This window comes from Curtobacterium sp. L3-7, assembly GCF_048756585.1.
In the GTDB taxonomy this organism is placed as follows: Bacteria; Actinomycetota; Actinomycetes; order Actinomycetales; family Microbacteriaceae; genus Curtobacterium.
Genome location: NZ_CP151474.1, coordinates 1,691,045 through 1,917,430, shown reverse-complemented (window position 1 = coordinate 1,917,430; position 226,386 = coordinate 1,691,045). Strand labels below are relative to the sequence as shown.

At 70.8% G+C, this 226,386-nt stretch carries 207 protein-coding genes, 6 tRNA genes, 2 pseudogenes and 1 riboswitch (2 of these 216 only partly in view); of the genes and pseudogenes, 86 read left to right on the top strand and 129 right to left on the bottom strand.

The genetic code is table 11. From position 1 onward, the window contains the following. Together AAEP80_RS09315 and AAEP80_RS09310 are read right to left on the bottom strand one after the other, a co-directional pair. Positions 1 to 319, bottom strand: the 5' portion of a protein-coding gene (locus AAEP80_RS09315) for a histidine phosphatase family protein (protein WP_413603035.1). Its footprint begins 284 nt before the window's first position; the window shows 319 of its 603 coding nt (coding positions 1-319); it begins with the start codon at positions 317 to 319; its stop codon lies off the left edge, out of view. 5 nt (positions 320 to 324) lie between these two features. Beyond that, a complete protein-coding gene (locus AAEP80_RS09310) occupies positions 325 to 1,662 on the bottom strand; it encodes a M16 family metallopeptidase (protein ID WP_281267436.1) in 1,338 nt (445 codons plus the stop codon). A 237-nt stretch (positions 1,663 to 1,899) separates the two neighbouring features. On the opposite strand from AAEP80_RS09310, the gene AAEP80_RS09305 reads away from it, so the two are divergent. The 3 genes from AAEP80_RS09305 to AAEP80_RS09295 all read left to right on the top strand — a co-directional run bounded on the left by AAEP80_RS09305 (position 1,900) and on the right by AAEP80_RS09295 (position 4,316). Further along, on the top strand, positions 1,900 to 2,550 hold the full coding sequence (locus tag AAEP80_RS09305) for a TetR/AcrR family transcriptional regulator (RefSeq protein WP_420366808.1): 651 nt from the start codon (positions 1,900 to 1,902) through the stop codon (positions 2,548 to 2,550). 156 nt (positions 2,551 to 2,706) lie between these two features. Beyond that, the gene (locus AAEP80_RS09300) at positions 2,707 to 3,672 is read left to right on the top strand and encodes a ferritin-like domain-containing protein (protein ID WP_420366807.1); all 966 of its coding nucleotides are present in this window, start codon (positions 2,707 to 2,709) and stop codon (positions 3,670 to 3,672) included. A 116-nt stretch (positions 3,673 to 3,788) separates the two neighbouring features. Further along, a complete protein-coding gene (locus AAEP80_RS09295; RefSeq protein WP_420366806.1) occupies positions 3,789 to 4,316 on the top strand; it encodes a YbhB/YbcL family Raf kinase inhibitor-like protein in 528 nt (175 codons plus the stop codon). Between the two features lie 282 nt (positions 4,317 to 4,598). Here AAEP80_RS09295 and AAEP80_RS09290 read toward each other — a convergent pair whose 3' ends face one another. After that, positions 4,599 to 6,866 (bottom strand): polyribonucleotide nucleotidyltransferase, encoded by a 2,268-nt coding sequence (locus tag AAEP80_RS09290; RefSeq protein WP_420366805.1) that lies wholly within the window; start codon positions 6,864 to 6,866, stop codon positions 4,599 to 4,601. Positions 6,867 to 7,144: 278 nt separating this feature from the next. Here AAEP80_RS09290 and AAEP80_RS09285 point away from each other — a divergent pair, with 278 nt between their 5' ends. Next, the gene (locus AAEP80_RS09285; protein ID WP_420366804.1) at positions 7,145 to 8,308 is read left to right on the top strand and encodes a coiled-coil domain-containing protein; all 1,164 of its coding nucleotides are present in this window, start codon (positions 7,145 to 7,147) and stop codon (positions 8,306 to 8,308) included. Here AAEP80_RS09285 and AAEP80_RS09280 read toward each other — a convergent pair. Genes AAEP80_RS09280 through AAEP80_RS09260 form a run of 5 tightly spaced genes read right to left on the bottom strand, consistent with a single transcriptional unit; the run spans position 8,289 to position 11,599 of the window. Then, positions 8,289 to 8,549 carry a ferredoxin gene (locus AAEP80_RS09280; RefSeq protein WP_420366803.1) on the bottom strand — a complete coding sequence of 87 codons (261 nt, stop codon included), beginning with the start codon at positions 8,547 to 8,549 and terminating at the stop codon, positions 8,289 to 8,291. The genes AAEP80_RS09285 and AAEP80_RS09280 overlap by 20 nt on opposite strands. Further along, positions 8,546 to 9,799 carry an NADH-ubiquinone oxidoreductase-F iron-sulfur binding region domain-containing protein gene (locus tag AAEP80_RS09275; protein ID WP_420366802.1) on the bottom strand — a complete coding sequence of 418 codons (1,254 nt, stop codon included), beginning with the start codon at positions 9,797 to 9,799 and terminating at the stop codon, positions 8,546 to 8,548. The genes AAEP80_RS09280 and AAEP80_RS09275 overlap by 4 nt, the downstream gene beginning before the upstream one ends. Then, positions 9,796 to 10,359 carry a ferric reductase-like transmembrane domain-containing protein gene (locus tag AAEP80_RS09270; protein WP_420366801.1) on the bottom strand — a complete coding sequence of 188 codons (564 nt, stop codon included), beginning with the start codon at positions 10,357 to 10,359 and terminating at the stop codon, positions 9,796 to 9,798. Before AAEP80_RS09270 ends, AAEP80_RS09275 begins: the two co-directional genes overlap by 4 nt. Then, entirely contained in the window at positions 10,359 to 11,285 is a 927-nt protein-coding gene (locus AAEP80_RS09265) for an FAD:protein FMN transferase (RefSeq protein WP_420366800.1), read from the bottom strand. Before AAEP80_RS09265 ends, AAEP80_RS09270 begins: the two co-directional genes overlap by 1 nt. After that, entirely contained in the window at positions 11,282 to 11,599 is a 318-nt protein-coding gene (locus AAEP80_RS09260; protein ID WP_420366799.1) for a hypothetical protein, read from the bottom strand. Before AAEP80_RS09260 ends, AAEP80_RS09265 begins: the two co-directional genes overlap by 4 nt. A 118-nt stretch (positions 11,600 to 11,717) precedes the next feature. Between AAEP80_RS09260 and AAEP80_RS09255 the strand changes: the two genes are divergently transcribed. Continuing rightward, positions 11,718 to 12,227, top strand: coding sequence for a GNAT family N-acetyltransferase (locus AAEP80_RS09255; RefSeq protein WP_420366798.1), 510 nt, complete (start codon positions 11,718 to 11,720; stop codon positions 12,225 to 12,227). Here AAEP80_RS09255 and AAEP80_RS09250 read toward each other — a convergent pair. The 3 genes from AAEP80_RS09250 to AAEP80_RS09240 all read right to left on the bottom strand — a co-directional run bounded on the left by AAEP80_RS09250 (position 12,224) and on the right by AAEP80_RS09240 (position 13,996). Beyond that, positions 12,224 to 12,847, bottom strand: a complete 624-nt coding sequence (locus AAEP80_RS09250) for a CE1759 family FMN reductase (RefSeq protein WP_420366797.1) — start codon at positions 12,845 to 12,847, stop codon at positions 12,224 to 12,226. The genes AAEP80_RS09255 and AAEP80_RS09250 overlap by 4 nt on opposite strands. A gap of 332 nt (positions 12,848 to 13,179) precedes the next feature. After that, positions 13,180 to 13,449 carry a 30S ribosomal protein S15 gene (gene rpsO / locus AAEP80_RS09245; RefSeq protein WP_070416523.1) on the bottom strand — a complete coding sequence of 90 codons (270 nt, stop codon included), beginning with the start codon at positions 13,447 to 13,449 and terminating at the stop codon, positions 13,180 to 13,182. 100 nt (positions 13,450 to 13,549) lie between these two features. Beyond that, complete coding sequence (locus tag AAEP80_RS09240; RefSeq protein ID WP_281267423.1) at positions 13,550 to 13,996, bottom strand: VanZ family protein; 447 nt, start codon at positions 13,994 to 13,996, stop codon at positions 13,550 to 13,552. A 201-nt stretch (positions 13,997 to 14,197) separates the two neighbouring features. On the opposite strand from AAEP80_RS09240, the gene AAEP80_RS09235 reads away from it, so the two are divergent. Genes AAEP80_RS09235 through AAEP80_RS09225 form a run of 3 tightly spaced genes read left to right on the top strand, consistent with a single transcriptional unit; the run spans position 14,198 to position 16,691 of the window. Beyond that, positions 14,198 to 15,256, top strand: a complete 1,059-nt coding sequence (locus tag AAEP80_RS09235) for a glycoside hydrolase family 6 protein (RefSeq protein WP_420366796.1) — start codon at positions 14,198 to 14,200, stop codon at positions 15,254 to 15,256. 53 nt (positions 15,257 to 15,309) lie between these two features. Further along, positions 15,310 to 16,377 carry a M4 family metallopeptidase gene (locus tag AAEP80_RS09230; protein WP_420366795.1) on the top strand — a complete coding sequence of 356 codons (1,068 nt, stop codon included), beginning with the start codon at positions 15,310 to 15,312 and terminating at the stop codon, positions 16,375 to 16,377. A gap of 41 nt (positions 16,378 to 16,418) precedes the next feature. Next, entirely contained in the window at positions 16,419 to 16,691 is a 273-nt protein-coding gene (locus tag AAEP80_RS09225; protein WP_281267420.1) for a protealysin inhibitor emfourin, read from the top strand. 20 nt (positions 16,692 to 16,711) lie between these two features. Here AAEP80_RS09225 and AAEP80_RS09220 read toward each other — a convergent pair whose 3' ends face one another. From AAEP80_RS09220 to AAEP80_RS09210, 3 genes are all read right to left on the bottom strand, one after another. Further along, positions 16,712 to 18,955: a HelD family protein gene (locus AAEP80_RS09220; protein ID WP_420366794.1), complete on the bottom strand. Its 2,244-nt coding sequence runs from the start codon at positions 18,953 to 18,955 to the stop codon at positions 16,712 to 16,714. A gap of 102 nt (positions 18,956 to 19,057) precedes the next feature. After that, positions 19,058 to 19,903 (bottom strand): aldo/keto reductase, encoded by an 846-nt coding sequence (locus AAEP80_RS09215; protein WP_281267418.1) that lies wholly within the window; start codon positions 19,901 to 19,903, stop codon positions 19,058 to 19,060. Beyond that, entirely contained in the window at positions 19,903 to 20,274 is a 372-nt protein-coding gene (locus AAEP80_RS09210; RefSeq protein ID WP_420366793.1) for an FKBP-type peptidyl-prolyl cis-trans isomerase, read from the bottom strand. Before AAEP80_RS09210 ends, AAEP80_RS09215 begins: the two co-directional genes overlap by 1 nt. 48 nt (positions 20,275 to 20,322) lie before the next feature. Here AAEP80_RS09210 and AAEP80_RS09205 point away from each other — a divergent pair, with 48 nt between their 5' ends. Together AAEP80_RS09205 and AAEP80_RS09200 are read left to right on the top strand one after the other, a co-directional pair. Further along, positions 20,323 to 21,642 (top strand): MFS transporter, encoded by a 1,320-nt coding sequence (locus AAEP80_RS09205; RefSeq protein ID WP_420366792.1) that lies wholly within the window; start codon positions 20,323 to 20,325, stop codon positions 21,640 to 21,642. A gap of 157 nt (positions 21,643 to 21,799) precedes the next feature. Beyond that, positions 21,800 to 22,885 (top strand): YihY/virulence factor BrkB family protein, encoded by a 1,086-nt coding sequence (locus AAEP80_RS09200; RefSeq protein WP_420366791.1) that lies wholly within the window; start codon positions 21,800 to 21,802, stop codon positions 22,883 to 22,885. Positions 22,886 to 22,888: 3 nt separating this feature from the next. Here AAEP80_RS09200 and AAEP80_RS09195 read toward each other — a convergent pair whose 3' ends face one another. The 3 genes from AAEP80_RS09195 to AAEP80_RS09185 all read right to left on the bottom strand — a co-directional run bounded on the left by AAEP80_RS09195 (position 22,889) and on the right by AAEP80_RS09185 (position 26,087). Further along, on the bottom strand, positions 22,889 to 24,376 hold the full coding sequence (locus AAEP80_RS09195; RefSeq protein WP_281267414.1) for an aspartate ammonia-lyase: 1,488 nt from the start codon (positions 24,374 to 24,376) through the stop codon (positions 22,889 to 22,891). Between the two features lie 102 nt (positions 24,377 to 24,478). Next, on the bottom strand, positions 24,479 to 24,775 hold the full coding sequence (locus tag AAEP80_RS09190) for a hypothetical protein (protein WP_413602376.1): 297 nt from the start codon (positions 24,773 to 24,775) through the stop codon (positions 24,479 to 24,481). 55 nt (positions 24,776 to 24,830) lie between these two features. Next, complete coding sequence (locus AAEP80_RS09185) at positions 24,831 to 26,087, bottom strand: inorganic phosphate transporter (protein ID WP_413602377.1); 1,257 nt, start codon at positions 26,085 to 26,087, stop codon at positions 24,831 to 24,833. A gap of 116 nt (positions 26,088 to 26,203) precedes the next feature. On the opposite strand from AAEP80_RS09185, the gene AAEP80_RS09180 reads away from it, so the two are divergent. The 3 genes from AAEP80_RS09180 (at position 26,204) to AAEP80_RS09170 (ending at position 29,771) form a co-directional block, all read left to right on the top strand. After that, on the top strand, positions 26,204 to 27,892 hold the full coding sequence (locus AAEP80_RS09180; protein WP_413602378.1) for a cation:proton antiporter: 1,689 nt from the start codon (positions 26,204 to 26,206) through the stop codon (positions 27,890 to 27,892). 91 nt (positions 27,893 to 27,983) lie between these two features. Further along, complete coding sequence (locus tag AAEP80_RS09175) at positions 27,984 to 29,474, top strand: ABC transporter permease (protein WP_420366790.1); 1,491 nt, start codon at positions 27,984 to 27,986, stop codon at positions 29,472 to 29,474. 18 nt (positions 29,475 to 29,492) lie between these two features. Beyond that, complete coding sequence (locus AAEP80_RS09170; protein WP_402729261.1) at positions 29,493 to 29,771, top strand: hypothetical protein; 279 nt, start codon at positions 29,493 to 29,495, stop codon at positions 29,769 to 29,771. Here the strand turns inward: AAEP80_RS09170 and AAEP80_RS09165 are convergent. Then, positions 29,768 to 30,289, bottom strand: coding sequence for an 8-oxo-dGTP diphosphatase (locus AAEP80_RS09165; protein ID WP_281267408.1), 522 nt, complete (start codon positions 30,287 to 30,289; stop codon positions 29,768 to 29,770). The two genes, AAEP80_RS09170 and AAEP80_RS09165, sit on opposite strands and share 4 nt — an antisense overlap. A 64-nt stretch (positions 30,290 to 30,353) precedes the next feature. Between AAEP80_RS09165 and AAEP80_RS09160 the strand changes: the two genes are divergently transcribed. Further along, positions 30,354 to 30,704, top strand: coding sequence for a tryptophan synthase subunit alpha (locus AAEP80_RS09160; protein ID WP_420366789.1), 351 nt, complete (start codon positions 30,354 to 30,356; stop codon positions 30,702 to 30,704). Between the two features lie 19 nt (positions 30,705 to 30,723). Continuing rightward, positions 30,724 to 31,614: an aminodeoxychorismate lyase gene (locus AAEP80_RS09155; RefSeq protein WP_413602381.1), complete on the top strand. Its 891-nt coding sequence runs from the start codon at positions 30,724 to 30,726 to the stop codon at positions 31,612 to 31,614. Between the two features lie 85 nt (positions 31,615 to 31,699). Here AAEP80_RS09155 and AAEP80_RS09150 read toward each other — a convergent pair whose 3' ends face one another. Then, positions 31,700 to 32,899 carry an amidohydrolase gene (locus AAEP80_RS09150; RefSeq protein WP_413602382.1) on the bottom strand — a complete coding sequence of 400 codons (1,200 nt, stop codon included), beginning with the start codon at positions 32,897 to 32,899 and terminating at the stop codon, positions 31,700 to 31,702. Positions 32,900 to 33,010: 111 nt separating this feature from the next. Here AAEP80_RS09150 and AAEP80_RS09145 point away from each other — a divergent pair, with 111 nt between their 5' ends. Further along, entirely contained in the window at positions 33,011 to 34,225 is a 1,215-nt protein-coding gene (locus AAEP80_RS09145; protein ID WP_420366788.1) for a Fic family protein, read from the top strand. Between the two features lie 9 nt (positions 34,226 to 34,234). Continuing rightward, the gene (locus tag AAEP80_RS09140; protein ID WP_420366787.1) at positions 34,235 to 36,406 is read left to right on the top strand and encodes a S9 family peptidase; all 2,172 of its coding nucleotides are present in this window, start codon (positions 34,235 to 34,237) and stop codon (positions 36,404 to 36,406) included. Between the two features lie 330 nt (positions 36,407 to 36,736). Here AAEP80_RS09140 and AAEP80_RS09135 read toward each other — a convergent pair whose 3' ends face one another. Then, positions 36,737 to 38,266 carry a CYTH domain-containing protein gene (locus AAEP80_RS09135; protein ID WP_420366786.1) on the bottom strand — a complete coding sequence of 510 codons (1,530 nt, stop codon included), beginning with the start codon at positions 38,264 to 38,266 and terminating at the stop codon, positions 36,737 to 36,739. A gap of 59 nt (positions 38,267 to 38,325) precedes the next feature. On the opposite strand from AAEP80_RS09135, the gene AAEP80_RS09130 reads away from it, so the two are divergent. After that, positions 38,326 to 38,598: a mycoredoxin gene (locus AAEP80_RS09130; protein ID WP_123653932.1), complete on the top strand. Its 273-nt coding sequence runs from the start codon at positions 38,326 to 38,328 to the stop codon at positions 38,596 to 38,598. Positions 38,599 to 38,612: 14 nt separating this feature from the next. Here AAEP80_RS09130 and AAEP80_RS09125 read toward each other — a convergent pair whose 3' ends face one another. After that, a complete protein-coding gene (locus AAEP80_RS09125; RefSeq protein WP_420366785.1) occupies positions 38,613 to 40,739 on the bottom strand; it encodes a DEAD/DEAH box helicase in 2,127 nt (708 codons plus the stop codon). Positions 40,740 to 41,189: 450 nt separating this feature from the next. Then, positions 41,190 to 42,434: an aminoglycoside phosphotransferase family protein gene (locus AAEP80_RS09120; protein WP_281267400.1), complete on the bottom strand. Its 1,245-nt coding sequence runs from the start codon at positions 42,432 to 42,434 to the stop codon at positions 41,190 to 41,192. A gap of 80 nt (positions 42,435 to 42,514) precedes the next feature. On the opposite strand from AAEP80_RS09120, the gene AAEP80_RS09115 reads away from it, so the two are divergent. Beyond that, on the top strand, positions 42,515 to 43,594 hold the full coding sequence (locus AAEP80_RS09115) for an FUSC family protein (protein WP_420366784.1): 1,080 nt from the start codon (positions 42,515 to 42,517) through the stop codon (positions 43,592 to 43,594). 131 nt (positions 43,595 to 43,725) lie between these two features. Here the strand turns inward: AAEP80_RS09115 and AAEP80_RS09110 are convergent, their stop codons facing one another. After that, positions 43,726 to 44,034, bottom strand: a complete 309-nt coding sequence (locus tag AAEP80_RS09110) for a hypothetical protein (protein ID WP_281267398.1) — start codon at positions 44,032 to 44,034, stop codon at positions 43,726 to 43,728. Between the two features lie 194 nt (positions 44,035 to 44,228). On the opposite strand from AAEP80_RS09110, the gene AAEP80_RS09105 reads away from it, so the two are divergent. Both AAEP80_RS09105 and AAEP80_RS09100 read left to right on the top strand, forming a co-directional pair. Beyond that, positions 44,229 to 44,906 carry a response regulator transcription factor gene (locus AAEP80_RS09105; RefSeq protein WP_402729252.1) on the top strand — a complete coding sequence of 226 codons (678 nt, stop codon included), beginning with the start codon at positions 44,229 to 44,231 and terminating at the stop codon, positions 44,904 to 44,906. Between the two features lie 20 nt (positions 44,907 to 44,926). After that, positions 44,927 to 46,396, top strand: a complete 1,470-nt coding sequence (locus tag AAEP80_RS09100; protein ID WP_402729251.1) for a sensor histidine kinase — start codon at positions 44,927 to 44,929, stop codon at positions 46,394 to 46,396. Between the two features lie 50 nt (positions 46,397 to 46,446). Here AAEP80_RS09100 and AAEP80_RS09095 read toward each other — a convergent pair whose 3' ends face one another. From AAEP80_RS09095 to rplU, 15 genes are all read right to left on the bottom strand, one after another. Then, a complete protein-coding gene (locus tag AAEP80_RS09095) occupies positions 46,447 to 49,857 on the bottom strand; it encodes an error-prone DNA polymerase (protein ID WP_420366783.1) in 3,411 nt (1,136 codons plus the stop codon). A gap of 13 nt (positions 49,858 to 49,870) precedes the next feature. Beyond that, the gene (locus AAEP80_RS09090) at positions 49,871 to 51,490 is read right to left on the bottom strand and encodes a DNA polymerase Y family protein (RefSeq protein WP_420366782.1); all 1,620 of its coding nucleotides are present in this window, start codon (positions 51,488 to 51,490) and stop codon (positions 49,871 to 49,873) included. Next, positions 51,487 to 52,134 carry a hypothetical protein gene (locus AAEP80_RS09085; protein WP_420366781.1) on the bottom strand — a complete coding sequence of 216 codons (648 nt, stop codon included), beginning with the start codon at positions 52,132 to 52,134 and terminating at the stop codon, positions 51,487 to 51,489. Before AAEP80_RS09085 ends, AAEP80_RS09090 begins: the two co-directional genes overlap by 4 nt. 283 nt (positions 52,135 to 52,417) lie before the next feature. Further along, positions 52,418 to 53,965, bottom strand: coding sequence for an anthranilate synthase component I family protein (locus AAEP80_RS09080; RefSeq protein ID WP_420366780.1), 1,548 nt, complete (start codon positions 53,963 to 53,965; stop codon positions 52,418 to 52,420). Continuing rightward, positions 53,944 to 54,867, bottom strand: coding sequence for an aldose 1-epimerase family protein (locus tag AAEP80_RS09075; protein WP_420366779.1), 924 nt, complete (start codon positions 54,865 to 54,867; stop codon positions 53,944 to 53,946). Before AAEP80_RS09075 ends, AAEP80_RS09080 begins: the two co-directional genes overlap by 22 nt. Before the next feature lie 70 nt (positions 54,868 to 54,937). Then, positions 54,938 to 55,013, bottom strand: a tRNA-Ala gene (locus AAEP80_RS09070). A 100-nt stretch (positions 55,014 to 55,113) separates the two neighbouring features. Next, positions 55,114 to 55,488, bottom strand: coding sequence for a ribosome silencing factor (gene rsfS, locus AAEP80_RS09065; RefSeq protein ID WP_281267390.1), 375 nt, complete (start codon positions 55,486 to 55,488; stop codon positions 55,114 to 55,116). Between the two features lie 98 nt (positions 55,489 to 55,586). Then, positions 55,587 to 57,014 carry a hypothetical protein gene (locus AAEP80_RS09060; RefSeq protein WP_420366778.1) on the bottom strand — a complete coding sequence of 476 codons (1,428 nt, stop codon included), beginning with the start codon at positions 57,012 to 57,014 and terminating at the stop codon, positions 55,587 to 55,589. Next, positions 57,011 to 57,610, bottom strand: coding sequence for a nicotinate-nucleotide adenylyltransferase (gene nadD, locus AAEP80_RS09055; RefSeq protein WP_281267388.1), 600 nt, complete (start codon positions 57,608 to 57,610; stop codon positions 57,011 to 57,013). The genes AAEP80_RS09060 and nadD overlap by 4 nt, the downstream gene beginning before the upstream one ends. Positions 57,611 to 57,621: 11 nt before the next feature. Beyond that, positions 57,622 to 57,822 (bottom strand): hypothetical protein, encoded by a 201-nt coding sequence (locus AAEP80_RS09050; RefSeq protein WP_281267387.1) that lies wholly within the window; start codon positions 57,820 to 57,822, stop codon positions 57,622 to 57,624. Positions 57,823 to 57,863: 41 nt separating this feature from the next. Beyond that, positions 57,864 to 59,129, bottom strand: coding sequence for a glutamate-5-semialdehyde dehydrogenase (locus AAEP80_RS09045; protein ID WP_420366777.1), 1,266 nt, complete (start codon positions 59,127 to 59,129; stop codon positions 57,864 to 57,866). A gap of 95 nt (positions 59,130 to 59,224) precedes the next feature. After that, positions 59,225 to 60,043, bottom strand: a complete 819-nt coding sequence (proB, locus tag AAEP80_RS09040; protein WP_420366776.1) for a glutamate 5-kinase — start codon at positions 60,041 to 60,043, stop codon at positions 59,225 to 59,227. A gap of 7 nt (positions 60,044 to 60,050) precedes the next feature. Then, positions 60,051 to 61,571 (bottom strand): GTPase ObgE, encoded by a 1,521-nt coding sequence (gene obgE / locus AAEP80_RS09035; protein ID WP_281267384.1) that lies wholly within the window; start codon positions 61,569 to 61,571, stop codon positions 60,051 to 60,053. 125 nt (positions 61,572 to 61,696) lie between these two features. Then, on the bottom strand, positions 61,697 to 61,948 hold the full coding sequence (gene rpmA / locus AAEP80_RS09030) for a 50S ribosomal protein L27 (RefSeq protein WP_071298800.1): 252 nt from the start codon (positions 61,946 to 61,948) through the stop codon (positions 61,697 to 61,699). A gap of 12 nt (positions 61,949 to 61,960) precedes the next feature. Further along, the gene (gene rplU, locus AAEP80_RS09025) at positions 61,961 to 62,269 is read right to left on the bottom strand and encodes a 50S ribosomal protein L21 (RefSeq protein WP_281267383.1); all 309 of its coding nucleotides are present in this window, start codon (positions 62,267 to 62,269) and stop codon (positions 61,961 to 61,963) included. 171 nt (positions 62,270 to 62,440) lie between these two features. Here rplU and AAEP80_RS09020 point away from each other — a divergent pair, with 171 nt between their 5' ends. Continuing rightward, positions 62,441 to 62,713, top strand: coding sequence for a DUF4031 domain-containing protein (locus AAEP80_RS09020; protein WP_281267382.1), 273 nt, complete (start codon positions 62,441 to 62,443; stop codon positions 62,711 to 62,713). Between the two features lie 82 nt (positions 62,714 to 62,795). On the opposite strand, the gene AAEP80_RS09015 is transcribed toward AAEP80_RS09020, so the two are convergent. Both AAEP80_RS09015 and AAEP80_RS09010 read right to left on the bottom strand, forming a co-directional pair. Beyond that, a complete protein-coding gene (locus tag AAEP80_RS09015) occupies positions 62,796 to 63,665 on the bottom strand; it encodes a hypothetical protein (protein WP_420366775.1) in 870 nt (289 codons plus the stop codon). A gap of 2 nt (positions 63,666 to 63,667) precedes the next feature. After that, positions 63,668 to 66,562 (bottom strand): Rne/Rng family ribonuclease, encoded by a 2,895-nt coding sequence (locus AAEP80_RS09010; protein ID WP_420366774.1) that lies wholly within the window; start codon positions 66,560 to 66,562, stop codon positions 63,668 to 63,670. A gap of 338 nt (positions 66,563 to 66,900) precedes the next feature. On the opposite strand from AAEP80_RS09010, the gene AAEP80_RS09005 reads away from it, so the two are divergent. Continuing rightward, positions 66,901 to 67,500 (top strand): vitamin K epoxide reductase family protein, encoded by a 600-nt coding sequence (locus AAEP80_RS09005; RefSeq protein WP_413602399.1) that lies wholly within the window; start codon positions 66,901 to 66,903, stop codon positions 67,498 to 67,500. Positions 67,501 to 67,594: 94 nt separating this feature from the next. Next, on the top strand, positions 67,595 to 68,464 hold the full coding sequence (locus AAEP80_RS09000; RefSeq protein WP_420366773.1) for a DsbA family protein: 870 nt from the start codon (positions 67,595 to 67,597) through the stop codon (positions 68,462 to 68,464). Between the two features lie 128 nt (positions 68,465 to 68,592). Here AAEP80_RS09000 and ndk read toward each other — a convergent pair whose 3' ends face one another. Genes ndk through ileS form a run of 4 tightly spaced genes read right to left on the bottom strand, consistent with a single transcriptional unit; the run spans position 68,593 to position 74,161 of the window. Next, positions 68,593 to 69,012 carry a nucleoside-diphosphate kinase gene (gene ndk / locus AAEP80_RS08995; RefSeq protein WP_281267377.1) on the bottom strand — a complete coding sequence of 140 codons (420 nt, stop codon included), beginning with the start codon at positions 69,010 to 69,012 and terminating at the stop codon, positions 68,593 to 68,595. A gap of 33 nt (positions 69,013 to 69,045) precedes the next feature. After that, a complete protein-coding gene (locus AAEP80_RS08990; protein ID WP_420366772.1) occupies positions 69,046 to 69,444 on the bottom strand; it encodes a DUF4233 domain-containing protein in 399 nt (132 codons plus the stop codon). Beyond that, positions 69,441 to 70,898 (bottom strand): bifunctional folylpolyglutamate synthase/dihydrofolate synthase, encoded by a 1,458-nt coding sequence (locus AAEP80_RS08985; protein WP_420366771.1) that lies wholly within the window; start codon positions 70,896 to 70,898, stop codon positions 69,441 to 69,443. The genes AAEP80_RS08990 and AAEP80_RS08985 overlap by 4 nt, the downstream gene beginning before the upstream one ends. Then, positions 70,895 to 74,161 (bottom strand): isoleucine--tRNA ligase, encoded by a 3,267-nt coding sequence (gene ileS / locus AAEP80_RS08980; RefSeq protein WP_420366770.1) that lies wholly within the window; start codon positions 74,159 to 74,161, stop codon positions 70,895 to 70,897. Before ileS ends, AAEP80_RS08985 begins: the two co-directional genes overlap by 4 nt. Before the next feature lie 245 nt (positions 74,162 to 74,406). Between ileS and AAEP80_RS08975 the strand changes: the two genes are divergently transcribed. Further along, on the top strand, positions 74,407 to 75,441 hold the full coding sequence (locus tag AAEP80_RS08975; RefSeq protein ID WP_420366769.1) for a cation diffusion facilitator family transporter: 1,035 nt from the start codon (positions 74,407 to 74,409) through the stop codon (positions 75,439 to 75,441). A gap of 63 nt (positions 75,442 to 75,504) precedes the next feature. On the opposite strand, the gene AAEP80_RS08970 is transcribed toward AAEP80_RS08975, so the two are convergent. Continuing rightward, positions 75,505 to 76,104, bottom strand: coding sequence for a TetR family transcriptional regulator (locus tag AAEP80_RS08970; protein ID WP_420366768.1), 600 nt, complete (start codon positions 76,102 to 76,104; stop codon positions 75,505 to 75,507). 32 nt (positions 76,105 to 76,136) lie between these two features. Here AAEP80_RS08970 and AAEP80_RS08965 point away from each other — a divergent pair, with 32 nt between their 5' ends. From AAEP80_RS08965 to AAEP80_RS08950, 4 genes are read left to right on the top strand one after another with little or no spacing between them, the layout of a single operon-like run. After that, complete coding sequence (locus tag AAEP80_RS08965; RefSeq protein ID WP_420366767.1) at positions 76,137 to 77,762, top strand: ABC transporter substrate-binding protein; 1,626 nt, start codon at positions 76,137 to 76,139, stop codon at positions 77,760 to 77,762. Positions 77,763 to 77,781: 19 nt separating this feature from the next. After that, a complete protein-coding gene (locus tag AAEP80_RS08960) occupies positions 77,782 to 78,801 on the top strand; it encodes an ABC transporter permease (protein ID WP_420366766.1) in 1,020 nt (339 codons plus the stop codon). Then, on the top strand, positions 78,798 to 79,679 hold the full coding sequence (locus AAEP80_RS08955) for an ABC transporter permease (RefSeq protein ID WP_420366765.1): 882 nt from the start codon (positions 78,798 to 78,800) through the stop codon (positions 79,677 to 79,679). Before AAEP80_RS08960 ends, AAEP80_RS08955 begins: the two co-directional genes overlap by 4 nt. Then, a complete protein-coding gene (locus AAEP80_RS08950) occupies positions 79,676 to 81,256 on the top strand; it encodes an ATP-binding cassette domain-containing protein (RefSeq protein WP_420366764.1) in 1,581 nt (526 codons plus the stop codon). The genes AAEP80_RS08955 and AAEP80_RS08950 overlap by 4 nt, the downstream gene beginning before the upstream one ends. A gap of 112 nt (positions 81,257 to 81,368) precedes the next feature. Here the strand turns inward: AAEP80_RS08950 and proP are convergent, their stop codons facing one another. After that, the gene (proP, locus tag AAEP80_RS08945) at positions 81,369 to 82,931 is read right to left on the bottom strand and encodes a glycine betaine/L-proline transporter ProP (RefSeq protein WP_413602409.1); all 1,563 of its coding nucleotides are present in this window, start codon (positions 82,929 to 82,931) and stop codon (positions 81,369 to 81,371) included. Positions 82,932 to 83,187: 256 nt separating this feature from the next. Here proP and valS point away from each other — a divergent pair, with 256 nt between their 5' ends. Both valS and AAEP80_RS08935 read left to right on the top strand, forming a co-directional pair. Continuing rightward, positions 83,188 to 85,782 (top strand): valine--tRNA ligase, encoded by a 2,595-nt coding sequence (valS, locus tag AAEP80_RS08940; protein ID WP_420366763.1) that lies wholly within the window; start codon positions 83,188 to 83,190, stop codon positions 85,780 to 85,782. A 30-nt stretch (positions 85,783 to 85,812) separates the two neighbouring features. Beyond that, positions 85,813 to 86,064, top strand: a complete 252-nt coding sequence (locus tag AAEP80_RS08935) for a hypothetical protein (RefSeq protein WP_413602411.1) — start codon at positions 85,813 to 85,815, stop codon at positions 86,062 to 86,064. A gap of 114 nt (positions 86,065 to 86,178) precedes the next feature. Here AAEP80_RS08935 and AAEP80_RS08930 read toward each other — a convergent pair whose 3' ends face one another. Beyond that, entirely contained in the window at positions 86,179 to 87,018 is an 840-nt protein-coding gene (locus tag AAEP80_RS08930) for an alpha/beta fold hydrolase (RefSeq protein ID WP_420366762.1), read from the bottom strand. 131 nt (positions 87,019 to 87,149) lie between these two features. Here AAEP80_RS08930 and AAEP80_RS08925 point away from each other — a divergent pair, with 131 nt between their 5' ends. Together AAEP80_RS08925 and AAEP80_RS08920 are read left to right on the top strand one after the other, a co-directional pair. Then, entirely contained in the window at positions 87,150 to 87,734 is a 585-nt protein-coding gene (locus tag AAEP80_RS08925) for a TetR/AcrR family transcriptional regulator (protein ID WP_420366761.1), read from the top strand. A 9-nt stretch (positions 87,735 to 87,743) separates the two neighbouring features. Next, on the top strand, positions 87,744 to 89,768 hold the full coding sequence (locus tag AAEP80_RS08920) for a M3 family metallopeptidase (RefSeq protein ID WP_420366760.1): 2,025 nt from the start codon (positions 87,744 to 87,746) through the stop codon (positions 89,766 to 89,768). Positions 89,769 to 90,010: 242 nt separating this feature from the next. Here the strand turns inward: AAEP80_RS08920 and clpX are convergent, their stop codons facing one another. Next, complete coding sequence (gene clpX, locus AAEP80_RS08915; protein ID WP_281267361.1) at positions 90,011 to 91,291, bottom strand: ATP-dependent Clp protease ATP-binding subunit ClpX; 1,281 nt, start codon at positions 91,289 to 91,291, stop codon at positions 90,011 to 90,013. 229 nt (positions 91,292 to 91,520) lie between these two features. Here clpX and AAEP80_RS08910 point away from each other — a divergent pair, with 229 nt between their 5' ends. Further along, positions 91,521 to 92,243 (top strand): YcnI family protein, encoded by a 723-nt coding sequence (locus AAEP80_RS08910; RefSeq protein ID WP_420366759.1) that lies wholly within the window; start codon positions 91,521 to 91,523, stop codon positions 92,241 to 92,243. Beyond that, on the top strand, positions 92,240 to 92,884 hold the full coding sequence (locus tag AAEP80_RS08905; RefSeq protein ID WP_420366758.1) for a copper resistance CopC family protein: 645 nt from the start codon (positions 92,240 to 92,242) through the stop codon (positions 92,882 to 92,884). Before AAEP80_RS08910 ends, AAEP80_RS08905 begins: the two co-directional genes overlap by 4 nt. A gap of 354 nt (positions 92,885 to 93,238) precedes the next feature. Here AAEP80_RS08905 and AAEP80_RS08900 read toward each other — a convergent pair whose 3' ends face one another. The 5 genes from AAEP80_RS08900 to AAEP80_RS08880 form a co-directional block, all read right to left on the bottom strand. After that, entirely contained in the window at positions 93,239 to 93,898 is a 660-nt protein-coding gene (locus AAEP80_RS08900) for an ATP-dependent Clp protease proteolytic subunit (RefSeq protein ID WP_281267358.1), read from the bottom strand. Positions 93,899 to 93,924: 26 nt separating this feature from the next. Beyond that, positions 93,925 to 94,554, bottom strand: coding sequence for an ATP-dependent Clp protease proteolytic subunit (locus AAEP80_RS08895; protein WP_281267357.1), 630 nt, complete (start codon positions 94,552 to 94,554; stop codon positions 93,925 to 93,927). 166 nt (positions 94,555 to 94,720) lie between these two features. Then, positions 94,721 to 96,031, bottom strand: coding sequence for a trigger factor (gene tig / locus AAEP80_RS08890; RefSeq protein ID WP_402729224.1), 1,311 nt, complete (start codon positions 96,029 to 96,031; stop codon positions 94,721 to 94,723). 35 nt (positions 96,032 to 96,066) lie between these two features. After that, positions 96,067 to 96,143 (bottom strand) — tRNA-Pro (locus AAEP80_RS08885). Between the two features lie 57 nt (positions 96,144 to 96,200). Beyond that, on the bottom strand, positions 96,201 to 96,491 hold the full coding sequence (locus AAEP80_RS08880; RefSeq protein ID WP_420366757.1) for a hypothetical protein: 291 nt from the start codon (positions 96,489 to 96,491) through the stop codon (positions 96,201 to 96,203). Positions 96,492 to 96,544: 53 nt separating this feature from the next. Here AAEP80_RS08880 and AAEP80_RS08875 point away from each other — a divergent pair. Further along, positions 96,545 to 96,618: transfer RNA gene (locus AAEP80_RS08875), tRNA-Gly, on the top strand. A gap of 95 nt (positions 96,619 to 96,713) precedes the next feature. Here AAEP80_RS08875 and AAEP80_RS08870 read toward each other — a convergent pair. From AAEP80_RS08870 to AAEP80_RS08835, 8 genes are all read right to left on the bottom strand, one after another. Then, on the bottom strand, positions 96,714 to 97,040 hold the full coding sequence (locus AAEP80_RS08870) for a hypothetical protein (protein WP_420366756.1): 327 nt from the start codon (positions 97,038 to 97,040) through the stop codon (positions 96,714 to 96,716). Between the two features lie 302 nt (positions 97,041 to 97,342). Continuing rightward, the gene (locus tag AAEP80_RS08865) at positions 97,343 to 98,212 is read right to left on the bottom strand and encodes an aminoglycoside phosphotransferase family protein (RefSeq protein ID WP_420366755.1); all 870 of its coding nucleotides are present in this window, start codon (positions 98,210 to 98,212) and stop codon (positions 97,343 to 97,345) included. A 67-nt stretch (positions 98,213 to 98,279) separates the two neighbouring features. Next, complete coding sequence (locus AAEP80_RS08860; RefSeq protein ID WP_420366754.1) at positions 98,280 to 99,194, bottom strand: endo-beta-N-acetylglucosaminidase H; 915 nt, start codon at positions 99,192 to 99,194, stop codon at positions 98,280 to 98,282. A gap of 46 nt (positions 99,195 to 99,240) precedes the next feature. Further along, positions 99,241 to 102,258 (bottom strand): alpha-mannosidase, encoded by a 3,018-nt coding sequence (locus AAEP80_RS08855; RefSeq protein ID WP_420366753.1) that lies wholly within the window; start codon positions 102,256 to 102,258, stop codon positions 99,241 to 99,243. 24 nt (positions 102,259 to 102,282) lie between these two features. Further along, a complete protein-coding gene (locus tag AAEP80_RS08850; protein ID WP_420366752.1) occupies positions 102,283 to 103,701 on the bottom strand; it encodes a glycoside hydrolase 5 family protein in 1,419 nt (472 codons plus the stop codon). Continuing rightward, positions 103,701 to 104,663 (bottom strand): carbohydrate ABC transporter permease, encoded by a 963-nt coding sequence (locus tag AAEP80_RS08845; protein WP_420366751.1) that lies wholly within the window; start codon positions 104,661 to 104,663, stop codon positions 103,701 to 103,703. The genes AAEP80_RS08850 and AAEP80_RS08845 overlap by 1 nt, the downstream gene beginning before the upstream one ends. Continuing rightward, complete coding sequence (locus tag AAEP80_RS08840) at positions 104,660 to 105,538, bottom strand: carbohydrate ABC transporter permease (RefSeq protein WP_420366750.1); 879 nt, start codon at positions 105,536 to 105,538, stop codon at positions 104,660 to 104,662. Before AAEP80_RS08840 ends, AAEP80_RS08845 begins: the two co-directional genes overlap by 4 nt. Before the next feature lie 37 nt (positions 105,539 to 105,575). Further along, positions 105,576 to 106,862: an ABC transporter substrate-binding protein gene (locus AAEP80_RS08835; RefSeq protein ID WP_402729215.1), complete on the bottom strand. Its 1,287-nt coding sequence runs from the start codon at positions 106,860 to 106,862 to the stop codon at positions 105,576 to 105,578. 104 nt (positions 106,863 to 106,966) lie between these two features. On the opposite strand from AAEP80_RS08835, the gene AAEP80_RS08830 reads away from it, so the two are divergent. The 3 genes from AAEP80_RS08830 to AAEP80_RS08820 all read left to right on the top strand — a co-directional run bounded on the left by AAEP80_RS08830 (position 106,967) and on the right by AAEP80_RS08820 (position 108,669). Then, positions 106,967 to 107,998 carry a LacI family DNA-binding transcriptional regulator gene (locus AAEP80_RS08830; protein ID WP_413602424.1) on the top strand — a complete coding sequence of 344 codons (1,032 nt, stop codon included), beginning with the start codon at positions 106,967 to 106,969 and terminating at the stop codon, positions 107,996 to 107,998. Positions 107,999 to 108,081: 83 nt separating this feature from the next. Then, positions 108,082 to 108,390, top strand: coding sequence for a hypothetical protein (locus AAEP80_RS08825; protein ID WP_420366749.1), 309 nt, complete (start codon positions 108,082 to 108,084; stop codon positions 108,388 to 108,390). A gap of 126 nt (positions 108,391 to 108,516) precedes the next feature. Further along, complete coding sequence (locus AAEP80_RS08820; protein WP_281267341.1) at positions 108,517 to 108,669, top strand: hypothetical protein; 153 nt, start codon at positions 108,517 to 108,519, stop codon at positions 108,667 to 108,669. Here AAEP80_RS08820 and AAEP80_RS08815 read toward each other — a convergent pair. Genes AAEP80_RS08815 through AAEP80_RS08805 form a run of 3 tightly spaced genes read right to left on the bottom strand, consistent with a single transcriptional unit; the run spans position 108,642 to position 111,635 of the window. Then, positions 108,642 to 109,490 (bottom strand): EamA family transporter, encoded by an 849-nt coding sequence (locus tag AAEP80_RS08815; protein WP_420366748.1) that lies wholly within the window; start codon positions 109,488 to 109,490, stop codon positions 108,642 to 108,644. The two genes, AAEP80_RS08820 and AAEP80_RS08815, sit on opposite strands and share 28 nt — an antisense overlap. A 16-nt stretch (positions 109,491 to 109,506) precedes the next feature. Continuing rightward, positions 109,507 to 110,169 carry a response regulator gene (locus AAEP80_RS08810; RefSeq protein ID WP_420366747.1) on the bottom strand — a complete coding sequence of 221 codons (663 nt, stop codon included), beginning with the start codon at positions 110,167 to 110,169 and terminating at the stop codon, positions 109,507 to 109,509. A 47-nt stretch (positions 110,170 to 110,216) separates the two neighbouring features. Then, positions 110,217 to 111,635: a histidine kinase gene (locus AAEP80_RS08805; RefSeq protein ID WP_420366746.1), complete on the bottom strand. Its 1,419-nt coding sequence runs from the start codon at positions 111,633 to 111,635 to the stop codon at positions 110,217 to 110,219. Between the two features lie 106 nt (positions 111,636 to 111,741). On the opposite strand from AAEP80_RS08805, the gene AAEP80_RS08800 reads away from it, so the two are divergent. Together AAEP80_RS08800 and AAEP80_RS08795 are read left to right on the top strand one after the other, a co-directional pair. Further along, positions 111,742 to 112,335 carry a hypothetical protein gene (locus tag AAEP80_RS08800; protein WP_420366745.1) on the top strand — a complete coding sequence of 198 codons (594 nt, stop codon included), beginning with the start codon at positions 111,742 to 111,744 and terminating at the stop codon, positions 112,333 to 112,335. Positions 112,336 to 112,338: 3 nt separating this feature from the next. Then, positions 112,339 to 113,202, top strand: coding sequence for a helix-turn-helix domain-containing protein (locus tag AAEP80_RS08795; RefSeq protein ID WP_420366744.1), 864 nt, complete (start codon positions 112,339 to 112,341; stop codon positions 113,200 to 113,202). A gap of 105 nt (positions 113,203 to 113,307) precedes the next feature. Here AAEP80_RS08795 and AAEP80_RS08790 read toward each other — a convergent pair whose 3' ends face one another. The 7 genes from AAEP80_RS08790 to AAEP80_RS08760 are packed head-to-tail and all read right to left on the bottom strand — an operon-like array spanning position 113,308 to position 121,815. Continuing rightward, the gene (locus AAEP80_RS08790; protein ID WP_420366743.1) at positions 113,308 to 114,960 is read right to left on the bottom strand and encodes an ABC transporter ATP-binding protein; all 1,653 of its coding nucleotides are present in this window, start codon (positions 114,958 to 114,960) and stop codon (positions 113,308 to 113,310) included. Further along, positions 114,957 to 115,523 (bottom strand): GbsR/MarR family transcriptional regulator, encoded by a 567-nt coding sequence (locus tag AAEP80_RS08785; RefSeq protein WP_413602431.1) that lies wholly within the window; start codon positions 115,521 to 115,523, stop codon positions 114,957 to 114,959. Before AAEP80_RS08785 ends, AAEP80_RS08790 begins: the two co-directional genes overlap by 4 nt. Next, positions 115,520 to 116,938, bottom strand: a complete 1,419-nt coding sequence (locus tag AAEP80_RS08780) for a serine hydrolase (RefSeq protein ID WP_420366742.1) — start codon at positions 116,936 to 116,938, stop codon at positions 115,520 to 115,522. The genes AAEP80_RS08785 and AAEP80_RS08780 overlap by 4 nt, the downstream gene beginning before the upstream one ends. 44 nt (positions 116,939 to 116,982) lie before the next feature. Further along, on the bottom strand, positions 116,983 to 117,873 hold the full coding sequence (locus AAEP80_RS08775) for an ABC transporter permease (RefSeq protein WP_402729204.1): 891 nt from the start codon (positions 117,871 to 117,873) through the stop codon (positions 116,983 to 116,985). Continuing rightward, a complete protein-coding gene (locus AAEP80_RS08770) occupies positions 117,870 to 118,811 on the bottom strand; it encodes an ABC transporter permease (protein WP_420366741.1) in 942 nt (313 codons plus the stop codon). Before AAEP80_RS08770 ends, AAEP80_RS08775 begins: the two co-directional genes overlap by 4 nt. Then, entirely contained in the window at positions 118,811 to 120,214 is a 1,404-nt protein-coding gene (locus AAEP80_RS08765; RefSeq protein ID WP_420366740.1) for a M14 family zinc carboxypeptidase, read from the bottom strand. The genes AAEP80_RS08770 and AAEP80_RS08765 overlap by 1 nt, the downstream gene beginning before the upstream one ends. An 8-nt stretch (positions 120,215 to 120,222) precedes the next feature. Continuing rightward, positions 120,223 to 121,815, bottom strand: a complete 1,593-nt coding sequence (locus AAEP80_RS08760; protein WP_420366739.1) for a peptide ABC transporter substrate-binding protein — start codon at positions 121,813 to 121,815, stop codon at positions 120,223 to 120,225. Positions 121,816 to 121,974: 159 nt separating this feature from the next. On the opposite strand from AAEP80_RS08760, the gene AAEP80_RS08755 reads away from it, so the two are divergent. Together AAEP80_RS08755 and AAEP80_RS08750 are read left to right on the top strand one after the other, a co-directional pair. After that, the gene (locus AAEP80_RS08755) at positions 121,975 to 122,601 is read left to right on the top strand and encodes an FMN-binding negative transcriptional regulator (protein WP_420366738.1); all 627 of its coding nucleotides are present in this window, start codon (positions 121,975 to 121,977) and stop codon (positions 122,599 to 122,601) included. Continuing rightward, entirely contained in the window at positions 122,598 to 124,067 is a 1,470-nt protein-coding gene (locus tag AAEP80_RS08750; protein ID WP_420366737.1) for an amidohydrolase, read from the top strand. The genes AAEP80_RS08755 and AAEP80_RS08750 overlap by 4 nt, the downstream gene beginning before the upstream one ends. A 7-nt stretch (positions 124,068 to 124,074) precedes the next feature. Here the strand turns inward: AAEP80_RS08750 and AAEP80_RS08745 are convergent, their stop codons facing one another. From AAEP80_RS08745 to AAEP80_RS08735, 3 genes are read right to left on the bottom strand one after another with little or no spacing between them, the layout of a single operon-like run. Beyond that, positions 124,075 to 125,004, bottom strand: coding sequence for an Fpg/Nei family DNA glycosylase (locus AAEP80_RS08745; protein ID WP_420366736.1), 930 nt, complete (start codon positions 125,002 to 125,004; stop codon positions 124,075 to 124,077). Between the two features lie 9 nt (positions 125,005 to 125,013). Continuing rightward, positions 125,014 to 125,511 (bottom strand): ribose-5-phosphate isomerase, encoded by a 498-nt coding sequence (locus tag AAEP80_RS08740; protein WP_420366735.1) that lies wholly within the window; start codon positions 125,509 to 125,511, stop codon positions 125,014 to 125,016. A 9-nt stretch (positions 125,512 to 125,520) separates the two neighbouring features. Then, positions 125,521 to 126,141, bottom strand: a complete 621-nt coding sequence (locus AAEP80_RS08735; protein ID WP_420366734.1) for a helix-turn-helix domain-containing protein — start codon at positions 126,139 to 126,141, stop codon at positions 125,521 to 125,523. On the opposite strand from AAEP80_RS08735, the gene AAEP80_RS08730 reads away from it, so the two are divergent. Further along, a complete protein-coding gene (locus AAEP80_RS08730) occupies positions 126,140 to 126,676 on the top strand; it encodes a GNAT family N-acetyltransferase (RefSeq protein ID WP_420366733.1) in 537 nt (178 codons plus the stop codon). The two genes, AAEP80_RS08735 and AAEP80_RS08730, sit on opposite strands and share 2 nt — an antisense overlap. A gap of 11 nt (positions 126,677 to 126,687) precedes the next feature. Here AAEP80_RS08730 and AAEP80_RS08725 read toward each other — a convergent pair whose 3' ends face one another. Further along, the gene (locus AAEP80_RS08725) at positions 126,688 to 127,332 is read right to left on the bottom strand and encodes a DsbA family protein (RefSeq protein WP_420366732.1); all 645 of its coding nucleotides are present in this window, start codon (positions 127,330 to 127,332) and stop codon (positions 126,688 to 126,690) included. Positions 127,333 to 127,454: 122 nt separating this feature from the next. On the opposite strand from AAEP80_RS08725, the gene pepN reads away from it, so the two are divergent. From pepN to AAEP80_RS08705, 4 genes are all read left to right on the top strand, one after another. Further along, positions 127,455 to 130,034, top strand: a complete 2,580-nt coding sequence (gene pepN, locus AAEP80_RS08720; protein ID WP_420366731.1) for an aminopeptidase N — start codon at positions 127,455 to 127,457, stop codon at positions 130,032 to 130,034. A 71-nt stretch (positions 130,035 to 130,105) separates the two neighbouring features. Further along, positions 130,106 to 131,170 carry a mechanosensitive ion channel family protein gene (locus AAEP80_RS08715; RefSeq protein WP_420366730.1) on the top strand — a complete coding sequence of 355 codons (1,065 nt, stop codon included), beginning with the start codon at positions 130,106 to 130,108 and terminating at the stop codon, positions 131,168 to 131,170. Next, on the top strand, positions 131,167 to 131,637 hold the full coding sequence (locus AAEP80_RS08710) for a globin (RefSeq protein ID WP_420366729.1): 471 nt from the start codon (positions 131,167 to 131,169) through the stop codon (positions 131,635 to 131,637). Before AAEP80_RS08715 ends, AAEP80_RS08710 begins: the two co-directional genes overlap by 4 nt. A 124-nt stretch (positions 131,638 to 131,761) precedes the next feature. After that, positions 131,762 to 133,270 carry a chitinase gene (locus AAEP80_RS08705; RefSeq protein ID WP_420366728.1) on the top strand — a complete coding sequence of 503 codons (1,509 nt, stop codon included), beginning with the start codon at positions 131,762 to 131,764 and terminating at the stop codon, positions 133,268 to 133,270. A 64-nt stretch (positions 133,271 to 133,334) separates the two neighbouring features. Here the strand turns inward: AAEP80_RS08705 and AAEP80_RS08700 are convergent, their stop codons facing one another. Further along, positions 133,335 to 134,177, bottom strand: coding sequence for an NAD(P)H-binding protein (locus AAEP80_RS08700; RefSeq protein ID WP_420366727.1), 843 nt, complete (start codon positions 134,175 to 134,177; stop codon positions 133,335 to 133,337). 49 nt (positions 134,178 to 134,226) lie between these two features. Continuing rightward, on the bottom strand, positions 134,227 to 134,928 hold the full coding sequence (locus AAEP80_RS08695; RefSeq protein WP_420366726.1) for a hypothetical protein: 702 nt from the start codon (positions 134,926 to 134,928) through the stop codon (positions 134,227 to 134,229). Positions 134,929 to 134,974: 46 nt separating this feature from the next. On the opposite strand from AAEP80_RS08695, the gene AAEP80_RS08690 reads away from it, so the two are divergent. After that, positions 134,975 to 135,838, top strand: coding sequence for an acyl-CoA thioesterase (locus tag AAEP80_RS08690; RefSeq protein WP_420366725.1), 864 nt, complete (start codon positions 134,975 to 134,977; stop codon positions 135,836 to 135,838). Positions 135,839 to 135,865: 27 nt separating this feature from the next. Here the strand turns inward: AAEP80_RS08690 and AAEP80_RS08685 are convergent, their stop codons facing one another. The 5 genes from AAEP80_RS08685 to msrA all read right to left on the bottom strand — a co-directional run bounded on the left by AAEP80_RS08685 (position 135,866) and on the right by msrA (position 139,558). Then, the gene (locus AAEP80_RS08685) at positions 135,866 to 136,348 is read right to left on the bottom strand and encodes an acyl-CoA thioesterase (RefSeq protein ID WP_413602449.1); all 483 of its coding nucleotides are present in this window, start codon (positions 136,346 to 136,348) and stop codon (positions 135,866 to 135,868) included. A 7-nt stretch (positions 136,349 to 136,355) separates the two neighbouring features. Then, positions 136,356 to 138,041 (bottom strand): energy-dependent translational throttle protein EttA, encoded by a 1,686-nt coding sequence (ettA, locus tag AAEP80_RS08680; RefSeq protein WP_281267320.1) that lies wholly within the window; start codon positions 138,039 to 138,041, stop codon positions 136,356 to 136,358. A gap of 52 nt (positions 138,042 to 138,093) precedes the next feature. After that, positions 138,094 to 138,651, bottom strand: coding sequence for a single-stranded DNA-binding protein (locus tag AAEP80_RS08675; RefSeq protein WP_420366724.1), 558 nt, complete (start codon positions 138,649 to 138,651; stop codon positions 138,094 to 138,096). Positions 138,652 to 138,780: 129 nt separating this feature from the next. After that, positions 138,781 to 138,939 (bottom strand): methyltransferase, encoded by a 159-nt coding sequence (locus AAEP80_RS08670; RefSeq protein ID WP_281267318.1) that lies wholly within the window; start codon positions 138,937 to 138,939, stop codon positions 138,781 to 138,783. Between the two features lie 91 nt (positions 138,940 to 139,030). Next, positions 139,031 to 139,558, bottom strand: coding sequence for a peptide-methionine (S)-S-oxide reductase MsrA (gene msrA, locus AAEP80_RS08665; RefSeq protein ID WP_420366723.1), 528 nt, complete (start codon positions 139,556 to 139,558; stop codon positions 139,031 to 139,033). 166 nt (positions 139,559 to 139,724) lie between these two features. Here msrA and AAEP80_RS08660 point away from each other — a divergent pair, with 166 nt between their 5' ends. Both AAEP80_RS08660 and AAEP80_RS08655 read left to right on the top strand, forming a co-directional pair. Continuing rightward, entirely contained in the window at positions 139,725 to 139,991 is a 267-nt protein-coding gene (locus AAEP80_RS08660; RefSeq protein WP_420366722.1) for a hypothetical protein, read from the top strand. 120 nt (positions 139,992 to 140,111) lie between these two features. After that, positions 140,112 to 141,293: a hypothetical protein gene (locus AAEP80_RS08655; RefSeq protein ID WP_420366721.1), complete on the top strand. Its 1,182-nt coding sequence runs from the start codon at positions 140,112 to 140,114 to the stop codon at positions 141,291 to 141,293. Positions 141,294 to 141,355: 62 nt separating this feature from the next. Here the strand turns inward: AAEP80_RS08655 and AAEP80_RS08650 are convergent. Beyond that, positions 141,356 to 141,428 (bottom strand) — tRNA-Arg (locus tag AAEP80_RS08650). Positions 141,429 to 141,442: 14 nt separating this feature from the next. Then, on the bottom strand, positions 141,443 to 142,003 hold the full coding sequence (locus tag AAEP80_RS08645; protein WP_420366720.1) for an AAA family ATPase: 561 nt from the start codon (positions 142,001 to 142,003) through the stop codon (positions 141,443 to 141,445). An 83-nt stretch (positions 142,004 to 142,086) separates the two neighbouring features. On the opposite strand from AAEP80_RS08645, the gene AAEP80_RS08640 reads away from it, so the two are divergent. From AAEP80_RS08640 to AAEP80_RS08630, 3 genes are read left to right on the top strand one after another with little or no spacing between them, the layout of a single operon-like run. Further along, on the top strand, positions 142,087 to 142,884 hold the full coding sequence (locus AAEP80_RS08640; protein ID WP_420366719.1) for a cytidylyltransferase domain-containing protein: 798 nt from the start codon (positions 142,087 to 142,089) through the stop codon (positions 142,882 to 142,884). Then, complete coding sequence (locus tag AAEP80_RS08635) at positions 142,881 to 143,753, top strand: N-acetylneuraminate synthase family protein (protein WP_281267312.1); 873 nt, start codon at positions 142,881 to 142,883, stop codon at positions 143,751 to 143,753. The genes AAEP80_RS08640 and AAEP80_RS08635 overlap by 4 nt, the downstream gene beginning before the upstream one ends. Before the next feature lie 17 nt (positions 143,754 to 143,770). Continuing rightward, on the top strand, positions 143,771 to 145,234 hold the full coding sequence (locus AAEP80_RS08630; protein ID WP_420366718.1) for a DUF6716 putative glycosyltransferase: 1,464 nt from the start codon (positions 143,771 to 143,773) through the stop codon (positions 145,232 to 145,234). Here the strand turns inward: AAEP80_RS08630 and AAEP80_RS08625 are convergent. Both AAEP80_RS08625 and AAEP80_RS08620 read right to left on the bottom strand, forming a co-directional pair. Then, positions 145,175 to 145,438 (bottom strand): thioredoxin, encoded by a 264-nt coding sequence (locus AAEP80_RS08625; protein ID WP_420366717.1) that lies wholly within the window; start codon positions 145,436 to 145,438, stop codon positions 145,175 to 145,177. The genes AAEP80_RS08630 and AAEP80_RS08625 overlap by 60 nt on opposite strands. 29 nt (positions 145,439 to 145,467) lie before the next feature. Further along, on the bottom strand, positions 145,468 to 145,758 hold the full coding sequence (locus tag AAEP80_RS08620) for a hypothetical protein (RefSeq protein ID WP_281267309.1): 291 nt from the start codon (positions 145,756 to 145,758) through the stop codon (positions 145,468 to 145,470). Between the two features lie 61 nt (positions 145,759 to 145,819). Here AAEP80_RS08620 and AAEP80_RS08615 point away from each other — a divergent pair, with 61 nt between their 5' ends. The 5 genes from AAEP80_RS08615 (at position 145,820) to AAEP80_RS08595 (ending at position 149,097) form a co-directional block, all read left to right on the top strand. After that, entirely contained in the window at positions 145,820 to 146,266 is a 447-nt protein-coding gene (locus AAEP80_RS08615) for a MarR family winged helix-turn-helix transcriptional regulator (protein WP_420366716.1), read from the top strand. Further along, the gene (locus AAEP80_RS08610) at positions 146,263 to 147,501 is read left to right on the top strand and encodes an MFS transporter (protein WP_420366715.1); all 1,239 of its coding nucleotides are present in this window, start codon (positions 146,263 to 146,265) and stop codon (positions 147,499 to 147,501) included. Before AAEP80_RS08615 ends, AAEP80_RS08610 begins: the two co-directional genes overlap by 4 nt. A gap of 390 nt (positions 147,502 to 147,891) precedes the next feature. Next, positions 147,892 to 148,530 (top strand): oligoribonuclease, encoded by a 639-nt coding sequence (gene orn, locus AAEP80_RS08605; RefSeq protein ID WP_420366714.1) that lies wholly within the window; start codon positions 147,892 to 147,894, stop codon positions 148,528 to 148,530. 64 nt (positions 148,531 to 148,594) lie between these two features. Next, positions 148,595 to 148,667 (top strand) — tRNA-His (locus AAEP80_RS08600). An 85-nt stretch (positions 148,668 to 148,752) separates the two neighbouring features. After that, a complete protein-coding gene (locus AAEP80_RS08595) occupies positions 148,753 to 149,097 on the top strand; it encodes a metallopeptidase family protein (protein WP_402729350.1) in 345 nt (114 codons plus the stop codon). 65 nt (positions 149,098 to 149,162) lie between these two features. On the opposite strand, the gene AAEP80_RS08590 is transcribed toward AAEP80_RS08595, so the two are convergent. The 5 genes from AAEP80_RS08590 to AAEP80_RS08570 form a co-directional block, all read right to left on the bottom strand. After that, entirely contained in the window at positions 149,163 to 149,786 is a 624-nt protein-coding gene (locus tag AAEP80_RS08590; protein ID WP_420366713.1) for an ATP-binding protein, read from the bottom strand. Then, positions 149,779 to 150,585 carry an energy-coupling factor transporter transmembrane component T family protein gene (locus AAEP80_RS08585; protein WP_420366712.1) on the bottom strand — a complete coding sequence of 269 codons (807 nt, stop codon included), beginning with the start codon at positions 150,583 to 150,585 and terminating at the stop codon, positions 149,779 to 149,781. The genes AAEP80_RS08590 and AAEP80_RS08585 overlap by 8 nt, the downstream gene beginning before the upstream one ends. Continuing rightward, a complete protein-coding gene (locus AAEP80_RS08580) occupies positions 150,582 to 152,378 on the bottom strand; it encodes an ABC transporter ATP-binding protein (RefSeq protein ID WP_420366711.1) in 1,797 nt (598 codons plus the stop codon). The genes AAEP80_RS08585 and AAEP80_RS08580 overlap by 4 nt, the downstream gene beginning before the upstream one ends. After that, positions 152,375 to 153,049 (bottom strand): ECF transporter S component, encoded by a 675-nt coding sequence (locus AAEP80_RS08575; RefSeq protein WP_420366710.1) that lies wholly within the window; start codon positions 153,047 to 153,049, stop codon positions 152,375 to 152,377. Before AAEP80_RS08575 ends, AAEP80_RS08580 begins: the two co-directional genes overlap by 4 nt. Beyond that, positions 153,045 to 153,156: riboswitch (TPP riboswitch) on the bottom strand. It overlaps the preceding gene by 5 nt. A gap of 25 nt (positions 153,157 to 153,181) precedes the next feature. Then, positions 153,182 to 153,505 (bottom strand): hypothetical protein, encoded by a 324-nt coding sequence (locus AAEP80_RS08570; protein WP_402729172.1) that lies wholly within the window; start codon positions 153,503 to 153,505, stop codon positions 153,182 to 153,184. Between the two features lie 114 nt (positions 153,506 to 153,619). Here AAEP80_RS08570 and glgX point away from each other — a divergent pair, with 114 nt between their 5' ends. From glgX to treZ, 3 genes are read left to right on the top strand one after another with little or no spacing between them, the layout of a single operon-like run. After that, positions 153,620 to 155,854: a glycogen debranching protein GlgX gene (gene glgX, locus AAEP80_RS08565; protein WP_420366709.1), complete on the top strand. Its 2,235-nt coding sequence runs from the start codon at positions 153,620 to 153,622 to the stop codon at positions 155,852 to 155,854. Then, positions 155,851 to 158,343, top strand: coding sequence for a malto-oligosyltrehalose synthase (treY, locus tag AAEP80_RS08560; protein WP_420366708.1), 2,493 nt, complete (start codon positions 155,851 to 155,853; stop codon positions 158,341 to 158,343). The genes glgX and treY overlap by 4 nt, the downstream gene beginning before the upstream one ends. Beyond that, positions 158,340 to 160,094, top strand: a complete 1,755-nt coding sequence (treZ, locus tag AAEP80_RS08555; RefSeq protein ID WP_420366707.1) for a malto-oligosyltrehalose trehalohydrolase — start codon at positions 158,340 to 158,342, stop codon at positions 160,092 to 160,094. Before treY ends, treZ begins: the two co-directional genes overlap by 4 nt. A gap of 132 nt (positions 160,095 to 160,226) precedes the next feature. Here treZ and AAEP80_RS08550 read toward each other — a convergent pair whose 3' ends face one another. The 8 genes from AAEP80_RS08550 to AAEP80_RS08515 all read right to left on the bottom strand — a co-directional run bounded on the left by AAEP80_RS08550 (position 160,227) and on the right by AAEP80_RS08515 (position 169,182). Beyond that, on the bottom strand, positions 160,227 to 161,021 hold the full coding sequence (locus tag AAEP80_RS08550; protein WP_420366706.1) for a polyprenol monophosphomannose synthase: 795 nt from the start codon (positions 161,019 to 161,021) through the stop codon (positions 160,227 to 160,229). Between the two features lie 46 nt (positions 161,022 to 161,067). Then, positions 161,068 to 161,769 carry a class F sortase gene (locus AAEP80_RS08545; protein ID WP_420366705.1) on the bottom strand — a complete coding sequence of 234 codons (702 nt, stop codon included), beginning with the start codon at positions 161,767 to 161,769 and terminating at the stop codon, positions 161,068 to 161,070. Further along, on the bottom strand, positions 161,766 to 162,923 hold the full coding sequence (locus AAEP80_RS08540; RefSeq protein WP_420366704.1) for a glycosyl hydrolase family 8: 1,158 nt from the start codon (positions 162,921 to 162,923) through the stop codon (positions 161,766 to 161,768). Before AAEP80_RS08540 ends, AAEP80_RS08545 begins: the two co-directional genes overlap by 4 nt. Positions 162,924 to 163,017: 94 nt before the next feature. Further along, on the bottom strand, positions 163,018 to 163,842 hold the full coding sequence (locus tag AAEP80_RS08535; protein ID WP_420366703.1) for a DUF4397 domain-containing protein: 825 nt from the start codon (positions 163,840 to 163,842) through the stop codon (positions 163,018 to 163,020). A gap of 179 nt (positions 163,843 to 164,021) precedes the next feature. Further along, positions 164,022 to 165,998: an ArnT family glycosyltransferase gene (locus tag AAEP80_RS08530; RefSeq protein WP_420366702.1), complete on the bottom strand. Its 1,977-nt coding sequence runs from the start codon at positions 165,996 to 165,998 to the stop codon at positions 164,022 to 164,024. A gap of 8 nt (positions 165,999 to 166,006) precedes the next feature. Continuing rightward, a complete protein-coding gene (locus AAEP80_RS08525; protein WP_420366701.1) occupies positions 166,007 to 167,491 on the bottom strand; it encodes a glycosyltransferase in 1,485 nt (494 codons plus the stop codon). Continuing rightward, the gene (locus tag AAEP80_RS08520) at positions 167,488 to 168,000 is read right to left on the bottom strand and encodes a GtrA family protein (RefSeq protein ID WP_402729163.1); all 513 of its coding nucleotides are present in this window, start codon (positions 167,998 to 168,000) and stop codon (positions 167,488 to 167,490) included. Before AAEP80_RS08520 ends, AAEP80_RS08525 begins: the two co-directional genes overlap by 4 nt. Positions 168,001 to 168,177: 177 nt before the next feature. After that, positions 168,178 to 169,182: an aldo/keto reductase family protein gene (locus AAEP80_RS08515; RefSeq protein WP_420366700.1), complete on the bottom strand. Its 1,005-nt coding sequence runs from the start codon at positions 169,180 to 169,182 to the stop codon at positions 168,178 to 168,180. Positions 169,183 to 169,432: 250 nt separating this feature from the next. Between AAEP80_RS08515 and AAEP80_RS08510 the strand changes: the two genes are divergently transcribed. The 4 genes from AAEP80_RS08510 to AAEP80_RS08495 all read left to right on the top strand — a co-directional run bounded on the left by AAEP80_RS08510 (position 169,433) and on the right by AAEP80_RS08495 (position 173,324). Next, a complete protein-coding gene (locus AAEP80_RS08510; RefSeq protein ID WP_420366699.1) occupies positions 169,433 to 170,365 on the top strand; it encodes a hypothetical protein in 933 nt (310 codons plus the stop codon). A 125-nt stretch (positions 170,366 to 170,490) separates the two neighbouring features. Continuing rightward, complete coding sequence (locus AAEP80_RS08505) at positions 170,491 to 171,051, top strand: YceI family protein (RefSeq protein WP_420366698.1); 561 nt, start codon at positions 170,491 to 170,493, stop codon at positions 171,049 to 171,051. Between the two features lie 681 nt (positions 171,052 to 171,732). Then, positions 171,733 to 172,299, top strand: a complete 567-nt coding sequence (locus AAEP80_RS08500) for a TIGR03086 family metal-binding protein (protein ID WP_420366697.1) — start codon at positions 171,733 to 171,735, stop codon at positions 172,297 to 172,299. Further along, positions 172,296 to 173,324: an aldo/keto reductase gene (locus tag AAEP80_RS08495; RefSeq protein ID WP_420366696.1), complete on the top strand. Its 1,029-nt coding sequence runs from the start codon at positions 172,296 to 172,298 to the stop codon at positions 173,322 to 173,324. Before AAEP80_RS08500 ends, AAEP80_RS08495 begins: the two co-directional genes overlap by 4 nt. A 72-nt stretch (positions 173,325 to 173,396) precedes the next feature. Here AAEP80_RS08495 and AAEP80_RS08490 read toward each other — a convergent pair whose 3' ends face one another. Beyond that, entirely contained in the window at positions 173,397 to 174,323 is a 927-nt protein-coding gene (locus AAEP80_RS08490; protein ID WP_420366695.1) for an oxygenase MpaB family protein, read from the bottom strand. A gap of 70 nt (positions 174,324 to 174,393) precedes the next feature. Here AAEP80_RS08490 and AAEP80_RS08485 point away from each other — a divergent pair, with 70 nt between their 5' ends. Further along, positions 174,394 to 176,079 carry a long-chain-fatty-acid--CoA ligase gene (locus AAEP80_RS08485; RefSeq protein ID WP_420366694.1) on the top strand — a complete coding sequence of 562 codons (1,686 nt, stop codon included), beginning with the start codon at positions 174,394 to 174,396 and terminating at the stop codon, positions 176,077 to 176,079. Positions 176,080 to 176,460: 381 nt separating this feature from the next. Here AAEP80_RS08485 and AAEP80_RS08480 read toward each other — a convergent pair. The 5 genes and pseudogenes from AAEP80_RS08480 to AAEP80_RS08460 all read right to left on the bottom strand — a co-directional run. Next, a pseudogene (locus tag AAEP80_RS08480) lies at positions 176,461 to 176,727 on the bottom strand (EamA family transporter); the annotation flags it as partial. Between the two features lie 545 nt (positions 176,728 to 177,272). Continuing rightward, entirely contained in the window at positions 177,273 to 179,270 is a 1,998-nt protein-coding gene (locus AAEP80_RS08475; RefSeq protein WP_420366693.1) for an amino acid transporter, read from the bottom strand. Positions 179,271 to 179,316: 46 nt separating this feature from the next. After that, positions 179,317 to 180,165: an ABC transporter permease gene (locus AAEP80_RS08470; RefSeq protein WP_420366692.1), complete on the bottom strand. Its 849-nt coding sequence runs from the start codon at positions 180,163 to 180,165 to the stop codon at positions 179,317 to 179,319. Next, complete coding sequence (locus AAEP80_RS08465; RefSeq protein ID WP_413602485.1) at positions 180,162 to 181,163, bottom strand: ATP-binding cassette domain-containing protein; 1,002 nt, start codon at positions 181,161 to 181,163, stop codon at positions 180,162 to 180,164. Before AAEP80_RS08465 ends, AAEP80_RS08470 begins: the two co-directional genes overlap by 4 nt. Positions 181,164 to 181,222: 59 nt before the next feature. Further along, positions 181,223 to 181,963, bottom strand: coding sequence for a hypothetical protein (locus AAEP80_RS08460; protein ID WP_420366691.1), 741 nt, complete (start codon positions 181,961 to 181,963; stop codon positions 181,223 to 181,225). 115 nt (positions 181,964 to 182,078) lie between these two features. Here AAEP80_RS08460 and AAEP80_RS08455 point away from each other — a divergent pair. Then, positions 182,079 to 182,288 (top strand): annotated as a pseudogene (locus tag AAEP80_RS08455) (helix-turn-helix domain-containing protein); the annotation flags it as partial. A 214-nt stretch (positions 182,289 to 182,502) separates the two neighbouring features. Here AAEP80_RS08455 and AAEP80_RS08450 read toward each other — a convergent pair. Further along, complete coding sequence (locus AAEP80_RS08450) at positions 182,503 to 184,074, bottom strand: inositol monophosphatase family protein (protein ID WP_420366690.1); 1,572 nt, start codon at positions 184,072 to 184,074, stop codon at positions 182,503 to 182,505. A 142-nt stretch (positions 184,075 to 184,216) separates the two neighbouring features. Here AAEP80_RS08450 and AAEP80_RS08445 point away from each other — a divergent pair, with 142 nt between their 5' ends. The 3 genes from AAEP80_RS08445 to AAEP80_RS08435 all read left to right on the top strand — a co-directional run bounded on the left by AAEP80_RS08445 (position 184,217) and on the right by AAEP80_RS08435 (position 185,266). Next, positions 184,217 to 184,696: a DUF3054 domain-containing protein gene (locus AAEP80_RS08445; protein WP_420366689.1), complete on the top strand. Its 480-nt coding sequence runs from the start codon at positions 184,217 to 184,219 to the stop codon at positions 184,694 to 184,696. Positions 184,697 to 184,710: 14 nt separating this feature from the next. Continuing rightward, the gene (locus tag AAEP80_RS08440) at positions 184,711 to 185,016 is read left to right on the top strand and encodes a hypothetical protein (RefSeq protein ID WP_420366688.1); all 306 of its coding nucleotides are present in this window, start codon (positions 184,711 to 184,713) and stop codon (positions 185,014 to 185,016) included. Positions 185,017 to 185,083: 67 nt separating this feature from the next. Further along, positions 185,084 to 185,266: a hypothetical protein gene (locus tag AAEP80_RS08435; protein WP_420366687.1), complete on the top strand. Its 183-nt coding sequence runs from the start codon at positions 185,084 to 185,086 to the stop codon at positions 185,264 to 185,266. A 19-nt stretch (positions 185,267 to 185,285) separates the two neighbouring features. Here the strand turns inward: AAEP80_RS08435 and AAEP80_RS08430 are convergent, their stop codons facing one another. Together AAEP80_RS08430 and AAEP80_RS08425 are read right to left on the bottom strand one after the other, a co-directional pair. Further along, positions 185,286 to 185,936: a spermidine/putrescine ABC transporter substrate-binding protein gene (locus tag AAEP80_RS08430; protein ID WP_413602492.1), complete on the bottom strand. Its 651-nt coding sequence runs from the start codon at positions 185,934 to 185,936 to the stop codon at positions 185,286 to 185,288. A gap of 35 nt (positions 185,937 to 185,971) precedes the next feature. Next, a complete protein-coding gene (locus AAEP80_RS08425; protein WP_420366686.1) occupies positions 185,972 to 186,901 on the bottom strand; it encodes a DUF3097 domain-containing protein in 930 nt (309 codons plus the stop codon). 79 nt (positions 186,902 to 186,980) lie between these two features. Here AAEP80_RS08425 and AAEP80_RS08420 point away from each other — a divergent pair, with 79 nt between their 5' ends. The 7 genes from AAEP80_RS08420 to AAEP80_RS08390 all read left to right on the top strand — a co-directional run bounded on the left by AAEP80_RS08420 (position 186,981) and on the right by AAEP80_RS08390 (position 195,335). Further along, positions 186,981 to 188,030, top strand: coding sequence for a zinc-binding dehydrogenase (locus AAEP80_RS08420; protein ID WP_420366685.1), 1,050 nt, complete (start codon positions 186,981 to 186,983; stop codon positions 188,028 to 188,030). 213 nt (positions 188,031 to 188,243) lie between these two features. After that, positions 188,244 to 189,485, top strand: a complete 1,242-nt coding sequence (locus tag AAEP80_RS08415; protein WP_420366684.1) for an ROK family protein — start codon at positions 188,244 to 188,246, stop codon at positions 189,483 to 189,485. Positions 189,486 to 189,626: 141 nt separating this feature from the next. Further along, complete coding sequence (locus AAEP80_RS08410) at positions 189,627 to 190,973, top strand: extracellular solute-binding protein (protein ID WP_420366683.1); 1,347 nt, start codon at positions 189,627 to 189,629, stop codon at positions 190,971 to 190,973. 161 nt (positions 190,974 to 191,134) lie between these two features. Then, positions 191,135 to 192,025 carry a carbohydrate ABC transporter permease gene (locus AAEP80_RS08405; protein ID WP_420366682.1) on the top strand — a complete coding sequence of 297 codons (891 nt, stop codon included), beginning with the start codon at positions 191,135 to 191,137 and terminating at the stop codon, positions 192,023 to 192,025. Positions 192,026 to 192,050: 25 nt separating this feature from the next. Next, entirely contained in the window at positions 192,051 to 192,941 is an 891-nt protein-coding gene (locus tag AAEP80_RS08400) for a carbohydrate ABC transporter permease (protein WP_420366681.1), read from the top strand. Between the two features lie 7 nt (positions 192,942 to 192,948). Next, complete coding sequence (locus tag AAEP80_RS08395; protein WP_420366680.1) at positions 192,949 to 194,250, top strand: 6-phospho-beta-glucosidase; 1,302 nt, start codon at positions 192,949 to 192,951, stop codon at positions 194,248 to 194,250. Further along, on the top strand, positions 194,214 to 195,335 hold the full coding sequence (locus AAEP80_RS08390; protein WP_420366679.1) for an N-acetylglucosamine kinase: 1,122 nt from the start codon (positions 194,214 to 194,216) through the stop codon (positions 195,333 to 195,335). The genes AAEP80_RS08395 and AAEP80_RS08390 overlap by 37 nt, the downstream gene beginning before the upstream one ends. 157 nt (positions 195,336 to 195,492) lie before the next feature. Here the strand turns inward: AAEP80_RS08390 and gap are convergent, their stop codons facing one another. From gap to mnmA, 11 genes are all read right to left on the bottom strand, one after another. Continuing rightward, positions 195,493 to 196,497, bottom strand: a complete 1,005-nt coding sequence (gap, locus tag AAEP80_RS08385; protein ID WP_420366678.1) for a type I glyceraldehyde-3-phosphate dehydrogenase — start codon at positions 196,495 to 196,497, stop codon at positions 195,493 to 195,495. A gap of 131 nt (positions 196,498 to 196,628) precedes the next feature. Beyond that, positions 196,629 to 197,579: a GlxA family transcriptional regulator gene (locus AAEP80_RS08380; protein WP_413602504.1), complete on the bottom strand. Its 951-nt coding sequence runs from the start codon at positions 197,577 to 197,579 to the stop codon at positions 196,629 to 196,631. A 20-nt stretch (positions 197,580 to 197,599) separates the two neighbouring features. After that, positions 197,600 to 198,322, bottom strand: coding sequence for a methyltransferase domain-containing protein (locus AAEP80_RS08375; protein WP_420366677.1), 723 nt, complete (start codon positions 198,320 to 198,322; stop codon positions 197,600 to 197,602). Beyond that, the gene (locus AAEP80_RS08370; protein WP_420366676.1) at positions 198,319 to 199,482 is read right to left on the bottom strand and encodes a type III polyketide synthase; all 1,164 of its coding nucleotides are present in this window, start codon (positions 199,480 to 199,482) and stop codon (positions 198,319 to 198,321) included. Before AAEP80_RS08370 ends, AAEP80_RS08375 begins: the two co-directional genes overlap by 4 nt. Positions 199,483 to 199,610: 128 nt before the next feature. Continuing rightward, the gene (gene gatB / locus AAEP80_RS08365) at positions 199,611 to 201,113 is read right to left on the bottom strand and encodes an Asp-tRNA(Asn)/Glu-tRNA(Gln) amidotransferase subunit GatB (protein WP_413602507.1); all 1,503 of its coding nucleotides are present in this window, start codon (positions 201,111 to 201,113) and stop codon (positions 199,611 to 199,613) included. Further along, positions 201,113 to 202,660 (bottom strand): Asp-tRNA(Asn)/Glu-tRNA(Gln) amidotransferase subunit GatA, encoded by a 1,548-nt coding sequence (gatA, locus tag AAEP80_RS08360; RefSeq protein WP_413602508.1) that lies wholly within the window; start codon positions 202,658 to 202,660, stop codon positions 201,113 to 201,115. The genes gatB and gatA overlap by 1 nt, the downstream gene beginning before the upstream one ends. Before the next feature lie 11 nt (positions 202,661 to 202,671). Next, complete coding sequence (gene gatC / locus AAEP80_RS08355) at positions 202,672 to 202,971, bottom strand: Asp-tRNA(Asn)/Glu-tRNA(Gln) amidotransferase subunit GatC (protein WP_281267255.1); 300 nt, start codon at positions 202,969 to 202,971, stop codon at positions 202,672 to 202,674. Between the two features lie 45 nt (positions 202,972 to 203,016). Next, positions 203,017 to 205,281 carry a transglycosylase domain-containing protein gene (locus AAEP80_RS08350; RefSeq protein WP_420366675.1) on the bottom strand — a complete coding sequence of 755 codons (2,265 nt, stop codon included), beginning with the start codon at positions 205,279 to 205,281 and terminating at the stop codon, positions 203,017 to 203,019. A 247-nt stretch (positions 205,282 to 205,528) separates the two neighbouring features. Beyond that, complete coding sequence (locus AAEP80_RS08345; RefSeq protein WP_420366674.1) at positions 205,529 to 206,890, bottom strand: alpha/beta hydrolase; 1,362 nt, start codon at positions 206,888 to 206,890, stop codon at positions 205,529 to 205,531. 185 nt (positions 206,891 to 207,075) lie between these two features. Further along, positions 207,076 to 209,406, bottom strand: coding sequence for an NAD-dependent DNA ligase LigA (gene ligA, locus AAEP80_RS08340; protein ID WP_420366673.1), 2,331 nt, complete (start codon positions 209,404 to 209,406; stop codon positions 207,076 to 207,078). Positions 209,407 to 209,449: 43 nt separating this feature from the next. Continuing rightward, positions 209,450 to 210,556 (bottom strand): tRNA 2-thiouridine(34) synthase MnmA, encoded by a 1,107-nt coding sequence (gene mnmA, locus AAEP80_RS08335; RefSeq protein WP_420366672.1) that lies wholly within the window; start codon positions 210,554 to 210,556, stop codon positions 209,450 to 209,452. A 43-nt stretch (positions 210,557 to 210,599) separates the two neighbouring features. Between mnmA and AAEP80_RS08330 the strand changes: the two genes are divergently transcribed. From AAEP80_RS08330 to AAEP80_RS08320, 3 genes are all read left to right on the top strand, one after another. Further along, on the top strand, positions 210,600 to 211,886 hold the full coding sequence (locus tag AAEP80_RS08330) for an MFS transporter (RefSeq protein ID WP_420366671.1): 1,287 nt from the start codon (positions 210,600 to 210,602) through the stop codon (positions 211,884 to 211,886). A 73-nt stretch (positions 211,887 to 211,959) separates the two neighbouring features. After that, a tRNA-Leu gene (locus AAEP80_RS08325) sits at positions 211,960 to 212,040 on the top strand. 118 nt (positions 212,041 to 212,158) lie between these two features. Then, entirely contained in the window at positions 212,159 to 212,845 is a 687-nt protein-coding gene (locus tag AAEP80_RS08320) for a DedA family protein (RefSeq protein ID WP_281267249.1), read from the top strand. Between the two features lie 126 nt (positions 212,846 to 212,971). On the opposite strand, the gene rdgB is transcribed toward AAEP80_RS08320, so the two are convergent. The 3 genes from rdgB to murI are packed head-to-tail and all read right to left on the bottom strand — an operon-like array spanning position 212,972 to position 215,147. Next, on the bottom strand, positions 212,972 to 213,559 hold the full coding sequence (gene rdgB / locus AAEP80_RS08315; RefSeq protein ID WP_420366670.1) for an RdgB/HAM1 family non-canonical purine NTP pyrophosphatase: 588 nt from the start codon (positions 213,557 to 213,559) through the stop codon (positions 212,972 to 212,974). Further along, entirely contained in the window at positions 213,556 to 214,287 is a 732-nt protein-coding gene (gene rph, locus AAEP80_RS08310; RefSeq protein ID WP_281267247.1) for a ribonuclease PH, read from the bottom strand. The genes rdgB and rph overlap by 4 nt, the downstream gene beginning before the upstream one ends. Next, positions 214,284 to 215,147 carry a glutamate racemase gene (gene murI, locus AAEP80_RS08305; RefSeq protein ID WP_420366669.1) on the bottom strand — a complete coding sequence of 288 codons (864 nt, stop codon included), beginning with the start codon at positions 215,145 to 215,147 and terminating at the stop codon, positions 214,284 to 214,286. Before murI ends, rph begins: the two co-directional genes overlap by 4 nt. A 70-nt stretch (positions 215,148 to 215,217) precedes the next feature. On the opposite strand from murI, the gene AAEP80_RS08300 reads away from it, so the two are divergent. Further along, positions 215,218 to 216,522, top strand: a complete 1,305-nt coding sequence (locus AAEP80_RS08300) for a nicotinate phosphoribosyltransferase (protein ID WP_420366668.1) — start codon at positions 215,218 to 215,220, stop codon at positions 216,520 to 216,522. A 3-nt stretch (positions 216,523 to 216,525) separates the two neighbouring features. Here the strand turns inward: AAEP80_RS08300 and AAEP80_RS08295 are convergent, their stop codons facing one another. The 3 genes from AAEP80_RS08295 to AAEP80_RS08285 form a co-directional block, all read right to left on the bottom strand. Then, positions 216,526 to 216,789 (bottom strand): DUF3039 domain-containing protein, encoded by a 264-nt coding sequence (locus AAEP80_RS08295; RefSeq protein ID WP_281267244.1) that lies wholly within the window; start codon positions 216,787 to 216,789, stop codon positions 216,526 to 216,528. A gap of 152 nt (positions 216,790 to 216,941) precedes the next feature. Then, complete coding sequence (locus tag AAEP80_RS08290; RefSeq protein WP_420366667.1) at positions 216,942 to 218,516, bottom strand: ABC transporter permease; 1,575 nt, start codon at positions 218,514 to 218,516, stop codon at positions 216,942 to 216,944. Continuing rightward, positions 218,492 to 219,817, bottom strand: coding sequence for an ABC transporter ATP-binding protein (locus AAEP80_RS08285; RefSeq protein WP_420366666.1), 1,326 nt, complete (start codon positions 219,815 to 219,817; stop codon positions 218,492 to 218,494). Before AAEP80_RS08285 ends, AAEP80_RS08290 begins: the two co-directional genes overlap by 25 nt. Before the next feature lie 299 nt (positions 219,818 to 220,116). Between AAEP80_RS08285 and AAEP80_RS08280 the strand changes: the two genes are divergently transcribed. The 4 genes from AAEP80_RS08280 (at position 220,117) to AAEP80_RS08265 (ending at position 222,870) form a co-directional block, all read left to right on the top strand. Continuing rightward, on the top strand, positions 220,117 to 220,812 hold the full coding sequence (locus AAEP80_RS08280; protein WP_281267241.1) for a phosphocholine cytidylyltransferase family protein: 696 nt from the start codon (positions 220,117 to 220,119) through the stop codon (positions 220,810 to 220,812). Between the two features lie 40 nt (positions 220,813 to 220,852). Then, a complete protein-coding gene (locus tag AAEP80_RS08275) occupies positions 220,853 to 221,677 on the top strand; it encodes an ABC transporter permease (RefSeq protein WP_420366665.1) in 825 nt (274 codons plus the stop codon). Continuing rightward, complete coding sequence (locus tag AAEP80_RS08270) at positions 221,677 to 222,447, top strand: ABC transporter ATP-binding protein (protein ID WP_413602519.1); 771 nt, start codon at positions 221,677 to 221,679, stop codon at positions 222,445 to 222,447. The genes AAEP80_RS08275 and AAEP80_RS08270 overlap by 1 nt, the downstream gene beginning before the upstream one ends. A gap of 120 nt (positions 222,448 to 222,567) precedes the next feature. Further along, entirely contained in the window at positions 222,568 to 222,870 is a 303-nt protein-coding gene (locus AAEP80_RS08265; RefSeq protein ID WP_413602520.1) for a hypothetical protein, read from the top strand. Positions 222,871 to 222,881: 11 nt separating this feature from the next. Here the strand turns inward: AAEP80_RS08265 and AAEP80_RS08260 are convergent, their stop codons facing one another. The 4 genes from AAEP80_RS08260 to AAEP80_RS08245 all read right to left on the bottom strand — a co-directional run. Then, a complete protein-coding gene (locus tag AAEP80_RS08260) occupies positions 222,882 to 224,114 on the bottom strand; it encodes a CDP-glycerol glycerophosphotransferase family protein (RefSeq protein ID WP_420366664.1) in 1,233 nt (410 codons plus the stop codon). Positions 224,115 to 224,182: 68 nt separating this feature from the next. Beyond that, entirely contained in the window at positions 224,183 to 225,091 is a 909-nt protein-coding gene (locus tag AAEP80_RS08255) for a glycosyltransferase family 2 protein (RefSeq protein ID WP_420366663.1), read from the bottom strand. Then, entirely contained in the window at positions 225,088 to 225,909 is an 822-nt protein-coding gene (locus AAEP80_RS08250; protein WP_413602523.1) for a CDP-alcohol phosphatidyltransferase family protein, read from the bottom strand. Before AAEP80_RS08250 ends, AAEP80_RS08255 begins: the two co-directional genes overlap by 4 nt. A 4-nt stretch (positions 225,910 to 225,913) precedes the next feature. Then, positions 225,914 to 226,386, bottom strand: the 3' end of a protein-coding gene (locus tag AAEP80_RS08245; RefSeq protein WP_402729118.1) for a glycosyltransferase family 2 protein. Its footprint extends 571 nt past the window's final position; only the last 473 of its 1,044 coding nucleotides appear in the window; its start codon lies beyond the right edge, outside the window — the gene reads right to left on this strand; the stop codon is at positions 225,914 to 225,916.

The following is a 226,386-nucleotide window of genomic DNA, read 5'->3' as shown; positions in this document are numbered from 1 at the left end:
TGATCTCCTCCTCGGTGATGCCGCCGTAGAACTTCTTGTACGCAGCGGGCATGTCCGGCGTCGGTCCGGAGGGGATGCAGTCGAACAGCAGCGTCGACGGTTCCGGCTGGATCGCTGGCAACCGCTGCGCGAGGAACGACGCGGTCTCGCTCGGCGCTTCGAGCGGCGAGTGCCAGACGCCGTCGAACGGCACGCCGCCGAGCCGGTCGGCGACGAGCATCGACTGGCGCTTGCCGCGCTCGGAGAGCTTGCCGTCGCGGAGTCCGTGCTCGGCGTCCTGGTGCTCGCCGTGCCGGACGAGGTAGAGGTAGTGCGACATCTCCGTCATCGACCGCCGATGCCGATCGCGGACTCGAGTGCCGAGCGCTCGACGTCGCCGACCACCGACGTGATCTTCGGGCGGGTCAGCAGGTCTCTGGCGAGTTCGAGCACGTCGTCCGTCGTCACCCGGTCGACCCGTTCGAGTGCGGTGTCGAGGTCGGTGAACTCGCCGGTGCCGAGTTCGGCACGGCCGAGACGGGTCATCCGCGCGTCGGAGTCCTCGAGGGAGAGCGTCACCGCTCCCTCGATCTGCCCCTTCGCGCGACGGAGTTCGTCGTCGGTGATGCCGTCGTCGGCCATCCGGGCGAACTCGGCGTCGACGATCTCGATCACGCCGCCGACCTTGTCGGGAGCGCAGCCCGCGTACACACCGAACGCACCGTTGTCGAGGTAGGCGGGCGCGAAGGAGGACACCGCGTAGGCGAGCCCTCGGCGTTCACGGACCTCCTGGAAGAGCCGGGAGCTCATGCCACCACCGAGGACGGCGTTCAGCACGCTCAGCACCGGACGGCGGTCGTCACGGAGGTCCAGGCCCTGCGAGCCGCGGAGCATGCTGACCTGCTCGGTGGGACGGTGCACCACCGTGAGCTTCTCGACGGCGGGGTCCGCCACGGGCTGCGCCGTGCGCCTGGCGACCGGACGGGCGCGACCGGCGCTCTGGAAGACCTCTTCGACGAGGGCGCAGAAGCGGTCGTGGTCGACGGCTCCGGCCGCGGTGATGACGAGCCCGTTCGGCGCGTAGTGCTCCGCGTAGTGGGACAGGACCTCGTCGCGCTGCACCGCGCGGATGCTCTCCGGCGTCCCGCCGATCGGACGGCCGAGCGCGTGCCCCTCGAAGGCCGCGGCGAAGAACGCCTCGCCGGCGACGTCGGCCGGGTCGTCGGCGGCCATCGCGAGCTCTTCGAGGATGACGCCGCGCTCGACGTCGAACGCATCCGCTTCGAGCACCGAGTTCGTGACCATGTCACCGATCACCCGGACGGCCATCGGCACATCGGCGTCACGGACACGGGCGTAGTAGCACGTGTACTCCTTGGCGGTCGCGGCGTTGTGCTCGCCACCGACGGAGTCGAACGCCACGGCGATGTCGAGCGCGCTGCGGGTCGTGGTGCCCTTGAACAGCAGGTGTTCGAGGAAGTGCGTGGAGCCGTACTGGCCGGCTCGTTCGTCTCGGGACCCGACTCCGACCCAGTACCCGATGCTCGTCGAGTGGGACGCCGGAACGGCCTCGGTCAGCACGCGCACGCCCGAGGGGAGGACGGTGCGGCGGACGAAGGATCCCCCGGACGTCAGGAACGACGTGTCCGGGGCCTCGAGGGGCAACGGCACTGGGTGGTTCATCGCGGTCGAGCCTACTGACGTTCCCCGGGTGCCGGGCCGAAGTCCGCGTGTGCCTCGAAATGGGGTACACAAAGTGAGGACAGACCGACACGTCTGTCTGTCCTCCATGTGCTACAGTTGCGTACGCCGGATCGGTAGCCCCCCTAGATTCCGATCCGGTGGCTCGGGACATCAGTCCTCGGCGGCACGAGTCCCCCCACTCAGCCGCGGAGCCGATGAGTCCCAAGGAGCCACGCTGTGACGGTCGATTCCCCCCAACCGGCCGTCCAGCGTCTCCTTGGGCCGAGCAATCCGAACCTCGCGTCGTCGGACGGGTCGAGCGTCCCCCCGGCTCCCCGCTCCGGCGGCGCGAAGGTCCGCATCCTCGAGACCGCGACGCGACTCTTCTACGAAGAGGGGATCCACAGCGTCGGCGTCGACCGCCTCATCTCCGAGGCGAGCGTCACGAAGGCGACGTTCTACAAGCACTACGGGTCCAAGGACAACCTGATCCTGGCCTACATCCGAACGCAGCACGAGCGCGTGCAAGACCGGTTCGAGCGCCTCGTCACCGACGCCGCCGAAGCGCCCCGGGCAGTCCGCGCCTGGGTCGACGCCGTCTCGGACGAGGTGAACGAGGCCGAGTTCCGCGGCTGCGCGTTCCTCAACGCCGCCGCCGAGTACCACGACCCGCGCGACCCCGTCCGCCAGGTGGTCGCGAGTCACCGCGACTGGTACACGGAACGTCTCGCGGAACTCCTGCAGGCCGCCGGCCACCCGCTCCCGGGCGACGGCGCCGACGAGCTCATGCTCGCGCGGGACGGCGCCATGTCGGGTGCCTACGCCGGCGACGCCATCGCGGCGACAGCGGCACTCCGTCGCGTCGCCGAACGCGTCCTCGCCGGCTGACGGCGTCCGCCGGTTTCCGCGCACCCCTGGTGACGGCCCCTGTTCGGGGGTACCGTGACCGCACGGTCGACCAACCCGCCGATCGTGCCCCGGCCGACCCGTTTCCCTGCAGCGTCGGCCAGGGCCCCGTGCTGCCCGCACGTCTCGAGGACAACGATGTTCGACAACCGTTTCATCCGTCACGCCATCGACCGCAGCGCCGAGAACGCGCTCGACCGACGACGCTTCTTCGCAGCCGCCGGTGTCGCCGGCGCCTCAGCCGGCATCGCCGCGCTCGGCTCGTCGGTGCTCACCGCCGCCCCCGCCTCCGCCACCCCCGAGGAGGACGCCGCCGTCTCCGACGCCGCGATCCTCAACTTCGCGCTCAACCTCGAGTACCTCGAGGCCGAGTTCTACCTCCGCGCCGTGTTCGGCACGGGCCTGACCGACAGCATGATCACCGGCATCGACCCCCAGGGGCCGGTCATCGGTGGCAAGAAGGTGCCGTTCAAGACCGCAGCCATCCGCGGGATCGCCACCGAGATCGCGAACGACGAACGCGCACACGTCGCGTTCCTCCGGAGCGCGCTCGGGGACGCGAAGGTGTCCCGTCCCAAGATCGACCTGGTGAGCAGCTTCACGGTCGCCGCCCGAGCCGCCGGGGTCGTCGGGCCCACCGGCACGTTCGACCCGTTCGCGAGCGAGGAGAACTTCCTGCTCGGGGCGTACGTCTTCGAGGACGTGGGGGTCACCGCCTACAAGGGCGCTGCTCCCCTGATCTCCAGCAAGACGTACCTCAGCGCCGCTGCCGGGATCCTCGCCGTCGAGGCCTACCACGCCGGCATCATCCGGTCGAAGCTCTCCGACAAGGGCCTGCAGGTGCCGGCGAACAAGATCTCGGACGCCCGGGACTCGCTCGACGGCCCCACGGACGACGACCAGGGCATCACGACGTCGAGCGGCGCGGTGAACCTCGTGCCGACCGACGCGAACTCCCTCGCCTACGGTCGCACCGCCGAACGGGTGCTCAACGTGGTGTTCCTGACGCCGAACCAGATCGACAAGGGCGGCTTCTTCCCCGAGGGCGTCAACGGAGCGATCGTCGCCAGCGGCAACCCGGGGAGCGCGACCGGCCCGGCCTGATCCGTCTGGCCGCCGTGGTCGCGACCACGACCCGGACGGGAGGCACGGTGCCCGCTCGCACCGTGCCTTCCGTCCGTCTCCGGTCGGCTCCATGGCACGGGTGGTTGCCTGGGTGCATGGCAAACGACCCGCTCTGGCGCCTCCCCGAGGTGCCCACCTTCACCCTCACCAGCCCCGACTTCACCGACGGTGACGAGCTGCCGACGTCCGCGCGCGGCGGCGACGTCGGTGGCGAGGACCGCTCCCCCGCCCTCGAGTGGTCTGGAGCCCCCGAGGACACGCAGAGCTACGTGCTCACCGTGTACGACCCCGATGCGCCGACGGGCTCGGGCTTCTGGCACTGGTGCGTGTCGGACATCCCGGCCGATGTCACGTCGCTCCCCTCCGGTGCCGGCACGGACGACGCGCTCCTGCCCGCTGCGGCGCTCCGTCGGCACAACGAGTTCGGGTCGGACACGTTCCTCGGTGCCGCGCCTCCCGCCGGGCACGGGTCCCACCGGTACTTCTTCACGCTGAGTGCGCTCGACGTCCCGCTGCTCGAGGTCCCCGTCGATGCGACCCCCGCTGTCGTCGGGTTCATGTTGCGGGAGCACCTCCTCGCGCGTGCCGTGCTGATGGGCACGCAGGAGACCCCCGCGGAGTAGCGCGCCCGTCCCGACTCGAAACGACAGCGCCGCTGTCGTACGACAACGACGCTGTCGTTCGTTGCGGCAGCGGACTGTTGCGGACGCGCGGCAGCGACAAGGTCGCTGTCGTACGACAGCGAGTTCGTCGTCCCGAGTCGGCAGCCGGAACCCCGCCCGGTGCCCCGCCCGCACCCCGCACCCGCCAGCGCACCCCGCACCCCGCACCCCGCCAGCGCACCCCGCACACGCGGAACGGCCGCCGTCCCGGAGGACGACGGCCGTTCTGCGTGCAGGGGTGGATCAGACGGTGGCGTCCGAGGACTCCTCGCGTGCACCGCTGCTGTCGGTGTCCGACTCCTCGGCCACGACCGGCGCGAGCGAGAGCTTGCCGCGGTCGTCGACCTTGGTGACCTCGACCAGGATCTTCTGGCCGACGCCGAGGACGTCCTCGACGTTCTCGACACGCTTGCCACCGGCGAGCTTGCGCACCTCGGAGACGTGGAGCAGACCGTCGCGGCCCGGGAGCAGCGACACGAAGGCGCCGAACGTGGCGATCTTCACGACGGTGCCGAGGAACTGGTCCCCGATCTCCGGGTTGGTCGGGTTCGCGATCGCGTTGACCTGGGCGCGAGCGGCCTCGGCCGACGGACCGTCGACGGCGCCGATGTACACGGTGCCGTCGTCCTCGATCGAGATGTCGGCGCCGGTCTCGTCCTGGATCCCGTTGATCGTCTTGCCCTTCGGGCCGATCAGCTCGCCGATCTTGTCGACGGGGATCTGCACGGAGATGACACGCGGCGCGGTGTCCGCCATCTCGTCGGGTGCGTCGATCGCCTCGGTGAGGACACCGAGGATGGCCGAGCGGGCCTCCTTGGCCTGCTTCAGCGCGGCGTCGAGCACCGACGACGGGATGCCGTCGAGCTTGGTGTCGAGCTGGATCGCGGTGACGAACTCCGAGGTACCGGCGACCTTGAAGTCCATGTCGCCGAGGGCGTCCTCGGCACCGAGGATGTCGGTCAGCGCCGCGTAGCGGGTCTGGCCGTCGACGGTGTCGGAGACGAGGCCCATCGCGATGCCCGCGACCGGGGCCTTGAGCGGCACACCGGCGTTGAGGAGCGACAGGGTCGAGGCACAGACGGAACCCATCGACGTCGAGCCGTTGGAGCCGAGCGCCTCGGACACCTGACGGATCGCGTAGGGGAACTCCTCGCGCGACGGCAGCACCGGCACGAGGGCGCGCTCGGCGAGGAAGCCGTGCCCGATCTCGCGACGCTTCGGCGAACCCACGCGGCCGGTCTCACCGGTCGAGTAGGGCGGGAAGTTGTAGTGGTGCAGGTAGCGCTTCTTCGTGACGGGCGACAGCGAGTCGATCTGCTGCTCCATCTTGAGCATGTTCAGCGTGGTGACGCCGAGGATCTGCGTCTCGCCGCGCTGGAAGATCGCCGAACCGTGGACGCGCGGGATCACGGCGACCTCGGCGTCGAGCGGACGGATGTCGGCGAGGCCGCGACCGTCCATGCGGACCTGCTCGGTCAGGATGCGGCCGCGGACGACCTTCTTCGTGACCGACTTGTAGGCGCCGCTGACCTGGCCGTTGGCCGACTCCGGGAGCTCGCCGGCCGTCACCTTGGCGGCGATGGCCTCCTTGACGCGCGCCTTGAGGGCGTCGTCCGCGTCCTGGCGCTCGAGCTTGCCGGCGATCTTGTAGACGTCGCCGAGCTCGGACAGGGCGATGGCCTCGACCGCGTCGTAGACCTCGGGGGCGTACGGCGGGAAGACCGGGTAGTCCTGGATCTCCTTGGCCGACTGCGCGGCCATCTTCGCCTGCGCCTCGACGAGGACCTTGAGGAACGGCTTCGCCGCCTCGAGACCCTGCGCGACGACGGCCTCGTCGGGCTTGGTGGCGCCGCCCTGGATGAGGTCCCAGCTGTGCTCGGTGGCCTCGGCCTCGACCATCATGATCGCGACGTCCTCGTTGCCCGCCTCGTCCGTGACGACACGGCCGGCGACGGTGAGGTCGAAGACGGCCTCGGCGAGCTGCGACGCCTTCGGGAACGCGACCCACTGGTCGCCGATGAGCGCCAGGCGCACACCCGCGATGGGGCCGGAGAACGGCAGACCGGAGATCTGCGTCGACGCCGATGCCGCGTTGATCGCGAGCGCGTCGTAGAACTCGTCAGGAGCGATGCTCAGGACGGTGATGACGATCTGGACCTCGTTGCGGAGGCCGTCGACGAACGACGGACGCAGCGGCCGGTCGATGAGCCGGCAGACCAGGATCGCCTCGGTCGAGGGGCGGCCCTCGCGGCGGAAGAACGAGCCGGGGATCTTGCCGGCGGCGTACGAGCGCTCTTCGACGTCGACCGTCAGCGGGAAGAAGTCGAAGCCCTCGCGCGGGTGCTTGCCGGCGCTGGTGGCCGACAGCAGCATGGTCTCTTCGTCCAGGTACGCGGCGACGGCACCCTGTGCCTGCTGCGCGAGACGGCCGGTCTCGAACCGGACCGTCCTGGTGCCGAAGCGACCGTTGTCGATGATCGCTTCAGCGAACTTGATCTCGGGACCCTCCAAGAGGATGCCTCCTTGCGTCTGTGATGCAGCAGACCCGGCCTCGGGCACACGCGTGCACGTGCGCTCCACGACGCGGAACGCATGCCTGGCCAGCAGTAGAAGCAGTCGGGACGGAGTCGGCCCGCATGCCACCACCGATGACCAGCTTCGTGCCGGTCTGCGTGCGATGTTGTGTGTCGTCACGGGAAACGGTCCCCGGACGCCTCGACTTTAGCAGTCGGCGGTGAATCGACGGCGAGGCTCGTGGCGAACGGGCGTGTCCCCGATAGCCTGCGTCCATGCGTCGATCCCCTGCCAGACGCGTACTCGTCGCGGCCGCCGTGGTCGTCGGTGCGCTCGTCGCCCCCGTCGTGACCGCTGCTCCCGCGAGCGCGACGGACTACCCGACCTGGCAGGACGTGCAGAAGGCGAAGGGGAACGCGGACGCCAAGGCGGCCGAGGTGAAGAAGGTCCAGGCAGCGCTGCAGTCCGCGCAGGCGGACGCCGCTGCCAAGTCGCAGACCGCGCTCGACGCGTCTGCGAAGGCGACGAAGGCCGAGGCGGACCTGAGCGAGGCCACCCAGACCGCCACGAGCCTCCAGTCCCAGGCCGACGAAGCGTCGGCGACCGCGACGCGCGCGCAGACGCGGGCCGGCCAGCTCGCCGCGAACCTGTACCGCGACGGGTCCACGAACCAGATGACCACGCGCATCGCGACCGCGAAGAACCCGGACCAGCTGCTCTACCAGCTCGGCGCGATGGACCAGCTGTCGAGCACGTGGGCCGGTGTGATGGACGAGGCATCGGTGGCGGCGAAGACCGCGTCGTCCCTGCACGACCAGGCGAAGCGGGCCGAGGACGAGCGTGCGTCGCTCGCACAGGCGGCCGAGGAACGCTCCGCCGCGGCGAAGACCGCCGAGCAGAAGGCGGACGCCGCCGTCGCCTCCACGAAGGACCACAGCAACGAGCTCTACGCGCAGCTCGCGTCGCTGAACGACACGACCGCCGCCACCGAGCAGCAGTACGAGGTCGGCCAGGCCGTCGCGGCGCAGGCAGCGGCGCAGGCAGCAGCAGCGCAGGCCGCCGCCGAGGCCGCGGTCACCACGCCGTCGACCGGCACCTCGTACCCGAGCACCTCCGGCGTCACGGTCGACCCGGCGGCCGCGAAGGCCTACGCCAGGAGCGTCCTCGGCAACTACGGCTGGGGCGACGACCAGTACGGCTGCCTCGTCTCCCTGTGGACCCAGGAGTCCGGGTGGCGCGCGAACGCCCTGAACTCCTCGAGCGGTGCGTACGGCATCCCCCAGGCACTCCCCGCATCGAAGCTCGGTGCGGCGGGTGCCGACTGGCGGACCAACGCGAACACGCAGATCAACTGGGGTCTCGCGTACATCAAGTCGAGCTACGGCACCCCGTGCGGCGCGTGGAACCACGAGATGAGCGTCAACCCGCACTGGTACTGACGAGTCGGAGCGCCTGCACCGGGCACATCGCGACGGCGTCCTGTGCCGCAGCGACGTCCGACGGGGCGAGCGGCACGTCGCGGGTCCGACCCCCGTCACGGGCGATCGGGAAGCCCCACTCGTCGCGGTCCAACCGCTCGGCGAGGAGCTCCGTGCAGAGCCCGCGCCCACGGCACCGCGTCCAGTCCACGTGCAGCGCCGTCGCCCCGGCGCGGGGGCTCGCCCCGGCGCGGCCGTTCATCGCCGCACCGCGCAGGTGCCGCCGAGGTGTGCCTGCACGTCCTCGTGGAACACGCTGAGCGCACTCCGCACCATCCGTGCGACACCGTCCGGGTGGTGACACGCACCCCGCCCGTCGACGAGCCTGGTCAGGCGACGCACCTCCCCCGCCAGGTCAGCGCCACGCGCACCGGCGGCCAGCGCCCCGAGCACGTCGGCCAGACGCGGCAGCCCGTTCACGCACGGCCCGCACCGTCCCGCAGACGCCCAGGCGAGCGCCGCCGCGATGCGGGCCGTGACCGAGACCGGGCATGTCTCGTCGTCGAGCACCGCCACCACGCCGGCACCCGGCGAGGCACCCCACGGCCCCAGTCCGTCCGCATCGAGCGTCGCGTCGAGCGCGGCCGCCGGCACCCACGTCCCGCCCCATCCGCCGACCAGCACGGCTCGCGTCCGTGCGGGGTCGGGGACCGCCCTGGAGGCCCGGATCACCTCCCCGAGCACCGTCCCGCCCGCCACCTCGAGCACCACCGCCGTGGCCGGGTCACGGACGTCGCTGACGGTCACGAGACGGGTCCCGGGTGCCGACGCGGTCCCGATCGAGCGGTTCCACGCCGCGCCCCAGCGTGCGACGAGTGCGGCCTGCGCGAGGGTCTCGACGTTCGAGACGATCGTCGGGCGTCCGCTCGGGCCGCGTTCGGCGAGCCGGACGACCCGGTCGGTCGGCTTCCCCGGACCGCCGGCCACGGCGGACGCGAGCGCTGCGGCCTCGCCCGACACGAACGACGTGTGCGGGAGCACCCGGAGTGTGATCGCGACTGCGTCGTGCCGCTCGGCGAGTGCTCGCTGCACGACGTCGGCGTTCGCCGCGCCGGTCGCCAGGACCGCGTCGGTCGCCCCCACGGCGAGCGCCGCGATGACGAGTCCGTCCAGCACGAGGTGCGGGCTCGTCGCGAGCAGGACGGCGTCCTTCCGGCTCGCGGGCTCACCCTCGGCGGCGTTCCCGATCACCAGGGGTGTGCGCCTGCGCGAGTGGACCGAGGCCGCCGTCGCGGTGCGTGCAGCGGCGACGCTCGCAGCGAGTTTGCGCGCGAGCGGGAACCCGGCTCCGCCCCGGCCGTCGATGCCGGCGAGTCCGAGCTCGTCGATGATCCCCGGTCGGACGGACGGCATCGGGCCGTGCGTCCGCACGTGGTCGGCGAGTGCGGGGCCCGGCGCTGCGAGGAGTCTCCGGACGCCGAGTGGTGGAGCGATCGCGGTGGTGGTCGTCATGGTCGGGCCGTCCTCTCGAGGTGGAACGTGCGGTGTTCGGTGACCCGGTCGGAGCAGCGCCACACGACGGCACCGGTGACCGCTGCCGCACAGACCCCGGCGACGACCAGGAACCACGCCGAGGTCCCGTCGGTCCCGGTGCCGATCGCGTGTGCCATCGCGACCGGCCACATCGCGTACGCCGTCCAGTGCACGACGCGGAACACCCGCGGGCCGATCACCCGCCGGAGCAACGCGGTGACGACGAGGACGACGAGCAGGTCCACCGCGAGCGTGCCGAGCCCGAGCCAGAACCAGCGGTAGGCGCCGACGAAGGGCACGACCGTGTCGACCAGCCGCAGTTCGGCCTCGGTGTCGAGGAGCAGCGTCACCACGTGCACGACGACGAAGAGCGTCGCGGCGAGGGCGACGTCCCGGTGCACGAGCTGGACGGCGAAGCGCGGGAGGCCCCGGAGCGGACGGCCGCCACGCGTGACGATGCCGAGCACGACCGTCAGGGAGAGCAGCACGACGGCCGCCACGCCCATGCCCCGCCCGAGGACCCACAGCGCGGTGTCCATCAGGCGACCTGCCGTTCGTCCGGCCATCCCCCGAGGCGCACGACGTCTCCGTTCGCCCCCACCAGTCTCGCTGCGACGCCGTGCGCCCGGAGCATCGCGGGAGCACGGTGACCGCGGACGACCGCTGCGGTGGTGAACGTGTTCGCGAGGACGCACGACGGTGCGACGACCGTCACGCTCCGCCAGACCGGGTCAGCCGGCAGCCCCCACCGCGGGTCCAGGATGTGGTGCCGTACGTCCCCGTCCTGCTCCCATCGGCGCTTCTGGGTGCTCGACGTCGCGATCGACCACCCGGGCGACAGGGTGACCCGTTCGGTCGGGTCGTCGTCGAGGTCCTGCACCAGCACCTGCCATCCGCCGTGCGGTTCCGGACCCGCGGTGGCGACGTCCCCGCCGAGGGAGACGAGCACGCCGATGCCGAACCGGGCGGTGACGCTCGCGGCGGCCATGTCGGCAGCAGCGGCCTTCGCGGTGGCGCCGAGGTCGAGGACCACCCCGTGCGGGACCCGGAGGAAGGTGCCGGAGAGCAGGACGCGCTTCCAGGCCGGCCGCCCGTCGAGCGCCGCGGCGAGCTCCGTCGGGGTGTCGGTCGGCGGGGCGTCGGCGAAGGCTGCGTCGTACCCGAGTGCGACCATGCGCGCCCCGAGCGTCGGGTCGACGTCGCCGCCCGTGGTCTCGGCGGCGTCGAGTGCCTGGTGGACGAGACTCGCGAGCAGGGGTGAGACGACGGCGCCGCGTTCGAGTGCGGCGGCACGGGAGCGCAGCTCGGAGTCGGGGCGGAAGCGGCTGCACGCGGCGTCGACGGCGGCGAGGACCTCGCGCACGCACGACTCCGCCGCGGCGAGGTGACGGCGGTCGCGGTGGTCGAGCACGACCCGGGCGGTCGTGGTCCAGACGTCCCACGAGGTGGCGGCGCGCACGGTCACGATCCCGTCGTCGTCGCGTCGGTGCTGCCGGTGGTGCCCTGGCTGACGCCCGTGTCGGACGACGTCCCGGTGCCGGCGGACGTCCCGGTGCCGGCGGACGTCCCGGTGCCGGCGGACGTCCCGGTGTCCGTGGACGTCCCGGCGTCCGTTTCCGTGGAGGTCGACGTCGACGTGCTCGTGTCACCGGTCGTCGCGGCCTCGGTGTGCCCGAGCCACAGCCCGCCGCCGGTGACCAGCGCCACCACGAGCCCGCCCGCACCGACCAGCGCGCTCGTGATCCGTGCGGACCGCTTCCCACTGCCCCTGGTGTCCATCGTTCCTCCTCGCCGTCACCACGAGGCTCGCGGCCGTGACGATGAGGACACCGGGCGTCAGCTGCGCCGCTCCCCGAGGAACCCTGTGGTCCGCCTAAGAGCCCGGTACGGTGGACGCGTGGACGTCACCGTCGAGCCGCTGCGGCACGAGCACGCCGCGGCGATCGTCGCGGCGGAGGACGACGAGACGATCCGCTGGCTGAGCGGCGGCCGCAGCACGGTCGTCGGCACCGAGGCCTACGTGGACCGACTCGCCCGCGAGGCAGCGGCCGGCGCGGGCAAACGCGCGTTCGCGGTCCTCGTCGACGGTGACTGCGTCGGCACCATCGACTACGACCCCGAGGTCCACGACGGCCTCGATCCGGGCGACGTCAACATCGCCTACGGCATCGCCCCGTGGATGCGCGGCCGCGGCGTGACGGCGATCGCCGTCGCGCAGATCTGCGACAGCATCCGCTCCGGAGGTGTCGGCACCCGAGCCGCGATCCGCGCCGACGTCCGCAACACCGCCTCCGCGAAGGTCGCCGAGCGCGCCGGCTTCACGTTCGTGCGCGAGTTCGCGAGCACGACCGACACCGACGCGGACGGACGTCCGGTCCGGTTCCGGCTGTTCGTCCGCCCGCTCTAGTGACCGAGCCCGCCGAGCAGGCTCGCGAAGTCCTGCACCTCCGGCAGGGCGTCCGCCTCCTGCGGTGACCGACGGGAGGCTCCGATCGCCCAGGCGAGGTCGGTCCCGGCCCGGCGGATGCGACCGTCCAGGGCCACCTGGTCACCCTGGGTACCCCAGTCGTCGGTCGCGGCGAACACGCCGGTCGGCACGACGGCCGCGCGGAGGTACGCGAACACCGGGCGCATCGCGTGCTCCAGTGCCAGGGAGTGCCGCGCCGTGCCGCCGGTCGCGCCCAGCAGGACGGGCATGTCGGCGAGGGCGTCCTTGTCCATCACGTCGAGGAAGGACTTCGCCAGGCCGCTCATGCCTGCGGTGAAGATCGGCGAGACGAAGACGAGCGCGTCGGCCTCGACGACCGCAGCGGTCGCCGCTGCCAGGGCGGGGGCCTGGAAGCCGGTGAGCATCGCGTCGGTGATCTCGTGGGCCAGCGGACGCAGGTCGACGTGCACGACGCGGGGCGAGCCTCCCCTCCGGTCCTGCTCGATGGCGGCGACGGCGGAGGCCGCCAGGCGGTCGGCGAGCAGGCGGGTCGACGAGGGCTCGGAGAGCCCGGCGGAGACGACGGCGATGGTGGTCATGGTGACTCCCGATCTTCAATGCGTTTGCATGAACATCGTACCCAACCGGGCTCCCCTCGCAACCATTCCCCTCCGCGTGCGTCCCCGTCACGTCCCCAAAGCGACACTTCCCCGCACCCCCACACCGTCAACAGCGCAAAGGCGACAGATTGCTGCCGACAGTGCGCGGCGCACTGTCGCTTTGGCGGGTTCGGGACGACGCACCCGACGCATCCGACGCACCGGTGCGCCGGTGCGCCGACGCCGCCGGGCACACGGAGAACGCCCCGGGCCTCACGAGGAGGACCGGGGCGTTCGGTCAAGCGTGTGTCGGTCGACGAGCGACGCTGACCTTATCGGCGCAGGCCGAGGCGCTCGATGAGCGCGCGGTAGCGGGCGATGTCGACGTCGGAGAGGTAACCGAGGAGACGGCGACGCTGACCGACCATGAGCAGCAGACCACGCCGCGAGTGGTGGTCGTGCTTGTGCTCCTTGAGGTGCTCGTTCAGGTCGTTGATACGACGCGTCAGAACGGCGACCTGGACCTCGGGGGATCCGGTGTCGCCCGGGTGGGTCGCGTACTCTTCGATGATCTCCTGCTTGACCTTCGCGTCAAGTGCCATGGTGATCCCCTTCTGTCCGTTGCGCGGTGCCCACACCGGATGCGTGAGCGCTCTTTGTCCGCGGCCGTTCGACGGCAACCGCACAAGACTACCAGACGGGCTACGCGGTCCTGGCCCGGAGTCGACGACGACGCGGGGCCGGCATCAGACTGCGCGCGAGCCCGACGAGCGTCGCTCCGAGCAGCCCGCCCATGCCGTTCGACAGCACGTCGTGCGGGTCGGCCACGCGGTACGGCAGCAGTGCGCCCTGTGCGATCTCGATCCCGGCGGAGAGGCCGACCGCCAGCACGGCGGCGACGAACCACCAGCGGCGCGGCAACCACATCGCGGCGATCATCCCGACGGGCACGAACATGGCGATGTTCGCGAGGAACTCCGTCCGGTCGTAGGTGAGCCAGGCGCCACCCGGGAGCTGCTGCGCCCAGACGATCGCGTGCGAGACGAAGGACTGCTGCGCGTCGGAGAAGACGTGCGGGGTCAACGTCATCCGCCAGATCACCCAGGCGTAGGCCGCCGTGAGGGCGAGCAGGAGGAGTTTCCGGAGCATCCGGACAGTGTGGGTCACCGGCCTGCGCGACACCTGGAGCGCTCCTGGGCAGGAGCACCGCCGATGCTGAGGGAACGCCTGCCCGTGGTGGCCAGGCGGGTCCTCGGGGTGGAAGCATGGGGCCACGGGTGGAACAGGGCCGCCCGGAACCGCACGAACGCAGCGCCCGACGGACAACGGTCAGACCAAGGAGGACCGCCGATGCCGGACCACGAGACGAATCGCCAGCACCGGACCCGCGTGCCGAGTGCTGCCCGCCAGTGGCTGTGGATCGGCGGTGCCGCCGTCGTGGTGATCGCCGTCGTCGCGGCCGTCGCGCTCTGGCTGCCGAACCGACCGAACGGCCCGGACGGCCGGCACATCGTCGAGCGGAAGAGCGCCGCACAGGCGTTCCCCGGCGGTCTCGCACGACAGCCCGCGAACGAGAACCAGCCCGGCATGCGGGAGTCAGCCGCCCGGCAGGACGGCGAGCAGGACACCGCCGACCGCATCGCCGTCATCGCGGACCAGCCGATCGCCACGTGGTTGACGAACCCCTCGATCGCCCGGACCCGGGAGACCGTCCGCGACGTCGTCTCGAACGCGAGGAAGCAGGACAGGACGCCGGTGTTCGTCCTCTACAACGTGCCCGACCGGGACTGCGGTCACTACTCCAAGGGCGGCACGACCGCGTCCGAGTACGTCCCGTGGGTGCGCTCGGCGGTGCGGGCGATGGCCGGGTCGAAGGCCGTCGTGCTGGTCGAACCCGACGCCATCGCGCAGATCCAGGTGTGCAAGCGGCTCCAGGACTCCCGGCTGCCCCTGCTCAGGAAGGCGGTGGACGAACTCACCGGCCACGGGCTGACGGTCTACCTCGACGGCGGCAACGAGAACCGCGTGCCGACGGCGTCGATGGCGAAGTGGCTCCGCGAGGCCGGGATCGACGAGACGCAGGGATTCTTCACGAACGTGTCGAACTTCTACCGCGTCGACCAGGAGCGCGCGTACGCCGACCGACTGGCGGATGCCGTCGGTGGCGATCCGCACTTCGTCATCGACGTGTCCAGGAACGGTCAGGGCTGGCGTGGCGACTGGTGCAACCCGAAGGGCGCCGGACTCGGGCAGGACCCGCACGTGACCGCAGGGTCGAGCCGGCTGGACGCGCTGCTCTGGGTGAAGACGCCGGGGCTCAGCGACGGCACCTGCAACGGCGGCCCGGCCGCCGGCCAGTGGTGGGAGTCGTACGCGCTCGCCCTGGTCGAGAACCGCAAGGGCGACTGACGGGAGGCCCGGCTCGGCCCCGATTGTCGGCTGTCGGGGGTTCCATGGTCACCATGACCTCCGCCCAGCCCCGATCCGTCGGCCGCCGATCCGTCGTCCCGCCCTACCTGCTGCGCGCCATCGCGGACGCACCGTCGGACGCCTTCCCCCGCGCGACTCCCGCCGCACGCACGGCGTTGGCCTCGCTCGCCGTCGTCGAGGCACCCAAGCGCGAAGCACGGCTCGGCGTCAGGCACGCCGCCGCTGCCCCCGACCGGTCGCCGCAGCGGAGCATCTTCGACGCGCACGGGTCGACCTCGCTCCCCGGCACCCTCGTCCGCAGCGAAGGAGCCCCGGACACCGGAGACGCGGCCGTGGACGAGGCGTACGCGGGCCTCGGTGCGACCCACGCGTTCTGGCTCGACGTGTTCGGGCGGGTGTCGATCGACGGCGCCGGGCTCCCCCTCGACGCGAGCGTGCACTACGGGAACGACTACGACAACGCCTACTGGGACGGTAAGCAGATGGTGTTCGGCGACGGGGACGGCGAGGTCTTCGAGCGCTTCACGATCGCCCTCGACGTCATCGGGCACGAGCTCGCACACGGGGTGACCCAGTACACGGCCGACCTGACCTACCAGGGGCAGTCCGGGGCGCTCAACGAGTCGGTGAGCGACGTGTTCGGCTCCCTCGTCGCGCAGTACGCCGCAGGTCAGACCGCCGATCAGGCGAGCTGGCTCATCGGCGAGGGGCTCTTCACGCCGGCCGTGCACGGGGTGGCGCTCCGGTCCATGAAGGCACCGGGTACCGCGTACGACGACCCGGTGCTCGGCAAGGACCCGCAGCCGGCGACCATGGCCGGGTACGTCGACACCGAGGACGACTCGGGCGGCGTCCACACGAACTCCGGCATCCCGAACCACGCGTTCTTCCTCGCGGCGACGGCGATCGGCGGTCGCGCGTGGGACGGCGCCGGCGCGGTGTGGTGGGACGCGCTCACCTCGGCGGAGGTGACGGCCTCGATCGACTTCGCCGGCTTCGCCCGCGTCACGGTGTCGGCTGCCGACGCCCGGTTCGGGGCAGGCTCCCGCGAGTCGTCCGCCGTCACCGATGCGTGGCGCACGGTCGACGTGCTCCCCTGATCTCCCGGCCGGACCGCGCCGCGCGGGGGTATTTTCGGGGCATGCACATCGTCGTCCGCCGAAGTGGTGGGGTCGCCGGCCTCACGCGTGGGTGGCGCGTGGACACGGAGTCCTGCGACGACCCGGACGGCTGGTACGACCTCGTCGACGCCCTCCCCCGCGAGCCGCCGGTCCGACGCCGGGGACGGGTACCGGACGACTTCGAGTGGACGATCACCGTCGCCAGGACCACCGTGCGGATGCCGGGCAGCCAGCTCGACGGCCAGTGGGCCGCGCTCGTGGACCGGGTGCGCGCCGAGGGCGACCCGACCTGACGGACCCGACCGTGAACCGGTCAGGCGACGTCGATGACCGTCAGGCGACGCGTCGGACGCGTCATCGCGACGTAGACCGCGGCCGCCGCGCGGGCCGCGTCGTCGCCGACACCGTCCGGGTCCACGAGCAGCACGCCGTCGAACTCCAACCCCTTGGCGTCGGCACCGGTGAGCACCGTGACCGACCCGGGACGCGGTGACCCGAGGCTCCGGACGTCGAGGTCGCCCTGCGCCAGACGCTGTCGCACGACGTCGACCTGGGCGTCCGGCACGATCACGCCCATCGTCCCCGAGCCGATGTGCTCGCGCTCGGACGCCACCGTCGCGGCGATGGTGTCGAGGACCTCGGCGCGGGACGCTCGGAGCCGCACGACGGGGTCGCCGTCCCGGACCGCCTGGTTCGCGGTGACCGTGAGCCCGGCGGACGCGGCGAACGCACCCGCTGCCTCGACGATGGACCGCGGCGTGCGGTAGTTGACGGTGAGTTCCTCGACACGGTGGTCGAGGGGCACCTGCGGGGCACGGCCCCGACGGCGTCGGGCGAGCGCGCCGATCACGTCGTCCCATGTCCGGGCGGCTCCCGGCGAGGACCCCTGCGCCATGTCGCCGACGATCGTGAACGATCGGAGCGGGTTGCGGCGGGCCAGCACGCGCCACTGCATCGGGGAGAGCTCCTGCGCCTCGTCGACGACGATGTGGCCGTACGTCCACTCGCGGTCCTCGGCGGCGCGCTCCGCGGTGCTCCGGGGGTCGCCGCCCTCGGCGAAGGCGCCGGCGACCTGCTCGGCGGTGACGATGCCCTCGACGCCCATGTTCTCGATGGCCTGCCTGGCGTTCTCGATGTCCCGGTTGCGACTCGCCTTCGCCTGGCGCTTCGCGGCACCGCCCGTCGGGTCGAACGTGCCGAGGAGCTCGGCGGCCTCGTCGAGGAGCGGGACGTCCTCGACCGTGAACGTCGCCCCACGCTCGCGCGCCAGTAGGGCACGGCGCTCGGGAGTCCAGTTCGGGGTGAGCGACGCGAGCCAGTTCGGCCGGGCGTACAGGTCCTCGAGCAGCTTCTCCGCCGGCAGCGGCAGCCACGCGGTGTTGAGCAGCACGCGGGCGTCGTAGGACGAGCGGATGTCCTCGCGCAGGACCTTGATGTCCGCGTCGTCGACGGTGGTGCCGCGCTCGCGGAGCTGATCGGCCAGGAGCTTCGTCATGGCGTCGAGCGCGATCTTGTTGAAGGTGACCCTGGCGACGTTGTGGGGCTTCCCGCGGTCCTGGGCACGGCGCATCGCGTCCGCGACGAGCTGCGGCGGGACGACGAGCCGTTCACCCTCGACGTCGAGGGTCACCGATTCCGTGGGGACGACCTGCCGCGAGCGGACCGCGCGACGGAGCAGGTCGGCGATCTCCGCCGAGCCCTTCACCGCGGCGGTGTCCCGGCGGTCGTGCGTCGTCGCGTGCACACCGGGGTAGAGCGACCCGAGCGAGGCCATCACGACGCCGGTCTCCCCCAGGGACGGCAGCACCTGCTCGATGTAGGTCAGGAACGCCGGGGACGGCCCGACGACGAGCACGCCAGAGCCCCGGAGCCGCTCGCGGTAGGAGTACAGCAGGTACGCGGCGCGGTGCAGCGCGACGGCGGTCTTGCCCGTGCCGGGTCCGCCCTGCACGATGAGGACGCCCTCGAGCGGTGATCGGATGATGCGGTCCTGCTCGCCCTGGATGGTCGCGACGATGTCGGTCATCCGGCCGGTGCGCTCGGCGGTGACCGCGGCGAGCAGTGCACCCTCGCCCTGCAGGTGCGTGCGCTCGTCGTCGTAGAGCGTGGCGTCGAAGACCTCGTCCTCGACGCCGACGACCGATCGGCCCTCGAGCGAGAGGTGCCGACGGGCACGCATGCCCATCGGGTGCGCGGCAGTGGCCTGGTAGAAGGCGCTGGCACCGGGGACGCGCCAGTCGAGCAGGAGCGGGCGGTGGTCCCGGTCGCGGAGCCCCACGCGGCCGATGTACCGGAAGGCGTCCTCGCCAGCGGGGGGATCGGCGACCTCGAGCCGACCGAAGACGAGCCGGTCCCCGACGCGTTCGAGCGTCTGGATGGTGTCTTCGTAGAGCTTGGCGAACGCGTCACGCTCGCTGCGGCTCTGGTGGTTCCCACCGACCGCCTGACGACGGGTCTCGGTGAGGCGTTGTCCGGCCTCGGCGGTCAGTTCGTCGAGTCGGGCGAAGAGCCCGTCGACGTACGTACGCTCACGGTCGATCTCGGTCGGTTCGGACACACGCCACCCTTCGGGACAGGGGTATCCAGTGTAGTCCCACGGGACGCACGGGAGGCGCGGTGCCAGCTGGCACCGCGCCTCCCGTCCATCAGCGCGTCAGCGCTACATCTCTTCGTGGGTGTCCGGGTCGCCGTCCCAGAGCCGGCCACGCTCGAGACCGGAGATCGCCGAGACCTCGTCGTCGGAGAGCGTGAACCCGAACACGTCGAGGTTCTCGCGCTGCCGGTCGGCGTCGCCGGACTTCGGCACCGGGATCGCGCCGAGCTGGGTGTGCCAGCGCAGCACGACCTGACCAGGAGTCACCCCGTGTGCGGCAGCCGCAGCGGTGATCGGTTCCTCGGTGAGGAGCTCGGACCGCTTGGCGAGCGGGCTCCAGCTCTCGGTGACGATCCCGAGGTCGGCGTGCACCGCTCGCAGGTCCGCCTGGGGGAAGTACGGGTGCAGCTCGACCTGGTTCACCGCGGGGGCGACCCCGGTCGCGTCGATGATGCGTGCGAGGTGCGCGGGCGTGAAGTTCGAGACGCCGATCGAGCGGACCTTGCCGCTGTCGCGGAGGTCGACGAACGCCTTCCACGTGTCCACGAACTTGTCCACGGACGGATTTGGCCAGTGGATCAGGTAGAGGTCGACGTACTCGAGGCCGAGGTTCCCCAGGGTCTCGTCGATCGACTTGTGTGCTTCGTCCCAGCCGTGGTGGCGACCGGGGAGCTTCGACGTGACGAAGAGCTCGTCGCGCGGGACGTCCGACTCGCGCACCGCACGACCGACGGCGTCTTCGTTGCCGTAGTTCAGCGCGGTGTCGAGCAGGCGGTACCCGCTCGCGATGCCGGTGCCGATCGCGGCAGCACCCTCGTCGCCGTCGAGCGAGTACGTGCCGAGGCCCAGCACGGGCATCTGGTGCCCGTCGTTGAGCTCGACCGTCGGAGCGAGCGGGACGGCCGCCGCCATCAGCGCACCCCGAGCAGGTCGATCACGAAGATCAGGGTCTTGCCGGACAGGAAGTGTCCGCCGCCGGCCGGCCCGTAGGCGAGCTCCGGCGGGACGACGAGCTTGCGACGCCCGCCGACCTTCATGCCGGGGATGCCCTCCTGCCAGCCGCGGACGAGCGCCGCGAGCGGGAAGTCGATCGGTTCGCCGCGGTTCCACGAGCTGTCGAACTCCTCGCCGGACTCGTACTCGACGCCGGCGTAGTGCACCTTCACGGTCGAGCCGGCGGACGCTTCGTCCCCGGTGCCCTCGACGATGTCGGTGATGACGAGGCCGGTGGGGGCCGGGCCCTCGGGGGCGTCGAACTCGGGCTTGCTGTTCAGGTCAGTCATGCCGCAAGTCAACCAGAGACGGCGGACAGCCCCCAGAATGGTTCCACCGTGACACAACCCACCCCAGCACCGCCGCGCCGCCGCGTCTTCGCCGACCTCACCCCGCTCCGCCGGTCCCCCGCGTTCGCCCGACTCTGGGCGGGCACCGCGATCGCCGGCATCGGGACACAGATGACGACCGTCGCCGTCGGCCTCGAGGTGTACGACATCACGCACTCGACCTTCGCCGTCGCACTCGTCGGCGTGATCGCGCTCCTGCCGATGATCGTCGCGGGCCTGTACGGCGGGATGCTCGCCGACGCGTTCGACCGGCGCACCGTTGCACTGGTGTCGAGCATCGTGGCCTGGGCCGCTGTCGCCCTCATCGCGACGCACTCGTGGCTCGGTCTGCACAGCGTCGCGCTGCTCTACGTCCTCGCGACCGTGAATGCCGTCGCGGCGACCGTGAGCAACGCCTCCCGCTCCGCGATCGTGCCGAGGCTCGTCGGCACCGACCTGCTCCCGGCGGCGAGCGCCCTCGGCGGCATCGCCTCGGGCTTCCAGGTCACGGTGGGCCCCGCGATCGCCGGTGTCCTCATCGCGTCGGTCGGCTTCGCGCCGACCTACACCATCGACGTCGTGCTGTTCACGTTCGCGTTCGCCGGGGTGTTCACCCTGCCGAGGATGGCCGCAGACCACGGTGCCCTGAAGCCCGGGCTCGGATCCCTCGTCGAGGGCGCCAGGTTCCTCCGGAAGTCCCGCAACATCACGATGACGTTCGTCCTCGACATCGTCGCGATGACCTTCGGGCAGCCCCGCGTGCTCTTCCCCGCGATCGGCGCCCTGGTGATCGGTGGCGGCGCCGTCACGGTCGGGACGCTCACCGCCGCCTACGCCGTCGGTGCGCTGCTCTCGAGCGTGTTCTCCGGCCCGCTCGGCCACGTCCGCCGTCAGGGCGAGGCCGTCGGGTGGGCGATCACGGCCTACGGCGCCGCGATCGCCGCGTTCGGCGTGGTCGTCGCCCTCGCGCACGTGCTCGGAGGTCGTGCCGGCGATTCGTTCAGCACCGGGATCCTGCCGGCGCTCGGGTTCGCCGCGCTCTTCCTCGCCCTCGCCGGCGGCGCGGACAACGTCAGCTCGGTGTTCCGGAACACGATCCTGCAGTCCGCGTCGCCCGACGGGATGCGCGGACGGCTGCAGGGCATCTTCATCGTCGTCGTCACCGGCGGCCCTCGGCTCGGCGACCTGTACGCCGGACTGGTCGTCGCCGCGGGCATCGCCGTCCCGCCGATCCTCGGCGGCGTCGCGATCATCGGTCTCGTCGCGCTGCTCCTGCGCCTCGTCCCGTCGTTCCGCCGCTACGACGCCCTGCACCCCCACGCCAACTGACCCGCGAGTCTCGCCCGGCCTCCGCCCCGAGTCTCGGCCTTGGCGACAGTTCTCGCGCCGACGAGCGCGAGAACTGTCGCTCACCCCGAGACTCGGGGCCCGGACCGGAAGCGACCGAGCACCGGACCAGGGCGCGTGGACGGGTAGATTCGTCCACATGCCGGACCCGACTGCGCGCGAGCTCCAGCGGACCGGGGTCCGCGCCGTCGTACGCCGCACCTACCACTCGGTGATCCGGCACCGTGTCGTCGACGCAGCAGCCTCCCTGACGTTCTTCGCCCTGCTGACCGTGTTCCCGACGACGCTCACCGTGGTGTCGGCGCTCGCGATCGTGGACCGGGCCGGGGACAGCCTGGCCGACATCATCGAGATCATCGGCTTCATCGTGCGGCCGGAGACCGCCGAGCACCTCGAACAGCCACTGCGCCAACTCCTGACCCTCGACAACCCGTGGCTGGGGTTCTCGACCGGCGTCGTGCTGACGCTGTGGTCGCTGTCCGGGTACGCGACCGCCTTCGGCCGCGCCATGAACACCGCGTACGAGGTCGAGGAGGGCCGCCGGATCTGGAAGTTCCGCAGCATGATGCTCCTCGTCACGCTGCTCGTCATGGTCGGCGGCGCGATCGCCATCGTCATCCTGCTCGGGACCCCGACCATCTCGGCCGCGATCGTCCACCAGCTGGGCTGGGCGACGTGGATCGACGACCTCTGGAACGTCGTGAAGTGGCCGATCCTGGCGGTGGACCTCGTCGTGATGGTCGCCGTGCTCTACTACGCGACGCCGAACGTGAAGACGCCGCAGCTGCGGTGGGTGTCCGCCGGTGCCGCCTTCGCCATCGTGGCATGGGCGATCGCCACGTTCGGGTTCGCCCTCTACGTCGAGACCGTCGGCGGCGGCAACCGGGCGTACGGCTGGCTCGGCGGCGCGATCCTGCTGCTCGTCTACCTGTACCTCTCGAACTTCGTGCTCGTCGTCGGCGGCGAGCTCGATTCCGAGGTGATCCGGATGCGGCAGCTCCTCGCCGGGATCGAGGCCGACGAGGCCATCCGGCTCCCGCTCCGCGACGTCACGCGCAACTTCACACTCGCTCGCTGGCGTGACGCCGACGTCGCAGCGGCGCACGAGGTCAGGACCGCGGCGGCACGCCTCCCCCAGGCCGAACCCCACGACCAGGAGCAGGAGCGCCTCCGCACGGTCTCCGACCAGGTCAGGGTCGGCGAGCCGCCGCTCCCCCTGTCGTAGCCACTACTGCTTCCGGGCCGCCTCCGCGTCGAGCATGGCCTCCGTGATGACCGGGATCGCGCCGGTTGCGAGTTCGATGCCCGACAGCCGCGCCGGGCTGAGGACACGCTGCACCTGGTCCGGCTCCATGAGCCCTGCCGCGACGACGAGGGTGGAGATCGGCGTCGAGGTGGTCAGTGCGGTGTGCGCGATCGACGCCGCCGCCGCGTAGCCGATGTACGGCGTCAGGGCCGTGACGACGCCGACGTTCGTGTCCACCTGAGCCGCGAGCTTCGCCTCGTTCGCCTCGATGCCCGTGACGCAGTGCTCGCGGAGCGTGGCGCACCCGCGGGTCATCCACTGCAGCGACTGCATGATCGAGTGCGCGATGATCGGCTCGAAGGCGTTGAGCTGCAGCTGCCCGCCCTCCGCCGCCATCGTCACCGTGGCGTCCGCACCGGCGACCGCGAACGCGATCTGGTTGACGACCTCGGGGATCACGGGGTTCACCTTGCCGGGCATGATCGACGAACCGGCCTGTCGAGCCGGCAGCGTGATCTCCCCGAACCCGGCCTGCGGTCCCGACGCCAGCAGCCGCAGGTCGTTGCAGATCTTCGAGAGCTTGATCGCGCTCCGCTTGACCGTGCCGGAGAGCGTCATGAACGCGCCGGCGTCGCTCGTCGCCTCGATGAGGTCCGGTGCGGTCACCACGTCGATGCCGCTCGCCTCCTGCAGCTGACGGCGCACCTCGTCGCGGTACAGCGGGTCGGCGGTGATCCCGGTGCCGATCGCGGTCGCGCCGAGGTTCATCTCCGCGAGCAACGGCGTGACCCGGCGGAGCAGGAGCACGTCCTCCTGGATGGTGTGCGAGAAGCCGGTGAACTCCTGGCCGAGGGTCATCGGCACCGCGTCCTGCAGCTGGGTCCGTCCGACCTTGAGCACGTCCGCGAACGCCGCTCCGCGTTCGGCGAAGGCTTCGGAGAGCTGCTCGAGCTGCTCGACGAGCCGTCGCACGCCGAAGATCATCGCGATCTTCACGCTCGTCGGGTACGTGTCGTTCGTCGACTGGCTGCGGTTCACGTGGTCGATCGGGTGCAGGTAGGCGTAGTCGCCCTTCTCGCGCCCCAGGAGTTCGAGCGCCCGGTTCGCGAGCACCTCGTTCGTGTTCATGTTCGTCGACGTGCCGGCGCCGCCCTGCACGACGTCGACGACGAACTGGTCGCGGAGGGCTCCGTCGCGGACCTCCTGCGCGGCACGGTCGATCGCGTCGGCACGCTCGTCGTCGAGCACGCCGATCGCTTTGTTCGCACGGGCCGCGGCCTGCTTCACCGTCGCGAGCGCCTCGATGAGGTCCGGGTACACCGCGATGGGCACGCTCGTGATCGGGAAGTTCTCCAGCGCCCGCAGCGTGTTGACACCCCAGTACGCATCGGCCGGCACCTCCCTCGACCCCAGGGAATCGGTCTCGGTGCGGGTACCAACGCTCACGTGCGCCTCCTCGTCGTGGATCACGTCACGAGGGTAGTCCGTCCCGTCCAGCCGGTCCGGTGGGCGCGCGGCGACCAGACGGCGGACGGGAGGCTCGTGGCGGCCCCGCCACGAGCCTCCCGTCCGTCAGTGGAACTGCGGGACGATCAGGTAGATGCCGTAGAGCACCACGGCGCCGCAGACGACGAAGCAGGCGATGGCCGCTGCGCGCAACCCGCGCACGGCGGTGGTGGCGCCTTGCGGGTTCGGGAACCCTGCGGTCGCCGGGCCGATCGTCCCGTCGTCCTTCACGGTGAACTTGCCCTCGCGGGTGTCGGCGGCGCTCCAGAAGCGGAGGCCGACCGAGTACACGGCGACGACGAAGCAGGAGGACACGACGGCGACGAGCGCCACCGTCAAGAATGCGAACCAGTCGATGCCCATCAGCGATCTCCCACGGCCAGGAATGCGAAACCGCGTCCGTCAATGGCGATGCCCATCAGCGACGCCCTCCCTTGCGTGCGGCCATGCGGCGGAGCGTGCGCTCGCGGCTCAGCTCCTCGCGGCGGGCGGCCACGTTCTCCGCGCGCTTCTTGCGCTGCAGGTCGCGGAGCTCCTTGCGGGTGAAGACCGCGTTGGCGGCGACGTCGACCTCGATCGCGGAGGCGGAGCCGTGCGGCTTCCGGAGCGACCACAGGTACAGGCCGAGGATGACCGCGGCACCGACCAGCGCGTCGATCACGAGCCCGACGACACCGAGCCGGGCGATCCCGGACGCGACCGCGCCGACAGCTGCCGACGCGGGCAGCGTGATGAACCAGGCGATCACGATCTTGCCGGCCGTGGACCACTGGATCTTCGAGCCGCGGCGACCGAGCCCGGCACCGATGATCGAGCCGGAGGACACCTGCGTCGTCGACAGCGCGAAGCCGAGGTGGCTGGAGGCGAGGATCGTGGCAGCGGTCGAGGCCTCTGCTGCGAAGCCCTGCGTCGCGCGGATCTCCGTGATGCCGGAGCCGAGCGTGCGGATGATCCGCCAGCCGCCGGTGTAGGTCCCGAGGGCGATCGCGAGGGCGCAGGCGACGACGACCCAGAGCTGCACGCCGCTGTTCGACGACTGCGCGCCGGACGCGATGAGGGTGAGCGTGATGACGCCCATGGTCTTCTGCGCGTCGTTCGTCCCGTGTGCGAGCGACACCATCGACGAGGTGAAGATCTGCCCGATCCGGAAGCCGCCGCGCTCGTTCGGGAAGACCGGGCGCCGGGTGATCCGGTAGGCGATGCGGGTCGACAGGTACGAGACCAGCGCAGCGATCACCGGTGACAGGAACGCGGGGATGATGACGACGGTCATCAGCGCGAGGTAGTTGACGGACTGGAACCCGGCACCGACGATCGCGGCGCCGATGAGCCCGCCGAACAGCGCGTGCGAGGACGAGGACGGCAGGCCGCGCAGCCACGTGATCATGTTCCAGACCACCGCGCCGATGAGCCCGGCGAAGATCATCTCCGGCGAGATCGCGACGCCGCCGGGACCCTCGTTGATGAGGCCGTGCGAGATCGACGTGGCGACGGCGGTGCTCAGGAACGCACCGACGAGGTTGAGCACCGCTGCGACCGTGACCGCCACCTTGGGCTTCATGGCCCCGGTGGCGATCGGTGTCGCCATCGCGTTGGCGGTGTCGTGAAAACCGTTTGTGAAGTCGAAGAAGAGGGCCAACGCGATGACCAGGACGACTATGAGTGTGATGTCCACCGCGGGCAAGTGTCCCAGTCCGGGGCGTTCGGAGCAAACCCCGATCGGTCACCAGCCGTTCATGTCGACTGCAGACTCGTTCAGGTTCGGAAGCATTCCGATGGGAGAATGGGTCCATGGACACCGTGGAGCTCCTCATCCTGCTGGTCGGATCGCTCGCGGTGACCGGCTTCGCTCGGGCGAAGGGGCTCCCCGCTCCGCTCCTCGTCACAGCGGTGGCGCTCGCGGCGTCGTTCCTGCCGGGGCTGCCCCCGATCGAGATCGACTCCGAGGTCATCCTCACGCTGATCCTGCCGCCGCTGCTCTACTCGGCGGCGCTCGACGTCTCGTGGCAGAGCTTCCGGACGTCGATCAAGCAGATCCGTCGTCTCGGCATCTTCCTGGTCATCGTCACCGCCCTGGCCGTCGGCCTGGCCGCGTACATCGTCATCCCGGACATGGACTGGCCGGCGGCGATACTGCTCGGGGCGATCGTGGCGCCCCCGGACGCGGTGTCCGCAGCGGCGATCGGCCGGAAGCTCGGACTCCCCCGTCGCGTGATGACGGTGCTGTCCGGCGAGAGCCTCATCAACGACGCGGCGTCGCTGACCCTGGTGCGGGTGTTCACCCTCATCGCCGCGGGGACGTCGCTCACCATCTGGCAGGACCTCGGCATCTTCGGGCTCGCCATCGGCGTGGGGCTCGCCGTCGGTGGGGTCCTCGGCGTGCTCGTGCACTGGATCCGGCAGCGCATCAACGACCCGGTGGTCGAGACGATCATGAGTATCCTGCTGCCGTTCGTCGCGTACATCCTGGCCGAGGACCTCTCCGGGTCCGGCGTCATCGCGGTCGTCACCGCCGGCCTGTACATCGGGTACAACTCGCCGAAGGAGGGGTACGCCACCCGGCTGCAGGAGCGTCCGCTGTGGACGAGCATCGACGTCATCCTCGAGGGCTTCGTGTTCGCGCTCATCGGGCTGCAGCTCAACACGGTCGTGCAGGACCTCATCAAGAGCGAGCGGAGTCTCGGGCAGACGATCACCGCGGCCGCCGTGGTCCTCGCCGTCGTGATCGTCGTCAGGCCCCTCTTCGTCTTCGAATCCTACGTCCGCAACCGCTTCAACGGCCGGTGGCTGCGACCGCTGCGGATCCGGCTGTCCCGCGGCCATCCCTCGTTGCGGTGGTTGCGCGGTTCCGCCGAGCCGAAGCTGAACTGGCGTGAGCTCACCGTCATCTCGTGGACCGGCATGCGCGGCGTGGTCACGCTCGCCGCCGCGGTCTCCGTCGTCGCGAACCCGGTCGACATCAAGGCACAGGACACCATCTTCGTGATCGCGTTCTTCGTGACGGTCGGCACGCTCCTGTTGCAGGGGCTGTCGCTGCCGTTCGTGATCCGACGGCTCAAGGTGCAGGACCCTGCGGAGGGCGAGGAGGACATCCGCAGCGAGATGCGGCTCAACCAGCGCACGACCGAGGCGGCGATCCAGCTCCTGGACGACCGGAAGCCCGAGTGGTCCGCGCAGTTCGGCACCGACGCGGTGGAGGCCGTCGTCTCCCGGCTCAAGGCCCGTCTCGAGCGTCAGGCGGAGACCTTCCGACGCGACGCCGAGGAAGAGGAGTCCGAGGAACGGAACGCACCGGTCCGGCTCAGCGGCGCGCAGATCCAGGACATCCGCCGCGAGCTGCTCGACCGGCGTCGCGAGATCGTGCTCGAGGAACGCGAGCGCGGCAACCTCGACGAAGAGGTGATGCGCCGGGTGCTCGTGACGCTCGACGCGGAGGAGCTCGCGATGGACTCGGCCCAGGCGTCCCGCAGCCGCTCGTAGGCGGCCTGGCGGGTAGGTCTGCCCGGGACGCGGTCAGCCGTGCGGCGTATCCTGGCCCGACCCGACACGAGAACCAGGAGCACAGCGCCGAGTGAGCACGCCGCGGAACGACGTCCCGAAGAACACCGACACCCCGGACCGTTCCGGTGGGGCGCAGCAGAAGTCCGTTCCGAAGCAGCGGACCACCCGCCCCTCCGCCCGAGGCACCAAGCCGCGTCGGGGTTCGAAGGTCGCCGGGTCCTCGCGTCCGAAGCAGCGTCGTCAGGCGCCCGTCCCGGCACCGCAGAAGATCAGCGCGTACCGCCGCTGGTACGGCACGCTGCACCCGTCGCTCCAGCTCATCGGCCTGCAGCTCTGGATGCCGCTGTTCTTCATCGTCGGCTTCTGCCTCTGCTACGTCTTCGCGTTCCACGCGCCGCACCCGCACGACGTGCCGATCGCCCTCGTCGGCAGCGACCCCGGCTTCGTCGCCGCGGTGCAGAAGGCGCTGCCGGGCGAGTACGTCTTCCACACGTACGACTCCCTCGTCGCCGCCAAGCGGGACGTGATCGCCGGATCGATGGCCGTGGCGTACGACCCAGCGACGAACGAGTTCTTCAAGGCGAGCGCGCACCAGTTCCAGGTCGCGAGCCTCGTCCCCGCGACGTTGTCGGCCGTGCTGACGGCGACCGGGGTGGCGACACCGAAGGTCACCGAGCTCGCCGCGCTCCCCGCGTACGACGAGTACGGCACCGTCGCGATGTACGTCATGCTCGCGTGGTGCATCGGCGGCTACATGGTGTCGATGTTCATCGGCATCATGGGCGGCCCGCTGCGCCACCGCACCAGGATGGCCGTCATCGTCATCGGCGGGCTCGTCATCTCGCTCATCACGAACACGCTCGCCGGGCCCGTCGTCGGCGCCATCCACGGCCACTGGATCGAGCTCGTGCTCATCGCGTGGGGCTGGATCGTGGCGATCGGCCTCGCGGTGAACGGCCTGAGCTACTTCGTCGGCCGGTTCATCGCCGCCCCCGCGATGATCTGCTTCGTCTTCCTGTCGATGCCGTCATCCGGTGGCGCCTACCCGAAGTGGTTCATGCCGGAGCCCTTCGCCTGGCTCAACCACGTGGTGGTCGGCTCCAGCATGGTCGACATGATCAAGCACCAGATCTACGGCGTCGGCCCGGGTCCGGCGCGTGGGCTCATCACGATGGGCTGCTACGCAGCGGCCGGCCTCGTGCTCATGTACTTCGGCAAGAAGTGGTGGGAGCACCGCCGCATCCGCGCGATCGTCACCGGGCGCACGACGATGTTCATGGACGCCCAGACCGCCAACCGCGAGTTCCTCGGCAAGCAGCGCGACGTGGAGCTCGAGCGCCACGGGCTGACCTCGACCGAGACGGGGACCCTCAAGATCCTCCGCGACGACGAGTTCTGGGAGGACGAACGCGCTACAGGGGACGTCTTCACGGGTGGCCGCGACGGTCTCGAGAACGAGCCACTGACGACGAGGAGCATCCCCGTCGTCCGGCCGACCGCCGATGCCGCGCAGCACGAGCGGTCCGGGGAGAAGCAGCACAGCCGGCACGCCGCGCGCTGAGCGGTATCCTGAGGCATCATGACCCGTAGCGCCTGGCACCGTCTCCTCATCACGCTCGTCATCGTCTTCCTGGCGCTGACCGTGGTGTTCTACGCAGCGAGCGTCATCCTCGCGCCAGCGGACGGCCGGAACACCGCAGGGCTCTTCGTCGGCTGGGCGATGTTCTCGATGGTCGGCGCGATCGTGTTCGGGATCATCGACTTCTTCGTCCGTCCGCTCGGCGGCCGCAGCGGTGACGCCGACGTGATGGCCGCGGCCGAGGAAGCCAGGACCGGCAGCACCCGCACGCAGCGCTAGGCGTTCGGCGCGTCGACGCCGACCCCGGTGAACCCGGCGACAGTGGCGTTGTCCTCGGCGAACGTGAACCGCGCCGCGACGGTGCCACCACGCAGCACCTCGGGGAGCCAGTACTTCGCGTCGTCCCACATCGCGTCGTAGGGAACGTCGTCGAGCGGGATCCACCGCGGTTCGAGCTCGTCGCTCGCGACCGGCGTGCCGGACCAGACCCGACAGACGAACACGTCGGAGACCTGGGACCAGGACGGCCGGAACGGGAACCGGTAGTCCAACGTGCCACGAGCCTCCAGGTCGGCCGGGTCGAGCCGCAGGCCGACCTCCTCGGCGACCTCGCGGACGGCGGTCTCGACCGCCGTCTCCCCGGGCTCGCGCTTGCCACCAGGGCCGACCACGCGGCCGCTCCCGAGCCCGCGGCGCTTCTCGCCGAGCAGCACCGACGGCCCGGGACCGTCGTCCCGGAGCAGGTACACGACGACGACGCGGGGGTGCTGGTTCTTCGTCTCGTCGCGCTCGGTCACGTGTCCAGTGTGGCCGATGATCTGGCGTACGCTCGTTCCATGGCAGGTGTGCTGCGGGGGCACCATGGCTGAGCACCGGAGATTCGGGCGCAGCCTCGAAGTGCTGCGTGCCGAGGCGGCGGAAGAGATCTCGATGATCGTCGAGCACCGCTCGCGGCAGGGCGACGACCCGTGGGAGTTCATGCCGATGCTCCCCACCGTCGACGAGCAGGTCGTGCTCATCCTCCGCGAAGAGTCCCTCGAACTCGACGCCGCGATCGGGCAGCGGAGTGCACAGTGGTCGATGCACCCGGCCTCCGGCCACGGCACCCAGCTCGGTGAGGAGTACCACCGCCTGCGTCGCATCGCGCTGCAGCACCCCGAACTGACCGAGGCGGTCTGGAAGCTGATGGGCGCCCTACCGGAGCAGCGCTGACGTGGGGTTGGATGGCTGCATGACCGACACCGTGCTCGCCGTCCTCAACCAGCCCTCCCGCGACGCCGCGCCGCACGATCCGTCCGCCGACGCCTTCACGTTCGCGGCCCCGCTCGAGGAGCACGTCCAGGTGCAGGACCTCGGCATCATCCGGGGCGACGGCGTCTTCGAGACGATCACCGTCGTGGACGGTCGCCCGCAGGCCCTCGAGCCGCACCTCGCCCGCTTCGAGCGGTCCGCCCGCATGCTCGACCTGCCGCTTCCGGACCTCGACGCGTGGCGCCGCGCGATCGAGGCCGTGTGCGCGGAGCTCGACCCCGTGCACGAGGCGTTCGCGAAGACCGTCCTCACCCGCGGCGTCGAGGGGTCAGGGCGTCCGACCGGGTGGGTGTACGCCGCGGCGTCGCCGGACTCGACCGCCGACCGGACCGAGGGCATCGCGGTCGTCACGCTCGACCGCGGGTACCGCCACGACGTGGAGCGCACGTCGCCGTGGCTGCTGCAGGGCGCGAAGACGCTGTCCTACGCGGTGAACATGGCCGCGCTCCGCGAGGCCGCGCGCCGCGGGGCCGACGACGCGCTGTTCGTGTCGACGGACGGCTACGTGCTCGAGGGCACGCGCGCGAACCTGATCATGTCCGTGGGTGGTCGGCTCGTCACACCGCGCACGGACATCGGGATCCTCGCCGGCACGACGCAGGCGGACGTGTTCCGCTTCGCCGACGAGGCCGGGATCGAGACCGCCTACGAGCTGGTCACCATGGACGACCTGCGCGCGGCCGATGCGCTCTGGCTCGTGTCGAGCGTCCGGCAGGCGGCGCCGATCCGGCTGGTGAACGGCGACGAGGTCCCCGTGGACGCCGAGCTCACGACCCGCATCAACGACTTCCTGCTGTCGCGCGAGTCCTGACGCCGCACCGCCGGCGGTCGGACGGGAGGCTCGGATCGCGACGTGCGCGCACGTCGCGATCCGGGCCTCCCGTCCGTCCAGAGCGCTACCAGCGTGGCGAGGTGACGCCGACGCCGTCCGCCCACTCGAAGACCTGGCGGCCCTCGATCCAGACGCGCGTCGCGCGGCTCGTCGCGTCGAGCGGGTCGCCTGACCAGAGCACGAGGTCGGCGTCGTAGCCGGGCTCGATCCGCCCGACGCGGTCGCCGAAACCGAGGAACGTCGCCGGGTTCGTGGTGAGCGCTTCGAGTGCCGTCTGGCGTGGGAGACCGTCCCGGACGGCCATCGTCGCCTGCGTGACGAGCATGGCGATCGGCACGACGGGGGCGTCGGTCGTGATCGCGACCCGGACGCCCGCCGCGGCGAGCGCGGCCAGGTGCGGGATGCCGCGGTCGCGGAGCTCGACCTTGGACCGGCTCGTGAAGAGCGGTCCGTAGATGACCGGGATGTCCTTCTCGGCGAGGACGTCGGCGATCTTGTGCGCCTCGGTGCCGTGGTTCACGACGAGCCGGTACCCGAACTCCTCGGCGAGTCGGACGGCGGTCGCGATGTCGTCGTGGCGGTGGGTGTGCTGGTCCCAGGCGAGCTCGCCGTCGAGCACGCGGACGAGGGTCTCCTTGGTGAGGTCGCGCGTGAAGGGCTCGTCCTTCGCAGCGGCGGCGTCACGGGCGGCGCGGTAGTCCTGGGCCGCGACGAACGCCTCCCTGATCACCTTGGCGACCCCGAGTCGGGTGGACGGGGTCTGGCCCTTGTCGCCGTACACGCGCTTCGGGTTCTCGCCGAGGGCGCTCTTCACGCTCACGGCGTCGGAGATGAGCTGTTCGTCGATGGTCCGGCCGCCCCAGGTCTTGATCGCGACGGACTGACCACCGATCGGGTTGCCGGAGCCGGGCTTGACGACGATCGAGGTGATGCCGCCGGACAGGGCGTCGCGGAAGCCCTCGTCGTCGATGTCGACGGCGTCGATCGCGCGGACCGCTGCCATGTTCGGCCCGGTCAGCTCGTTCGTGTCGTTGCCGGCCGGGCCGTTCGCCTCTTCGTGGATGCCGACGTGGCCGTGCGCCTCGACGAACCCCGGGACGAGCCATGCACCAGCAGCATCGACGACGGGCATCCCCGGTGGGGGTGTGACGTCGGGTCCGAGTGCCGTGATGCGCCCGTCCTCGACGACGACCGCTCCCCCGTCGAACTCGTCCGCCGTGACGGGGACGACGTGGGCACCGGTGATGGCGAAGGAGTTGGTCATGCGGTCCACGGTAGCCGTCGCCGCCGACACGACCGGCGAAGTACGACATACCGGTTCCTGGCGCTCGCTGGCCGACCGTGTCTACCGTCGTCGGGACGGACGGAGGCCGCTGTGCACCAGGACACGACGACACGGATCACCGACTGGCCGCGCCACGAGCGAGCCGAGCGGCCGTGGCGGAGCGGGGTGCGTGGACCGCGCGCCGACCGGCTCTGCACCGCGGTGACCACGTGGATCCCACCACGCATCGCGACCGCCCGGTACCGTGCGGCACCCGGCGACGACGCGCTGCTGGACGGGGCGGTCGCCGCGCTCCGACGGCTCGATCGCGAGCACGGGACGCGGATCGGCGCACTCGGCGGTGTCCTCGCCCGGACCGAGGCAGTGGCGTCCTCCCGCATCGAGGACGAGCACGCCGGCCTCGACGACTACGCCCGCGCCGTCGTCGGTGTCCGTGCGAACGACAGCGCGACGGTGATGGTGGCCGCGACCAGGGCGCTGGACCGCCTCGTCACGGACGCGGCGTCCGGCACGATCACGGCGGACGCCGTCCGTGCCGCGCACCTCGACCTGATGCGGGACGACCCCCTGGACGGACGCGACGCCGGTCGGTACCGGACCGTCCAGAACTGGATCGGCGGTGGCAGCAGCCCGCGGCTCGCGACGTACGTCCCGCCACCACCGGACCTGGTCCAGGAGGCGATGGCGGACCTCCTGGTGTTCCTCGCCCGCGACGACCTGCACCCCGTCGCCCAGGCCGCGATCGCCCACGCCCAGTTCGAGTCGATCCACCCGTTCACCGACGGCAACGGGCGCATCGGGCGGGCGTTGATCGGCGCGGTCCTGCGACGCCGTGGTGTCAGCAGGACGACCGTGCCGATCGCGACCGCGCTCGTCGCCGACCGTTCCCGGTACTTCGACCACCTGGTGCGCTACCGGTTCGGGTCCGTCCACGACTTCGTCGCCGACCTGGCGATCGCGATCGGGACCGCCTGCGACGAAGCGGCACTCACGGCGCTGGTGCTCGACGAGCACGCTGCGGATGCGGCACGGCGTCTGCCGTGGGACGTCGGCGCGCTGTTCCACGACCCCGTCATGACCGAGGACGACCTGACCGCCCTCGCAGCGGAGTCGGGCAGGTCGCCGGACGACCTGGCGGTCGCTCTCGACCGCGCCGGCATCATCCGGTCCGTGACGTCCCGCCGCCGCCGACGGGCCTGGCTCGTGACGGACGTCGCGACCGAGGTCGACGCGTTCGCCGAGCGCGTTCGATCCACCGTCGACATGGACCGCCTGCGCAGGCGTCTCGACGTCGCTGCGGCCTAGGCTGGTGCGGTGAGCAGCGAGCACGGAGCGACCACCCCGCCCACCGCCGACAAGCGCCCGGTCACCCGGTCGCACCACGGCATCGACTTCGTCGACGACTACGAGTGGCTGCGTGACAAGGAGTCCCCGGACACCGTCGCGTACCTCGAAGCCGAGAACGCCTACACCGCGGCCGCGACGGACCACCTGGCCCCGCTGCGCGACCGGATCTTCGGTGAGGTCAAGGGCCGTGTGCAGGAGACCGACCTCTCGGTGCCGGTGCGCATGGGCGGGTGGTGGTACTTCACCCGCACCAGCGAGGGCAGCCAGTACGGCGTGCAGTGCCGGGCGCCGATCAGCGATCCGGACGACTGGACGCCGCCGTCACTCGACGGTGGCGCCGATGCCCTCCCCGGGGAAGAGGTCGTCCTCGACGGCAACGTCCTCGCCGACGGCCACGACTTCTTCTCGCTCGGCTCGTACGACATCTCCGACGACGGCACCCGGCTGGTGTACGGCGTCGACGTCGAGGGCGACGAGCGCTACACCCTGCACGTGCGGGACCTGACGACCGGGCAGGACCTCGACGACGTCGTCGAGAACACCGGGTCCGGTGCGACGTTCGACCCGTCCGGCCGCTACGTCTTCTACCCCACGGTGGACGATTCCTGGCGTCCCGACCGGATCTGGCGCCACACTGTCGGCACCGCCGCGACGGACGACGTCGTCGTCTTCGAAGAGCCGGACGACCGGTACTGGGTGGGCGTCGGGGTCACCCGGTCCTCGCAGTACATCGTCATCGAGCTCGGGTCGAAGATCACCTCGGAAGCCTGGATCCTCGACGCTGCCGACCCGACTGGCGACTTCCACGTGGTGTGGCCGCGTCGGGACGGCGTGGAGTACGAGATCGAGCACGCCATCGTCGGCGGCAGCGACCGGCTCCTCGTCCTGCACAACGACGGCGCCGAGAACTTCGAGCTCGTGGACGTCCCCGCCGACGACCCCACCTCCGAGACCGACCGCCGTGTCGTCGTGGCGCACCATGCTGAACGCCGCATCGAGTCCGTCGACGCCTTCGCCGGGCACCTCGCGCTCGAGTACCGTGCCGAAGCGCTGCCCCGTGTCGCGATCATCCCGATCGAGGGCGACGGGTTCGGCGATGCGCACGAGGTCCCCTTCGACGAGGCGCTCTTCTCCGCCGGCCTCGGCGGCAACCCGGAATGGGACCAGCCGAGGCTCCGCATCGGGTTCACGTCGTTCGTCACCCCGTCAGAGGTGAGCGACCTCGACCTCGCGACCGGGCAGGTGACGGTGCTGAAGCGCCAGCCGGTCCTCGGCGGCTACGACCCCGCCGACTACGTGCAGGAGCGCGACTGGGCAACGGCTGCCGACGGCACACGGGTGCCGATCTCCCTCGTGTGGCGTCGTGACGCCGTCGACACGGGCACGCCGAGCCCGCTGCACCTCTACGGGTACGGCTCGTACGAGCACTCCATCGACCCCGGGTTCAGCGTGATGCGACTGTCGATGCTCGACCGGGGCGTCGTGTTCGCGGTGGCGCACGTGCGCGGTGGTGGCGAGATGGGACGTCACTGGTACGAGAACGGCAAGACCCTCACGAAGAAGAACACCTTCACGGACTTCGTCGCGGTCGCCGACCACCTCATCGAGACCGGTCGCACCACGGCGGGACAGCTCGTCGCCGAGGGCGGCAGCGCGGGCGGGCTCCTGATGGGCGCCGTCGCGAACATCGCCCCCGATCGCTTCGCCGGCATCCTCGCCGCGGTGCCGTTCGTCGACGCCCTGACGAGCATCCTCGACCCCGACCTGCCGCTCACCGTCATCGAGTGGGACGAGTGGGGCGACCCGTTGCACGATGCCGAGGTCTACCGGTACATGAGCGAGTACACCCCGTACGAGAACGTCCGCGACGACGTGCAGTACCCGGCGATCCTCGCGGTGACGTCGATCAACGACACCCGGGTGCTCTACGTCGAGCCGGCGAAGTGGACGGCCAAGCTGCGGGAGGTCGGTGCTCCGGTGCTCCTCAAGACCGAGATGGCGGCGGGCCACGGCGGGGTGAGCGGGCGGTACGCGTCGTGGAAGGAGCGCGCGTTCGAGCTCGCGTGGCTCCTCGACACGCTCGGTCTCGCCGAGGTCTCGCCCGCGGCGGCGACCGCAGCACCGATCGCGTCGGCCTGACGTCCGGTCGACCGGCCTGCCGCCGGTCGTTCGCCGGTCGGTCGACCTGCCGCCGATCGGTCGTAGCACCGCCAGCGAACGAGTGCGCAGAAGCGGCGACGCGCAGGCGCCCCAGGTCGGCATTGCTGCGCACTCGGTCGCGCAGGGGGCCCGTCCGCCGGTCGGTCGGTCACAGCACGGCGAGCCAACGAGTGCGCAGAAACGGGGACGCCGCGGCACCCCAAGACGGCATTGCTGCGCACTCGATCCCGCAGAGCGCGCGTCAGCCGACCGCACCGCACCGCACCGCACCGACCCGTCGGCGAGCGACACCCGCGGCGGCGCACGCGCTCACACGCGGTTGAGCGCGTGCACCGCCTCGTCGTAGGACTCCTCGGCCAGGCGGACACGGTCCCCCGCGAGCACGCCGTACCCGAACGTCCCCTCGCCACCGCGCTCGGCGATGCCGGCGTTCGTGCGCAGCGCGTCCAGGGCGTGCAGTGACCGCACGCGCTCGGTGAGGACGTCCGCCGCGGTGCCGATGCGCTTCCAGAGTGCGTGCGGGAACGCGTCGTCCCCGAGCACGTCCATCGCCATCCGGGCGCGCATCGTGCCCTGCCACGCCCGCTCGGTCGTCGCACGGTCGGCTGCTTCACGCTCGGCGGCGGTCTCGGACTCGTCGTCGGCGACCGCCGCACGCACGAGCTCTCGGACCTCGGGCTTCACGACGGCGGTGACGTCCTGCGCGACGTGCTTCGGGGAGCGGAGCGCCCACGGCGTCGGTGCCGGACGCTCCACGGCGTCGTCGAGGGCGTCGAGCAGCTCGAGGAACGGTTCATCGTGCAGGAACGTCACGACGTCGCGCACCGCGTGGTCGCGCCGCTCCCGCGTCGACGCGAGGATCCGCTCGCGCGTCATCGCGTCGACGAGGTCGTCCTGCGCCGGCGTCGACGCCCTGGGCAGCCGGTCGATGAGGTACTCCGCGAGCGCCGCACGCGCCGTGACGTTCGCCAGACCGTCTGCTGCCGAGGCGGCGCGGTCGCCCGCGTCGCCCGGCGCGAACGCCGACCGGTACGTCTCCAGGATCGCGGCGATCTCGAGTGCCGTCCCGGCGGCGTGGCGGAGGTCGGCCGTGTCGCCGGAGCGGAGCCGGGCCTCCTGGCTGAGCAGTGCGGAACGCAGCTTGCGGAGTCGCTTGGTGAGGATCCGTGCGGTCGTGCCCTTCTCGGGCTTGTCCGCGGACTGGAGGCGCGGTGCCGGTGCACCTGCCAGCCCACGTGCCAACTTGGACGCGACGGCGGCGGGGCCGGCTCCGACGGCGGCGAAGCGGCCGTCGAGCGACCCGAGGAACTCGTGGGCGATCTGCGGGTCGACGCCCTCGACGGTCTCCACCTCGACCTCGCGCCAGGTACGCGGGTCCGCGGGGGCGTCCGCGTCGAGGCGCTGGGCGCTGACGCGGTCGTCAGCGAGTTCGGCGACCTGGTCACCGTCCTCGTCGAGGAGGCGGGTGACGGTCCGGGTGGTGGTGATGCGCACGACCGGGTGCAGTCCGCGGCCCCGGCGCTCGGTGAAGAGCGCGGCGAGGACGGCTTCGGGAACGGTGTCGGCGTCGTCGGTGAGGGGGAAGTGCTGCTCGTGTCGGACGGTGTCGGACTCGGCGCGCTTGATGTGCCAGCCGGCATCGGGTCCCCCGGTGCGACGGCGGACCGTCACGCGGGAGGCGACGAGGTCGTAGCGCTCGGTGTCCCAGTACGTGGCGTCGAGTTCGAACGGGTCCTGGTGGTCGACCTGCAGGATCCCTCCTGCCCCGATGAGGTCGGGGAGCTCGGCTCCGTCTGGAAGGTCGTACGTGCGCTCGATCTCGAGGTGCGTGTCCGTCACACGCTCTTGTCTACCAGCCCGTCCAGGGTGCGGAGGACCACGCGGGTTAGCCTGTGGACATGAGCGAGACGATCACCCGCGACGCGTTCGTGCCCGAAGCCGGCGCGGTCACCATGTTCACCACGACCTGGTGCGGTTACTGCGCACGGCTGAAGAACCAGATGTCCAAGGCCGGTGTGCCGTTCCGGGAGGTCGACATCGAGGCCACCCCTGGCACCGCCGAGCTCGTCGCCGAGGTGAACGGCGGCAACCAGACCGTGCCGACGCTGGTGTTCCCCGACGGCAGCACCGCGACGAACCCCTCCCTGGCCGAGGTGCAGTCCCGCATCTGAGCGGGAGCCGCACCCTAGCCGCCGAGCGCCTCGGTCAGCAGCGCCGCCATCGCGTCGAGCTGGATGTCGCCGGAGTCGACGACCTCTTCGTCGGAGCCGTCGAGCGCGCGCGCTGCCAGCCCCGCCTTGCTGTCGATGAGGTCAGCGATCTTGGTGTCGATCGTCTGCGCCGCGATGATGCGCCACGCGGTGACCGGTTCCTCTTGCCCGATGCGGTGCACGCGGTCGATCGCCTGGGTCTGTTCGGCAGAGGTCCACGAGAGCTCGGCGAGGACGACGTTCGACGCGACCTGCAGGTTGAGCCCCACGCCCGCCGCGGTGAGCGAGCAGACGATGACGGCGACGTCGGGGTCGTTCACGAAGGAGTCGATCTCCGCCGTGCGCTGGGCCGGCGTCTGGTCGCCGCGGACGGTGGCGGTACGCAGGCCCCGGCGTGCGAAGACCTCTTCGGCCTGGTCCATCACGTCGAGGTGCTTCGCGAAGAACACGACCTTGCCGACGTTCGACGCCAGCTGCGCCGCGTAGTCCGCCGCCAGCTGCGCCTTCGCGCGGCCGATCCGCCGGACCATCGAGAACACGTTCTCGCCGGTCGACGAGGCGTCCTGGTCCTCGAGCTCCCAGCGGGCGACCTGCCGCACGAGCTTGTGGTCGATGCCGACGACCGGGTCCTGACCGGTGCGGGCGTCGAGCGCCTGGTGGTACCGGCGGACGAGCTTCGCGGTGAGCTCGCGCTCGGCGTCGCGGATCGACCGACCCTCTTCGCCGTCGAGCTCGACCGGGATGTCCGCGATGCGCCGGGCGGGGATGTCCGCCGCCACGTCGACCTTGCGGCGTCGGACGATGCCCATGTCGATCACGGCGCGACGGGCCTCGCTGAAGAAGCCGGGGTCGGCCGGGGTGAGCCCGATCTCCTCGAGCTCGTTCATGAGCTTCGCGCGGGGCTTCTTGTCGTCGATCCAGCCGAGGTACTCCCAGATGGTGCGGAAGTCCTCGACGGAGTTGATGAGCGGTGTCCCCGTCAGGGCCATGAGCAGCGGCGACGAGGTCCTGGAGCGGATCTTCTCGGCGAGCTGCAGCACGAACTTCGACCGCTGCGAGTCCTTGTTCTTGATGAAGTGCGCCTCGTCGACGACCATGCCCTTGAACCCGAAGGCGCCGAGCCAGCCGACGTGCCGGTCGAGGATCTCGTAGTTCACGATGACGATGTCCGCGAACCCGTCGAGGTCGTCGCCGTCACCGTGGATCACCGTGGCGCGGCGGTTCGGCACCCAGCGTTCGGCTTCGCGTGCCCAGTTGGTCTTGACGACGTTCGGCACCACGACGAGCAGCGGGAACGCGTTCGCGGCGTCGGCTGCGAGGAGCGACTGCGCCGTCTTGCCGAGACCCGGCTCGTCGGCGAGCAGGAACGTGCGGTGCCCGTCGGCGGCCGCGGCGATGAGCTCGGCCTGGTGCTTCATGAGCGTGGTGCCCGACGCGGAGTGCTGCGTCGGCGGCTCTGGGAGCGGCATCGTCGCCGCTCCCCCGCCGGCGCCGTACTCGAACGACTTGAACAGCGGGCCGAACAGCTCCCAGTTCGCCAGACGACGCGGGTGCGCGACGGGCTGGTCGGCGAGGGCGAAGTCCGGCGGCAGGAACGGGTTCGCGAGCTGGCGCTGCACGACCGCCTGCGGGACGACGGCGCGTTCCTGCGCGACCGCGACGGGGGCGGGCTCCGCCGCGATGACGAGGTCCTCCGGCTGCATCTCGACGCCACCGGCGATCATCATGTCCCGCTTCACGGTGCGCGTCGCTTCCGACACCGATGCCTCTTCGGCGAGCAGCTGGATCACACTGGTGTCCCGTGCTGCGGTCTTCGCGAGGATCTGCGCGACACCGTCGAGCCGCTTCATCTGCTCGGCGCGCTGCGCGTCGGTGAGGGTCGTGTCCGCCTTCACCCGGGCGCGTTCCTCACGCATGAGCAGCGCGACCGCCTGGAACTTCGTGCGGTTCGACGCCTTCAACGGTCCGCGCTGCGCGGCCGCCTCGACCTCGCGCACGGCGCGGGCGAGCACCGGGATGACACCATCGTTGTCGAGCGGCCGGGTCCGGCGCGACGCGGTCCGCGTCCCACCGGCTGCACGCCGCGTGCCTGATCGAGCCAAGGCTCCTCCTGTTCCACCCCGAGACCGGGGCGAGCCGCCCGTGCGGGCGGAAGTCTCCTCGGTGCGTCCGTCGCACCGATGCCGGCAACGGGCCACCGTGGCCCGCCGATCCCCGCGACGTGTGTGCGACCGTTCCCGTCGAGGACACCCGGGTGGGAGTCCTCGTCGATGGGACGGTCTGCGCGGAGATCCGGCGCCGTCGCACGCACGCGACGCTGCAGGACTGGGTCGTCCCAGGGCGGTCGCGGATCCGGTGCCCACGTCGGTCAAGTGACCGACTCGTCGTGTCCGGAATCGACCCGACGCGCGGGCACGCGGTGCGTGCGCGCTCAGTTTACTCCCGGACCACCGACGGAGGCGAGTCGGCGCACCCCGCGCGCGTCGTGCCTCCCGTCCGCCCCGCCCAGCCCACCGCGAACGGAACGCGCGTCGGTGGCCGAAACGCGCGTCTCAGACGCGCGGTGCGGACCGCGGGCGGGCCGTGGGCTCGGCCGGGAGGACCGGGGCCGGTTCCGCGAGCGCGGCACGTGTCGCCGCCAGCAGCTGTTCCGCGGTGGCGATGCCGTTCGCGGAGCCCGTGGTCGCCTGCCCTCCGGCGTGTGCCAGCAGCTGGGCGCCGATGGCCGGTCCCAGCCGCTCGGCCCCGGCGGGGTTGCGGGTCGCCCAGTCGCGTGCGATCGCGTCGGCGAGCCGTTCGGCGGCGGCACCGCGGTCGGCGTCGCCGCGGGAGCGGTGCCAGAGCCCGGTGACGACGAGGTGCGCCACCACGGCGCCGATGTCGCGGACGGGGTAGCCCCATCCCGCCGTGTCGATGTCGAGCAGTCCGGAGATCCGCCACGGTTCGGCGTCGTCCACGAACACCTGCTCGAGGTGCAGGTCGCCGTGCACGACCTGCTTGTCGGAGTTGTTCCACCCGATCGACCGGCGGCCGATCGCGTCGTAGAGCTCGTCGATCTGCAGCGCGTCCTGCGGCAGCGCCGAGACCAGGGTCCTCCGGTGCCAGTCCGCGTGGTCCATGGCGTCGGCGCGTGCCTGCTGGGTCATCGGCACCGTCGCGATGCGTCCGGTGAGCGCGGCGAGCGACGCGACGAAGCGCGGGTCGTCGGCGATGTCGAGGATCCTGCTGCCAGCCGGCACGCCGCGGATCCGCTCGAGCACGAGCAGACCGTCACCGCGACTCGAGAGCACGCGGGGCACCGGGAGCCCCGCAGCCACGAACTGCTCGTGGGTCTTCACGATCGGCGCGACGCGGTGCGGCCGGACGACCTTGAGGAAGAGCGTGCCCTCCGGCGCGTCGACCCGGACCACGGCGCGCTTGCCAGGACGGTAGGCCGCCACCGTCAGGGTCGGGTTGGTCACCGGCATCCCGAGCGTGGTCAGGAGCTCGGCGACGGCGTCGCGGTAGGTCACCTGCGGCAGGACGGGGAGACCGGGGTCGTTCGGGTACGCCCACACCGAGACCGGTTCACCCGTCGACGGATCCGTGACGAGCGCGCTGTTCTGGTCGTGCGTCCCACCGGTGTCCACGTACGTCAGGACGGTCCCGCGCTGGCCGTTCCGGTCGACCGTGTCGACCTCGTAGCCGTACAGGTACCCGTTGCCGGATGGCTCCACCGAGTGGGCGCGTGCGGCCACGACGGTGGTCCCGGAGCCGACGAATGCCTCCGGGATGACTCGCTCGTGATTGGGCCACACGACATCAGTCAACAGGGTCCACGCGGATTCGTCGCGTTCGTGCACGGCTCGGCGTCGTGCGCGTGGCTACCGTGGTCGTCGTGAACCCCGTCGCGCGCCTCCGCAGCTCGAGTCGCACGCCGTTCCTGCAGGTCGTCAAGACGGCGGTCGCGGTCGTCGCGGCGGTGTTGCTGTGCCAGGTCGTCATCAACGGCCCGTTCCCGACCTTCGCGGCGATCGCGGCGCTCCTCGTCGTGCAGCCGAGCATCAACCAGTCCTTCGTGAAGGGCCTCGAGCGGAGCGCCGGTGTCGTGCTCGGGGTGCTGCTCGCCACGGGGCTGCACTTCGCGCTCGGTGACTCCGTGTGGGTCGTGCTGCTCGTCATCGTGGTCGCGATCCTCATCGCGTGGGCCCTGCGCCTGACCCCGACGTCGGCAACGCAGGTCGCGATCAGCGGCATGCTCGTGCTCACCGCGGGGATCGTCACGCCGAACTACTCCGCCGACCGGATCCTCGAGACGGTGCTCGGCGCCGCCGTCGCGCTCGTCGTGAACGCCGTCATCGTGCCGCCGGTCCTGCTCGGCCCCGCACACCTGGCCGTCGCCCGGCTCGCCCGCGACACCGCGGTGGCGTTCGAGCGGGTGGCGATCGGACTCACCGAGGGCTGGGACCGCGACCGTTGGCACGACGCCCTCCTCCGTGCACGGTCCCTGCGACAGCAGCACGCCAAGGCCGAGGCGGCCCTGACCTCCGCGCAGGAGTCCCTCACGATGAACCCCCGCGGTGGGCGGCACCGCACCATCCTCGAGCGCGACGTCGTCGTCGCCGAGCACCTGCGCGTGCTCGTCACCCGCGTGACCGGGATGACCCGCGCGATCCAGGACAACACCGCGCCGGACCTCCGTGCCGACCCGATGGTCGGGCGGATCGCCACCGAGGTCGCCAGGATCGGTGCCGACGTCCGGGCGCTCGGGGCCCAGGTCGAGTCGGCCGTCGTGGCGTCGGCGACCTCGTCGTCGGTCTCCGCGTCCGCCGCTGACGGGTTCGACGACCCCGCGGAGCCCGCGCTGACGGCGCCGCTCGAGGTCGTGCGCCCGAACTCCCGGCACTGGATCCTCATCGGGGCGTTGCTCGAGGACATCCGCCGCGTCCGCGAGGAGCTCCTCGGCGAGGACGACTGACCGGTCGGGGGCGCGGGGGCGTTTCGGGGGGCGGGCGTCTTCGCGCGTCGGAGGTCGTTTCGCGCGTAGGAGGTCGGAAATTCCGGCATCCTACGCGCGATTCAGCTTCCGACGCGCGGAACGCCCCACCGTCAGCGAGCCGCGATCGCCGCCTCGGCCGCGGTGTGCACGATCTGTCCCCAGATCGTCCGCGTCGGGACCGAGGGATCGGACACCACCACCTCGGCGTCCGCGAACCGACGGATCTCGGCGAACACCGCCTCCTGACCGGCCTCGCGCGCCGCGCGACTGGCGACGTCGGGCACGGAGGCGCGCAGCTCGGCGACGATGCGCTCACGACGACCGTCGTCCATCTGCCCCAGCGCCCCGACCCCCTTCCACGCGGCATCGAGCTCGGTGCGCAGGCGGATGATGGCCGGGTGGTCCGGCTCGTCGTTCATGGCTCCCCCAGAGACAGGACGTTCTGTCGGGTACAGGCGTCCGGTCGGGGAGCCTAGCAAGGACGCAAGCAGTCCTCACGTCCCTCGATCGTGGGCCACGCCCCGTGTTCACTGTGACGAGATTCAGTCGGGATGCACGTCGGTCCGCCCGTGAACGCCGGTTCGATGCCACGATGGGTCCCAGGAGGTCCACTATGCGGTTGTTGGTGGTCGAGGACGACGACGAGATGCGCGCCCTCATGGAACGCGGGCTCGCTGCCGAGGGGTACCGCGTCACCGCGGTCGAGAACGGTGTCGAGGCGCTCATCGCGCTCGGTGAACAGGCATTCGAGCTCGCGGTCGTCGACGTGATGATGCCAGGCATGTCCGGGTTCGAGCTCGCTCGGCGGATCCGGGAACGCGAGGACCCCGTCCGCATCCTGCTCGTCACCGCCCGCGACGCCGTCGACGACCGGGTGTTCGGTCTCGACGCCGGTGCCGACGACTACCTCACGAAGCCGTTCGCCTTCGCCGAGCTCACTGCCCGACTGCGAGCACTCGGCCGGCGCGAGGCCACAGGAGCACCGCGGACGATCGAGGTCGGCGACGTCTCGATCGACTCCGAGGCCCGTCGCGTCTCCATCCAGGGCCAGCGCGTCGCCGTCAGCCCGACCGAGTTCGCGCTCCTGCGTCTGCTCGCCCGTTCCGTCGGCACCGTGGTCGACCGTCCGAAGATCCTCGAAGAGGTCTGGGACGGGTCGCAGCACGTCGACCCGAACGTCGTCGAGCAGTACATCTCGTACCTCAGGAAGAAGCTCACGTCGCACGAGGCGACGGTCGCGATCTCCACCGTGCGTGGCCGCGGCTACCGGCTCGACCTGCTCGGTTCCTGACGGGCAGGCCCGTCGCACCGATGCGCTTCGTCAGGCCGCTCCGGCTGCTCTCGCTCCGGTCGCGGATCACGATCGGCTCGACGGCGATCGCCGCGGTCGTCATCGTGTTGCTCGTCCTGGTCATGCGCTTCCAGGTCGTCAGCGTGGTCGCCTCCGCGACCAGGACGCTGCTCGACGCCGACGCCGACCCGTACGTGGCGACGCTCGAGGTCGACAGCGACCCTGATCTCTCCCCGCCAGGGAACGCCCAGCTGGTCGCCGTCGTCTCCCCTTCCGGCGACATCGTGCTCTCCACGATGCCGACGCGGGTCGAGCGCGCCCTCGGCAGCCTGACGTCGACCGAGGCGGGCACGAGCGTCATCGACGTCTCGGGGTCCCAGTACCGCGTCGTCGTCGAGCACCCGGTGAACCAGGCCGGACGCTGGACCGTCGTCGCAGCGCGGAACTCGCAGGCCGAGGCGATCGTCGTCGACGACCTCACCACCACGCTGTCGATCACCGGCCTGGCGATCCTCGTCGCGTTCGGAGTCGCGTCGTGGGCGCTCGCCACGGCGGCCCTCCGCCCGGTGAACCGGATGCGCCGCGAGGCCGAGCGCCTCTCCGTCGCCCCGGAGCGCGCGGAGCTGCCGGTCGGCCCGGCGCAGGACGAACTGGCGTCGCTCGCGACGACCCTGAACGCGTTCCTCGCGCGGACCAGGCAGGCGACCGAGCGCGAGCGCCAGATGGTCTCCGACGCCAGCCACGAACTCCGGACACCGCTCGCGATCCTCACCACCCAGCTCGACCTCGCCTCGCTCGACGCCGACGACGCCCGGGCGCTCGCCGAGCACATCGAGCGGGCGAAGAACAACGTCGCACGGCTGTCCCGACTGGCGAACGACCTCTTGACGCTGTCGCGCATCGAGGAGTCCGAGCGTCGTTCCGAGGACGGGGACCGCCAGACGCTGACCGCGTGGTCTGACCTCGGCGACGAGGTGATGGCCGCCGTCGACCGCGTCCGGCTGATCGCTGGCACCAAGGACATCACCGTCGACTTCGACCTCGAGGCCCCGGTCTCGGTCGGCGGCTCCGGCCCCGGTATCGGCGGCGGCACGGTGGAGCCCCGGTACCGGCTCGACACCGGCGCGATGGCGCAGCTCGTGACGAACATCGCCGGCAACGCGGTCGCGGCGCTGCCCCGCGGCGGCGGCATCCTGGTGACGTGGCGGAGCACGCCCGGCTTCGGCGAACTCCAGGTCACCGACGACGGGCCAGGGGTCCCCGAGTCGTTCGTCGCCGTCGCCTTCGACCGCTTCACCCGGCCGGACGAGGCCAGGAAGTCCCGCCCGAACCCGGACCCGGCGACCGGCGGCATCCCGCTGCCCGGAGGCTCCGGTCTCGGGCTCGCGATCGTGCGCGCGATCGCGGAACAGGCGGGAGGCACTGCGTCCCTCCGCAACGTCCGTTCCGGTGGTCTCGAGGTCACCATCCGCGTCCCCGAGGTGCGCTGACCAGTCGGGCGCGCACCCGCGGCAGCGCTGCGCCCGCGGCAGCGCTGCGCTCACTGGAAGTCCCGCGAGCGGGTGCGCACCGCGAGCGGCAGGTGCTCGATGCGGTCCGCGACCACGTTGACCACGCCGTCCTGGGACCGCTCGAGGATGCCCCGCACGATCACCGCCGGCGACTCACGGGCGACTCGTCGGTAGCGTCCCCACACCCCGACGCTGCAGATCACGTTCACCAGCCCGGTCTCGTCCTCGACGTTCATGAACGTGATGCCGGATGCGGTCGCCGGTCGCTGCCGGTGCGTGACGATCCCGCCCACCTCGATCCGCCGTCCGGTCTCCGCAGCGGCGAGGTCCCCGACACTGAGCACCCGTTTCGCACGCAGCCGGTCGCGGACGTGCCGGACCGGGTGGTCGTCCGTCGTCATGCCCGTGGACCACATGTCCGCGATGAGGACGTCCCCGCTGGTCATCTGCCCGAACAGCGGCGGCTGCACGACGACCTGCGTGTCCGGCAGCTGGTCGGCACGCTCGGCGGCGGCCTGCGCCGCCGACCACATCCCACCCCGGCGGTCGACTCCGAACGGTGCGAACGCGTCGGCGGCGGCGAGCGCCTCGAGCTGTGCGGTGGTCAGCCCGACCCGGCGGGCGAGGTCGGACATGTCGGCGAACGGTCCGTGTGCATCGCGCTCGGCGACGATCCGCTCGGCGCTCTTCCGTCCGAGCGACGCGACCTCGGCGAGTCCGAGGCGCACGGCGAACGCACCGTCGCGGCGGTGTCTCGCCGTGTCGTCGGGAAGCGCGTTGTCGAACGGCAGCACGGGGGCCTGCTCCGGGTCGAGGCACGCGTCGTCGGTCGCCGGCGCCGGCTCCCCCGTCGGCTCGAGCGTCGCGTCGACACCCGAACGCAGGATGTCCGGCCGGAGCACCGTCACCCCGTGCCGCCTGGCGTCGGCGACGAGGGTCTGCGGCGAGTAGAACCCCATCGGCTGCGCCCGGAGGAGTGCCGCCAGGAACGCCCCGGGGTAGTGCAGCCGCATCCACGCACTGGCGTAGACGATGAGCGCGAAGCTGATCGAGTGGCTCTCCGCGAACCCGAAGTTCGCGAACGCCTGGATCTTCGCGTAGATCGCATCGGCGTCGGCGCCGTGGATGCCGTTGTCGGCCATCCCTGCGTAGAGCTTGTCGCGGAGCCGGTCGATCTTCTCGTGCCCGCGCTTGGACCCCATCGCCCGGCGCAGCAGGTCGGCGTCGTCGCCGGAGCAGTTGCCGACCGCGATCGCCATCTGCATGAGCTGCTCCTGGAACAGCGGTACGCCGAGGGTGCGTTCGAGCACGGGTTCGAGTGCCGGGTGCAGGTAGGTGATGGGTTCCTCGCCGGTGCGCCGACGGATGTAGGGGTGCACCGCACCGCCCTGGATCGGCCCGGGTCGGACCAGCGCGACCTCGATCACGAGGTCGTAGAAGCGTCTCGGGAGCAGCCGGGGCAGCGTGCCCATCTGCGCACGTGACTCCACCTGGAACACCCCGATCGTGTCCGCACGGCAGAGCTGGTCGTAGACGCCCTGCTCCTCTTTCGGGATGGAGTGCATCTCCCAGCGTTCCCCGCAGTGCTCGGCAGCCAGGTCGAACGAGTACTGCAGCGCCGCGAGCATGCCGAGCCCGAGCATGTCGAACTTCACGAGGCCCATGTACGCGCAGTCGTCCTTGTCCCACTGCAGGACCGTGCGGCCGTCCATCCTGGCGTGCTCGATCGGTACCACCTCGCCCACGGGACGGTCGGTGAGCACCATCCCGCCCGAGTGGATGCCGAGGTGCCGCGGGAACCCCAGGACCTCGCTCGCCAGCCCGACGACCGCCTGGGGGATGTCGTGGTCCTCGCTCTCGGTGACCGAGCCCCACCGCTCGACCTGCTTCGACCAGGCATCCTGCTGGCCGGGGCTGTGCCCGAGCGCCTTCGCCATGTCCCGCACGGCGCCCTTCGGCCGGTAGGTGATCACGTTCGCCACCTGTGCGGCGTTGTACCTGCCGTACTTCTCGTAGACGTACTGGATCACCTCTTCGCGGCGGTCCGAGTCGAAGTCGACGTCGATGTCGGGTTCCTCGTCGCGCATCGCCGAGAGGAACCGCTCGAACGGCAGTCCGTACCGGATGGAGTCGACCGCGGTGATCTCGAGCAGGTAGCACACCGCCGAGTTCGCCGCCGACCCGCGTCCCTGGCAGAGGATCCCTCGTCCGCGGGCGTACTGCACCATGTCGCGGACGATGAGGAAGTACCCGGGGAAGTTCTTGTCCTCGATCACGGACAGCTCGCGTTCGATGCGCTGCCGCTTGTGCGGGTCGACCCCGTCCGCACTGCCCGGGTACAGCCGTCGTGCCCCGGCCCAGGTGAGTTCCCGAAGCCACGACATCGCCGTGTGGCCGTCCGGCACGTCGAGGTCGGGCAGCCCCGGTTTGACGGTCTTCAGCCGGAACCCGAGCTCGTCGGCGAGCGTCACGCTGTACTCGACGGCGCCGGGGTAGCGGGCGAACCGCCTGGCCATCTCGGCACCGGATCGCAGGTGTGCCGAGTCGGCTGCCGGCAGCCAGCCGTCGATCTCGTCGAGACTGCGCCGGGCCCGGACCGCGGCGAGGGCGGTGGCCACCGGGAAGCGGTCGGGGGTGGCGTAGTGCACGTTGCCGGTGGCCACGACCGGCAGCGCGTGCCGGGCGGCGAGGGCGGCGAGGACGTCGTTGCGGGCGCTGTCGAGCGGGTCGCCGTGGTCGAGCAGCTCCACCACGACGTTGCCGGTCCCGAAGCGGTCGAGGAGCACGCGGAGCGCCGTCTCCGCCGACGACTCCCCGCCCTGCTCGAGCGCCTGGCGCACGGTGCCCTTCCGGCAGCCGGTGAGCACCCGCCAGTGTCCGTCCGCGCGGGACGCGAGGTCGTCGAGGTCGTACCGCGGGCGCCCCTTCTCGGAGCCGGCCGCGAGGTGCGCGCTCGTCACGGCGCCGGCGAGCCGGTGGTAGCCGTCCTGGCCGTCGGCGAGCAGCAGCAGGTGCGAGCCCTCGGGGTCGGGGACGCCGTTCTGCGGTTCGGTGAGCCCGAGGGACAGCTCGGTGCCGTACACGGTGCCGACGGCCGGGTAGGCCTCTGCCACCTCTGCCATCCGGGCGGCGCCGTAGAAGCCGTCGTGGTCGGTGAGCGCGAGGGCGTGCAGGCGCAGCCGGGCGGCCTCTTCGAAGAGGTGCTCCGGCTGGCTCGCGCCGTCGAGGAAGCTGAAGGTCGAGTGCGCGTGCAGTTCGGCGTAGGGAACGGCGGGCGGCCCGTCGGACTGCGTCGGCTCCGCGGGGACGTACGGCGCCCGTTTCCTGGACCACGCCGGGCTGTCCCCGCCGTCGCCGGCGTTCGTGGACCCGGGGCTCCGCTTGTCGGACAGGGCGCGCTCGAACTCCGACCACGGGATGGGTGGGTTGCTGTAGCCCATCAGGCGCCCCCGCTCACGTCGCCACCGCTTCCGCCCACCACCGGTGGTCCGCCAGCACGAGGTACCAGGCGCGTCCCTCGGCGTCGACGAGCTGCAGCCGGTGCAGTCGTCGTCCGCCGGCGTCCCACCAGCGCACGACGAGCGGCCACGGCCCCGCCCACGCCGTGACCGGGGCGAACCGGCCACCGCGGTCCGCCTCGGCGCGGAACCGCTCCGGCGCTCCGGAGAGCACCCCGCGGTCGTCGACGTCGACGCTGCCGCCGTCCGACGCCACCACGTCCACCGGACGCGGCCGTTCGAGCACCGTCGCCGGCGGTGGCCCCGGCAGCTTGCCCGGCCAGGGACGGTCGGCGACGGACGCGAGGTCGGCGGCGGGAGCATCGCCCCACGGCACGAGCACGACCCGCTCGGACAGGGTGCGGCCACCACCGACGCGCGGCGTCACCACCCCGTCGTGACCGACCATGCCCTGCACGCGGGCGAGGCCGTGGTGCACACGTTCGTCCGGCCCGGACCCCCACAGCCCGCGCTCGTGGTTCGCCATGTCGTCGACCGCGACCGGTTCGAGCACGACCGAGGTCACGGGGGCTTCGAGCCCGGTCGGGTCGACACCGCCGGCGAGCTGCCAGCGCACCCGGTCGACCACGTCGGCGGCGTCGAACCAGCGCGGGTGCGCCCACGTGCGTTCGAGCAGGATGTCCCGCTCGTCGACGATGCCGACGCGGATGGTCGTCGCGACGAGCCCCGCGGCACGGAGCCGGGCGGCGAAGTCGTCTGCCGTCCGCCGGAACGCGAACGCGATCTGGTCGGCACGGTCGAGCGGCGGCTCGAACGCGGCTTCCACCCGGAGTTCGGGCGGGACCGGCCGCGACGAGACCTCCCGCGGGTCGCGTCCGCCCGCGAGCCGGTGCAGGAACGCGCCGGCGACCCCGAAGCGGTCGCGGACCTGCTCGTCGGTGAACGCGGCGAACTCCCCGAGGGTGGCGATGCCGAGCCGCCCGAGCACCATCGCGAGGTCGGCGTCGCCGAGGACACCGAGCGGCAGGTCGGCGAGGAACTCCGCCGAGCCGTCGACGGGCACGATCCGGACGCGCTCCCCCGGGCGGACCGGCCGGGCACGTGCCGCCTGGTCCGCCGCGAACGGTGTGTCCGCCACCCCGGCACGCACCGCGGGGGCACCGTGGTCCGCCGCGATGCCCGCGAGGGTCGCCGCCGCTGCCCGCTCGCCGCCGTAGTAGCGCGCCGGGCCACGAGAGCGCAGCGCGACGGTGCCGGGTCGCAGGACCTCGACCCCGGGGACCGCCGCTTCGACCGCGCGGATGACCGGTTCGAACGCACGGTGGTCGAGGCCCTCGTCGTAGGGCTGCACGACGAGCTCCGGGCAGCGCGCCTGAGCTTCGCGCACGCGGAGTCCGCGCACGACGCCTGACTGCCTGGCCGAGGCCGAACTCGCGAAGACCTGCCCCTTCGACACCACGGCGAAGGGCTGTTCCGGCGGCACCCCTGCTGCACGGGCCGCGGCGATGACCGGCCAGTCGGGGCACCAGAGCACGATCGTCCTGGTGGGTGGGGGCTCCGGCATCGCGGCGCCCCGGACGAGTGCGTCGGCACGGATCCGACCGCGCCCGATCACGACGCCACCGCCACGGGGCGGAAGCCACGCGTGTCGCCGGGGAGCACCACCGGCGCCTGGACCGCTGCCCGCACGACGCCGTCCGCAGCCGGGAGCAGCAGCTCGGCGCTGACCGGACGCACCGCACCGGCACGACCGGTCGCGGTCACGGTGGCACGTCGCTCCGTCAGGTGCCCGTGTCCCTGCCCGATACCGCTCCACGACGACGACGTCACCCGGAGCGTGACGTCGGCGCCCGGCCAGGAACCGAGCGCGACCAGTGCCGCACCGCGCTGCCGCAGCCGCGCGGAGAGCCGTGCGACGTCACCTGGCACCACCCGCCCGAGTGGGCGGGTGAGCACGATCTGCGCGACGTCGGCCATCGCGGAGGTCACCGCGAGCCACTGGTCGCCGGGGTCCGGCACGAGCACGAGTCGTTCGAGGTCGATGCCGGCGGCAGCTGCTGCCTCGACGCCGAAGGACGGCACGCCCACGACGGCGCACCACGCCCCCGCCGCCGAGGCCGCCTGCAGCATGGTCATCGCGAGCAGGACGGACTCCGGCACGGCGTAGGTCCCGCCCACACGGATCGCACCGCCGGGCAGCAGCGGCTCGAGCGCCGGGGAGGTGGGGAGCCCCGCGGTGTCGACACGCGTGGCTTCCATGTCGGCGACCCGCGACCGCAGGGACGTGATCCGGTCGAGCGCCGCCCGCGCATCAGCGATGTGGTCAGCCCCACGCGCAGCACCACCCCGCGCAGCACCGTCCCGCACAGCACCGTCCCGCACAGCACCGTCCCGCCCGGGGCGCGGTGCGCGAGCCCCGGGCGACCGGAGTGCCGCCGCCGTCTGCATCACATCATGTTCGAACACGTGTTCGATGATGTCAATCGGGACCGACATTCTGTGGACAACGATTCGAACACGTCTTCGAACACGACTCGTGCGGCTACCAGTCGGCGACGACCCCCATGCTGCCGAGCACCGACCGGGTCTTCGTCAGGGCCTCGTCCGCCTCGTCACCGGCGACCGAGGACCACGTCACCGCTCCCCCGGCACCGAGCGTCCGCGACCGGACCGCAGTCCGCGACCCGGCAGCACCACCGTCGTCGAGCACCGTCACCAGTGTGCGGATCACCACCGACAGATCCACCGCCCCGCTCGTCGAGAAATACCCGATCGCTCCGGAGTACACCCCGCGCGGCCCGCCTTCGAGCCGCGATGCGATCGCCATCGCGCTGGTCTTCGGCGCACCGGTCATCGAACCCGGCGGGAAGGCCGCACGGACCACGTCCGCCCGCGACACGCCCTCCGGCAACACGGCACCGATCGTCGAGACCATCTGGTGGACGCTCGCGTACGTCTCGACCGCGCACAGCCGGTCGACGTGCACCGAACCGGGCACCGCCGTGCGGAGCAGGTCGTTCCGCAGCAGGTCGACGATCATCACGTTCTCCGCGCGGTCCTTGACGCTCGCCGCGAGCTCGTCCCGCACCGCGAGATCTTCCGCAGGGTCCGCCTCGGGGCCCGTGAGCCGCCGCCTGGTCCCCTTGATCGGCTCGGCGAGCACCTTGCCGTCCGCGCCGATCCGCAGGAACCGCTCCGGCGACCTGCTGGCCACGCGCAGCGGGCCGAGCCGCAGGTAGGCGCCGAACGGGACGGGGTCCGCCGCGCGCATCCGCAGGTACTCGACAAGGTGCGGGTCCGTACCGGGACCAGCCAGGGCCTCCTGTCCGGTGCCAGGTACCGAGAAGGCGGTGGTGAGGCAGACCTGGAACGCGTTGCCGTCGCGGATCTCGGCGCGGCACGCGTCGACCGCGGTCTCGTAGGCGGCGCGTGACACGCGGCCGATCGCCGGACCGGACGGGAGGCTCGGGGGCACGTCCCGGACGTCGGCCGCCGGTCCGCCGTCCGCCACCGTCCCGAGCCATGCCCGGTTCGCCGCCGACGCGTCCGGTTCCGCGTCGTCGACGAGCGCGAGCGCCCATGCCGCACCGTCGTCGCGGACGACGACGGCGCGGTCGACGAACCGCAGGTCCGCGTCCGCGTGTCCGTCCGCGGTGCGGTCGGGACCGCCGGACTCACGACCGAGCTCGTAGCCGAGGAACCCGACCCACCCGAGCGCGAACCCCAGCCCCGGGATCGGCTCGGCGAGTCGGGGCGTCAGCGCGAGCAGGTCCGCGAGGACGTCGAAGGCCGGACGGTCCTCGGAGCGGGACGCGCCGAACCATGCCAGGAGCGGCATGGACACGTCGAGGTGCGCGCGCCGGTCCTGGTGCCGGAACCGGGCGGTGAACGCGCCGTCACACGGCGCGAGGACCGACCAGCGTGCCCGGTCCCGCGCGCTGTCGGGCGCCCCGACGGGCACCGAGGAGTCCAGCCAGACGACGTCGCCCCCGAGCGTGCCGGCGAACGACACCGGGTCGACGCCGTCGAGCTGCCGGATCTCGATGCGCGGGGAACCGGCTCCCGAGGTCAGATCGCGGCGATCGTCCATGCGGCGGAGTGTGCGGCGCCTGGGTCGAGCACGACGAGCCCGCGCTCGGTGCCCGCGTTGAAGGCGTCGGGCGCACCGGTCATCGGCTCGACGGCGAGACCGGCGCGGTGGTACTCGGGGACGACGTGGTCGGCGGTGTGCACCTGGACCCACGGGCACTCCGGCCCGAACGTCACCCGTACGCCGTGTCCGTCGCGGGCGGTCAGTGCGATCGTCGCGGTGCCCTCGGCGTCGCGGTCGAAGCCGGTGAAGGCGTGGTCGACGAACCGGGGGCCGATCGCGGTCGGGGTCCTGAGGTCGAACTCGTCGTGCACGGGGACGAGCGCCGTCGGGATCAGCCGGTCCGCGGTGACCTCGAGGACCTCGGCCGCCGGCAGCGTCAGCGTCCAGTCGTCCACGGTCCCCTCGCCCGCGCTCAGGTACGGGTGCGGACCGGTCCCCCACGGTGCACGATCGTCCCCGGTGTTCTTCCCCGTGATCGTCGTGCGCAGTCCCCCGGCGTCGAGCCGGTACTCGACGTGGACCACGACGCGGAACGGGTACCCGGCCTGCGGCGCGATCGTCGTCATCAGGACGACGCGGTCCGGCTCGTGGAGCGCGACGGCGAAGTCGGTCCACCCGACGAGGCCGTGCAGCGCGTGCCCGCGTGCGGGTTCGGACAGGGCCAGCTCGTGCTCCTGCCCGTCGAAGGTGTAGCGGCCGTCGACGACCCGGTTCGGCCACGGCGCGAGGACTGCGCCACGGAACACCGGACGGACCTCGTCGGCGGCGAACGGCACGACCAGGTCGCGGCCGCGGTGCTGGATCGAGCGGAGGGTCGCCCCCACCGTCGCGATCTCGGCGGTGTAGCCGGCGGCCGAGATGGTCAGCTGCGAACCGGACAGCGGGGCGTCGTTGCTCATGCGATCAGCGTAGTGGGAGCGCAGAACACAACGAAGAAGCCCCGCTCTCCTGTGGAGAGCGGGGCTTCGGTGGTGGATCTGAGGGGACTCGAACCCCTGACCCCCTGCATGCCATGCAGGTGCGCTACCAGCTGCGCCACAGACCCATTTCGTTTCTCCGACTTCCCGGAGGCACCAGTGCAGCGTACACCATGCGCGACCCGGGGAGCGAAATCGGGGCGGGACCCCGGGCGCGTCGGAGACGGGCTACGCGGTGTGCTCGGCCGGGATCTCGAGCGGGATGGTCGGGCAGTCCGACCAGAGGCGCTCGAGCGAGTAGTACTGACGGTCTTCTTCGTGGAAGACGTGCACGACGACGTCGCCGAAGTCGATGAGGACCCAGCGGCCCTCGCTCCGGCCTTCCCGACGCAGGGTCTTCGCACCGGCCTGGAGCATCCGGTCCTCGACCTCGTCCGCGATGGCCATCACGTTGCGCTCGTTGCGCCCGGTGGCCAGGAGGAACACGTCGGTGAGCTGCAGGGGCCCGGTCACGTCGAGGGCGACGAGGTCGTCTGCCTGCTTGGCGTCAGCGGCGCCGGCGGCGATCTGTACGAGTTCCAGTGCGCGAGGAGAGGCGGTCACGGAGTCCTTCCGGTTGTCATCCGACACTTCCGCCGGATGGGACACGATCATAGGTCACACCACCGACGGCGGCGAGGGGTGGGCACCGACGGTGGACGTCAGGACCCGAAGAAGTTCGTCGTCACGAGGGCGACGATGATCACGGTCGCCGCAGCCACGCCGACAGCGGTCACGGTGATGCCGAGGATGAGCGGCGTGCGCGACTCCTTCGGCTTCGCGGCGGCGAGCACCACCTGGCGGGTCGAGGTGTGGCTCGACACCGCACGGCTCGCCCGGACGGGGCTGGCATCGGTCTCGGGCTGCTCGTCGTGCTGGTCGAGCAGGCGGTCGACCTCGGCGCCGTCGATCGGCCGGTGCGACCCGGTCGAGGACAGCGATGCCGGCAGGTCGATCGAGCCGGTGAGGATGACCTCGCCGGTGGCGTTCAGCGCACCGGTCGGGTCCGCGAGGGCGGAGTTCGGCAGGATCAGCGCGTTGGTGCGCGTCTCGGCGACACGGCGTGTGCCCGTCTCCTCGTCGTGCACCTCGGCGTCGTGCGAGTCGTGTGCCTGGGTGGACCAGTGCCCCGTCGGCGCCTCGAACGCGGTGGTGACGGGCTTCGGCTCGACCGGGCGACGGAAGGCGGAGCCGGCGGGCGCCGGCGTGGGCTCGTCCTGCGAGGTCGATCCGTCCTGCGCCTCGGGCGACTGGATCGGGACCTCGTTCGTGTCGTCGTCGTCGGCGTCGAGCGAGAGCGGGAAGACGCCGGGGGCCGAGGCAGCTGGCGGCTCGTCCGCCGGAGCGACGATGTCATCGACCGGCTGCGCCTCGGGAAAGTCGTCGGCGTCCGCCTGCGGTGCCCACGTCGAGCGGTGGCGGCGCGGCTCCTCGGCGTGCGCCGCGGCTTCGTCCAGGGGTTCGAGGTCGTCGGGCGAGCCATCGGCGGAGGTGGCCTGCTCGACGGCGGCCGGGTCGAGCTGGGTCGGACCGGACGACTCCGGAACGGCTCCGGGCTCGTCGTCCGTGGCGGATGTGACCGGCGCGTTCGACCCGGCGAACCCGGACGGAGCGGTCGGCGCTGCCGCACGCTCGTCGGGCGACAGGGAACCGACGGTCCCGATGACGTCCTGCACGGTGCGGTCGGAGGACTGTGGCGTGGGGTTCTGCAGCGGGACGGGACGGACGCCCTGCCCCTCGGCCGCACGCATCTGGCGGATCTGCCGACGGGTCAGCCCGCCGGTACCCGGCACGATCTCGGTCGCGGACGCCGGTGGCGGCGACGGGACCCCGGCCGACGCCTGCGGCGGGACCGCGGAAGAGGAGGGCGCCTGGACGGGTGCGGCGGCCGCGGGTGCGACGTGCGACCCCGGGCGACGACGCCCGGCATCGGCCGACGTCGGCGTGTCCGAGGAAGTGGTCCCCGAGGAGACGGGCTCCGAAGCCACGGTCGGCGGCGGGGTCACGGGCTGCGCGCCGGCGTTCGCCGCGCGCTCACGCTCGCGCGCCTGGCGCCGCGACAGTGGCGGCTGCGCGTCGGACGGACTCATGCAACGCTCCGATACAGATGGTGCTTGGTGATGTACTGGACGACACCGTCGGGGACCAAGTACCACACGGGGTTTCCGCGTCTCACCCGGTCGCGGCAGTCGGTCGACGATATGGCCAGCGCGGGGACTTCGAGCAAGCTTACGTCGCGTTCGGGCAGACCGGTGATGCTGAGGTTGTGACCCGGGCGGGTCACCGCGACGAAGTGCGCGAGGTCCCAGAGGCCATCATGGTCTTTCCAGTCGACAATCTGCTGGACGGCGTCTGCGCCGGAGATGAAGACGAGCTGCGCATCGGGCCGCTGGTCGTGCAGGTCACGGAGCGTGTCGACCGTGTAGGTCGGGCCCGGCCGGTCGATGTCCACGCGGCTCACCGTGAACATCGGGTTGGATGCGGTCGCGATGACCGTCATCAGGTACCGGTGTTCGGCGTCGGTGACGCCCGACTTCATGTAGGGCTGTCCGGTGGGGACGAAGACGACCTCGTCGAGGTCGAACGACTTGGCGACCTCGGACGCGGCCACGAGGTGGCCGTGGTGGATGGGGTCGAACGTGCCACCCATCACACCGATGCGGGGCCGCCCCGAGCTCTCGAGCATCGAGCAGCGCGTCAGATCTTCGTGTGGCCGAACTCGTCCACACCGGTCTCGTGCGTGCGGGTGGCCTCGAACTTGTTCGAGTGACGGTACGCGACGTCACGGAAGGACCACGTGACGAACCCGAGGAGCGTGAAGAACGCTGCGGCCACGACCGGGAAGATGAACGCGGGGACCCCCGAGGCGTGCTCGGCGGCTTCTGCGAGGAGGGTCATGCTGCGGTGCTCCGATCGGTCGAGGAAGACTGCGGACCAGTCTAGCCGCGGATCTGACCCTGTCCGCGCACGACCCACTTCGTGCTGGTCAGTTCCGGCAGCCCCATCGGCCCGCGCGCGTGCAGCTTCTGAGTCGAGATGCCCACCTCGGCGCCGAAGCCGAACTCCCCGCCGTCGGTGAACCGCGTCGACGCGTTCACCATCACCACGGCGGAGTCGACGGCCGCGATGAACCGCTCGGCGGTGTCGACGTCGTTCGTCACGATCGACTCGGTGTGGTGCGTCGACCACTTCGCGATGTGCGCCATCGCACCCTCGACGTCGGGCACGACCCGGATCGAGAGGTCGAGGTCCATCGACTCGGTCGCCCAGTCGACGTCCGTCGCACGGAGCACACCCGGCACGATCGCACGGGTCTCCTCGTCGCCGCGCAGGGTGACCCCCGCCGCGCGCAGCCGTCCCGCGAGGGTCGGCAGGAGGCGTTCCGCCGCACCGCGGTGCACGAGCAGCGTCTCGAGCGCGTTGCACACGCTCGGGCGCTGCACCTTGCTGTTGAGGACGATGTCCACCGACCGTTCGAGCGGGGCGGACTCGTCCAGGTACACGTGCACGACGCCGGCACCCGTCTCGATCACCGGCACCTGCGACTCGGTCACGACCGTCTGGATGAGCGAGGCGCTCCCCCGCGGGATGAGGACGTCGACGAGCCCACGGGCGCGCATCAGCTCCGTGGCGCCCTGCCGCCCGAACTCGTCGATGGTCTGCACGAGGTCGCGTGGCAACCCGACCGACTCGACGGCGTCCTGGATCCGCGCGACGAGCACGGCGTTGGTGCGCTGCGCCGCTGACCCACCCCGCAGGACGACGGCGTTGCCGCTCTTCAGCGCCAGGCTCGCGATGTCCACGGTGACGTTGGGACGTGCTTCGTAGATCGCGCCGACGACGCCGAACGGCACGCGGACCTGGGACAGCTGCAGTCCGTTCGGCAGGACCGAGCCGCGGACCGACTGCCCGACCGGGTCCGTGAGTCCGACGACGTGCTCGACCGCCGCCGCGAGGGCCTCGATGCGGGCCGGGTCGAGTCGCAGCCGGTCGAGCAGCCCGCCGGTCAGGCCGGATTCCTCACCGGCGACCAGGTCGCCGTGGTTCGCCGCGACGATCTCGTCGGTCGCGGCACGGACCGCCACGGCGATCGCGCGGAGCGCCGCGTCCTTCGCCGCAGTGGTGGCGGTCGCCAGCGACGCCGCCGCCGCGCGGGACGCGACGAGCTTGTCCGAGAGGGTCGGTGCGGGAGCGGTCAGCGACATGGCTCGATTGTAGGTCTGCCCGGGTCCGGATGACGGCGGACGCGAGCCGACGGGTCCGGTCGACCAGAGCCTCCAGTCCGGGTGTCCGGACCGGCTCAGGAACGCGGCGCCGCGTGGAACCAGGTGCCCACGTGCTCGCCGGCCAGCGCCTGCGCGACCAGCGCGGTGTCGGTGACCAGGACGGACGTCCCGGCCTCCGCTGCGAGCCGGGCGGCAGCGACCTTCGTCCCCGCTCCCCCGGTGCCGACGCCCGCTGCGCCGACGGACCCGAACGTGACCCCGGCGAGCTCGTCGCCGAACGGTACCTCGTCGATCCGCTCGGCACCGGGCTGCTCAGGGGGCCGCGTGTACAGCGCCTCGATGTCGGAGAGCAGCACGAGGGCGTCTGCGCCGAGCAGTCGTGCGACGAGGGCCGCGAGCCGGTCGTTGTCGCCGAAGCGGATCTCGTGGGTGGCCACGGTGTCGTTCTCGTTCACGATGGGCAGCACCCGGAGCGCCAGCAACCGGTCGATGGCCCGCTGCGCGTTCACACGGTGGGTCGGGTTCTGCAGGTCACCTGCGGTGAGGAGGATCTGCGCCGCGACGACACCGTGCCGGTCGAGCTGCTGCTGGTACCGGAACATGAGCACGTTCTGCCCGGTCGCCGCCGCCGCCTGCTGGGTGGCGAGGTCGTCGGGCCGCCCCTCGAGCCCGAGGAACGGGAACCCCGTCGCGATCGCACCCGACGACACCAGGACGACCTCGGTGCCCCGTCCGTACGCCGCGGCGAGGGCGTCGACGAGCGCACCGATCTGCCCGGTGTTCGGACCGCTGACCGACGACGACCCGACCTTGACCACGATCCGTCGAGCGCGCGGGATGTCCTCGCGCGACGTGACGGGGCCGAGGGCGGTCTGGTCGGTCGTGTCGGTCATGTGCTGGTCAGTCCTCTTCCGCGGGGTCCTCGTCCGCCCACAGCCCGGACTTGCGCTCCGACTCGAGTTCGGCGCGCGCGGCGGCCTTGGCGTCCATGCGCTCGAAGTACTCCTCGCGCCGCTGGTTGCGGGTCGGACGCATGTTCATGTCGACGCGGGCGTCCGTCCCGCGGGCGCTCGTGATGAGTTCGGCGGTCGACGTGAGCGTCGGCTCCCAGTCGAAGACCATGCCGCCCTCGCCGCCGATGACGACGGTCGACCCGGCGACGGCTCCGGCCTTGAAGAGCCCGTCCTCGACACCGAGCTTCGCGAGCCGGTCGGCCAGGTAGCCGATCGCCTCCTCGTTGGTGAAGTCGGTCTGCTGGATCCAGCGCTCCGGCTTCGTGCCGCGCACGCGGTAGAAGCGGTGCTCCTCGCCGCCCTCGGCACGGACGGTGAACCCGCCCTTGGCGTCGACGGCCTTCGGACGGATGACGATGCGCTCCTGGACCGGCTCGGCCGAGGCGGTGGCCCTGGCCTGCTCGACGATGTCGGCGAGGGCGAACGTCAGCTCGCGGAGGCCTTGGTGCGACGCGGTCGAGATCGAGAAGACGCGGTAGCCGCGCGCTTCGAGTTCGGGCGTGACGAAGGCAGCGAGTTCCGCGGCATCGGGCACGTCGACCTTGTTGAGCGCGATGAGCTGGGGGCGCTCGGCGAGCGGGACCTGTCCCTCGGGCACCGGGTAGCGCTCGAGCTCGCCGAGGAGCACGTCGAGGTCGCTGATCGGGTCGCGACCGGGGTCGAGCGTGGCGCAGTCGATGACGTGCAGGAGCACCTCGCAGCGCTCCACGTGCCGGAGGAACTCCAGGCCGAGGCCCTTGCCCTCCGATGCGCCCTCGATCAGGCCCGGGACGTCGGCGACGGTGAAGCGGACCTCGCCGGACTCGACGACCCCGAGGTTCGGGGTGAGGGTCGTGAACGGGTAGTCCGCGATCTTCGGCTTCGCGGCGGACACCGCGGCGATGAGCGAGGACTTGCCGGCGCTCGGGTACCCGACGAGTGCGACGTCGGCGATGGTCTTGAGCTCGAGCCGGACGTCGCCGGACTCCCCCTCGGTCCCGAGGAGTGCGAACCCCGGCGCCTTGCGCTTCGTCGTCGCGAGCGCGGCGTTGCCGAGGCCACCCTGACCGCCCTGGGCCACGACGACGCGCATCCCGGGCTCGGTCATGTCGGCGAGCAGGTCGCCGTTCTCCTCGAAGACCACGGTGCCGACGGGCACGGGCAGCTCGAGGACCTCCCCGGAGATGCCGCTGCGCATGTCGCCCATGCCCGGCTGACCGTTGCGGCTCGAGCGGTGCGGTGAGCGGTGGTACCCGAGCAGCGTCGTCACCTGCGGGTCGGCCACGAGGACGATGTCGCCACCGTCGCCACCGTTCCCACCGTCCGGGCCGGCCAGTGGCTTGAACTTCTCGCGACGAACGGACACGCAGCCGTTGCCGCCGTTCCCCGCGCTGAGGTGCAGGATCACGTCGTCGACGAACGTCGCCATCGGTTGTTCACACTTTCGTAGAAATGGGAAGGAGGGGCAGGCACTCGGCCTGCCCCTCCTCCTGAGACTTGCGTCGCCGTCCGCTCACGCGGCGGCGATGTCGTCAGCAGCGCTTGTGGTGGGTGCTACGCGTTGACGATGTTGATGACCTTGCGGCCACCCTTGGTGCCGAACTCGACCGAGCCGGCGGCCAGGGCGAACAGCGTGTCGTCGCCACCGCGGCCGACGTTGGCGCCCGGGTGGAAGTGCGTCCCACGCTGGCGGACGATGATCTCACCGGCGTTGACGACCTCGCCACCGAAGCGCTTCACGCCGAGGCGCTGTGCGTTCGAGTCGCGACCGTTGCGAGTGGAACTCGCACCCTTCTTGTGTGCCATGAGGAGACTCCCTTACGCGATCTTGGTGATCTTGACGCGGGTCAGCTCAGCGCGGAAACCCTGGCGCTTCTTGTACCCGGTCTTGTTCTTGAACTTCTGGATGACGACCTTCTTGCCGCGGAGGTCCTCGAGCACCTCGGCGGTCACGGTCACCTTGGCCAGGTCGGTCGCGGCGGAGGTGATGTTGTCACCGTCCACGAGGAGCACGGGCGCGAGCTCGATGTTGCCCTTGTCATCGGCCTTGGCGCGATCGATGGTGAGGATCGTGCCGACCTCGACCTTCTCCTGACGGCCGCCGGCGCGCACTACTGCGTAAACCACGTGGAAATCCTTACGTAACTCTGCTTGAGGGAAGTCTCGGGTGCCCAGGCGCGATCTGCCCAGTCGGACTGGGGATCGACGACACAGGCAGAACCGCCCGTTGACACCAGGGATCGAGAATACTCGATGCCCATGGGTCCGGTCAAACGGCGACACACGTAGTCTGTCGGAGTGACCGTGTTGATCGACCCACCGACGTGGCCCGCACACGAAACCGTGTGGTCGCACCTCGTCAGTGACCTATCGTACGCGGAACTCCACGAGTTCGCTGCACGGGCCGGTGTTCCGCGGCGTGCGTTCGACCACGACCACTACGACGTGCCGCTCGCGCGGTACGACGAGCTCGTGGCGCTCGGTGCGACGCCGGTCACCGGCCGCGAGCTGGTGCTGCGGCTCATCGCGAGCGGGCTGCGGGTCGCGCAGCGGGACAAGCGCGTCTTCTAGACCGCGCCGGGCGCCGGCCTGGAGGCTCGGTGCGCGTCCGCCGGGTCGGTCGCGTCCGTCCCGTGGTCGCGCCGGCAGCCCGTCAGCGAGCGGGCGGTGGGCCCCACGGGTTCGCCGGGGGCTGCTGCCCGTACGGCTGCTGCTGCGGGTACGGCTGGCCCTGCTGATGGCCCTGCTGCTGGGCCACCTGCTGCGGGGGCTGCGGGGCGAACGACGACGGCTGCGGGGGCTGCACCGTCGCGGGCGGGACCGCGTCGGCGGGGCGCACCGTGCCGGGCATGCCCGCGCGCGGCCCGGGCCGCGCGCGGCGTGGACGGCCGAGCCAGAGCCACGCCACGGTCGCCGTCGCGAGGAGCATCGCCGTGAGCGGCACACCGCGCTGCAAGGGCGCCGTGACGACGTCGATGACCAGGCGTCCGGGACCGGCGGCGATCGTCCCGTACGCGCCCGTGAAGACGCCGACGAGCGCGAGCGCCACCGTGCCCGCCGCCCCGCCGAGCACGGCACGGAGGAGCACCACCGGCAACGGGCTCCGACGCGTGATCGGCGTGAGGAACGCGAGCCCGAGGAACGCCCCCGCGTAGAACGGGAACGGACTGAGGAACACCCCCGTCGCGAAGCTCAGGATGACGCTCTGCCCGCCGTACGACTGGAACGGGCTGACGGTGATGCTCGTGCCGAGCAGGCCGATGAGTCCCGAGACTGCCTGGATCGCGATGAGCCCGACCACCGCGATGGCCGCACCGGCGACGGTGGCCGCCGAGGCACCGGGCGCGAAGGCCCTGGTCGGGTCCCCCGCACGCCGCGGCGGACGCGGCGGTGCGGAGGGCCCGGTACCGAGAGCCTGGGCACCGGCGGGCTGCTGGGGCGGCAGCGGCGGCTGGTGCTGCTGCTGCCACCCGGCGCCGTAGTACCCGCGGTCGTGCTGCGGACGCTGCTCGGGGTTCGTCACCGTCAGTTCCCCAGGATCACGGTGCCGTCGTCGGTCGTGCCCTCGTCGGCGCTGGCCGGCGCGCTGATGCTGCCAGACGACACCCGACGCGAGCGAGCGCGTCCCTGACCCGGCTGCTTCGGCTCGGGCAGCGCCTGCAGCACCGAGTCGAGCAGGGAGTCGGCGTCAGGGGCCTTGCGCGGCTCGCGCTTGGTGACCGCGACGGGGATGTCGAGGATCGCGACGGTGGTGTCCGCCGGCGTCACGGGCGTCGAGGACGACACCCGTCGACGGGTCGGCGCGCTCTCCTTCGAGGCCTCGACGACGGGCACCGCGGGCGCGACCGGCGCACCCGCGACGGAAGCGGACGAATCGGCCGAAGCGGACGAACCGGCCGAGGCGGACGAATCAGTCGAAGCAGCCGAGGCGGCGGCCGGGATCGTCAGCACGCCGTCGGTGGACGCCGGGGCGGTCTGCTCGGAGCTCGCGCGGCCACCACGACGGCGACGACGCTTCGCGCCACCCGAGGACTCGCCCTCGGTCGACTCGGCTGCCGGAGCGACGACGGGCGACACCGGTGACTCGGAAGGAGCCGAGGCGGCCGACACGGGCGAGGCCACGCCGGTGTCGGCGGGCTCGTCGTGCGGGATGGTCGACGCGGCGATCCGTGACAGCGCGTTCTTGACGTCGTCCGTGATCTGGTGCGCCTGCGACGACTTCTGGTCGTGCGACCCGTTGCCGTTCGACCCGTTGCCCGACCCGCCGTTGCTGCCGTTCGACCCGCCGTTGCCCGACGTGCCACCCGAACCGCCACGACCCTTGCGACGGCCCTTGGATGGACCGGGGTCCGCGTTGTTGTCGTTCACCTGCGCGTTGACCTCGGCGAGGGACTCGCGGAGCCCGACGCCGATCTTCTTGCGGGTCATCTGCACGAGGCCGAGCGAGGTGACCTCCGCGACCTGGTGCTTCGTGCGGTCGCGGCTGAGGCACTCGATGAGTCGGCGCAGCACGAGGTCGCGGTTCGACTCGAGCACCATGTCGATGAAGTCGACGACGATGATGCCGCCGATGTCGCGCAGGCGGAGCTGGCGGACGATCTCCTCGGCGGCCTCGAGGTTGTTCTTCGTGACGGTCTCCTCGAGGTTGCCCCCCGAGCCGACGAACTTGCCCGTGTTGACGTCGACGACCGTCATGGCCTCGGTGCGGTCGATGACGAGCGAACCACCCGACGGCAGCCAGACCTTGCGGTCGAGCGCCTTCTCGATCTGCTCGTTGAGGCGGTACTCCTCGAAGGAGTCCGGGCCGTCGTAGATCTCGACGCGGTCCTTGAGGTCCGGCGCGACCGCGTCGAGGTACTCCTCGATCGTGCCGCGGGCGGCGTCGCCGTCGATGATCAGCTTCGTGAAGTCCTCGTTGAAGACGTCACGCACGATCTTGACGAGCAGGTCCGGCTCCGAGTGCAGCATGACCGGGGCGTGCCCGTTCGCCACCTTCTTCTGGATGGCCTCCCACTGCGCGGTGAGGCGCTGCACGTCGCGGGTGAGCTGCTCCTCGGTGGCGCCCTCGGCAGCGGTGCGGACGATGACGCCCGCGTGCTCCGGCAGCACCTCCTTGAGGATCTTCTTCAGACGCGCACGCTCGGTGTCCGGGAGCTTCCGCGAGATGCCGTTCATCGAGCCGTTCGGCACGTACACGAGGTAGCGGCCGGGCAGCGAGACCTGGCTCGTCAGACGGGCGCCCTTGTGGCCGACGGGGTCCTTCGTGACCTGCACGAGGACCTTGTCGCCCGGCTTCAGGGCGGCCTCGATGCGTCGGCCGTGGTTGCCGGTCTCGACGGAGTTCCAGTCGACCTCGCCGGCGTAGAGCACGGCGTTGCGCCCGCGGCCGATGTCGACGAACGCGGCCTCCATCGAGGGCAGCACGTTCTGGACCTTGCCGAGGTACACGTTGCCGATGAGCGACACGTTGTGCGACTTGGTGACGTAGTGCTCGGCGAGGACGTTGTCCTCGATGACGCCGATCTCGATCTTCTGCGCGGAGGAGCGCACGATCATCTGGCGGTCGACGCTCTCGCGACGGGCGAGGAACTCGTCCTCGGTCACGACCTGACGACGACGTCCGGCGTCACGGCCGTCGCGGCGGCGCTGCTTCTTCGCCTCGAGACGGGTGGAGCCCTTCACCTTCTGCGGTTCGGTGATGTACTCGACCTCGCGGCGGCGGGGCTCCTGGTGGTCGCGCGGCTCACGCGGCTCCCGGTCGGCACTCGAGCCACGACGACGGGTACGGCGGCGGCTGCCACCACCCTGCTCGTCGCGGTCGTCCTCGTCGTCCCAGCGGTCGTCCCGCTCGGGGCGCGCCGCACGCTGCGGGAGCTCCGGCAGGACCGGGGCGTGGAAGATCAGGCTGAGCGTCGACGTCGCCTTCGGCACGACGGGCTCAGCGGCCATCTCGGCAACCGGTTCCTCCGGCTGTTCGGCGACGACCGCGGACGCATCCGTGTCGTCGGCGCCGGACTCCGCGACCGCGGTCGCCTCGGCCTCCGCCGCGACCACCGGCAGGTCGCCGGTGAGCGTGCTGACGTCGTGCGCGTCCGTCGTGCCGGTGACGACCGAGACCTCGACCGAGACCTCACTGGTCGCGTCCGTCGCAGCGTCGGTCGCCTCCGGACGGGAGGCGGTGCTCGCGTCCGTCACGAGCGTCGCGTCCGCCGCGGCGTCCGTCCCGGAACCGGTGCCGGTCTGCGCGACCGGTTCGGTGCCCGAGACGGCGACCGTCTCGACCGCGTCGGTCGACGGCTGGGCGCCACCACGGGCCTCCAGGCTGCCGGCCGACCGTGCGCGGCGGCCGCCGAACAGGCGGCCCCGTCGCTTCGGTGCGCTCTCGTCGTTGTTCGTGTTGTTCTCGTTCTGCTCCACCATGTGCTGGTGCACTCCTCGACCCCGCCCTCACCCCGAGGGGCGGCGGGAACTTGTGTAGTTGTGGCGGGCGGCGACCACGCCGCCCGCACTCGCTGGGTTCGTGACCGTCCGGCGTCGACATCTTCATGCGGTCCGCGCACGATCCGTGCGGAGCACCCGGCTCCGCTCGGCTCGGCGTCGGAGTGACGCGTCGTCCGGTCACGGCACGCTCTCACCGCGCCTGATCGTCCGGGCATGCGCCCGGAAAGCTCTCGTCGTCACACGGATCGGCCGCGTGACCTCCCCATCATCGCACGCGAGGCCCGGGAAGGCGCAGACCGCCATGTCATGATGTCGGCGTGAGTACGACTGCACCCACCACCCGTCGTCCGGTCGCGATCGCGATCCTGCTGCTCGTCACGGGGGCGGTGGGGCTGTACGGGGCCTTCGCGCTCACGATCGACGAGTTCAAGAAGTACGCGAATCCGGACACGGTCCTGTCGTGTGACGTGAACCCGTTCATCAGCTGCTCGGACGTGATGGCGAGCTGGCAGGGGCACCTCCTCGGGTTCCCGAACCCCCTGCTCGGGCTGATGGGCTTCGTCGCCCCGATCGCGGTGGCCGTGGTGATGCTCGCCGGGTTCCGCGGCTCGCGGTGGTTCTGGGTCGCGTTCAACGCCGGGGTCTTCCTGGCCTGGGTCTTCGTCACCTGGCTCTTCACGCAGACCGTGTGGTTCATCGGCGCGCTCTGCCCGTGGTGCATGCTCGTGTGGTCGATGACCATCCCGATGTTCTGGGTCTTCACGATCTGGAACATGTCCCGCGGCACGTTCGGTCCCGGAGCACGCCGCGTCGGCAAGGCGCTGCTGCCGTTCTGCTGGGCGTTCCCACTGGCGAACTACCTGCTCATCGTCGTCGTGATCATCATCAAGTTCCCGACGGTGCTGTCGATCTTCTGATCCCATCACACTCGGTGACACGTCACCTGATTCCTGGACTCTTCTCAGCCAGGGCGACCCTCGGGCGCGTCGCCACCCGTTACGCTCGTTCTCGATGAGCGACAACGAGAGCAAGAAGGCTCGCAGGAACGCGGCCCGGGAGCGCGCCGCCGCCCAGCGCGCGAAGGAGAAGGCCCGCAAGCGCCGCAACAAGACGCTGACGATCAGCGGCATCATCGTCGGCTCCCTCGCCGTCATCGCCGTCGTCGTGCTGGTCATCGCGAACTCGATCCAGCCAGCGGGCCCCGGGCCCAAGAACATGGCGAGCGACGGCATCGTGCTGCAGGGGCAGAACGGCAAGATCGTGCCGGTGGAGACCAAGGGCATCCCCGAGGGCGGCAAGCCGACGCCCACCAAGCAGGACGACTCGGTCGCGAACATCACCGTGTACGAGGACTACATGTGCCCGATCTGCAACCAGTTCGAGACCGGCAACATGAGCCAGATCAAGCAGTGGGTGCAGAGCGGTTCCGCCACGCTCGAGGTGCACCCGTTCAACCTGCTCGACCGCTCCTCGCTCGGCTCCAAGTACTCCACGCGCTCGGCAGCAGCGGCCGCCTGCGTCGCGAACTACGACCCCGACGCCTTCCTCGACGTGAACACCGCGTTCTACGAGAACCAGCCGTCAGAGGGCACCCGCGGCCTGACGAACGCCAAGCTGGCTTCGATCGCCAAGGACGCCGGGGCCACGAACAAGAACGTCGCCTCGTGCATCACCGACCAGAAGTTCGCCGGGTGGGTCGCGGACGCCACGAACCGCGTCCTGACCGAGCCGCTCGCGAACTCGAGCCTCGACAAGCTCACCGGCACCCCGACGGTGATCGTCAACGGCAAGCAGTACAACGCGACCGGTACGAACGCCTGGACCGACGCCGACGCCTTCGCCGCGTTCGTCGAGCAGAACGGCGGCGCCGTCAAGAACTAGGCGGTCTGCGGCTCGGCGCGGATACGCTCCGATCCCCCGCACAACCAAAAGCACACCGCACCACGGGTCTCCGTGGTGCGGTGTGCTTTTCGTTGTGCGAACTGCGCCGGGCTCGGGCTAAGCCGGGCTCAGGCGAACCAGAGGCCGAGCTCGCGCGCGGCGGACTCGGTGCTGTCCGAGCCGTGCACGAGGTTCTGCTGCACCTTGAGGCCCCAATCACGACCGAGGTCACCACGGATCGTCCCGGGTGCGGCACTCGTCGGGTCGGTGGTGCCGGCGAGCGAGCGGAAGCCCGCGATCGCACCGTTGCCGGCGACGCGCACGGCGACGACGGGTCCGGACTGCATGAACTCGACGAGCGGCTCGAAGAACGGCTTGCCCTGGTGCTCCTCGTAGTGCGCGTCGAGCAGGTCACGCGGCGCCGTCAGCATCTTCAGGTCGACGATCTCGTAGCCCTTGGCCTCGATCCGGCGGAGGATCTCACCGGTGAGCTGGCGGGCGACGCCGTCGGGCTTGACGAGGACGAGGGTCTCTTCGAAGTCGGACACGCAGTACTCCCTGGGGTTCGGGGGTGGATGTGGTCAGTCCTCGGCAGCGGCGCGCCGGGCGGCGTTCATCCGGTCGAGCTGTCCGCCCTTGACGAAGCAGAACACCCACAGGACCAGGAACACCAGGCCCACGACGAACATGAACGGTTCGATGAAGCCGGTGGCGAGGATGGCCGCCTGGAGCAGCCACCCGAACCATACACCGGCACGGGTGCCCGTCATCCGCGACGCGAGCGCCAGGATGATCATCGCGCCGATGCCGCCGCCGAAAGCCCATCCGGCGGGCAGGGTGTGCTTGCCGAAGACGACGAGCATCGGGAAGAAGAACATGATCGCCTCGAGGACCAGCGCGATCGAGGTGAGGCTCTCCTGCGCGCCGCGTTCGCGACGCGGTCGCCTGGCCGGCCGGGAGGCTCGGGGTGCGTCCGTCACTTCGCCTCACTTTCCTGGTGCACCAGGTCCATGACCGCGCCCACCATCACGATGGAGCCGGCGACGAGCACCATGGCGTCCTCGGCCTCCACCTCGTCCGCCAGGTCGCGCGCTTCCTGGAGGGCCTGGGCGAGGGCCGGCTCGACGACCACGCGGTCGATGCCGACCTCGTCCACGACGACCCGGGCGAAGTCGTCGGCGTCGAGCGCCCGCTCCCCCGGCGGCTGCGTGACGACGAAGGTCTGGATCGTGTCCTTGAGCGCCCGGACGAATCCGCGGGCGTCCTTGTCAGCGAGGATGCCGACGACGCCGACGACGTGGCCGGACGGGAACGCGACGGGCAGCGCCTCGGCCAGGGCCTTGGCGCCGTGCGGGTTGTGCGCGGCGTCGACGACCACGGTCGGGTCCTGGGCGATCGGCTGGAGCCGGCCAGGGCTCGTGGCGCCGGCGAGCCCCTCGGAGAGGACGTCCTCGTCGAGCGGCTGCGAACCGCGGCCGATGAACGACTCGACCGCGGCGATCGCCACGGCGGCGTTGTGCGCCTGGTACCCGCCGAAGAGCGGCACGAACAGGTCGTCGTAGCGCCCGGCGATGCCCTGCACCGTGATGAGCTGGCCGCCGACCGCCGGGGTCACGTCGACGACGCTGAACCCTGCACCCTCGACGGCGAGCGTGGACTCGGTGAGCTCGGCGGCGCGCTCGAGTTCGGCGAGCGCCTCCGGCACCTGCGCGCTCGACACGACGGCCGAGGACGGCTTGACGATCCCCGACTTGGTGCGGGCGATCTCGGCGACGGTGTTGCCGAGCTGCTTGGCGTGGTCGATCGCGATCGGGGTGAACACCGCGACCTGGCTCTGCACGACGTTCGTGGAGTCCCACTCGCCGCCCATGCCGACCTCGATCACGGCGACGTCGACCGGCGCCTCGGCGAAGCACGCCAGCGCGAGCACGGTCAGTGCCTCGAAGAACGTCAGCGGGAGCTCGCCCTTGTCGGTGAGCTCCTTGTCGGTCATCTCGAGGATCGGCACGATGTCGTCCCAGTTCTCCACGAACCGGTCGGCGGCGATGGGGGCGCCGTCGATGACGATGCGCTCGCGGATCGACACCAGGTGCGGGCTCGTCATGAGTCCGGTGCGGAGCCCGTGCGCGCGGACGATGCTCTCCGTCATCCGAGCGGTCGACGTCTTGCCGTTCGTGCCCGTGATGTGGATGACCGGGTACGCGAGGTGCGGGTCGCCGAGGAGCTCGACGGCACGACGGGTCGCGGTGAGGCGGTGTTCGGGCGACTGCTCGCCGATCCGGGCGTACAGGGCGGCCTCGACGCGCTTGACCTCGTCGTCGTCACCACCGTACGGGACCACCTCGGTGGGGTCGGCGTCGCCGGCCGGACCAACCGGGATCTCGATGCCGTCCGGTGTCTGGTCCTCGAAGCCGTTCTCGTCGTCGTCGCTCATGCGCGCTCCACCTCCACGGTCACCTTCGCACCGTCACCGACCTCGGTGCCCGGGTCGTCCTCGGCGAACACGGCGGCCACCAGCTGCAGCGTCGTCGTCAGGGTCTCGTTCGCGATCAGCTCCTGGTGCGCCTGCACCGCTGCCTCGGCCGTCTCGTCCGCACGGAGCGTCAGGACGATGCGGTCGCTGACGTCGAGGTCGGCCTCGCGCCGGGCCTGCTGCACGGCACGGACGACGTCGCGGGCCAGGCCCTCGGCCTCGAGCTCCGGGGTGGTCACGGTGTCGAGCACCACGAAGCCGCCCTCGTCGAGGAACGCCACCACGGTCGACTCGTCGGCCACGGTGAGGTCGAGCGTGTACTCGCCCTCGACCAGGTCGATCCCGCCGACGGTGACGCCGGACTCGGTCGCGACCCAGTCGCCCTTCTTGGCGGCCGGGATGACCTGCTGCACCTGCTTGCCGATGCGGGGGCCGGCGGCGCGGGCGTTGACGGTGAGCTTCCGTTCGATGCCGTACTGCGCGAGGGACTCCTCCGCCTGGGGCTCGAGCACGACCCGCTTGACGTTGAGCTCGTCGCGGAGGATGTCCACGAACGGCTCGACGGCGGCGGTGTCCGGCACCACGAGCGTCAGCGTCGCGAGCGGCAGCCGGACGCGCTTGCCGGTCGCCTTGCGGAGCGCGAGCCCCTTCGAGGCGACGTCGCGGACGCGGTCCATCGCGGCGACGAGGGCGTCGTCCGCGGGGAACTCGGACGCGTCCGGGAAGTCCTCCAGGTGCACGCTGCGACCACCGGTCAGGCCCTTCCAGACCTCCTCGGTGACGAGGGGTGCGAGCGGGGCGGCGACCCGGGCGAGCGTCTCGAGCACGGTGTACAGCGTGTCGAACGCGGCCTTCGCGGACTCCGACGATCCGGCGCCGAGCCAGAACTTGTCGCGCGAGCGGCGGACGTACCAGTTCGTCAGCACGTCGGCGAAGTCGCGGATGGCCTGCGCGGCGAGCGGGGTGTCGAGCGCGTCGAGGTGCTTCGTGACGTCGGTCACGAGCACCCGGGTCTTCGCGAGCAGGTAGCGGTCGAGCACGTCCGTCGAGTCCGTCCGACGTGATGCCTGGTAGCCGTCGGTGCCCGACGCGTTCGAGTACAGCGTGAAGAAGTAGTACGTCGACCAGAACGGCAGCAGGAACTCGCGGACGCCCTGGCGGATGCCCTCCTCGGTGACGACGAGGTTGCCGCCGCGGATCACCGACGACGACATCAGGAACCAGCGCATCGCGTCGGCGCCGTCGCGGTCGAACACCTCGGAGACGTCCGGGTAGTTCCGGAGCGACTTCGACATCTTCTGCCCGTCGGAGCCGAGCACGATGCCGTGGCTGACCACGTTGTGGAACGCCGGACGGTCGAACAGTGCCGTCGACAGCGCGTGCATGACGTAGAACCAGCCGCGGGTCTGTCCGATGTACTCGACGATGAAGTCCGCCGGGTTGTGGGTGTCGAACCACTCGCGGTTCTCGAACGGGTAGTGCACCTGGGCGTACGGCATCGACCCGGAGTCGAACCACACGTCGAACACGTCGGTGATGCGGCGCATCGTGGACGCACCCGTGGGGTCGTCCGGGTTCGGCCGGGTGAGGTCGTCGATGAACGGGCGGTGCAGGTCGACCTCGCCGTCGCCGTTCAGCGGCAGCCGGCCGAAGTCGCGCTCGATCTCCTCGAGCGAGCCGTAGACGTCCTGCCGCGGGTACGCCGGGTCGTCGGAGACCCACACCGGGATCGGCGTGCCGAAGTAGCGGTTGCGGGACACCGACCAGTCGATGGCGTTGCCGACCCACTTGCCGAACTGGCCGTCCTTGATGTTCTCCGGGACCCAGGTGATGTCCTGGTTCAGCTCGCCCATCCGGTCGCGGAACTCGGTGACGCGGACGAACCACGACGAGACGGCCTTGTAGATGAGGGGCTTGCGGCAGCGCCAGCAGTGCGGGTAGCTGTGCTCGTACGACGCCTGGCGCAGCAGCCGTCCGGCATCGCGCACGGCCTTCGTCAGCGGCTTGTTCGCGTCCGACCAGAGCTGGCCGGCGACGAGCGGGAACTGGGACGTGAAGACGCCGCCCTCGTCGAGGGACAGCACGACGGGGATGCCGGCGGCGGCGCAGACCACCTGGTCGTCGGCGCCGTACGCCGGAGCCTGGTGCACGATGCCGGTGCCCTCGCCGGTCTCGACGTAGTCGGCGACGAGGACCTGCCAGGCGTGCTCCATGCCCTCGGCGTCGGCGAGGTCGTCGAAGAGGCGCTCGTACCGGACGCCGTCGAGTTCGGCGCCCTGCAGCTCGCGCGTGACGGCCGCGACAGCGGCCTCCGGCGACTCGTACCCGAGGTCCTTCGCGTAGGCGGCCACGGTGTCCGACGCCAGCATGTACTGGACGGAACCGGCGTCGCTGCCGTCAGCCGAGCCTCCCGGCCCTGCCGGCAGCACCACGTACGTGACCGCCGGTCCGACTGCCAGCGCGGCGTTCGTCGGCAGCGTCCACGGGGTCGTCGTCCAGGCGAGGGCACGGACGCCGTCGAGTCCCAGTTCAGAGGCGCGGGCGCCCTGCAACGGGAACGACACCGTGACCGACTGGTCCTGGCGCATCTGGTAGACGTCGTCGTCCATGCGCAGCTCGTGGTTCGACAGCGGCGTCTGGTCGTTCCAGCAGTACGGCAGGACCCGGAAGCCCTCGTACGCCAGCCCCTTGTCCCAGAGCTGCTTCCACGCCCAGAGGACGCTCTCCATGTACGTGACGTCGAGCGTCTTGTAGTCGTTCTCGAAGTCGACCCAGCGCGCCTGACGGGTGACGTACTCCTGCCACTCGTCGGTGTACTGCAGCACGGACTTCTTCGCGGCGGCGTTGAAGACGTCGACGCCCATCTCGTCGATCTCGTGCTTCTCGGTGATGCCGAGCTGGCGCATCGCCTCGAGCTCGGCGGGGAGCCCGTGGGTGTCCCAGCCGAAGCGGCGGTGCACCTGCTTGCCGCGCATCGTCTGGTAGCGCGGGAAGACGTCCTTGGCGTAGCCGGTCAGCAGGTGGCCGTAGTGCGGCAGGCCGTTGGCGAACGGCGGGCCGTCGTAGAAGACCCACTCGTCGCAGCCGTCGCGCTGGTCGATCGAGGCCTGGAAGGTGTCGTCGCCCTTCCAGAAGGCGAGGATGCCCTGCTCGACGGCGGGGAAGCTCGGGGACGGGGTGACGCCGGCAGCGGCGTCCGCATCGCGGTTCAGTGGGTATCGCACCGGTTGCTCCTGTGGGTTCGGTTGCTCTCCACGAGGACGGAGCACGCTCCGCGGTACCACCTCGCTTGCCGTCCCGGGACACCGGAACGGCCGCTCGTCGTCGGGGATGGTGACGGTCCCGAACCCGCCCGGCTCTACTGACGGACCGTTTCGTGTGCGTCCCGCGTTCTTCCGGGAGCTCCCCGGTGATGGCCGGATCAGTGCTCTTGGTACGGGAGTTTACCGGACGGGAGCATGCTTGAGGGATGCCCTCGTCTGATCAGCAGCAGGATCGTCCCGAATCCCTGCTCACCGTCGTCATCGCGTTCGGCGCGAACCTGCTCGTCGCCATCGCCAAGTCGATCGCCGCACTCCTGTCCGGATCCGCGTCGATGGTGGCCGAGGCGGCGCACTCGTGGGCCGACACCGGGAACGAGATCTTCCTGCTCATCGCCGAGCGGCGGGGCGCGAAGCAGCGTGACGTGGCGCACCCGCTCGGCTACGGCCGCGAGACCTACATCTGGTCGATGTTCGCCGCGTTCGGGCTGTTCACCGCTGGCGCGATCGTGTCGATCTACCACGGCATCTCCGAGCTGGGCGAGACCGGGCCGGCCGAGGACGTCGCCCTGAACTACATCGTGCTGGCCGTGTCGTTCTGCCTCGAGGGCACGAGCTTCCTGCAGGCCTACCGCCAGGCCCACGGTGCCGCGACGAAGCGCCGGGTGCCGGTGCTGCGGCACGTGCTGCAGTCATCGAACCCCACGCTCCGAGCGGTGTTCGCCGAGGACGCCGCCGCGCTCGTCGGCCTGGTCATCGCCTTCCTCGGGGTCTTCCTGCACCAGGTCACCGGCCTGGCGGTCTTCGACGCGATCGGCTCGATCGCGGTCGGCATCCTGCTCGGCGTCGTCGCGATCGTCCTCATCGACCGCAACCGCCGGTTCCTGCTCGGGGAGAGCACCTCGCCGGAGCTGGAGAACGCGGTGCTGGTCGAGCTGCTCTCCCGCGAGCAGATCGAACGCGTGACGTACCTGCACCTGGAGTTCGTCGGGCCGTCGCGGGTCTACCTCGTCGCCGCGATCGACCTGACCGGCAACGAGGACGAGTCGCACGTGGCCGTCCGGCTGCGCGACGTCGAGAAGTCACTCGAGGACAGCCAGTACATCGAGGAGGCGGTCCTCACCCTGAGCCTGCCCGGCGACGAGTCCCTGGTGCCGACCGACGCCGAGGTCCCCGACGTCGTGCGCGACGGCACCGCGGAGGACGTCGCATCGGGCGGGGCGGGCACGCTCCGCACCGACTGACGGCGCCGCACCGACGGACGGCGCCGCGGCGTCAGCGCGCGTCGAGGCCGGCGGCGTCCGGCGTCAGCGCGCGTCGAGGCCGGCGGCGACCGGCGTCAACGCCGCGCCGACGTACTCCACGAGCGGGCGCCGAGCCACTCCGTCCGCGACCCACACCCCGAAGGCAGCGGCGGCGGCGCCGAGCATCGCGCCGGCGACGGTCTGCGGCCAGAGCGACCCCGCGTACTCCCCCGTCCGCCGGGCGACGAACGCCGCGACGGTCGCGTGCTGCGCCATCACCCGGGCCGCGACGCTGCCCACGAGCTCCGGCCCGATCCCCATCACCTCGGCCTGCGCGATCGCCCACGGGACCCGCTCGGGGTCGTGCGCCCGGGCGGCGGCGAGCAACGCGCTCTCCACCGCTCGCACCGCGGACGGGTCGTCCGACGCCGCCAGCAACGCGGGCAGCGCTCCGACCGCGGCGTCGAGCTCGAGCCACATCACGTCGGACTTCGCCGGGAAGTAGTTGAAGAACGTCGCGCGGCTCACCCCGGCGCGTGCGGCGATCTGGTCGACCGTGGTCCGGCCGTAGCCCTGCTCCAGGAACAGCTCGGCGGCGGCGTCCGCGAGCACCTCGGCGCTCGAGCGTCGCGGCCGTCCCCCACGGCGGATCGGTTCGTCCATGGGGTCCAGTAAACAACTAGACTCGTCGAGCCATGATCTTGGACCCAGTACAGAAAACCCGAAGGATCGGTGCCCTCGCCGGTGCCGTCGCCGTCCTCCTCACGCTGACCGCCTGCACGGGGTCCGGCACGAGCTCCGCCGACGCCACGCCGGAGAACGGCGGCACGCTGACCTACGCCTCCGGCGACGCGGAGCCCACCTGCCTCGACCCGCACGTCGGCGGCAACTACCCGCAGGCGCTGCTGGCGAGCCAGTACATCGAGGAGCTCGTCGGGCTCGACGACGGCGAGCCCACGCCGGCCCTCGCGACGAAGTGGACCACGAGCGACGACGGCAAGACCCTGACGTTCACGCTGCGTCAGGGCGTGTCGTTCACCGACGGCACCCCGTTCGACGCGGCCGCCGTGGTGCGGAACATCGAGCACGTGCAGGACCCGACGACGGCGTCGAGCACGGGCTACCTCGCCCTGCAGTCCATCCAGAAGGCAACGGCCACCGACGACCACACCGTGACGCTGTCGCTCAGCCGTCCGGACAGCGCACTGCTCGAGTCGTTCTCGCAGGCGTGGGTCGGGATGGAGTCCCCGAAGGCACTCGACCGCTCCCAGAAGGAGAACTGCGAGTCCCCCGTCGGCACCGGCCCGTTCGAGATCACGAACTGGGAGCACGGCGACCGTGTGACGCTGGTCCAGAACAAGGACTACTGGGGGAAGACGAAGCCGCGCCTCGACGGCATCTCCTGGCGCTTCATCCCGGACTCCACCTCGCGCTACGCGGCGCTGCAGTCCGGCCAGGTCGACGTCATCGACAACGCGCAGCCCGACCAGCTCAAGGCCGCGTCCTCGAAGGGCGCCATCCGCGACCTCGACGCGCCCCGACCCGGTGCATCGAACCGACTCGAGCTCAACTCCGGCCACGGCGTCTTCCAGGACGAAGCCGTGCGCAAGGCGTTCATCGCCGGTGCCGAGATCGACCCGGGCATCCAGAGCCTGTTCCTCGGCACTGCGAAGCGCTCGTACTCGGTGCTGTCGAGCGTCGAACCGTTCGCGTACTCCGACAAGAGCCTGTTCCGGTACCAGCCGGCGACGGCGAAGCGGCTCCTCGACGACGCCGGCTGGAAGGTCGGCTCGGACGGCATCCGCGAGAAGGACGGCAAGCAGCTGACCGTGACGTTCCCGGTGTCGACGAACCAGTCGGTCCCAGCCGAGCGCAGCCTGTTCCAGCAGATCCAGGCATCCGAAGCGAAGGTCGGCATCAAGGTCCAGCTGCAGGAACTCGACCTGTCGAGCTGGTACGCGGCGCTCGCGAAGAACCAGTACGACGTGGTCAGCGCCCCGTACACGAAGGTCGGGCCGGACGTCCTGCGGATCCTCTACGACTCCGCGAGCATCACGCCCGCGCCGTCGGGGTACTTCGCGAACCTCGCGCAGCTCGACGAGCCCGAGCTCGACTCGCTGCTCCAGCGGGCCGCCGAGACCTCGGACCAGAGCACCCGCGCGGACCTGTACGAGCAGGCCCAGAAGCGCATCCTCGAGAGCCGGACGGTGCTGCCCCTCTACGACCAGCAGAACCACTTCCTGTACCGCTCGAGCGTCCACGGCATCCGCACCACCCCGGTGTCGACCCCGTGGTTCGGCTCGGCCTGGATCGCGGACTGATCCGGACAGGAGGCACGGCATGCGTCGCGCAGGCCTGAACCGGCCCGGCGGCGGCTCGGCTCCGGCGCAGTGGTCGCGCTGGGTGCTCCGCCGTGCGCTGGGCGGCATCGGCGTGCTCTGGGCGGTCGCGACGATCGTCTTCGTCGCGATCCGGCTGATCCCGGGCGACCCCGCGCTCGCGATCCTCGGCGGCCCCGGGTCGCAGGCATCGGCCGCCGCGGTCGACCAGGTCCGCCACGACTACGGCTTCGACCGACCCGTCGTCGTCCAGTACGCGGTGTTCCTCGGACGCCTGGCGACCGGGCAGCTCGGCGACTCGTACGCGTTCCGCACGCCGGTGGCCACGCTGCTCGGGCAGCAGCTCCCCGTGACGCTCACCCTGGCGGTCGCCGGGCTCGTCGTCGCCTGGGCGCTCGCGATCGTCGCCGCGTGGTGGTCGACCCAGCGCGGCCGGTTCGCGGCGGGGCTGACCTCGGCGCTGAGCGTCACCGCCAGCGTGACCCCGCACTTCTGGCTCGGCAGCGTGCTCATCGTCGTCTTCGCGAGCAGCCTCGGGTGGTTCCCGGCGGTGAGCGACGGCACCGCGCGCGGGTGGGTCCTGCCCGTCGTCACGGTGGCCGTCCCCGTCGCCGGGTACCTCGCCGAGACCATCCGCGACGGGGTCGTCGACGCCCAGCGGTCGGCCTTCGCGCTCGCCGCACGCGGGCGCGGCGAGACCCGCGCGGGTGTGTTCGGTCGGCACCTGCTCCGGCACGCCGCGCTCCCGGGGATCGCGCTGTCCGCCTGGGCGTTCGGGTCCCTCGTGTCCGGGGCCGTCGTCGTCGAGTCGGTGTTCGCGCTGCCCGGCATCGGGCGGGCCCTGGTCACCGCGGTCACGCAGCGCGACATGCCCCTCGTCGTCGGCATCGCGATGGTGTCGGCGCTCGCGTACGTCGTCGTGCTCGCCGTCGCCGATGTCCTCGAGCGCATCGTCGATCCCCGCGGCCGACAGTCGGGGCCGCCACGCGTGCGGACGCGCCACGAGGCGGGGGCGCGATGAGCGGGATCGCCGAACCGAGCCTCCAGGCCGGCGCGCACCCGGGAGACGGGACCCGACGGTCCGAGCGAGTCCGTGGGGGGACGCTCGGGCCGGCCGGGATCCTGGCGGCGGCGGTGGTGGCGCTCGCCGTCGTCGCTGCGGTGTGGCCGGCGCTGCTCGGCGGCGGCGACCCGCTCGCCGTGCACCCCGCGCAGGCGCTGCAGGCCCCGAGTTGGTCGAGTCTGTTCGGCACCGACGAGTCCGGGCGGGACGTCCTGGCGCGGGTCGTCGCCGGGACGAGGGCGAGCCTCGTGGTCGGGGTCGTCGCCACGCTGGTCGGCGGTGGCCTCGGGGTTGTGCTCGGCGTCGCGGCCGGCCTCGGCGGCCGGGTCGTCGACGCCGTCATCGGGCGGATCACCGAGGTCGCGTTCGCGCTCCCGCTGCTCCTCGTCGCACTGGTCGTCATCGCCGTGACCGGCCCCGGCCCGGTGCCCGCGATGCTCGCCGTCGGGTTCGCCACGGCACCCGGGTACGCGCGCATCGTCCGTGGCCTGGTCCGATCGGCTCGGTCCTCCCAGGTCGTCGAGACCGCCGTGCTGCTCGGGCGCTCCCCCGCACGCATCGTCGTGCGGCACGTGCTGCCGGCGGCACTCTGGCCGGTCGTCGCGGTCGGGACGCTCGGCATCGGGCAGGCCATCGTGTGGGCTTCTGCGCTCAGCTACCTCGGCGTCGGCACGCCACCGCCCGCTCCGGAGTGGGGCGCGATGCTCGCCGACGGCCGGACCTACCTGCAGACAGCGCCATGGATGAGCACCTTCCCCGGCCTCGCGATCGTCGTGCTCGCGACCGCGGTGACGGTGCTCGGCCGGGCCATCCGACGAACGGAAGTGGTGCGATGAGCGTGTTGGGTGTCGAGGGGCTGTCCGTCTCGATCGGCGGCGCGCCGGTCGTCCGCGACGTCGCGCTGCACGTGGAACCCGGCGAGTGCGTCGCGCTGGTCGGCGCGTCCGGCTCTGGCAAGACCGTCACCGTCCGGGCCCTGCTCGGCCTGTCCGCGCCCGGCTCCGCCGTCCGCGCGGACCGACTCGAGGTCGCCGGGTTCGACACCCGCGCGTTCTCGGAACGACGGTGGCGAGCGGTCCGTGGGTCACGGGTCGGCTACGTCGGCCAGGAGGCACTGGGTGCGTTGGACCCGCTGCGTCCCGTCGGGCGCGAGGTCGGCGACGCCCTGCGGCTGCACACGGAGATGAGCGCTCGCGAGCGGGTGGACGCCGTGCGCTCCGCGCTCGACGCGGTCGGGCTCGACCCGGCGATCGCGGCGGACGGCCGGCTCGCGGGGACCCTGTCCGGCGGGATGCGGCAGCGCGCGCTCATCGCCGCCGCGACCATCGGCTCGCCGGTGCTCGTCGTGGCGGACGAACCGACCACGGCGCTCGACGCGGGTGTGGCCGTCCGCGTGATGGAGCAGCTCCGGACAGCGCAACAGCAGGGCGCGGGGCTGCTCGTCGTGACGCACGACCTGGGGCTCGTCGCCGGGTGGGCCGACCGTGTCGTGGTGATGGACTGCGGGCGGATCGTCGAGCAGGGGCCGGTGACGCAGGTGCTCCGATCTCCCACCCACCCGGTCACCCTGGCGCTCGTCGCCGCTTCGGCCGCCGGGCGGACCGCGGCGCCGCGGCCGGTCGTCGGCGCTGCTGCCGCCGTGCTCGAGACGACGGACCTCCGGAAGTCGTACGACCGGGTGGACGCCGTCACGGGGGTGTCGTTCGGACTCCGGCGTGGTCGGACACTCGGTGTCGTCGGGGCGTCCGGGTCTGGCAAGACGACACTCGTGCGCATGCTGCTCGGGCTCGAGGCGCCGGACGCCGGCACGGTCACGCTCGACGGTGACCCCTGGTCACCGCTCCCCGAGCGGGACCGACGGGCACGCCGCCGCCGGGTGTCCGCCGTCGTGCAGGACCCCGGCGCGACCTTCGACGAGCGGTGGAACGTCGAGCGGGTGCTGGCGGACGCGATGTCCGGCGGCGACGCACGGCGGGCGACCGGGTCGCTCGATACCCGCGTCGACGAGGCCCTGGGGCAGGTCGACCTCGACCCCGCGATCCGCGGCCGGTCGCCGCTGACGCTGTCCGGCGGGCAACGGCAGCGGCTGGCCATCGCCCGTGCGCTGGCGACGGGGCCGGATGTGCTCGTGCTCGACGAACCCGTCACGGCGCTCGACGCCACGGTGCAGGACGCCGTGATGGGCCTCCTGGAACGGCTCCGCGACGAGACCGGTGTCGCGATGGTGTTCGTGTCGCACGACCTCCGTGCGGTCCGGCGCATCGCGGACGACGTCCTGGTGATGCACGACGGTGCCGCGGTGGAACACGGCCCGGCCGCCGAGGTGTTCGCACGCCCGACGCACGCCGTGACCGCGGGGCTCGTCCGCGCCGCCGAGCGGCTGTCGGCCGGCCCGAGGTCCGCCGCCGCGTAGCGCCGGCCAGTCGGGCACTGGCGGGCCCCGAGTCTCGCGCTGGGCGACAGTTCTCGCGGCCTCGAGCGCGAGAACTGTCGCTGACCCCGAGACTCGGGCCCGCGGCGCCGGGTCAGGAGCCGGACGGCGCCTTGTCCGTGTCGGCCGAGATGATCGGGATCTCGCTGGTCGAGAACTCCTTCGCCCAGTCGGACTGCGCGAAGTCGGACGACGGGTCGTTGTACTCGTCGATCACCTGCGCGACCTCTTCCTCCGAGGCCACCGTCGGGCCGGAGCCCATGAGCGGCGTCGACGCGGTCTCCTTCGTGAAGTACACCGCCACGAGGCCGATCACGGCCGCTGCCATCAGGTAGAACGCCGGGATGTCCTCGGCCCAGCCGAAGCCGGCGTCCTTCGCGCTGTTGATGAGCGCGGCGGTCGCGAGCGGGGTGGTGCCACCGAAGAGCGAGACGGACACGTTGAACGCGATCGCCAGCGCGCCGTAGCGGATGATCGTCGGGAAGAGCGCGGGGAGCGTCGAGGGCATCGTCGAGGTGAAGGTGACGAGCACCACACCGAGGATGAGCAGCCCGAAGAACACGCCGACGCCGGTACCGGACTGCACGAGCTGCAGCGCCGGCCACGAGAACAGGAAGAACCCGATGCAGCCCGCGGCGAGCACGGGACGACGGCCGAACCGGTCGGACAGGCGACCACCGAACGTGATGACGACCATCATCAGGATCATCACGATGACGATGAGGATCAGACCGAAGGTGGCGTTCTGGCCGAGGTTCTGCTCGAGGTAGGTCGGCATGTACGACAGGAGCATGTAGTCGGACACGTTGAAGACCAGCACCAGGCCGATGCAGACGATGAGCGCGCGCCAGTTGGTGGCGAAGAGCTTGAGGAACGGTGTCTTCTGCGACTCGCGCTCGGCGGCCTGCTCCTGCTGCTTCTGGAAGGCCGGGGTCTCCTCGAGCTTCAGGCGCAGGTACAGCCCGATCAGGCCGAGCGGGCCGGCGACGATGAACGGGATGCGCCAGCCCCAGCTGAGCAGGGCGTCCTCGGACAGGCCGAACTGGAGGCCGGTGACGATCGACGCGCCGAGCACGTACCCGGCCAGGGTGCCGAACTCGAGCCACGAACCCATGAACCCTCGGCGCTTGTCCGGGGAGTACTCGGCGATGAACGTCGCGGCGCCGCCGTACTCGCCACCGGTCGAGAAGCCCTGCACGAAGCGGGCGACGAGGAGCAGCACGGGTGCCCAGAAGCCGATCGTGTCGTACGACGGGATCAGGCCGATCATGAGCGTGCCGGCGGCCATCAGGATCATCGTCAGGGCGAGGACCTTCTGCCGGCCGATCTTGTCGCCGATCGGGCCGAAGACGGCACCACCGATCGGGCGGACGATGAACGCGGCGGCGAAGAACCCGAAGGTGGCGACGATGTTCGCGGCGGGGTCACCCTGCGGCAGGAAGACCTTCGAGATGGTGACGGTGAGGTAGGCGAAGATGCCGAAGTCGAACCACTCCATCGCGTTGCCGAGTGCGGCTGCGGCGACGGCGCGCTTGAGGAGCGACTCCTCGACGACGGTGACGTCGTCCGTGGTCAGCTTCCGGCGAGCGCGCTTCGCAGCGCCCTTCGTCCGCAGCGGCCGATCGCCGTGCGACTGGGGTGCGTTGTTCGGTGTCAAGTGTGTTCCTCCGGTGTGCTGAGCGTCCTTCGGGGGTCCGACGGGACGGCGACGTTGCAGCTCCTACGAGCTCGCGCTCGCCGGACAAACCCCGACAGACTAACAGCTTCGGGACTTGTCCGCGAGGGGGCCGCGTGGTAAGCGTGCCGCCCGCTCGCCGGTCCCGGTACGATCGAACGAACCACGTGTCACGCGTGGACACTCAGGCACCTCATCACGGACTCGGTGCCGCACATATCGATCGAAAGGCGCAGCCATGACCAAGCCCATGCCCGACAAGCCCACGGTGGACGGACTCGAGCAGGTCTGGGGACCGGTCTGGGACGACCAGGGCACGTACCGGTTCGACCGCGACGCCGCCGGAGACCGCAGCAACGTCTACTCGATCGACACCCCGCCGCCGACCGCCTCCGGCTCGCTGCACATCGGCCACGTGTTCTCGTACACGCACACCGACCTCAAGGCCCGGTTCGAGCGCATGCGCGGCAAGCACGTCTTCTACCCGATGGGCTGGGACGACAACGGTCTCCCCACCGAGCGTCGCGTGCAGAACTACTACGGCGTCCGCTGCGACCCGCAGCTCCCCTACGACCCGATGTTCGTCCCGCCGTTCGAGGGGGGCGACAACAAGTCGTCGAAGGCCGCCGACCAGATCCCGGTGTCGCGCCGCAACTTCATCGAGCTGTGCGAGCGCCTGACGGTGCAGGACGAGCAGCAGTTCGAGCACCTCTTCCGCACGCTCGGCCTGTCCGTGGACTGGACGCAGTCGTACCGCACCATCGACGACACCTCCCGCGCCAGCGCGCAGCGTGCGTTCCTCAGGAACCTCGAGCGCGGCGAGGCCTACCAGGCCGACGCCCCGACGCTCTGGGACGTCACCTTCCGCACCGCGGTCGCGCAGGCCGAACTCGAGGACAAGGAGATGCCCGGCGCCTACCACGGCATCGCCTTCCACCGCACGGACGGTCAGGGCGACATCGTCATCCAGACCACCCGCCCGGAGCTCCTGCCGGCGTGCGTCGCCCTCGTCGCGCACCCGGACGACGAGCGGTTCCAGGACCTCTTCGGCACGACGGTCCGCTCCCCCCTGTTCGACGTCGAGGTCCCGGTCCTCGCACACCACCTCGCGCAGAAGGACAAGGGCGCCGGCATCGCCATGGTCTGCACGTTCGGTGACACCACGGACGTCGTGTGGTGGCGCGAGCTGCAGCTGCCGAACCGCGCGATCATCGGGTTCGACGGCCGCGTGCGTTCCGACGAGCCGGCCTGGATCGAGTCGGAGGGCGGCAAGGCCCTCTACGCCGAGATGGCGGGCAAGACCGTGTTCTCGGCGAAGAAGGTCGTCGTGGACGCCCTGACCGAGTCCGGCGACCTGGTCGGGGACATCAAGACCATCCAGCACCCGGTGAAGTTCTTCGAGAAGGGCGACAAGCCCCTCGAGATCGTCTCCACGCGCCAGTGGTACATCGTGAACGGCGCTCGCGACGAGGAACTCAAGGCCACGCTCCGGAAGCGCGGCGAGGAGATCGCCTTCCACCCGGACTTCATGCGCGTCCGCTACGACAACTGGGTCGGCGGCCTCTCCGGCGACTGGCTCATCTCGCGCCAGCGCTTCTTCGGTGTGCCGCTGCCCGTCTGGTACCCGCTCGACGCCGACGGCAACCCGGTGTTCGACCAGCCGATCGTCCCGACCGAGGCGCAGCTGCCCGTCGACCCGGCGTCCGAACCGGCTCCCGGCTACACCGAGGACCAGCGCGGCGTCGCCGGCGGGTTCCAGGGTGAGCTCGACGTCATGGACACCTGGGCGACCTCGTCGCTGACCCCGCAGCTCGCGGGCAAGTGGGAGACCGACCCGGCGCTCTACGACCTCGTCTACCCGTACGACGTCCGCCCGCAGGCGCAGGACATCATCCGGACGTGGCTGTTCACGACGGTGCTCCGCAGCCAGCTCGAAGCCGATGTCGTGCCGTGGAAGAACGCGTCGATCTCCGGCTTCATCGTGGACCCCGACCGCAAGAAGATGTCGAAGTCCAAGGGCAACGTGGTCACCCCGCTCTCGATCCTCGAACAGCACGGCGCCGACGCGGTCCGCTACTGGGCGGCCTCGTCGAAGCTCGGCACGGACGCGGCGTTCGACGCGCAGAACCCGAAGCAGATCAAGGTCGGTCGGCGTCTGGCGATCAAGGTGCTCAACGCGGCGAAGTTCGTCTACGGCTTCGAGCTGCCGACCGGCGCGCACCAGGTGACCGAGGCGCTCGACATCGACATGCTCGCCGCCCTGCGCACCACGCTCGAGCAGGCGACCGCGGCGTTCGACGGCTTCGACCACGCCCGCGCCCTCGAGGTCACCGAGCGCTTCTTCTGGACGTTCTGCGACGACTACCTCGAGCTCGTCAAGGAGCGCGCGTACGGCACCGCGCCGGACGCGACGCACGAGACCCAGGCGAGCGCCGTCCTGGCGCTCCGCGCCGCCATCGACGTGCAGCTCCGACTGCTCGCACCGTTCCTGCCGTTCGCGACGGAGGAAGTGTGGGCCTGGACCCACGACACCAGCGTGCACCGAGCCTCCTGGCCGACCGCCGCCGACCTGCCGGTCGACGCGGCCGAGACCGGTCTCCTCGCCGCCGTCGGGCAGGCGCTCATCGGGATCCGCGGTGCGAAGACGGCTGCCAAGGCGTCCCAGAAGACACCGGTGACGCGCGCGGTGGTCGCGGCCCCCGCCGAGACGCGGGAGCTCGTCGAGCGCGCAGCGGTCGACCTGGCGGCCGTCGGCCGCATCCAGGACCTGTCGTTCGTCGACGGTCCGGAACTCGCGGTCACCGAGATCGAGCTGGCCGAGCAGCCCGCGTAGGGTCGCGTCGGAGACGGACAGGAGGCCCTGATGCAGTTGGGTACGCGCTGGAACGTGGGTGGGGAACCACCGGCACGGCTCGTGGAAGCGCTGGTCGTGGCGGTCCGGACCGTCGAGGACGAGCTGGCCGCGGAGGCGGTCGACACCACGGGCTGGGGGTGGACGCTGACCTTCCTGGAGGGCAAGCCGCGCGTCGAGCTCGACGACGGCACGTCGATCCACCTCGACGCGCTCGGGCACGCCCAGGTGACGAACCCGGACGACGCTCCCGAGGAGGACTGAGCGCCCGCCCGCGGCCGCGGCCGCGGCCGCCCGCGTTCGCACAACCGAAAGCACCCCGCACCACGGCTTTCCGCGGTTCGGGGTGCTTTCGGTTGTGCGGGGGCGCGGTTCGGGTCAGGCTTTGGCGAGCCAGCCGAGCAGGACCTCGTTCACCTCGGCGGTGTGCGTGGTGAGCAGGCCGTGCGGGGCGCCCTCGATCTCGACGTACTCCGCGTGCGGGAGCGCCTTCGTGAAGCGACGGCCGGTCGCGTCGATCGGCAGGATGTTGTCCGCCGTGCCGTGCACGATGAGCGCCGGGACGGTGACCTTCGGGATGTCCTGACGGAAGTCGGTCGGCCAGGTCAGCGGAGCAGCGGCGCTGGCGATCGAACCGGATCCGGCGGCGACGTTCCAGGCGTTGCGGACGGCCTCTTCGGAGATGCGCGAGCCGAGGTTCTCCGACAGGTTGAAGAAGTCCTGGTAGAAGTTCGTGAAGTACCCGTACCGGTCCTGCTTCACGTCGGCAGCGATGCCCTCGAAGAACGACATCGGGCCGGCGCCGTCTGGGTTGTCGTCGGTGATCGCGAGGAACGGCTCGAGCGAGGCGAGGAACGCGACCTTCGCGATCCGCTCTTCACCGTGACGGCCGATGTACCGGGCGATCTCGCCGGTGCCCATCGAGAAGCCGACGAGGATGACGTCGCGCAGGTCGAGCGTCTCGAGCACGGTGTGCAGGTCGTCCGCGAAGGTGTCGTAGTCGTACCCGGTGCTCGGCTGCGACGACTGGCCGAAGCCGCGACGGTCGTACGTCACGACGCGGTACCCGGCGTCGAGGAGCGGCGGGATCTGCCCTTCCCAGGAGTTGCCGTCGAGCGGGAAGCCGTGGATCAGCACGATCGGCTGCCCGGTCCCCTTGTCCTCGTAGTGCAGCCGGATGTCGGCGCTGTTCTCGGTCCCGACGGTGATCTCACCCATGGTCGTTCCTTCCGTGACGGACTTCGCTCCGAGCGGAGAACGGTCGTTCTCCGTCGATGTGCCCTACAGTAGAGAACGACCGTTCCCCGCGCAACTTGGAGACGGTGAACACACAGCGAACGGGGTACGACATGAGCGCGAACACGATCGAGGCCGACACGAAGGCCCACATCGTCGACGTCGCCGATGCACTCTTCTACGCCCGCGGCATCCAGTCCGTCGGCATGGACGAGATCCGCACGGGTGCCGGCGTCTCCTTGAAGAAGCTCTACGCGGCGTTCCCCGGCAAGGACCAGCTCATCGCCGCCGTCCTCGCGGGACGCCACGAGATCTGGGAGCACGGCATCGAGCAGGCGGTGGACGCCGCGGCCTCACCCCGCGACAAGCTCCTGGCGATGTACGACTTCCTCGAGTCGTGGTTCGGGGACGACACCTTCCGCGGCTGCGGGTTCATCAACGCGTTCGGCGAGCTCGGCGCGACCTCCCCAGCCGTCGCCTCGATCGCCCGGGAGCACAAGGAGTCGTTCCAGGCCTTCGTCGCGGCACTCACCACTCGGGCCGTCGCCGACCCGGCTACTGCCGACGAACTCGCAGCGCAGCTGGCGTTGCTCGCCGAAGGCGCCCAGACCACCGCGGCGATCGCCGGCGACACCGCACCCGCGCGGCACGCCCGTCGCGCCGCCGCCACCCTGATCGACGCCGCGACCCGTCGCTAGGGTGGGGTGATGACGACGCCGTTCGACGAACCGAGTCCCCTGCCGTACGCACTCCCCCCGTTCGACGACGTCCGGCTGGAGCACCACCGTCCGGCATTCGACGCCGGCATGGCCGAGCAGCGCGCGGAGGTCGAGGCGATCGCGTCGAACCCCGACGCTCCGACGTTCGACAACACCCTGGCGGCGCTCGAGCGCACCGGTCAGCTGCTGTCCCGTGTCAGCATGGTGTTCTTCATGCTGTCGTCCGCCGACTCCACCCCGGAGCTGCACGACATCGAGGCCGAGGTCTCCCCGTTGCTCGCAGCACACCGTGACGCCATCACCCTCGACTCGCGGCTGTACGAGCGGGTGCGCGCTGTCCGCGACACCGCCGCTGCCGAGGGCCTCACCGGCGAGGACCTCCGGCTCGTGGAGCGCACCCACACCGAGATGACCCTCGCCGGCGCCGGACTCGACGACGCGGGCAAGGAACGCCTGACCGCGATCAACCAGGAGCTCTCGACACTCACCACGACGTTCGAGCGGAACCTGCTCGAGGACACCAACGACTCCGCGGTCCACGTCACCGCCGAGGACGAGCTCGCGGGACTCGACGACGGCGCGAAGTCCGCTGCCGCCGGTGCAGCAGCCGACCGCGGGCTCGACGGCTGGCTCATCACCCTGCCGCTCTACACCGGGCACCCGTGGCTCGCGTCGCTCACCGACCGTGGGCTGCGCGAGCGCATCATGCGTGCATCCCTCGCCAGAGGTCGTCGCGGGAACGAGCACGACAACCGCGAGGTCCTGCTCCGCATCGTCCGGCTCCGGGCCGAACGCGCCGAACTCCTCGGCTTCCCCGACCACGCGTCGGTCGTCACGGCAGACGAGACCGCCGGCGATCCCGCCGCCGTCGCCGGGCTGCTGTCCTCGCTCACACCGGCGGCCGCGCGCAACGCCGAGGACGAGCGCGCGGTCCGGTCCCGCACCGTCGGGTTCGACGTCGAGTCCTGGGACTGGGCGTACGCGACCGAGATCCTCCGCGGCGAGCAGTTCGCCGCGGACAGCTCCGCGATGCGCCCGTACCTCGAGGCCGACCGGGTGCTGCACGACGGCGTGTTCTTCGCCGCCAACGCGCTGTACGGCCTGAAGTTCGCCGAGCGCCCCGACCTGCACGGCTACAACGACGACGTCCGCGTGTTCGAGGTCACCGACGAGCAGGACGGTCCCGTGGGCCTGTACCTGCTCGACCTCTACACGCGGGACGGCAAGCGGGGTGGCGCGTGGATGAACCCCGTCGTCGAGCAGTCGGCGCTGATGGGCACCCTGCCCGTCGTCGTGAACAACCTCAACGTCGCGAAGCCCGCCACCGGGTCCCCGACGCTCCTCATCCAGGACGAGGTCGAGACGCTGTTCCACGAGTTCGGGCACGCGCTGCACGGGTTGATCGCGCGGGCGACGTACCCGCGGTTCTCCGGCACGAACGTCGAGCGGGACTTCGTGGAGTTCCCGAGCCAGGTGAACGAGATGTGGGTGTCCTGGCCCGAGGTCCTCGCGAACTACGCGAAGCACCACGAGACCGGCGAGCCGATGCCGCCGGAACTCGTCCTCGGGCTGAGCGACTCCGCCGGCTTCAACGAGGGATTCGGGACGACCGAGTACCTCGCCGCCGCACTCCTGGACCAGGCGTGGCACCGCCTGTCGAAGGCCGAGGCCGACGCCGTCACGGACGTCGAGGCCTTCGAACGACAGGCCCTGGCGGACGCCGGGGTCGACGTCGCCGCCGTTCCGCCGCGGTACTCCTCGACCTACTTCGCGCACACGTTCTCTGGCGGGTACGACGCCGGCTACTACGGCTACATCTGGAGCGAGGTGCTCGACGCGGACACCGTGGAGTGGTTCCGCGACCACGGCGGGCTCGACCGCGCTGCCGGGCGCCGCTTCGCCACGCTGCTGCTCGGCGTCGGTGGGTCGAAGGACCCGATCGAAGCCTTCCGCGAGTTCCGCGGCCGCGACGCCGAGGTCGGCCCCCTGCTGCGCCGCCTCGGCTTGGAGTAGCGCGCGGCGCCCGGGGACGGTCCGGTCGGCCGTTTCGCGCGTAGGGAGTCGTTTCGCGCGTAGGAGGCACGTCGTTCCGACCCCCTACGCGCGAATCGACTTCTCGCTCCGAGCGTGATGGGAAGGAACGCGCGTAGGGGAACGCCGCGCGCCCCCGCGGGAACACCCGCGCGCAGGGACACCCCGCACGCCAACAGGGCCCGCACCGAGACGGTGCGGGCCCTGTTGCGAAGCGGATTCCCCTACGCGGACTTCTCGACGCGCTTGGTCCTCGGCCGCGGGACGATCGTCGGCGCCGCGTTCTCGAGCACCGACTCCCGCGTGACGACCACGCGTGCGACGTCGTCGTCGGAGGGCACGTCGAACATGATCGGCCCGAGCACTTCTTCCATGATCGCTCGGAGCCCACGTGCACCGGTCTGGCGGAGCACCGCGAGGTCCGCGATGGCCTCGAGCGCACCCTGGTCGAACTCGAGCTCGACCCCGTCGATCTGGAACATCCGCTGGTACTGCCGGACGAGCGCGTTCTTCGGCTCCGTCAGGATCTGCATGAGCGCCGACTGGTCGAGCTGCGACACCGTGGTGACGACGGGCAGACGCCCGATGAACTCCGGGATGAGCCCGAACTTGTGCAGGTCTTCCGGCAGGACGTCGGCGAAGAGGTCCTGCTGGTCGAGCGGGCTGTGCAGCGGGGCGCCGAAGCCGATCCCCCGCTTGCCGACCCTTGAGGACACGATCTCTTCGAGACCCGCGAACGCACCGGCGACGATGAACAGCACGTTCGTCGTGTCGATCTGGATGAACTCCTGGTGCGGGTGCTTCCGACCACCCTGCGGCGGGACGGAGGCAACCGTCCCCTCGAGGATCTTGAGCAGCGCCTGCTGCACGCCTTCGCCGGACACGTCGCGCGTGATCGACGGGTTCTCGGCCTTGCGGGCGATCTTGTCGACCTCGTCGATGTAGATGATGCCGGTCTCGGCGCGCTTGACGTCGTAGTCGGCGGCCTGGATGAGCTTGAGCAGGATGTTCTCGACGTCTTCGCCGACGTAGCCCGCCTCGGTCAGTGCGGTGGCGTCCGCGACGGCGAACGGCACGTTGAGCCGCTTGGCCAGCGTCTGTGCCAGGTACGTCTTACCGCAGCCCGTGGGGCCGATCAGCAGGATGTTGGACTTGGCGATCTCGACGTCGTCGCGGTCTTCGGCGGCCGTGATCTGCCCCTGCGCACGGATGCGCTTGTAGTGGTTGTAGACGGCGACCGCCAGGGCACGCTTCGCCGGGTCCTGCCCGATGACGTACTCCTGCAGGAAGTCGAAGATCTCGCGCGGCTTCGGGAGCTCGAACTCGCCGCTGCCGGTCTCGTCGCTCGCTTCAGCGAGACGCTCTTCGATGATCTCGTTGCAGAGCTCGACGCATTCGTCGCAGATGTACACGCCGGGACCGGCGATCAACTGCTGCACCTGCTTCTGGCTCTTGCCACAGAAGGAGCACTTGAGGAGGTCCCCGCTCTCTCCGATGCGTGCCATGCTCCGGCCTTCCCTGGTTGACGTGCGCTGCAGTCGACGTGCACTGCAGTCGACGAGCACCACTGCTCGCGTGCACGAGGTCGTCGTGTTGTCGAGCCTAACCGCATCCAGTGACACTGACGGCGACGCCGTGCGCGTTTCCGGGCGCGCGTTCGCCCAGGGCGTGCAGTGCTGCTACGGTGATGCAGTCTTCTCTACAAGTTGTAGAACACCATCCGGAAGGAACCCCATGCAGAAGCGTCTCGCCGCCGGTGGCGCAGTGACCCTCGGCGTCGCCGCCGCGATCGTCCTCGGCACCGCGGCGTCCGCCAGCGCCCACGTCGAGGCGACGAGCACGTCGTCCGCCGCGGGTTCGTACACGACCGCGACCTTCTCCGTCCCGCACGGCTGCGACGGCTCCCCCACGACGAAGCTGCAGTTCCACGTGCCGTCCTCGGTGATCGAGGTCACGCCGACCGTGAACCCGAACTGGGACATCACGAAGGCGACCGAGCCCTACACGAGCCCCTCCGCCTCCGCAGACGACGAGACCGCCGCCGACGCCGGTGAGCGCGTCACGAGCATCACCTACACCGCGAAGACCCCGCTCCCCGCGGACGAGCGCGACACCTTCTCGCTGTCGTTCTCACTGCCGGACGGCAAGCCGGGCGACGTCGTCGCGATCCCCGTCACCCAGACCTGCGAGCAGGGGTCGACCGAGTGGGACCAGGAGCAGAAGGCGGGCCAAGCCGAGCCGGAGCACCCCGCGCCCTCGATCACCCTGACCGCCGCCTCGACCGATGACGACGACCACCACGCTGCCGCAGCCACCGACGACGCCACCACAGCGAGCACCTCGACGACGTCCCAGCCCGACCTCGTCGGCCGGTTCCTCGGGCTCGGCGGACTCGTCGTCGGCGCGGCCGGCCTCGTGATCGCCGTCGCCGCGACCCGACGCCGCAGCGCCAAGTGACGACCGTCCGTCCGGCAGGTGGCCGGTCCCGGGCCTGGAGGCTCGTGGCCGGCACCGCGGCGTCCGTCGCGATCGCGGGCGGCGCGGTCCTCGGGCTCGCCGGTCCGGCGAGCGCGCACAACTACATGACCGCGTCGACACCGAAGGTCGACGGCACGCTGACGTCCCTGCCGGACGCGTTCGAGATCACCACGAACGACAAGCTGCTCGACATCGGTGGCACCGGGTCCGGCTTCGCCTTCCGGATCGTCGGGCCGGACAAGCGCTACTACGAGGACGGCTGCGTCGCGGTCGACGGCCCGTCGATGACCACGAAGGCCGCGCTCGGTGCCTCCGGCAAGTACGAGGTCGAGTGGCAGATCGTCTCCGCCGACGGCCACACCGTCTCCGACGAGTACGCGTTCACGTGGAAGGCACCCTCGGGGTTCACGCCGGCGAAGGGCTCCGCGAAGCCGCCGACCTGCGCGACCGCCGGGTCGTCGAGCTCGTCGGACACCACGGGCACCGCATCCGGCACGACGGACTCCCCGATGTCCGACGCGATCTGGATCGGCGCCGGCGGCCTGGTGCTCGTCGCCGCAGTCGTCGCCGTCCTGCTCCTCCTCCGTCGCCGCCCAGCCCCCACCGACGACGACGACTGACCCCTGGCGCCCGACGCCTGGTGCCCGACGCCTGACGCCCGCGCCCGACGCCTGGTGCCCGACGCCCGACGCCCTGACCCCTGACCCCTGACCCCTGACGCCTGACGCCTGACGCGACGCTGCCCGGCCCGACGATGCCCGGCCTCCTGACTGGTCACAACACCCCGCTCAGCTCCGCCGACCGGTCGAAGCCCGTCGCTCGACAGCCCGCCGGGCGACACTTCCCGACCACTCGGCACCCAACCAGCGGCGTGTCGTGGCCGTTCGGTGGGTCTCGGGAGCACCGGGCCCCGGCACACCCCGCGCACGCAAGAGGGCCCCCGCACCAGTCGGTGCGGGGGCCCTCTTCGTTCGCTACTTGACGAGTGCGGGGAGGTTCTTCCGGCTCGTCAGGACCTGGTCGATCAGGCCGTACTCGACGGCCTCGGCCGCAGACATGATCTTGTCGCGCTCGATGTCGCTGTTGACCTGCTCCGGCGTCTTGTTGGAGTGCTTCGACAGCGTCTCCTCGAGCCAGGTGCGCATGCGGAGGATCTCCGCCGCCTGGATCTCGATGTCCGACGCCTGGCCGCCACCCTGCTGGGTCGCGGGCTGGTGGATGAGGACACGGGCGTTCGGCAGGGCCAGACGCTTGCCGGGGGTACCGGCAGCGAGGAGCACCGACGCCGCCGACGCGGCCTGACCGAGGCAGACCGTCTGGATCTGCGGACGGATGTACTGCATCGTGTCGTAGATCGCCGTCATCGCGGTGAACGAGCCACCGGGCGAGTTGATGTACATCACGATGTCGCGGTCCGGGTCCATCGACTCGAGCACGAGCAGCTGGGCCATGACGTCGTCGGCCGACGCGTCGTCGACCTGGACGCCGAGGAACACGATGCGGTCCTCGAACAGCTTCGCGTACGGGTCCTGCCGCTTGTAGCCGTAGGCCGTGCGCTCTTCGAAGCTCGGGAGGATGTACCGATCAGTGGGAGCCGGGACGTTCTGCGCGCCACCGAGCATGGGGAGATGCATTCTCGTTTCCTTTTCTTCGGTGGGGATCAGGACTGGGCGTCGGGGTCGGCTGCCGCGGTGGGGGTCTCGCCGTCGCTGACGGTCCCGCCGCCGCCGATGACCTCGGCGCTGGACGCGCGGAGATGGTCGACGAAGCCGTAGTCGAGCGCTTCCTGCGCCGTGAACCAGTTGTCGCGGTCGTTGTCCTTGAGGACCTGTTCGACCGTCTTGCCGGTCTGCTCGGCGGTCAGTTCGGCCATCCGCTGCTTCATGTCGAGGATGACCTTCGCCTGCGTCTGGATGTCCGCGGCGGTACCGCCGAAGCCACCGGACGGCTGGTGCAGCAGCACGCGCGCGTTCGGGGTGATGTAGCGCTTGCCCGGCGTGCCCGACGAGAGCAGGAACTGCCCCATCGAGGCGGCGAGGCCGATGCCCACCGTGACGATGTCGTTCGGCACGAACTGCATCGTGTCGTAGATCGCCATGCCGGCGGTGATCGAACCACCGGGCGAGTTGATGTAGAGGTAGATGTCCTTCTCAGGGTCCTCGGCGGCGAGCAGCAGCAGCTTGGCTGCGATCTCGTTCGAGTTGTCGTCGCGGACCTCGGAGCCGAGCCACACGATCCGGTCTCTCAGAAGGCGGTCAAAAACACTGGGGTTCAGTGTCGCTTCGGCCATGGAAAAGCTCCCGTTCAGTTGTCGCTTGATGTCGAACTTATCGGTTGCAACGCATCAGTTCGCGCCTGTTCGCTGTCGGCAATGCGGGTGGCCGGAAACGCACAGGAGGCGCGGTGCCAGCTGGCACCGCGCCTCCTGTTCATGACGCTGGTCGCGTCGAGCCGGACTACTCGGCGTCGGCCGTGGCCGGCTCCTGCGCGACACCCGCGGTGAAGGCGGAGAGGTCGACGTCGTTGCCCTCGGTGTCCTTGACGGTCACCTTGGAGAGGACCGTCGCGACGGCCTTCGAGCGAGCGACCTCGCCGACCATGCCGGGGATCTGCCCGTTCTGGTCGATGACCTTGATGAACTCACCCGGCTCCATGCCGTACTGCGCGGCGGCCTGGATCAGGTACTGCGTGAGTTCTTCCTGCGAGACCTGGATCGACTCCTTCTCGGCGATGGAGTCGAGGAGGATCTGCGAGCGGAAGGCGGTCTCGCTGGACTCGGCGACCTCCTTGCGGTGCTCGTCGTCCTCGAGGCGGTTCTCCTGCTCGAGGTGACGGTGCACCTCGTCCTCGATGAGCTTCTCCGAGATCGGGATCTCGACGTCCTCGAGGAGCTTCTCGACGAGCTTGTCGCGAGCCGCTGCGCCCTGACCGAAGGTCTTGGACTTCGCGATCTGCTCCTTGAGGTCGCCCTTGAGCTCCTCGATGGTGTCGAACTGCGACGCGATCTGCGCGAACTCGTCGTCGGCCTCGGGCAGCTCGCGCTCCTTGACGGCGGTGACGGTCACGGCGATCTGTGCGGTCTCGCCCTCGCGGTCGCCACCGACGAGCGTGGACTCGAACGTGGTGGACTCACCGGCGGTGAGGGACTCGAGCGCCTCGTCGATGCCCTCGAGCAGGTCGCCCGAGCCGAGCTCGTAGGACACGCCCGTGGCCGAGTCGACCTCGTCGTCGCCGATGGTCGCGGTCAGGTCGATCTGGGCGAAGTCACCCTTGGTCGCCGGACGGTCGACCGTGACGAGCGTGCCGAAGCGGGTGCGCAGGTTCTGCAGCTCCTCTTCGATCTCGTCGTCGGAGACCTCGACCGCGTCGACCGTCAGCTCGTAGGAGCTGTAGTCGGGGAGGTCGAACTCCGGACGCACGTCCACCTCGAAGGTGAGGACGAGGTCGCCGGTGAAGTCCTTGACGTTCGGGAGCTCGGCGACGTCCGCCTCGGCACGGCCGAGGATGCGGAGCTCCTGCTCTTCGACCGCCTGGCGGTAGAAGGTGTCGATCGCGTCGCCGACGGCGTGGTTCAGGACCTCGCCGCGGCCGACACGCTGGTCGACGATCGCCGGCGGGACCTTGCCCTTGCGGAAGCCGGGGATGTTGATCTGCTCGGCGATGTGCTTGTACGCGTGGTCGATGCTCGGCTTGAGCTCTTCCGGCGTCACGTTCACCGTGAGCTTGACGCGGGTCTCGCTCACCTTGTCGACGGTGCTGTTGGCCAAGGGGGGTTCTCCTGATGGTTGGCGGTGATGTGTCCTGGTCGGGGCGACAGGATTCGAACCTGCGACCTCCCGCTCCCAAAGCGGGCGCTCTACCAAGCTGAGCTACGCCCCGTTTGTCTGAGCCAGGGTGCTCGCGCACGCCGAAGGGGCGCACGCGACGCCGATGAGTCTAGCGGGGATGTGGTCCGCGGTTCCCGGGAGCTCGGGAGTCTGTGCGCAGACTCCGTCGCCAGCGCACGCCGACGAGGACCTGTACCCCGAGTGCGGCGACCGCCAGGACGATGCCGAGGACGATCCGCCAGACGTGCAGGAGCGCGTGCGCCGGCTGGGTCTGCGGGTCGCCGAACAGGTCAGGGCGGAGCGACAGGACCACCGCGGCGAGCGCCACCAGGACGTAGGAGAGCACGCGGGAACGCTTGATCGTGCGCTGGGACGACTCGTCCGGTGGCAAGAGGACCATGAGGGGTGTGTTCGTCCGCTACAGTGGTGGGGCTGCGCTTCGTGCGCAGGCGCGGGGATGTAGCTCAATGGTAGAGCCCCAGTCTTCCAAACTGGCTACGCGGGTTCGATTCCCGTCATCCCCTCCACAAGGCGAACCGAACCGGCACTGCGCCGAATCTCGATTCCCGTCATCCCCTCCACGAACCGAACCGAACCGAGCCGAACCGGCACTGCGCCGACGCTAAGCGGGGACGTGCCCCAGGGAGTCCGACTCGATCTCCTGGCGCAGCATCCGGTAGTGGTCTTCCCAGCCCGGTGTCCCGCCGCCCGCAGCGTGCAACGCCGTTCGAACAGCAGTGATCGCGGTCTCGAGCGCGCGAACTTCGCTCGATGACGTGACGCCGAGCGAGAAGGTCAGGGTCTTCCGCGACAGATCCGCTTCGACGTCCTGGTCGAAGACGCCGTCCATCTCGTACAGCGCTTCGGCGGATGCTTCGAAGTCGGCCCGGACCTGCTCGGCGTCAGCGCCGAGTGCTTCGCACTCGAGACGCAGGAAGTAGCTCGTCATCGTGGCCTCCAGTCACCAGCAGTCTAGGCGGGTCGTTCGGTGCTCGAGGTTGGCGAGGTAGCGCGAACTCGAGGGCGTGAGGTGGACGGTGTGCAGGTGCGCACCGCAGCCGCAGTACCCCTTGTAGTACTTCTTTCCCTTCACGAATCGCCATCCGTGTGATTCCGCGATCCGCATGAAGCGTTCGATCTCCTTCTTCGGATGCCGCGGTCGATCGACCATGCCCCACCTCTCCTCCGCTTCTGACGGTAGGGAGTGCCGCGACACGGATGGGGGCTCGCGGGCGATCTGTGGAGAACCGGTCAGCGGTCCGGCTCGTCGAGGGTCAGGAGCCACTGCCGCGGGGCATCGCGGTACTCGTCGGGCATCGCGTCGCCGGCGGCGTCGATCGCCCGCTGCCAGCTCAGTGCCCGCGGCACGACGCCGACCGTCTTCGCCAGCGCCACGATGTGCTGCACGTCGGGATCCTCGGCGACTCCAGGCTCACCGAAGAACGTCTCGAGGTACGCGTCGACGGCTCCGGGCACGTCCTCCTGCCCGGCGACGAGCAGGCTGAGGAACGGGTGCGACACGCAGGCATCACCCCAGTCGAACGGCACGGCGTCCCGCACGAACGCGTTGCCGTCGTGCAGGTCGCTGTGCTCGATCGTGGCCATCGGCAGCAGCTCGTCGAGCTCGGCCGCGGCGTCCCGGAGTCGCGCGAGCACGGCCGGGTGTTCCGGTGTCCACCGTGCGACGACCTCGGCTGTGACGTCGGGGAGCACCGGGAGCCGGAGGTCTGGCACGCCGGCGCGCACCAGGTCCTCGGCTGCCGCGGGCTCGGTCGCCCACTGCAGCTCGGCGTAGTGCCGCATCACCGCACGCCACACGGTCTCGCGGTCCTCGGCATCGCGGACGATCGGGCCGCCGTCCGGCAGCAGGACGAAGGTCCCCTCGACGGCGACGGGACGCTGCACGTGCGGGACCCCGTGCAGCGCGAGCACGTCGAGGAGCGCCGGCTCGGGTGAGACGCCCTCCGGCGCGGACTTCAGGAACAGGTCGCCGTCGCCGGTGGTCACGCGCCAGACGGTGCTCCACGCGCGCCGGTGCACCTCCTCGACGCCGAGCACGTCGATGCCCAGCTCGTCGAGCGCCGACCGCGCCCACGTCACGGCATCCATCCCGGAATCCATGCGAGAACGCTACGGCAGCGCGACGGTGCTCGGCGGGAGGGCCACCGAGCACCGTCGGTCTCGGCCCCTACTTGTAGACCGCCGCCTGTCCGTAGAGCACGTTCGTGAACGACGACACGTACCCGCTCTTGTCCTCTCCAGGCAGGTTGTACGTCATGAAGACGCCGTAGCCGTCCGACTTCGTGCGCTGTGCGAGCGACACCGCGGTGGACTGCGGTGTGTTCTGGATGTCGACCGCGGCGGCCGACAGCGAGCTCTTCCCGAGGCCGGGGATCGAGGGCGCCGAGTACGTGCCGTAGTAGGGGTTCCACGCGTAGTCCAGCTTCGACCCGATGGTGCTGCTCGCCTTCGACAGCGACGACGACGCCGGGCCGATGTCGTAGAACGAGATCAGCTTGCCGGGCATGTCCGCGCGCAACGCGGTGATGAGCCACCCGATGGACTGGTCGTTCGGCTGCGGGGTGCCGTTCGTGCCGTAGTCGGAGTACTCGTCGTCGAGGTCGACCCCGTCGAGCCCGTACTTCGTGACCGTGGCGGCGACCTGGGACGCGAAGTCCTGTGCTGCTGCCTGCGAGGGGAAGTTCGCGATCCCGGCTCCCTGGTGGTTGCCGAGGATCGACAGCGAGACCTTGATCCCCTTCGCCTGCAGCGGCTTGATCTGCGTCGCCGCGGCGTCGAGCGTCGCCTGGACCTTGTCGTTGTTGTACAGCACGGCCTTCGAGCCGTTCCAGTTGATGTTCGCGGCGAAGATGATCGCCACGTCGAACGCGTTCGCCCCGTTGGACAGCGTGTACCGCCCGACGTTCGACAGCTGGTCGTTGTTGACCTCGACGTAGGCGATGCTCGTCGGCCCGCTCTTGGTCGCAGCAGCAGCCGGAGTGGCACCCCCCGCAGGCGCCGCCGTCGCTGCGGTCGGCACGAGCGGTGCCGCCACCATCGCGGCGAGCGCCGCCACGATCCCGAACTTCATCGACTTCTTCATGTCACTCCTCTTCGAGTGTCGCGACGGCGGTCGCCGCCGACGTTGTTCAGCTCCGCGCGAAGCGGAACGTGCGCACCTCGAACGCGTCCACGGCGAACGCCGCGTCGATCGAGGACGTGTGTGCGGAGCCCTCGGGCAGAGGCTCCTCGAGCAGCGAGACCTCGACGGGGTCGCCGAAGGGCCCGTCGACGGCGATCGAACCGGTCCCCCGGCGGCCCGCAGGCTCGTACACCCGCACGACGAGGTCGCCGGAGCGGTCGTCGGCGAGCTTCACGCTCGACACCACGACGTCGCCGGACACCTGCACGAGGGGCGCGAAGCCACGGTCGCCCGTGACGGTGCGCGACGCCGTGTTCATGAGCGTCCCGGCGGTCGTGGCCCCTGCGATGTCGGTCCCGATGACGAGCCCGAACCGGTGCGTCTGCACACCCTGGTCGGTCTCCGGGTCGGGGAACCGCGGCGCGCGGAGGAGCGAGAGCCGGACCGTGGTGGTGACGTGCCCGTCGACGGCGTCGCGGGTGGTGTCGAACCCGTGGATGGAGTCGTTGACCAGGGCGACCCCGAACCCGGGCTCCTCGACGAGCGCGTAGCGGTGCATCGAGGTCTCGAACTTCGCGGCCTCCCACGAGGTGTTCGTGTGCGTCGCACGCTTCTGCGCGCCGAACTGGGTCTCGGCGACGGTGTGCTCGGCGCGGACGTCGAGCGGGAAGGCGACCTTGAGGAACTTCTCGGTCTCGTGCCAGTCGGTCGTCTGGTCGATCTCCAGGGTGCGCGATCCCGGCGCGAGGGTGATCTCCTGCGTCAGCGTCGACGCGCTGAACGCCCGCTCCACCACGACGCGGGCGGTGCCGTCCGCGTCGACCGAGCCGGTGAGCCCGGTCACCTCGTCGAGGTCTTCGACCCGGTTCCGGTAGTACCGGTCGACGTCCCACGCGTCCCACATGTTCGGGAAGTCCTGGTGGAGCTGGAGCAGGTTCGCCGCCTGTCCCGGTGCGATCGCCTCTCGTCCGGTGCTGCGGTCGGCCGCGCTGGTGACGAGCCCCCTGGCGTCGACGACGACGCGCACCAGGTCGTTCGTGAGCACGAACCCGCCGTCGACCGCGTCGAGGGCGACCGGGGCCGCGACGGTGACGTCCGCGGCGAGCGTCGCGCCGAGCGCGGAGGCGCCGTACTGGAGGCTCGGGGCCGGGTTGGCCACGACGGTCCGGTCCCCGGCACCGACGAGCGCCGACAGGGCGGCGGCGATGAGGGCCTCCAGGCGGTCCGCGACCTCCGCGTACTTCGCCACCGCCTCGCGGTGGACCCACGCGATCGACGTGCCGGGGAGGATGTCGTGGAACTGCTGGAGGAGCACCTGCTGCCAGAGCGCGTCGAGTTCGTCGTACGGGTAGACGAAGTCGGTCCGGGCGGCGGCGGTCGCGGCCCACAGCTCAGCCTCCACGAGCAGGTGCTCGCTCCGACGGTTGCCCTGCTTGGTCTGGTGCTGGCTGGTCAGCGTGGCACGGTGCAGCTCGAGGTAGAGCTCCCCCACCCACACCGGCGGATCGGGCAGTTCGGCCTTCGCCCGGTCGAAGAACACGTCGGGATGCTCCCACGTCACGCGGGCGCTCCCCTCGAGGTCGGCCAGTCGCGCAGCGGTACCGGTCATCTCACGCGTGGTCCCACCGCCGCCGTCGCCCCAGCCCACCGGGGCGATCGACCCCGACGCCAGCCGGTTCTCCCGGAACTGCCGCGATGCCTTGGCGACCTCGGACCCGGACAGCCGCGAGTTGTACGTGTCCATCGACGGGAAGTGCGAGAACACCCGCGATCCGTCGATGCCCTCCCACAGGAACGTGTGGTGCGGGAACTTGTTCACCTGGTTCCACGAGATCTTCTGCGTGAAGAACCACTCGAAGCCCGCGCGGCGCATCAGCTGCGGCAGAGCCGGCGAGTACCCGAAGCTGTCCGGCAGCCACACGCCCTTCGGGCGGATGCCGAACTCACGCTCGAAGAACCGCTGTCCCTGCGTGAACTGCCGGACGATGCTCTCCCCGGTCGGCATCACCGTGTCGGATTCGACCCACATCCCGCCGAGCGGCAGGAAGCGTCCGGCGGCGACGGCGTCCTTGACCCTGGCGTAGACCTCAGGCCGGTGTTCCTTGATCCAGGCGTACTGCTGCGCGCTGGACATGCCGTAGAGGAAGTCGTCGGTCTGGTCGATGAGCTCCGTCATCGTGGACGAGGTCCGCGCGACCTTCCGGATGGTCTCCCGCACCGGCCAGAGCCATGCGGAGTCGATGTGTGCGTGCCCGACGGCGGAGATCCGGTGCGCAGATGCCTCTGCGGGCGAGGCGAGCACATCGGCGAGCGCCGCGCGGGCATCGGGCGCCGTTGCCGCGATGTGCTGCAGGTCGAGGGCGTCGAGCGCGTCGTCGAGCGCCTGCAGGATGCGCATGCGCCTCGGGCCCTCCGGCAGCTCCGCCTGGAGTTCGAGGAGCACGTCGATGTCGAGTGCGAGCTCGTGTACCTCGGACTCGAAGACGGCGAGGTCCATCCGGCGGCTCGTGTACAGCCGCTTCGACGACGAGGTCTGGATGTCGCCCTCGTGCGTGACGAGGAAGGGGTGGTAGTCGAGCAGCACCGGGTTCGACGCCGCCTCGACGAAGAACTCGACGGTCGCTCCGCCGACGGCCTCCTCCGCGACGAGCACCCACTGGTTCCTTGGGTTGATCGACTTCACCGGGGTGCCGTCGGCGAGGTACACGAGCCCCTCGCACTGGAACCCCGGCATGTTGATGTCGAAGCCGAGGTCGATCACGGCCTCCACCCGCCGACCGGCCCACTCGACCGGCACCGTCCCGGACAGCCGGAACCACGTCGTCCCCCACGCGGCACCCCAGGTCGTCCCGACCTCGTACGGCTCGAACGTCAGCGCGAGCCCCTCCGCGGGCGGGATCGGCTCGCCGGGCAGCTCGTGCCACGCGGTCTCGAGTGGCGTCGCCGTGGCGTGCACCGCAGGTCGGATCCGCTCGTCGAGGACGCGTCGGGCTCGGCCGGTGGTGAGGGGGATGTCGTCGTGCATGGTGCCTTCCGGAGACGGGGTGGGTCAGGGCATCGTCGCGGGGTGCGCGACCGCGAACGGGGTGGAGGTGCTGGCGTCGGACGGGACGTCGACGCAGGTGGTGATGCCGCGTGCGGCGAGGAGCGGCGTGTCGCCGAGGCGCGAGCGCAGGACCACCTGCGGGCCGCGGCCGTGCTCCTCGGCGAGCGCCAGCCACGCGGCGGCGAACCGGCCGCCCGGCGCGCTGTCGGCCCTGGTCATCGGGAGCGGCGCGCCGGCGGCGTCGACGTCGTCGAGCACCAGTCCGAGCTCCGAGCCGGTGGACGCGGGACGTCGGGTGTCGCCGGAGGCGGTGGCCACCTCGCGGAAGCGCTCCCCCGTCGGCTTCACCCGGCCGTCGTTCGTGAGCAGGCCGAGGTCGTACTCGAGCTCCGGGAAGTCCGCGAGTGAGCGGGACACGTCGTGCGAGCACCACCACGTCACCCCGAGCAGGTGCTGCACGTCGACGGCGTGCCGGATGGTCTGCTCTGTGAATGACCCGGCGTCGGCGACGTCCACGACGTTCGTCGGCGCGCCGACCTCCTGCAGCCAGTTCGGTCGGGCCGCGTCGCGGTTCCACGCCGCCGCGAGCTGCAGCAGGTACTCCCCGTGCCGGACCGAACCGGCTCCGAGGGCGCCGTGCACCGCGGCCGAGCCGTTGAACACCCACGAGTGCGTGACGGTGGCGTCGCCGTGGTCGGCGGCGTGCTCGGGGCCGAACGGCTGCGCGTCGTCGTACCAGGCCGCGTCGTACTGGGCGACGGTGACCAGCGGCGCCGGGGCCGACCCGCTGCCGGAGGCGCGCGACGCGTCGGACTGGTGCCGAGCCTCCAGGCCGGCCGCGCCGGACGGGCCGGACGCGCCGGACGCGCCGGACGACAGGCCGGACGCGCCGGACGACAGGCCGGACCGCGCCGCGGCGACCATCCGTGCCGCCCACGCGTGTCCCTCGGCCGCCGTGATGTCGTGCGGGGACGGGTGCGGCGCGTGCGCGAACTGGTTGACCTCGTTGCCGATCGTGATGCCGAGCAGGTTCGGCCGGTCACCCACCGCCGCGGCGAGGGCGTGCACGTACGCGGCCGTCGAGTCGACGACGTCCGGGTCGGTGAACATGTTCCGACGGTGCCACGAGTCGAGCCACGACGGCAGGAAGTCGAAGCTCGACAGGTGTCCCTGCAGCGCGTCGACGTTGACGTCGAGCCCGAACGACGCCGCGATGTCGACGACGCGGGCGACGTCCTCGAGCGCCGAGGCCCTGATCAGCGTCCGGTTCGGCTGCACCACGGGCCAGAGCGGGAAGATCCGCACGTGGTCGGCGCCGAGGGACGCGATCGCCTCGAGGTCGCGCGCCGTCTCGGAGCACGAGAAGTCGAGCCACGAGTGGAACCACCCCACCGATGGCGTGTAGTTGACCCCGAAGCGCATCAGCCCTTCACACCGCCCTCTTCCACACCCTTGAAGAAGAAGCGCTGCAGGACGGCGAAGATCACGGCGATCGGGATGAACGCGATCATGGTGCCGGCCGCGATCAGCCGCTGGTCGGTGCCGAACGTGCCGCGCAGGTACTCGAGCCCGACGGTCAGCGTCAGCTTCTCCGGGGACTGCAGGACGATGAGCGGCCAGAGGAAGTCGTCCCACGCGCCGATGAACGAGAAGATCGCGATGACGGCGATCGTGCCCTGGACGGCCGGGAGCGAGATGTACCGCAACCGCTGCCAGGCGTTCGCGCCGTCCATCACCGCGGCCTGGTCGATCTCGTCCGGGAGCTGCCGGAACGCGTTGAACATGAGCAGCACGTTGAGGGCGGCGATCATGCCCGGCAGGGCGACGCCGACCAGGTTGTCGGCGAGGCCGAGGTCCTTCACGGTGACGAACTGGGAGATGATCGTCGCCTCTCCCGGCAGGACGAGCGTCGCGAGGAACAGTCCGAGGACGGCCTTGCGGAAGCGCCACTGGAGCCGGGCGAGGGCGAAGCCGGCGAAGGTCGCGAACACGATGTTCCCGAGGACGTCGATCGCCGCGACGACGAGCGAGTTGCCGATGTACCCGAACACCGGGATCGCGTCGCCGACGCGCAGGTAGTTGCCGATCGTCGGTTGTGTCGGGATGAACGACGGGTTCGCCGTGTAGATGTCCTCGCCGGCGCCCTTCAGCGACGTCGAGAGCTGCCAGAGGAACGGCCCGATGGTGATGAAGAGCACCACGACGAGGAGGACGTAGCGGATCGCCTTCTCGCGGGTGGACATGACGCCCCAGGCGGCCCGGCGGCGGCGGGGCGGACGGGAGGCTCGTCCTCCGCCCGTCGCGCCGGCCACGTCCGGCGTCGGGCTGGCCGCGCCCTGTGCGCCGCCGAGCGCGGGTTCGCTGGTGGTGGTCGTGTTGGTCATCGGTCCGCCCTGCTGTTGATCCGCGCGAGGGCGAGCATCGGGATGAGCGTCACGACGAAGAGCAGCAGGCTCAGTGCCGACGCGTACCCGAGGTTGCCGGTGAAGCCCCGCGCGTACTGCTGGATGAGCATGACGATCGAGTTGTCCTGGCCGCCGGGGCCGCCCGTCCCGTTCGTCAGGATGTAGAGCTCGCTGAACACCCGGAGCGCACTCACGCACACCAGGATCCCGACGAGGGTCATCGTGCCGCGGACGCCGGGCATCGTGACCGACCAGAACCGACGGACCGCACCGGCGCCGTCGAGCGCTGCGGCCTCGTGCAGGTCCTTGCCGACGTTCCCGAGGGCCGCGAGGAAGATGATCATGTAGTACCCGAGGCCCTTCCAGACGGTCAGGCTGATCGCGCTGAACAGCAGGAGCCACCGGTCGGTGAGGAACGGGATGCTCCCGTGCACGATCCCGAGCGACTGCGCCATCTCGTTGATGACACCGCGGTCGTCGAGGATCCAGTTCCAGATCAGCCCGACGACCACGGCGCTGGCGATCACCGGCGTGTAGTACGCCGTGCGGAAGAAGGCGATGCCGGGCAGCTTCTGCTGGACGAGCACGGCCATGAGGAGCGGGAGGACCGTCAGGAGCGGCAGGCAGATCGCCATGTAGACGACGCTGTTGAGCAGCGCCTCCCACACCTGCGGGTCGGCGAGCAGCGTCTGGAAGTTCTGCAGACCGACCCAGCGGCTGACCCCACCGAGCGGGCTGGCGTTCGTGAACGACAGCCGGACGGTGTTGATCGACGGCCAGAGGCTGAACGCGACGAGCCAGACGAGTGCCGGCAGGACGAGCAGCCAGGGGGTGAACCAACGATTCGCGCGCATGGCGATCCTCCCTCTCTCTCTCTTCTTCGGGGCCGGATCAGCCGTTGGCGAGCAGGGTGTTCATCTTCGTCTGCGCCGTCTCGAGCGCCTGCTTCGCGGTCACCTGGCCCTTCATCGCGAGCGCGATCTGCTGGTCGAGGAAGTCCGTCATCGCGGAGTTCGCCTGGACCGGGTTGAGGTTCTTCGCGGTCTTCAGGGCCTCGTTCGCGAGCACGCGGGCCTTGCCGTTCACGGTGCCGTCGTCCTTCGAGAAGAACGGGTCGGACTGCGAGGACTTCGTGGACGGGAAGATGTTGACCTTGTGGGCGAAGGCCTCTTGGTTGTCGGCGTTCGTCATGAACTGCGCGAAGGCCTCGGCCGTGGCGAGGTGCTTCGACTTGCTCGACACCGACAGGCCCTGCACGTACAGCGGTGGGGTGTCGAGCGCCGGGGAGACCGTGACCTTGCCCTGCAGCGACGGGTTGTTCTTCTCGATGTCGCTGAGCGCGGTGGCGCCACCGGTCGTCCACGCGACCTTGCCCTGCGTGAACAGGGTGGAGTTGCCGAGGTAGTCGCTGTTCAGGACCGTGGAGGGCATGAGGCCGTCCTGGTAGGCCTTGGCGTACCGGTCGATGAGGTCGGCCGCCTTGGTCGAGTCCGCGAAGGTGAACTTCGTGCCGTCGGCGTTGATGATCTTCACGCCGGCGAGCGAGAAGTCGCTGAGGCCCGGCTTGCGGCTCATCAGGTAGTCGTCGGGGCAGGCCTTGTGCATCGTCTCGGCCTGCGTGAAGAGGTCGTCGACGGTCTTCGGCGGGTTGTCCGCGTCGAGCCCGCACTTGGCGAACATGTCGGAGTTCCAGTAGTCGACGTCGGTGTTGAGGTACCACGGGTAGCCGTACGTGCCGTCGAGCCCCTTGTACTGGTACGCATCGAGCGCCCCGGCGACGTAGGTGCTGGACAGCTTGCTGTCGTCCTTCGACACGTCCTGCAGGAATCCGCGCTTGGCCAGCGGCAGCGCGATGTCCGGCGGCAGGTTGATGACGTCGGGGAGCGAGTTGCTCGATGCCTGGCTGAGGACCTTGTCCGCGTAGCCGTCGCCGGGCTGGTCCTGGAGCTTGACCTTGGCGTCGGGGTGCTCCTTCTCGAAGTCCGCGATCACGCCGTTGAGGTAGCCGGTGTACGTCGGCGTGAGCGCCCACGTCTGGAGCGTGATCGTGCCGGAGACCGAGCCGTCGCCGTTCGACGCGCCGCCGCCGGTGGAGCAGCCGGCGAGGACGAGCGCCGTGGCAGCGGCCCCGGCGAGGAGGGCGATGGCGCGCCCGGTGGTGTGTGTGGTCGTTCTCATCGCGTCGGACTCCCTTGTTCGTGGCGACTGAACCGGTTCAGTCCTGGTCGCCGAACCGGTGGATGTGCATGACTATGAAGAACTAAAACGCTATAGTCAAGCCCATGGCCAGCAAGCGACGAACGACGATCGCGGACATCGCCGCGAAGGCCGGCGTGTCGATCAGCGCCGTGTCGTTCGCGCTGAACGACCGCCCCGGGGTGTCCGACGCGACCCGCGCCAGGGTCCGCGCGGTCGCGCGCGAACTCGACTGGCAGCCGCACACCGCGGCGCGGGCGCTCGGGGGCGCTCGGGCCGGGTCGATCGGGTTCGTGCTGAACCGGCCCGCTCGCACACTCGGCACGGAGTCCTTCTTCGGCGACCTGATCTCCGGCATCCAACTCGGTCTCGCGGGATCACACGTCGGGATGAACCTGCTCGTCGCCCGCGATGCCGAGGAAGAGCTCCAGACCTACCGCGACTGGTGGAGCGGGCACCGGGTGGACGGTGTCGTGCTCATCGACCCGCGGCGCGACGATCCGCGACTCCGACTGCTCGCCGACCTCGGCATGCCGACCGTCGTCGTCGGATCGCACCCGTCCAGCACCGGCGCAGCGCCGAGCGTGTGGATCGACGACTCGGAGGCGGCGGACACCGTGTTCCGCTACCTGCACGCACTCGGGCACCGGCGGATCGCTCACGTGGCCGGGCGTCCGGAGTTCGAGCACACCGCGATGCGGATCGACCGACTCCGCTCGTTCTCGTCGACGCACGGGCTCACCGAGACCGTCTCGATCCCCACCGACTACTCGGCCGAGAGCGGTGCCGCCGCGACCAGGGACCTCCTCTCCCGCGCGGCACCACCGACGGCGATCGTGTACGACAACGACGTGCTCGCCGTCGCCGGCCTCGGCGTCGCGAGCGAGATGCGCCGGTCGGTGCCGGGTGCCGTGTCCATCGTGTCGTTCGACGACTCGGCGATGATCCAGCTCGTCCGACCCGCGATCACCTCCCTGACCCGTGACACCGTCGAGCTCGGGCAGCGCGCGGCGACCCTGCTGCGTCGGCAGATCGACCTCGAGACCGTGCTGCCGTCCGAGCCGGGGCCGCTCCTGACGCTCAGCGTGCGCGAGTCGACGGGGCCGGCACCGGCCTGACGACACGCCCACAGCGCGTTCGCGCGCGGGCCGCTCGGCGCGCACGACTTGACGGCCGTTCGAACACACGTTCGAATACCGTCGTGGGACGGCGTCGCGAGAACCGGTGGCAGCCCCCGGAGCACCCGGAGGTCGAACGTCCGCGCGCCTACTCCCTGTCCGACGACGCCCGTGGACCGGATGCGTGCCACGCCGTGACGCCCGTGCCGGTGTGGGCGTGGATCCAGTTCCCGACCTTCCACGTGCGGGTCAAGGCGTTCGCGAAGAGCTGGACCCGCGATGCCGTGCTCGTCGAGTGGGCGCAGTTCGGGCAACAGGCCGAGGCGTGGGTCTGGCGATCAGCCGTGAAACACCGGACACTCAGGGCCGACCAGAGGCGGAACGGGCGCTGAGAGTCCGTATGACGCACTCGATTGACACAGCACACCGCGAGCGAGATCGTTTACGGAGTGCGGGGACGCAAAGAATCTCGATCATCGAGATTTCTGGCTCGGAACGCACGACCGGAAGGAGGCACGATGAAGCGCAGTGAGGTGCCGTCCTGGGTCGCACACGTGCTCACGCCGCCCGAGGTCATCGCCGCCTACGTCGACCGCCGCGTGAACGATCCGGCGCTCCTGTCGGGTGAGCAGCACGAACCGACCTACGCCGACTTCCTCCGCGAGGAGTAGACGGTCACGCCGACGCTCGCCGCGGTGACGCACGCGAGCGCCAGGACTTCGACGAGCGACAACGCCTCGTGGAGCACGAGGAGTCCGGCGAGCGCGGCGACCGCGGGGCCGAGGCTCTGCAGGATGCCGAACACGCGTGTCGGCATCCGACGGAGCGCGAGCATCTCCAACGCGTAGGGCAGCACGCTCGACAGCACCGCGACGGCGCCGAAGACGATGAGCAGCGTCGGGTCGGCGACGATGCCCGTCACGGCGGTGCGGAGGCCGAACGGCAGGGACACCAGCATCGCGACGAGCATCGACACCGCGAGTCCGTCGACGCCGGGGATGATCGATCCGACGTGCCGGTTCATCACGATGTAGCCGGCCCAGCACACCGCGGCGGCCACGGCGAACGCGATGCCCCCGAGCTGCGTGACCGCGGACGGTCCGACACCGAGCAGGACGACGCCGGCGAGCGCCAGGACCGCCCAGAGCACGTCGCGCCACCGTCGGGTGTGCACGAGCGACAGCGTGAGTGGGCCGAGGAACTCGATCGTCACGGCGACCCCGATGGGGATGCTCGCGAAGGCCAGGTAGATGAACACGTTCATGCCGCCGAGCGCCAGGCCGAGGCCGATCGCGCCGAGCCACTGCGCCCGGTTCCAGTGCCGGACACGGGGACGGACGACGAGTGCGAGCACGACCGCACCGATCACGAGCCGGAGCGTGGCGGCACCGACGGAGCCGACCTCGTCGAAGCGGGTCTTCGCGATGGCGGCGCCGAGCTGCACGGAGACGATCGCGGCGAGCGCCAGCAGCGGCGCGGGGACACGGGTCATCCGAGCGGGCCCCGCGTCATCCCAGGTAGGCGAGCACGGCGAGGACGCGGCGGTGGTCCTCTCCGGTGTCCTCGAGCGCGAGCTTGGCGAAGATGCTCGACACGTGCTTCTCGACGGCGCCGGTGCCGATGACGAGTGCTCGGGCGATGGCGGCGTTGGTCCGGCCCTCTGCCATCAGCCCCAAGACCTCGCGCTCGCGCGGCGTGAGCGCCTCGAGCGGATCGCGGCGGCGGCTCATCAGCTGCGTGACGACCTCGGGATCGAGGACGGTGCCGCCGGAGGCGATCCGTCGGACGGCGTCGTCGATCTCCTCGAGCCTCGTGACGCGGTCCTTGAGCAGGTAGCCGATGCCCGACGAGCCCGAGGCCAGGACGTCCTCGGCGTAGGTGGCCTCGACGTACTGCGAGAGGAGCAGCACCCCCGTGGCCGGTGCGAGTCGGCGGGTCTCGACGGCGGCGCGGACGCCTTCGTCGGTGAAGGTCGGCGGCATCCGGACGTCCATGATGACGACGTCGGGGGCGCCGTCGGGCAGCGTCGCGAGGAACGAGACGGCGTCGGCGTACTGCCCGACGACCTCGATGCCCGCTTCGTCGAGGACGCGGGACAGCCCCTCGCGGAGCAGGACCGCGTCGTCGACGACGACGGCCCGGATGCGTGCTGCATCCTGGCCGTCGGTCATGCCCCAACCCTAGCGGGAGACGGGGTCCCTAGCGGGAGACGGGGACCCTAGCGGGCGGTCGGCACTCCGTTCAGTGCGCCGAGCGGGATGCGAGCGGTGGCCTCGGTCGGACCACCCTCGGGGCTCGACACCGTCAGCTCGCCGTCGAGGGCTCGCATGCGCCCCATGAGCCCCTCGATGCCGTGGCCCTCCTGCACGCTCGCTCCCCCGACGCCGTCGTCCGTGACGCTGACCGTGAGGTACCAGACCGAGGAGGCGTCCACCACGAGCCCCAGGTACACCCCGGCCGTCGACGCTCCGGCGTGCTTCGTGGTGTTCGTCAGGAGCTCGGACACCGTGAAGTACACGTTCCGCTGGATCTCCGTCGCGAGCTCGAGCCCGTCCGGCAGGCGGACGTCGAGTCCGACGGGGATCGGGGTGCGTGCGACGAGGGCCTCGAGCGCTGCGACCAGCCCGCGGTCGAGCAGGATCGGCGGCGCGAACCCGCGGGAGAGTGCGCGGAGCTCGTCGAGGGCATCCTTCGCGTGCTCCGACGCCTCGCCGATGAGCTGCTTCGCCTTGTCCGGGTCCTTGTCGAACGCGCGCTCGGCGGCCGAGAGGTCCATCCGCAGCCGCACGAGGCGCTGCTGCGGGCCGTCGTGCAGGTCACGCTCGATCTGTCGGAGCGCCTGTCCCTCTGCGGTCACCGCACCAGCGCGGGAGGCCTGGAGCCCGGCGACCCGACGCTCCAGCACCTCGGCACGGAACCCGCCGAGCAGCCCGAAGTCGACCCAGTAGTGCGCGAGCACGGAGCCGCGTGCCCAGAGCGGGAACAGCACGACCGAGGCCGAGACGCTCACGGCGCAGGCCAACGCCCCGAGGATCCACGCCCAGCTCTGGTCGAAGCTGTTCTGCATCAGGAAGACGTTGATGTCCCAGCCGTAGCGCAGCGCGGTGAACCCGGCGACGAACGGCCCGAAGAACCCGACGACGAGCACCGCACCGGCGCCCACCGTGACGAGCGCGGTGAGCGGGTAGACGACCGCAGCGTGCAGCAGGTACAGCCAGTAGTGCGGGTTCGCGACCGCCGAGCCCGTCCGCGTCCACCAGTTCTGCTGCCAGCGCGGCGTCCAGTCCACGGGGCGGATCGGCCGCGGGTCGGCCCACGAGATGCGGAGCCGCTCGAACTGCCCGAGCCACCGCGCCACGAACAACGCGACGAAGAACATCAGCAGGACGAACGGGTTGAAGAGGTCGCGGAACCCGCCGCCGAGGACCGCAGCGGGGAAGACGAAGTAGAGCGTGCAGAGCAGCACCGCCGTCAGCGCCATGTAGCCGAAGTCGCGCGGGAGCCGCTTCCATGCCTCGCGGTAGAACGAGCCTGCGGTGGGCTGCGGGGGCATGGGCGGTGTGGCTCCTGGCGGTGCGGGGATGGCGTCGTCCAGCGGCACGGTGATTGCCTGGTCGAGACGGTCGGTGTCGGTCATGGCTCAAGCCTCGCGAACACGGGCTTCCCACCCCATCCTGCCCCCTCCCGGATCCGGGGTGGGGATAACCCCACCCCGCTCGGACCGCGCACAGTATGTTGCATCCATGGACGCAGCTGTTCGAGACCGATGGATCGCCTTCGCCGCGGTCGTCGCCGCCCTCGTCCCCGCGCTGAGCGGTTTCGCGGGCCTGGTGACCCTGACGCAGTGGGACCCGGGGACGGTCGCCCTGCGCGTCGGCGCCGTCCTCGGCGGGCTCGCTGCGGTCGTCGTGGGGTGGGTCGCGTGGCGTCGGAGCGATCGCACGACGCTCGGGTTCGCACTGGCGGCGCTCTGCTCCGCGCTGAGCTGGGTCCCACTGGGTGCGCTGTCGTTCCCCGTCTCGACGATCCTGTCGATCGCGTCGGAAGCCCTGCTCATCGCGTTCGGCGTCGTGGTGCTCCGGCGCAGCACCGGCGCGACGCGGATCGCCGGCTGGGTGATCGCCGTCGCCGCCGCGGTGTGGCTGCTCGGTGGACTCGGACTCTGGTTCGCGACCCTCCCACAGCTGACACAGACCATGCTCAGCGCCCTCTTCGCGATCCCGGCGGTCGCCCAGATCGTCGCGTTCCTCGCCGCCGCCGCGCTCTTCGTCGACCCACTCCTCCGTCCGGTCCGCTCCGGAGCGCGGTACCTCTGGACCACGGCAGACGTGCGCTGACACATGGCCGACGCGCTCCGCGCGCTCGTGGATGCGGTCGGACTCGACGTCGCGTACTGCGCCGAACTGGAGGCTGACCCCGACTCCGCCTGGACCCACCACTTCCCGACGGCGCGGTCCGGGCACCTGTGGATCGCCACGCAGTCCGGCAGCATCTGGGTGGGGCGTGGCGACGAGACCGAGCTGCTCCAGCACGGAAGCGCGGCGCTCATCGCCCCGGGAGCGCCGGCATGGGTCGGGACGAGTTCCGCCCACGACCCACCACCACGGGTGTCCGACACGGACGCCTTCTTCGGCCTCCCGTTCCACAAGTCGGGAGTCCACCACGGGAGCGCGAGGTTCGGACCGCTCGCGTCGGAGGCGCTCCCCCTCCCCGACTTCGTGTCCACCATCGAGCACCCGGTTGCGGACGTGGACGTCGCGCTGACGTTGCAGCACATGTCGGAGCAGGCCGCGCACCGGTGGCCGGGTCCACAGCAGGACGCCCTCGCGCGGATGCTGGTCGTCACGCTCGTGGCAGCGTGGCGCCCACCGGTCCTCCGCGACAACAGCCTCACGCGCTGCATCGACGCCATCGCGGAACCCGGGCCGCCGCCGACGGTGCCGGAACTCGCCGCGCTCGCGAACGTCTCACCGTCCACGCTCCTCCGTCGCTTTCGCGCGGAGACCGGCCTGACACCCGACGAGTTCTCCAGGTGGCTCCGGACACTCGAGGTCAGGACGGCACTGCGCCTCGGCGCTGAGCCCACCGACGCCGCACGACGGTTCGGGTTCCGGTCCGCGAAGGCGCTCCGCCGCACACTCGCACGGGTCGAAGCCAGCGCGGACCGCATCGTCCGGGCCGGACCGGGACGTTGGATTCGGTGATGACGGATCTGGTTCCCGATCCCCGGGGTTCGGGAACCGGATCCGTCATCGGGAAAAGGGAGGACCTGCGCGCAGGGTTCGGCGGGCTGCGTCGGCAGGCGCGGGTCAGGAGGACGCGGTGGCCAGTCGGGTCGCGCGGCGGGCGGCCTGTTCCTCGGGGTCGGGGACCGGGGCTGCCTGGATGAGTCGGCGGGTGTACGGGTCCTGTGGGTCGCGGAGGATGTCGTCGCACGTGCCCTGCTCGGCGACACGACCCTGGTGCAGCACGACGACGCGGTCGCACAGGGTGTCGACGACGGCGAGGTCGTGGGTCACGAAGAGGCATGCGAACCCGAGGCGCTCCTGGAGCTCGCGGAACACGTCCAGCACGCGCGCCTGGACCGACACGTCGAGCGCACTCGTCGGCTCGTCGGCGATGAGCAGCGCCGGATCGAGTGCCACGGCGCGGGCGATGGCGACGCGTTGCCGTTGTCCTCCCGAGAGCTCGTGCGGGAACCGCTCGCGGAACCCGCCGTCGAGCCCGACGTCGGACAGGAGCCGCTCGACGCGTTCCTCGGTCTCCCGCGCGGACAGCCGGAGGATCTGCCGCAGCGGCTCCGCCACGGTCTGGCCGACCGAGTAGCGGGGGTTGAGCGACCGGAGCGGGTTCTGGAAGACGACACCGACGCGCTGCCGCATCGTGCGACGCGCAGCACGGCTCGCTCCGGCGACGTCCGTGCCGTCCACCGAGATCGTGCCGCCGGTGATCGGCGCGAGACCGACCGCAGCCCGCCCGATGGTCGTCTTGCCGCTGCCGGACTCGCCGACCAGACCGACGATCTCCCCGCGCCCGACGGTGAACGACACGTCGTCGACGGCTCGGAAGCGCCGTCGCAACCCACCGCCGTACTCGACGACGAGACCTCGGACGTCCAGGACGGTCGTCGGGACCGGCGTGGCGGGTTCGACCCGGTCCTCCAGTGCGTGCAGCGCCATGCGTGGGACGGCGGCCAACAGGTCACGGGTGTAGTCGGCGGCGGGGGCCGCGAAGACGGCGCTCGCCGTCCCGGTCTCGACGACCTGGCCACGACGCATCACGACGACGCGGTCGGCGATGTCGGCGACGACGCCCATGTCGTGCGTGATGAGGAGGATCGCGGTGCCGGTGCGATCTCGGAGCCGGCGGAGCACGTCGAGGACCTCGGCCTGGACGGTGACGTCGAGCGCGGTCGTCGGCTCGTCCGCGATGAGGAGTTCCGGGTCGGCGGCGAGTGCCATCGCGATCATCACGCGTTGGCACTGTCCTCCCGACAGTTCGTGCGGGTACTGCCGCAGCCGGCGCTCGGGTTCCGGGACCTCGACCACGCGCAGCAGTTCGAGGGACCGCTCGCGTGCGCCGGCCCGGTCGAGCGACGGATCGGCGCGGCGGACCGCCTCCGCGATCTGGAACCCGATGGTGAACACCGGGTTGAGCGCGGCCGACGGGTCCTGGAAGATCATCGACACGCGGCGGCCGCGGACCTCGCGGAGGTGTTGCTCGCTCGCGGTCAGGACCTCGACACCACCGAGGACGACCGAACCGGACGCTCGTGCCCCGTCCGGCGCGATGCCCATCGCCGTCACCGCGGTCATGCTCTTCCCGGATCCGGACTCGCCGACGACCGCGACCACCTCGCCGCGCGCGACCGAGAAGGACGCGTCGTCGACGGCGACGACCCGCTCGCCGTCGACGTCGAACGTGACGGTGAGGTGGTCGATCTCGAGCACGTGGTCGGTCATGGCGATCCCGTTCCTGGTGCGTCGTCGCCCGTGTCCCGCGCGGCCTTGAAGGCCTCCCAGTCCTCGAGCATCTTGTGGTGGTGGCCGTTCAGCCACTGCATGTAGTCGCGGCCGTTGCGGAGTCGCTCGCGCACCGGAGCGTCGACGTCCCCCGCCGCGGTGTGGCCGTCCTGCTCGACCACGGCGAGCCCGCGGGCGATGATGTCGCGCTGCCGGTCGAGGTACTTCCGCTCCCCGGCGAGCCAGCTGCCCCACACGTCGGTCTCGGCGCGGAAGAAGTGGCTCCGCTCCCCCGGCACCGTGTGGCGCTTCACGAACCCCGAGTCGGCGAGCCGTCTCGTGGCCATCGACACCGACCCGGAGCTGGCGCCGAGTGCTGCCTGCAGGTCCGCGGAGGACGAGTACGGGGCTCGCGTCATGATGAGGTAGCCGAGCACCCTCGCATCGGTGAGCGGCATGCCGGCGCCGTCCGCGAGCATGATCGCGAACTCCTCGACGAACGCCTGGCGCTCGGGTTCGAGGTGCAGGTGGTCGGCCCGGTCCCCCTCGGTGCCGTTGCTCACGCCAGGCCCGCCGCGACCGTCGGGGTCTCCTCGGGGACGGACCACGGCTCCTCGCTCATGCCGCCGCTCCCGCGGATGCCGGTCACCGCGCCGTCGGTGTCGCGGGTGAACACGATGTCCTCGTCGACGGAGCCGAAGCGGTTGCCGTGGGTCATCCGGAGGGTGTCGGCGTCGACGACGTCCAGGCGCGTCGGCGATTCGAGGGGGTCCGGGCCGGACGGGTCGATCGCGAGCAGACGGTCCCCGACCCGCGCGACGTCGGTGACGCCCCACGGGTTCGCGTACCGGCCGGTGTAGCTCGCGGCGACGGCGTCGTCGGTGACCGCGGCTCCGGGAGCGCCGGTGTCGGCGGCGGCGTCGAGCAGGTGCACGATCCCGGTCGCGAGGAGCGTCGCGGGGCCGGCCGCGGCGCTGGTCATCACCGAGACGACGAGCGATGACGCGGGGTCGAACAGCGACTGCGTGATGTGCCCCGGGAAGCCACCGGAGTGGCCGCGGATCTCGCGACCCCCGATGCGGTCGACGATGAACCCGGCACCGTAGCCGCGGGCGCTCGGGTCGTCGTCCGATGCGCTCCACGACTTCCGCTGCGCCAGACGCTTCGAGTGGTCGCTCAGCAGGTCGCCCTGGCCGAGGACGTGGGCGGAGAAGTAGCGGACCAGGTCCGAGGCGGTGCCGTGGAAGCCGGTCGCCGCGGCCATCGCCCGGGTGTCGACGTGGGCGATGCGCTGCCGGGTGCGCGCGACGTGGAAGCCGGAGTAGCCGACGACGAACTCGTCCTCGCGGGCGGGGTCGTGGTCGGGGCCGGTGTTCCGCAGGCCCAGGGGTTCGACGACGGCCTCTCGGACGAAGTCGTTGTAGGACTTCCCCGACACCGCGGCGATGACCAGCCCGAGCAACGAGTACCCGAGGTTGGAGTAGTTGAACGACGACCCGGCCGGGACCTTCTGTCCACGGTCGAGCACGAGCGCCAGGAGCTCCGACTCGTCCGGGAACGGCCGCTTCAGCGACCAGTAGTCGCCGTCGTGCCCGTCGCGGATGACGCCTGCGCCCATCTCCATGAGCTCCCGGATCGTGGCGTCCGCGATGGGCGACCCGCCGTCGACCAGCGCCGGGACGTACGTGCCGACGGTGTCGTCGAGTCGGAGGGACCCGCGCTCCGCGAGCAGCAGGAGCGCGGTCGCGGTGAAGGTCTTCGAGTGCGACGCGATCCGGAAGATGTCGTCCGTGGTCAGGCGGCGCCCGGCCTCGACGTCCGCGTACCCCCAGGCACCGGAGAAGAGCTCCTCGCCCTGGAACCCGATCGCGACCTGCACGCCGGGCACACGGAGCTGCCAGACCTTGTACGCCACCCACTCGCGGATGTAGGGCAGGGTCTTCCGGTACGCGTCCAGCGTGACGGCGGTGTCGGTCATGGTGTCCTCTCGAGGTCTGGTCACTTGGGTCAAGACTGGCCTGTTCAGCGCCGTCGGGGGTCGAGCGCCGCGCGCAGCGTGTCGCCGAGCGCGATCACGGCGAGCACGGTGACCGCGAGGAACGTGGCGGGAGCGATGAGCATGTGCGGGGCACGCAGGAACTGGCTCGTGGCAGCGGAGAGCTGCAGCCCCCAGGAGATCGCCGGGCTCTCGAGGCCGATGCCGAGGTAGGTCAGCGTCGACTCGGACACGATCACCCCGCCGATCGTGATCGTCGCGAGGACGAGCAGCGGCGAGATCGACGACGGCAGCACGTACCTGGTCGTGATGCGCCACGTCGAGAGTCCCATCGTGCGGGCGGCGAGCACGAACTCGGCGTTCCGGACGCCGCGGACGCTCGACCGGACGAGCCGGGCCATGGTCGGCCAGCCGAAGAGCGCGAGCACGAGCGACACGGTCAGGACCGAGCGCTCGCCGACGCTGTTCAGCACGACGACGGCACCGAGCAGGAACGGGAAGCCGAGGAACACGTCCGTCAGGCGCGCGAGGACCGCGTCCACCCATCCGCCGACCATGCCCGCGACGGTGCCGACGACGACCGCGACCATGCCGGCGAGCACGGTGGTCAGCACCGCGACGGAGATCGACGACCGGGTGCCGTAGACCACGTTCGCGTACACGTCGCACCCCTGCAGGTCGAACCCGAACGGGTGCCCGGCCGTCGGGGACGCACCGCTCCGCCCGAGCTGGCAGACGCGGGGGTCCCCGTGGCCGAAGAGCCCGGCGAACAGCTGCGGGAAGGCCGCGATGAGCAGGACGATCGCGAGCACCGCTGCGGGTACCCAGAACCCCGGGGTCCGGACCGCGGCGACGAGGGGCCGGCGTCGAGCGGCGACGACCGGTTCGACGGTCGCACCGATGGCTGATGTGGTCATGCGGCGGCTCCCGTCCGGACGCGCGGGTCGAGGGCGGCGTGCAGCAGGTCGACGAGCACGCTCGTGACCAGGAAGACGAGGATGAGCGCCGTCGAGATCCCGACGACCACCGCGCCCTCGTGCGACCGGATCCCCTGGAACAGCAGGTTGCCGACGCCTGGGAGGTTGAAGATGCCCTCGATGATCACGGTGCCGCCCATCAGGTACCCGAGGTCCGTCGCCAGGTAGGTCGCCGTCGGGATGAGCGAGTTCCGCATGACGTGCACCCCGACGATCCGCCCGGGCGTGAGTCCCTTCGCGCGGGCCGTCCGGACGTAGTCGGCATCGAGCGTCTCGATCATCGACGTCCTGGTGAGCCGGGACACCGCCGCGAGCCCGAACAGCGCGATGACGAACGCCGGCAGCACGTACGCGGTCGGCCAGCCGGCGGTGGCACCCGCGACGGGGAACCAGTGCAGCCGCACCGAGAACACGAGCTGCAGCGCGACGCCGAGGACGAACACCGGGATCGCGCCGACGACGATCGTGCCGACGAGGACCGTCTTGTCGAGCGCCGTCCCGCGCTTGAGCGCCGACAGCACACCGAGCCCGATGCCGAGGACGATCTCGAGCGCCCACGCGGTGAGCGCCAGCGTGATCGTGACCGGCCAGCGGGAGGCCATCTGCTCCCCGACCGACTGGCCGTTGAAGTCGGTGCCGAAGTCCCCACGGAACAGCCCGCCGAGGTACTGCACGTACTGCAGCCAGAGCGGCTGGTCGAGGTGGTACTCCGCCCGCAGCGCCCGGACGACCGAGTCGCTGAGCGGTCGGTCCCCGCCGAGCGCCCGGATCGGGTCACCCGGCAGGGCGAAGGTCATCGCGTAGATGAGGAACGTCACCCCGAGGAACACGATCACCAGGCCGCCGAGGCGGCGGCCGACGGTGAGCGCCGGACGCATCACGAGCCTCCCGGCAGGTTCGTGGTGGCCATGGCCGGACGGGAGGCTCGGGTCGGGTCCGCCACGTGCGCCGCGCAGGCGAGGATCGCCCCGTACTGCACCCCCACCAGCTTGCCCACCGGGATCGGCTCCGCGCCGGTCACCGCGTCCGCCTGCCAGAGCGCGTAGCGCTCGGCGAGCCGGTCCCGGAGCCGCCGGAGCGGCGCCGACGCCGTGCCTGCGGTCGTCTCCGCCTCGAGCGCCCGCAGCAGCATGCCGCCGTAGCGGAGGCGGAAGCAGCGGACCAGGTCCTCGCAGCCGAAGCGCTCGGCGACGGTGGCCATCCGGTCGGCCGGCTCACGGTCGGCCCGTGCGCGGTCGGTCTCCGGGCCGGAGCGGAGCATCGGGACGAACGCCCGCGACCCCTCGAGGAACGGCGTCTCGATCGTGGTCATCGGCGACGCCAGGTCGAGGATCTCCTGCAGCTCCGTCCCCGACGCGCCGAGCTCGTCAGCACAGCGTCGGAGCAGGTCGGCGTACGACTCGTCCGTCGGCGTCTGGTCGTCCGCGTCGGGGTGGCTCCAGTACGGCAGTTCCGCGACCATGCACAGGGCGCCGTGCCGCATCGCCCACGACGCGCTCGACGCCCCGTGGATGTGCTCCCCCGGGTCGACGCCGAGCCCTTCGAGGTAGTCGTACGCCGTCTCGATGCCGTCCATCGCGAACACCGCCGGGGCGAGTTCGCGGAGGAACGGCGACTCGGGCTCCCCGGTGTCGAGCGGCAGCCCGAGCGACTCCGGGACGGCGTGCAGCACGTCGATCACGTCGGGGAGGTCCTCGGAGAGGTAGTAGTAGACGCCGCCCATCTCGCCGTTGTGCAGTGACACGAGCAGGTCGGGCTCGGTGTCGTCGATGAGGCGCATGAACGCGAGCGTCTCGGGCAGCACCTGGTCGAAGTACACCGACTTGTAGTTGTTCGGGAACGTCCACTCCACCTGGCTGTCCGGAGCCGGCCGGTAGAAGTGCCGCGAGTAGAACACCCGGTCGTGCGGGTCGTGGAACCACGCCTCGTTGAGTCGCATCCCGTCCGGGTCGATCGTCGGGACGATGTGCCAGGTGACGTCGAGCGCCGCCGCTGCCACCGGGTCCTCGAGCATCGTCGACGCCAGGTGCAGCGCGGTCCACGAGCCGATCGGTTCGTTCGGGTGCACGCCGCCGACGATGACGGCGGCGTGCGACCCGGAACCGATGCGGTAGCTGTGGAGCGGCTCACCGAGCCGGCTCGTCCCGATGCGGGTGACCGTGACCTGGTCCGGGTGGGCCGCGGCGAGCGCGTCGAACCGGGCGTGCAGGTCGTCGACGAGCGGGAAGCCGTCGTGGTCGGGGACCTCGGAGACGAGGCGGAGGATGGTGTCGCGGTCCATGTGGTGCCCTACTTCACGGCGATCTGCGCGATGACCGGGCTGCCGGCCACCGCGGGGAGCTTCGCGATCTTGTCGCTGGTGACGTACGAGTACTTGTCGAAGAAGGTCGGCACGATCGGGAAGTCCTGCAGGACCGCCTGTTGCGTCTGCGTGTAGTACTCGTTCGCCTCGGCCTGCGACCCGGCGGAGTCCGCCTTCGCGAGCAGTGAGTCGACCTCGTCGCTCTGGTAGTACCCGGTGCAGGGCGAGCAGCCGCCTGCGGTCGTGAAGAGCGCCCGGAGGGTGTTCTGCTGGCTGATGTAGAGCGCACCCCAGTGTCCGAAGTGCGGGCCCTCGATCTTCTTGTCGGTGAGCTCCGAGTAGTACGACGCCCAGTCGGTGGTGGCCTTCGCCTCGGTGTCGACGCCGAGGTTCTGGCGGATCTGGTTCGCGTACGCCTGGTACAGCGAGTCGAGGCCGTTGCCGCCCGGGTAGACGAGCGTGATCGTGCCGTCGAAGCCGCCGGCGGAGGCCAGGAGCTTCTTGGCAGCCGCCGGGTCGAACTCGCAGGCGTCACCGCAGATGCCCTCCTCGGTGCCGGACATCGACGGCGGGGTGAGCGCCGTGGCGGGGTCGTACAGGCCACCGTAGATCGCCTTGTTGACCTGCTCGCGGTTGATCGACATCGAGATCGCGCGGCGGACGTCCGGGTTCGAGTACCGCTCGTCCCAGAGCGGGAAGCCGAGGTAGTCGATGCCGGGTGCGTCGAACGAGTGCAGCTTGTCGCCGAAGTCGGCCTTCGCGCTCGTCATCTTGTCGGTCGGCAGGAACAGCACGTCGGCGTTCCCGGCGAGCACGTCGGTGTAGGCGGTGTTCATGTCCGAGTAGCTGCGGAAGGTGACGTTCGCGGTGGTGGGCTTCGTGCCCTCGTAGCCCTTCCATGCGGAGACGGTGAACTCCTGGTCCGCCTTCCAGGCCTTCGTCATCTCGTAGGGACCGTTGCCGATCGGCTTCTTGTCGTACGCCTTCATGTCGTCGTAGGCGGCGTCGGGCATCGGGTAGAACGCCGTCTGCGCCTGGCTGAGCTGCAGCGGGAACTGGCTGTCCGCGTGGGTCAGGGTCACCGTGAAGGTGTCGTCGCCCGTGACCTTCAGGCCCGACATCTCCTTGGTCTTCGGCGTCCCGGAGGCCGGGTTCAGGTCGGTGTAGCCGACGATCGAGGCGAGCTGCCCGCTGTTCTCCCACGCGTTCGGGCCGTAGGCGACGTAGTTCCACGCCTTGACGTAGCTCTCGGGCGTGACCGTCTCGCCGTTCTGGAACTTCCAGCCGTCGCGGAGGGTGATCGTCCACGTGGTGGCGTCGTCGCTCTCGACGCTCTTCGCGGCGACGTCGTGGAGCTCGCCCTTCGCGTCGGTCTGCGTCAGCGGGGCGAACAAGCTCATCACCTGGTCGAAGGCGACGGTCTGTCGCCCGGGGGTCAGGTGGTCGGGCTCGCCCGTCGCGTACACCAGGGAGCCGCCCGAGCCGGAGCCCGAGTCGGCGGTGCCGCTTGCCGAACAGCCGGTCGCCACCAGTGCCACCGTGGCCGCCGCGGCCAGCGCGGCGATCGTCCTGCGTCGCATGAAGTTCTCCTCGGGTCGTCGTTGATGAGTGAAGCTAGGCCCGCTCGTGACCCCGAAGCAATGCTTCTTTCAATGAACTCTGAAACTTTTACCGTTCTGAAACACTCGGGAAACGACACCTGTCGCGCTGACGGGGGCTCCTGTGCAACGCTGGCGAGCATGCGACACACGCCCCACTTCCTGATGACCGACGTCGACGAGGTCAAGCGGCTCGTCCGCGGGAACCCGTGGGCGACGATCGTGTCCCACACCGCCGCGGGGCTCGTCGCGTCGCACTACCCGTTCCTGTTGGAGGAGGCGTCGGACGACGAGATCGTCCTCGTGTCGCACGTGGGCCGCCCCGACGAGCAGGCCCACGAACTCGGCGAGCACGAGGTCCTCGTCGTCGTGCAGGGACCGCACGGCTACGTCTCCCCCGCCTGGTACCCCGCCGAGCAGTTCGTGCCGACCTGGAACCACGTCACGGCGCACCTCTGGGGCACGCCGGAGATCCTGTCCGACGAGGAGAACTTCCGCGTCCTCGGCGAACTCGTCGACCACTTCGAGCGCGAGATGCCGGAGCCGGTGTCGCTCGACGTCGACGAGGAGACCGCCAGGCGCATCGCGAAGGGCACCGTGGGCATCCGCATCCGGGTCACCCGGTTCGACGCCCGCGCGAAGCTGTCCCAGAACAAGGCACCAGAGGTCGTCGACGACGTCATCGCCGGGCTCCGCGGCGACGGTCCCTACGCCTCGCCGGCGCTCGCGGACGAGATGGAGCGCGTCCGGGGCGGTGGCAACGCGTGACCGAGGTCCTGCTCCGCACCGTCCGCCGCATCGGCACGGCGGGGGCACCGGCCGACGTGCTGGTCCGCGACGGCGTCGTCGTCGCGATCGCACCCGCCGGCACCGTCGACCCGTCCGGCCCGGACACCGACGTCGTCGAGGCCGGCGGCGCCTGGCTCGGACCAGGCCTCCGCGACCACCACACGCACTTCGACCAGTGGGCGCTCGTCCGCCGGCGCGTCGACGTCTCGACGTGCGACAGCGCCGAGGCCACGGCAGACCTGCTGGCCGAGGTCGCGCGCACCGGTGTCTCGGACCCGGTCCTCATCGGCCACGGCTACCGCGACGGGATGTGGCCCCGCCCTGCCCGACGCGAGCTGCTCGACCAGGCCGCACCGGGCCTCCCGGCGGTCGTCATCAGCGGTGACCTGCACGCGGTCTGGTGCAACGCGCTCGCTCTCGCCCACTTCGCCGAGGCCCTCGGTCGGCCGCTCGCGGCCGGCGAGGACGGGGTCCTCCGCGAACAGGACGCGTTCGACGTGACCGGTGCGTTGTCACAGGTGCCGGACGCCGTGCTCGACGGGTACGTCGCCGACGCGGTGGAGGCCGGCGCGGCACGAGGGCTGACGAGCATCGTCGACCTCGAGATGCGCTTCGGGTTCGACCGCTGGGTCCGCCGGATCCACGGCGGCACCGACGCACTGCGGGTGGCGTCCGGCGTCTACCCCGTCGAACTCGACGACGTGATCGCCCGGGGGCTGCGCACCGGCGACGTCGCTCCTGGCACCAGGGGCCTGCTCACGATGGGGCCGTTCAAGGTCGTGACGGACGGATCGCTCGGCACCAGGACCGCGGCGATGGCGACCGGCGAGGGGGTGCTCGCGTGGGAGTTCGAGGAGCTCGTGGCGATCACCCGGCGAGCCGTGTCCGCCGGACTCGTGCCCGCGATCCACGCGATCGGTGACCGGGCGAACACCCTCGCGCTCGACGTGTTCGAGGCGGTCGGCGCCCGCGGGACGATCGAGCACGCCCAGCTGCTCGCGGACACGGACGTCGACCGGTTCGCCCGGCTCGGGGTCGCCGCGTCCGTGCAGCCGGAGCACGCCATGGACGACCGCGACATCGCCGACCGCTACTGGGCGGGCTCGACCGATCGGGCATTCGCGTTCGCGTCACTCGCCAGGGCCGGCGCCCGGGTGCTGCTCGGATCGGACGCCCCGGTGGCGCCCCTCGACCCGTGGGTGTCGCTCGCCGCCGCCGTGGGGCGGGACCGGGACGGCCGGGAACCGTGGCACCCGTCGGAGCGCATGTCGGCCCTGGCCGCCTGGACCGGCTCGACCGACGGTCGCGTCGGGGTGTCGATCGGGGACGTCGCCGACCTCGTCCTCGTCGCGGCCGACCCGCTCGCGGCGTCCTCGGCCCAGCTGCGGGAGATGCCCGTCCTCGCCACTGCCGTCGCTGGACGGTGGACCCACCGCGACCTGTGACCGAGCGCTACTTCTGGTCCTTCGGGCACCAGTAGAGCTTCCGGCCGGCCATGTCGGCCATCCGGATCTCGGTGCCGCACACCCGGCACGGCTCGCCCTGGCGGTGGTACACCCAGTGCCGGTCCTTCCGGGAGCGGCGGGCCTTCTCGAGCTCCGCATCGGACAGGCCGTCCATCGTCATCATCAGGCCGTCACGGACGCCGTCGTGCAACAGCGTCGACCAGTCCGCCCAGAGCGCCTTCGCCTGCTTGACGGTGATCTGCTTGCCGGGCTTGTACGGGTCGATCCGCTGCCGGAACAGCAGCTCGGCACGGTAGATGTTACCGATGCCGCTCACCACGGCCTGGTCCATGAGGAGCTGCCCGATCGCGACGTTCCGCTTCCGGACGTTCTCGACGAAGGTCTTCTCCGCCTCGGGGCCGTCGTCGTTGATCGGGTCGGGGCCGAGCTTGTCGAGCGCCTTCTGGACCTCGGCAGGGGTCTCCACGACGCAGGCGGTGGGTCCGCGGAGGTCGGCGACGGTGTCCTCGGTGAGGAGCCGCACGCGGACCTGCCCGACGGGGTCCGGCGGGAAGGACTCGATCGGGTCCTCGACCTTCTCCTGCTCGGCCATCCGGTAGCGGGCGAGTCGCGGCGCGCCGATCGACGTCAGCGACTCCTCGCCGTCGCCGTCCTCGGACAGCTGCTCGGCGGAGGACACCATGCCCGCGAAGTCCCACGCCCCGTACAGGCCGAGGTGGACGCGGAGGAACAGGTCGTCCTCGAACTCGAGGAACATCTGCTTGCCGACGGCCCGGGCAGCGACCATGCGCTTGCCGTCGATCTTCGCTGCACCGGCGGCGAACCGCCCCTGCGGACTCGACACCTCGCAACGCTTGCCGACGAAGTGCCGGGTGAACTGGTTGGCGATGCGGTGGACGGAGTGACCCTCGGGCATGGTCCCTGTCTACTCGGCCGCGCCGTCGATCTGCTTACCGGCGATGTGCCCCGTCTGCTCGTACTCGGCGAGCTGCGCGATGCGGCGGGCGTGGCGCTCTTCGCTCGAGAACGGCTCCGCGATGAACAGGTCGACGAAGTCGATGACCTCGGCCTCGGTGTGCTGACGGGCACCGATCGAGATGACGTTCGCGTCGTTGTGCTGGCGGGCGAGGAGCGCGGTGGACTCGTTCCACACCAGCGCCGCCCGGACGCCGGTGACCTTGTTCGCGGCGATCTGCTCGCCGTTGCCGGAACCGCCGAACACGACGCCGAGCGCCTGCACGCCGGCCATCTGATCCTGCACGACCGCGTGCGCGGCGTTGATGCAGAACGAGGGGTAGTCGTCGAGCGCGTCGTACTCGGTCGGGCCGTGGTCCACGACCTCGTGACCCGCCTCGGCGAGGTGGTCGGCGAGGGTCTTCGAGAACTCGAGGCCGGCGTGGTCCGTTCCGAGGTGGATGCGCATGATCCGATCCTATTCCCGGCTGCGAGCGCCCCTCGCCACCACCACGAGGTAGCGGCACTCGTCCTCGGTGTCGTTCCGGTAGGTCACCTCGGCCGGGTCGCCCAGCTCGATCCGGTCCCCCGCCGCGAGGACCGTCGGCTCACCGCCGACGACGAGCCCGAGCTCGCCGTCGACGACCCAGATGCAGTGCCGCAGGAACGCGTACGCCGACGCCGGGTAGGTCACGGACGCACCGGCCGGGAGGCGCACCTCGGTGACGTCCACGGGGAAGTCCGCGCTCGACACGGGACGGCGGCGGTACCCGGTCTCGGGGTCGGTCCAGTGGTCGGCGGTCGCGCCGCGTTGGACGCCGGTCGCGTCCTCGGGGCTGCCGGACTCCGGCACCTCGCCCGGTCGTTGGCCGTCGGCTCCACGCTCGTCGAGCAACTGCGAGATCGTCAGGCCGAACGCCCCGGACAGCCGGCCGAGGATCGTCGCGGTCGGACTCGACACCCCGCGCTCGACACGGTTGATCATCGCGCGCGAGACGCCGGACTCCTCGGCCAGCTCCGTCAGGCTCCAGCGGCGCTCGTCGCGGAGTGCGCGGAGACGTTCGCCGAGCACTCGATCGTCGTCTACCATCTGAGACATGGCGACAGCATATGCGACGAATGGTGGGTCCTCGGCGTCGGACGTGCTCGTCCGCGACTGCGAGCCCGGCGATCTGGACGTCGTCCACGCGCTGCACGTCGACGCCGTGCTGCACACGACGGCGATCTGGCAGGACGCACCGAACCCGCGGTCGTGGTTCGACACGTGGCTGTCGGACCGCCGCGCCGCCGGTTTGCCGGTGTTCGTGGCCGAGGTGGACGGGGAGGTCGCCGGCTACGTGACGTACGGGCCGTTCCGCCCGCACGACGGGTACCGGCACACGGTCGAGCACAGCGTGTACGTGCTGCCGGCGTTCCGGGGCCGTGGCATCGCGTCCGTGCTCATGCGCGCACTCGTGGCCCATGCACGGCAGCGGGACCTGCACGTGATGATGGCCGGCATCTGCAGTGCCAACACGGGGTCGATCGCCCTGCACGAGCGCCTCGGGTTCGAGGTCGTGGCGGTGCTGCCGGAGGTCGGACGCAAGTTCGACCGGTGGCTCGACCTGACGCTGATGCGACTCCCGCTGTCCTGACGACGGGGTGCTCAGCCGGCCGTGTCGAAGATCGGACCGACGGTGCGGGAACGCTTCAGCTCGAAGAAGCCCGGGTACCGGGCGGCCGCGACGATCCCGTCCCAGAGGTCGAGCGCCTGCTGCCCCTTCGGCGCCGGGGAGATGACGGGGCCGAAGAACGCGGTGCCCTCGACGGCGATGACCGGCGTGCCGACGTCCTGCCCGACGCGCTCGATGCCGTCGCGGTGGCTCTCGCGCGTCGCGGCGTCGACCTCGTCGCTCCAGGCGTACTCGGCGAGGTCGGCGTCGAGGCCGAGCTCCTCGAGGACCGCGGGGACGACAACAGCGGGGTCGTCCTCCTGACGGTGGTGGATGTGCTCGCCGAGCGCGTCGTAGAGCGGCTTGACGATGTCGTCGCCGAGTCGGAGCCGCGCGGCAGTCACCAGTCGCGGGTACACCTGCCCCCGCGCGAGCCGCTCCTTGTAGTCCTCGGGCACGTCCTGGTGCTCGTTGAGGACGTACAGGCTCATCACGTGCCACGACACGTCGAGCGGACGCTGCCCCTCGACCTCACCCACCCAGCGGCTGGTCATCCACGCCCACGGACAGTTCGGGTCGAACCAGAAGTCCACAGCGGTCGGCGTCGTCGGGGTGTTGTCCACAGTCGTGTCGGTCACGGGTGCGAGCGTACGCGTGCTCGCTAGGCTGGCTCCGACATGTTCCGCCGGTGCACGACGCCGGGCGGGGCCACCGATGCGCGGACATCGATCGTCCGCGCCGCAGCGAAGTTGGAGCGTCCGTGCCCGGAGAGAACCTCACCCGAATCGAAGCCCAGGAACGTGCGGCGATCGTCGACGTCCAGTCGTACGACGTCGAGCTGGACCTGACGCGCGGCGCCGAGAGCTTCGGCAGCACCACCCGCGTGCGCTTCACCGCGACGCCCGGTGCGTCGACCTTCATCGACGCGATCACCAAGACCGTGCACTCGATCGCCCTGAACGGCACCGCGCTCGACGTCGCGGCCGTGAACGACGGCGTGCGCATCCAGCTCGCCGACCTGCAGGAGCAGAACGAGCTCGTCGTCGTCGCCGACGCGCTGTACACGAACACCGGCGAAGGCCTGCACCGGTTCGTCGACCCCGTCGACGACGAGGTCTACCTGTACTCCCAGTTCGAGGTCCCCGACTCCCGCCGGATGTTCGCGGTGTTCGAGCAGCCCGACCTCAAGGCCGAGTTCACCTTCACCGTGACGGCGCCGTCCCGCTGGCAGGTCGTCTCGAACTCCCCCACGCCGGAACCGCGCGTCGACGGCGACATCGCCACGTGGGCGTTCCCGGCGACCACCCGGATCTCGAGCTACATCACGGCACTCATCGCCGGCCCGTACGAGGTCGTCCGCAGCGAGCTGACCTCGAGCGACGGACGCACCATCCCGCTCGGCGTCTTCGCCCGCAAGTCCCTCGCCGAGTACCTCGACGCCGACTACGTCTTCGAGACGACCCGCAAGGGCTTCACGTACTACGAAGAGAAGTTCGACGTCCCGTACCCCTTCGAGAAGTACGACCAGCTCTTCGTCCCCGAGTTCAACGCGGGCGCGATGGAGAACGCCGGCGCGGTCACCTTCACCGAGACCTACGTCTTCCGCTCGAAGGTCACCGACGCCATCAAGGAGCGCCGGGTCGTCACGATCCTGCACGAGCTCGCGCACATGTGGTTCGGCGACCTCGTGACCATGAAGTGGTGGAACGACCTCTGGCTGAACGAGTCGTTCGCCGAGTGGGCCTCCACGATCGCCACCGCAGAGGCCACCGAGTGGACCGAGGCATGGACGACGTTCCAGGCGATGGAGAAGTCCTGGGCCTACCGCCAGGACCAGCTCCCCTCGACGCACCCGATCGTCGCGACCATCAACGACCTCGAAGACGTCCAGGTCAACTTCGACGGCATCACGTACGCGAAGGGCGGCTCGGTCCTCAAGCAGCTCGTCGCGTGGGTCGGCATCGACGCGTTCTTCGCCGGTGTCTCCGCGTACTTCAAGAAGCACCACCACTCCAACACGGAGCTGAAGGACCTGCTCGTCGAGCTCGAGGCCACGAGCGGCCGCGAACTCGGCGAGTGGTCGAAGCTCTGGCTCGAGACCGCAGGCGTCAACACGCTGCGCCCGGAGATCGAGGTCGACGCCGACGGTGTGATCACGTCATTCGCGGTGCTGCAGGAAGCCCCGGCGGACCACCCGACGCTCCGCCCGCACCGTCTGGCCATCGGCCTGTACGCGTTCGGTACCGACGGCGCAGCACCCTTCGGCGCGGACACCGCGTCCTCCGGTGGCAAGCTCGAGCGCACGCACCGTGTCGAGATCGACGTGGACGGTGCCCGCACGGACGTCCCCGAGCTCGTCGGCCAGCACCGCGGCGACCTCGTGCTGCTCAACGACGACGACCTGGCGTACGCCAAGATCCGTCTCGACGAGCAGTCCCGCCGCACCGCGATCGAGCACCTCGCCGCGATCGCGAACCCCCTCGCCCGCTCCATCGTCTGGGGCGCGATGTGGGACGCCACGCGCGATGCCGAGTCGCCAGCCAGCGACTACGTCCGACTCGTGCTGGGCAACATCGCGACGGAGACCGAGTCGACGACGATCCGCACGACGCTGTCGCAGCTGCTCCTGACGGCGCGGAACTACGTCGCGCCGGCCAAGGTCGACGCCACGGTCCGCACCGTCGGCGACACGCTGTGGAACCTGGCTTCCTCGGCAGAGGCCGGATCGGACGCCCAGTTCCAGTTCGCGAAGTTCTTCGCGCAGATCGCCTCGACGCCGGAGCACGTCGCGACGCTGACGGGGCTGCGCGACGGCTCGGTCACGCTGAACGGGCTCGAGATCGACACCGACCTCCGCTGGGAGCTGCTCGAGGGCCTCGTGCTCGCGGGTGCCGCCGCGGATGCCGAGGTCGACGCCGAGCTCGCCGCCGACAAGACCGCGTCTGGCGAGCAGGCAGCCGCACGGGCCCGTGCGACGATCCCCACCGCCGAGGGCAAGCTGGCGGCGTTCTCGTCGCTCGTCGACTCCGACGCGCTGCCGAACGCGATCGTGCGCCAGACCACCATCGGGTTCCAGCACGCCAACTCCCCGGTCGTGCTCGAAGGCCTCGTGCCGAAGTACTTCGACGTACTGACGCGCATCTGGGCCGAGCGGAGCTACCACATCGCCGACACGATCGTCACCGGGCTGTACCCGGCGCCGCTCGCCTCGGTGGAGCTCCGTGACGCCGCGACCGCGTGGCTCGAGGCACACCCGGAGACCCCAGCACTGCGTCGCATCGTGACCGAGAACCTCGCGGGCACCGAGCGTGCGCTGCGGGTCCAGGCCGCGGACGCCTGAGTCCGGTTGCCAGACGGGGTGTGGCGTTCCTCCAGGGACGCCACACCCCGCCCCTCTAGCATCGAGCGGATATGAACCTGGCTGCAGACGACACCTCGAAGCTCATCTCCAACGCCTTCACCCAGTTCGTGGAGACCTGGCACGTCCCGATCGTGATCGTGATCACGGTCCTCGCGGCGATCATCGTCCGGCTCATCCTCAGGCGCTCGATCAACGGCGTGGTGGACCGCGTCGTCAACGGGGCGAAGAAGCGCCAGGGCACCACCGACACCCAGGCGCTCATCGCCTCGCCGATCCAGACCGCACGCGTCGTCCAGCGCACCAGGACGCTCGGCAGCGTGCTCAAGAACCTGGCCACCGTCGCCGTCGTGATCATCGCACTCGCGGTGATCATCCCGCAGGTGCTCCCGAACGCCGCCGTCGGGATCGTGGGTGGGGCGTCCCTCGTCGCAGCGGGCCTGGCGGTCGGCGCCCAGTCGATCGTCAAGGACCTGCTGTCCGGCGTGTTCATGATCCTCGAGGACCAGGCGGGTGTCGGTGACGTCGTCGACACCGGGCAGGCCACCGGTGTCGTCGAGAACGTGGGCTTGCGGGTCATGCAGATCCGCGACGTCAACGGCATCCTCTGGTTCGTGCCGAACGGGCAGATCCTCCGCGTCGGCAACCTGTCGCAGGGCTGGTCGCGTGTGCTCGTCGACATCACCGTGCCGTACGACACGGACATCGACGCCGTCCAGGACGCGCTGCTCGCCGCCGCCGTGCGGATGTCGCAGGAGCCCCGCTGGCGGCAACGCATCATCGAGAAGCCGGAGATCTGGGGCCTGCAGTCGATCACCGACACGGGCATGGTGTTCCGGCTCGTGGTGAAGACCCGCGCGTCCGAGCTCGACGTCGTCGGGCGTGAACTCCGCATCCGGCTGAAGCACGCCGTCGACGAGCTCGGCGTGACGCTGCCCGCGATGGCGATGATCATGCCGGAGGGCTGGGAGAACGCGACCTCGATCAACGGGCTCCGCACCGTCCGGACCCAGCCGACGCCCGCTCCGACGAAGCCGCGGCGCGGCCGCAAGACCAACCAGTACGGGCAGCCGATCGAGACCGACGGCCCCGACTCCGGAAGGAACAACGACCGATGACCGACCTCCCCACACCAGGCGCCTCCGGTGCGTCCGGCGGTGTGCCTGCGCAACCGATCACGTTGCGGGTCGGCCTCGGCGGGACGTCCGCGACCGGGTCGCTGTTCGATCGGATCGGCGGCGCACCGACGTTCGACCGCCTCGTGCGGCGCTTCTACGACGGCGTGCAGCAGGACGACGTGATCTGGCCGATGTACCCGCAGGACGACCTCGAGGGCGCGATCTCCCGGCTCTCGCTCTTCCTGCAGCAGTACTGGGGCGGACCAGGCACCTACAGCGAGCAGCGCGGGCACCCAAGACTCCGCATGCGGCACATGCCCTTCCGCATCACGTCAGAGGCCCGTGAGCGTTGGCTGCACCACATGCGTGCAGCAGTCGAGTCGCTCGAGCTCGCGCCGCTCGACGAAGCCGAGTTGTGGGCGTACCTCGACCGTGCTGCCCACGCGATGACGAACACCTTCGACTGAGCTCTTGACGCTCCGGCCGAACTGGTCATAACCTCTCCACACCATTCCGCAATGACCTTGCGGAATGGTGTGGCTCGGGCACGGCGCCCACTCCCGAGGGCCGCGACGCCTCATGAGGAGAACCATGCAGGTCGTTCCGAAACTCGCAGCCGTCGGCGCAGGGGCCGCCCTGATCGCCGCGGCGGTCATGCTGCCGAACATCGCCGACGCGGCTGGGGGCAACCTCGTGTCGAACCCCGGTTTCGAGACCGGGACCACCAGCGGGTGGGTGTGCTCCGGCGCCTCCGTGGTCAGCACGCCGGTCCACTCCGGCACGAAGGCCCTCTCCGGCGCGCCGACGTCGTCGGACACCGCACAGTGCTCGCAGACGATCGCCGTCCAGCCGAGTACGGCGTACACCCTGTCCGGATGGGTTTCCGGGAGCTACGTGTACCTCGGCGAGAGCGGATCCGGCGCGAGCACGTGGACCTCCGCAGCGGGCTACCAGCAGTTGACCACCACGTTCACCACCGGGGCCTCGCAGAAGACCGCGACGGTGTACGTGCACGGCTGGTACGGACAGGGCACGTACCTCGCCGATGACATCGTGCTGAGCGGACCCGGCGGCGCAGGTGCCACGCCGACTCCGACCTCGACGCCGACGCCGACTCCGACCTCGACGCCGACACCCACGCCGACACCGACGCCCACCCCGACACCGACTCCGACCCCCACCCCAGGCACCGGCCCGGCCGCGCAGCTGCCGAAGCACACGCTCACCGGCTACTGGCAGGACTTCGACAACGGCGCGAAGGCGCTGCGACTCGCCGACGTTCCGAAGTCGTACGACCTCGTCGCCGTTGCGTTCGCGAACGCCGACGCGTCGAAGCCCGGCGCCGTGACGTACGCCGTCGACCCCGGCCTGTCCACGAAGCTCGGCGGGTACACGGATGCGCAGTTCCGGTCGGACGTGCAGACGGTCCATGCTCGCGGCCAGAAGGTCATCGTCTCGGTCGGCGGCCAGAACGGCACGATCTCCGTCGCTGACAGCACGTCCGCGGCGAACTTCGCCGCGAGCGTCGACTCCCTGATGAACTCGTTCGGGTTCGACGGGGTCGACATCGACCTCGAGAACGGCGTGAACCCCACGTACATGGCGCAGGCGCTCCACACCGTCGCGGCGAAGCACCCCGGCATGATCATCACGATGGCGCCGCAGACGATCGACATGCTCAGCACGTCATCGGACTACTTCGCCCTCGCGCTGAACATCAAGGACATCCTGACCATCGTGCAGACGCAGTACTACAACTCCGGGTCGATGAACGGGTGCGACGGCGGCGTCTACGCGCAGGGCACCGTGGACTTCGCGACGGCGCTCGCCTGCACGTCCCTCCAGGGCGGTCTGCGCGCGGACCAGGTCGGGCTCGGGTTCCCCGCCTCGCCGAGCGGCGCCGGGAGCGGCTTCGTCGCACCGAGTGTCGTGAACAACGCGATGACCTGCCTCGCGAAGGGGACCGGTTGCGGCTCGTTCGTCCCGGCTGCGAAGTACTCCGGGCTCCGCGGTGCGATGACCTGGTCGATCAACTGGGACGCCTCGAACGGCTACGCGTTCGCGAACGCGGTGCGGCCGGTCCTGGACGCCCTGTCCTGACCACCACCGGACTGGAGGCTCGTGGCGACGCCGCCACGAGCCTCCAGTCCGCCACCCGGTCGCGTCAGCGGACGTACGAGCCGTCCGCCAGGTCCTCCAGCAGTGACGGGCGGGTCGGGTTCCAGCCGTACGCGCTGCGCGCGTGCGCGCCCGAGCACTCCTGGTGCATGAGCAGGGCGTCCGCGTACGCGGTACCGAGGCGCTCCCGGGACGCGTCCACGCTCTCCGCGACGATCGGCGACCCGTGTGCGCCGGCTTCGGCGATCTCCCGCACGGTCGGGTTGTCGCCGGTCGCGACCAGCACGTACCCGTCCTGCTCCGCCCGCTCGAGCGCCAGGACGTAGAGTTCGCCGAGGTCGTCGACGTGGACCGTCGCCCAGCGCTGCGACCCGTCGCCGACGAGCCGGACCTCGTGCTCGCCGTCCCCGACGAACATCGCCGGGATGCCGGCTCCGCGCCCGTAGACGATGCCGGGTGCCACGATCGTGGTGCGCACGTCACTGGCACGGACCACCGCCTCGTTCGCACCGCGCCACGACGTCATCGCCGGAGGGTCGATCGGGGACTGCTCGGAGATGTCGGTCGAGTTGCCGAACGTGAAGATGCCGCCGGTGTGGACGAACGGCTTCGGGGTCCCGGTGAGCGCTTCGAGGACCGTCCGGACGAACGCCTCGTCGACGTCCTTCGCGGACGCGGTGTGCACGACGGCGTCGGCCTCGTGGGCGAGGCGCTCGACGACCTCCGTGTCGGTGACGTCCTCGACGAACGCGCGACCGCCCGCGTCGCGGACCGCCTGGGCCTTCTCGTCGGAACGGACGATCGCGGTGACGTCGTGCCCGTGGGCGACGAGTGCACGGAGGGCGGATGAACCGATGTAGCCGGACGCGCCGGTCAGGAACACATGCATGCGACCAGCCTGGCACCGGGGGCTGGCCGAGCGCTCCGTGCTGCGGGGGCTAGGACGCCAGGGTCCAGGCGCGTCGCTTCACCAGGACGTGTCCACGCGAGGTCGTGAGGCGGCTCCAGGGGCCGGTCTCGAACAGCCGCACCGGGTCGTGCCCGAGGAACCCGAGGCTCTCCCCCGCGAACCCCGCTCCGGCCGGGACGTGCTCGACGCCCGGGATCGGTCGACCCCAGACCTCGGACCGGACCTTGCGGACCACGGCGTCGCCGGCGTTCGTCGGCACCGCGTCGGCGACCTCGTCGATGCCGGCCTTCGCCGCACGGCGGAGGAGCTCGGCGGAGACGTCGGGCAGGGGGATCCACCCACCGCGCGGCGGGGAGATCGCAGCCCAGGTGACGGTGTGGACCTCGTGCGGTAGCTCGACCTCGATCGGGGTGGCCCGGGTCGGGTCCGCACCCTCGGCGTGTTCGGCGTCCTGCGCGTCGGCGAGCACCCGCAGGCGTTCCTGGAACGAGGCCAGCGGAACGACGACGTCGATCGACGCCGGCTGGGTCAGCGAGAAGGTGCGGAGCCCGAGCACCGTCGGGAGCTCGTCGAGCAACCCCAGCGGGTAGAGGATCGCCGTGTAGACGGCGAGCACCCCGGAGTCGGCGATGAGGCGGACGGAGCCGTCCTCGACGCGGGCGGCACGTCCGAGGTACGTGCGGAGGTCCCTCAGGGAGGCGGCGTCGGGCAGCGTGAACGAGGTGCTCATGTCGTGTCCGATCCTACCGGGGCGCTCCTCTTCGTAGACTGCGGGGGTGGTCAACGACGAACCGGACTTCCTGCGGACCCTGCGACTCGAGGACACCGGCGCGAGTACGCGCGAGACGATCCTCACCGGGGCGAACCACTGGTCCCCCGGTGGCCGGGTCTTCGGCGGCCAGGTCCTCGCGCAGTGCATCGTGGCGGCGCAGGCCACCATCGACGGCCGCGACATCCACTCGATCCACGGGTACTTCCTGCGACCGGGCGACATCGACGTGCCGATCACCTTCGGCGTCGAACGCATCCACGACGGTCGGTCCTTCGCCACACGTCGGGCACAGGCCTACCAGAACGGCACGCCGATCTTCTCGATGATCGCGTCGTTCCAGACGGCGGACGACGGCGTCGAACACCAGGACCCCTTCCCCGTCGGCATGCCGGAGCCGGAGTCGCTCCCCTCGGCGGCGTCGATCCTGTCGGCGATCGACCACCCCGTCGCACGGGCGTGGGCCGAGCGGTCGATCGACCTCCGGCACGTCGAGGGCCCGGTGTTCGTCGACGTGCAGGGCGAGCACGTGCCGCACCAGGCAGTGTGGTTCCGCGTGCAGGGCGACCTGCCCGACGACCCCGCTCTCCACCGCGCCGTGCTGGCCTACGCGAGCGACCTGTCGATCCTGGAGCCGATCATGCGGCGGCACGGGGTCGCCTGGGGCACCCCGGGGGTCAAGAGCGCGAGCCTCGACCACGCGATGTGGTGGCACCGGGACGGTCGCGCGGACGAGTGGATCCTGTACACGCAGGAGTCGCCGAGCGCGCAGGGCGGCCGGGGACTCGCGTTCGGCCGGATGTTCTCCCGCGACGGACGCCTGCTGGCGAGCGTGGCGCAGGAAGGCATGATGCGGATCCCGCGCCGCTGACACGGGGGGGGGGGCAGGCCGGGTCGGCTACGGCCTCGAGAACACGACCGGCGGTTCGACGTACGGCTCGCACGCCGCACGCTCGACGGCCGTGAGACGACGCGGACGGTTCGTGGCCGCGTCGACCATCACCAGCGTCGTCGTGGCCCGCGTGTACAGCTCGGCGGGCTCGTGGCCGGCCGGCGACCAGACCTCGTACGAGATGTCGAGGCTCGCACCGCCGACGTGCCCGATCCAGAGCTGGATGTCGAGCGGTCGTCGGAAGTACGGCGTCGATGCGAGGTACTCGAGCCGCTGGGCCGCGATGACCGTCATCGTGCCCGACCCCGGCCGACCGTCGATGATCGGCTCCGGCGCGGATCCCGACTCGTCGACCTCGTCGGGATCCGGCGCCCAGAACGCGAGCACACGAGCTTCTTCGAGCAGCCGGAGCATCGCGGAGTTGTTCACGTGCCCGTAGGCGTCGATGTCGCTCCAGCGGATGCGGACCGGCGTGTGCAGCCTGGCCACGTGCGGGTCAGTCCCGCGTGAGCTTGCGGTACGTCGCGCGACCGGGCTTGGCCGCGTCGGCACCGAGGCGCTCGATCTTGTTCTCCTCGTACGCCTCGAAGTTGCCCTCGAACCAGTACCAGTTCGGCGTGCCGTCCTCGTTCAGGCCTTCCCACGCGAGGATGTGCGTCGCGATGCGGTCGAGGAACCACCGGTCGTGGGTGATGACCACGGCGCAACCGGGGTACTCGAGCAGTGCGTTCTCGAGCGAACCGAGGGTCTCGACGTCGAGGTCGTTGGTCGGTTCGTCGAGGAGCAGGAGGTTGCCGCCCTGCTTGAGCGTCAGCGCGAGGTTCAGACGGTTGCGCTCACCGCCCGAGAGGATGCCTGCACGCTTCTGCTGGTCAGGGCCCTTGAACCCGAACTGCGAGACGTAGGCGCGGGACGGGATCTCGGTCTTGCCGACCTGGATGTAGTCGAGTCCGTCGGACACGACCTCCCACAGGTTCTTGTTCGGGTCAATGCCGCCACGGCTCTGGTCGACGTAGGAGATGTCGACCGTCTCACCGATCTTCAGCGTGCCGCCGTCGAGGGGCTCGAGCCCGACGATCGTCTTGAACAGGGTCGTCTTGCCGACGCCGTTCGGGCCGATGACGCCGACGATGCCGTTGCGCGGGAGCGTGAAGGAGAGGTCGTCGATGATGACGCGCTCACCGAACTGCTTGTGCAGCTTCTCGGCGTCGATGACCTGCGAGCCGAGACGCGGCCCCACGGGGATCACGATCTCCTCGAAGTCGAGCTTCCTGGTGCGCTCGGCCTCCGTCACCATCTCCTCGTACCGAGCGAGACGGGCCTTGGACTTCGCCTGGCGGCCCTTGGTGTTGCTGCGCACCCAGTCGAGCTCGGACGACAGACGCTTCGCGAGCTTGGCGTCCTTCTTGCCCTGGACCTCGAGGCGAGCGCGCTTCTTCTCGAGGTACGTCGAGTAGTTGCCCTCGTACGGGTAGAGACGACCGCGGTCGACCTCGGCGATCCACTGGGCGACGTGGTCGAGGAAGTACCGGTCGTGGGTCACGGCGAGCACGGCGCCGTGGTACTGCTGCAGGTGCTGCTCGAGCCAGAGCACGCTCTCGGCGTCGAGGTGGTTGGTGGGCTCGTCGAGGAGGAGCAGGTCCGGCTTCTGCAGCAGGAGCTTGCAGAGCGCGACGCGACGCTTCTCACCACCGGACAGGTGCGTGACGAGCTCGTCCCCCGGGGGGCACTGGAGCGCGGCCATCGCCTGCTCGAGCTGCGAGTCGAGGTCCCACGCGTCGGCCGCGTCGATCTCTTCCTGCAGGGTGCCCATCTCCGCCAGGAGCGCGTCGAAGTCGGCGTCCGGCTCGGCCATCAGCGCGGAGATCTCGTTGAAGCGGGAGATCTTGCCGTGGATCTCGCCGACGCCTTCCTGCACGTTCTCGAGCACGGTCTTCGACTCGTCGAGCTCGGGCTCCTGCATGAGGATGCCGACGCTGAAGCCCGGCGTGAGCTTCGCTTCGCCGTTGGAGGGCTGGTCGAGGCCGGCCATGATCTTCAGGATCGTCGACTTGCCGGCGCCGTTCGGGCCCACGACGCCGATCTTCGCACCGGGGAGGAACGACATCGTGACGTCGTCGAGGATCAGCTTGTCGCCGACTGCCTTGCGGGCACGGACCATCTGGTAGATGTACTCAGCCATATCGCGGTCAAGTGTAGTGACCCGTCCGGCCCCGCGTGACGGTTCGAGCACGTCAGGCCGCTTCGCGGTGGACTTCGTCGGCGGCTCGGGCGGCGGCGCTGGGTTCCGGGAGCTCCTCGTCCACCCCTTCTGCCGGGACGGGAGTCGTCTCGTCGGCGTCGCCACCCGAGCCGTCCTCCGCACCGTGGACCTCCCCCGTGTCGGGGTTCACGCTCGGTCCGGGGCCGGGCACCGCGGTCGCTTCCGATGCGTGGCGCGGGACCTTGATCCAGTTGCCGATGCCCCAGGCGAGGTCCTGCCCGAGGGCTTCCGCGTCGATCTCCACGGACGTGCCGCCGCGGCCGTCCCGCTCCCAGGTCCTGATCCGCACCCGTCCGGTGACGAGGATGCGGTCGCCCTTCTTGACGGACTTGTGCACGTTCGCCGCGAGCGACCGGAAGGCCGTCACGGTGAACCAGTTGGTGGGGCCGTTGGTCCAGGTGGAGTTCTGGCGGTCCCAGCGACGGGACGGTGATGCCAGTCGCATGCTCGTGATGGCGATGCCGGTCTCGGTGACGAGGTGGCGGGGCTCGGTCGCGACGATGCCGCAGACGGTGATGGTGTCGTTCATGCCACCGATCGTCATCGAGCCCCGGACCGCCGTGGCGGGCCGGGGCTCGATGTGTGTGGTGTGGACCCGATCCGGCGACTGTGGAGGACGAGTCCCCCGAGCCTCCTGGTCGGGTGCGGCCACGTCGGATCAGTGCGCGTGGAACTCCGGTCGCGTCGCGAGCGGACCGAGCGCGGCGTGGACCGCACCCTTCGCGGACTGGAGCGACGGGTAGACCCCGCCACCGCCTTCCCGGTGTCCGTAGAGCTCGACCCGGAAGCCGTCCGGCGCACGGTGGATGCTGCCCACCGCTCCTGCCGGACCGACTGCGACCCATGTTCCGTCGTTCTGTGTCATCGTTCGACCACCTCCTCGTGGCCCCGACGTCCGGTCCTGTTGTTCAGGACGCCAGGATGTACTGACTGTAGGCCTTGCGGACCTTGTTCACCTTCGGCAGCGCAACTGCGAGGCAGTAGCCCTGACCGGGGTTCTTCGCGAAGAAGTCCTGGTGGTACTCCTCGGCGGGGAAGAACGTCGTGAGCGGCTCGATCGTGGTGACGATCCCGCCGTCCCAGATGTCCGAGGCACGCTCGATCGCCCGCTCGAACAGCGCACGCTGCTCGTCGTCGGCGGGGAACATCGCCGAGCGGTACTGCGTGCCGACGTCGGCGCCCTGGCGGTTGCGCTGCCGCGGGTCGTGCAGCGTGAAGAACACGTCGAGGATGACGTCGGCCGGGATCACCGTCTCGTCGAAGGTGACGGCGACGGCCTCGGCGTGACCGGTGGCACCGGTGCACACCGCCTCGTACGACGGGTTCTCCGTGGTCCCACCGATGTAGCCCGACACCACGTCCTGCACACCCTGGAGCGTGCGGTACACGGCGTCGAGACACCAGAAACATCCACCTGCGAGCACGAACGTGGTCATGGGCACAACGTACCTCCCCGGCCTCCGAGGAGCTCCGAGCGCCTGATGCGTCCTCCACAACGCGCAGCCGGCCCGCACTGTCCCCCGGGCGCACCGCCACGTCCCGGCGTGTCGGAGGTGCGCCGTAGCGTCAGCAGCACACCGACCAGGAACAGGAGGCACCTCGATGCAGACCACCACCGAGCCCCAGCTGCGCATCCGGACCGCGCACCCCGTGGCACGCTCCCGCGGTGACCTCCGTGTCCTCGACGTCCGTGACGACCTGTCCCGCGTGACCCGTGCCAACGGCGAGATCGTCGGGTACGTCGATCGGGTCGACGTGGCAGGCGACACTGCGTACCGAGCGCGGCGGTACATCGCCGCCGAGCGCCGGTTCGTCGAACTGCCGAACGTCTGGTCCGTCGACGACGCGGTGGACTGCCTGCGCTGGTGACCTCGGTGCGTGGAGCGGTTCGATCCGATGATGTTCCACATTGGAATCACGTCGGACCGGATGCGCGGAACGCCGCCTGATCTCCCCTGGAACCGACCGACTCGTGGGTATGGTGCGCGCATGGACTGGTGGAACGACCTTCTCGACTGGACCTCGTCGGACACGGGGTGGCGCGTGATCTCCGGAGCGCTGATCCCCTTCGTGGCGATCGTCGTCGCCGGTGTCGTCGCGGCCCTCATCGGACGCGGTGCGACCAAGCGCGTGGTGAGCCTGCAGGAGCGGGAAGCCAAGAACGCCGCCGTCGCCGCCATCATCTCGGCGGCACGCAAGGCCGCGTCGTGGGGCTCGCTCGGTCACGAGGAGCGCGGGTACGCGGACCACCTCGCCGAGGACGCCGACATCCGTCTCCGCCTGCTGCCGATCAACGGTGCGCCGCTCGCGGCGAACTGGGCGCAGCACGAGATCGCCGACATCAAGAAGAACTCCTCGACGTTCAGCTTCCAGGCGGAGCAGTCCCTCGCCGAGTTCCGCGACCGGCTGCTCGAGTGGCAGTCCCGGCCCGGCAAGGCACGCAAGCTCTTCAAGTACGACCTCGAGCGCTGGAAGTTCGAGTCGCCCGATCCCGACGCCGACCTGATCAAGCGTCAGCAGGACTGGAGCGCCGACCAGGCGAGCGGCAAGCGCGCGCCGGAACCGACGCCCGCTCCGACGCCGACGACCACCTCCCTGCGGCCTGCGCCGCAGCGGACGGGAGGCCCGACCACGCCCGCCGCGCAGCCCGCGTCCGCCACCGCTGCGGGAACCGGCGCCGGCCCCACCGCGACGCGCGGCACCGACCCGAACGCCACGACGCCGATCACGGACGGCGCGACCCGCTCGTTCGGCGACGGACTCACCCGCCCGTACGGTGACGACCAGCCGGCGCCGACGCCGATCCGTCCCGCCCTCGGGACCCCCGGTACGCCCGGGGCTCCCGTCACGCCCGGGGCTCCCGGCACGTCCGCATCCCCGTCGCGCGGTTCGAGCGATGTCGACGCGGACAACGCCGACGTCGTCGACGAGCAGCCGATGTCGTCGCCCCGGCCGCAGTCCTCGCCCCGCGAGACGGACACGCAGCGGGACGCCGGCACCCTCACCGACGGCCCCGTCGATGCCGCGGGCCCCACGAACACGACATCGATCCCCACCCGGATCGCCGACGCCCCGGTCGAACCCGCGGACGCCGACGAGACGTCAGAGTCGCCGTACACGCAGCCGATCAGCGCCAACGAGCTGCGTCGCCGCGCCGAGGACGACGAGTAGCCGTCACCGCCCCCCACCACACGAAGGCCGCCATCCGAACGGATGGCGGCCTTCGTCGTCGGTGCCCCCGGCAGGAATCGAACCCGCGGCACGGTGGGTAGAAACCACCTGCTCTATCCACTGAGCTACGGAGGCGGACGACTCCGATTCTATTCCGAGGCTCGGGGCAGCCGGTGGACCCACGCGTCGACCTCGGCCTTCGACCGGAGTCGGACGATGCGCAGATGGGGTGCCGTGTCCTCGAGTGGTGGGACCTGGGCCTGCATCTTCCTGCGGGTCCGGAGCCCCCACCGGATGATGTGGTCCCGGTTCACCAGGACGGTCCACAGCGGCGGCTCGACGTTGCCGTTCCAGAGCTCGATCCGCCGGGCCCGTCGACGGACCGTCCGACGCACGAGCCGCCAGAGCGCGACGAGGACGGGCAGGTCGAGCCAGACCATGGTGTCGGCACGCTCGACGAGGAGGGGTCGCACCTGGTGGTACTGCCACTCGGTGACCCAGGCGGGTTCGGCGGTGAACGCCTCGACGTCCGCTTCGAAGGTCGGACGCGGCACCCAGCCGGGTCCGTGGAACAGGGCGTCGATCTCGGTGTGCGGAACTCCGAGCCGGCGGCTGATCCGACCGGCCGTGGTCGTCTTGCCGACGCCGGTCACCCCGGCGACGAGGACTCGACGTGGCGGCGGATCGAGGACGTCATCGGCTCCGAGCACCCGTCGACCCTAGCAATCCGCCGTTCCCCGGACGCTCCCCCGCCGTTCGCCTCCCGGCAACACCGCCTCCCTAGCGTGCCGACATGAGCACCGAGCGCGCAGGCGGCACGCGCGTCAGCAGCATGCGCGCCAGCAGCATGCGCGTCGTCGCGGTCATCCCCGCGCGTGCTGGTTCCAAGGGCATCCCGGGGAAGAACCTCCGCCCGGTCGCCGGCCGCTCCCTCGTCCGTCGCGCCGTCGAGTCCGCATTGCGAGCACACCTGGTGGACGCCGTGGTGGTCTCCACGGACGGGGACGCGATCGCTGCCGAGGCCGTGGCGGCCGGTGCACGCATCGTCCGGCGCCCCGCCGCCCTCGCCGACGACGGCGCCAGCTCCGAGTCCGCGCTGCTGCACGCGCTCGACGAGCTCGCGGCCGTCGGCGACACCCCAGAGGTCCTGCTCTTCGTCCAGGCGACGTCACCGTTCATCGACCCGGCCGACCTCGACGCCGCCGTCGAACGGATCCTGGACGACCACGCGGACTCGGTGTTCGCAGCGACGCCGTCGCACGCGTTCCTGTGGCGCACCGATCCCGACGGGCGTGCGGTCGCGGTGAACCACGATGCCGCAACGCGCCCGCGCCGCCAGGACCGGGCGCCCGAGTACCGCGAGACCGGCGCCCTCTACGCGATGCGCGTCGAGGGGTTCCGGCAGCACCGTCACCGGTTCTTCGGGCGGGTCGAGATCGTGCCGGTCGATCCGGCAGGCGCGATCGACATCGACGACGAGCTGGACCTCGCGCTCGCCGACGCCCTCGCACCCCGGCTCGACCGCACCGCACGCAACGCCAGCACTGCCCGCGAAGAACACGAAGCCACCACCACGAACGGAGCACCATGACCGTCAGCATCGGCACCTCGACCATCGGCGCCGGCCACCCCGCCTACCTGATCGGCGAGATCGGCCTGAACCACAACGGCGACGTGGACATCGCGAAGCGGCTCGTCGACGTCGCCGCCGACGCGGGGCTGCAGGCCGTGAAGTTCCAGAAGCGAACCCCGGAGATCTCCACGCCCGAGCACATGAAGCACACCCCGCGGAGCACCCCGTGGGGCGAGATGACCTACCTCGAGTACCGCTACCGCGTCGAGTTCGACCGCGACCAGTACATCGAGATCGGGGACCACGCGACGATGCGCGGCCTCGACTGGTTCGCGTCGCCGTGGGACGAGCCGAGCGTGGACTTCCTCGAGGACCTGGGCGTCGTGGCGTACAAGATCGCCTCCGCGTCGGTCACCGACCTCGGCCTGCTCGCCGCGGTGGCAGCGACCGGCAAGCCCGTGATCCTGTCGACCGGGATGTCGACGCTGGAGCAGATCGACCGCGCGGTCGAGGCGCTCGGCACCGAACGGCTCGTGCTCATGCACGCGACCTCGACGTACCCGCTGCCCGCCGAGGAGGCGAACCTCCGCATGATCGACACCCTCGCACAGCGCTACATCGGTGTCCCGGTGGGGTACTCGGGACACGAGCCCGGCCTGCAGATCTCGATCGCGGCCGTTGCCCTGGGCGCCACCGCCGTCGAGCGCCACATCACGCTCGACCGCACCATGTGGGGCTCCGACCACGCCGCGTCGCTCGAGCCGCACGGCCTGCAGACCCTCGCGCGCGACGTCCGCATCATCGAGACCGCCCTCGGCGACGGCGTCAAGCGGGTCATGCCCGGCGAGCTCGCCCCGCTCGCGAAGCTCCGCCGCGTGGACGCGTGACCCCAGCGTCGAGCGTCGTGCGCGGGTCAGGAGACACGGCCGGGAGGCACGTGGTCGGGATCGTGGACACCGACTCGTTCGCGAAGTGGGGCAGCCACCTGCTCGCGGCGGCTCCCGAGAACTGGTCGCTCGAGCTCCTCGTGGTGGACACCCCGCGGACCGCGAGCCCGGCACAGCTCCGTTCGGCGTTCCGTGGACTGGACGGCCGGTTGGCCCACCTGACATCGGCTCCCCCGGCACCCCTGGACGTCGACGCCGTCGTCGACCACGTCCGGCTTTCCGAGCCCGACGCGGTCCTGGTCTCGGTGATCGGCCCGGTCGCGGAACTCCTCGTCGACGAGGTCCACCGTGCGGTCCCCCGGCGCCCCGTCCTGCTGACCGGGCTCCCGGGCATCTCCTTCCCCGCGAAGTGGAAGGGCGTGTTCTCCCGAGCCCGCGCCGACCTGTTCGTGCTGCACAGCCACCGCGAGGTCCGCGAGTACGACGCCCTCGCGACGGAGAACGGTGTCGAGCCGCACTTCGCCCTGGCCACCCTGCCCTTCGCCCGCACCGGAGTCGTGGCACGTCGGACCGTGGCACCGGACTCCGTCGTGTTCGCCGCACAGCCGAGCGTCCCCGCCACCCGTGAGGAACGGGAGCAGGTCGTCCAGTGGCTCGCGGAGACCGCCCGCCAGCACCCGGAGTGGCGCGTCGTGGTGAAGACCCGAGCGGTCGCCGGCGAAGAGCAGACGCACCGCGAGGCCTTCCCGTACGCGGACCTGCTGCCACCGGACGCCCCGACGAACCTCGTGGTCGAGGCCGGTCCGATGGCCGCGCACCTCGACCGGGCCGTGGCGCTCGTGACGATCAGCTCCACCGCCGTGCTCGAGGCGGCAGCACGGGGCATCCCGGCGCTCACCCTGACCGACTTCGGCGTCTCCCGGCCGTTGATCAACGAGGTGTTCGTCGACAGCGGCCTCGAGGGTGACGCGGGCGACCTCGTCGACGGTCGGTTCGGCACGATCCGTCCGGCGTGGATGACGGACAACTACTTCCACCCGGCGACGGACGACGACTGGGCGATCCGGGCCGAGGCGTTGATGCAGCGCCGGGACGCCGGCACCCTGCCGGACCGGCCGAGTGCCCGACGCAGTCGCGGTGGGGCGCTCCGCCGTGCCTGGGAGCGGAAGAACGCCCTCGGCAGCGCGGACCGGTCGGCGATCGGCACGGCGGCGCTCGTCGTCGGCGTGCCGATCAGGAGCGCGAAACGCGCCGCGCGTCGCGCGCTGCGTGTTGTCCGTCCGCCGGAGCCGACGGTCGTCGGGGCACCGCGCTCCCAGCGGACGCAGGCCGAAGAGACGACCCGACCACGGATGTCCGAGGTGACCCCGTCCGAGAGCCCGGCGGCGTCCGCGAGCCGAGCCGAGCCTCCAGTCCGGGTGTCAGGCGACCGCCTTGGCGACCGCGACCAGCAGCTGGTCCCTGGAGGGGACCCCGGGTGAACGGAAGACCTCGGCTCCGTCCGGGCCCCGCACGATGATCGTCGGGGTCGAACGGATGCCGAGGTCCTCAGCGTCGTCGGGGTGTGCAGCCACGTCGCGCTCGGTCACCGTCAGCCCGGGGACCAGCCGTGCCGCGTCGGCGGCCAACCGGCGGGCGGCGGCGCACGGTGCGCAGAAGGCTGAGGTCCAGAGATCGAGCTGCATGTGATCGTGCAACGTCGCAGCGGGTCGGACTACTCCCGGTCGAACTCGCCGCTGCGGTCGCCGCGGTCGGCGAGGTCGTCAACGGGGTCGGACTCGCCCGGCTCGTAGGTGTAGTCGACGGAGATCTGGTCGAGGACGTGGCGGGAGCCGGTCGCCCGGTAGGTGAAGGCCGTCTGGAGGCCCTCGACGTCCGCGTAGACCGTCACTTCGTCGTCCACCGAGCCGCTCGTCGCGGTGCGGGTGTCCGTGGTCCCGTCGAAGGGGCCCTGGTGGAAGATCGCGGTGTACTCGCTGCCTTCGTCGATGGTGATGTCGCTCATCCATCACTTCTACCAGGGCACCCCTGTTGCAAGATGCATAGCAACGCTATATAGTTCAGCTATGGAAACAACGCGCGAGCAGACGATCGAGACGCTCCTCGTCTCGGTCAACCGCCTGATCCGCGTCGCCGCCCAGGCCGCCGGCAGCACCACGTCGTCGGCCGTCTGGCGCACGCTGGGCATCCTCGAGTCCGACCAGCCGCTCCGGCTCGGCGAACTCGCGAAGCTGTCCCGCGTCTCCCAACCCACGATGACCCGACTCGTCGCCGGCATGCTCGCCGACGGCCTGATCTCGCGGACCGTCGACCCCGACGACTCCCGCGGGCAGCTCATCGAGATCACGACCATGGGTCGCGTCCGTCTCGCCGACTGGCGCACGACGCTCACCCGGACGGTCGGGCCGATGTTCGCCGATCTCGACGACGACCAGTGGGACATCCTGCACGAGGCATCGGCCCTCATCGCATCGGCCCTCGCTACGGGGACCAGAACGGAGATCACCGCGTGAACGCGCACGCACCGGCGTCGTCCGGCAGCATCCTCAAACAGTCCAAGGCGGTCTGGGCGATCGCCTTCGCCTGTGTCGTCGCCTTCATGGGCATCGGCCTGGTGGACCCGATCCTCCCCGCCATCGCATCGTCGCTCAAGGCGACCCCCGCGCAGACCGAGCTGCTCTTCACGAGCTACCTCGCGGTCACCGGCGTCGCGATGTTCTTCACCAGCTGGGTCTCCAGCCGGATCGGCGCCAAGCGCACCCTGATGATCGGGCTCGCCCTCATCGTGGTGTTCTCGGTGCTCGCAGCCGTGTCGAACAACGTGTGGACGATCATCGACTTCCGTGCGGGATGGGGGCTCGGCAACGCACTGTTCATCTCGACCGCGCTCGCGACCATCGTCGGAGCGGCATCGGGTGGCACGGCGTCCGCGATCATCCTGTACGAAGCCGCGCTCGGCCTCGGCATCGCGATCGGCCCGCTCGTCGGTGGGCTCCTCGGCTCGGTGAGCTGGCGCGGCCCGTTCTTCGGCGTCACCACGCTGATGGCGATCGCCTTCATCGCCGTGGCCGTGATGCTGAAGTCCTCCGGGCTCGAGAAGCCCGTCCCGACGAAGCTCTCCGCACCCTTCCGTGCCCTGGGTCGTCCGGCGCTGGCAGCACTCGCCGCGACCGCACTGTTCTACAACATCGGCTTCTTCGTCCTGCTCGCCTACACGCCGTTCCCGCTCGGGTTCGGGGCGCTCGGCATCGGGTTCACGTTCTTCGGCTGGGGCGTCGGTCTGGCGATCACCTCGGTGTGGGTCGCCCCGATGCTCACCGCCCGCCTCCGTCGGACGACGGTGCTGCGGATCGCCCTGCCGCTGCTCGCGCTCGACCTCTTCGCGGCGGCTATCGTCGTGCGGTCGCAGGTCGGGCTCATCATCTGCGTCGTCATCGGCGGGCTCGTGCTGGGCGTGCTCAACACCGTCCTCACCGAGTGCGTGATGGAGGCCACCGATCTCCCCCGTTCGGTCGCCTCGAGTGCGTACTCCGCGGTGCGCTTCATCGGTGGTGCGATCGCCCCGCCCGTCGCGACGCTGCTCGCCGACGCGTACTCGCCGTCCGCCGCGTACGTCTTCGCGGGGACGTCGGTGGCCGTCGCGTTCGTGATCACCCTGGTCACCGCTCGGGTGCTGCGGCGGGTCGACGACGGTGCCGAGCCGGAGCCCGTCGAGGCCGAGGCCATCGCCGCGGGCGAGATGGCGTAGGGCGCGGGCCGGGCGGGGCCTGGCCGCGCGTCGGGGTCGGGCGCTGCGGCGGGGCCACTCCAGGTGCGCCCGCTCCGTCGAGCGGGCGAAATACCCGGGTCCGCCTCGGCGGTCGCCCGGGTATTTCGCCCGCTCGCGCAGGCGCCGGCCGAGCCCGGTGCGCGCGCTCCGTCGAACGGGCGAAATACCTCGGCCCGTCACGGCGGCCGCCCGGGTATTTCGCCCGCTCGGCGTTCCGGGGCGCCTGCGGCGGGCGGGGCGGCGTGGGCGGCGGATGAGCGTGCAGTGGACGCGACCGCCTGGAGGCGCGGCGGGCGCCCGGAGGACCGGCACCGGGCCTCCAGACCGTCCCGTCCAGGGCACCGCGGTGCCGGGAATAGGATCGAGGGCATGGCAACCGCGAATGACCGCCTCGTCTGGATCGACTGCGAGATGACGGGCCTCGATCTCGAGGTCGACGAACTCGTCGAGGTGGCCGTGGTCATCACCGACTTCGACCTGAACCCCGTGCACCCCGGCTTCGACATCGTGATCAAGCCGGACCAGTCCGCGCTCGACAACATGAACGAGTTCGTGACGAACATGCACACCACGTCCGGCCTCATCGAGGAGATCCCGAACGGCGTCTCCCTGGCGGACGCCGAGTACCAGGTGCTCGAGTACATCCTCGCCCAAGTCCCCGCCGAGGGCACCGCTCCCCTGGCCGGCAACACCATCGGCACCGACCGCTCGTTCCTGTCGAAGTACATGCCCCGCGTCGACGGGCACCTGCACTACCGGAGCGTCGACGTGTCGAGCATCAAGGAACTCTGCCGCCGCTGGTTCCCGCGCGTGTACTTCAACGCCCCGGAGAAGCACGGCGGACACCGGGCCCTCGCGGACATCCTCGAGTCGATCCGCGAGCTCGAGTACTACCGTCGCGCGGGCTTCGTCGCCGAGCCCGGCCCGAGCACGGACGACGTCCGGGCCGTCGCGGCGGAGGTCGTCGCCGCATGGGAGCCCCGGCTCGCCCCACAGCCCGCCGAGTAGTGTCCCGCGGGGCCGCTCGCATGTACTACTATTGAGTGGTTGCCCGGCCTGACCGGTGCACATGGTGGGTATAGCTCAGCTGGTAGAGCGCTTGGTTGTGGTCCAGGAGGTCGCGGGTTCGAGCCCCGTTACTCACCCCGAACAAATCGAAGGCCCCGCTGTCAGCGGGGCCTTCGTCGTTCCCGCGTGCGTCCAGGTGGCTGTGCCACGATCGGGCCCGTGATGGAGATGTCCGCCGAGGCCTTCGAGGCACTCGTGACCGACGAACTCGACCTGCTGCCCGACGAGATGGTCGACGGCCTCGACAACGTCGTGTTCGTCGTGGAGGACGAGCCCGAGGACGGCTCAGAGCTCTTCGGCATCTACGACGGCGTCGCACAGACCGAACGCGGGCAGTACGGCTTCGGTGAACTCCCCGACCGCATCGTGGTGTTCCGGAAGCAGCACCTCGCCGAGTGCGACACGATCGAGGAACTCCGGGACGAGGTCCACACCACGCTCGTCCACGAGATCGGCCACTGGTACGGCATCGACGACGAGCGCCTCCACGAACTCGGCTGGGCGTAGCGAGCCACCAGCCGCGAGTCTCCGGCCGCGAGCCCCGCGAGCCACCAGCCGCGAGTCGCCGGCCCTCAGGACCGCAGGACGACGTCCGCCAGTGCGACGGGGTCCTCCGACGCGATGAACGCGTCCTCCTGCCGCGCCCACCGCTCCCACTCCGCCGCGAACACGTCCCCGTCCCGGTCGAGTGCCCGCCGCTTCCGGACGTCGTCGTCCGCGTCCATCCAGACCCGCAACGTCGCGAGTGGCGCCGAAGCTCGGGACAGCGAACCACAGCCCTCGATGACGAGCGGCGCCGTGGGGTCGAGCGACACCCAGCCGGCCGGTGCAGAGCGGGCCCAGTCCCACCGCCGGTAGCCGGATGCCTCGCCGAGGACCTGCGTCACGACGGCCGACGACGCGGCACGGAGTCCGTTCCACCCCGGGTAGACGTCGTCGAGGTGGACCACCCGCCACCCGAGCGACTCCCCGAGTGCGTTCCCCAGCGTGGTCTTCCCGGTCCCGGAGCGCCCGTCGACCAGGACGACGGACCGTCGGCCGGACGTCTGAGGAGCCGACCGTGCGCGGTCGGCGAGGGACGCGACGGAGGCGAGCCGAGCCTCCAGGCCGGGGACGGAAGCACCGGAGCCGGAAGCACCGGAAACGGACGCACCGGAAACGGACGCACCGGCTGCACCACGCGCCCCCTCAGACACGCCACGTCCCCACGGCCACCGACACCGCGATCGAGACCAGCCCGATCCCGACCAGCACGGCGACCATCGCCCACTCCCGCGCCCCGAAGCGGGCCGGCCGGGCCCAGGTGCGCCTCCCGGGCGCACCGAAGCCGCGCGACTCCATCGCCACCGCGAGCGTCGTCGCCCGACGGAGCGCGAGCACGAGCAGCGCGAACGCCATCGACGCGCCACGCCGGATCCGTCCGGTGTCAGCGAGCCCGCGAGCACGTCTCGCCATCGCGAGCTGCCGCCAGTCGTCGCCGAGCAGGGTCATCATCCGGATGGCCGCGAGCGCTCCGAGCACGAACCTCGCGGGCAGCCGCAGGATCTGCGCGAGCCCGTCCGCCAGGTCCGTGGGGTCCATCCTGATGAACAACACGATGCTCGGCAGACCGACCGCGAGCACGCGCAGCATCGTCGCCACGGCGAGCACGAGCGACCCGTCGGTGACGTGGGCGAAGCCGAGGTCGAACCACTCCCGGCCGGAGGCCCTCCCGTACAACGCGATGCTCACGCCCGTCAGCGGCACGGCGACCAGCACGGGCGAGGTCCGGAGCAGCAGGGTCCTGACCGGGATCCGCAGGAGCGGGAGGAGGGCGAGCTCCAGTCCGAGGGCGACCGCCGCCGACACGACGTCGAGGCTCAGCACGAGGCAGATCCCGAGTCCGATGACACCGAGGAGCGCGGCCACCGGCTGGACCGCGCGGATGCCACGTTCCGAGCGGACGGGAGGCTCAGATCGCCACGACCGGGCGGGCTGCGTCGTCGAGGTGGTCACGTCGTGACCGCCGTGGGCGCGTTCGTCGCGCTCGTGGGCGCGGCTGCGCGCGTCTCTGCTGCGGGTGCGCGCGTCTCGGCTGCGGGTGTCGCGCCCGTCGCGCTGAGGACCACCTCGTCGGCGTCGAGTGCGCGAACCAGGTCCCGGTCGTGCGTCACGGCGACCACCGCGGTCCCGGCGTCCGCGAGCGCTCCGAGCCGGTCGACCACGGCCTGCCACGTCGCACGGTCCTGCCCCGAGGTCGGTTCGTCGAGCACGACGACCGGAGGCCGCGTGGCCACGACGGTGGCGATCGCGAGACGTCGCTGTTCGCCGCCGGAGAGCGTGAACGGGTTGGCGTCCGCGAGGTGCGCCAGGCCGAAGGCGTCGAGCAGCTCACCCACACGCTCCGCGGTGTCCGGGATGCCGAGGGCACGCGGGCCGGCGGCGACCTCCTCGCGGACCGTGCGGGCCACGAACTGGTGCTCCGGGTCCTGGAAGACCGTGCCGATCCGGACGGCGAGCTCGCGGCTGGACCATGCGTGCGGGGCGGCGCCGACGTCGCCTGCGAGCGTCGTCGTGGCCCGCAGCGTGCCGTCGGCGGGGCGGAGGAGTCCTGCGAGGGTGAGCCCGAGCGTCGACTTGCCGATGCCGTTCGGTCCTGTGATCGCAATGACCCGGCCCGCCCGGACGTCGAGGTCGATGCCGCTCCCCACGCGCTGGCGCCTGCCTCGTGCGGTCCCGAGCCCCTCCGCCACGAGGAGGCTCTGCTCCGCCGCGCGCTCCGCCGCGTGCTCCGCAGCGCGCTCCGTCGTGCGCCCCGCCGCGTGCTCCGCCGCGCGCCCGCCCTCGTCGAGCGGGCGGAATACCGGGGTGGGTTCCGCACTCGACCCGGGTATTTCGCCCGCTCGTGGGGACGTGCGAGTCCCCGCTCCGTCGAGCGGGCGGAATGCCAGGGTGCTCCCCGGGACGGACCCGGGTATTTCGCCCGCTCGTGGGGGCGTGCGGCGGGGCGGGCGGGCGGAGCCGCGCTCGGGCTCGGCCCCGGGGACCCACACGCCGGCAGCGGTCAGGGCATCGCCGTGGGACCGCAGGACGTCAGCGGGCGTGCCGTCGGCGATCACGCCACCCCCTGGCTCGAGCAACACGAGCCGGTCGACCAGGTCGAGCCACGTGCCGATCCGGTGCTCCACGACGAGCATCGTCGCGCCGGTCTCGTCGAGCAGTGCCCGGACGGCGTCGTGCACCTGTCGGACACCGGACGGGTCGAGGTTCGCACAGGGTTCGTCGAGCACGAGTGCTCCCGGGCGCATCGCGAGCACCCCGGCGAGCGCCAACCGCTGCCGCTGCCCACCCGACAGCATCGTCGTCGACCGGTCGAGCGCCAGGTCGAGGCCGACGACGTCGAGCGCCGACCGGACCCGCTCCCAGGTCTCGCCCCGAGGGACGCTGGTGTTCTCGCACCCGAACGCGACGTCGTCCCCGACGCGGGACATCACGGTGTGCGCCTCCGGATCCTGCATGACGAGCCCGACCCGTCCGCGGACGGCCCCCGGTGTCACACCGTCGACCAGCACGCTGCCCTCCGTGGCCGCCGCGGAGTCGTCGTCCGGGTCCGGCTCGTCGGGCAGCACGGCCGCGACGGCACGCAGGAGCGTCGACTTGCCCGCACCGGAGGCACCGACGACCGCGACACGTTCGCCGGGCTCGACGACGAGGTCGACCCCGCGGACCGCCCAGTCGTCCCGCTCGGCGTACCGCCAGCCCCAGTCGCGGAACTCGATCCGGGCCGGCTGCGCGCCCGGCACGGTCACGCCGCCGTGGTGGGGCGGGAGCGCCGCTTCGTGTGCTCGCGGCCGGCGGCGAACGACGACAGCACGCCGGTGCGGGCGAGTGCGCGGACGATCAGCCACGAACCCGCGCCCGCGATGACCGCGCCGGAGATCGTCCCGCACACGATGTAGACGGTCTTGAACGCGGCGTCGAGGCCCGGGTACCAGAGGATCGTGTCGTTGATCCCCATCGCCAGTCCGGCGGCGGCACCCGCGAGGACGACCACCGGCAGCCGGTAGACGCGGTACAGGAACAGCGCGAGCACGAGCTCCGCGCCGAGGCCCTGCACGAGTCCGGCCTCGAGCGTGCTCCATCCCCACTGCGTGCCGAAGAGCGCCTCGACGCTGGCGGCGACGATCTCGGCGAAGAGCGCAGCACCCGGCTTCCGCACGATGATCGCGACGATCGGGCCGGCGAGCAGCCACACGCCACCGAAGAGCGCCTGCGTTCCGGGCAGCAGGAGTGCCACAGCGGCGGAGAGCGGCTCGTAGCCGAACTCCCAGAGCTTGAACACGACACCGACGGCCACGGCGAGGACGCTCGCGACGACGATGTCGACGACCCGCCAGCGCAGCGAGCGCCGCGGGGTCGGCGTCGACGGAGCCGCCGCGGTGGCAGCGGTACGGACGGTGGACGGCGTGCGCGAAGGCATCAGCTGGTACTCCTCCCTGCGCCGGCATGACCCGGATCAGGTTCGACGGTCGGAGCGCCACTCGCTCCCTCTCAGCCCGGCGATCCCGGACTCCCGTGTGTGTCCCAGCAGTGTACCGCTGCGCGGCGCGCGTTACTTCTTGAGGACGCGGATCAGCTTGCGGAGCACGGTGCCCGTCACCCACACCAGCGGGATGCTCACGGCGACGAGCGCGATCAGGTTCGGCTCGAACTCCAGGTCCTTGCCCGGTCGACGGACGTACGCGCCGATCGGCACGGCCGCGCCGCCACCGCCTCCGCCGCCGTTGTCGTCGCCGTCCCCGCCGCCCCCGAAGCCGAACCACCCGAGCGACACCGGGATGAGGGTCTGGTCGCCGACCTCCACCGGGTCTCCGTAGTTCGTGGAGACGCCGATCGGGCGCACCTTGTCTGCGATCTGCGTGACGATGTTGGCCATGTCGGTGAGGCTACTCCGCTGTGGACGGGCGCCGTTCTTCCACAGGAGTGCTCGTCGAGCGGACAGCACAGGGAGGCGTGGATACGTTTGGCGAGACCCACCACTGGAGGACCCTTGCACACCTGGCCCGGCAACCCCTACCCGCTCGGCGCGACCTACGACGGGAGCGGCACGAACTTCGCCCTCTTCAGCGAGGTCGCCGAGCGCGTCGAGCTCTGTCTGTTCGACGAGGACGGCACCGAGACCTGCGTCCCCCTCGTCGAGGTGGACGCCTACGTCTGGCACGCGTACCTGCCCAATGTCGGCCCCGGGCAGCTGTACGGCTTCCGGGTGCACGGCCCGTACGACCCCGAGAACGGCGCGCGGTGCAACCCGGCGAAGCTGCTGCTCGACCCGTACGCCAAGGCCACGAGCGGGGACATCGACTGGGACCAGTCGTTGTTCTCGTACACGTTCGGCGACCCGGACTCCACGAACGACGAGGACTCGGCCGCGCACATGGTCAAGGGCGTGGTGATCAACCCCTTCTTCGACTGGCAGGGCGACCGCGCACCACGGACCCCGTACGGCGAGACGGTCATCTACGAGGCGCACGTGAAGGGCCTCACCGAGACCCACCCGGACGTCCCCGAAGAGCAGCGGGGCACGTACGCCGGTGTCTCGCACCCGGCGGTCATCGAGCACCTCAAGCGCCTCGGCATCACGACGCTCGAGCTCATGCCCGTGCACCAGTTCGTCAACGACTCGACGCTGCAGGACAAGGGGCTGTCGAACTACTGGGGGTACAACACCATCGGGTTCTTCGCCCCCCACTCGCACTACTCGTCCTCCGGCGACGAGGGCCAGCAGGTGCAGGAGTTCAAGACCATGGTGCGCGAGCTGCACCGTGCAGGCATCGAGGTCGTCCTCGACGTCGTCTACAACCACACCGCCGAGGGGAACCACCTCGGCCCGACGCTGTCGTTCCGCGGGATCGACAACGCCGCCTACTACCGCTTGATGGACGACGACAAGCGCTACTACATGGACTACACGGGCACCGGGAACTCGCTGAACGTCGGGCACCCGCACTCGCTGCAGCTCATCATGGACTCGCTGCGGTACTGGGTGACCGAGATGCACGTGGACGGCTTCCGCTTCGACCTCGCGTCGGCGCTGGCCCGTGAGTTCTACGAGGTCGACCGGCTGTCGGCCTTCTTCGAACTCGTCCAGCAGGACCCGATCGTGTCGCAGGTGAAGCTCATCGCCGAGCCGTGGGACGTCGGCCCCGGCGGCTACCAGGTGGGCAACTTCCCGCCGCAGTGGTCGGAGTGGAACGGCAAGTACCGCGACACCGTGCGGGACTTCTGGCGTGGCGAGTCGTCGACCCTCGGCGAGTTCGCGTCGCGCATCTCCGGTTCTGCGGACCTCTACGAGCACGACGGCCGCACGCCGAAGGCCAGCATCAACTTCATCACCGCGCACGACGGCTTCACGCTGTACGACCTCGTCGCCTACAACGAGAAGCACAACGACGCGAACGGCGAGGACAACAACGACGGCGAGAGCCACAACCGGTCCTGGAACTCCGGCGTCGAGGGTCCGACGGACGACGAGTCCGTGAACGCCCTGCGGCTGCAGCGTCGACGGAACTTCCTCGCGACGCTGCTCCTCAGCCAGGGCGTGCCGATGATCGCGCACGGCGACGAGCTCGGCCGCTCGCAGTCCGGCAACAACAACGTGTACGCGCAGGACTCCGAGCTGAGCTGGATCGACTGGGACACCGCCGACGACGAACTCATCCAGTTCACCGCCGACGTCACGAAGCTCCGGCACGACCACCCCACGTTCCGACGGACGCGGTACTTCAACGGTCGCCCCGTGCGTCGCGGCGAGGGCGAGCCCCTGCCCGACGTCGTTTGGCTCACCCCGGAAGGCGACGCGATGGCGCCGGAGGACTGGGACTCCGGCTTCGGCAAGAGCGTCGGCATGTACCTGAACGGCGAGGGCATCCGCGGTCGCGACGCCCGCGGCGAGCGCGTCACGGACGTGGCCTTCATCACGTACTTCAACGCGCACGACGACACGGTGACGTTCACGCTGCCGCCCGAGGAGTACGCGCCGGGCTGGACGGTCCGCATCGACACCGCCGAACCGGGCGCCCGCGACGAGGTCATCGACGCCGCCACCCCGCTCGACGTCCCGGCCCGATCGATGATCGTGCTCCGCGCCGAGCCCGACCACGAGGTGACGACCACCCCCGTCGACGCCGAAGCCCACCCGGTCACGCCGGCACCGCAGGACGCGGTGACCCCCGCGAACCCCGCAGGGTCCCCCGCGCCGAGCGACACCCAGGGGGGTGCCAAGTGACGACAGAGCGCACCCGCCGCGTCCCCGCCTCGACCTACCGTCTGCAGGTCTCGCCCGACTTCGATCTCGCGTCGGCCACGGCCCTCGTCGACTACGTCCACGACCTCGGCGCGGACTGGCTCTACCTGTCCCCCGTGCTGCAGTCCGAGCCAGGCTCCGCACACGGGTACGACGTCGTCGACCACACCCACGTCGACGAGCAGCGTGGCGGAGACGCGGCGTTCCGGGCGCTCGCCGAAGCGGCACACGCCGCTGGTCTCGGCGTCCTGGTGGACATCGTGCCGAACCACGTCGGCGTCGCAACGCCCGCGGTGAACCCGTGGTGGTGGTCGCTGCTCGAGCTCGGGCAGGACTCCCCCGTCGCCACGGCGTTCGACGTGGACTGGGCAGCCGGAGACGGACGGATCCGCATCCCGGTCCTCGACGACCGCCTGCTCGACGGGGTCACGCTGGACACGAGCGGGAGCACCGCTGGTACCGCCGGACCCGTGCTCCTGGTCGGCTCCACCGCCTACCCGACCGCTCCGGGCACCGTGCACGACGGCGACGACGTGGCGACCGTGCACGCTCGCCAGCACTACGAGTTCGTGCACTGGAAGCGCGCAGACCACGAGCTGAACTACCGCCGGTTCTTCGCGGTGAACACCCTCGCGGCGATCCGCGTCGAGGAACCCGAGGTGTTCGCCGCCTCCCACACGGTCGTCGGTGCGTGGTTCCGGGACGGCCTGGTCGACGGGCTCCGGATCGACCACCCGGACGGGCTGTACGACCCGGCCGGGTACCTGCAGGACCTGCACGACCTCACCGGTGGCGCGTACACCCTCGTGGAGAAGATCCTCGAGCCGGGCGAAGAGCTCCCCGCGAGCTGGCCGGTCGACGGCACCACCGGGTACGACGCGCTCGGCGTCCTCGACCGACTGTTCGTCGACCCCCGCGGTGAAGAACCCCTCTGGGCGACCGTCGCCGACGAGCCGGGTGACTGGCAGGGTCTGACGCACGACACCCGCCGCGGGATCGCCGACGGCATCCTGAACAGCGAGGTGCAGCGTCTCGCCCGCCTGCTCGAGGAAACCGGAGCAGCAGAGACCGAGCGGGTCGTCGATGCGCTCGCCGAGGTCATCGCGTCCTTCGACGTGTACCGCACGTACCTCCCGGAGGGCGCCCACCACCTCATCGACGCCCTCGAGCTCGCGGCGGAGACCCGCCCCGACCTCGCCGAGGTCATCGACCGCATCGCCCCCGCGCTCGTCGACCCGACCCACCCCGCCGCGATCCGCCTGCAGCAGACCAGCGGCATGGTGATGGCGAAGGGCGTCGAGGACACCGCGTTCTACCGGACCGCGAAGCTGAGCTCCCTGAGCGAGGTCGGCGGCGATCCGAGCGTCTTCGCGGTCAGCACCGAGGAGTTCCACGCCGCACAGCGGGAGCGCCTGGCGAGCTGGCCGCACACGATGACGACCCTCACGACGCACGACACGAAGCGCAGCGAGGACACCCGCGCCCGCATCGCCGTGCTCGCAGAACTCGGCGACGAGTGGACCGAGACGTTCCGGAAGCTGCACGCCCTGGCACCGCTCGAGGACGAGGTGTTCGCGAACCTGCTCTGGCAGGCGATCGTCGGTGCCCGTCCGGCCAGCAGGGAGCGTCTGCACGCGTACGCCGAGAAGGCCTCCCGCGAGGCCGGCAACAGCACGACGTGGACCGAGCCGGACGAGGCCTTCGAGGGACGGATGCACGCACTCGTCGACGCCGCCTTCGACGACCCGTCCGTCGTCGCGCTGCTCGACGCGCTCGACGAGCGCATCGACGCGGCCGGCTGGTCGAACGGCCTCGGCACGAAGCTCGTGCAGCTCACCGCCCCCGGCGTCCCCGACGTCTACCAGGGCACGGAGTTCTGGGACCGCTCCCTGGTCGACCCGGACAACCGTCGCGCGGTCGACTACACCGAACGCCGGCACGTCCTCGCGGAACTCGACGGGCCCGACGACGACGGACCCGAGACGCTGCCGGCCATCGGCATCGACGGTGCTGCGAAGCTGCTCGTCACGACCCGCGCGCTGCGCCTCCGCCGCGACCGGCCGGAGCTCTTCACGCGCTACCTGCCGATCGAGGCCACCGGCAGCGCAGCGGACCACGTGGTCGCCTTCGACCGCGGCGGCGCCGTCACCGTCGCCACACGCCTGCCGATCGGCCTGGAACGGGTCGGCGGGTGGGGCGACACCCTGATCCACCCGGCTCCCGTCGACCGCGTGGACCTGCTGACCGGGAGGCTCGTCCCGGCCACCAGGGGGATCGCGCTGTCCGAGCTGCTCACCACCTACCCCGTGGCCCTGCTCGTCCCGGCGGCCGACGTCGACGAGACCGGTCGGGTCGCCGACGCGACCGACGTGGCGGAGACGAGCCGGGCCTCCAGTCCGGTCGTGACGCGCACCGCGCCGGACGAGACCGACGCGCAAGCCGACATCGACATCCTGGAGGGCCACGCATGACCGCACCCGACCGCTACGCCGTCTGGGCGCCCACCCCGGAGCGGGTGCGGCTCGTCGTCGACGGCACCGAGTACCCGCTGCGCCGCGGCGCCGACGACTGGTGGAGCACCGACGAGGTGCTCCCCCACGTCGGTGCCCGCTACGGCTTCCGGATCGACGACGACGACGCGGTCCGCCCCGATCCGCGCAGCCGGTACCAGCCGGAGGGTGTGCACGGTCCGTCGGAGGTCGTCGACCCCGCACGGTTCTCGTGGACGGACGATGCGTGGACCGGACGTCCGGCCCGCGGCGCCGTGATCTACGAGATGCACGTCGGGACCTACACGCCGGAGGGCACGCTCGACGCCGCCGCCGCGAAGCTCGACCACCTCGTCGAGCTCGGCGTGGAGTTCGTCGAGCTGCTGCCCGTCAACGGGGTCAACGGCGAGTGGAACTGGGGGTACGACGGGGTCGCCTGGTACGCCGTGCACGCACCGTACGGTGGACCGGACGCCTACGACCGGTTCGTCGACCGGGCACACGCGCTCGGGCTCGGCGTGATCCAGGACGTCGTGTACAACCACCTCGGACCGAGCGGCAACTACCTGCCGCTCTACGGGCCGTACCTGGTCCAGGGACTCGCGAACACCTGGGGTGACTCGGTCAACGTCGAGCACCCCGAGGTCCGACGGTACGTCCTCGACAACGTGCGGATGTGGTTCCGCGACCACCACGTCGACGGGCTCCGGCTCGACGCGGTGCACGCGATCCGCGACACCACCCGCCCGCACGTGCTGCAGGCCATGGCGTCGGAGACCTCGGCGTTCGGTGCCTTCGTCGGCAAGCCGCTGTCGCTCATCGCCGAGTCGGACCTCAACGACCCGGTCATGTTCCGGGCACAGGAGGCCGGCGGCTACGGGCTCGCCGGGCAGTGGTCCGACGACTTCCACCACGCCGTGCACGTCGCCCTCACCGGGGAGACGAACGGGTACTACGCCGACTTCGCCCCGCTGTCGGCGCTGGCGAAGGTCCTCGACCACGGGTTCTTCCACGACGGCACGTGGTCGTCGTTCCGTGGCAAGCGGCACGGCCGGCCGATCGACCGCGGGACCTCCCCCGCGACGGCGCTCGTGGTGGCGAACCAGAACCACGACCAGATCGGCAACCGGGCAGCGGGCGATCGGCTCGCGGCGACGCTCACCGACGAGGGACTGGTCATCGCGGCGGCGCTGACCCTGCTCGGGCCGTTCACGCCGATGCTCTTCATGGGCGAGGAGTTCGCCGCGACGACGCCGTGGCAGTTCTTCACGTCGCACCCGGAGCCGGAACTCGGCAAGGCCACGGCCGACGGGCGGATCAAGGAGTTCGCGGAGCACGAGTGGGACGAGTCCGCCGTGCCGGATCCGCAGGACCCGCAGACGTTCCAGGACTCGAAGCTGTCGTGGGACGACGTGTCGTCGCCGCGGGGCGCTGCGATCCTCCGGGCCTACCGGGTGCTCGTCGCACTGCGGCGGACCGACGAGGCCTTCGTCGACGACCGCTACGAGGCGAACGCCGTCCGCTTCAGCGAGGACCGGCGGTGGCTCGTGCTCACCCGCGGGTTGCTCGGGCCGACCGTGGCGCCGGTGCACGTCGTGGTGAACTTCCTCGACGACGCGGCGGAGGTGCCCGTTCCCGGCGCGACCGGCGAGGTGCTGTACCAGTTCGGTGCGGCCTCGGTCGCGACGGACTGCGTCCGGTTCACCGGCCGCGGGGTCGTCGTCCTGCGCTGACCGCGGCGCGCGCCCTGCGCCGTCGTTCCGCCGGCGCGCGCCCCGCGCCGTTGTCCCGCGAAAGCGACAGTCTCCCGCCGGAGTCCGGCGGGAGACTGTCGCTATCGCGTGGAGGTCAGGCGGGGAGCCCCGTCAGCGGATGGGGTTCGCGACCGCGTGGGCGTTGCGCCGGACCGAGGGCAGCGGCTTGTGCTCCTTGGCGAGCGCACGCACCTCGCGGAGGCGCCGGTCGATGCCCCACTTCGTGACGAGGGTCAGGCTCTCGCGGACGATGTTCCCGCTCATCTTCGAGACGCCGAACTCGCGCTCGGTGAAGGTGATCGGGGTCTCCACGATCCGCAGACCCGCCTCGAGCGCCCGCCAGCAGAGGTCCACCTGGAAGCAGTACCCCTTCGACGCGATGCCGTCGAGGTCGATGCGCTGCAGTGCCGATCGGGTGAACGCCCGGAAGCCGCCGGTGGCGTCCCGCACCGCGATCCCGAGCGCGAGCCGCGTGTAGAGGTTCCCGCCGCGGGAGAGGAGCTCCCGGTACCAGGGCCAGTTCTCGACCTCGCCGCCCCGGATCCAGCGGGAGCCGAGGACCAGGTCGTTGGTGTCCGCGAGCTCGATGAGCCACGGCAGGTACTCGGGGTGGTGGGAGCCGTCGGCGTCCATCTCGACGAGCTTGTCGTACCCGTGCTCGAGCCCCCAGGCGAAGCCCGAGAGGTACGCGCCACCGAGGCCGTCCTTGACGGTGCGGTGGAGCACGTGGACCCGATCGGTCTCGGTCGCGATGGCATCGGCGATGTCACCGGTGCCGTCCGGGGAGTTGTCGTCGACGACGAGCACGTGCACGGTGTCGTCCGTGGCCGCGAGGGTACGTGCCACGATCGGCCGGACGTTCTCGGCTTCGTCGTAGGTCGGGATGATGACCAGGGTCTCGCTCATGTTGCTCCTCGATGACTGGTGTCCAACATATGGTTCGGCTGCTGAGTCACTGCCCCGACAGTGATGCGAACACGATCAGGTTGTCTGTGTAGTGCCCTGTGGCGGTGTCGAACGTGCCGTCGCAGGTGATGAGCCGGAGGTCAGGAGTGGGCGACGACCCGTAGACGTCGCTCGTGGGGAACGCCGACTTGGCGGCGCGTTCGGTGCGGTCGACGGTGAAGGTGCGGGTGCTGCCGTCGGACATCGTGACGTGGATCTCGTCACCAGCCACGAGCTCGTCGAGTCGGAAGAACACCGCGGCGCTCGTCGGGCTGTCGACGTGCCCGGCGATGACCGCTGGGCCGACCTCCCCGGGGACGATGCCGTCGCTGAACCACCCGGCGTTGTCCCAGCCCTTCGGCGGGTCGAGCTCGCCGGCGGCTCCGCGGTGCAGGTCCTCGAGTGCGGCGTCCACGCCGATCGCGGGGATCGCCACCCGGGTCGGTGTCGCGTCGGAGCGCGCCGCCGGGGCTGCCGGGTCCTGGAAGCCCGCGATGTCCCGGTCGCCAGCGGACGGCGATGCCCCCGGAGCAGCGGCCGAGGACCTCGCAGACGGCGCGGCGTCGTTCCCGGCGGCCACGGCGACCCCGGTCACGACGGCCCCGGCGGCCACGACGACTGCCGCACCCGCCGCGACGGCCACCCACCGTCGACCGAGGCGCGCGCCCAGCGACGTCCCTCGCTCGGCCCGACGCCGCCCGCCGCTCACGAGGAGCTCCCGCCGGCGGTACCGCACCCACCGAGCACGTCGGACGTCAGCATGGTCGCACCGAGCGCCGCCCACGCGTCGCCGTAGTACGTCGGCGTCGTGGCGGCGGTGCGGTCGGCACGCTGCAGATCAGCCGTCGCAGCTCCCGTCGCGCCCGCCGCCTGCTCCGCAGCCGCACGAGCGGCGTACGCCAGCGCGCTGCGGTCCCCCGTCACGGCGGTGCCGCCGAGGTCGAGCTGCGCCGCGAGCTGCGTGGTCCGCCGGAGCGTCGGTGCGATCGACGCCGCGAGGCTGCGGTCCGACGCCGTGCACGCCTCGGCGTACCGCAGCGGCATGCGCATCGCGTCGTAGCCGTACAGCACGCGGGCGTCGCTGCCGGTGGCGGGCATCGGGTCGACGCTGCCGTCGGCGTGCACCTGCGACCAGTCGCTCGGCAGGTCGGTCTTCTCGAGCACCGCTGCCGTCACGGCGCTGGAGCCCTGTTCGAGCTCCGTCCACCGCGCGTCGCCTGTTGCCTTCGCGAGCACCCGGTAGGCAGCGGGCGACGCGTACGAGGCGTCGTACCGGTACGGCTCCGAGTCCGCCCACGGCCCCGGGAGCAGGATCCGCCCGAGGTCGGTCGTCGCTGTCTCGTGGTCGAGCACCGCGCGGGCCATCGTCTTGCCGGCCTTCGTGTACGTCTCGTCCTGCCACTTCGCACCCGCGAGGACGAGGGCACGCGCGGCGTCGAGGTCGGCGTCGCTCGCGGACTGCTCGTCCGCGACGCCGTCCTCCTTCGTCCAGCGCCATGCGAGCAAGGAGTCGTCCGTCAGCATGTGCCGCTTCGTCCACGACCAGATCTCGCCGAAGCGCTGCTCGTCCCCGGCTGCGTACGCGATGAGCAGCCCGTAGGCCTGCCCCTCGCTGACGGTGTCGTTCCCCTGGTCGAGCCGCACGACGCGGCCGTCCTGCACGTACCGGTCCAGGAAGTCGGTGCGGAGCTGCGCGGCCGAGCGGTTCCCGTCCGGCGGGGTCGTCGAGGTCGGGGTCGACGCGCCACCGGCGTCGGGCTCGGAGGCCGACCACGGGTGCACGGCGGCGACGGCGATGCCGCCGGCGACGAGCACCGCGGCCACGCCGACGGCGGTGATGGGGATCCAGTTCCTGCGGGTCATGCCGGCCTGCTTTCTGCTGGTGGGGAGACGGTCTGACTGGAGGCCCGGATCACGTTCGCCGATCGGTGGCGGTGATCAGGGCCTCCCGTGCGGATCAGTGGAACAGTGCGCGGATCGCCGCGACGGCCGCGTGGACCGCGTCCGTGGCGGGGCGGTCGGCGGCGGTGCCGCCGCCACCGGTCTGCACGCCGCCGGTCGGCGTCGCGGCGGTGGCCGCGGCGTCCGTGACGGGGACGACCGTCAGGTCGCCCTTGCTGTCGTCGAGCACGAAGAGCGTCGAGACGGTGTTGCCCGCGAGGTCGATGTCCGCCGAGCCCGTCTGCCCGCCGCCGGACAGGTCGAGGTCCCACTTGCCCGAGTCGACGGTCGCGTACTGCGAGGCCGAGCCGAACGCGGCGTCGGTGGCGATCTTCGTGCCGGTCGAGGTGGTGACGTCGACCTTCTTGGCGGTCGTCGCGGCCTGGACGAGCCGGAGCTTCGACTTGCCGTCACCGGGCTGCTGCAGGTCGTCGGTGAACGCGGCCGTCTTCAGGCTCTTGTTCTTGCCGTAGGCGACGACGGTGCTCGCGTTGCCGCCCTGGACCGTCACGTCGGTGGAGATGACCGGCGTGGAGTCCGGCGCGTCCGATGCACGCATCGAGAGCACGTAGGTGCCGGCCGCGAGCGTCTGGTACTTGCTGACCTGGCCGTAGGTGACGTCGTCGAGCTCGAACACCTTCTTGCCGCCGGAGAGGCTCGACAGTTCGACGTCGACGCCCTTCGTGTCCGGGGAGAGGTGCCCGACGCGCAGCCACCCGGTGTCGGTGGCGGCGCTGGCGGACTGGGGAGCTGCGAGGCCGACGGTCGCGGCGACGAGGGTCGCGGCGAGGGCGCCCACGACGGCCACGCGGCGGCGCTGGATGTGTGCGGAGGTGTGCATGGTGGTGCTCCTTCGGGTCGGATCGTGCTGGTCGTTCCGGGTCAGGGTGTGTCCTCGCGGGCCGCCCCCGGCCGCGAGCGGGCGAAATACCACGGTTGCGCGTGGGGGCGGCCCGGGTATTTCGCCCGCTCGCGCGGCGGGGTCGCGGGGGCGGCGGGGACGAGCGGCGGACGCGCGGGTCACGAGGTGCTGACCGCGGTCGTGGTGGGGTCGGTCGTCGGGAACACGACCGTCAGGGTGGTGCCGTCACGCTCGACCGAGGTCGGGCGGAACGCACTGCCCATCGCGTCGAGGGTGGCCTCGGTGCGCTTCGCCGCGGCGGCGTCCGACGTGTGCACGACCACGCGGCGGAACGTCTGGCCGTCCTCGCCGGTGAGCGGCGTGAACCGGTCGACACGGACGGAGTCGTCGGCGAGGACCTGGCCGAGAGCGATCATCGCCCGGGAGTCGACCTGGCCGGCCCGGAACTGCGACCGGGTACCGGCATCCGCCTCGAGCGCCGGGTTGTCCGCGAGCTGCGTGCCGAGCGTCTTCCGCTGGTCCGCGGCCTTCGTGATCGCCTTGTCGGCGGCTGCCTGGCCCTCGGAGTTGATCTGCCGGACGTCGACCTTCTGGTTGCCGGTGCCGAAGGACGCGACGCTCGTGGAGTTCTGGATCGCCTGGCGCACGTCCGTCGAGGAGTTCCCGCCGGTGCGCATCGAGTCCGTCGTCACGACGTAGTCGGAGTCCTTCCAACCGTTCGGCGACTGGCGTTCGACGGCTCCGTCGGTGTCGAGCTTGTAGTACCAGACCACGTTGTTCCTGGCGAAGCCGTCGTTCACGAGGTCCACCCACATCGCGTCGTCGACGAGCATCCGGGAGCGCTTGTCGACGTTGTCGCCGATCCAGTTCTCCGCCTGCGCCATCGGCTTGTCGAGGTCGGTCACGAGGAAGCCGCGGAGCTGCGATCCCCAGAGCGGCACGGCGACGACGAGCGCAGCGGCAGTTGCGAGCGCCCATGCCCCACCGAGGACCCGACGCGATGCTCCGCGAACCCGGTTCCTCGCGAGGAAGGCGGTCTTGCCGCTGACGGCGAGCACGGCCCGCTCGGCGACGAACGCCACGAGGACGGCCCCGAACGGCACGAGCATGATGACGTACGGCACGGGCAGGTACCCGTTCGGCCGGAACATGAAGAGCAGCAGGAAGACGAGCATCGCGGCGATCGGACGGACCCGACGCAGGAACAGCCCCACGACGGCCGCTGCCGAGCCGAGCACGATGAACACCGGGTCGAGCGCCCACCACTGGGATGCGGCCTCGTTCGCCAGGCTGCCGCCGGTGAAGAGCGAACCGCTCGCCTCGCGGCTGCCGAGCTGGTAGGTGATGCCCTGGAGCAGGCTCACCTTGCCGGCACTCGGCAGGAGCTCGCCCTTGACGGCGGCCAGCAGGATGTACCCGCCACCGATCACGGCGAGGACGGCCCCGGCGACGCTCAACGTGTAGCGACGCGTGCTCTTGTCCGCTCGACGCACGGCCATCCAGATGAGGAACGGCAGTGCGAGCAGGTACGTCTCCTTCGACAGCACCGCGATCCCCAGGCAGGCGGCTGCGCCGACGAACCCGGCGAGCTGCTGCCGACGGCTCAGGACGAGGACGAACGCGGCGAGGAGCCACGGCGTCGCGACGTTGTCGATGTACACGGTGCGGTGGTACTGCAGCGCGAGCGGCGACAGCCCGAACACCAGCACGGCGACGGCGCTCGCCGGTCGGGACATCCCGAGGCGACGGCCGAGGACGAACACCAGGACGGCGGAGACCGCGGCGAAGAACACCATGGCCTCGCGGGCGGCCTCGACGGCGAACGGGTAGCGCGCGAACGCCCCGGTCAGCGAGGTGTAGCCGGCGATCTGGATCCACCCGAGCGGCGGGTGGTCGTACCAGTATGTGTAGTGGGTCAGTTCGCCGAGGTGGGTGATCGCCCACGCCTGGGCCGTGTAGGTGCCCTCGTCGTCGATGCGCTGCGGGATGCCGCCCATGTTCCAGGCCTGCACCAGCGCGGCGATCGCGACGACGGGGAGGACCCACGCGAGGCTCCGTGCGTGCACCTGGAACCAGGCGCGGACACCGGTCGCCGAGCGCGTGCCGCGGATCGGGATGCCGGTCGTGTTGGTCATGCTGGCGGTCATCGTTCACCTCCTGCTGATGCACCGGCGAACGCCGGCTCCGGGCTGGTGACGGCGGACGGGAAGCCGACCACCTCGGGCTGCTGCGCCGCGGTGCGGTGCTGCCCGGTGTGCTCGGTCTTCTCCCATCCGTTCTGCTTCCTGGCGTGCCGGATCACCGCACGGACGGCTGCTGCGGCGAGGAACACCTGGTAGGGCACGAGGCCGAGCACGAGCTTCACGTAGTCGCGGATCCGGACCTTCTCCTTGTAGAGACGCCCGAACTCCCCGAGGCCGGCGATCTCGACCGCGAGCAGCATCAGCGTCGGCGCGAGCGGGATGAACGAGATGAGCGCGATCGCCGTCGGCACCTTCACGAACGCGATCATGATCACGCTGAGCGGGATCAGCAGCCCGGTGGCGGCCTGGATGAAGGGCATCGTCAGCAGGTACCGCGCGAAGAACCGCTGCTTCAGCGACGGGAGCTGCTTCCACTCCCCCTTCTCGAGGACCTGCAGGAAGCCCTGGTTCCAGCGCGTCCGCTGCTTGAGCAGGGAGGCGAAGGTCGGCGGGGTCTCCTCGCGGGTGACCGCCTCCGGGCTGTACGCGACGACGACCTTGGCGCCGTCGGCGGAGAGCCGGACGCCGAGCTCGCAGTCCTCGGCGAGGCAGTGCGCGTCCCACCCGTTCGACCAGTCCAGGCGCTCCTTCGTCACGAAGACGGTGTTGCCGCCGAGCGGGATGAACTTCGACTCCGCGTGGAAGTGCAGTCGCGAGCGGAACCAGAAGTAGTACTCGAGCACGTTGCGGAGCGACCACCAGCTGGACTTGAAGTTCATCAGCTGCACGCCGCCCTGCACGACGTCGGCGCCGGTCTCCTGGAAGCGCGAGTCGACCAGGCTGAGGAGCTTCGGGTACACCTCGTCCTCTGCGTCGAACACGCCCACGATGTCCCCGGTGGCGTACTGCAGCGCCAGGTTCATCGCCTTCGGCTTGTTCTTCGGCAGCGTGTCGTCGACCACGACCTTGATCAGGCCGGGGTGCCGCTCGGCGGCCTCGCGGACGACCCGGTCGGTGCCGGGGTCGTCCTCGCCGACGATCGCGATGATCTCGAAGTCGGGGTGGTCCTGCGTGGCGAGCATGTCGAGCGTCTGCCCCATCACGTCCTCCTCGTGCCGCCCGGGCACCAGGAGCGTGAAGCGGTGGGCCGCTGGACGCGGTGTGTCGCTGAAGCTCGTCTGCTTCAGCGCGTCACGCGACCGCCACGCGTGCAGCATCCACCAGAGCGTGGACAGCGCGACCAGCGTGAGCAGGATCGAGATGGCGATGAGGGCGGAGTAGCCGACCCATTCGCCCAGCGTCCAGGCGGCGTGCGCGGCTTGCCCCGAGCCTCCTGTCGGGACGTCCGTGGTGCCCCGGTTCGGGACGTTCCCCGACGTCCCGGACTGGTCCTTCGGCTGGAGCAGCGGCCCAGCGGCCGTGACCAGCGTCGTGATGACGGTCATTCGACGATCTCCTTCGTGCGACGTGCGTCGTGGGAACGGAAGACGAGGGCCTTGTACGCGGCGAACCGGAACGCGGTGCCGAGGACCAGGCCGACCCCGTTGCCGGCGACGTTGTCGGCGAGGGTGGAGGTGTATCCGAGGAGGTAGTGCGAGACGTAGAGGCAAGCGGCGGCGATGCCGAGCCCGATGAGGTTCGTGAGCGCGAAGAGCAGCCCCTCGCGGATCGTCTCGCGACGTCCGGTGGTGCGCTCGGCGCGGAAGGTGATGAAGCGGTTGAGCACGTAGGCGACCGCGGTCGAGACGACCGCCGAGACGACCTTCGCGCCGATGGGCTTGTCGTCGAGGACGGTCGCGCGCAGCAGGTTGTAGACGCCGAGGTCGACGACGAAGCAGAACGCGCCGATGGCGCCGAAGGACACGAGCTGCCGGGCTGTCGCCAGGAGGCGGCTCAGCCGCGTGGACGTCACCCGTGCGGGTGGCACCACAACGAGGGTGTCAGTCGAGGTCATGCAGCCGATTCGGTGGGCTACTGCCCCCCGTTTGGGTGGGGTACGGACATCCCCAGGGTTCTGCCAGAAACGCGACATCCGTTGTTCATGTGGGGTACGGGCGTTGCGGTCCGCAACGACGGACGGGAGGCACGGTGCCAGCTGGCACCGTGCCTCCCGTCCGGTTCTGGGTCGCGTCTACGCGGGGCGCGACGCCGGGCTCACGCTCTTCGCGGAGTCGCGTTCCGGGATGGGCCCCAGGGCGTCGTCGATGGCCTTGAGCGCGTCCGCGTCGAGCTTCACGCCGACCGCCTTGACGTTGTCGGTGACCTGCTGCGGGCGCGAGGCGCCGACGATCGCACTCGCGACGTTGTCGTTCTGGAGCGTCCACGCGATCGCGAGCTGCGCCAGGGTGAGCCCCGCCTGGTCCGCGACGGGCTGGAGGCGCTGGACGGCCTCGAGGACGTCGTCGCGCATGTACCGCTTGATCATGTCCGCGCCGCCCTTCTCGTCGGTGGCGCGCGAGCCCTCGGGGAGCGGCTGGCCGGCCTTGTACTTGCCCGTGAGGACGCCCTGCGCGATCGGGGAGAACACGATCTGGGACAGTCCGAGCTGCTTGGAGGTGGGGACGACCTCGCCCTCGATGACCCGCCAGAGCATCGAGTACTGCGGCTGGTTCGAGATCAGCTGGAAGCCGAGCTCCTTCGCCAGTGCCGCACCGGCGCGGATCTGGTCGGCGGTCCACTCGGAGACGCCGATGTAGAGCGCCTTGCCCTGTCGGACGACGTCGGCGAAGGCCTGCATCGTCTCCTCGAGCGGGGTCTCGTAGTCGTACCGGTGTGCCTGGTAGAGGTCGACGTAGTCGGTCTGGAGCCGCGTCAGCGACCCGTTGATCGACTCGAGGATGTGCTTCCGGCTGAGTCCGACGTCGTTGTGCCCCTTCGGACCGGTCGGCCAGTACACCTTCGTCGCGATCTCCAGCGATTGGCGACGCTCGCCCTTGAGCGCGTCACCGAGGACCGATTCCGCCTTGGTGTTCGCGTACGTGTCCGCGGTGTCGAACGTCGTGAAGCCGGCGTCGAGCGCTGCCCGGACGCATTGGGTGGCGACGTCGTTCTCGACCTGCGAGCCGTGCGTCAGCCAGTTGCCGTAGGTGATCTCGGAGACCTTGAGTCCCGAGTTGCCGAGGTACCTGAATTCCATGCTCCCGACGCTACTGGAGCGCGCTCGGCCCCGGGTGGCCCCGTGGGTGCCTCCCGGGGTGGGGCGCGGGGGAGCTGCGTGGGGGGGGTGTGCGAGCGGGCGAAATACCCACGTCGGCCACACTCCCGACCCTGGCATCTCGCCCGTTCGCCGAGACGGGCAGGCCTCCACACGCGGGCGACGCCCGCGTCCATCCACACGGGAGGCTCGGCTCACCCCGACGACGCCGACTCGCCACGAGCATGTGGGGATGACCGCCAGACGCCGACTCCCCGGAGCGCTCCGAGACGCATCGTTCCGCGTTCGTGACGCGCTCTACCGAGGGGTACCCCGTGGACGCCTCGACGCCAAGGACCTTGTCAGGCCGTTCCACGGGGTCCGCTCCCCGGCGACCCCGGTGCTGGTGGACGAACGAGCCCGCGCCCTCGCTCCACGACTCCGGCCGGACCAGGTGTTCAGCCACGTGACCGCCGCAGCGATCATCGGCGTCCCGCTCCCCCGACGCTTCGAGCGCGACCGACGACTCCACGTGACGACCATCGGCGTCGATCAGGCGATCCGGGTACGTGGTTCGGTGGGACATCGGGCCCGGGCCGGCACGGTGCGACGGACGATCTCACGAGGCGTCCCGATCAGCGACCCTGCAGACACCTTCGTCGCCCTGGGGACGATGCTGACGGTCGACGAGCTCGTGATCGCCGGCGATGCCCTCGTCGGGTGGCTGGGTTGGCTCACGCTCCCAGAACTGACCGCAGCGGTCCGCAGACGACGTCGCATCCGGGGCATCCGGAAGCTCCGCGCAGCCCTCGCCGAGATCCGACCGGGTTCCAGGTCCCCCGGCGAGACGCGGACCCGGCTCACCCTCGTCCGCCGAGGCTTGCCCGAGCCTGCGCTCAATCACGACGTCATCGTCGACGGGCAGTGGATCGCCTGCGTCGACCTCGCGTACCCGGAGGCACGCGTCGCGATCGAGTACGAGAGCGATCTCCACCGAACGGATGCCAGGTCGTTCAAGAAGGACCTCACGCGTGGCGAGCACCTGAAGGACGTCGACTGGTGGCTCGTCCGGGTCACAGCAGACGATGTCGGAGCGCTCATCGAGCAGTTCGTCGCACGTGTCAGACGGTTGCTGTCGGTCGGCACTGGCGGTCGGCACGACACACGCACGGCGACACTCGGGTGAACATTGGTTGACGCTTCAACCAAATGGGTGCACAATGGCGTAGCATCAACTTCGATGCGGGCGCATGGACCGGGGATCCGGTCGCTCGCGTCACCACGACTCACTCGTCCTGGAAGGACACCACAATGTCGCTCACCGCAGAAACCATTCCCGGCTACCGCACCGGCACCTGGAAGATCGACCCGACCCACTCCGAGGTCACCTTCTCGGTCCGCCACCTCGCGATCAGCAAGGTCAAGGGCAAGTTCGAGACCTTCGACGCGACCGTCGTCACCGCCGAGAACCCGCTCGAGTCCACCGTCGAGGCGTCGATCGACGTGGCTTCGGTGAACACAGGCCAGGAGCAGCGCGACCAGCACCTCAAGACGAGCGACTTCTTCCTCACCGAAGAGCACCCGCAGCTCACCTTCCGCTCCACCGGCATCGAGGCCAAGGGCGACGACCTGCACATCGCCGGCGAGCTCACCCTCCGCGGCGTCACCAAGCCGGTCGTCCTGAAGGCCGAGCTCGGTGGCTTCACGACGGACGGCTACGGCCAGGTCAAGTTCGGCGCCGAGGCGACGACCAAGATCGACCGCACCGAGTTCGGAGTGAACTGGAACGCAGCCGTCGAGGCCGGTGGCTTCACCCTGGGCAACGAGGTCACGATCAACCTCGACGTCCAGTTCGTCCTCCAGGCTGCGTGAGTCCGTCCCGGACCCTCGCTCCCTGACCAGGGGAACCGAACCGCACCACACTGCAGCACCCGAGACGAAGCCCCGGCGCCGCCCCATGGCGCCGGGGCTTCGTCGCGCCCGGCCTCGGCGCGTCCAGGAGCACGGACTCCCACGCTCCCGCGCTCCCGCGGGCACTCCCACGCTCCCGCGCTCCCGCGCTCCCGCGGGTCCACCCGAGCGGGCGAAATACCCGCGTTCTCACGGGACGATCCCTGGCATTTGGCCCGCTCGACGACCACGACCGCACCCTCCTCGCTCGCTCCTCACGAGCGGGCCAATTCGAGTGGTTCCCGCGCGGTGCTCCCCGGGTATTTCGCCCGCTCGACCGGCGGGCGGCCTGCAGTCTTCGCCGGACGAACGCGAGCGGGCGGAAGGGTGGGGTTCCCGTGCGAGGATGCCCGGGTATTTCACCCGCTCGACCGGGACGCACCCGCGCCGGCGTACGTTGGGCACGCACGCACGCACCCGGGCACGCACCCGCGCAAGCACGCACGCACCCACGCACGCACGCACCAAGCGCACGCACGCACGCACCAAGCGCCCCCACCCACCCACGGGCACCAAGCGCACCCACGGCCCCCGGGAATCCGCGAAGGCTCCCCGAGGTTGCACGCCACACATCGCCGAACCGTGACGAACAGGAGCACCACCATGGCCACCGACTGGATCGCGCTGCAAGCCGTCGCCGCAGCCGAGTTCGGCCGCCGCGTCGCCGCCGTCTCCGACTGGGACGCCCCGACCCCCGACTCCGAGTGGACCACCAGGGACCTCGTCGCGCACGTCGTCGACGAGCAGCGGTGGATCCCGCTCCTCCTCACCGGGTGCGACTACGCCCAGGCCGAGGCCGATCTCGAACCCGTCGGGGACGACCTCGTGGCCGAGTGGGAGCGCTTCGCGGGCGCCGCCACCGAGGCGTGGCACCGCGCCCCGCAGGACACCCCGGTCCACCTCGCGACCGACGTGGTCAGCGCCGCCGAGTACCTCGCCGAGCAGACGAGCGACATCACGATCCACACGTGGGACCTCGCGCGGGCGACCGGCACGGACGAGCAGCTGCCGGACGAACTCGTCGCGGCGGTGTGGCACCACTTCGAGCCGCAGATCGAGTCACTCGCCGAGACCGGCCTGTACGCAGCACCCGTCGACGTCGGCGAGGACGCACCGCTCCAGGTCCGCCTCCTCGCGGTCACAGGCCGCGATGCCAGGGTGAACGCATGACCCCGACCCACCCGACGAACAGCACCGACACGAACGCCAACGCGAGCACCACACGACTCGGCGCCACCGGCCTCGAGATCAGCAACGTCATCCTCGGGATGATGTCCTACGGCGACCCGACGAAGGGCTCGCACGCGTGGAGCGTCGGCATCGACGAGGCACGCCCCTTCGTCCGGCACGCGTTCGACAAGGGCATCACCACCTTCGACACCGCCAACGTGTACTCCGACGGCTCCAGCGAGGAGATCACCGGCACGCTCCTGAAGGAACTCGCCCCGAGAGAGGACGTCCAGGTCTTCACGAAGGTGTTCAACCGGATGCGCCCAGGGCCCAACGGTGCCGGGCTCTCCCGCATGGCGATCATGCACGAGATCGACGCCTCGCTGACCCGCCTCGGCACGGACTACGTCGACCTGTACCAGATCCACCGCTTCGATCCGCAGACCCCGATCGAGGAGACGATGGAGGCGCTGCACGACGTCGTCAAGGCCGGCAAGGCGCGCTACATCGGCGCGAGCAGCATGTGGGCGTGGCAGTTCGCCCAGATGCAGCACACCGCCGAGCTGCACGGCTGGACGAAGTTCGTCAGCATGCAGGACCAGTACAACCTCCTCGAGCGCGAGGAAGAGCGCGAGATGCACCCCTTCTGCGCCGCCACGGGTGTCGCGGTGATCCCGTGGAGCCCGCTCGCCCGCGGCAAGGTCACCCGCCCGTGGAACGCCCAGGGCTCCGGCACGCGCGCCGACACCGACGAGTTCGGCAAGACGCTGTACCGCCAGGACGAGGACGCGAACCACGCGATCGTCGACGCCGTCGAGTCGATCGCGAGCGACCGCGGCGTCAGCATGGCGCAGATCGCCCTGGCGTGGGTCGCCGGCAAGGACGCGGTCACGGCCCCGATCGTCGGCGCGACGAAGGAGCACCACATCGACGACGCGGTCGCCGGAGCGTCGATCGCCCTGACGGACGACGAGGTGACGCGACTCGAGTCCGCGTACACGCCCCGGGTGCCGTCCGGTTTCTGACGCACCCACCAGACGGACGGGAGGCACGGTGCGGGCCCGCACCGTGCCTCCAGTCTGTTCTGTGGCCGGGTCTCAGGCCGCTGGTTCCGCGGCCTGGCGCTCCAGCCGTGCGATGCGCCGGAGCGCTGCGCGCTCCGTCCCCGACTGGTTGCCGAGCACGCCGCCGATGCCGTCCAGGACCATGCCGGTCGCGCGTCCGACGGGCAGCTCCACCGGGCCGATCGCCGCCTGACGCAACCCGAGCATCGAGCGGTGCCGGGGGTCGAGGGTCGACACGGCGCCCTGGAACAGGGCCTGGTAGCCGGGCCGCAGCATGCGGGCGAGGGGCGGGTTGCGGATGAAGCGGACGACCTCGCGGGTGCGCGGTGTGACGGCCAGCTCGCCGCGGTCGAGGTACCCGTCCATCTGGGCGCGGAGCTCGGCCTCGCTGCGCGGCGGGTCCTCCACACGCATGAGTTCGCCGGCGGTCGCCCACTCCCGGACGTAGGCGTCGGCGCCTCCCGGGATCGGGTCTCCCCACCGCTGAGCGCTCCTGAGGAACGCGTCGGTGAAGGCGAGGTGCACCCACCGCGCCAGGTCCGGGTCGTTCGCGGTGTAGTCCCGCGTCACCCCGTGCCCGTCGACGTACTGGCCGTGGACCTTCTCGTGCAGCCGGAGCACCCACTGGCTCGCTCCCCTGGCCGTCGCGGTGTCCCCGTGCGACACCGTGTAGATCCAGCGGATGGTGCCGGCGAGGCGGCCGAACGGGTCCTCGCGGTAGCGGGAGTGGTCGGCGACACCGGCGAGCGCCCCCGGGTGCAGCGCCTGGACGAGGAGCGCACGGACACCGGCCACGATCGTGTGGTTGCCGCCGTGCACGGACCAGGTCGCCGACCCCGGTCCGAAGAAGCCGGCGTCGGTGCCCTGCTCGAGTTCGTCCACCCACTCGGGTCGACCGGTCGTGCTGCCGGTGAACGTGGCCTGGAGGCGGGAGCGGAGTGCACCGGTGACGAAGGACATGTCCTCATCGTGCGCCGTCCGGCGGGGTGTGTTCCCAGCCCACGGTCGGGCACCCCGCTAGGTTGGGCGCGTGAGCATCGACACGCCCCGTCCCTGGCTTGCCGCCTACGCACCAGGAGTGCCGCACGACATCGAGGAGCCCACCGGGTCGCTCTTCGACCTCGTGGAGCAGTCCGCGAAGCGGTTCCCGAAGAAGGTCGCCCTCGAGTTCTTCAAGCGCACGACGACGTACGCCGCGCTCGAGGACCAGATCGTCCGTGCGGCGAACGGCCTCCGCAAGCTCGGCGTGACCGCTGGTGACCGGGTGGCGCTGGTCCTGCCGAACTGCCCGCAGCACGTCGTGGCGTTCTACGCGGTGCTGCGGCTCGGTGCGATCGTCGTCGAGCACAACCCGCTGTACACGCCGCGCGAGCTCCGGCACCAGTTCGAGGACCACGGCGCGAAGGTGGCGATCGCGTGGGACAAGTCCGTCGCGACGTTGCAGGAGTTCCCCGCAGACGTCCGCCTGGACGCCATCGTGTCCGTCGACCTGACGAAGGCGATGCCTCGGAGCACCCGGCTCGCGCTGACGCTTCCCGTGGCGAAGGCCCGGGAGTCCCGCGCGAAGCTGACGACGAAGGTCCGCGGCACGACGAAGTGGGACGACCTGGTGTCTTCTCGTCGGCTGTCCCGCAAGCACGTCCGGCCGTCGACGGACGACACCGCGCTCATCCAGTACACGTCCGGCACCACGGGGACGCCGAAGGGTGCCGTCCTGACGCACCGCAACCTCATCGCGAATGCGGCGCAGTCCCGTGCATGGGTCCCGCAGATCCAGCCGGGCGACGGCAGCGTCGTCTACGCGATCCTGCCGATGTTCCACGCCTACGGACTGACGCTGTGCCTGACCTTCGCGATGAGCATGGCCTCGCGGTTGGTGCTCTTCCCGGCGTTCGAACCGGATCTCGTGCTCACCGCGATGAAGCAGCACCCGCCGACGTTCCTGCCCGCCGTGCCGCCGATCTACGCCAGGCTGCAGCATGCCGCCGACTCCAAGAAGGTGTCGCTCAAGGGCATCGAGATCGGGATCTCCGGGGCGATGGCGCTGTCGAAGGACGTCGTCGAGCCGTGGGAGGCGCGCACCGGCGGGTACCTGGTGGAGGGATACGGCCTGTCCGAGTGCTCCCCCGTCATCATGGCGAACCCGGTGTCCGACGCCAGGCGGCTCGGCACCATCGGCCTGCCGTTCCCCTCGACCGAGGCCCGTGTCGCCGACCCGGACGAGCCCACCCGGGTGCTCGGCACGGACGAGCCGGGTGAGCTGCAGGTCCGCGGGCCGCAGGTGTTCAGCGGCTACTGGGGGAAGGCCGAGGCCACCGATGAGGTCTTCACCGCGGACGGCTGGTTCCGCACCGGGGACATCGTCGCGATCGACGCCGACGGGTACGTGCGGATCGTCGACCGGCTCAAGGAGCTCATCATCACGGGCGGCTTCAACGTCTCCCCGACCGAGGTCGAGGACGCCCTGGTGAAGCACCCGAGCGTCCGCGAGGTCGCCGTCGTCGGGATCACCCAGGCGGGCAACGAGCAGGTCGTCGCCGCGGTGGTGCCGCGCGACCCGTCCTCGTTCGACGCCGAGGCACTCCGCGCCTACGCCCGCGAGCACATGGCGGCGTACAAGGTGCCGCGGCGGATCGTCGTCGTGGAGGACCTGCCCCGCTCGATGATCGGCAAGGTCCTGCGGCGCAAGGTGCGCGACCAGATCCTGGGCGAGTAGGGCGCGCGCGGGGTGTGGTGTGCGCGGGGGCGGGCGCGCGGGGCCGACTCGGAACGACAGACTCGCTGTCGTACGACAGCGAGCGTGTCGCTCCCACGCCTCCGCAACATCCTGCGCGCGCAACGAACGACAGCGTCGTCGTCGTACGACAGCGGCGCTGTCGTTCCGGGTCGGAAGCACATGGACGCACCGAGTCGGAAGCACATGCACGCGTCGAGTCGGAACGCGCGAACACTCAGCGCCGCGACGCCCGCCCGGGCACCGCGAGCACCGCCAGGCCGAGCACGACGAGCACGATGCCGCCCCACCCGACGACCCCGAGGTGCTCCCCGAGACCAGCGCCGCGAGCACCGCTGCCACGACGGGCTCGAACAGCGACAGCAGCGTCGCGGCCGATGCCGTCACCGTCCTGAGCCCGACCGCGTACAGCGAGTGCCCGATCACCGTCGGGACGAGCGCCAGGTAGAGGAACACCGGCCAGTCCGACGGCACGAGGAGGTACTCGTGACCGGACACCACGACGAGCACCACGAGCGGCAGCGCGGCGAGCCCGAACACCGCGCCGACGAGTCCCCGTCCGTTCGGCCCGACACGCGAGACGATCTCGGCCGTCGGCCCACCGGGCACCGGTGCCCGGAACGTGCCCATCCCGCGGGCGATCGCCCACGAGTACAGCGCATAGGTCAGTCCGGCGAGCAGGGCGGCTCCGAGACCGATCGCAAGCGACCCGGACGAGCTCGACGACGAGCGGGCGAGCGTCACGACGACCATCCCGATGACGCTCACGACCGTGGCGAGGACCCACCGCCGCGCCACCGGACGACGTTCCGCGACCCACTCGACGAGGCCGGCGAACACGGGCGACGACCCGATCGCGATGGTGGTCCCCAGCGCCACACCCGCGTCGGCGAGCGCCGCGTAGAACGCCACCGCGTACACGGCGAGCGCCGCTGCCCCCAGCCAGACCCAGCCCCGCGTCCCCGGAGCGACCGCGGCACGGAGCGTGGCGCGACCGGCCAGGCCGGCGAGGACGAGGCCACCGAGCCCGAAGGTCACGGCACCGAACACGAACGCTGGCACGCCGGGAGCGAAGTGCGTCGCCGTCCCGGTGGTCCCCCACACCGTCGCGGCGACGACGACCGCCGCGATGCCGCCGACCGGACGGGAGGCTCGGCCCGCGTCGACCTCGCCCGTCACGACACGTGCACGCTCGGCCGGCGGTTGACCTCGGGTTCGGCTTCGCGCAGGACCTCACGCGTCACCGGAGCGACGTCGCCGACGCCGGTGAAGACGAAGCGGATGGCGTTCCGGATCGGGCTGCCCTCGTTCCACTCGAAGTAGATGCTCGGGACCACGCCGGCGATGTCCCGGATCGCGAGCAGCGTCGACGCGATGGTGTTGGGCACGTTGCCGGATCGGACCCGGAGCACCCGGAACCCGTGCACCACGTGCCCCTCGACGACGAGGTCCTCCTCGAAGTCGGACGAGTCGGCCGGGAGCACCTCGAGGAACATCGTCGGGACGCGGGCCGGGATGCCGGAGTCGCGTCGTTCCTCGCGTCCCTTCGACCGGTAGGCGGCCGCCGTTCCCGCACCCGGTTCGTTGGCGATGATGCACACCGAGCTGAACTGGTCGGCGTCGGCCTCGACGAACTGCCTGGCGGTCGCGTCGAGCTCGATCGACGACGCCCGGAGCTCGAACGACCGTCGCACCCGGGACACCAGCGACACGACCACGATCGCGATGATGAAGACCGCGGCGATCCGCACGCCGTCCGGGCGTTCGATGACGTTCGCGATGGTCGTGTAGACGAACACCACGGCGATGATGCCGAAGCCGATGGTGCGCTTCTTCTGCTGCTTGCGCCGGGCCGACAGGGTCACCGCGACCGCGGCGCTCGTGATCAGGACGAGCACGCCCGTGGCGTACGCACCGCCCTGCGCGTCGACGTTGGCCTGGAAGATGATCGTGATCACGAAGGCGATGAGCGTGAAGATGATGACCAGGGGCCTGGTCGCCCTCGCCCACTGCGGCGCCATCCCGTAGCGGGGCAGGAACCGGGGCACCAGGTTGAGCAGTCCGGCCATCGCACTCGCGCCGGCGAACCACAGGATCGCGACCGTCGAGAAGTCGTACACCGACCCGAACACGCCGCCCAGGTACTCGTGCGCCAGGTACGCCAGCGCGCGTCCGTTCGCTCCGCCGCCCGGCTGGAACTCGTGCTGCGGGATCAGGAAGGTCGTGACGATCGACGAGGTGATGAGGAACGTGCTCATGATCACCGCGGCGACGGTCAGCAGCCGCTTGGTCCCGCGGATGCGGCCCTCGGGGCGGGGGCTCGTGCCGTCGGCGGCGTCACCGCGGACCTGCGGCATCACCGCGACCCCGGTCTCGAACCCGGACAGGCCGAGCGCGAGCTTCGGGAACACGATCAGCGCGATCCCGATCATCACGAGGGGGTTGCTGTGCTGCGCGGTCAGTCCGCTCCACCAGTCGCTCGCCACGGTCGGGCGCTCGAACACGTGCCAGATCGAGACGCCGACGACGATCGCGTTGAGCGCCAGGTACACGGCGACCAGTCCGACCGCGATGCCGATCGCTTCCTTGAACCCGCGCAGGAACACCACCCCGAGCAGGAGCAGCAGCGCCAGGGTCAGCGGCACCGGGATGTCGGTGAACCAGTGCGGCGTGAACGGGTTCTCGGCGATGTGGGCCGTGGCGTCCGCTGCGGACAGGGTCATCGTGATCATGAAGTCCGTCACGGCGAACCCGAGCAGGACCAGCACGAACAGCTTGCCGGCCCACCAGGGCAGGAGCTTCTCGAGCATCATGATCGACCCGGCGCCGCGGAAGCTGTCCTGGGCGACGCGGCGGTAGACCGGCAGCGCGCCGAAGAGCGTGACGAGCACGAGCACGATGGTCGCGATCGGCGAGAGCAGCCCGGCGGCGAGCGCGGCGATCGCCGGCTGGTAGCCGAGCGTCGAGAAGTAGTCGACGCCCGTGAGGCACATGACCCGCCACCACGAGTGGGTCTTCTCGACCTCGACCTGGTGCGGACCCTGGTGGGACGCTCCCTGGTCGGAGCCCTGCAGCATCCACCGCCGGACCCGCGTGCTGCGGTCCGGACCGGGCTCGGTGGCATCGCGGGCAGCAGCCTGTTCGCCGGCACGCTCGGCATCTGTCGCGGTCATGGGCCCTCTCGCGTCGACGGTTCGACACGATCGTAAGCCGCCGCGGCTACTTCGAACTGATCCGCGTGTACTTGTTCACCGCCCACGGCACGAACACGACGAGCATCACGGCGATGCCGATGAGCACCGTGGTGATCGGGTGCTGCATCGTCCAGATGTCGGGCACCGGTTCCGACCCGACGTTCCCGAAGAGTTCACGGGCCGCCTGCACGAGGGAGGACACGGGGTTCCACTCCGCGAACACCCGGAGCACGAGCGGCAGCGTGTCGCTCGGGACGAAGGCGTTCGAGATGAACGTCAGCGGGAACAGGATCATGAACGACGCGTTGTTGATCACCTCCGGCGTCTTCACGCTCATGCCGAGCAGCGCCATCACCCAGCTGAACGAGTAGCTGAAGAGCAGCAGCAGCGCGACGCCGGCGAGGAACTCCAGCGGTGAGGAGTTCACCCGCCACCCCACGAGCAGGCCGGTGAGCATCATGATCACCATCGAGATCGTGTTGAGGACGAGGTCGCTGTTCGTGCGGCCGACGAGCACCGCGGACGACGACATCGGCAGCGTCCGGAACCGGTCGATCAGGCCCTCCTTGAGGTCCTGCGCCATCGCGGAGCCGGAGAACGTCGCGCCGAACACGACGGTCTGAGCGAAGATCCCCGCCATCAGGAACTGCGTGTAGTCGGTGCCCTGCACGGCGATGGCCCCGCCGTAGACCTGGCTGAACAGCAGCACGAACATGATCGGCTGGAGCACGGCGAAGACGAGCATGTCGGGCGAGCGCTTGATCTTGATGAGGTTGCGCTTGGTGACGGTCCAGCCGTCCTCGAACCACACCGCGACGGGTGAGGTGACGACGACCGGCAGCTGCCGGCCCGGCGTGGTGACGACGGCGGTCATCGTGCCGCCTCCTTCTGCTTGGCGGCTGGCGCGTCGTCGGCATCGTCCCCGGTCGCGGCGTGCCCGGTGAGCCGGAGGAACACGTCGTCGAGGGTGGGGCGGCGCATGCCGGCGTCGTGGAGTTCGATGCCGGCCTCGCCCAGGTCGGCGAGCACACGCTGCAGCGCCGTCGGCCCGGCTTCCACCGCGATCGCGTGGGTGCGTCCGTCGCCGGATGCCTCGACCTCACCGACGCCGTAGCGCCGGAGCACGGTGACCGCGGCGTCACCGTCGGTCTCGTCGACCAGCGTCACGACGACCCGGTGTCCGCCGACCTGTGCCTTGAGCTGGTCGGCCGTGCCCTCGGCGATGACCCTGCCGTCGTCGATCACCGCGATGTCGTCGGCGAGCCGGTCGGCTTCTTCGAGGTACTGCGTCGTCAGGAGCACGGTCGCGCCGTCGGCGACGAGTCGCTCGATGATGCCCCAGAGCGACAGTCGGCTGCGGGGGTCGAGCCCGGTCGTCGGTTCGTCGAGGAACAGCACGCTCGGGTTCATCACGAGGGCTCCGGCGAGGTCGATGCGCCGACGCATGCCGCCGGAGAAGCCCTTCACGGGGCGGTCCCCCGCCTCGGACAGGTCGAACACGTCGATGAGCTCGCGGGCTCGGGCACGGGACGCCTTGCCACCGAGGTGGTACAGCCGGCCGATCATCTCGAGGTTCTCGAACCCCGTGAGGTTCTCGTCGACCGCGGCGTACTGCCCGGACACCCCGATCGACCGACGAGTGGCCTGGGGGTCCCGCACGACGTCGACCCCGGCGATCGACGCCGTGCCGCTGTCCGGCTTGATGAGCGTCGTGAGCACCTTGACCGTCGTGGTCTTGCCGGCACCGTTCGGCCCGAGCAGCGCCGTGACGGTGCCCTGCGGCACGGACAGGTCGAGTCCGGCCAACGCGTGCACCGGCCCGGACTTCGATCGGTAGGTCTTGGTCAGCCCGGAGGCTTCGATGATGGCCATGCCGCTCCCTCGTCGAACATGGAATGTATCAGTGGTCCGGAAGGGAGAAGGACGGACGATCAGATGTCGAAGCCGCCGAAGTCGCCACCGAAGTCGTCGAACCCACCGCCACCACCGAAGTCGGAGCCGCTGTCCCACGACGCGTTGTCGAACCCGCCGCCGTCGGATGCGCCGCCGTCACCGGAGTCGCCCCCAGTGTCCCCCGAACCACCGTCACCCGCATCCCCCGATGCGTCGGTGCCGCCGTCGAAGCCCGACGGATCGGGCAGGAACGCGCTCATCAGCGTCGAACCGATGACGTACCCGGCGACGGTCCCGAGGATCGACGCACCGAGCATGCTGCCGAACGACGGCCCCTGACGCTGGCCGAAGGCACCGCCGGCACCGCCGCCCATCCCGCCGAGCGACCGCTCCATGAACCCGGGCTCTCGGATCTCGGACCGCGTGGCCGACTGCGCGAGCGATCGCGGGTCGTTGCCACGTGGTGCGTCGCCGGCCGGGGCCGTCCGGGTGAACTCGTCGTAGACCATCTGGCGCTGCTCGGGCGTGAGCCGCTCGAAGGCCTCGGCGTGCACCTCCTCGATCCGCTCCGGCGGCGCGGTGCGCAGCAGGTAGCGGTAGCGCTCGACGGCCTGCTGGTCCTCGGTCCGAGCACCAGGACCGTAACCGCCGGGAGCGCCGCTGGTGGGCGGGGCCGTGTCGTACGACTGCTGCCCGTACCGGTAGCCCTGCTGCTGTCCGTTCCACCCCTGCTGCTGCGATCGGTCTTCGCGGCCGAGCAGTCGGTCGAGGAATCCCATGTCGATGCTCCCAACGTGATCCGGGCACGGTGCCCGTGGAGTGCAACAGTAGGGACGCCGGACGACCGGTGACTGTGTGCACGCACAGAGTTCGGTGAACGAGGAGGATGACATCATGACCGACCTCGCCGAGCTCCGCCGACTCCGCCGCGCGCGGAGCCGGATGGACCGCGAGTACGCCGAGCCCCTCGACGTCCCCGCCCTGGCCGCGTCGGCGTACATGTCCACCGCGCACTTCAGCCGACGCTTCCGCGACGCCTACGGCGAGACCCCGTACGCGTACCTGATGACCCGGCGGATCGAACGGGCGCAGGCGCTGCTCCGCACCGTCTGAGTGCACGTGCTCGCCGACGACATCGACGCCGCCGTCGCCTTCTCCCGCGACACGATCGGCTTCTCCGTCCGCGACGCGGCCGTCCGCGACCCTGCTGGCAACATGGTCCGGATCGCCCAGGCCTGAGCAGGTCCGGAACCGGACCGAAGGCGGACGGGAGGCTCGTGGCGGCCCCGCCACGAGCCTCCCGGCCGTCCTCCACACGTCAGCGACGCACCGCATCCACCCAGACCGCGTGCAGTTCGTCAGCCGAACCCGGGTGCGCTACCAGGAACGGCGCACCCACCGGCGGGAACCCCTCGACCGGCCCGTCGACGGTCATGACGATGCCACCGGCCTCGTGCACGAGCAGCACGGCCGCACCGTGGTCGATCGGGTCGAACGCCGACACGCACCCGCCGATCCCCCGCCCCGCCGCGACCTGCGCGATCGTCAGCGTGCCGGAACCCTGGACGCGGAGCGTGCAGGACCGCGCGGCGAGGGCGTCGAGGAACGCGCCGAACCCCGGCCACGGCAGGTGTCCGTCGAGCTCGGTCCCGACGACCGCGCCCGCCAACGACCTCGGGGTGTCGTCGAGCCGGAGCTGCCGGTCGCGGATCACGGCGCCGCGTCCCCGACGCGCCTCGAACACCTCGCCACGCCACGGATCCGCGACGACGCCGACGAGCGGACGCCCGCTCCGGGTGAGACAGAGCGACGTGCTCGTCCACGGGACGCCGTTCGCGAGGTTCGTCGTCCCGTCCACCGGGTCGAGGTACCAGCGGTGCTTGTCGCCTGGCGCATGGCCGTACTCCTCGCCGGAGAAGCCGTGCGTGGGGAACGCCGCGCGGACGCGACCCCTGACGTGCTGCTCGACGAGCCGGTCGACGTCCGTGACGAGATCGGCCTCGTGCGCCTTCGTCGTCACCGAGCCGACCGGGTGCTCCCGCGTGTACGCGATCACCTCGTGCGCGATCCGGTGCGCGAGCGCCTGTGCCCGCGAGGCCACCTCGGCCTCGGTCGCCTCGTGGTCCGGCTCCGGCCACCCGTCCCGTTCGGCCGCGGCGAGCGCTGCACGGACGGCGGCGAGGTCGTTCGTGGTGATCGAGTCCGCGCCGAGCCGAGCCGCCCAGATCGCCGGCTCCGGTGCGTCCACGGTCCACACCGCGACCTGCAGCCCGAGGTCGTGGGCGGCCGCGATGGTCCTCGGGGTCAGGAAGGCGACGTCGAGGTTCAGCGTCGACGGCCCGAGCGCCACCAGGTCGTCGGGCGTCGGCGGGTCGAGGGACTCCCACGCCAGCCAGACGTCCGCGTCCGGGAGCACCTCGCGCACCGCAGCCACCGCCTCCTGCGCCCCGCACCACGCGACGGCGACGGCGGCGCTCGAGGAAGCCACCGTGCGTGCGGCGACGCGGGCGTCCTCGGCGTCGGTGAGGTCGATCAGCAGGGACGAGCCGCAGCCGTCCAGCCGTTCCAGCACCGCGTCGAGCCGCGGGATGCGGTCGAGGCCGTTCCCGAGCCGGGCGACGTCACACCACGGCACGTCCGCCACCCGACGCGCGTCGCCCCACATCCGGCCGAGCGTCTCGTCGTGCAGCAGGACGGCGACACCGTCCGCCGTCCGCCGGACGTCCACCTCGATCACATCGGCGCCGAGCGCCTCGGCCACCGCGACGGCCGGCAGGGTGTTCTCGCGGCGGACCCGTGGTGCACCACGGTGCGCCACCAGGCGCGGCATCCGGACGGACGGGAGGCTCGGTTCGGCCGGACGACTCCGGGTCGCGTCCGTCGTCGTCATGGCTCTGCCCTCCGTGGAGACTTCCGTCCCGCATCGTCACGGTTCGGTCTCGCATCGTCGCGGACCCGGTTGAACACCAGGTTGCCGGGTGCACCACCGGCAGGTGAACTCGTTGCCGCGTCGTGCCTGCGACAATGAGGCGGTGACCGATCGCACCTGGGGCTGGCTCGCAGCCGTCATCGACGTCGTCCTGATCATCGTGTTCACGCTGATCGGACGGTCGTCCCACGGCGAGGCGACCTCGTTGATCGGACTGTGGACCACCGCGTACCCGTTCCTCGCGGGATGGGCGATCGCCTACGTCACGAGTGGTGCGTGGGCCCGCCCGCTGCGCTTCTGGCCGACCGGTGTCGTCGCGTGGATCCTCACGGTGTTCGTCGGCATGGCCATCCGCGTCGCGACCGGGCAGGGTGTGGTCGACGGCAACCCGCTGCCGATCTCGTTCGTCATCGTCGCGACGATCGTGCTCGGTGTGTTCCTGCTCGGGTGGCGGGCGATCGCGCGCGGTGCCCTCCGGGCGGTCGCGCGACGGCAGCGGCGGTCGGCCCCGGCGGTCGAGGACGACCCGGCGAACGACGACCCGTCGACGGAGCCCTCGGCCGGTGTGACGCCGGGCAGCTGAGCGGACGACCCGTCGTGGCGGAAGCAGGTCTCCTCGCGGCGAGTGTCGCGATCCTGGTCGGGACCGCTGCGCTCCTCGTCCGGCTCGTGCGGAATCCGGTGCGGGTCCGTGACGCACAACTCGCGCTGAACGCCGAGCCCGTGGTCAGCCTGCTGACGCTCGTGCTCGGTGCAGTCCTCGTCGTCCTCGTCCTCGCGGTCGGGATCGCATGGATCGCGACAGGGCACGGTGTCGTCGGGTGGGCGATGGTGTGCCTCGGTGCGACCGGCGTCGCGCACCTCGTGGTCGTCGTGTGGATCCGGAGGAAGCCGATCGTGTGACCCTCGGCGGTCATGCCCGAGCACGGTGTCCGACACGAGGGGGTTCGTCGATGGTTGGATTCGTCGTATGCGTCGATCGAACGTGCTGTGGCTCGTGTTCCTGTTGATCGGACTCGTGTTCGGCGCTGTTGCAGTCGTCCTCCTCACGAGCGGCGCCCCAGGCGTGTTCGGATGGATCGCGGTCGCCTGCAGCGTGATCATCCTGGCGAGCACCGCGGTGGGCTACCGACGTTCCCGCTTTCGTCCCTGATCGCCCGGGACGCCGGACGTCAGAACAAGCCGCCGCGTGACCCGTCGCCGTCGAGCCCGCGGAACATGTCGGACACGAGCGCCTCGATCTGCGGCTCGACCAGACGTTCGACGGCCTCGGCGATCCGCGGCCGGTGGTCGATGAGCGCGAGGCACACCGCCGTCCCCGTCGAGCGGGCGCACTCGTCGGAGAGGTCGATCTCGTGCCGGAGTGCCGCCTTCGCCTCGTCGGACAGGGGCTCGCGCGGTGCGGCGTCCGACGTTGCCCCGGTGCCGGCGAGCTCGCCGAGCGTGAAGAGGAACGGTGCGCCCTCCTGCGGCTGCGGGTCGACGTCGAGCCCCTGGAACTCGGGCGAGAGTCCCTCGGCCGGCTGGTAGCCGGCGTCACGCTTGCGGGCGGCGGCGCGTTCGAGCTCTCGCTGCAGCAGCGGCAGGTTCTTCGCTGTGTAGTCGTCGACGGAGTCCTCGATGATCGTCGAGATCCGACCGATCAGCGCGTGCTGGACGGGATGCGGCACGTCGGGCCCGAAGCCCGCGGCGCTGGCGATCGGCGACCCGGTGCACTTCCGGCAGATGCGGGTGCGGGGACGGGCGGTCCCGATCTGCCAGCGCGGGAGCCAGCGCAGCCAGACGTCGACGGCGTTCCGCACGCGCCCGTCGATGCCGTCCATGTCCCCAGGGTATGCGCCACTCCGGGGATCCGCGGCTAGGAGACGGGTTCGGTGACGAAGTCGATGAGCTCCTCGACCCGGCCGAGCAGCTGCGGCTCGAGATCGGCGAACGTCCGCACCTGCCCGAGGATCCGCTGCCACGCCCTGGCGATGTCGGCCTGCTCGGAGTGTGGCCACCCGAGCGCCTGGCAGATGCCCTTCTTCCACTCGATCGACCGCGGGATGGTCGGCCACTGCTCGAGGCCCACCCGCCCGGGCTTCACCGACTGCCAGACGTCGACGAACGGGTGCCCGACGACGAGCACGTGTGCGCCCCACTTGCCCCGCATCACGGCGTCGGCGAAGCGAGACTCCTTCGACCCGGGGACCAGGTGGTCGACGAGCACACCCACTCGGCGGTCCCGCGACGGGCGGAACTCCTCGAGCACGTCGGCCAGGTTGTCCACGCCGGAGAGTTCCTCGACGACGACGCCCTCCACACGGAGGTCGGCGCCCCAGACCTTCTCGACGAGTTCGGCGTCGTGCTTGCCCTCGACCATGATCCGGGAGGGCAGCGCCACGCGCGCTCGCTGCGCCTCGACGGCGAACGATCCGGAGGCGGTGCGGAGGCGACCACCGTCGGACGCGTGGCGGACCGCCGGACCGGCACCGGGCCTCCCGTCCGATCCGGCGCGAGCCGGGGGTGCAGCTGCGGCAGAGCGCCCGACCGGCGCCTGCGGGCGACCCAGGGTGACGAGCTCGCCCTCGAGCAGGAACTGGCCGGTGAAGGGGAACGAGCGGGTGCGGCCCTTCCAGTCCTCGAGCGCGACGGTGCCGGCTTCGAGGCCGACCACGGCGCCGGCCCAGCCGGAGGCGGGGTCCTCGAGCACCATGTCGCGTTCGAGCGGCACCTGCCGCACCTTCTTGACGCCCTTCGAGCGCCAGTCGCCCGAGAGCACATCGCTGCCGTACCGGTCGTCGTCCACCCGCACGAGGGTACTGTCGACTCGGCTCCGGACGACGGCGACGGGCCGACTCCCACCATCGAAGACGGAAGGCACCTCCTTGCGCGCAGCAGTCATCCACGCCCCTCGCGACATCCGGGTCGAGGACCGCGACCAGCCGTCGCTCATCAGCCAGCGGGACGCGGTCGTCAAGGTCGCGGCCGCGTGCGTGTGCGGGTCGGACCTCTGGCCCTACCGGGGTGTGACCGAGACGAAGCACGCGCGCCCCATCGGCCACGAGATGATCGGCGAGGTCACCGCGGTCGGCAGCGAGGTGACCGGGCTCGCGGTCGGTGACTTCGTGATCTCCCCCTTCACGATGAACGACGGCACCTGCCAGGCGTGCCGCAACGGCATGACGACGGGCTGCGAGCACCTCTCCGGCTTCGGCGGCAAGGACGCGTACGGCGACCCGGTCGGCGGCGCACAGGCGGAGTACGTGCGGGTCCCCGACGCATCGGCGACGCTCGTGGCGGTCCCTGGTCCGGTCGACCCGGCGCTGTACCCGTCGCTGCTCACCCTGTCGGACGTCTTCTCGACCGGGCACCACGCGGCGGTCTCGGCAGCGGTCGGCCCCGGCAAGACGGTCGTCGTGGTCGGTGACGGCGCGGTCGGGCTCTGCGCCGTGCTCGCCGCGAAGCGCCTCGGAGCGGCGCGCATCATCGCGATGAGCAGGCACGCCGACCGTCAGGCGCTCGCGCGGGAGTTCGGTGCGACGGACATCGTCGAGACCCGCGGCGACGAGGGCGTGCAGGCCGTGCGGGACCTGCTCGGCGGGGACCTCGCCGACTGCGCGGTCGAGGCCGTCGGTACCGAGGAGAGCATGGACCAGGCGCTGCACGTCGTGCGGGCCGGCGGCAACCTCGGCTTCGTCGGGGTGCCGCACGGGGTGCCGACGATCGGGATGCGCTACCTGTTCGACACGAACATCACGGTGGGCGGCGGCATGGCCCCTGCACGCACCTACATCCCCGAGCTCCTGCCCGACGTGCTGTCCGGTGCGATCGACCCGGGTCGCGTCTTCGACCTGGAGCTCCCCCTCGACGAGGCAGCCGAGGCGTACGCAGCGATGGACGAGCGTCGCGCGATCAAGGTGCTGCTGCGCCCGTAGGCGGTCGTGCGGGGTGGGCGATCCGGCCCATGACACCCGCAATGCGAAGCCGAATCGCGCGTAGGAGGCCCGAACATCCGGCCTCCTACGCGCGTTTCGGCCCCCGACGCGCGAAACCGCCCACCGCCCCCGGTGTTTCCGAGAGCAGAACGCGTGTTTCGAATCGGTAAACAAACCTTTCAGTAAAGAAGGTTGTCCGTTACTGTCCTCGACATGAGCACACGCGGACGCACTCCAGGGCAGCCGGCACTGCTGCGCGTGCTGAACGACCGCGCCGCCCTCGCCCTGCTCCTCGACGACGGCCCGATGACCAGGAACGAGATCGCCCAGCGCACCGGGCTCAGCAAGCCCACCGCGGCCGAGATCATCCGCCGGCTCGAGGCAGCCGGCCTCATCCGCGAAGCCGGCACCGAGTCGCAGGCCGGCCGTCGTGGCCCGAGCGCCGTCGTCTACCAGGCGATCACCGACCGGGACCTCGCCGTCGCCGTGGACGTCCAGCTCGTCGACGTCCGATCCACCGTGGTCGACGCCACCGGCCGCACCTACCCCGTCGCCGAGCACCGGATGTCGGAGACCGAGATGCAGGACCCCGGCGAGGACATCGTCGCCGCAGCCGTCGGTCGTGCCGCAGCAGCCGCCGGCGTGGACCCCGACCTCGTCACCGCCGTCGCGGTGGGCGTGCAGGCCTCCGTCGACCACGCCACCGACACCCTCATCTTCACCGACGGCCTGCCCGGCTGGCCCCGCGAGCAGGTCTCCGAGACGCTGTCGAAGCAGCTCGGCGTGCAGGTCCTCGTCGAGAACGACGCGAACCTCGCCGCCATCGCCGAGCGGAACATGGGTGCCGGCCGCACCCCGGAGAGCTTCGCGCTGTTCTGGATGGCGGAGGGCCTCGGCATGGCGCTCGACCTCGACGGCCGCCTGCACACCGGCGCCTCCGGGGCCGCCGGCGAGCTCGGCTACCTGAGCGTGCCCGCCGACGCGCTCCCCCTCGACCCGACGGCGACGATCGTCGCGGACCTCATCTCCGAGTCCGCGATCATCGCCCTCGCCGCCGAACACGGGATCACGGCTCCGGACGGCAGTGCTGCCGACTGGCGCCAGGTGCTCCCGCAGCTGCCGGGGCTCCCCGAGCAGCACCCGTTCACGACCGCCCTCGGCGAGCGCGTGGGGCACAACGTGCTCCCCGCCCTCGCCGTCGCCGATCCCGAGACGGTCGTCCTGCACGGCCCGACCGGGATCGCGGGCGGTCCCGCACTGGCCGCCGCCGTGACCGCCTGGCTCAGGACCCGCACCCGCTGGTCCACCGCCGTGGTGGCACCGGGCGTCCCCGACACCCCCGTCCTGCACGGCGCACGACACGTCCTCATCGACGTCGTGCGCACCGCGCTCGGCGACCGACTCGAACGCATCAGCGACGATGCGGCCGAGGCGGCCACCGCCGAGCACGCCTGAACCGCACCACCCACCCGCACCACTCGAGGCACGACATCCCCAGCCCTGTCCGAGGGCTCTTCGGCGCGCCCGGATCCGGCACCACACACCCGTGTGACGCCGACCGGACCGCCGGAGCGAGAGCAGAGAGCGAGTTCCGCAGTGTCCCACTCACCGAACCGGCGGGTCATCCGCCGCATCCTCACCGCGACCGCGGTCGCGACCACCGGCGCACTCGTCGTCGCCGGCTGCAGCTCCGGCAGCAGCGCGTCCTCGATCGACAAGACCGCCCCGAAGGAGCTCAAGGGCACCGTGTCCCTGTGGCACTTCTTCACGGGCCGCGAAGCCGGTGTCGTGAAGAGCGCCGTCGCCGGATTCGAGGAGGCCAACCCCGGCGTCACGGTCGACATCCACGCCGGTCAGGACGACGAGAAGCTGCAGAAGGCGATCTCGTCCGGCCAGAACATCGACGTGGGCTTGTCGTACTCGACGGCGATCGTCGGCAGTTTCTGTTCGTCTGGCGCCTTCCGCGACCTGTCGCCGTACATCAAGCGCGACAAGGTGGACCTGTCCGACATCCCGAAGGCCGTGCGCTCGTACACCGAGTACAAGGGCACGCGGTGCACGCTGCCCGCCCTGGCCGACGTCAGTGCGCTCATGTACAACAAGCCCGCGATGGCCGCCGCCGGCATCACCACCCCGCCGAAGACGCTCGACGAGCTCAAGGCCGACGCGCTCAAGATGACGACGTACAACGCCGACGGCTCGATCAAGCAGCTCGGCTTCAACCCGCTCATCGACTTCTACGAGAACTCCCCGGAGCACTGGGCGCCGATGATCGACGGCACGTGGCTCGACAGCAAGGGCAACAGCGAGATCGGCACCTCCGCGAACTGGAAGAAGCTCATCCAGTGGCAGAAGGACTTCGTCGACGAGATCGGCTACGACAAGCTCAAGGCCTTCACGTCGGGCCTCGGCCAGGAGTTCGCCGCCGACAACGCGTTCCAGACCGGCCAGGTCGCGATGCAGATCGACGGCGAGTACCGCACGGCGTTCATCAACGACCAGACGCCGGACCTCGACTACGGCACTGCGCCGACCCCGGTGATGGACGGCGTCGGCAACTACGGCTCGACCTACATCGCGGGCAACGTCGCCGGCATCGCGAAGGGCTCGAAGAACCCGGAGCTCGCCTGGGCGCTGCTGAAGTACCTGTCGACGAACACCGACGCGCAGGTCACGATGGGCAACGGCCTGAAGAACATCCCGACGCTCACCTCGGCACTGCAGTCGCCGAAGCTCGAGGTCGACGAGAACTACAAGACCTTCGTCGACGTCGCGGGCGACAAGGACACGATGACCTCGCCCGGGACCGCGGACGGCGCCGCCTACATCGGTACCTTCACGAAGTTCTGGCAGGCGTACCAGGAGAACGGCGGCGACCTCGACGCCAAGCTCAAGAAGCTGGACTCCGACATCGACAACGCCAACCAGCTGGCTGGTCCGTGACCATGACGGACCTCACCACCCCGGAAACCGGCAGCCTGGAGGCGCGGCCCACCCGCGCCTCCCGGCCGCCGGCCCCAGCAGGGCCCGGTTCGACGGCCCCTGGAAGCCGGCCACGCCGGCGCCGCTCCGCCGAGTCGCGCCGTCGACTCGTCGCGCTGACCATGCTCGCCCCGGCCCTGGCGGGCCTCGTGGTCTTCTTCGCCTACCCGCTCGTCGCGAGCGTCTTCTACTCGTTCACGCGCTACAACCAGCTGCAGGAGCCCCAGTTCGTCGGGCTGCTGAACTACAAGTTCCTGTTCACGCAGGATCCGCAGATCTGGCCGGCCGTCGTCAACACGGCGTGGTTCGTCGTCATCCTGGTGCCGGTCCGGATCGTCTGCGGGCTACTCGTCGCCGGGCTCCTCAGTCGGGCGAAGACCGCGACCGGGTTCTGGCGGACGCTGTTCTACCTGCCCGCCCTGGTCCCGCCGGTCGCGAGCGTCGTGGCCTTCGTGTTCCTCTTCAACCCCGGCACCGGCCCCGTCAACCAGATCCTGAAGTTCTTCGGGATCGACGGGCCGCTGTGGTTCAACGACCCGGCGTGGTCGAAGCCGTCGCTCGTGATCATGGGCGTCTGGGTGATGGGCGACATCATGATCATCTTCCTGGCGTCGCTCCTCGACGTACCGCGCGACCTGTACGAGGCCGCGTCGCTCGACGGGGCGAACGGCGTCCAGCAGGTGCGGCACATCACGCTGCCGACGATCGCCCCGGTGATCGGGTTCGCCGCCGTGACGGGGGTGATCGCGGCCCTGCAGTACTTCACCGAGGCTGCGGTCGCGTCAGGGGTCGCGTCGGGCAAGGCGACGATCGGCGGTGGCACGGCGGCGCAGCTCGGGTACCCGGGCACCTCGCTGCTGACCTACACCGAGCTGCTCTACCAGCACGGGTTCGCGAACTTCCAGTTCGGGTACGCGTCCGCGATGGCCGTCGTGCTGTTCGTGGTCACCGCGATCGTGCTCGTGTTCACCATGCGACGAATTTCCGTGTTCAGGCCGGAGGCCGACCAATGAACACTGCCCGGCCGGAGGAGTCCTGATGACCGCCGTCTCCCAGTCCCCGCTCGCCCGGACACCCCGTGGCGCGGCACCCCGCACGGGCGGGCCCCGTCGGAGCCTGCTGCTCTGGATCGCCGAGCACGCCGCACTCGTCGCGCTCGGTGTCCTGACCCTCGCCCCGATCGTCTTCGTCGTCCTGACCTCGCTGATGTCGAGCAACCAGGCGCTGACGGCGTCGATCATCCCGAAGCCGTTCGACTTCTCGAACTACGCCAGGGTGTTCAGCGAACTGCCGCTCGCCCAGTGGTTCGGGAACTCCGCGCTCTACGCCGTGCTCGCCACCGCGTTCATGCTCCTGAGCTCGGTGCCCGCCGCGTACGCGCTCGCGCAGATCAAGTTCAAGGGCGCGAACCTCATCTTCACGGTGATCATCGTGGCGATGCTCCTGCCCCCGCAGGTCACCGCGGTCCCGGTCTACGTGATGTGGTCGCACCTGCACCTGACCGGCACGCTGTGGCCGCTGATCCTGCCGAACCTGCTCGGCGACGCGTTCAGCATCTTCCTGCTCCGGCAGTTCTTCATGACGATCCCGAAGGAGTACGGGGACGCCGCGCGCATGGACGGCTGCAGCGAGTGGGGTGTCCTGATGCGGGTCGTCGTCCCGATGGCCAGGCCCGGCATCGCGTCGGCGGCGATCTTCATGTTCTTCAACTCGTGGAACGACTACTACGGCCCGCTCCTCTACGCGTCCGAGAACCAGGCAGCCTGGCCGGTCGCGTACGGACTCGCCACGTTCCGCGGCCAACACGGCACCGACTGGTCCATGACGATGGCGATGACCGTCGTCGTCATGGTCCCCGTCGTCGTCATCTTCTTCTTCGCACAGAAGGCATTCGTCGAGGGCATCGCGCTCACCGGCGTGAAGGGATAGCACCACAGTGAAACTCGCAGTCATCGGTGGCGGTTCCACCTACACCCCCGAACTCGTGGACGGCTTCGCCCGGCTCCGAGACCAGCTCCCCATCGACGAGCTCTGGCTCGTCGACCCCGATCCCGAACGCCGGGAACTCGTCGGCGGTGTCGCGAAGCGGATGTTCGCGCACGCCGGGCACCCGGGCACCCTGCACGTCACCGACGACGTCGTCGCCGGGGTGTCCGACGCCGACGCGGTCATGTTCCAGCTCCGCATCGGCGGCCAGGCCGCCAGGCAGCAGGACGAGACCTGGCCGCACGAGGCGTGCTGCATCGGGCAGGAGACGACCGGCCCCGGCGGCTTCGCGAAGGCGCTCCGCACCGTGCCGGTCGTGCTCGAGTACGCCGAGCTCGTCCGGAGGCACGCGAAGCCGGACGCCTGGATCGTGGACTTCACGAACCCGGTCGGCATCGTCACCCGTGCGCTGCTCGAGGCCGGGCACCGCGCCGTGGGCCTGTGCAACGTGGCGATCGGCTTCCAGCGCCGCTTCGCCCGGGAGTTCCAGGTCGCCCCGACGGCGGTCCGGCTGGACCACGTCGGGCTGAACCACCTGACGTGGGAGCGTGGCGTGCACGTCACCGGTGCCGACGGCACCACGCGCGACGTGCTCGACGAGCTGCTCGCCGGGGACGCCCTCGACCGGACCGCCGACAGCGTCCACATGCACCCGGACCTGCTCCGCCTGCAGCACGCGATCCCGTCCTACTACCTGCGCTACTTCTACAGCCACGACATCGTGCTCGAGGAACAGCTCCACGAGCCCACCCGCGCCGAGGCCGTGATGGCGACCGAGCACGCGCTCCTCGCGAAGTACGCCGACCCCTCCGTCGTCACGAAGCCCGTCGAGCTCGAGCAGCGCGGCGGCGCGTACTACTCCGAGGCGGCGATCGACGTGCTGTCCTCGATCCTCGGGGACCGCGGCGACGTGCAGGTGCTCAACGTGCGGAACGACGGCACGTTCCCGTTCCTCCCCGACGACCACGTCATCGAGGTCCCTGCGCGCGTCACCCGTCAGGCGATCACCCCGCTGCCGGTCGCACCGCTCGACGCGGACATGGTCGGGCTGGTGTCGCACGTCGCCGGGTACGAACGCCTGGCGCTCGACGCGGCCGTGCACGGCGGCCGCGACCGGGTGCTCCGGGCGATGTGGGCGCACCCCCTCGTGGGGCAGGTCGACAAGGCCGAGAAGCTCACCGACCTGCTCCTGGCCGCGAACGCGGAACACCTGCCGTGGACGCGATCGGAGCAGGTGACGTGGGCGGGCTGAGCCGGACCGGCGAGGCGGAGCCGGGCCGAGCCTCCAGTCCGGTGACCGGTCTGCCGGACGCGGGCCGCGCGACGGACGTGGTGCTCGCGGTCGACGGCGGCGGCAGCAAGACCGACGTCGTCGCGATCGGGCTGGACGGGTCGCTCGTCGCGCACGCGCGTGGGCCAGGCTCGAACCCGCAGACCCGCGGATGGGACCTGGCCGGCCCGATCATCGACGGGGTCCGCGCACGGGTGCTCCGGGAGCTCGGTGGCCGGCGGATCCGGACGACGCACGTGTACCTCGCCGGACTCGACCTGCACGACGAACTCGTCGCGGCGACCGCGGCGCTCGCGCACTGGGGCGAGGACGGCGGCGCGCCGGGCGTCCTCGACAACGACCTGTTCGCGCTGCTGCGAGCCGGCACGCTGTCGCCGGACGCAGCCGCCGTGGTGTGCGGCACCGGCATCAACGCGCTCGCGGTCCGTGCCGACGGGGAGACCTCGCGCTTCCCGGCGATCGGCGACGTGTCCGGCGACTGGGGCGGCGGGGCGTACCTCGGCAACCGGGCGCTGTGGCACGCGGCCCGTGCGGACGACGGGCGCGGTCCGGCCACGGCGCTCGTGGACGCGGTGCCTGCTGCACTCGGGCTCGGGTCCGTCCGCGAGGTCACCGAGGCGATCCACTTCGGCCGGCTCGACGAACGCGTGTTCAACCGGCTCTGCCCCGTGCTGTTCGAGGTCGCCGGTGCCGGGGACGTCGTCGCTGCCGGGGTCGTCGCCCGGCAGGCGGAGGAGATCGTGCTGCTGGCGTCGGTGGCGCTCGGGCGGCTCGGCCTCGGCGGATCGGCATCGTCGCCGGTGCCCGTCGTGCTCGGTGGCGGGGTGCTCGCTGCCCGGCACCCGCTCCTCGTCGACGCGGTCGTGTCCGGGCTCGCCGAGCGTGTGCCGGGTGCCGAGCCGACGTGGGTCACCGCTCCCCCGGTGCTCGGTGCCGGGTTCGCGGCGCTCGAGTCCGTCGGGGCGGGGGCTCCTGCGCTCGAGCGGTACCGGGCCGCGGTGCTGTCCCGTTCGTTCGCGAGCACGGCGGCGCTGCCGCTGGCCTAGCGGCGGCCGGCGGCGGGCGGCGGCCGGCGGGCGGCGGGCGCGGGGCGCGCGGCGCGCGGCGCCGAGTCTCGCGCTGAGCGACACATCTCGCGCGCTTGACCCCGTGAGGTGTCGCTCAGCCCGAGGCTCGGCCCGCCCGCCAGCCCACCGAGCACCGTCACGCGCGCGCGAGCATCCCCAGCGTGTCGACCACCCGGTTCGAGAAGCCCCACTCGTTGTCGTACCAGGCGACGACCTTCACGTGACGACCACCGTCGACGCGGGTCAGCAGCGAGTCGAACACGGCCGACTCCGGGCGCCCCGTGATGTCCGTCGACACGATCGGGTCCGCCGTGAACGCCAGCACCCCCGCGAGGGGCCCGGCAGCGGCCGCACGGTACGCCGCGTTGACCTCGTCCACGGTCACGTCGCGGGACACCACGGTGTTCAGCTCGACGATCGACCCGACGGGCACCGGCACCCGGATGGCGTCACCCGACAATTTGCCCTCGAGCCGCGGCAGCACGAGCCCGATCGCCTTCGCCGCCCCGGTGGACGTCGGCACGATGTTCACCCCGGCTGCCCGTGCCCGTCGGAGGTCCCGGTGCGGACCGTCCTGCAGGTTCTGCTCCTGCGTGTAGGCGTGCACGGTCGTCATGAACCCGTGCTCGATGCCGGCGAGGTCGTCGAGGACCGACGCCAGCGGCGCCAGCGCGTTCGTCGTGCAGGACGCGTTCGACACGACCGTGTGCGCGATGGGGTCGAACACGTCGGAGTTCACACCGAAGGCGATCGTGGCGTCGGCGCCGGTCGCCGGAGCGCTGATGAGCACCCGGCGCGCACCGGCGGTGAGGTGTGCGGCTGCCGCGTCCCGTGCCGTGAACCGCCCGGTGGACTCGAGGACGACCTCGACGCCGAGCTCCGCCCACGGCAGGTCGACCGGCTCGCGCTCGGCGAGGACGCGGATTCGTGCGCCGTCGACCACGAGGGCGTCTCCGTCCACCTCGACGGTTCCGGCGAACGGGCCGAGCGCGGAGTCGTACCGGAACAGGTGCGCGAGTGTCTCCGGTGCGGTGAGGTCGTTCACGGCGATGATCTCGAGGTCGTCACCGCCCCTGGCCAGGAGGGCGCGGAGGGTGTTGCGGCCGATGCGGCCGAAGCCGTTGATGGCGATGCGGGTCATGGGGGTTCCTTTCGTTCCGCAGACCATGCTCACCGGCCTGGAGGCAGGGCAACAGTGGCAGGGAAGCCACGGTCCGAAAGGATCACGCCAGTGCTGATCCGGTCCGGACGATCCGCCGGCGTGCGTCCTGCTCAGTCCTGGAACGTCCGTCGGTACGCGGTCGGCGAGGTCCCGAGGATCCGGCGGAAGTGGGTCCGCAGGTTCGCGTCCGATCCGAGCCCGGCCCGCTCGGCGACCTGGTCGACGCCGAGGTCGGAGCGCTCGAGCAGTTCCCGAGCCAGGTCGACCCGCGCCCGGAGCACCCACTGCATCGGCGTGTACCCGGTGTCCTCCACGAAGCGCCGCGAGAACGTCCTCGGCGACACGGCGGCGTTCCGTGCGAGCACCTCGAGTGTCAGGGGCTCGGCGAGGTGTCGGAGCGCCCATTCACGCGTCGCGGCGAACACGTCACCGAGCGGCTCCGGCATGCTCCGCGGGACGTACTGCGCCTGGCCGCCGCTCCGGTACGGCGCGCTGACGAGCCGCCTGGCGACGTGGTTCGACAACCCGACGCCGTGGTCCTGTCGCACGATGTGCAGGCACAGGTCGATCCCGCTCGCCGCGCCGGCACTCGTCAGCACCGAGCCGGCGTCGACGAACAGCACGTCCTCGTCCACCTCGACCGCCGGGTAGCGCTCCCGGAGGACCCGCGTGTAGTGCCAGTGCGTCGTCGCCCGTCGCCCGTCCAGCAGCCCGGCGGCCCCGAGCGCGAACGCCCCCGTCGAGATCGCGGCGATGCGGACACCCCGCTCGTGCGCTCGGGCGAGAGCCGCCACGACGTCGGCCGGCGGCGGGGTGTCGGCGGGGAACCGGTAGCCGGGCACGAACACGGTCTCGGCCCAGTCGAGCGTGTCGAGGCCGTGGTCGACCGCGTACGCCAGGCCGTCACCGCCGGTGATCCGCCCGACCCGGGGACCGCAGACCCGCACCTCGTACGGCATGCTCGGACGGTTCGAGAAGACCTGCGCGGGGATCCCGACATCGAGCGGCTTGGCACCGTCGAGCACCAGGACCGCGACACGGTGGAGTCGTGCGGGCACCATGCTGCGACGCTAGCGGAGCGTCAGGCGTCGTGGATCGCGAGCACCCGGTGCGGAGCCGCCGACTCCGCCCGCCAGCCCGTTGGCAGCGCCGTCCGGAGTTCCGGCAGCGTGAAGCTCCGACGGATGGAGCGCAGCCCGTCCACGCGCACGAACGTCCCGGCAGCGACGAGCACCGAGCCGAGCGCGTACGCCCGGTACGCCGACGCCGACCGCCGGATGTCCGAGTGCAGGCTCCTGGTCGCCGCGAGCCGCTCCGAGTCACGGAGGAAGCCGGCACGCTCCTCGTCCCCGAGGTGGTGCAGCACGTGGTTCGACACCACGACGTCGAACCGCTCCCCCGCTGCCACCAGGTCACCGCTCGACTGTTCGCGGAAGGACACGCCTCGGGGGACGGAGCGCGTCGCCGCGGCGATCGCCCGTGGATCCGGGTCCACCCCGACGACCTCGATGTCGAACCCGTCACTCGCCGCCCAGCGCACGAGCGCCCTGGCGAGGTCGCCGCCGCCGCACCCGAGATCGAGCACCCGTCCGCGGCCGCTCGCCGGCAACGCCGGCACGACGTGGGTCCGCCACCCGGCGCGCCACCCGCTGACCAGCGAGTTCACGACGGCGAACCGCCGGAACGTCCGCGCCAGTGCCCGCGGGTCGCAGTCCGGGTCGTCCATGAGTTCGCGGAGCTCCAGGTCGCGCAGGCGCAGGTCCACTGCCGGGAGGCCCTGCTCACCTCCGGCCCGCCTGCTCACGCCCGCCCCGTGGCGAGTGCCACCGCATCGACCGCGTCCGTCGTCCGGGTCGCGTCCGTCGTCCGGGTCGCGTCCGTCACGCCGGTCCCGACTGCGGTGAGGCGTGCACTCTCGACGGTCAGGCCCGGGCCGAACGCCAGCGCGATGACGGACGCACCGTCCGCGATCCCGGCATCGAACGCGTCCCGCAGCACGAACAGCACCGTCGCGCTCGACATGTTCCCGTGCTCGCGCAGCACCGCCCTGCTGCTCGCCATGGCATCGTCGGACAACCCGAGGGCATCCTGCGTCCGGTCGAGGATCGCCCGGCCGCCGGGGTGCACCGCCCACACGGGGACGTCCGCCGCTGGTCCGTCCAGCAGGGGCGCGACCGCCTCGGCGACGGTCGCCCCGACGAGCTTCGGCACCGCCGTGCTGAGGACCATCTCGAAGCCCTCGTCACCGATGTTCCACGCCATCTCCGGCGCACCCTCCGGCACGACCGTGGTGGCGAACGCGTCGAGCCGCAGCCCGGGACCGTCGGCCGTCACGACGGCAGCGGCGGCACCGTCCCCGAAGACGCTGTTCGCGACGATCTGGTCCGGGTCGTCCGATGCCCGGACGTGCAGCGTGCAGAGCTCGGCGCACACGACGAGCACGACGGCGGACGGATCAGCGGCGACGAACGCGTCGGCGATCCGGAGCGCCGGGAACGCCGCGCAGCACCCCATGAACCCGATGTGCTGCCGGAAGACCGTACGGCGGAGCCCGAGTTCCTCGACGATCGCCAGGTCGGGCCCCGGCTGGGTGAACCCCGTGCACGACACCGTGACGAGGTGCGTGACGTCCGCCGGGCCGATGCCGGACCGGTGCAGGGCGTCCCGCGCGGACGCGACGAACAGGGCGGGAGCGAGCTCCCGGTACCGATCGTTCCTCGTGCCCGTCGACGGCGACTGCAGCGTCCCGTCGGCATCTCGGAAGCGTCCGGGCCGGCCGGCGAGGTCGAGCTCCCCCAGGACGGTGTGCCGGTGCGCGACGGCTGATGCGTCGAACGCGGCGGGGACCAGACGACGACCGAGGCGACCGAGGCCCGGCTGCGCGGCGAAGAGCTCGCGCACCGCCGCCTGGTCGAGTGTCGTCTCGGGAACGGCGGTACCGATGGCGCGGATCGTTGCGGACACTCCTCATCATGTCACCGGGTCGTGGACGTGTCCCCAGGTACGACCACGACGGCCCGGAACCGCGGAACGGACACAGCACCGCGCCGATGCGCGGTGCTGTGTCCGTTCTGCAGTTCGGTGCGGCGGCGTCAGGCCTGCGCGCGCTCCAGCACGAGCTCGCGGACGCGGGCCGCGTCGGCCTGGCCCTGCATCGACTTCATGACGGCACCGATGATCGCGCCGGCGGCCTGGACCTTGCCGTCCTTGATCTTGGCGAGGACGTCCGGCTGCGCGGCGAGGGCCTCGTCGACGGCGGCGGTGAGCGCCGAGTCGTCGGAGACGACCTTGAGCCCGCGCGACTCGACGACCGCGGACGGCGAGCCCTCGCCGGCGATGACGCCCTCGAGCACCTGGCGTGCCAGGCGATCGGTCAGGTCGCCGGACTCGACGAGCGTGATGAGCTCGGCGACGTGCGCGGGCGACACGAGATCCCCGGGGGCGGCGTCCTGCGTGTTCGCGACGCGGCTGATCTCACCGGTCCACCACTTGCGGGCGGCCTGGGCCGGTGCACCGGCGGCGACGGTGGCTTCGACCTCGTCGAGGAGGCCGCCGTTCACCACGTCCTGGAACTCGAGGTCGGCGAAGCCCCACTCCCCCTTGAGGCGACGTCGGCGGGCGACGGGTGCCTCCGGCAGGGATGCTCGGAGTTCCTCGATCATCGCCGGGTCGGGGACGACGGGGAGCAGGTCGGGCTCCGGGAAGTAGCGGTAGTCGTCCGCGTCGGACTTGGGGCGCCCCGCGGAGGTGCGTCCGGTGTCCTCGTGCCAGTGCCGGGTCTCCTGCGTGATCGTGCCGCCGTCCGCGAGGATCGCAGCCTGCCGCTGGATCTCGTAGCGGATGGCACGCTCGACGGCACGGAACGAGTTGACGTTCTTCGTCTCGGTCCGGGTGCCGAGCTTCTCCTGGCCCCACGGACGCAGCGAGATGTTGGCATCGCAGCGCAGGTTCCCGCGCTCCATGCGGGCTTCGGAGACGCCGAGCGCGCGGACGAGGTCACGGATGACCTGCACGTACGCGGCACCGAGCTCCGGGGCCCGGTGGGCGGCGCCGAAGATCGGCTTCGTGACGATCTCGACCAGCGGCACACCGGCACGGTTGTAGTCGACGAGCGAGTACTCGGCGCCCTGGATGCGACCGGTCGCGCCACCGACGTGCGTCAGCTTGCCCGCGTCCTCTTCCATGTGGGCGCGTTCGATCGGCACCTGGAAGAGCGTGCCGTCGGCGAGTTCCACCTCGACCTCGCCCTCGAAGGCGATCGGCTCGTCGTACTGCGAGATCTGGTAGTTCTTCGGGTTGTCCGGGTAGAAGTAGTTCTTCCGGGAGAACCGCGACGACTCGGCGATCGAACACCCGAGCGCGAGCCCGAGGTTGATCGAGAACCGGACGGCCTGCTCGTTCACGACGGGGAGCGACCCGGGGAGCCCGAGGTCCACCGGCGTCACGTTGGTGTTCGGTTCGCCGCCGAAGAAGTTCGGGGCGTCGGAGAACATCTTGGTCTTCGTGGCGAGCTCGACGTGCACCTCGAAGCCGAGCACCGGCTCGAAGCGCTCGATCGCCTCGTCGAAGTCCATGAGTGCGTCCTTGGCGGCCATCAGACCACGCCTTCCTCTGCTGCCGACTGCTGACTGAAGTCGAGGTCGGGGATCCGGTCGATGAGCGGCGCACCCCACTGCTGCTCGAGCAGCCGCTCGAGCGCCGCGCCGTAGCGGTACAGCCGGGCGTCCTCACGCTGCGGGGCCATCAGCTGCACGCCGGTCGGCAGGCCGTCTTCCGGTGCCAGACCGTTCGGGATGCTCATGCCGGGGACGCCCGCCAGGTTCGCCGGGATCGTGGTGAGGTCGTTGAGGTACATCGACAGCGGGTCGTCGAGGCGCTCGCCCAGCGGGAACGCGGTGGTCGGCGCCGACGGGCTGACGAGCAGGTCGACCTGCTCGAACGCCTTGTCGAAGTCGCGCTGCACGAGGGTGCGGACCTTCTGCGCGCTGCCGTAGTAGGCGTCGTAGTACCCGGCGCTGAGCGCGTAGGTGCCGAGGATGATGCGACGCTTGACCTCTGGCCCGAAGCCGGCTTCACGCGTGGCCGCCATCACGTCCTCGACCGTGGCGCCGCCCTCCGGCGTGACCCGCAGGCCGAACCGCACCGAGTCGAACTTCGCGAGGTTCGACGACGCTTCCGCCGGCAGGATCAGGTAGTAGGCGCTGATGGCGTACGCGAAGCTCGGTGCGTCGATCTCGACGACGACCGCACCGGCGGCTTCGAGGATCGCGACGGTCTCCTGGAAGCGCTGCGTGACCCCGGCCTGGAAGCCCTCGCCCCCGGCGAGCTCCTTCACGACGCCGACGCGGAGGCCCTTGAGCGTGTCCGCCTGCAGCCCGTCACGAGCGGCGGCCGCGAACGACGGCCACTCGTCACGGATCGACGTGGAGTCGCGCGGGTCGTGGCCGCCGATGACGTCGTGCAGGAGCGCGGCGTCGAGGACGGTGCGGGCGACGGGACCGACCTGGTCGAGGCTCGACGCCAGGGCGATCGAGCCGTACCGGCTGACGCCACCGTAGGTGGGCTTCACGCCGACGGTGCCGGTGACGGCGCCCGGCTGTCGGATCGACCCACCGGTGTCCGAGCCGAGCGCGAGGGGCGCTTCGTGGGCGGCGACCGCAGCGGCCGAACCACCGCCTGACCCGCCGGGGATGCGGTCGAGGTCCCACGGGTTGTGCGTCGGGCCGTACGCCGAGAACTCGGTCGTCGAGCCCATCGCGAACTCGTCCATGTTGGTCTTGCCGAGGGGCACCAGGCCGGCGCGACGGAGCTTCGCGACCGGGGTGGCGTCGTAGGGGGGCACCCAGCCTTCGAGGATCTTCGACCCGGAGGTGGACGGCATGTCGAGGGTGCAGAGCACGTCCTTGATGGCCACCGGCACACCCGCGAGGGCACCGAGGTCGTCGCCGGCGGCGCGGCGCGAGTCGATGGACTTCGCGACGCCGAGGGCGTTCTCGTTGACGTGCAGGAACGCATGCACGTCCCCGTCGACCGCGGCGATGCGGTCGAGGTGCGCCTGGGTCGCCTCGACGCTGGAGACGTCGCGCGCCACGAGGGCGTCGGCGAGCGCCGCGGCGCTGAGCTTCGTGATGTCGTCGGTCACTGTTCTACCGCCTACTGTTCTTCGCCGAGGATCGCCGTCACGCGGAACCGTTCGCCGTCGGTGTCGGGGGCTCCGGAGAGCGCCTGCTGCTGGGTGAGCGTCTCGCCGACCACGTCGGGCCGCAGGACGTTCGGCAGCGTGACCGGGTGGCTCGTCGCGGGGACGTCCGGCGTGGCGACCTCGGTCACCTTCGCGACGCTGTCGACGATGTGCGACAGCTCCCCGGTCAGCTTCTCGATCTCGTCGGGCGTGAGTGCGATACGTGCGAGGTTCGCCAGGTGGGCGACCTGCTCGCTCGTGATGTCAGGCATGGTGCTCCGTCGATCGGTTCGTGGAATGCGAACCAGTCTATTGGTCTACTGCCCGCCCGACTGCTGATCGGGCGTCCCGTCGGTGGACGGCTGCCCGTTCGACGCCCCTGGGGAGGACTGCGCCCCTGGCTGCGAGGACTGCGAGGACTGCGAGGACTGCGCCGACTTCGCCGGGGCCTTCGCCGCGCCGATCATCGCCTGGCTCGGCGCGGGCAGGGCGTCCCCGCCGTAGTGCGCGTCGAGGTACTGCATCATCGACTTCCCGATGCCGAACTTCGCGCTGTACCCGGTCGTTCCCTGCAAGAACGACCGGTTCGCGAGCGGGACGTTCCCCTGGACGTTGCCGACCCAGGTCGCGTTCGTGTACTTCGTGCTCGATGCGACGAGCCAGTTCTGCACGTCGCCGTCGGTCGTGCCGGTCTTGGCGAACTTCGGCGTCGCGTCACCCGGGTTCGCGCTCGCGGCGGTCCCGGCTCCGGTGAGCACCGACTGCAGTGCGTAGTCGACGGTCCCCGCGACATCGGCGGAGACGCCCTGCGTGCAGGACGACGGGGTCGGCGTGATCTTCGTGCCGTCCGACTCGGTCACGGAGTCGATCGCGGTGGGCGTGCAGACGACGCCGCCGTTCGCGAAGCCCGCGTACGCCTCGGCGAGATCGATCGGCGACAGGTTGTTCGTGCCGAGGATCATCGACGGCACCGAGCTGAGCTTGCCGCCGTCGGCCGTGTGGATGCCCATCGACTCCGCCAGGTTCGCGATCTTGCAGAGGTCGAGCTGCTTGCCCATCGCGGCGAATGCGGTGTTGATCGATTCGGCGGTGGCATTGAGCACGCTCATCGACGCCGGCACGTTCTCGGCGTTGGCGACGTTCCACGTCCCGCCGATGCCCTCGCACGAGTTCGTGAACTCGGACGCGTTGTACGTGTGCTCCGTGGTGTTGACGCTCTCGTTCAGGGTGTGCCCCTGCGCGAGCCACTCCGCGAGCGTGAACACCTTGAACGTGGAGCCGGTCTGGAACCCGCCGGAGTTGCCGTACGCCTGGTCGGCGCTGTAGTTGACGGCGGTCTGCCCCGGCGCTGCCGAGTCCGACTGCGTGTACGCGGTGTTCTGCACCATCGACATGATGCGGCCGGTCCCTGGCTCGACCGTGACGTTCGACCCACCGACGTCGAAACCCGTCATGGTCGCGGGGACGAAGGTCGAGAGCGCGTTCTGGGACTGCGCCTGCAGGTCGAGGTCGAGCGACGTGTGGATCTGCAGACCCTTGGTGTCGAGGGTCTCGATGCGCTCTGAGGCGGTCTTGCCGAACGCGGGGTCCTGCAGGATCTGGTCGCGCACGTAGTCGCAGAAGTAGCCGGCGTCGTAGTTCGTCGCTGCGGACGAGCAGCCGTTCGCGGTCGCGGTGATCTTCGGCTGGACGGGCGTGGCGATCGCCGCCTGCTCGTCGGCCTTCGAGATCGAGTGGTGCGCGTACATCCGCTGCAGCACGTAGTCGCGGCGCGCCTTGGTTGCCTTGTACCCGTTCGCCGACCCGTTCGCCGTCGAGTCGGGCTGGTCGATCCGCAGGTTCGACGGGTTGTTCAGGATCGCGACGAGGGTGGCGGACTGCACCAGGGAGAGGTCCTTCGCGGAGACGCCGAAGTAGTACTGCGCTCCGGCCTCGGCGCCGTACACGCGGCCGCCGAGCCCCACGATGTTGAGGTACCCGGTGAGGATGTCGTCCTTGGAGTACTTCTTGTTCACGGCGATCGCGTACCGCATCTCCTGCAGCTTGCGCTGCGGGGTGACACCGGCCGCGTCCTCGTAGCACGCGTCGATCTTCTGCTTCGTGTCCGCGGCGTCCTTGCCGGTCAGCTGCTCGCACTGCTGCACGAGCACGTTCTTGACGTACTGCTGCGTGATGCTCGAGCCGCCCTGCACGTCTCCCCCGACGACGGTCGCGGCGACACCGCGGACGGTCCCGAGCACGTCGATGCCGCCTTCGTCGTAGAACCGCGGGTCCTCGGTGTCGATCGCGGCCTGCTTGAGGGTCTTCGCGATCGCGTCGGACTGCACGATCGTGCGGTTCTCGGCGTAGAACGACGCGATCTTGACGTCCTGGCCACCCTGCTTCGCGTAGACGGACGACACCTGCTGGGGCGTCTGCACGTCGAGGTAGCTCGGGAGATCCTCGAAGAACGCGGCGGCGCCGGAAGCGCCTTCCCCCGCCACGGCGACGGCCGGCGTGACGGCGACCGCCACGAGCATGCCCGCGAGTGCCGACATCACGACGAACATCAGGAGGGCTCCCGGCCACCGCATCACACGCATGCACTGCACGGTAGGGACCCGCCCTGGGGCGAGACTGCTCCGACCCCCGCACAACCTGCACCGCTGCTCAGGTTGTCCAGCAGGTGCGGCCCGGATCGGCCTGGGCCCACACCGCCGGTTCCGGTGCGACGCGCCAGCGGCGGACCGGCCGTGCCGGTGGGGAGAGGCTCGGATCGGGTCCGCCCCGCACGTCCGGTCACGATCGGGTCACGTCCACCGCCGCGGGCGGCTTCACCGCCCGCTCGCGTCAGTCGCGGGGTTGCAGGTCCTGCGGGCGGACGAGGAACAGGTCAGGCGATGCCTGCACGGCACCCTCCCCGCGGCCGTTGCCACGCTGCACCTGGTCACGCACCAGGTCACCGCGTCCGACGGCGATGAGCGCGACGTCGTGCAACGATGCCGTCCCGGGCTTCAGGTAGTCGTTGTGCCCGACCGGTCGCCGGAACACGTCGCCGGCGTCGGCCGGGTCGACCCCTCCGGCGAGGTCGAGCACGGTCGAACCGAAGCCCCGAGCGCCCGGGTCGGTGCCGAAGTACCCGGATCCCGCGATGGGGTCCCAGTGTGCTCCCCCGACGAACACCTCGCCGGCGGCCACCGCCAGCTCCGAGGCGTTCGTGACGCCGCTCCCCGGGGACCCGAGCACCGTCAGGCTGTCGGCGTGCATCCGCCCGGAGGACAGTGCGATCAGTGCGGTCGTCGAGCCGTAGGAGTGGGCGACGATGCCGAGGCGGGGCTCGGCGCCGTCCCGGATCCGACGGATGCCGTCGACGGTCCGTTCGAGTCGCGCTGCGCCGGTCTTGGCGAGGTCCAGGGACAGGATGTTCGACAGGTCGGGCGTCCGGTAGCCCATCCACGCGACGACCGCGATCCCGGTCCCCGGCGCCGGTGCCGCGACCGGCGACAGCGTCGCCTGCTCGTCGTACAGGTCGCCGGCGGTCTCGGTGAAGTCCACCAGCTGGCCGGTGACGGTGAAGAACATCCCGGGGACCACCACCGTGACGTCCGCCGCGGTGTCGAGGTCGCCGAGCGCGATGGCCGCACGTCCGGTACCCCGCGTGTCGAGCGTGATGAGGGACTTGCGGGGTCCGTCGGCGTCGCGGGCCAACGACTCGCGGACCTGCCCGAGCATCGCCGCTTCGCCTGACGGGGTCCCGCGGTCCGCGCTCTCCGCGGCGAGCACCGCCCGGTTCGCCCGGTCGCGCACGGCGTAGGGCACCCCGTCGAGGTTGCCGACGACGACGGGCGCACCGTGCAGCAGCCGCACCTGCTCGGCGGTGTCGAGGCCGGACCACCAGGTGTGGACCTCAGCGGCCGTCGGCGGGGCGTCCATCGCGGTCGCCACGACCCGGTCGTCACGATCGGCCGTCGCGAGCACGGCCGGAGACGCCGTGGCGAGGTCGTCGAGGAAGGCGCGACCGCGGTCCGAGCGCAGGTCGCCGATCCCGATCTGTCCCCCGGTCATGACCGGTGCAGCGGTCTGCCCCGTGTCGTGGACGACTGCGGCGGTCGAGACGGCGACGGCACTCGAGGCCGCGGGCGCGACGGGCGACTCGACCACTCCGAGGGAGTGCATCGAGGCGGTGAGCAGTGCGGCGGCGAGGAGCAGCAATACCGGTCTCCCCCGGGAAGGCCATCCCATCGTCCCCCTGCAGACGACAGGTGATGCTCTGTCGAGTGTAAGGAAAACGACCGGGGACCGGTCGTGTCCGTTGCAACTTGCCCCCAGAACTGGGTTCAGACCGACGGCGCGGCGTGCCGTGCGCGCGGACCGCACACGTGCTCTCGTGCCACGGGTCAGTCCTCGGCTGCTGCCTCCTGCGGTTCCGGGAGCGCCGCGGGCCCCTCGGTCACGAGGACCTTGAACTGCTCGGCGTCGATGATCCGCACGCCGAGCTGCTCGGCCTTCGTCAGCTTCGACCCGGCACCGGGACCAGCTGCGACGAAGTCCGTCTTCTTGCTCACGCTCGACGCGGCCTTGCCCCCGGCGGCGATGATCGCTTCCTGCGCACCTTCCCGGCTGTACCCCTCCAGCGATCCGGTCGCGACCACCGTCAGCCCGCTCAGCACCCCGCCCTCGGTGTCGGCGGCACCCGGTCCCGGGTGCCCCGGCGTCGTGAACTGCACGCCGGCGGCGGTCCACCGGTCGATGACCTCACGGTGCCAGTCGACCTCGAACCAGGCGAGCAGCGCGTCGGCGATGATGCCGCCGACGCCGTCCACCGCGGCCAGTTCCTCGCGGGAGGCGTTCCGGATGGCGTCGAGCGACCCGAAGTGGTTCGCCAGTGCCCGGGCGGCGACCGGACCGACGTGCCGGATGCTCAGGCCGACCAGGATCCGCCAGAGCGGCTTGGTCTTGGCGGCGTCGATGTTCGCGAGCATCTCGAACGCGTTCTTCGACGGGTACCGGCTGGGCTCGCCGGTGTAGTCCGCGCCGCGGGCATCCGGGTCGAACGGCGGGTCGGTCTTCTTGCGGGCACGGCTGAACGGCGTCACACGCTTCGGCGTGCCTTCTTCGTCCGTCTTCTCCATGCCGGTCTCGGCGTCGCGGACGATCACCTCGATCGGGACGATGTCCTCCATCGTCAGGTCGAACAGGCCGGCCTCGGTCACGAGGGGCGGCGTCTCCGGGACCAGCGGCTGCGTCAGGGCTGCCGCCGCGACCTCGCCGAGGCCCTCGATGTCGAGCGAGCCACGGGACGCGATGTGCTCGACCCGCCCCCGGACCTGCGCTGGGCAGCTCTCGGCGTTCGGGCACCTGAGGTCGATGTCGCCTTCCTTCGCCGGGGCGAGGGTGGTGCCGCACTCCGGGCAGGCCGTCGGCATCACGAACTCGCGCTCGGAGCCGTCGCGGAGTTCCACGACCGGGCCGAGCACCTCGGGGATGACGTCACCGGCCTTGCGCAGGACGACGGTGTCGCCGATCAGGACGCCCTTCGCCTTGACCACCTGCTGGTTGTGCAGCGTGGCCTGCCGGACGACGGATCCGGCGACCTCGGCCGGGGCCATCACCGCGAAGGGCGTGGCGCGGCCGGTGCGTCCGACACTGACGACCACGTCGAGGAGCTTGGTGTGCACTTCTTCGGGCGGGTACTTGTACGCGATGGCCCACCGCGGCGCGCGGGACGTCGACCCCAGTTCCTCGTGCAGGCCGAGGTCGTCGACCTTGATGACGATGCCGTCGATCTGGTGTTCCACCGACGCCCGACGCTCGCCGTAGTCCTTGACGAACCCCAGGACCTCGTCGATGGAGTCGAACACCCGGTGGTGCGTCCCCGTCGGCAGCCCCCACGAGTGCAGCAGCTCGTAGACCTCGGACTGGGAACGGACGTCGGTGTCGCGCTCGAGCTCACCCACGGGCCACGCGCCGATGCCGTGCACGAGCATCCGGAGCCGTCGGAGTCGGTCCACCATGAGCGCGCGCTTCGCCGGCGACTTGCCCTCTTCCTTCTGGCGGAGGGAACCGGCAGCGGCGTTGCGCGGGTTGGCGAAGACGCGCTCGCCCGCATCGCGCTGCTTGGCGTTCAGCTCGTCGAACTGCTCCACGGGGAAGAAGATCTCGCCGCGGACCTCCACCAGGGGCGGGTGACCGGTCCCCGTCAACCGATCCGGGATGGTGCCCATCGTGCGGACGTTGCCCGTGACGTCTTCCCCGACGACGCCGTCGCCACGCGTCGCAGCGGTCACGAGCCGCCCGTTCTCGTAGCGGAGGTTGATCGCGAGGCCGTCGATCTTCAGCTCGGTCAGGAACCGCACGCGCTCGGACCCGGCGTCACGCTGGACCTTGATCGCCCAGTCGGTGAGTTCTTCCGGGCTGAAGACGTTGTCGAGGCTCAGCATCCGCTCGGCGTGCTCGACCGGCGCGAACTGCGTCGTCTCCGCCTGGCCGCCGACGGTCTGCGTCGGGCTGTCCTCGGTGAGGAGTTCGGGGAAGCGCTGCTCGATCGCGTCCAGCCGGTGCACCAGTGCGTCGTACTCGGCGTCCGAGGCGGTGGAGCCGTTCTCCTCGTAGTAGCCGTGGCGGAGCTCGTTGATCGTCGAGCGCAGCCGGTCCACCTCTCGCCCCGCCTGGGCGGCGTCGAGCGCGGCAGGGTCGATGGTCTCGAACGTGGCGTCGGTCTCGCTCATACCCACAGTTCTACCGTGGACCACCGACCCCCGGAGTCAGGCGTCAGGCGTCGACGGGGACGGCGCTGACCGTCTCGTCGATCGTGCACTGGCCGAGCACCCGGGTCCCGACGTAGACCACAGCGGTCTGCCCGGGTGCCACACCCGAGAGCGGCTCGTCGACGTCGATGACCAGCACGCCGTCGGAGACCCGTGCGGTCGCGGGCACCGGGTCGGCGTGCGCGCGGATCTGCACGTCGCACGCGAACGGCACGGACGGGTCGGCGGGAGCCGTCCCTGCCCACGTGAAGCGGGAGCCCGACATCGAGGTGACGTCGAGCGCCTCCTTCGGCCCGACGACGACGGTGTTGTCCTTCGGACGGATCTCCAGCACGAACCGCGGCTTGCCGTCCGGCGCCGGACGACCGAGCGCGAGCCCGCGCCGCTGCCCGACGGTGAACCCGGTCGCTCCGTCGTGGGCACCGACGACCGTGCCGTCCCGCTCGACGACGTCGCCGGGGGTGGTCCCCACGCGGTCGGCGAGCCAGCCGCGCGTGTCGCCGTCCGGGATGAAGCAGATGTCGTACGAGTCCGGCTTCTGCGCGACCGTGAGTCCGCGGGCAGCGGCCTCGGCCCGGACCTCGTCCTTCGACGGGGTCGCCCCGAGCGGGAACATCGCGTGCTGGAGCTGCTCGGCGGTGAGGACGCCGAGCACGTACGACTGGTCCTTCGCCCACGCGGCCGAACGGTGCAGCTCACGCGCGCCGTCGGCACCCGTCACGATCGACGCGTAGTGGCCGGTGCAGACGGCGTCGAACCCGAGCGCGAGCGCCTTCTCGAGGAGCGCTGCGAACTTGATCCGCTCGTTGCACCGCATGCAGGGGTTCGGCGTGCGGCCTGCCTGGTACTCGGCCACGAAGTCGTCGACCACGTCCTCCTTGAACCGCGCCGAGAAGTCCCACACGTAGTACGGGATCCCGAGGGCGGACGCGGCACGCTGGGCGTCCATCGAGTCCTCGATGGTGCAGCAGCCGCGACTCCCGGTCCGCAGGGTCCCCGGCATCCGACTCAGCGCCAGGTGGACGCCGACGACGTCGTGCCCGGCGTCGACCGCCCTGGCAGCGGCCACCGCCGAGTCGACTCCACCACTCATCGCCGCCAGAACACGCATGCGTCAAGGGTAACTCCGCCCCGGGCGTAGCGTTGGAGTCGCGATGACGACCACCCCAGAGCCCTCCCCCTTCGACTTCCGGGCCGTGCTGCTGTCCGGGTTCCTGCCCGCAGCGCTCTTCGCCATCGGCGAGGGGGCGATCATCCCGATCATCCCGATCGCCGCGAACTCCCTCGGTGCGAGCCTGGCGATCGCCGGGTTCGTCGCGTCCCTCATCCTCGTCGGCGAGCTCATCGGCGACGTGCCGTCCGGCGTGGTCGTCGCGCGTATCGGTGAGCGGAACGCGATGATCGGCGCAGCGGTCGTCTCGATGCTCGGGCTGACCGTGTGCGTCGTCGCGCCGAACCCCGTCGTGCTGGCCGTCGGCGTCTTCCTCGTCGGGGTCTCGACTGCCGTGTTCGCCCTGGCCAGGCACGCCTACATGACCACGGCCATCCCGCTCGCGATCCGGGCACGAGCCCTGTCCAGCCTCGGCGGGGTCTTCCGCTTCGGCTACTTCGTCGGGCCGTTCATCGCCGCCGGCGTCGTCCACCTCACCGGCACGACGCAGAGCGCGTTCTGGATCCACATCGTCTGCTGCCTCGCGGCGGCGGTGACCCTGCTCGTCCTCCGCGACCCCGCGACGGGCGTGCGTGGCCTGCGCAGGCCGAGCCGAGCCTCCAGTCCGGTCGACGGTCCGGCCGAACCGGCCACACTCGAAGGCGAGGAGTTCGTCAAGGAGGAATCCCACGGACTGTTCCGGACCATCCGCGAGCACCATCGGGTCCTGCTGCGGCTCGGCAGTGGCGCCGGGCTGATCGGGGCGATGCGCGCCGGACGCCAGGTCATCCTGCCGCTCTGGGCGGTCAGCGTCGGGTTGGACGACTCCACCGCCGCGCTCGTCATCGGCATCGCGGGCGCCGTCGACTTCGCGCTCTTCTACACGAGCGGCCAGATCATGGACCGCTGGGGTCGGCTCGCGAGTGCGCTGCCGTGCATGCTCGGCCTGAGCATCTGCTACTTCCTGCTCGCGTGGAGCGACCACCTCGACACGAGGGTCGGCTGGTTCGTCGCGGTCGCGATGGCGATGTCCCTGGCGAACGGGGTGGGCTCCGGGATCCTGATGACGCTCGGCGCGGACCTGGCGCCCCGGGACCACCCGGCGCCGTTCCTCGGCGCGTGGCGCTTCACCGGCGACTTCGGGCAGGCGGCGGCACCGCTCCTCATCTCGGGCATCACCGCGGTGGCGTCGATCGCGATCGCCAGCGGCGTGATGGGTGTGCTCGGACTCGTCGGCGCCGGCATCCTGCTCCGGTACGTCCCGCGGTACCTGCCCCGCCGTCTGCGCTGAGCGGGGCCGGTGCGCACGGGGCCGGTGTGCACGGGGCCGGTGGGCACGCGGCCGGGTACGCTGTCGGTTGCTCGCGGGAGTGGTGGAATCGGTAGACACGCAGGATTTAGGTTCCTGTGCCCCAGGCGTGAGGGTTCGAGTCCCTCCTTCCGCACCGTCGGATGCGTGCTCGCGCATCTCCCTCTGCAGGAGGACGGCCAGGTCACACCCGCACGGTACCCTCGTCGTGCGGGTGACCTTCCCGTCCTCGCACACGCACGACCGGAAGAAGCATGCACTCCGTCGCACTCGCCCTGATCCCCTGGCTGGATCCGCAGTACATCCTCGACCACTTCGGGGCCGTCGCCGTGCTCGTCGTGTGCGCCATCATCTTCGCCGAGACCGGCCTGCTGATCGGGTTCATCTTCCCCGGCGACAGCCTGCTCGTCATCACCGGGCTCTTCGCCTTCGACCGCGGCGGCGCCATCGGCGGCATCCCGATCTGGGTGGCGGCGCTGATGATCGGCGCGGCGGCGTTCCTCGGTGGCGAGCTCGGCTACTACATCGGCAAGAAGGCCGGGCCACCGATCTTCGAGCGCAAGGAGAGCGGTCTGTTCTCGAAGGAGAACGTCGACCGCACCAACGCGTTCTTCCACCGCTTCGGCCCGCTCGCGGTCATCCTGGCGCGCTTCGTGCCGGTCGTCCGGACCTTCCTGCCGATCGCCGCGGGCGTCGGGCGCATGAACTACAAGAAGTACTCGCTGTACAACGCGATCGGTGCCGTCATCTGGGGCGTCGGGGTGACGTTCCTCGGGTACTTCCTCGGGTACATCCCGTTCGTCGCCGACCTCGTGCGGAACTACATCGACCTGATCCTCATCGCGGCGGTGCTCGTCACCGTGGTGCCGATGGCGCTGACCTACATCCGCAACGCCCGCAAGGCGAAGAAGGCCGAGCAGGAGCAGCCGACCGCGGAGTAGCCCCGCGCGCCGCGCCTGCGGCGCCGCCCGCTGCCCGTTCGCACAACCGAAAGCACCTCGCACCACGGACTTCCGCGGTGCGAGGTGCTCCTCGTTGTGCGGGGACGAACGGCGCCGCCGCCCGGGCTACGCGCCGAAGTACTCGCGCACGATCGGGGCGATCCCGCGGAACGCCTTCGACCGGTGGCTCAGCGCGTTCTTCTCCTCGCGAGTGAGCTGTGCAGACGACCGATCCGCGTCGTCCGGCTTGAAGATCGGGTCGTACCCGTGGCCGCCGGTGCCCTGACGCGACGTGAGGACCTCACCGTTCCAGACCGCCTCGACGACGTGCTCCTGGCCGTCGGGCGTCACGAACGCGGCGGCGCAGACGAACGCCGCGGTCCGCTCCACGACGCCCTCGAGGTTCGTCAGCAGCAACGCGATGTTGTCGGCGTCCACCCGGGTTCCTGCGTACCGCGCCGAGTGGATGCCGGGGGCGCCGCCGAGCACGTCGACCGCGATGCCCGAGTCGTCGGCGAGCGCCGGCAGCCCGGTGTGCGCGACGGCCGCCCGCGCCTTGATCAGCGCGTTCGCGGCGTACGTGTCACCGTCCTCGACCGGCTCCGGCCCGTCGTACCCGACGAGCTCGACGCCGCCGAGGGCCGCGCCGAGGATCTCGCGCAGCTCGACGACCTTGCCCTGGTTGTGGGTCGCGAGGACGACGGTGCCCGTCACGCGAGCCCCAGGGCGGACCGCTGGATGCCCGCGAGGGACGCGTTGCCCGCGAGACCGAGGTCGAGCAGGACGTTCAGCTCGTCGCGGTCGAAGGGCGCGTGCTCGGCGGTGCCCTGCACCTCGATGAACTTGCCGGACCCGGTCGTGACGATGTTCATGTCGGTGTCCGCGTTCGAGTCCTCGGTGTAGGCGAGGTCGAGCATCGGCTCGCCCTTGACGATCCCCACGGAGATGGCCTGCACGCTGTCGGTCAGGGGCGTGGCCTTCTTCGCGATGAAGCCCTTGTCACGGCCCCACTCGATCGCGTCGGCCATCGCGACGTAGGCACCCGTGATCGACGCGGTACGCGTGCCGCCGTCGGCCTGGAGCACGTCGCAGTCCAGGACGAGCGTGTTCTCGCCGAGTCCCTTCATGTCCACGACGGCACGGAGCGACCGGCCGATGAGCCGGGAGATCTCGTGCGTGCGACCGCCGACCTTGCCCTTGATGGACTCGCGCTGCATGCGCTCGTTCGTGGAGCGCGGCAGCATCGAGTACTCGGCGGTGACCCAGCCGGTGCCCTTGCCGGCCATCCACCGCGGGACGCCGTTCGTGAACGACGCGGTGCACAGCACCTTCGTGTTGCCGAAGGAGATGAGCGCGCTGCCCTCGGCCTGGGCGCTCCAGCCGCGTTCGATCGTGACGGGGCGGTGTTCGGTCGTCGCGCGACCGTCGATGCGGGTGGTCATGGTGTCCTTTCGGTGCGGGGCAGCGTGATGCTGCCCGGCAATGGGATGCTGGCGGTCTGGAGGTGGCCGACGCGTGACACCTCGGGTCCGAGGAACCGGCGTGCGAGCCGGATGAACCCGGCCTGGTCGTCGCCCGTCGCCTCGAACGAGTACGTCGGCGGTGCGGTCGTGGTGCGTTCGAGTCCGTGCTCGACGAGTCGACGGTAGACGTCGTTCGCGGTCTCCTCGGCGCTCGACACCAGGGTGACCTCCGGCCCCATCACGTACTGGATCGCCGCTGACATCAGCGGGTAGTGCGTGCAGCCGAGGACGAGGGTGTCGACGTCGGCGGCGCGGATCGGCGCGAGGTACCCGGCAGCGACGTCGCGGAGCTCCGGGGACGAGGTGTCGCCGGCCTCGACGAACTCGACGAAGCGCGGGCAAGCGGCGAGGGTGAGCGTGATGTCGGACGCGACGGCGAAGGCGTCCTCGTACGAGCGGGAGGCGATGGTGCCGACCGTCCCGATCACGCCGATGCGACCGGTCCTGGTCTGCTTGACGGCGGCGCGGGCGGCGGGCTGGATCACCTCGACGACGGGGATGCCGTACGCCTGCTCGTACCGCTCGCGGGCGTCGCGGAGCACCGCAGAGGACGCGGTGTTGCACGCGATGACCAGGGCCTTCACACCCTGCTCGACGAGGTCGTCCATCACCTGGAGCGCGTACCGGCGGACGTCGGCGATCGGCTTCGGCCCGTACGGCGAGTGCACGGTGTCGCCGACGTAGCGGATGCTCTCGCGCGGCAGCTGGTCGATGATCGCGCGGGCGACCGTCAGCCCACCGACGCCGCTGTCGAAGACTCCGATCGGTGCATCCGTCACCGGACCAGCGTACCGACGCGAGCCGACGGCTCGACGCAATCCGAGCCTCCTGACCGGCACGGCCGGCACGGTGACTAGTGTCGTTGAGGTGACCAGCGCGCTCCTGACGGACCAGTACGAACTCACCATGGTCGACGCGGCCCTGAAGGACGGCACCGCCGACCGACGCTGCGTCTTCGAGGTCTTCACCAGGCGGCTGCCGGACGGGCGCCGGTACGGCGTCGCGGCGGGGCTCGGGCGGTTCCTCACGGCGCTGGCGGACTTCCGGTTCGGCGACGAGGAGATCGGGTTCCTGCGGGACCGCGGCGTGATCGACGGCGACACCGCGAGCTGGCTCGCCGACTACCGGTTCACGGGCGACATCCGGGCGTACCGCGAGGGCGAGATCTTCTTCCCCAACTCCCCCGTGCTGCAGATCGAGGGCACCTTCGCCGAGGCGGTCGTCCTGGAGACCCTCGCCCTGTCGACGTTCAACGCCGACTCCGCGATCGCCTCAGCGGCCGCCCGCATGGTGTCGGCGGCCGACCACCGGCCCCTCGCCGAGATGGGCTCCCGCCGGACCGGCGAGTGGAACGCGGTCGCAGCCGCTCGCGCCGCCTACATCGCCGGGTTCGGCGCGACGAGCAACCTCGAGGCGGGGCGCACCTGGGGCATCCCGACCATGGGCACCGCGGCGCACGCGTTCACGCTGCTGCACGACTCCGAAGAGGCCGCGTTCCGCTCGCAGCTCGACGCACTCGGCGACGGCACCACGCTGCTCGTCGACACGTACGACATCGAGGCCGCGGTCGACACGGCGGTCCGCCTGACGAACGGTCGCCTCGGTGCCGTCCGGATCGACAGCGGCGACCTGCCCTCGGTCGTGGCCAGCGTCCGCGCGCAGCTCGACCGACTCGGGGCGACCAGCACCAAGATCACCGTGACGAACGACCTCGACGAGTACACGATCGCCGCGCTCCGGGCCGCACCCGTCGACTCCTACGGCGTCGGCACGTCGGTCGTCTCCGGGTCGGGACACCCGGCGGCGAGCATGGTGTTCAAGCTCGTCGCACACCGCACCGGCGGCGAGGAATGGGTGCCCGTCGCGAAGAAGTCCGCGGACAAGGCGTCCATCGGCGGCCGGAAGGAAGCCGGTCGACGCCTCCGCAACGGCATCGCGACCGCCGAGGTCGTGCACACCTCCGGTGCCGTCGGCTCCGACGAACGTGCGCTCATGGTGCCGGTCGTCACCAACGGCGAGGTCGACCCAGCCTTCCTCGGGGTCCACGGGGTCGAGGCGGCACGGGCGCACCACCGAGGGGCCAAGGCGGAGTTGCCGGCCGATGCAGCCAGGATCGGTCGCGGTGACGCGGCGATCCCGACGCTGATCGTGTGAGGACTACTCGTCCTTCATCTTCTCGTAGATGGCCTTGCAGTCCGGGCAGACCGGGAACTTCTCCGGGTCGCGACCGGGGATCCACTTCTTGCCGCAGAGCGCCTTGACCGGCTTGCCGCTCAGTGCGGACTGCAGGATCTTGTCCTTCTTGACGTAGTGCGAGAACCGCTCGTGGTCGCCCGGCTCGATCGCCTCTTCTTCGAGGAGCTTCTCGAGCTCGCGGTCCATCACGTCGAGTCCGCCGCCGCCCGGTTCCGTCATGCTCATGGGACAAGGGTACGTCGTGTCGGCACGAGACGTCTCCCGCGCACTCCGCGGGTTCGGCTCACGCCGCGGCGGCCTGGAGGCTCGGTGCAGGGCCGCCACGAGCCTCCAGGCCGTCGTGTGGTCTCGAGGGCGACGATTCGTCGCGTCGGCCGCTAGTTGCGCTGCGCCGCCGCCAGCAGGTCCGGACCGTGCCGGTCGAACAACCGCCCGCCGAGGAGCACCCCGACCCCGAGCACCACGACACCGACCGCCGCGCCGACGACCAGCGTCAGCATCGCCCACGGCTCCGCACCGTCCGTCAGCGCGAGCACCGCGAGCCATCCGGCCGGGACCGAGCACAGCACGATGCCGATGATCGTCGACGACTGCGACACCGTCGACACGACGCCGGCGGCCTGGGGCTGCTGGAACGGACGGTCCCCGGGTCGCACGGTCGGGTACGGCAGCAGCACGGAGACCACGCTGGAGATCCCGAGTCCCGCGAACAACGCGGACACGCAGACCCCGACGAGCACCGGGAACGCCGTCCAGTCACCGAACAACCACGCCGACACCGCCGAACCGGCGACGATCACCGGCACGCCGACCGCCAGCACCGGGGTGAGTCGGCCGAGTCGGTCGCTCCACCCAGGAGCCCCCGACGCGACGTGCAACCACACCGCGGTGTTGTCGTACGAGACGTCGTTGTGCGGCAGGAACCCGGCGATCACCGCCATGAGCGGCAGCGGGATCAGCGCGGTCCAGTGCCACGGGACACCGGCGACGCCGAGCGGCACGACGACGATCGGCACGAACAGCAGGATCAGGTACGAGGTCCGGTAGCGCGGGTCGCGGCCCCAGTACGTCAGCGCGCGGGCGGCCACCGCGCCGGCGGGCGTCGCGCCGAGCCGGTCGAACCAGCCGAGCGTGCGGTAGCGACGCACGGTCGTTCGGTCGTCGACGGTCACGAGCATGCGGCCGACCAGTCCCCACCACGCCCATGCGAGGAGCCCGAGGACCACCAGCGCGAGCACCAGCTTCGCGATGCCTGCGCCGACGTGGCCGGTCGCGACGTCTGCCGGCACCGCCCACGCCGCACCCCACGGCGTCCACCCCGAGATGTCGGCGATGCGCCGCAGCTCGGCGCTCTCCGGGTCGAGCCAGTCGGCGCCCACCAGGAGCGACACCGTCGGGATGAGCAGCACGACGACCACCAGGGCCACGAGCCAGCCGGCGTCCCGGGTCGGGCGGTGCGCTCCGAGCAGCCACGAGCCCACGGTGCAGCCGACGCGGACGAGCAACCCGCACGTGGCGACGACGACGAGCGCGGTGAAGACACCGAGCACACCGGTGCCGGCGCCCCGCATCCACGCGACCGACTGGGACACGGCGACGATCGCGACGCCGACCACCGGGACCCCGACGAGCCCGGCGACGCCGAGGCCGATCGCCAGGTCCTTCCTGGTCACGCCGAACACCGCGAACCGCCGCGGGTCGAACTGGTCCGCGCCGCCGACCGCGAGCGGGATGATCGTGAAGCCGACGGTGATGAGGGTCCCCACCGGCACGATGACGGCGCGCGCCGCCTCGGAATCGGCGGAGCGCAGCGCGGTGATCGCCATGGCGACGAGGACGGCGGCGACGAGGCCGGCGAGGCTCCCGAGGACGACGAGCACGGAGCGTCGGGCTCCCCCGCGGATCTCCCCCGCGAGCAGGTCGGCCCTCAGCCGGAGAAGCTGTGCAACCATTCCATGCTCTCCGCGACGACGCGGCCACCCGCGAGTTCGACGAACTTGTCCTCGAGGCTCTTGCGCCCACGGACCTGCGCCATGGTGCCCGATGCGAGCACCTTGCCGCCGACGATGATGGCCACCGAGTCGCAGGTGCGCTGCACGAGCTCCATCGAGTGGCTCGACAGCACGACGGTGCCGCCGCCTTGCGTGTAGCGCCGGAGGATCTCCGTGATGGTGGTCGCGCTCACCGGGTCGACGGACTCGAACGGTTCGTCGAGCACGAGCACGCGCGGGGAGTGGATCAGGGTCGCGGCCAGCGCGATCTTCTTCGCCATGCCGACCGAGTAGTCCGCGACGGGCCGGCCGAGCGCGTCGCCGAGGCCGAACGCCTCTGCCAGGTCGGCGCTCCTCGACCGGGCGGTCTTGCCGTCGAGTCCGCGGAGCGTCGCCGAGTAGAAGAGCAGCTGCGCGCCGGTGAGCCGGTCGAACAGGCGCAGTCGGTCGGGCAGGACCCCCATGCTGCGTTTGGCGGCTGCCGGGTCGGCCCAGACGTCGTGGTCCAGCACGGTCGCCGTGCCGGCGTCCGGACGCAGGAGTCCGGTGAGCATCGACAGGGTGGTGGTCTTGCCGGCACCGTTCGGGCCGACGACGCCGAACAGGGAGCCCTGGCGGATCTCGAGGTCGACCTCGTCCACGGCGAGCGTCTGCCCGTACCGCTTCACGAGGCCGCTGGCCCGGAGCACGACCGGCTGCTGGGCGGTCGCGGCCGCACCCCGCTTGGCAGCGGGTGTCCGCTTCTTCGGTGCTGGCTTGGTCCGGACGGGAGGCTCGTCCTCGGTCCGGTCGTCGGCCTGCAGAGCGTCCGTGGTCGGTTCGGAGGCAGTGGCAGCGTCCGCCTGCGGCGCGGCGGCCGCGTCCGTCGCGTCCGCCTTCGTCGCCGCAGCCCCGTTCGTCGCCGCAGCGCCCTGCGGGCGTGTCGCGCGACCTGGGCGCTTGACGCGCGGCTTCTTCGACGTGCTCGTCGTGCTCGTCGGGGCGGCGGACGGCAGCACGCCGGTCTCCTCGACGCGCTCGTCCTCCGCCGTCTCCCCCTCCGACGTCGTCGTGTGGTCGCTCATACCGTCCTGTCCAGGGCGGTGGTGCGCATCGCTGTCCCCCGTGTCGTCCTCGGCCGCGTCGTCCCCGGCCGTCTCGTCGTCGTCCTCCGCGTCCTCGTCGGCCCTGTCGGCGTCCTCGTCGAGCGCGGTCGTCTCGGTCAGCCACGCAGCGTCGGACGTCGCGTACACGTCCTCGTCGTCCCCTGCTGCTGGCGTCACGGCCCCACCGTACCAATGCGGTCCGGACATCGGCGGGCCGCGTCCTGCAGTGTCACGAAATGACTACGAACACGCACAGCACGTACCCCGACGGAGGGACGTTCCGTATCATTCACCAGGGCACGACGGAGTGTTCACCACTTGGAAACCTGCTCGGACCGAACACCTGACGGGTCACCCGGCCACATCGAAGGATGCGGTCGCCGGCGACTCTCGGCGTTCTCGGATGCACTGCGAGCAGACTCGACGAGGCCCGCCCGTGCCCCAGGGCGCGCGGGCGGACACCGGAAGGGACCACCATGACCACGCAGATCGTCATCCTCGCAGCAGGGATGGGCAGCCGCCTCGGGCGCAGCCTGCCGAAGCCGCTCACCGAGCTCAGCGACGGCCGCACCATCATGCAGCAGCAGTTCGAGAACATCCGTGCGGCCTTCGGTTCGAGCGCCAGGATCACGGTCGTCGTCGGCTACAAGTCGGAGTACATCGTCGAGGCCTTCCCCGAGGCGAACTTCGTCTACAACGAGTCGTACGACTCCACGAACACCTCGAAGAGCCTCCTCCGTGCGCTCAAGGCCACCGGCAAGAGCGGCGTCCTGTGGATGAACGGCGACGTCGTCTTCGACCCGCGCGCCCTCGTGCGTGCCGCGGACATGATGGACCAGGACCGCTCGTTCGTCAGCGTCAACACCGAGAAGGTGTCCGACGAAGAGGTCAAGTACACCGTCGACGCCGAGGGCTTCATCCACAAGCTCTCGAAGCAGGTCGTCGGGGGTCTCGGCGAGGCGGTCGGCATCAACTACGTCTCCGCGGCCGACAAGCAGGCGCTCATCCACCACCTCGGTCGCGTCGACGACCAGGAGTACTTCGAGGGCGGCATCGAGGCTGCCATCGGCGAGGACGGGCTACGCTGGACGCCCATCGACATCTCCGACCTCTACGCGGTCGAGATCGACTTCGCCGAGGACCTCGAGCGCGCGAACAACCTGTTCGCCTGAGCCGCAGTCTCCTCTCGGCGATCCCGGCCGGAAGGACCCCATGACGTCAGCGAGCGCGCCGACCGTGCCCGTGACGCCTGCCACCACAGCGTCGCGGAGTGCCGGTCGGCGCTATCGTCAGGCGCTCTGGTTGCTCACCAAGCGCGACCTCCGCGTGCGGTACTCGACGTCCGCGCTCGGGTACGTCTGGTCGATCCTCGACCCGCTCGTGATGTCGGGCATCTACTGGTTCGTCTTCACGCAGGTCTTCCACCGTGGTTCCGTCGGTGAAGAGCCGTACATCGTCTTCCTGCTCACGGCCCTGCTGCCGTGGATGTGGTTCACCGGTGCGGTCTCCGACTCCACCAGGGCGTTCATCAAGGAAGCCAAGCTCATCCGGTCGACGACCATCCCGCGGAGCATCTGGGTCGCGCGGATCGATGCCTCGAAGGGCATCGAGTTCCTGCTGAGCATCCCGGTGCTCGCGATCTTCGTCATCGCGACCGGTGCCCACGTGCACTGGCAGCTCGTGCTCTACCCGTTCGCGATCGTGCTGCAGTGCGCGCTCGTCTACGGCCTGGGGCTCATCGTCGCGCCGCTCGTGGTGTTCTTCCGCGACCTCGAGCGTGCCGTCAAGCTCGTCCTCCGCTTCGCCTTCTACGCCTCACCGATCATCTACGGCACGAACGCCCTGCCGGACGCCCTGCGCCCCCTCGCGGCGATCAACCCGCTGACGGGCATCTTCGGCATCTACCGGTCGGCGTTCTTCCCGAAGCAGCTCGACTGGTTCGAGATCCTGGCGTCCGTGGTGATCACCGCGATCGTGGTCATCGTCGGGCTCGTCGTGTTCCGGCGCAGCGAACACCGCGTCCTCAAGGAGCTCTGATGACCGCGACCGAGTCCACGACCCAGACCACGACCGGGAAGCCGGTCATCTCCGTCCGTGACGCCGGCATCCGTTTCAAGCGGAACCGTCGGGCGAGCCGCAGCTTCAAGGACCTCTTCGCCGGCAGCACCCGACGCAAGCGCGGTGACGAGTTCTGGGCGCTGCGCCACGTCTCGTTCGACGTCCGTCCCGGTGAGGCGATCGGTGTCGTCGGGCGGAACGGCCAGGGCAAGTCCACGCTCCTGAAGCTCGTGGCACAGGTGATGCTCCCCGACGAGGGCCGCGTGCACGTCGGCGCCGGGGTCGCCCCGCTCATCGAGATCACCGGCGGGTTCGTCGGTGACCTGACCGTGCGGGACAACGTCTACCTCACGGCGGGCCTGCACGGGATGTCCCGGGCCGAGATCCGCGACGGCTTCGACGAGATCATCGACTTCGCGGAGATCGGCGACTTCGTCGACACCCCGTACAAGCACCTCTCGAGCGGCATGAAGGTCCGCATCGCGTTCGCGGTGATCTCCCGCCTGGACGAGCCCGTGATCCTCGTCGACGAGGTCCTGGCGGTCGGCGACAAGGCGTTCCGCGAGAAGTGCTACAAGCGGATCGAGGAACTCCTGGCCGGCGGTCGGACCCTCTTCTTCGTGTCCCACAGCGACAAGGACCTCCGGCGCTTCTGCAAGCGGGGGCTGTACCTCGACAAGGGTCGTCTACAGCTCGACGGCCCGATCGAGGACGCACTCGCGAAGTACTCCGCCGACTACGGCGTCTGAGCCCGGTCGACGGCCCCCTCTCCCCAACAACCAGGCCGATCCGCCCCCGCTCCACAACCCAAGGGCCCACAGGGCACTCCGGCGCCCCCAGCGTCGGACCCTCCCCCTACCCTCACCCCCATGCACCCCGCACCAACCGCCTACGCTGTCCCGTTCGTCGTCGACCGCACGCATGCGCCCCGACGGTACGACCTCACGAACATGTCCGACGAGCCGGTCGACGGACTGAGCCTCACCCACCTCGGCACCGGCTACTGCCCGCCGCTCGTCGTGCGCCGCCTCGAACCCGGTCGCAGCATCGCGATCGCGGTGTTCGGCGCCGGCCCGGAAGAGACCGGCGTCGTGATCGTCCGGTGGCGTCGTCCGGACCACAGCGAGTACCTGTGGCGGATGTCGCTGGTCGGTCCCGGCCTCGCACCGTGAACCGGACCGGGTCAGCGCTCGCCGTGCTCCTCGGCGACACGGTGCCAACGAGCGATGAGCCGTTCGATCGCGTCGTGGAACCGAGCGGTCGCGGTCCCGGGCGAGGTGTCGCCGAAGTACCGGGCGACCCAGTGCCGCAGGGCCGCGAGCTCCGATTCGTCGTGTGCTGCGGCGTCCACGCGTGCCACGATGTCCTCCGCGTCGGTCGCGGTCAGCCAGTTCGCCGCTGCCAGGTACCCGCGCTCGTCGACGTCGGCTTCCGCGGAACGGGGCCGCGTGACGATCAGGGGCTTGCCGACGGCGAGCCGGTCGTAGATCATCGCGCTGATGTCGGTGATCGCGACGTCGGCGTCCGCGAGCTGCCAGCCCAGCTCCGGTCCGTCGTCGTACACGTGGTGCGCGCCCGGGTCAGCGGTGTTCGCGGCGGCGATGGCCGCGATGATCCGCTCGTGCGCCGCCCGGTAGTCGTCGTCCAGGACGCCGCTCCGCGGATGCGGTCGGTAGACCAGACGGTGGCGGGGCGATGCGAGCACACGATCGGCGATGGTCGTGCCGTGACTCGCGATCGACCCGTACGCGGCTGCCGGACGATCGCCTTCCCAGGTCGGGGCGTAGAGCACGACGGTCCGGTCGTCGGCCGGGTACGGCGGCTTCCCCGCGAAGTGGTCGGCCTGAGGACGGCCGATCGCGATCGCCCTGCTGTCCAGGTCGTAGTCCCACAGGGCCTCGGCGAGGCGGTCACGGGCAGCGTCCCCGGCGATCAGGGCGTAGTCGTACGCCTTGAACTGGTTCGTCGTCATGTACATCTTGTCGCTCTCGCCGTGGTTGACGAAGACGTGCCACATCCGCCCGTACCGCATCATCTGGAAGTTGCGGGCGTTCTGGTTGACGTACAGCACCACCTTCGGCGCCTGCTCGTCGACGAAGCGTTCGAGGTCCACGACCTGTCGGGCGTAGACAGCGGTCACCGGCGCCTCGTCGAGCAACGTGAGCATCGTCCCGGGGTTCCTGGAGATGATCGCCACCGGGTGCGTCTTCGACAGCTCCTCGAGCGGGGCGTACCACTGACGGACCTGGTACATGTTCACGGGCCCGTCGGCGAAGTACACCGCGATCTCGATGGTCCCCGGCGCCAGCGGCGGCGCTGCGGCCAGACGTCGGGCGAGCGTCCGCCGGTGCCCGCGGGCGCGCAGGAGCCGACGTGCGAGTCGGACGGCCGTGCGGGCGTCGTTGATGATCGGCATGCTGCCTCTCTCGTCGAGTCGGTTGTCGTGTCTCGTCGGTGCTCGGGCTTCGCGTCGACCGGGCAGGGTCAGACGACGGGCGGGCGGCCGGCGAGCGTCATCCGGCCGATCGTCAGCCATCCCATCGGGTGCGCGGGACCGCAGTCGGTCGCCCAGCCCTCGCGGACGCCGCCGAACCACACCCGGAGCCGTGCGGGGTGTCGCCACCAGCGTGCCACCTGGATCGCCGCCCACGACCCGACGTACAGGGGGCGGAGCGGTGCGGGCAGGTTGCGGCGGGCCAGCCAGACGCGGTTCCTGGCGTTCAGGCGGTAGTACTCGGTGTGCCGCGCCGGGTCGATCGCGGGGTGGTTCGCGACCAGGTCCCCGGCGTACCAGGTCCGTCGGCCGGCGTCCCACACCCGCCACGCGAGCTCGATGCCCTCGTGCGCGTAGAAGTACGGCGCTCCCCATCCGCCGACGACGCGGTACACGTCCATCGGCAGGATGACCGCGCCCTCCCACACCGAGAACACCGGCGACGAATCGGCGGGGTCGCCCTTCCGGATCCGGGGCACCCAGCGCCGCGGGTTCGCCGTCCCGGTCGGGTCGACCACACGCGGTTGCACGAGGCCGAGCGACGGGTCGCGTTCGAACAGGCCGATCGCGTCGCGCAGGAAGGTCTCGGAGGGGATGGACGCATCGTCGTCGAGGAAGAACACGTAGTCGCCGTCGACGACCTCGGCACCGGCGTTGCGTCCGGCCGGGATGCCGACGTTCTCCGGGAGCGCCAGCGCGCGGACGCCCTCCGGAAGACCGTTCGGCTCCCAACCGTTGCCGACGCAGACGACGTCGAGCTCCACCCCCTGCTGGGCGAGCACGCTCTCCAGCCCGCGGCGCAGGTCGTCCGGCCGGGTGCCCTGCGAGAGACTGACCACCGCGACCCTCGGCCGTTCGCGGTGCGCCACCGCGTGGCGTCGGAGTGTGCCGGGCGTCACGCGCGTACCCGCTTCGACGAGATGATCGCGACGAAGTGCCCGAACGTCGCGATGACGGCGAGCGGCAGGAGCGCACCGACGAGGATCCGGTCGACGAACGGGTGCCCGACGGCCAGACCGATGAGTGCGAACACGAACGCCAGCATCGAGAGCTCAACCGAGTGGTACAGCCGGTGGAAGGGCAGGAACCGTGCGACCCGGCGGAGCGACGCGAGACGACGCCCGGACGGAGCGGTCGAGGCGTCCCGGCGGTCGACGAGCTTCTCGAGCCCGGAGTTCGCACGGGCTACGTGCACCATGTCGTTGAGCGCCTTGTTGAGCACGATGACCAGCCCGAGCGCGCAGCCGATCGTCGTCCACATCCAGTCGGCGCCGTGGATCGGCCACGTGGCAGCGCGGACGCCGAGCGCGATCGGGATGAGTCCCTCGGTCGTGTAGTGCCCGACCTTGTCGAGGAACACCCCGGCGGGCGAGCGTGTCCCGCGCCACCGTGCGACCTCGCCGTCCGAGCAGTCGACGAGCATCTGCAGCTGACCGAGCACGAGCGCGAGTGCTGCGCCCCAGATCCCGGGGATGAGCAGGGCGGCCGCGACCGACCACCCGACCAGGATCATCAGGCCGGTGACCTGGTTCGCGCTGATCCGGGTCTTGAGGAGCACCCAGGTCAGGTACGGCGAGACGTCGCGCAGGTACAGCGAGGCGGTCCAGTGCTCGGCGTTCGCACGCGACCGGACCTCGTCCGGCTGGGCGACCGCGCGCAGTTCCGCGATCGAGGTCGGGTGCGCGTAGCCGTGCTCGGCGGGCTGGTGGTCGGTCATGGGGTCACCGTCCGGTGTGGGTCGTCAGCTCGGAGGTCCGCGTCAGGAACCCGACGATGAACCCGACCCCCCAGCCGATGTGGATGCACGGCAGCACGACGAGCAGCCATGCCCGGGTGGCCGCGTCGGAGCGTCGTGCGACCACGAGGGCACCCACGACGACGAACAGCAGGTAGACCGCGGGGACGACGAACCCGAGCAGTGCCCATGCGGCGCCGCTGTGCACCGCAGCGCCGATGATGCCGACGATCCCGGCGACGATGCCGAGCCCGAGGCCGGCGACCATGGCCGGCGGCACGAAGTAGCGGATGCCGTTGCCCGCCGGGAACCGGCGTGCGAGTTCGCCTCGCCAGAGCCCGGTCGCGACGAACTGGCGGATCAGGCGCTTGAGGCTCGGCCGCGGACGGTAGGTCACGACGAGCTCCGGCGTGAACCAGACGGTCCCACCGGTGGTGCGCAACCGCCGGTTGAGCTCCC

Excerpts from the sequence above, each read along its gene's own strand:
- AAEP80_RS09310 (WP_281267436.1), bottom strand. The coding sequence starts at position 1,662 with ATGAACCACCCAGTGCCGTTGCCCCTCGAGGCCCCGGACACGTCGTTC.
- AAEP80_RS09300 (WP_420366807.1), top strand. The coding sequence starts at position 2,707 with ATGTTCGACAACCGTTTCATCCGTCACGCCATCGACCGCAGCGCCGAG.
- AAEP80_RS09295 (WP_420366806.1), top strand. The coding sequence starts at position 3,789 with ATGGCAAACGACCCGCTCTGGCGCCTCCCCGAGGTGCCCACCTTCACC.
- AAEP80_RS09285 (WP_420366804.1), top strand. The coding sequence starts at position 7,145 with ATGCGTCGATCCCCTGCCAGACGCGTACTCGTCGCGGCCGCCGTGGTC.
- AAEP80_RS09280 (WP_420366803.1), bottom strand. The coding sequence starts at position 8,549 with ATGAACGGCCGCGCCGGGGCGAGCCCCCGCGCCGGGGCGACGGCGCTG.
- AAEP80_RS09275 (WP_420366802.1), bottom strand. The coding sequence starts at position 9,799 with ATGACGACCACCACCGCGATCGCTCCACCACTCGGCGTCCGGAGACTC.
- AAEP80_RS09270 (WP_420366801.1), bottom strand. The coding sequence starts at position 10,359 with ATGGACACCGCGCTGTGGGTCCTCGGGCGGGGCATGGGCGTGGCGGCC.
- AAEP80_RS09260 (WP_420366799.1), bottom strand. The coding sequence starts at position 11,599 with ATGGACACCAGGGGCAGTGGGAAGCGGTCCGCACGGATCACGAGCGCG.
- AAEP80_RS09250 (WP_420366797.1), bottom strand. The coding sequence starts at position 12,847 with ATGACCACCATCGCCGTCGTCTCCGCCGGGCTCTCCGAGCCCTCGTCG.
- rpsO (WP_070416523.1), bottom strand. The coding sequence starts at position 13,449 with ATGGCACTTGACGCGAAGGTCAAGCAGGAGATCATCGAAGAGTACGCG.
- AAEP80_RS09240 (WP_281267423.1), bottom strand. The coding sequence starts at position 13,996 with ATGCTCCGGAAACTCCTCCTGCTCGCCCTCACGGCGGCCTACGCCTGG.
- AAEP80_RS09235 (WP_420366796.1), top strand. The coding sequence starts at position 14,198 with ATGCCGGACCACGAGACGAATCGCCAGCACCGGACCCGCGTGCCGAGT.
- AAEP80_RS09230 (WP_420366795.1), top strand. The coding sequence starts at position 15,310 with ATGACCTCCGCCCAGCCCCGATCCGTCGGCCGCCGATCCGTCGTCCCG.
- AAEP80_RS09225 (WP_281267420.1), top strand. The coding sequence starts at position 16,419 with ATGCACATCGTCGTCCGCCGAAGTGGTGGGGTCGCCGGCCTCACGCGT.
- AAEP80_RS09215 (WP_281267418.1), bottom strand. The coding sequence starts at position 19,903 with ATGGCGGCGGCCGTCCCGCTCGCTCCGACGGTCGAGCTCAACGACGGG.
- AAEP80_RS09210 (WP_420366793.1), bottom strand. The coding sequence starts at position 20,274 with ATGACTGACCTGAACAGCAAGCCCGAGTTCGACGCCCCCGAGGGCCCG.
- AAEP80_RS09200 (WP_420366791.1), top strand. The coding sequence starts at position 21,800 with ATGCCGGACCCGACTGCGCGCGAGCTCCAGCGGACCGGGGTCCGCGCC.
- AAEP80_RS09190 (WP_413602376.1), bottom strand. The coding sequence starts at position 24,775 with ATGGGCATCGACTGGTTCGCATTCTTGACGGTGGCGCTCGTCGCCGTC.
- AAEP80_RS09180 (WP_413602378.1), top strand. The coding sequence starts at position 26,204 with ATGGACACCGTGGAGCTCCTCATCCTGCTGGTCGGATCGCTCGCGGTG.
- AAEP80_RS09170 (WP_402729261.1), top strand. The coding sequence starts at position 29,493 with ATGACCCGTAGCGCCTGGCACCGTCTCCTCATCACGCTCGTCATCGTC.
- AAEP80_RS09160 (WP_420366789.1), top strand. The coding sequence starts at position 30,354 with ATGGCTGAGCACCGGAGATTCGGGCGCAGCCTCGAAGTGCTGCGTGCC.
- AAEP80_RS09155 (WP_413602381.1), top strand. The coding sequence starts at position 30,724 with ATGACCGACACCGTGCTCGCCGTCCTCAACCAGCCCTCCCGCGACGCC.
- AAEP80_RS09150 (WP_413602382.1), bottom strand. The coding sequence starts at position 32,899 with ATGACCAACTCCTTCGCCATCACCGGTGCCCACGTCGTCCCCGTCACG.
- AAEP80_RS09130 (WP_123653932.1), top strand. The coding sequence starts at position 38,326 with ATGAGCGAGACGATCACCCGCGACGCGTTCGTGCCCGAAGCCGGCGCG.
- AAEP80_RS09110 (WP_281267398.1), bottom strand. The coding sequence starts at position 44,034 with ATGAACGACGAGCCGGACCACCCGGCCATCATCCGCCTGCGCACCGAG.
- AAEP80_RS09105 (WP_402729252.1), top strand. The coding sequence starts at position 44,229 with ATGCGGTTGTTGGTGGTCGAGGACGACGACGAGATGCGCGCCCTCATG.
- AAEP80_RS09100 (WP_402729251.1), top strand. The coding sequence starts at position 44,927 with ATGCGCTTCGTCAGGCCGCTCCGGCTGCTCTCGCTCCGGTCGCGGATC.
- AAEP80_RS09095 (WP_420366783.1), bottom strand. The coding sequence starts at position 49,857 with ATGGGCTACAGCAACCCACCCATCCCGTGGTCGGAGTTCGAGCGCGCC.
- AAEP80_RS09085 (WP_420366781.1), bottom strand. The coding sequence starts at position 52,134 with ATGGAAGCCACGCGTGTCGACACCGCGGGGCTCCCCACCTCCCCGGCG.
- AAEP80_RS09080 (WP_420366780.1), bottom strand. The coding sequence starts at position 53,965 with ATGGACGATCGCCGCGATCTGACCTCGGGAGCCGGTTCCCCGCGCATC.
- AAEP80_RS09075 (WP_420366779.1), bottom strand. The coding sequence starts at position 54,867 with ATGAGCAACGACGCCCCGCTGTCCGGTTCGCAGCTGACCATCTCGGCC.
- AAEP80_RS09060 (WP_420366778.1), bottom strand. The coding sequence starts at position 57,014 with ATGAGTCCGTCCGACGCGCAGCCGCCACTGTCGCGGCGCCAGGCGCGC.
- nadD (WP_281267388.1), bottom strand. The coding sequence starts at position 57,610 with ATGCTCGAGAGCTCGGGGCGGCCCCGCATCGGTGTGATGGGTGGCACG.
- AAEP80_RS09050 (WP_281267387.1), bottom strand. The coding sequence starts at position 57,822 with ATGACCCTCCTCGCAGAAGCCGCCGAGCACGCCTCGGGGGTCCCCGCG.
- AAEP80_RS09045 (WP_420366777.1), bottom strand. The coding sequence starts at position 59,129 with ATGTCGCTGACCGCTCCCGCACCGACCCTCTCGGACAAGCTCGTCGCG.
- proB (WP_420366776.1), bottom strand. The coding sequence starts at position 60,043 with ATGACCGACACGACCGACCAGACCGCCCTCGGCCCCGTCACGTCGCGC.
- obgE (WP_281267384.1), bottom strand. The coding sequence starts at position 61,571 with ATGGCGACGTTCGTCGACGACGTGATCCTGCACCTCAGCGCGGGGAAC.
- rpmA (WP_071298800.1), bottom strand. The coding sequence starts at position 61,948 with ATGGCACACAAGAAGGGTGCGAGTTCCACTCGCAACGGTCGCGACTCG.
- AAEP80_RS09010 (WP_420366774.1), bottom strand. The coding sequence starts at position 66,562 with ATGGTGGAGCAGAACGAGAACAACACGAACAACGACGAGAGCGCACCG.
- AAEP80_RS09000 (WP_420366773.1), top strand. The coding sequence starts at position 67,595 with ATGAGCGACAACGAGAGCAAGAAGGCTCGCAGGAACGCGGCCCGGGAG.
- AAEP80_RS08985 (WP_420366771.1), bottom strand. The coding sequence starts at position 70,898 with ATGAGCGACGACGACGAGAACGGCTTCGAGGACCAGACACCGGACGGC.
- AAEP80_RS08975 (WP_420366769.1), top strand. The coding sequence starts at position 74,407 with ATGCCCTCGTCTGATCAGCAGCAGGATCGTCCCGAATCCCTGCTCACC.
- AAEP80_RS08970 (WP_420366768.1), bottom strand. The coding sequence starts at position 76,104 with ATGGACGAACCGATCCGCCGTGGGGGACGGCCGCGACGCTCGAGCGCC.
- AAEP80_RS08965 (WP_420366767.1), top strand. The coding sequence starts at position 76,137 with ATGATCTTGGACCCAGTACAGAAAACCCGAAGGATCGGTGCCCTCGCC.
- AAEP80_RS08960 (WP_420366766.1), top strand. The coding sequence starts at position 77,782 with ATGCGTCGCGCAGGCCTGAACCGGCCCGGCGGCGGCTCGGCTCCGGCG.
- AAEP80_RS08955 (WP_420366765.1), top strand. The coding sequence starts at position 78,798 with ATGAGCGGGATCGCCGAACCGAGCCTCCAGGCCGGCGCGCACCCGGGA.
- AAEP80_RS08950 (WP_420366764.1), top strand. The coding sequence starts at position 79,676 with ATGAGCGTGTTGGGTGTCGAGGGGCTGTCCGTCTCGATCGGCGGCGCG.
- valS (WP_420366763.1), top strand. The coding sequence starts at position 83,188 with ATGACCAAGCCCATGCCCGACAAGCCCACGGTGGACGGACTCGAGCAG.
- AAEP80_RS08935 (WP_413602411.1), top strand. The coding sequence starts at position 85,813 with ATGCAGTTGGGTACGCGCTGGAACGTGGGTGGGGAACCACCGGCACGG.
- AAEP80_RS08930 (WP_420366762.1), bottom strand. The coding sequence starts at position 87,018 with ATGGGTGAGATCACCGTCGGGACCGAGAACAGCGCCGACATCCGGCTG.
- AAEP80_RS08925 (WP_420366761.1), top strand. The coding sequence starts at position 87,150 with ATGAGCGCGAACACGATCGAGGCCGACACGAAGGCCCACATCGTCGAC.
- AAEP80_RS08920 (WP_420366760.1), top strand. The coding sequence starts at position 87,744 with ATGACGACGCCGTTCGACGAACCGAGTCCCCTGCCGTACGCACTCCCC.
- clpX (WP_281267361.1), bottom strand. The coding sequence starts at position 91,291 with ATGGCACGCATCGGAGAGAGCGGGGACCTCCTCAAGTGCTCCTTCTGT.
- AAEP80_RS08910 (WP_420366759.1), top strand. The coding sequence starts at position 91,521 with ATGCAGAAGCGTCTCGCCGCCGGTGGCGCAGTGACCCTCGGCGTCGCC.
- AAEP80_RS08900 (WP_281267358.1), bottom strand. The coding sequence starts at position 93,898 with ATGCATCTCCCCATGCTCGGTGGCGCGCAGAACGTCCCGGCTCCCACT.
- AAEP80_RS08895 (WP_281267357.1), bottom strand. The coding sequence starts at position 94,554 with ATGGCCGAAGCGACACTGAACCCCAGTGTTTTTGACCGCCTTCTGAGA.
- AAEP80_RS08880 (WP_420366757.1), bottom strand. The coding sequence starts at position 96,491 with ATGGTCCTCTTGCCACCGGACGAGTCGTCCCAGCGCACGATCAAGCGT.
- AAEP80_RS08870 (WP_420366756.1), bottom strand. The coding sequence starts at position 97,040 with ATGACGAGCTACTTCCTGCGTCTCGAGTGCGAAGCACTCGGCGCTGAC.
- AAEP80_RS08865 (WP_420366755.1), bottom strand. The coding sequence starts at position 98,212 with ATGGATTCCGGGATGGATGCCGTGACGTGGGCGCGGTCGGCGCTCGAC.
- AAEP80_RS08860 (WP_420366754.1), bottom strand. The coding sequence starts at position 99,194 with ATGAAGAAGTCGATGAAGTTCGGGATCGTGGCGGCGCTCGCCGCGATG.
- AAEP80_RS08855 (WP_420366753.1), bottom strand. The coding sequence starts at position 102,258 with ATGCACGACGACATCCCCCTCACCACCGGCCGAGCCCGACGCGTCCTC.
- AAEP80_RS08850 (WP_420366752.1), bottom strand. The coding sequence starts at position 103,701 with ATGCGCTTCGGGGTCAACTACACGCCATCGGTGGGGTGGTTCCACTCG.
- AAEP80_RS08845 (WP_420366751.1), bottom strand. The coding sequence starts at position 104,663 with ATGACCAACACGACCACCACCAGCGAACCCGCGCTCGGCGGCGCACAG.
- AAEP80_RS08840 (WP_420366750.1), bottom strand. The coding sequence starts at position 105,538 with ATGCGCGCGAATCGTTGGTTCACCCCCTGGCTGCTCGTCCTGCCGGCA.
- AAEP80_RS08835 (WP_402729215.1), bottom strand. The coding sequence starts at position 106,862 with ATGAGAACGACCACACACACCACCGGGCGCGCCATCGCCCTCCTCGCC.
- AAEP80_RS08830 (WP_413602424.1), top strand. The coding sequence starts at position 106,967 with ATGGCCAGCAAGCGACGAACGACGATCGCGGACATCGCCGCGAAGGCC.
- AAEP80_RS08820 (WP_281267341.1), top strand. The coding sequence starts at position 108,517 with ATGAAGCGCAGTGAGGTGCCGTCCTGGGTCGCACACGTGCTCACGCCG.
- AAEP80_RS08815 (WP_420366748.1), bottom strand. The coding sequence starts at position 109,490 with ATGACCCGTGTCCCCGCGCCGCTGCTGGCGCTCGCCGCGATCGTCTCC.
- AAEP80_RS08810 (WP_420366747.1), bottom strand. The coding sequence starts at position 110,169 with ATGACCGACGGCCAGGATGCAGCACGCATCCGGGCCGTCGTCGTCGAC.
- AAEP80_RS08805 (WP_420366746.1), bottom strand. The coding sequence starts at position 111,635 with ATGACCGACACCGACCGTCTCGACCAGGCAATCACCGTGCCGCTGGAC.
- AAEP80_RS08800 (WP_420366745.1), top strand. The coding sequence starts at position 111,742 with ATGGACGCAGCTGTTCGAGACCGATGGATCGCCTTCGCCGCGGTCGTC.
- AAEP80_RS08795 (WP_420366744.1), top strand. The coding sequence starts at position 112,339 with ATGGCCGACGCGCTCCGCGCGCTCGTGGATGCGGTCGGACTCGACGTC.
- AAEP80_RS08790 (WP_420366743.1), bottom strand. The coding sequence starts at position 114,960 with ATGACCGACCACGTGCTCGAGATCGACCACCTCACCGTCACGTTCGAC.
- AAEP80_RS08780 (WP_420366742.1), bottom strand. The coding sequence starts at position 116,938 with ATGACCGACACCGCCGTCACGCTGGACGCGTACCGGAAGACCCTGCCC.
- AAEP80_RS08775 (WP_402729204.1), bottom strand. The coding sequence starts at position 117,873 with ATGACCACATCAGCCATCGGTGCGACCGTCGAACCGGTCGTCGCCGCT.
- AAEP80_RS08770 (WP_420366741.1), bottom strand. The coding sequence starts at position 118,811 with ATGCGTCCGGCGCTCACCGTCGGCCGCCGCCTCGGCGGCCTGGTGATC.
- AAEP80_RS08765 (WP_420366740.1), bottom strand. The coding sequence starts at position 120,214 with ATGGACCGCGACACCATCCTCCGCCTCGTCTCCGAGGTCCCCGACCAC.
- AAEP80_RS08760 (WP_420366739.1), bottom strand. The coding sequence starts at position 121,815 with ATGCGACGCAGGACGATCGCCGCGCTGGCCGCGGCGGCCACGGTGGCA.
- AAEP80_RS08755 (WP_420366738.1), top strand. The coding sequence starts at position 121,975 with ATGCGACACACGCCCCACTTCCTGATGACCGACGTCGACGAGGTCAAG.
- AAEP80_RS08745 (WP_420366736.1), bottom strand. The coding sequence starts at position 125,004 with ATGCCCGAGGGTCACTCCGTCCACCGCATCGCCAACCAGTTCACCCGG.
- AAEP80_RS08740 (WP_420366735.1), bottom strand. The coding sequence starts at position 125,511 with ATGCGCATCCACCTCGGAACGGACCACGCCGGCCTCGAGTTCTCGAAG.
- AAEP80_RS08730 (WP_420366733.1), top strand. The coding sequence starts at position 126,140 with ATGGCGACAGCATATGCGACGAATGGTGGGTCCTCGGCGTCGGACGTG.
- AAEP80_RS08735 (WP_420366734.1), bottom strand. The coding sequence starts at position 126,141 with ATGTCTCAGATGGTAGACGACGATCGAGTGCTCGGCGAACGTCTCCGC.
- AAEP80_RS08715 (WP_420366730.1), top strand. The coding sequence starts at position 130,106 with ATGAACCTGGCTGCAGACGACACCTCGAAGCTCATCTCCAACGCCTTC.
- AAEP80_RS08710 (WP_420366729.1), top strand. The coding sequence starts at position 131,167 with ATGACCGACCTCCCCACACCAGGCGCCTCCGGTGCGTCCGGCGGTGTG.
- AAEP80_RS08705 (WP_420366728.1), top strand. The coding sequence starts at position 131,762 with ATGCAGGTCGTTCCGAAACTCGCAGCCGTCGGCGCAGGGGCCGCCCTG.
- AAEP80_RS08700 (WP_420366727.1), bottom strand. The coding sequence starts at position 134,177 with ATGCATGTGTTCCTGACCGGCGCGTCCGGCTACATCGGTTCATCCGCC.
- AAEP80_RS08695 (WP_420366726.1), bottom strand. The coding sequence starts at position 134,928 with ATGAGCACCTCGTTCACGCTGCCCGACGCCGCCTCCCTGAGGGACCTC.
- ettA (WP_281267320.1), bottom strand. The coding sequence starts at position 138,041 with ATGGCTGAGTACATCTACCAGATGGTCCGTGCCCGCAAGGCAGTCGGC.
- AAEP80_RS08675 (WP_420366724.1), bottom strand. The coding sequence starts at position 138,651 with ATGAACGACACCATCACCGTCTGCGGCATCGTCGCGACCGAGCCCCGC.
- msrA (WP_420366723.1), bottom strand. The coding sequence starts at position 139,558 with ATGACCACGTTCGTGCTCGCAGGTGGATGTTTCTGGTGTCTCGACGCC.
- AAEP80_RS08660 (WP_420366722.1), top strand. The coding sequence starts at position 139,725 with ATGCAGACCACCACCGAGCCCCAGCTGCGCATCCGGACCGCGCACCCC.
- AAEP80_RS08655 (WP_420366721.1), top strand. The coding sequence starts at position 140,112 with ATGGACTGGTGGAACGACCTTCTCGACTGGACCTCGTCGGACACGGGG.
- AAEP80_RS08640 (WP_420366719.1), top strand. The coding sequence starts at position 142,087 with ATGAGCACCGAGCGCGCAGGCGGCACGCGCGTCAGCAGCATGCGCGCC.
- AAEP80_RS08635 (WP_281267312.1), top strand. The coding sequence starts at position 142,881 with ATGACCGTCAGCATCGGCACCTCGACCATCGGCGCCGGCCACCCCGCC.
- AAEP80_RS08625 (WP_420366717.1), bottom strand. The coding sequence starts at position 145,438 with ATGCAGCTCGATCTCTGGACCTCAGCCTTCTGCGCACCGTGCGCCGCC.
- AAEP80_RS08620 (WP_281267309.1), bottom strand. The coding sequence starts at position 145,758 with ATGAGCGACATCACCATCGACGAAGGCAGCGAGTACACCGCGATCTTC.
- AAEP80_RS08615 (WP_420366716.1), top strand. The coding sequence starts at position 145,820 with ATGGAAACAACGCGCGAGCAGACGATCGAGACGCTCCTCGTCTCGGTC.
- orn (WP_420366714.1), top strand. The coding sequence starts at position 147,892 with ATGGCAACCGCGAATGACCGCCTCGTCTGGATCGACTGCGAGATGACG.
- AAEP80_RS08595 (WP_402729350.1), top strand. The coding sequence starts at position 148,753 with ATGGAGATGTCCGCCGAGGCCTTCGAGGCACTCGTGACCGACGAACTC.
- AAEP80_RS08575 (WP_420366710.1), bottom strand. The coding sequence starts at position 153,049 with ATGCCTTCGCGCACGCCGTCCACCGTCCGTACCGCTGCCACCGCGGCG.
- AAEP80_RS08570 (WP_402729172.1), bottom strand. The coding sequence starts at position 153,505 with ATGGCCAACATCGTCACGCAGATCGCAGACAAGGTGCGCCCGATCGGC.
- treZ (WP_420366707.1), top strand. The coding sequence starts at position 158,340 with ATGACCGCACCCGACCGCTACGCCGTCTGGGCGCCCACCCCGGAGCGG.
- AAEP80_RS08550 (WP_420366706.1), bottom strand. The coding sequence starts at position 161,021 with ATGAGCGAGACCCTGGTCATCATCCCGACCTACGACGAAGCCGAGAAC.
- AAEP80_RS08540 (WP_420366704.1), bottom strand. The coding sequence starts at position 162,923 with ATGACCCGCAGGAACTGGATCCCCATCACCGCCGTCGGCGTGGCCGCG.
- AAEP80_RS08535 (WP_420366703.1), bottom strand. The coding sequence starts at position 163,842 with ATGCACACCTCCGCACACATCCAGCGCCGCCGCGTGGCCGTCGTGGGC.
- AAEP80_RS08530 (WP_420366702.1), bottom strand. The coding sequence starts at position 165,998 with ATGACCAACACGACCGGCATCCCGATCCGCGGCACGCGCTCGGCGACC.
- AAEP80_RS08525 (WP_420366701.1), bottom strand. The coding sequence starts at position 167,491 with ATGACCGTCATCACGACGCTGGTCACGGCCGCTGGGCCGCTGCTCCAG.
- AAEP80_RS08520 (WP_402729163.1), bottom strand. The coding sequence starts at position 168,000 with ATGACCTCGACTGACACCCTCGTTGTGGTGCCACCCGCACGGGTGACG.
- AAEP80_RS08515 (WP_420366700.1), bottom strand. The coding sequence starts at position 169,182 with ATGGAATTCAGGTACCTCGGCAACTCGGGACTCAAGGTCTCCGAGATC.
- AAEP80_RS08510 (WP_420366699.1), top strand. The coding sequence starts at position 169,433 with ATGACCGCCAGACGCCGACTCCCCGGAGCGCTCCGAGACGCATCGTTC.
- AAEP80_RS08505 (WP_420366698.1), top strand. The coding sequence starts at position 170,491 with ATGTCGCTCACCGCAGAAACCATTCCCGGCTACCGCACCGGCACCTGG.
- AAEP80_RS08500 (WP_420366697.1), top strand. The coding sequence starts at position 171,733 with ATGGCCACCGACTGGATCGCGCTGCAAGCCGTCGCCGCAGCCGAGTTC.
- AAEP80_RS08495 (WP_420366696.1), top strand. The coding sequence starts at position 172,296 with ATGACCCCGACCCACCCGACGAACAGCACCGACACGAACGCCAACGCG.
- AAEP80_RS08490 (WP_420366695.1), bottom strand. The coding sequence starts at position 174,323 with ATGTCCTTCGTCACCGGTGCACTCCGCTCCCGCCTCCAGGCCACGTTC.
- AAEP80_RS08475 (WP_420366693.1), bottom strand. The coding sequence starts at position 179,270 with ATGACCGCGACAGATGCCGAGCGTGCCGGCGAACAGGCTGCTGCCCGC.
- AAEP80_RS08470 (WP_420366692.1), bottom strand. The coding sequence starts at position 180,165 with ATGACCGCCGTCGTCACCACGCCGGGCCGGCAGCTGCCGGTCGTCGTC.
- AAEP80_RS08465 (WP_413602485.1), bottom strand. The coding sequence starts at position 181,163 with ATGGCCATCATCGAAGCCTCCGGGCTGACCAAGACCTACCGATCGAAG.
- AAEP80_RS08460 (WP_420366691.1), bottom strand. The coding sequence starts at position 181,963 with ATGGGATTCCTCGACCGACTGCTCGGCCGCGAAGACCGATCGCAGCAG.
- AAEP80_RS08450 (WP_420366690.1), bottom strand. The coding sequence starts at position 184,074 with ATGACGACGACGGACGCGACCCGGAGTCGTCCGGCCGAACCGAGCCTC.
- AAEP80_RS08435 (WP_420366687.1), top strand. The coding sequence starts at position 185,084 with ATGCGTCGATCGAACGTGCTGTGGCTCGTGTTCCTGTTGATCGGACTC.
- AAEP80_RS08430 (WP_413602492.1), bottom strand. The coding sequence starts at position 185,936 with ATGGACGGCATCGACGGGCGCGTGCGGAACGCCGTCGACGTCTGGCTG.
- AAEP80_RS08415 (WP_420366684.1), top strand. The coding sequence starts at position 188,244 with ATGAGCACACGCGGACGCACTCCAGGGCAGCCGGCACTGCTGCGCGTG.
- AAEP80_RS08405 (WP_420366682.1), top strand. The coding sequence starts at position 191,135 with ATGCTCGCCCCGGCCCTGGCGGGCCTCGTGGTCTTCTTCGCCTACCCG.
- AAEP80_RS08400 (WP_420366681.1), top strand. The coding sequence starts at position 192,051 with ATGACCGCCGTCTCCCAGTCCCCGCTCGCCCGGACACCCCGTGGCGCG.
- gap (WP_420366678.1), bottom strand. The coding sequence starts at position 196,497 with ATGACCCGCATCGCCATCAACGGCTTCGGCCGCATCGGCCGCAACACC.
- AAEP80_RS08380 (WP_413602504.1), bottom strand. The coding sequence starts at position 197,579 with ATGGTGCCCGCACGACTCCACCGTGTCGCGGTCCTGGTGCTCGACGGT.
- gatB (WP_413602507.1), bottom strand. The coding sequence starts at position 201,113 with ATGGCCGCCAAGGACGCACTCATGGACTTCGACGAGGCGATCGAGCGC.
- gatC (WP_281267255.1), bottom strand. The coding sequence starts at position 202,971 with ATGCCTGACATCACGAGCGAGCAGGTCGCCCACCTGGCGAACCTCGCA.
- AAEP80_RS08350 (WP_420366675.1), bottom strand. The coding sequence starts at position 205,281 with ATGCGTGTGATGCGGTGGCCGGGAGCCCTCCTGATGTTCGTCGTGATG.
- ligA (WP_420366673.1), bottom strand. The coding sequence starts at position 209,406 with ATGAGCGAGACCGACGCCACGTTCGAGACCATCGACCCTGCCGCGCTC.
- mnmA (WP_420366672.1), bottom strand. The coding sequence starts at position 210,556 with ATGCGTGTTCTGGCGGCGATGAGTGGTGGAGTCGACTCGGCGGTGGCC.
- AAEP80_RS08330 (WP_420366671.1), top strand. The coding sequence starts at position 210,600 with ATGACGACCACCCCAGAGCCCTCCCCCTTCGACTTCCGGGCCGTGCTG.
- AAEP80_RS08320 (WP_281267249.1), top strand. The coding sequence starts at position 212,159 with ATGCACTCCGTCGCACTCGCCCTGATCCCCTGGCTGGATCCGCAGTAC.
- rph (WP_281267247.1), bottom strand. The coding sequence starts at position 214,287 with ATGACCACCCGCATCGACGGTCGCGCGACGACCGAACACCGCCCCGTC.
- AAEP80_RS08295 (WP_281267244.1), bottom strand. The coding sequence starts at position 216,789 with ATGAGCATGACGGAACCGGGCGGCGGCGGACTCGACGTGATGGACCGC.
- AAEP80_RS08290 (WP_420366667.1), bottom strand. The coding sequence starts at position 218,516 with ATGGTTGCACAGCTTCTCCGGCTGAGGGCCGACCTGCTCGCGGGGGAG.
- AAEP80_RS08280 (WP_281267241.1), top strand. The coding sequence starts at position 220,117 with ATGACCACGCAGATCGTCATCCTCGCAGCAGGGATGGGCAGCCGCCTC.
- AAEP80_RS08275 (WP_420366665.1), top strand. The coding sequence starts at position 220,853 with ATGACGTCAGCGAGCGCGCCGACCGTGCCCGTGACGCCTGCCACCACA.
- AAEP80_RS08270 (WP_413602519.1), top strand. The coding sequence starts at position 221,677 with ATGACCGCGACCGAGTCCACGACCCAGACCACGACCGGGAAGCCGGTC.
- AAEP80_RS08265 (WP_413602520.1), top strand. The coding sequence starts at position 222,568 with ATGCACCCCGCACCAACCGCCTACGCTGTCCCGTTCGTCGTCGACCGC.
- AAEP80_RS08260 (WP_420366664.1), bottom strand. The coding sequence starts at position 224,114 with ATGCCGATCATCAACGACGCCCGCACGGCCGTCCGACTCGCACGTCGG.
- AAEP80_RS08250 (WP_413602523.1), bottom strand. The coding sequence starts at position 225,909 with ATGACCGACCACCAGCCCGCCGAGCACGGCTACGCGCACCCGACCTCG.